Source organism: Streptomyces sp. NPDC047886 (assembly GCF_043204435.1).
In the GTDB taxonomy this organism is placed as follows: Bacteria; Actinomycetota; Actinomycetes; order Streptomycetales; family Streptomycetaceae; genus Streptomyces.
Window position 1 is genome coordinate 171,795 of the sequence record NZ_JBIDCF010000007.1, and the last position, 210,546, is coordinate 382,340.

Annotated in this window: 175 protein-coding genes, 1 tRNA gene, 2 pseudogenes and 1 riboswitch (1 of these 179 cut by a window edge); of the genes and pseudogenes, 71 read left to right on the plus strand and 107 right to left on the minus strand. The window is 72.6% G+C overall.

The genetic code is table 11. From position 1 onward, the window contains the following. Window positions 1-2,441: the 5' portion of a penicillin acylase family protein gene (locus ACGF5U_RS23620; protein WP_392715133.1), read on the minus strand. Its footprint begins 424 nt before the window's first position; 2,441 of the gene's 2,865 nt are visible here — the first part of the coding sequence; it begins with the start codon at window positions 2,439-2,441; its stop codon lies beyond the left edge, outside the window. A 479-nt stretch (window positions 2,442-2,920) separates the two neighbouring features. On the opposite strand from ACGF5U_RS23620, the gene ACGF5U_RS23625 reads away from it, so the two are divergent. From ACGF5U_RS23625 to mscL, 6 genes are all read left to right on the plus strand, one after another. Then, window positions 2,921-4,549: a potassium/proton antiporter gene (locus tag ACGF5U_RS23625; RefSeq protein ID WP_392715134.1), complete on the plus strand. Its 1,629-nt coding sequence runs from the start codon at window positions 2,921-2,923 to the stop codon at window positions 4,547-4,549. A gap of 442 nt (window positions 4,550-4,991) precedes the next feature. Continuing rightward, a complete protein-coding gene (locus ACGF5U_RS23630) occupies window positions 4,992-6,269 on the plus strand; it encodes an MFS transporter (RefSeq protein WP_392715135.1) in 1,278 nt (425 codons plus the stop codon). A gap of 68 nt (window positions 6,270-6,337) precedes the next feature. Further along, window positions 6,338-6,661: an FmdB family zinc ribbon protein gene (locus ACGF5U_RS23635; protein ID WP_392715136.1), complete on the plus strand. Its 324-nt coding sequence runs from the start codon at window positions 6,338-6,340 to the stop codon at window positions 6,659-6,661. A gap of 234 nt (window positions 6,662-6,895) precedes the next feature. Continuing rightward, window positions 6,896-7,729 carry an S-methyl-5'-thioadenosine phosphorylase gene (locus ACGF5U_RS23640; protein WP_392715137.1) on the plus strand — a complete coding sequence of 278 codons (834 nt, stop codon included), beginning with the start codon at window positions 6,896-6,898 and terminating at the stop codon, window positions 7,727-7,729. A 466-nt stretch (window positions 7,730-8,195) separates the two neighbouring features. Beyond that, window positions 8,196-8,834, plus strand: coding sequence for a hypothetical protein (locus ACGF5U_RS23645; RefSeq protein WP_392715138.1), 639 nt, complete (start codon window positions 8,196-8,198; stop codon window positions 8,832-8,834). Window positions 8,835-8,951: 117 nt separating this feature from the next. Continuing rightward, window positions 8,952-9,437 carry a large conductance mechanosensitive channel protein MscL gene (gene mscL / locus ACGF5U_RS23650; RefSeq protein WP_392715139.1) on the plus strand — a complete coding sequence of 162 codons (486 nt, stop codon included), beginning with the start codon at window positions 8,952-8,954 and terminating at the stop codon, window positions 9,435-9,437. Window positions 9,438-9,447: 10 nt separating this feature from the next. Here mscL and ACGF5U_RS23655 read toward each other — a convergent pair whose 3' ends face one another. From ACGF5U_RS23655 to ACGF5U_RS23670, 4 genes are all read right to left on the minus strand, one after another. Beyond that, window positions 9,448-9,651, minus strand: coding sequence for a hypothetical protein (locus ACGF5U_RS23655; RefSeq protein ID WP_392715140.1), 204 nt, complete (start codon window positions 9,649-9,651; stop codon window positions 9,448-9,450). Window positions 9,652-10,048: 397 nt separating this feature from the next. Beyond that, window positions 10,049-10,840 carry a pyruvate formate-lyase-activating protein gene (pflA, locus tag ACGF5U_RS23660; RefSeq protein WP_392715141.1) on the minus strand — a complete coding sequence of 264 codons (792 nt, stop codon included), beginning with the start codon at window positions 10,838-10,840 and terminating at the stop codon, window positions 10,049-10,051. 100 nt (window positions 10,841-10,940) lie between these two features. Next, the gene (pflB, locus tag ACGF5U_RS23665; protein ID WP_392715142.1) at window positions 10,941-13,208 is read right to left on the minus strand and encodes a formate C-acetyltransferase; all 2,268 of its coding nucleotides are present in this window, start codon (window positions 13,206-13,208) and stop codon (window positions 10,941-10,943) included. 307 nt (window positions 13,209-13,515) lie between these two features. Beyond that, the gene (locus tag ACGF5U_RS23670; protein ID WP_392715143.1) at window positions 13,516-14,952 is read right to left on the minus strand and encodes a NarK family nitrate/nitrite MFS transporter; all 1,437 of its coding nucleotides are present in this window, start codon (window positions 14,950-14,952) and stop codon (window positions 13,516-13,518) included. A 302-nt stretch (window positions 14,953-15,254) separates the two neighbouring features. Here ACGF5U_RS23670 and ACGF5U_RS23675 point away from each other — a divergent pair. Further along, window positions 15,255-15,485 (plus strand): annotated as a pseudogene (locus ACGF5U_RS23675) (low temperature requirement protein A); the annotation flags it as partial. Window positions 15,486-15,597: 112 nt separating this feature from the next. Here ACGF5U_RS23675 and ACGF5U_RS23680 read toward each other — a convergent pair. The 3 genes from ACGF5U_RS23680 to ACGF5U_RS23690 form a co-directional block, all read right to left on the minus strand. Beyond that, window positions 15,598-16,425: a protein kinase gene (locus tag ACGF5U_RS23680; RefSeq protein ID WP_392715144.1), complete on the minus strand. Its 828-nt coding sequence runs from the start codon at window positions 16,423-16,425 to the stop codon at window positions 15,598-15,600. 76 nt (window positions 16,426-16,501) lie between these two features. Further along, window positions 16,502-16,945, minus strand: coding sequence for a hypothetical protein (locus ACGF5U_RS23685; RefSeq protein WP_392715145.1), 444 nt, complete (start codon window positions 16,943-16,945; stop codon window positions 16,502-16,504). Then, complete coding sequence (locus tag ACGF5U_RS23690) at window positions 16,942-17,292, minus strand: hypothetical protein (protein ID WP_392715146.1); 351 nt, start codon at window positions 17,290-17,292, stop codon at window positions 16,942-16,944. The genes ACGF5U_RS23685 and ACGF5U_RS23690 overlap by 4 nt, the downstream gene beginning before the upstream one ends. 448 nt (window positions 17,293-17,740) lie before the next feature. On the opposite strand from ACGF5U_RS23690, the gene ACGF5U_RS23695 reads away from it, so the two are divergent. From ACGF5U_RS23695 to ACGF5U_RS23705, 3 genes are all read left to right on the plus strand, one after another. Further along, window positions 17,741-18,766, plus strand: coding sequence for a transcriptional regulator (locus ACGF5U_RS23695; RefSeq protein ID WP_392715147.1), 1,026 nt, complete (start codon window positions 17,741-17,743; stop codon window positions 18,764-18,766). A gap of 425 nt (window positions 18,767-19,191) precedes the next feature. Further along, a complete protein-coding gene (locus ACGF5U_RS23700; RefSeq protein WP_392715242.1) occupies window positions 19,192-20,301 on the plus strand; it encodes a P1 family peptidase in 1,110 nt (369 codons plus the stop codon). Window positions 20,302-20,445: 144 nt separating this feature from the next. Further along, window positions 20,446-21,231, plus strand: coding sequence for a DUF6227 family protein (locus ACGF5U_RS23705; protein WP_392715148.1), 786 nt, complete (start codon window positions 20,446-20,448; stop codon window positions 21,229-21,231). 65 nt (window positions 21,232-21,296) lie between these two features. Here the strand turns inward: ACGF5U_RS23705 and ACGF5U_RS23710 are convergent, their stop codons facing one another. The 4 genes from ACGF5U_RS23710 to ACGF5U_RS23725 all read right to left on the minus strand — a co-directional run bounded on the left by ACGF5U_RS23710 (window position 21,297) and on the right by ACGF5U_RS23725 (window position 26,776). After that, window positions 21,297-23,297 (minus strand): fructose-specific PTS transporter subunit EIIC, encoded by a 2,001-nt coding sequence (locus tag ACGF5U_RS23710; RefSeq protein ID WP_392715149.1) that lies wholly within the window; start codon window positions 23,295-23,297, stop codon window positions 21,297-21,299. 20 nt (window positions 23,298-23,317) lie between these two features. Then, window positions 23,318-24,256 (minus strand): 1-phosphofructokinase, encoded by a 939-nt coding sequence (gene pfkB, locus ACGF5U_RS23715; protein ID WP_392715150.1) that lies wholly within the window; start codon window positions 24,254-24,256, stop codon window positions 23,318-23,320. After that, window positions 24,253-25,014 carry a DeoR/GlpR family DNA-binding transcription regulator gene (locus ACGF5U_RS23720; protein ID WP_392715151.1) on the minus strand — a complete coding sequence of 254 codons (762 nt, stop codon included), beginning with the start codon at window positions 25,012-25,014 and terminating at the stop codon, window positions 24,253-24,255. Before ACGF5U_RS23720 ends, pfkB begins: the two co-directional genes overlap by 4 nt. Before the next feature lie 262 nt (window positions 25,015-25,276). Beyond that, a complete protein-coding gene (locus tag ACGF5U_RS23725) occupies window positions 25,277-26,776 on the minus strand; it encodes an MFS transporter (protein WP_392715152.1) in 1,500 nt (499 codons plus the stop codon). A 62-nt stretch (window positions 26,777-26,838) separates the two neighbouring features. On the opposite strand from ACGF5U_RS23725, the gene ACGF5U_RS23730 reads away from it, so the two are divergent. Then, on the plus strand, window positions 26,839-27,804 hold the full coding sequence (locus ACGF5U_RS23730) for a helix-turn-helix transcriptional regulator (protein ID WP_392715243.1): 966 nt from the start codon (window positions 26,839-26,841) through the stop codon (window positions 27,802-27,804). Between the two features lie 362 nt (window positions 27,805-28,166). On the opposite strand, the gene ACGF5U_RS23735 is transcribed toward ACGF5U_RS23730, so the two are convergent. Continuing rightward, window positions 28,167-29,165 carry an RNA polymerase sigma factor RpoD/SigA gene (locus ACGF5U_RS23735; protein WP_392715153.1) on the minus strand — a complete coding sequence of 333 codons (999 nt, stop codon included), beginning with the start codon at window positions 29,163-29,165 and terminating at the stop codon, window positions 28,167-28,169. A 159-nt stretch (window positions 29,166-29,324) separates the two neighbouring features. On the opposite strand from ACGF5U_RS23735, the gene ACGF5U_RS23740 reads away from it, so the two are divergent. Further along, window positions 29,325-29,855, plus strand: coding sequence for a GNAT family N-acetyltransferase (locus ACGF5U_RS23740; RefSeq protein WP_392715154.1), 531 nt, complete (start codon window positions 29,325-29,327; stop codon window positions 29,853-29,855). Between the two features lie 65 nt (window positions 29,856-29,920). Here the strand turns inward: ACGF5U_RS23740 and ACGF5U_RS23745 are convergent, their stop codons facing one another. After that, window positions 29,921-30,697 (minus strand): dioxygenase, encoded by a 777-nt coding sequence (locus ACGF5U_RS23745; protein WP_392715155.1) that lies wholly within the window; start codon window positions 30,695-30,697, stop codon window positions 29,921-29,923. Window positions 30,698-30,855: 158 nt separating this feature from the next. Between ACGF5U_RS23745 and ACGF5U_RS23750 the strand changes: the two genes are divergently transcribed. Then, entirely contained in the window at window positions 30,856-31,371 is a 516-nt protein-coding gene (locus ACGF5U_RS23750) for a MarR family winged helix-turn-helix transcriptional regulator (RefSeq protein ID WP_392715156.1), read from the plus strand. 194 nt (window positions 31,372-31,565) lie between these two features. On the opposite strand, the gene ACGF5U_RS23755 is transcribed toward ACGF5U_RS23750, so the two are convergent. Both ACGF5U_RS23755 and ACGF5U_RS23760 read right to left on the minus strand, forming a co-directional pair. After that, a complete protein-coding gene (locus tag ACGF5U_RS23755) occupies window positions 31,566-33,116 on the minus strand; it encodes an MFS transporter (RefSeq protein ID WP_392715157.1) in 1,551 nt (516 codons plus the stop codon). 256 nt (window positions 33,117-33,372) lie between these two features. Continuing rightward, window positions 33,373-34,023 carry a TetR/AcrR family transcriptional regulator gene (locus ACGF5U_RS23760; protein ID WP_392715158.1) on the minus strand — a complete coding sequence of 217 codons (651 nt, stop codon included), beginning with the start codon at window positions 34,021-34,023 and terminating at the stop codon, window positions 33,373-33,375. A 310-nt stretch (window positions 34,024-34,333) separates the two neighbouring features. Here ACGF5U_RS23760 and ACGF5U_RS23765 point away from each other — a divergent pair, with 310 nt between their 5' ends. Then, entirely contained in the window at window positions 34,334-35,608 is a 1,275-nt protein-coding gene (locus ACGF5U_RS23765) for a M6 family metalloprotease domain-containing protein (RefSeq protein WP_392715159.1), read from the plus strand. Here the strand turns inward: ACGF5U_RS23765 and ACGF5U_RS23770 are convergent. Next, entirely contained in the window at window positions 35,595-37,265 is a 1,671-nt protein-coding gene (locus ACGF5U_RS23770) for a class I adenylate-forming enzyme family protein (protein ID WP_392715244.1), read from the minus strand. The two genes, ACGF5U_RS23765 and ACGF5U_RS23770, sit on opposite strands and share 14 nt — an antisense overlap. Before the next feature lie 447 nt (window positions 37,266-37,712). Next, the gene (locus tag ACGF5U_RS23775; protein WP_392715160.1) at window positions 37,713-38,573 is read right to left on the minus strand and encodes a 4'-phosphopantetheinyl transferase family protein; all 861 of its coding nucleotides are present in this window, start codon (window positions 38,571-38,573) and stop codon (window positions 37,713-37,715) included. A 216-nt stretch (window positions 38,574-38,789) separates the two neighbouring features. Here ACGF5U_RS23775 and ACGF5U_RS23780 point away from each other — a divergent pair, with 216 nt between their 5' ends. After that, the gene (locus ACGF5U_RS23780) at window positions 38,790-40,064 is read left to right on the plus strand and encodes a hypothetical protein (RefSeq protein WP_392818896.1); all 1,275 of its coding nucleotides are present in this window, start codon (window positions 38,790-38,792) and stop codon (window positions 40,062-40,064) included. Window positions 40,065-40,067: 3 nt separating this feature from the next. Here ACGF5U_RS23780 and ACGF5U_RS23785 read toward each other — a convergent pair whose 3' ends face one another. Continuing rightward, window positions 40,068-40,328 carry an MbtH family protein gene (locus ACGF5U_RS23785; RefSeq protein WP_392715163.1) on the minus strand — a complete coding sequence of 87 codons (261 nt, stop codon included), beginning with the start codon at window positions 40,326-40,328 and terminating at the stop codon, window positions 40,068-40,070. A 477-nt stretch (window positions 40,329-40,805) separates the two neighbouring features. On the opposite strand from ACGF5U_RS23785, the gene ACGF5U_RS23790 reads away from it, so the two are divergent. The 5 genes from ACGF5U_RS23790 to ACGF5U_RS23810 all read left to right on the plus strand — a co-directional run bounded on the left by ACGF5U_RS23790 (window position 40,806) and on the right by ACGF5U_RS23810 (window position 47,653). Next, window positions 40,806-41,822: an ArsR/SmtB family transcription factor gene (locus ACGF5U_RS23790; RefSeq protein WP_392715164.1), complete on the plus strand. Its 1,017-nt coding sequence runs from the start codon at window positions 40,806-40,808 to the stop codon at window positions 41,820-41,822. Window positions 41,823-42,371: 549 nt separating this feature from the next. Further along, window positions 42,372-43,694 (plus strand): sensor histidine kinase, encoded by a 1,323-nt coding sequence (locus ACGF5U_RS23795; protein WP_392715165.1) that lies wholly within the window; start codon window positions 42,372-42,374, stop codon window positions 43,692-43,694. A gap of 153 nt (window positions 43,695-43,847) precedes the next feature. Continuing rightward, window positions 43,848-44,033, plus strand: coding sequence for a hypothetical protein (locus tag ACGF5U_RS23800; RefSeq protein WP_392715166.1), 186 nt, complete (start codon window positions 43,848-43,850; stop codon window positions 44,031-44,033). Next, window positions 44,030-46,618: a TOMM precursor leader peptide-binding protein gene (locus ACGF5U_RS23805; RefSeq protein ID WP_392715167.1), complete on the plus strand. Its 2,589-nt coding sequence runs from the start codon at window positions 44,030-44,032 to the stop codon at window positions 46,616-46,618. Before ACGF5U_RS23800 ends, ACGF5U_RS23805 begins: the two co-directional genes overlap by 4 nt. 423 nt (window positions 46,619-47,041) lie before the next feature. Beyond that, entirely contained in the window at window positions 47,042-47,653 is a 612-nt protein-coding gene (locus ACGF5U_RS23810) for a response regulator transcription factor (RefSeq protein ID WP_392715168.1), read from the plus strand. Between the two features lie 4 nt (window positions 47,654-47,657). Here ACGF5U_RS23810 and ACGF5U_RS23815 read toward each other — a convergent pair whose 3' ends face one another. Further along, on the minus strand, window positions 47,658-48,395 hold the full coding sequence (locus ACGF5U_RS23815; protein ID WP_392715169.1) for an NADH oxidase: 738 nt from the start codon (window positions 48,393-48,395) through the stop codon (window positions 47,658-47,660). A 163-nt stretch (window positions 48,396-48,558) separates the two neighbouring features. Between ACGF5U_RS23815 and ACGF5U_RS23820 the strand changes: the two genes are divergently transcribed. After that, the gene (locus ACGF5U_RS23820) at window positions 48,559-48,702 is read left to right on the plus strand and encodes a hypothetical protein (RefSeq protein ID WP_392715170.1); all 144 of its coding nucleotides are present in this window, start codon (window positions 48,559-48,561) and stop codon (window positions 48,700-48,702) included. A gap of 79 nt (window positions 48,703-48,781) precedes the next feature. Here ACGF5U_RS23820 and ACGF5U_RS23825 read toward each other — a convergent pair whose 3' ends face one another. Continuing rightward, on the minus strand, window positions 48,782-50,173 hold the full coding sequence (locus tag ACGF5U_RS23825; protein WP_392715171.1) for a pyridoxal phosphate-dependent decarboxylase family protein: 1,392 nt from the start codon (window positions 50,171-50,173) through the stop codon (window positions 48,782-48,784). Window positions 50,174-50,383: 210 nt separating this feature from the next. Here ACGF5U_RS23825 and ACGF5U_RS23830 point away from each other — a divergent pair. From ACGF5U_RS23830 to ACGF5U_RS23840, 3 genes and pseudogenes are all read left to right on the plus strand, one after another. Beyond that, a tRNA-Arg gene (locus tag ACGF5U_RS23830) sits at window positions 50,384-50,459 on the plus strand. 313 nt (window positions 50,460-50,772) lie between these two features. Beyond that, window positions 50,773-50,916, plus strand: a pseudogene (locus ACGF5U_RS23835) (IS5/IS1182 family transposase); the annotation flags it as partial. 333 nt (window positions 50,917-51,249) lie between these two features. Next, window positions 51,250-52,701, plus strand: a complete 1,452-nt coding sequence (locus ACGF5U_RS23840; protein ID WP_392715245.1) for an ATP-binding protein — start codon at window positions 51,250-51,252, stop codon at window positions 52,699-52,701. A gap of 306 nt (window positions 52,702-53,007) precedes the next feature. On the opposite strand, the gene ACGF5U_RS23845 is transcribed toward ACGF5U_RS23840, so the two are convergent. Beyond that, window positions 53,008-53,211 (minus strand): hypothetical protein, encoded by a 204-nt coding sequence (locus tag ACGF5U_RS23845; RefSeq protein ID WP_392715172.1) that lies wholly within the window; start codon window positions 53,209-53,211, stop codon window positions 53,008-53,010. Window positions 53,212-53,580: 369 nt separating this feature from the next. After that, complete coding sequence (locus tag ACGF5U_RS23850; RefSeq protein WP_392715246.1) at window positions 53,581-59,751, minus strand: DNRLRE domain-containing protein; 6,171 nt, start codon at window positions 59,749-59,751, stop codon at window positions 53,581-53,583. Window positions 59,752-60,969: 1,218 nt separating this feature from the next. Here ACGF5U_RS23850 and ACGF5U_RS23855 point away from each other — a divergent pair. Continuing rightward, window positions 60,970-61,236, plus strand: a complete 267-nt coding sequence (locus ACGF5U_RS23855; RefSeq protein ID WP_180685965.1) for a hypothetical protein — start codon at window positions 60,970-60,972, stop codon at window positions 61,234-61,236. Continuing rightward, window positions 61,233-61,679 (plus strand): hypothetical protein, encoded by a 447-nt coding sequence (locus ACGF5U_RS23860; protein ID WP_392715173.1) that lies wholly within the window; start codon window positions 61,233-61,235, stop codon window positions 61,677-61,679. The genes ACGF5U_RS23855 and ACGF5U_RS23860 overlap by 4 nt, the downstream gene beginning before the upstream one ends. A 213-nt stretch (window positions 61,680-61,892) precedes the next feature. Here ACGF5U_RS23860 and ACGF5U_RS23865 read toward each other — a convergent pair whose 3' ends face one another. From ACGF5U_RS23865 to ACGF5U_RS23915, 11 genes are all read right to left on the minus strand, one after another. Continuing rightward, the gene (locus tag ACGF5U_RS23865) at window positions 61,893-63,632 is read right to left on the minus strand and encodes an ADP-ribosylglycohydrolase family protein (RefSeq protein WP_392715174.1); all 1,740 of its coding nucleotides are present in this window, start codon (window positions 63,630-63,632) and stop codon (window positions 61,893-61,895) included. A 4-nt stretch (window positions 63,633-63,636) separates the two neighbouring features. Then, window positions 63,637-64,335: a DarT ssDNA thymidine ADP-ribosyltransferase family protein gene (locus tag ACGF5U_RS23870; RefSeq protein ID WP_392715175.1), complete on the minus strand. Its 699-nt coding sequence runs from the start codon at window positions 64,333-64,335 to the stop codon at window positions 63,637-63,639. Continuing rightward, complete coding sequence (locus ACGF5U_RS23875; protein WP_392818898.1) at window positions 64,332-65,735, minus strand: UvrD-helicase domain-containing protein; 1,404 nt, start codon at window positions 65,733-65,735, stop codon at window positions 64,332-64,334. Before ACGF5U_RS23875 ends, ACGF5U_RS23870 begins: the two co-directional genes overlap by 4 nt. Window positions 65,736-66,432: 697 nt before the next feature. Then, a complete protein-coding gene (locus tag ACGF5U_RS23880) occupies window positions 66,433-67,005 on the minus strand; it encodes a GNAT family N-acetyltransferase (protein WP_392715177.1) in 573 nt (190 codons plus the stop codon). Between the two features lie 845 nt (window positions 67,006-67,850). Next, window positions 67,851-68,255: a hypothetical protein gene (locus ACGF5U_RS23885; protein ID WP_392715178.1), complete on the minus strand. Its 405-nt coding sequence runs from the start codon at window positions 68,253-68,255 to the stop codon at window positions 67,851-67,853. 163 nt (window positions 68,256-68,418) lie between these two features. Further along, window positions 68,419-68,781: a DUF4180 domain-containing protein gene (locus ACGF5U_RS23890; protein ID WP_392715179.1), complete on the minus strand. Its 363-nt coding sequence runs from the start codon at window positions 68,779-68,781 to the stop codon at window positions 68,419-68,421. A gap of 161 nt (window positions 68,782-68,942) precedes the next feature. Then, complete coding sequence (locus ACGF5U_RS23895; RefSeq protein ID WP_392715180.1) at window positions 68,943-69,305, minus strand: hypothetical protein; 363 nt, start codon at window positions 69,303-69,305, stop codon at window positions 68,943-68,945. Then, window positions 69,302-69,862 carry a hypothetical protein gene (locus ACGF5U_RS23900; RefSeq protein WP_392715181.1) on the minus strand — a complete coding sequence of 187 codons (561 nt, stop codon included), beginning with the start codon at window positions 69,860-69,862 and terminating at the stop codon, window positions 69,302-69,304. The genes ACGF5U_RS23895 and ACGF5U_RS23900 overlap by 4 nt, the downstream gene beginning before the upstream one ends. Before the next feature lie 290 nt (window positions 69,863-70,152). After that, window positions 70,153-70,881 (minus strand): adhesin, encoded by a 729-nt coding sequence (locus ACGF5U_RS23905; protein WP_392715182.1) that lies wholly within the window; start codon window positions 70,879-70,881, stop codon window positions 70,153-70,155. A gap of 52 nt (window positions 70,882-70,933) precedes the next feature. Next, window positions 70,934-72,730: an MFS transporter gene (locus tag ACGF5U_RS23910; RefSeq protein ID WP_392715183.1), complete on the minus strand. Its 1,797-nt coding sequence runs from the start codon at window positions 72,728-72,730 to the stop codon at window positions 70,934-70,936. A 298-nt stretch (window positions 72,731-73,028) separates the two neighbouring features. Beyond that, window positions 73,029-75,383: a serine hydrolase gene (locus ACGF5U_RS23915; RefSeq protein ID WP_392715184.1), complete on the minus strand. Its 2,355-nt coding sequence runs from the start codon at window positions 75,381-75,383 to the stop codon at window positions 73,029-73,031. Window positions 75,384-75,558: 175 nt separating this feature from the next. Between ACGF5U_RS23915 and ACGF5U_RS23920 the strand changes: the two genes are divergently transcribed. The 3 genes from ACGF5U_RS23920 to ACGF5U_RS23930 all read left to right on the plus strand — a co-directional run bounded on the left by ACGF5U_RS23920 (window position 75,559) and on the right by ACGF5U_RS23930 (window position 77,905). Continuing rightward, window positions 75,559-76,320: a GPP34 family phosphoprotein gene (locus ACGF5U_RS23920; RefSeq protein ID WP_392715185.1), complete on the plus strand. Its 762-nt coding sequence runs from the start codon at window positions 75,559-75,561 to the stop codon at window positions 76,318-76,320. 335 nt (window positions 76,321-76,655) lie between these two features. Then, window positions 76,656-77,513 (plus strand): helix-turn-helix domain-containing protein, encoded by an 858-nt coding sequence (locus ACGF5U_RS23925; protein WP_392715186.1) that lies wholly within the window; start codon window positions 76,656-76,658, stop codon window positions 77,511-77,513. A gap of 191 nt (window positions 77,514-77,704) precedes the next feature. After that, complete coding sequence (locus ACGF5U_RS23930; RefSeq protein ID WP_392715187.1) at window positions 77,705-77,905, plus strand: DUF397 domain-containing protein; 201 nt, start codon at window positions 77,705-77,707, stop codon at window positions 77,903-77,905. Window positions 77,906-77,986: 81 nt separating this feature from the next. Here the strand turns inward: ACGF5U_RS23930 and ACGF5U_RS23935 are convergent, their stop codons facing one another. Then, entirely contained in the window at window positions 77,987-78,868 is an 882-nt protein-coding gene (locus ACGF5U_RS23935) for a hypothetical protein (protein ID WP_392715188.1), read from the minus strand. Window positions 78,869-78,953: 85 nt separating this feature from the next. Between ACGF5U_RS23935 and ACGF5U_RS23940 the strand changes: the two genes are divergently transcribed. Continuing rightward, the gene (locus ACGF5U_RS23940) at window positions 78,954-79,796 is read left to right on the plus strand and encodes an SDR family oxidoreductase (protein ID WP_392715189.1); all 843 of its coding nucleotides are present in this window, start codon (window positions 78,954-78,956) and stop codon (window positions 79,794-79,796) included. 98 nt (window positions 79,797-79,894) lie between these two features. Here ACGF5U_RS23940 and ACGF5U_RS23945 read toward each other — a convergent pair whose 3' ends face one another. From ACGF5U_RS23945 to ACGF5U_RS23960, 4 genes are all read right to left on the minus strand, one after another. After that, window positions 79,895-81,016, minus strand: coding sequence for an ADP-ribosylglycohydrolase family protein (locus ACGF5U_RS23945; RefSeq protein ID WP_392715190.1), 1,122 nt, complete (start codon window positions 81,014-81,016; stop codon window positions 79,895-79,897). Between the two features lie 120 nt (window positions 81,017-81,136). Continuing rightward, window positions 81,137-84,910, minus strand: a complete 3,774-nt coding sequence (locus ACGF5U_RS23950; protein WP_392715191.1) for a tetratricopeptide repeat protein — start codon at window positions 84,908-84,910, stop codon at window positions 81,137-81,139. A gap of 5 nt (window positions 84,911-84,915) precedes the next feature. Then, on the minus strand, window positions 84,916-87,504 hold the full coding sequence (locus ACGF5U_RS23955) for a bifunctional FO biosynthesis protein CofGH (RefSeq protein ID WP_392715192.1): 2,589 nt from the start codon (window positions 87,502-87,504) through the stop codon (window positions 84,916-84,918). Window positions 87,505-87,573: 69 nt separating this feature from the next. Continuing rightward, the gene (locus tag ACGF5U_RS23960) at window positions 87,574-88,404 is read right to left on the minus strand and encodes a TIGR03619 family F420-dependent LLM class oxidoreductase (RefSeq protein ID WP_392715193.1); all 831 of its coding nucleotides are present in this window, start codon (window positions 88,402-88,404) and stop codon (window positions 87,574-87,576) included. 341 nt (window positions 88,405-88,745) lie between these two features. Between ACGF5U_RS23960 and ACGF5U_RS23965 the strand changes: the two genes are divergently transcribed. From ACGF5U_RS23965 to ACGF5U_RS23975, 3 genes are read left to right on the plus strand one after another with little or no spacing between them, the layout of a single operon-like run. Continuing rightward, on the plus strand, window positions 88,746-89,600 hold the full coding sequence (locus tag ACGF5U_RS23965; protein WP_392715194.1) for an IclR family transcriptional regulator: 855 nt from the start codon (window positions 88,746-88,748) through the stop codon (window positions 89,598-89,600). Further along, window positions 89,597-89,953, plus strand: a complete 357-nt coding sequence (locus tag ACGF5U_RS23970; RefSeq protein WP_392715195.1) for a putative quinol monooxygenase — start codon at window positions 89,597-89,599, stop codon at window positions 89,951-89,953. Before ACGF5U_RS23965 ends, ACGF5U_RS23970 begins: the two co-directional genes overlap by 4 nt. A 41-nt stretch (window positions 89,954-89,994) precedes the next feature. After that, window positions 89,995-90,543 (plus strand): MOSC domain-containing protein, encoded by a 549-nt coding sequence (locus ACGF5U_RS23975; RefSeq protein ID WP_392715196.1) that lies wholly within the window; start codon window positions 89,995-89,997, stop codon window positions 90,541-90,543. 132 nt (window positions 90,544-90,675) lie between these two features. Here the strand turns inward: ACGF5U_RS23975 and ACGF5U_RS23980 are convergent, their stop codons facing one another. From ACGF5U_RS23980 to ACGF5U_RS24065, 18 genes are all read right to left on the minus strand, one after another. After that, complete coding sequence (locus ACGF5U_RS23980) at window positions 90,676-90,993, minus strand: cupin (RefSeq protein ID WP_392715247.1); 318 nt, start codon at window positions 90,991-90,993, stop codon at window positions 90,676-90,678. Between the two features lie 68 nt (window positions 90,994-91,061). Next, on the minus strand, window positions 91,062-91,565 hold the full coding sequence (locus ACGF5U_RS23985; RefSeq protein WP_392715197.1) for an FBP domain-containing protein: 504 nt from the start codon (window positions 91,563-91,565) through the stop codon (window positions 91,062-91,064). Window positions 91,566-91,629: 64 nt separating this feature from the next. After that, the gene (locus ACGF5U_RS23990; protein WP_392715198.1) at window positions 91,630-92,832 is read right to left on the minus strand and encodes a caspase family protein; all 1,203 of its coding nucleotides are present in this window, start codon (window positions 92,830-92,832) and stop codon (window positions 91,630-91,632) included. Beyond that, the gene (locus ACGF5U_RS23995) at window positions 92,829-93,260 is read right to left on the minus strand and encodes a hypothetical protein (protein ID WP_392715199.1); all 432 of its coding nucleotides are present in this window, start codon (window positions 93,258-93,260) and stop codon (window positions 92,829-92,831) included. The genes ACGF5U_RS23990 and ACGF5U_RS23995 overlap by 4 nt, the downstream gene beginning before the upstream one ends. Continuing rightward, window positions 93,257-94,498, minus strand: a complete 1,242-nt coding sequence (locus tag ACGF5U_RS24000) for a hypothetical protein (RefSeq protein WP_392715200.1) — start codon at window positions 94,496-94,498, stop codon at window positions 93,257-93,259. The genes ACGF5U_RS23995 and ACGF5U_RS24000 overlap by 4 nt, the downstream gene beginning before the upstream one ends. Beyond that, entirely contained in the window at window positions 94,495-95,436 is a 942-nt protein-coding gene (locus ACGF5U_RS24005) for a hypothetical protein (protein ID WP_392715201.1), read from the minus strand. The genes ACGF5U_RS24000 and ACGF5U_RS24005 overlap by 4 nt, the downstream gene beginning before the upstream one ends. A gap of 226 nt (window positions 95,437-95,662) precedes the next feature. Next, the gene (locus tag ACGF5U_RS24010) at window positions 95,663-97,228 is read right to left on the minus strand and encodes an APC family permease (RefSeq protein ID WP_392715202.1); all 1,566 of its coding nucleotides are present in this window, start codon (window positions 97,226-97,228) and stop codon (window positions 95,663-95,665) included. 285 nt (window positions 97,229-97,513) lie between these two features. Further along, the gene (locus ACGF5U_RS24015) at window positions 97,514-98,959 is read right to left on the minus strand and encodes an aldehyde dehydrogenase family protein (protein ID WP_392715203.1); all 1,446 of its coding nucleotides are present in this window, start codon (window positions 98,957-98,959) and stop codon (window positions 97,514-97,516) included. Between the two features lie 41 nt (window positions 98,960-99,000). Beyond that, window positions 99,001-100,731 (minus strand): amidohydrolase family protein, encoded by a 1,731-nt coding sequence (locus tag ACGF5U_RS24020; protein WP_392715204.1) that lies wholly within the window; start codon window positions 100,729-100,731, stop codon window positions 99,001-99,003. 402 nt (window positions 100,732-101,133) lie between these two features. Beyond that, window positions 101,134-102,261, minus strand: coding sequence for an LLM class flavin-dependent oxidoreductase (locus ACGF5U_RS24025; protein WP_392715205.1), 1,128 nt, complete (start codon window positions 102,259-102,261; stop codon window positions 101,134-101,136). Window positions 102,262-102,360: 99 nt separating this feature from the next. After that, window positions 102,361-103,122 (minus strand): SDR family NAD(P)-dependent oxidoreductase, encoded by a 762-nt coding sequence (locus ACGF5U_RS24030; protein WP_392715248.1) that lies wholly within the window; start codon window positions 103,120-103,122, stop codon window positions 102,361-102,363. Window positions 103,123-103,134: 12 nt separating this feature from the next. After that, a complete protein-coding gene (locus tag ACGF5U_RS24035; protein ID WP_392715249.1) occupies window positions 103,135-104,052 on the minus strand; it encodes a TIGR03619 family F420-dependent LLM class oxidoreductase in 918 nt (305 codons plus the stop codon). An 86-nt stretch (window positions 104,053-104,138) separates the two neighbouring features. Further along, window positions 104,139-104,552, minus strand: coding sequence for a PaaI family thioesterase (locus tag ACGF5U_RS24040; protein WP_392715206.1), 414 nt, complete (start codon window positions 104,550-104,552; stop codon window positions 104,139-104,141). Window positions 104,553-104,611: 59 nt separating this feature from the next. Then, complete coding sequence (locus tag ACGF5U_RS24045; RefSeq protein ID WP_392715207.1) at window positions 104,612-105,553, minus strand: serine/threonine dehydratase; 942 nt, start codon at window positions 105,551-105,553, stop codon at window positions 104,612-104,614. 24 nt (window positions 105,554-105,577) lie between these two features. After that, window positions 105,578-106,381: a proline hydroxylase gene (locus tag ACGF5U_RS24050; RefSeq protein WP_392715208.1), complete on the minus strand. Its 804-nt coding sequence runs from the start codon at window positions 106,379-106,381 to the stop codon at window positions 105,578-105,580. A 182-nt stretch (window positions 106,382-106,563) separates the two neighbouring features. Next, entirely contained in the window at window positions 106,564-107,325 is a 762-nt protein-coding gene (locus ACGF5U_RS24055; RefSeq protein ID WP_392715209.1) for a hypothetical protein, read from the minus strand. Further along, a complete protein-coding gene (locus tag ACGF5U_RS24060) occupies window positions 107,322-107,765 on the minus strand; it encodes a hypothetical protein (protein ID WP_392715210.1) in 444 nt (147 codons plus the stop codon). The genes ACGF5U_RS24055 and ACGF5U_RS24060 overlap by 4 nt, the downstream gene beginning before the upstream one ends. An 85-nt stretch (window positions 107,766-107,850) precedes the next feature. Then, window positions 107,851-109,083, minus strand: coding sequence for an amidohydrolase family protein (locus ACGF5U_RS24065; protein ID WP_392715211.1), 1,233 nt, complete (start codon window positions 109,081-109,083; stop codon window positions 107,851-107,853). A gap of 167 nt (window positions 109,084-109,250) precedes the next feature. On the opposite strand from ACGF5U_RS24065, the gene ACGF5U_RS24070 reads away from it, so the two are divergent. Both ACGF5U_RS24070 and ACGF5U_RS24075 read left to right on the plus strand, forming a co-directional pair. Beyond that, window positions 109,251-112,202, plus strand: coding sequence for a BTAD domain-containing putative transcriptional regulator (locus ACGF5U_RS24070; protein ID WP_392715212.1), 2,952 nt, complete (start codon window positions 109,251-109,253; stop codon window positions 112,200-112,202). A gap of 224 nt (window positions 112,203-112,426) precedes the next feature. Further along, window positions 112,427-112,678 (plus strand): hypothetical protein, encoded by a 252-nt coding sequence (locus ACGF5U_RS24075; protein WP_392715213.1) that lies wholly within the window; start codon window positions 112,427-112,429, stop codon window positions 112,676-112,678. A gap of 84 nt (window positions 112,679-112,762) precedes the next feature. On the opposite strand, the gene ACGF5U_RS24080 is transcribed toward ACGF5U_RS24075, so the two are convergent. Next, complete coding sequence (locus ACGF5U_RS24080) at window positions 112,763-114,310, minus strand: FadD3 family acyl-CoA ligase (RefSeq protein ID WP_392715214.1); 1,548 nt, start codon at window positions 114,308-114,310, stop codon at window positions 112,763-112,765. Window positions 114,311-114,399: 89 nt separating this feature from the next. Between ACGF5U_RS24080 and ACGF5U_RS24085 the strand changes: the two genes are divergently transcribed. The 3 genes from ACGF5U_RS24085 to ACGF5U_RS24095 are packed head-to-tail and all read left to right on the plus strand — an operon-like array spanning window position 114,400 to window position 116,736. Then, complete coding sequence (locus ACGF5U_RS24085) at window positions 114,400-115,548, plus strand: lipid-transfer protein (RefSeq protein ID WP_392715215.1); 1,149 nt, start codon at window positions 114,400-114,402, stop codon at window positions 115,546-115,548. Between the two features lies 1 nt (window position 115,549). Then, window positions 115,550-115,969 carry a Zn-ribbon domain-containing OB-fold protein gene (locus ACGF5U_RS24090; protein WP_392715216.1) on the plus strand — a complete coding sequence of 140 codons (420 nt, stop codon included), beginning with the start codon at window positions 115,550-115,552 and terminating at the stop codon, window positions 115,967-115,969. Continuing rightward, a complete protein-coding gene (locus tag ACGF5U_RS24095; RefSeq protein ID WP_392715217.1) occupies window positions 115,966-116,736 on the plus strand; it encodes an enoyl-CoA hydratase/isomerase family protein in 771 nt (256 codons plus the stop codon). Before ACGF5U_RS24090 ends, ACGF5U_RS24095 begins: the two co-directional genes overlap by 4 nt. On the opposite strand, the gene ACGF5U_RS24100 is transcribed toward ACGF5U_RS24095, so the two are convergent. Next, entirely contained in the window at window positions 116,733-117,197 is a 465-nt protein-coding gene (locus ACGF5U_RS24100) for a hypothetical protein (RefSeq protein ID WP_392818900.1), read from the minus strand. The genes ACGF5U_RS24095 and ACGF5U_RS24100 overlap by 4 nt on opposite strands. 156 nt (window positions 117,198-117,353) lie before the next feature. On the opposite strand from ACGF5U_RS24100, the gene ACGF5U_RS24105 reads away from it, so the two are divergent. Beyond that, window positions 117,354-117,953, plus strand: coding sequence for a hypothetical protein (locus ACGF5U_RS24105; protein WP_392715219.1), 600 nt, complete (start codon window positions 117,354-117,356; stop codon window positions 117,951-117,953). A 428-nt stretch (window positions 117,954-118,381) separates the two neighbouring features. On the opposite strand, the gene ACGF5U_RS24110 is transcribed toward ACGF5U_RS24105, so the two are convergent. After that, a complete protein-coding gene (locus tag ACGF5U_RS24110) occupies window positions 118,382-120,946 on the minus strand; it encodes a PQQ-binding-like beta-propeller repeat protein (protein ID WP_392715220.1) in 2,565 nt (854 codons plus the stop codon). Window positions 120,947-121,325: 379 nt separating this feature from the next. Further along, on the minus strand, window positions 121,326-122,111 hold the full coding sequence (locus tag ACGF5U_RS24115) for a VOC family protein (protein ID WP_392715221.1): 786 nt from the start codon (window positions 122,109-122,111) through the stop codon (window positions 121,326-121,328). 292 nt (window positions 122,112-122,403) lie between these two features. On the opposite strand from ACGF5U_RS24115, the gene ACGF5U_RS24120 reads away from it, so the two are divergent. Further along, window positions 122,404-123,051 carry a TetR family transcriptional regulator gene (locus ACGF5U_RS24120; protein ID WP_392715222.1) on the plus strand — a complete coding sequence of 216 codons (648 nt, stop codon included), beginning with the start codon at window positions 122,404-122,406 and terminating at the stop codon, window positions 123,049-123,051. Window positions 123,052-123,260: 209 nt separating this feature from the next. On the opposite strand, the gene ACGF5U_RS24125 is transcribed toward ACGF5U_RS24120, so the two are convergent. Beyond that, a complete protein-coding gene (locus ACGF5U_RS24125) occupies window positions 123,261-123,740 on the minus strand; it encodes a nitroreductase family deazaflavin-dependent oxidoreductase (protein ID WP_392715223.1) in 480 nt (159 codons plus the stop codon). Beyond that, complete coding sequence (locus ACGF5U_RS24130; RefSeq protein ID WP_392715224.1) at window positions 123,737-124,993, minus strand: acyl-CoA dehydrogenase family protein; 1,257 nt, start codon at window positions 124,991-124,993, stop codon at window positions 123,737-123,739. Before ACGF5U_RS24130 ends, ACGF5U_RS24125 begins: the two co-directional genes overlap by 4 nt. Before the next feature lie 87 nt (window positions 124,994-125,080). Between ACGF5U_RS24130 and ACGF5U_RS24135 the strand changes: the two genes are divergently transcribed. Together ACGF5U_RS24135 and ACGF5U_RS24140 are read left to right on the plus strand one after the other, a co-directional pair. Beyond that, window positions 125,081-126,265 (plus strand): acetyl-CoA acetyltransferase, encoded by a 1,185-nt coding sequence (locus tag ACGF5U_RS24135; RefSeq protein WP_392715225.1) that lies wholly within the window; start codon window positions 125,081-125,083, stop codon window positions 126,263-126,265. A 44-nt stretch (window positions 126,266-126,309) separates the two neighbouring features. After that, window positions 126,310-126,987 carry a pyridoxal 5'-phosphate synthase gene (locus ACGF5U_RS24140; RefSeq protein ID WP_392715226.1) on the plus strand — a complete coding sequence of 226 codons (678 nt, stop codon included), beginning with the start codon at window positions 126,310-126,312 and terminating at the stop codon, window positions 126,985-126,987. Window positions 126,988-127,010: 23 nt separating this feature from the next. On the opposite strand, the gene ACGF5U_RS24145 is transcribed toward ACGF5U_RS24140, so the two are convergent. Together ACGF5U_RS24145 and ACGF5U_RS24150 are read right to left on the minus strand one after the other, a co-directional pair. Further along, window positions 127,011-127,481: a Zn-ribbon domain-containing OB-fold protein gene (locus tag ACGF5U_RS24145; RefSeq protein WP_392715227.1), complete on the minus strand. Its 471-nt coding sequence runs from the start codon at window positions 127,479-127,481 to the stop codon at window positions 127,011-127,013. Beyond that, window positions 127,472-127,921 carry a DoxX family membrane protein gene (locus tag ACGF5U_RS24150; RefSeq protein WP_392715228.1) on the minus strand — a complete coding sequence of 150 codons (450 nt, stop codon included), beginning with the start codon at window positions 127,919-127,921 and terminating at the stop codon, window positions 127,472-127,474. Before ACGF5U_RS24150 ends, ACGF5U_RS24145 begins: the two co-directional genes overlap by 10 nt. 226 nt (window positions 127,922-128,147) lie before the next feature. Here ACGF5U_RS24150 and ACGF5U_RS24155 point away from each other — a divergent pair, with 226 nt between their 5' ends. Beyond that, entirely contained in the window at window positions 128,148-128,870 is a 723-nt protein-coding gene (locus tag ACGF5U_RS24155) for a DUF4142 domain-containing protein (RefSeq protein ID WP_392715229.1), read from the plus strand. 401 nt (window positions 128,871-129,271) lie between these two features. After that, window positions 129,272-130,468 carry a flavin-containing monooxygenase gene (locus tag ACGF5U_RS24160; protein ID WP_392715230.1) on the plus strand — a complete coding sequence of 399 codons (1,197 nt, stop codon included), beginning with the start codon at window positions 129,272-129,274 and terminating at the stop codon, window positions 130,466-130,468. Window positions 130,469-130,515: 47 nt separating this feature from the next. Here the strand turns inward: ACGF5U_RS24160 and ACGF5U_RS24165 are convergent, their stop codons facing one another. Then, the gene (locus tag ACGF5U_RS24165) at window positions 130,516-131,865 is read right to left on the minus strand and encodes a hypothetical protein (protein ID WP_392715231.1); all 1,350 of its coding nucleotides are present in this window, start codon (window positions 131,863-131,865) and stop codon (window positions 130,516-130,518) included. A 281-nt stretch (window positions 131,866-132,146) separates the two neighbouring features. On the opposite strand from ACGF5U_RS24165, the gene ACGF5U_RS24170 reads away from it, so the two are divergent. From ACGF5U_RS24170 to ACGF5U_RS24185, 4 genes are all read left to right on the plus strand, one after another. After that, window positions 132,147-134,369 (plus strand): acetate--CoA ligase family protein, encoded by a 2,223-nt coding sequence (locus ACGF5U_RS24170; protein ID WP_392715232.1) that lies wholly within the window; start codon window positions 132,147-132,149, stop codon window positions 134,367-134,369. Window positions 134,370-134,583: 214 nt separating this feature from the next. After that, a complete protein-coding gene (locus tag ACGF5U_RS24175; protein ID WP_392715233.1) occupies window positions 134,584-135,417 on the plus strand; it encodes an enoyl-CoA hydratase/isomerase family protein in 834 nt (277 codons plus the stop codon). Window positions 135,418-135,568: 151 nt separating this feature from the next. Continuing rightward, on the plus strand, window positions 135,569-136,111 hold the full coding sequence (locus tag ACGF5U_RS24180) for a hypothetical protein (protein WP_392715234.1): 543 nt from the start codon (window positions 135,569-135,571) through the stop codon (window positions 136,109-136,111). Window positions 136,112-136,395: 284 nt separating this feature from the next. Beyond that, complete coding sequence (locus ACGF5U_RS24185) at window positions 136,396-136,992, plus strand: flavin reductase family protein (protein ID WP_392715250.1); 597 nt, start codon at window positions 136,396-136,398, stop codon at window positions 136,990-136,992. A 31-nt stretch (window positions 136,993-137,023) separates the two neighbouring features. On the opposite strand, the gene ACGF5U_RS24190 is transcribed toward ACGF5U_RS24185, so the two are convergent. The 4 genes from ACGF5U_RS24190 to ACGF5U_RS24205 form a co-directional block, all read right to left on the minus strand. Beyond that, window positions 137,024-137,950: a hypothetical protein gene (locus ACGF5U_RS24190; RefSeq protein ID WP_392715235.1), complete on the minus strand. Its 927-nt coding sequence runs from the start codon at window positions 137,948-137,950 to the stop codon at window positions 137,024-137,026. 10 nt (window positions 137,951-137,960) lie between these two features. Beyond that, window positions 137,961-138,920: a hypothetical protein gene (locus ACGF5U_RS24195; RefSeq protein ID WP_392715236.1), complete on the minus strand. Its 960-nt coding sequence runs from the start codon at window positions 138,918-138,920 to the stop codon at window positions 137,961-137,963. A gap of 273 nt (window positions 138,921-139,193) precedes the next feature. Next, window positions 139,194-139,772, minus strand: coding sequence for a hypothetical protein (locus ACGF5U_RS24200; RefSeq protein ID WP_392818902.1), 579 nt, complete (start codon window positions 139,770-139,772; stop codon window positions 139,194-139,196). A gap of 43 nt (window positions 139,773-139,815) precedes the next feature. Further along, window positions 139,816-141,102, minus strand: a complete 1,287-nt coding sequence (locus tag ACGF5U_RS24205) for an MFS transporter (protein WP_392718252.1) — start codon at window positions 141,100-141,102, stop codon at window positions 139,816-139,818. 71 nt (window positions 141,103-141,173) lie between these two features. Here ACGF5U_RS24205 and ACGF5U_RS24210 point away from each other — a divergent pair, with 71 nt between their 5' ends. Further along, window positions 141,174-142,163 carry a GlxA family transcriptional regulator gene (locus tag ACGF5U_RS24210; RefSeq protein WP_392718250.1) on the plus strand — a complete coding sequence of 330 codons (990 nt, stop codon included), beginning with the start codon at window positions 141,174-141,176 and terminating at the stop codon, window positions 142,161-142,163. Between the two features lie 87 nt (window positions 142,164-142,250). Here ACGF5U_RS24210 and ACGF5U_RS24215 read toward each other — a convergent pair whose 3' ends face one another. From ACGF5U_RS24215 to ACGF5U_RS24225, 3 genes are read right to left on the minus strand one after another with little or no spacing between them, the layout of a single operon-like run. Beyond that, window positions 142,251-143,309: an alcohol dehydrogenase catalytic domain-containing protein gene (locus tag ACGF5U_RS24215; RefSeq protein WP_392718248.1), complete on the minus strand. Its 1,059-nt coding sequence runs from the start codon at window positions 143,307-143,309 to the stop codon at window positions 142,251-142,253. Next, window positions 143,306-144,508, minus strand: coding sequence for an acyl-CoA dehydrogenase family protein (locus ACGF5U_RS24220; RefSeq protein ID WP_392718246.1), 1,203 nt, complete (start codon window positions 144,506-144,508; stop codon window positions 143,306-143,308). Before ACGF5U_RS24220 ends, ACGF5U_RS24215 begins: the two co-directional genes overlap by 4 nt. A gap of 12 nt (window positions 144,509-144,520) precedes the next feature. Next, the gene (locus ACGF5U_RS24225; RefSeq protein ID WP_392718244.1) at window positions 144,521-145,453 is read right to left on the minus strand and encodes an SDR family oxidoreductase; all 933 of its coding nucleotides are present in this window, start codon (window positions 145,451-145,453) and stop codon (window positions 144,521-144,523) included. Window positions 145,454-145,556: 103 nt separating this feature from the next. Here ACGF5U_RS24225 and ACGF5U_RS24230 point away from each other — a divergent pair, with 103 nt between their 5' ends. Beyond that, window positions 145,557-146,483: a cyclase family protein gene (locus tag ACGF5U_RS24230; protein WP_392718271.1), complete on the plus strand. Its 927-nt coding sequence runs from the start codon at window positions 145,557-145,559 to the stop codon at window positions 146,481-146,483. Window positions 146,484-146,859: 376 nt separating this feature from the next. Here ACGF5U_RS24230 and ACGF5U_RS24235 read toward each other — a convergent pair whose 3' ends face one another. The 4 genes from ACGF5U_RS24235 to ACGF5U_RS24250 form a co-directional block, all read right to left on the minus strand. After that, window positions 146,860-147,333 carry an ATP-binding protein gene (locus ACGF5U_RS24235; RefSeq protein WP_392718242.1) on the minus strand — a complete coding sequence of 158 codons (474 nt, stop codon included), beginning with the start codon at window positions 147,331-147,333 and terminating at the stop codon, window positions 146,860-146,862. 416 nt (window positions 147,334-147,749) lie between these two features. After that, entirely contained in the window at window positions 147,750-148,649 is a 900-nt protein-coding gene (locus ACGF5U_RS24240; RefSeq protein WP_392718240.1) for an acyl-CoA dehydrogenase family protein, read from the minus strand. 8 nt (window positions 148,650-148,657) lie between these two features. Next, window positions 148,658-149,791, minus strand: a complete 1,134-nt coding sequence (locus tag ACGF5U_RS24245) for an acyl-CoA dehydrogenase family protein (protein ID WP_392718238.1) — start codon at window positions 149,789-149,791, stop codon at window positions 148,658-148,660. Continuing rightward, complete coding sequence (locus ACGF5U_RS24250) at window positions 149,791-150,981, minus strand: amidohydrolase family protein (protein WP_392718236.1); 1,191 nt, start codon at window positions 150,979-150,981, stop codon at window positions 149,791-149,793. The genes ACGF5U_RS24245 and ACGF5U_RS24250 overlap by 1 nt, the downstream gene beginning before the upstream one ends. 162 nt (window positions 150,982-151,143) lie before the next feature. Here ACGF5U_RS24250 and ACGF5U_RS24255 point away from each other — a divergent pair, with 162 nt between their 5' ends. Continuing rightward, window positions 151,144-152,745, plus strand: a complete 1,602-nt coding sequence (locus tag ACGF5U_RS24255; RefSeq protein ID WP_392718234.1) for a class I adenylate-forming enzyme family protein — start codon at window positions 151,144-151,146, stop codon at window positions 152,743-152,745. On the opposite strand, the gene ACGF5U_RS24260 is transcribed toward ACGF5U_RS24255, so the two are convergent. Further along, window positions 152,727-153,239 (minus strand): EF-hand domain-containing protein, encoded by a 513-nt coding sequence (locus ACGF5U_RS24260; RefSeq protein ID WP_392718232.1) that lies wholly within the window; start codon window positions 153,237-153,239, stop codon window positions 152,727-152,729. The two genes, ACGF5U_RS24255 and ACGF5U_RS24260, sit on opposite strands and share 19 nt — an antisense overlap. 80 nt (window positions 153,240-153,319) lie before the next feature. After that, window positions 153,320-153,730: an STAS domain-containing protein gene (locus ACGF5U_RS24265; RefSeq protein WP_392718230.1), complete on the minus strand. Its 411-nt coding sequence runs from the start codon at window positions 153,728-153,730 to the stop codon at window positions 153,320-153,322. A gap of 273 nt (window positions 153,731-154,003) precedes the next feature. On the opposite strand from ACGF5U_RS24265, the gene ACGF5U_RS24270 reads away from it, so the two are divergent. Together ACGF5U_RS24270 and ACGF5U_RS24275 are read left to right on the plus strand one after the other, a co-directional pair. Next, entirely contained in the window at window positions 154,004-154,588 is a 585-nt protein-coding gene (locus ACGF5U_RS24270) for an RNA polymerase sigma factor (RefSeq protein WP_392718228.1), read from the plus strand. Continuing rightward, window positions 154,585-155,919: a zf-HC2 domain-containing protein gene (locus ACGF5U_RS24275; protein ID WP_392718226.1), complete on the plus strand. Its 1,335-nt coding sequence runs from the start codon at window positions 154,585-154,587 to the stop codon at window positions 155,917-155,919. The genes ACGF5U_RS24270 and ACGF5U_RS24275 overlap by 4 nt, the downstream gene beginning before the upstream one ends. 389 nt (window positions 155,920-156,308) lie before the next feature. On the opposite strand, the gene ACGF5U_RS24280 is transcribed toward ACGF5U_RS24275, so the two are convergent. The 3 genes from ACGF5U_RS24280 to ACGF5U_RS24290 all read right to left on the minus strand — a co-directional run bounded on the left by ACGF5U_RS24280 (window position 156,309) and on the right by ACGF5U_RS24290 (window position 158,215). Next, window positions 156,309-156,611, minus strand: a complete 303-nt coding sequence (locus ACGF5U_RS24280; protein ID WP_392718224.1) for a hypothetical protein — start codon at window positions 156,609-156,611, stop codon at window positions 156,309-156,311. A gap of 259 nt (window positions 156,612-156,870) precedes the next feature. Beyond that, window positions 156,871-157,722, minus strand: a complete 852-nt coding sequence (gene purU, locus ACGF5U_RS24285; protein WP_392718222.1) for a formyltetrahydrofolate deformylase — start codon at window positions 157,720-157,722, stop codon at window positions 156,871-156,873. Between the two features lie 46 nt (window positions 157,723-157,768). Next, a complete protein-coding gene (locus ACGF5U_RS24290) occupies window positions 157,769-158,215 on the minus strand; it encodes a hypothetical protein (RefSeq protein WP_392718269.1) in 447 nt (148 codons plus the stop codon). 238 nt (window positions 158,216-158,453) lie between these two features. Here ACGF5U_RS24290 and ACGF5U_RS24295 point away from each other — a divergent pair, with 238 nt between their 5' ends. Beyond that, window positions 158,454-159,725: an ABC transporter substrate-binding protein gene (locus ACGF5U_RS24295; protein WP_392718267.1), complete on the plus strand. Its 1,272-nt coding sequence runs from the start codon at window positions 158,454-158,456 to the stop codon at window positions 159,723-159,725. 24 nt (window positions 159,726-159,749) lie between these two features. Here the strand turns inward: ACGF5U_RS24295 and ACGF5U_RS24300 are convergent, their stop codons facing one another. The 3 genes from ACGF5U_RS24300 to ACGF5U_RS24310 form a co-directional block, all read right to left on the minus strand. Continuing rightward, window positions 159,750-159,890 carry a hypothetical protein gene (locus ACGF5U_RS24300; protein WP_392718220.1) on the minus strand — a complete coding sequence of 47 codons (141 nt, stop codon included), beginning with the start codon at window positions 159,888-159,890 and terminating at the stop codon, window positions 159,750-159,752. Window positions 159,891-160,409: 519 nt separating this feature from the next. Beyond that, window positions 160,410-161,666, minus strand: coding sequence for a hypothetical protein (locus tag ACGF5U_RS24305; RefSeq protein WP_392718218.1), 1,257 nt, complete (start codon window positions 161,664-161,666; stop codon window positions 160,410-160,412). Between the two features lie 115 nt (window positions 161,667-161,781). After that, complete coding sequence (locus tag ACGF5U_RS24310) at window positions 161,782-163,164, minus strand: transcriptional regulator (protein WP_392718216.1); 1,383 nt, start codon at window positions 163,162-163,164, stop codon at window positions 161,782-161,784. Window positions 163,165-163,442: 278 nt separating this feature from the next. Between ACGF5U_RS24310 and ACGF5U_RS24315 the strand changes: the two genes are divergently transcribed. From ACGF5U_RS24315 to ACGF5U_RS24325, 3 genes are all read left to right on the plus strand, one after another. Then, the gene (locus tag ACGF5U_RS24315) at window positions 163,443-164,129 is read left to right on the plus strand and encodes a bifunctional DNA primase/polymerase (protein WP_392718214.1); all 687 of its coding nucleotides are present in this window, start codon (window positions 163,443-163,445) and stop codon (window positions 164,127-164,129) included. Window positions 164,130-164,221: 92 nt separating this feature from the next. Then, the gene (locus ACGF5U_RS24320; RefSeq protein ID WP_392718212.1) at window positions 164,222-165,034 is read left to right on the plus strand and encodes an ABC transporter ATP-binding protein; all 813 of its coding nucleotides are present in this window, start codon (window positions 164,222-164,224) and stop codon (window positions 165,032-165,034) included. A gap of 98 nt (window positions 165,035-165,132) precedes the next feature. Then, complete coding sequence (locus tag ACGF5U_RS24325) at window positions 165,133-166,815, plus strand: transporter (RefSeq protein ID WP_392718265.1); 1,683 nt, start codon at window positions 165,133-165,135, stop codon at window positions 166,813-166,815. Window positions 166,816-166,894: 79 nt separating this feature from the next. Here ACGF5U_RS24325 and ACGF5U_RS24330 read toward each other — a convergent pair whose 3' ends face one another. Both ACGF5U_RS24330 and ACGF5U_RS24335 read right to left on the minus strand, forming a co-directional pair. Continuing rightward, window positions 166,895-167,782, minus strand: coding sequence for an alpha/beta fold hydrolase (locus tag ACGF5U_RS24330; protein WP_392718210.1), 888 nt, complete (start codon window positions 167,780-167,782; stop codon window positions 166,895-166,897). An 818-nt stretch (window positions 167,783-168,600) separates the two neighbouring features. Beyond that, entirely contained in the window at window positions 168,601-169,293 is a 693-nt protein-coding gene (locus tag ACGF5U_RS24335) for a metal-dependent transcriptional regulator (RefSeq protein WP_392718208.1), read from the minus strand. Between the two features lie 159 nt (window positions 169,294-169,452). Between ACGF5U_RS24335 and ACGF5U_RS24340 the strand changes: the two genes are divergently transcribed. Then, complete coding sequence (locus tag ACGF5U_RS24340) at window positions 169,453-170,208, plus strand: SIS domain-containing protein (protein WP_392718206.1); 756 nt, start codon at window positions 169,453-169,455, stop codon at window positions 170,206-170,208. 192 nt (window positions 170,209-170,400) lie between these two features. Here ACGF5U_RS24340 and ACGF5U_RS24345 read toward each other — a convergent pair whose 3' ends face one another. Both ACGF5U_RS24345 and pdxH read right to left on the minus strand, forming a co-directional pair. Beyond that, window positions 170,401-171,804 carry a PAS domain-containing protein gene (locus tag ACGF5U_RS24345; protein ID WP_392718204.1) on the minus strand — a complete coding sequence of 468 codons (1,404 nt, stop codon included), beginning with the start codon at window positions 171,802-171,804 and terminating at the stop codon, window positions 170,401-170,403. 383 nt (window positions 171,805-172,187) lie between these two features. Next, complete coding sequence (gene pdxH / locus ACGF5U_RS24350; RefSeq protein ID WP_392718263.1) at window positions 172,188-172,910, minus strand: pyridoxamine 5'-phosphate oxidase; 723 nt, start codon at window positions 172,908-172,910, stop codon at window positions 172,188-172,190. Between the two features lie 165 nt (window positions 172,911-173,075). Here pdxH and ACGF5U_RS24355 point away from each other — a divergent pair, with 165 nt between their 5' ends. Continuing rightward, window positions 173,076-174,176, plus strand: a complete 1,101-nt coding sequence (locus tag ACGF5U_RS24355; protein ID WP_392718202.1) for a citrate synthase 2 — start codon at window positions 173,076-173,078, stop codon at window positions 174,174-174,176. A gap of 370 nt (window positions 174,177-174,546) precedes the next feature. On the opposite strand, the gene ACGF5U_RS24360 is transcribed toward ACGF5U_RS24355, so the two are convergent. The 10 genes from ACGF5U_RS24360 to ACGF5U_RS24405 form a co-directional block, all read right to left on the minus strand. Continuing rightward, on the minus strand, window positions 174,547-175,140 hold the full coding sequence (locus tag ACGF5U_RS24360; RefSeq protein WP_392718200.1) for a TetR/AcrR family transcriptional regulator: 594 nt from the start codon (window positions 175,138-175,140) through the stop codon (window positions 174,547-174,549). Beyond that, entirely contained in the window at window positions 175,128-175,865 is a 738-nt protein-coding gene (locus ACGF5U_RS24365; RefSeq protein ID WP_392718198.1) for an enoyl-CoA hydratase family protein, read from the minus strand. The genes ACGF5U_RS24360 and ACGF5U_RS24365 overlap by 13 nt, the downstream gene beginning before the upstream one ends. Next, window positions 175,862-177,424, minus strand: coding sequence for a 4-coumarate--CoA ligase family protein (locus ACGF5U_RS24370; protein WP_392718196.1), 1,563 nt, complete (start codon window positions 177,422-177,424; stop codon window positions 175,862-175,864). The genes ACGF5U_RS24365 and ACGF5U_RS24370 overlap by 4 nt, the downstream gene beginning before the upstream one ends. Window positions 177,425-177,483: 59 nt before the next feature. Further along, window positions 177,484-178,617 carry an acyl-CoA dehydrogenase family protein gene (locus tag ACGF5U_RS24375; protein WP_392718194.1) on the minus strand — a complete coding sequence of 378 codons (1,134 nt, stop codon included), beginning with the start codon at window positions 178,615-178,617 and terminating at the stop codon, window positions 177,484-177,486. Beyond that, window positions 178,614-180,518 carry an acetyl/propionyl/methylcrotonyl-CoA carboxylase subunit alpha gene (locus ACGF5U_RS24380; RefSeq protein WP_392718192.1) on the minus strand — a complete coding sequence of 635 codons (1,905 nt, stop codon included), beginning with the start codon at window positions 180,516-180,518 and terminating at the stop codon, window positions 178,614-178,616. The genes ACGF5U_RS24375 and ACGF5U_RS24380 overlap by 4 nt, the downstream gene beginning before the upstream one ends. Window positions 180,519-180,528: 10 nt before the next feature. Beyond that, complete coding sequence (locus ACGF5U_RS24385) at window positions 180,529-182,127, minus strand: acyl-CoA carboxylase subunit beta (RefSeq protein WP_392718190.1); 1,599 nt, start codon at window positions 182,125-182,127, stop codon at window positions 180,529-180,531. Continuing rightward, window positions 182,124-183,794: an acyclic terpene utilization AtuA family protein gene (locus tag ACGF5U_RS24390; RefSeq protein WP_392718188.1), complete on the minus strand. Its 1,671-nt coding sequence runs from the start codon at window positions 183,792-183,794 to the stop codon at window positions 182,124-182,126. The genes ACGF5U_RS24385 and ACGF5U_RS24390 overlap by 4 nt, the downstream gene beginning before the upstream one ends. Continuing rightward, window positions 183,791-184,591, minus strand: coding sequence for a TIGR03084 family metal-binding protein (locus ACGF5U_RS24395; protein ID WP_392718261.1), 801 nt, complete (start codon window positions 184,589-184,591; stop codon window positions 183,791-183,793). Before ACGF5U_RS24395 ends, ACGF5U_RS24390 begins: the two co-directional genes overlap by 4 nt. A 327-nt stretch (window positions 184,592-184,918) precedes the next feature. Next, window positions 184,919-185,947, minus strand: a complete 1,029-nt coding sequence (locus ACGF5U_RS24400; protein WP_392718259.1) for a DMT family transporter — start codon at window positions 185,945-185,947, stop codon at window positions 184,919-184,921. Between the two features lie 281 nt (window positions 185,948-186,228). Then, entirely contained in the window at window positions 186,229-189,075 is a 2,847-nt protein-coding gene (locus ACGF5U_RS24405; RefSeq protein ID WP_392718186.1) for an FAD-binding and (Fe-S)-binding domain-containing protein, read from the minus strand. Window positions 189,076-189,346: 271 nt separating this feature from the next. Between ACGF5U_RS24405 and ACGF5U_RS24410 the strand changes: the two genes are divergently transcribed. The 10 genes from ACGF5U_RS24410 (at window position 189,347) to ACGF5U_RS24455 (ending at window position 198,863) form a co-directional block, all read left to right on the plus strand. Then, the gene (locus ACGF5U_RS24410; protein WP_392718184.1) at window positions 189,347-190,990 is read left to right on the plus strand and encodes a sensor histidine kinase; all 1,644 of its coding nucleotides are present in this window, start codon (window positions 189,347-189,349) and stop codon (window positions 190,988-190,990) included. Beyond that, a complete protein-coding gene (locus ACGF5U_RS24415; RefSeq protein WP_392718182.1) occupies window positions 190,987-191,394 on the plus strand; it encodes a roadblock/LC7 domain-containing protein in 408 nt (135 codons plus the stop codon). The genes ACGF5U_RS24410 and ACGF5U_RS24415 overlap by 4 nt, the downstream gene beginning before the upstream one ends. Beyond that, window positions 191,391-191,747 (plus strand): DUF742 domain-containing protein, encoded by a 357-nt coding sequence (locus tag ACGF5U_RS24420; RefSeq protein WP_392718180.1) that lies wholly within the window; start codon window positions 191,391-191,393, stop codon window positions 191,745-191,747. Before ACGF5U_RS24415 ends, ACGF5U_RS24420 begins: the two co-directional genes overlap by 4 nt. After that, window positions 191,728-192,321, plus strand: a complete 594-nt coding sequence (locus ACGF5U_RS24425; protein WP_392718178.1) for an ATP/GTP-binding protein — start codon at window positions 191,728-191,730, stop codon at window positions 192,319-192,321. Before ACGF5U_RS24420 ends, ACGF5U_RS24425 begins: the two co-directional genes overlap by 20 nt. Further along, window positions 192,318-193,580, plus strand: coding sequence for a cytochrome P450 (locus tag ACGF5U_RS24430; RefSeq protein WP_392718176.1), 1,263 nt, complete (start codon window positions 192,318-192,320; stop codon window positions 193,578-193,580). Before ACGF5U_RS24425 ends, ACGF5U_RS24430 begins: the two co-directional genes overlap by 4 nt. Further along, on the plus strand, window positions 193,577-194,848 hold the full coding sequence (locus ACGF5U_RS24435; protein ID WP_392718174.1) for a cytochrome P450: 1,272 nt from the start codon (window positions 193,577-193,579) through the stop codon (window positions 194,846-194,848). The genes ACGF5U_RS24430 and ACGF5U_RS24435 overlap by 4 nt, the downstream gene beginning before the upstream one ends. A 253-nt stretch (window positions 194,849-195,101) precedes the next feature. Beyond that, window positions 195,102-196,220: a phosphoserine transaminase gene (gene serC / locus ACGF5U_RS24440; RefSeq protein WP_392718172.1), complete on the plus strand. Its 1,119-nt coding sequence runs from the start codon at window positions 195,102-195,104 to the stop codon at window positions 196,218-196,220. A gap of 266 nt (window positions 196,221-196,486) precedes the next feature. Then, window positions 196,487-197,152, plus strand: coding sequence for a DUF4360 domain-containing protein (locus ACGF5U_RS24445; protein ID WP_392718170.1), 666 nt, complete (start codon window positions 196,487-196,489; stop codon window positions 197,150-197,152). Window positions 197,153-197,434: 282 nt separating this feature from the next. Beyond that, the gene (locus tag ACGF5U_RS24450) at window positions 197,435-198,232 is read left to right on the plus strand and encodes a hypothetical protein (RefSeq protein ID WP_392718168.1); all 798 of its coding nucleotides are present in this window, start codon (window positions 197,435-197,437) and stop codon (window positions 198,230-198,232) included. Window positions 198,233-198,455: 223 nt separating this feature from the next. Continuing rightward, the gene (locus ACGF5U_RS24455; RefSeq protein ID WP_392718166.1) at window positions 198,456-198,863 is read left to right on the plus strand and encodes a hypothetical protein; all 408 of its coding nucleotides are present in this window, start codon (window positions 198,456-198,458) and stop codon (window positions 198,861-198,863) included. 134 nt (window positions 198,864-198,997) lie between these two features. Here ACGF5U_RS24455 and ACGF5U_RS24460 read toward each other — a convergent pair whose 3' ends face one another. From ACGF5U_RS24460 to ACGF5U_RS24470, 3 genes are all read right to left on the minus strand, one after another. Beyond that, the gene (locus ACGF5U_RS24460) at window positions 198,998-199,297 is read right to left on the minus strand and encodes a hypothetical protein (RefSeq protein ID WP_392718164.1); all 300 of its coding nucleotides are present in this window, start codon (window positions 199,295-199,297) and stop codon (window positions 198,998-199,000) included. 97 nt (window positions 199,298-199,394) lie between these two features. Continuing rightward, the gene (locus ACGF5U_RS24465) at window positions 199,395-200,474 is read right to left on the minus strand and encodes a helix-turn-helix domain-containing protein (protein ID WP_392718162.1); all 1,080 of its coding nucleotides are present in this window, start codon (window positions 200,472-200,474) and stop codon (window positions 199,395-199,397) included. A 218-nt stretch (window positions 200,475-200,692) separates the two neighbouring features. Then, on the minus strand, window positions 200,693-201,745 hold the full coding sequence (locus ACGF5U_RS24470) for a WD40 repeat domain-containing protein (RefSeq protein ID WP_392718160.1): 1,053 nt from the start codon (window positions 201,743-201,745) through the stop codon (window positions 200,693-200,695). Between the two features lie 60 nt (window positions 201,746-201,805). Between ACGF5U_RS24470 and ACGF5U_RS24475 the strand changes: the two genes are divergently transcribed. Then, window positions 201,806-202,492 (plus strand): GDSL-type esterase/lipase family protein, encoded by a 687-nt coding sequence (locus ACGF5U_RS24475; protein WP_392718158.1) that lies wholly within the window; start codon window positions 201,806-201,808, stop codon window positions 202,490-202,492. Window positions 202,493-202,660: 168 nt separating this feature from the next. On the opposite strand, the gene ACGF5U_RS24480 is transcribed toward ACGF5U_RS24475, so the two are convergent. From ACGF5U_RS24480 to ACGF5U_RS24500, 5 genes are all read right to left on the minus strand, one after another. After that, complete coding sequence (locus tag ACGF5U_RS24480) at window positions 202,661-204,349, minus strand: alpha/beta hydrolase (protein ID WP_392718156.1); 1,689 nt, start codon at window positions 204,347-204,349, stop codon at window positions 202,661-202,663. Window positions 204,350-204,450: 101 nt separating this feature from the next. Beyond that, window positions 204,451-205,674: a sensor histidine kinase gene (locus ACGF5U_RS24485; RefSeq protein ID WP_392718154.1), complete on the minus strand. Its 1,224-nt coding sequence runs from the start codon at window positions 205,672-205,674 to the stop codon at window positions 204,451-204,453. 80 nt (window positions 205,675-205,754) lie between these two features. Then, window positions 205,755-206,435: a response regulator transcription factor gene (locus ACGF5U_RS24490; RefSeq protein WP_392718257.1), complete on the minus strand. Its 681-nt coding sequence runs from the start codon at window positions 206,433-206,435 to the stop codon at window positions 205,755-205,757. Window positions 206,436-206,624: 189 nt separating this feature from the next. Further along, the gene (locus tag ACGF5U_RS24495; protein WP_392718152.1) at window positions 206,625-207,215 is read right to left on the minus strand and encodes an anaerobic ribonucleoside-triphosphate reductase activating protein; all 591 of its coding nucleotides are present in this window, start codon (window positions 207,213-207,215) and stop codon (window positions 206,625-206,627) included. Next, a complete protein-coding gene (locus ACGF5U_RS24500) occupies window positions 207,212-209,026 on the minus strand; it encodes a ribonucleoside triphosphate reductase (RefSeq protein ID WP_392718150.1) in 1,815 nt (604 codons plus the stop codon). The genes ACGF5U_RS24495 and ACGF5U_RS24500 overlap by 4 nt, the downstream gene beginning before the upstream one ends. 43 nt (window positions 209,027-209,069) lie before the next feature. Continuing rightward, a riboswitch (cobalamin riboswitch) is annotated at window positions 209,070-209,224 on the minus strand. A 134-nt stretch (window positions 209,225-209,358) separates the two neighbouring features. Here ACGF5U_RS24500 and ACGF5U_RS24505 point away from each other — a divergent pair. Then, window positions 209,359-209,781, plus strand: coding sequence for a hypothetical protein (locus ACGF5U_RS24505; protein WP_392718148.1), 423 nt, complete (start codon window positions 209,359-209,361; stop codon window positions 209,779-209,781). The last annotated feature ends 765 nt before the right edge of the window (window positions 209,782-210,546 follow it).

Below are 210,546 nucleotides of genomic sequence, written 5' to 3' on the forward strand. Positions count from 1 at the left end.
TCCATGGCGCGGGCGAGCAGCTGGTCACGGGTCTCGGTCGGCTCGTCCGTACGGTTGGCCGCGGACTGCCACCACGCGTTCTTCTCGTCCTTCAGGAGCGGGCGGACCACCTCGTACCAGCGGTCGCCGCCGTCGGGCTGCGCCTTGTCGGGCGCACGGTGGCCGCACTCCCGGACCAGCTTGTTCTGCTCGTCGACGGGGCTGGTGGAGTCGGCCCGGCGTACGTTGAGGCACTCGCCGCGTACGCGCAGCTCCTTGGGGAGCTTGTTGCCGAACGCCAGCTTGAGGACGTTGCGCCACACCGCGTTGAAGTACGCGGCGGCCGCCGAGTCGGACTCCTGCGTGTAGCGCCAGCCCTCCAGGAGCTTCTGCGCCTCGCGGACGTACGGGTCGGAGATGTCGAGCTTCAGCAGGTGCGGCGTCAGCAGCTTGGCGATCTCGCTGCTGTTGTCCATCTGCATGGTCCGCATGTCATCGGTCGAGATCTTGCCGCCGTCCTTGATCTTCAACTCGATGAGGTCGTTGATCCGCTGGCTGCGGGAGCCGTAGCCCCAGTCCTCGGTGAGGAGGTACGGGTACTTCTCCGCGTCGATCACCGACTGGTTGGCGGTCACGATGTAGCCGCGCGCCGGGTTCTCCTCGTACGGCAGCTCCTGGAACGGGACGAAGCCCTTCCAGCGGTACTTCGGGTCCCATCCGGGCGCGGGCATCGTGCCGTTGTGGCGCTTGTCGCGGACCGGGATCCGGCCGGGCGCCTGGTAGCCGATGTTTCCCTTGGTGTCGGCGTAGATCAGGTTCTGCGACGGCACCTCGAAGTCCCGGGACGCCTCGCGGAACTCCTTGAAGTTCGCGGCCCTGTTCAGCCGGAAGACGGCGTCCATGGACTTGCCCGGGTCCAGCGCGGTCCAGCGCAGGGACACGGCGTAACCCTCGCCCCGGTCGGGCGCCGCGTTGTCGACGGGCGCCTTCTGTCCGACCGTCTCCAGTTCGTCGCTGCGGTCGGAGACGAGGGGGCCGTTCACGGTGGCGCGGACGGTGATGGTCCTGTCGGCGCCGCCCGCGACCTTGATGACCTCGTCACGCGTGGTGAAGGGCCGTTCCCTGCCGCCGTACTGGTAGCCCTGGTCGGTGACCTTCTCCAGGTACAGGTCGGTGACGTCGGCGCCCAGGTTGGTGAAGCCCCAGGCGATGTCCTTGTTGTGGCCGATGACCACACCGGGCATGCCGGAGAAGGTGTATCCGGCCACGTCGTAACGGCACTTGTCCGACACCGCCCGGCAGTGCAGGCCCATCTGGTACCAGAGCGACGGCAGCTGGGGCGCCAGGTGCGGGTCGTTGGCCAGGAGCGGCCGGCCCGTCGTCGTGTACCGGCCGGAGACGACCCACGAGTTGGAGCCGATGCCGTGGCCGCTGGGGCCGAGGAGCGAGGGGACCTCGTCCAGGGCCTGGGAGAGGGCGGAGAGCTGCGTCCGGAAGCCCTCCGAGGTCTGGGAGCCCTGGGTGCCCTGCGAGCCGTTCACGGCGCCCTGGGAGCCTTCGGCGTTCTGGGCGCCCCCGACGGAGGAACCGGCGGAGCCGGACGGGCCGGAGGAGCCCGCGGAGCCCGACGAGCCCTTGGCGGACGCGTCGAACCTCCCGGTCGCCTTGTCCACGCCGCCGCCCTCCACGATCGGGCGGTGCAGGTCGTACGGGTAGGCCGGGTACAGGTCCTTGATCTGCTGCTCGCTGAGCCTGCTGGTCATCAGCGAACGGTCGATCTCGTCCTCCATGTTGCCGCGGAGGTCCCAGGCCATCGCCTTGAGCCAGGCCACCGAGTCGACCGGCGTCCAGGGCTCGACGCGGTAGTCGTTCTCGAAGGCGAGGGCGGCGTATTCGACGGAGATGTCGCGCCCCTCCTTGCCCTTGAGGTAGGCGTTCACACCGGCCGCGTACGCCTGGAGGTTCTTCTTCGTCTCGGCGGACAGCTTGGTGTCGTACTCCTCCTGGGCCACCTTGTGCCAGCCGAGGGTGCGCAGGAACGCGTCCCTGTCGACCTGGCTCTTGCCGAACATCTCGGAGAGCCGGCCGGCCGTGGTGTGGCGCCGGACGTCCATCTCGTAGAACCGGTCCTGCGCGTGGACGTAGCCCTGCGCGCGGAACAGGTCCTCGTCGGTGGAGGCGTAGATCTGCGGAACGCCGTAACTGTCGCGTTTGACGTCCACGGGCCCGGACAGGCCCTCCAACTGCAGCGTGCCGGTGGTCTGCGGGAAGGACGCCCGGACCGTGCTGACGCTCCAGTACGAGCCCCAGACGGCACCCGCGACGAGCGCCAGCGCCAGGACGAGCACGAGCAGACGGGCGCGTCGCCCCTTCTTCTTGGGGGAAGAAGCGGTGACATCGACACTGCCGCCGCTGGGCGGCGTCGTGGACGGGCGGTTGTCGGGCGACGGGCGGGAGGGCATCGCTGTCCTTCGAGGCGCAGGCTGGTCCTGGAGTGCTTGGGAGCAACCATAGGCGCAGCGCCGACCGGGCCCGGACGCGGTGCCGTGAAGGAGGTGCCTCCACGGGACGCCCACGACACCGAAAACCGCCACACAAGGGGCCGGTCCGGCGCCGGTCCAGCCCCCGGTCCATCCCCGCGGGCCGCCTTGGACCGCGGGGATGGACACCGCGGGCCTCCTGGCCCGCACCCCGCTCAGCCCCCCAGGCCGTCCTGGACCGCACCCCGGCCCAGCCGTGCGGGCCGCCCTGGACCGCACCCCGCGCAGCCCCGGAGGCCGTCCTGGACCGCACCCGCGCGGCGCCGCAGGCCGTCCTGCACGCACCCCGCGCGGCGCCGGATGTGCCTCCGGCCCGCCCCGTTCGGCCCGTCTCGCGCATCAGGGATCCGTTAAAGATTAGGTAAGGTAACGAAGTACTGGGGCGTCCAGAACGTCCCGGCATGTACGTGAGGGGAAGGATCGGCCCACTGACTGTCCACCAGCTCAACCAACTCCTGTTCGTCTGCTCGCTCGTGCTGCTCGTCGCCGTCGCGGCCGTGCGCATCTCGTCGCGCAGCGGCCTGCCGAGCCTCCTGCTGTACCTCGGGATCGGCGTCGCCATCGGCCAGGACGGCATCGGCAACGTCGCCTTCGACAACGCCGAGCTGACCCAGGTCATCGGCTACGGCGCGCTCGTCGTGATCCTCGCCGAGGGCGGACTGGGCACGAAGTGGAAGGAGATCCGGCCCGCGCTGCCGGCCGCCGCCGTGCTGTCGACGGCCGGTGTCGCGGTGAGCGTGGGCATCACGGCGGCCGCCGCGCACTATCTGGTCGGGCTGGAGTGGCGGCAGGCGCTGATCATCGGAGCGGTCGTCTCGTCGACGGACGCGGCCGCGGTCTTCTCCGTGCTCCGCAAGGTGCCGCTGCCGTCGAGGGTGACCGGCACCTTGGAGGCGGAGTCGGGCTTCAACGACGCCCCCGTCGTGATCCTGGTGGTCGCCTTCTCGACGGCCGGACCGGTCGAGAGCTGGTATGTCCTGGTCGGCAAGATCGCGCTGGAGCTCGCCATCGGCGCGGGCATCGGCCTCGCGGTGGGCTTCCTCGGCTCGTACGGGCTGCGGCGTGTGGCCCTGCCCGCGTCCGGCCTGTACCCGATCGCCGTCATGGCGATCGCGGTCGTCGCGTACGCGGCCGGCGCCATGGCCCACGGCAGCGGCTTCCTCGCCGTCTACCTGGCCTCCGTGGTCCTCGGCAACGCCCGGCTGCCGCACCAGCCCGCCAACCGGGGCTTCGCGGAGGGACTGGGCTGGATCGCCCAGATCGGGATGTTCGTGCTGCTCGGTCTGCTGGTGACCCCGCACGAACTGATCGACGACTTCTGGCCAGCGATCATGATCGGTCTGGTGCTGACCGTGGTGGCCCGTCCGGTGTCCGTCCTGCTGAGCCTGCTGCCGTTCCGCATCTCGTGGTCCGAGCAGGCCCTGATGTCCTGGGCGGGGCTGCGCGGCGCCGTGCCCATCATCCTGGCGACCATCCCCATGGTCTCCGGGATCGAGGGCAGCGAGAAGGTCTTCAACATCGTCTTCATCCTCGTCGTCGTCTACACGGCGGTGCAGGGCCCGACCCTGCCCTGGCTGGCCAGGGCGCTGCGCCTGGGCGACGCGGCGGAGGCCGCCGACCTCGGTGTCGAATCGGCCCCTCTGGAGCGGCTGCGCGGCCACCTGCTGTCCGTCTCCATCCCGGAGGGATCGAAGATGCACGGCGTCGAGGTCGCGGAGCTGCGGCTGCCCCCGGGCGCGGCGGTCACCCTCGTCGTACGGGACGGCACGAGCTTCGTGCCGTCACCGTCGACCGTGCTCCGTCGCCGGGACGAGCTGCTGGTCGTGGCGACGGACCCGGTACGGGACGCGGCGGAACACCGGCTGCGGGCCGTCGGACAGGGCGGCAAGCTGGCCGGCTGGCTCGGCACGGGCGGCGGACGCGCGACGGACACCCCGCGCGGGCGGCGGACACCGGGCCGCGCGGGCGGGGGCGGTACGGGCGAGGGCCGCGCGGGCGGGGGCCGGGCGGGCCGCAGTCGATCGGGCTGACGCGCGGGGCGTGGCCGGGCGGGCCGGGGCGGGGTCGGCAACCGGGGCGAGGCCGGGGCGGGGCCGGCAACCGGGGGCGAGGCCGGGGCGGGGTCGGCAACCGGGGCGGGGTCGGCAACGGGGGGCGAGGCCAGGGCCGGGCACGACACGGGGACGAGGCTAGGGCAGGCAGGACCCGGGCGGGGCTGGCATGGTGTGCGATCAGAGGTGTCGTACAAGATCCGTCGCGCATTTCACAGGCGTCGCACCCCGATCCCCTGTACCATGAAGGCACACTGATCGACCAACTCTGCCTGACGCAGAGCTGGCGCGACCGTATGGCGGCCGTGAAGCCCTCCGCAGTGGGGCCCGGTATCTACCGCAGTTCCGCGCAAGAGGACAGCTCTCGGCGACTCCCGACACCCAGGGGACGGCGCTACCAGGCGGCAGAAAGGCACGGGCCGTGGCATCCACGGTCACTTCTGACGCGGTCAAGCGTCCCGGCTACGGGCAGCTCCTGCGCACCCCTGGCGCATGGACGTTCCTCCTGCCCGGATTCGCCGCACGCCAGCCGTTCGCGATGCTCACGATCGGCATCGTCCTGCTCGTCCAGCACACCAGCGGTTCATACGGCACCGCCGGCGCCGTCGCCGCCGTCACCGGCGTCTCCATGGCGCTGTTCGCCCCGCAGAGCGGCAAGCTCGCGGACCGCTTCGGGCAGCGTGCCATCCTCGTCCCCGGCGTCCTGGTGCACGTCGCGTCCGTCTCGGCCCTGACGGGCCTGGCCCTCGCCGGCGCCCCCCTGTGGGCGCTGTTCGCCGCCGCCGTACCCACGGGAGCGTCGGTGCCGCAGGTCGGCCCCATGGTGCGGGCCCGCTGGGCGGCCCGCCTGGACGGCTCGCCGCTCATGTCGACGGCGGCCGCGTTCGAATCCGTCACGGACGAGTTCACGTTCGTCGTGGGACCCGTCCTCGCCACCGCGCTGTGCACCGGCGTCCACCCGGCGGCCGGCCTGATCGCCGAGGCGGTGCTGACACTGGCCGGCGGCCTGTTCTTCGCCGCGCAGAAGCGCACCCAGCCCGCCCACGGGCGGCTGTCCGCGTCGTCCGCGCAAGGCCGCGCGTCGGCACTGTCCGTGCCGGGCGTACGCGTCCTCGCGGTGGCGTTCCTCGGGATCGGCTCCGTCTTCGGCGGCATGCAGGTCTCGCTGACCGCGTTCACCGAGGAGATCGGCAACCCGGGCGTGAACGGCCTGCTGTACGGACTGTTCGCGGCCGGCAACATGCTGGCCGGCATCGCCGTCGGCGCCATCGCCTGGAAGATCGGGCCCCGGCGCCGGCTGATCGCCGGATACACCGCCCTGACCGTCGCCGCCTCGCTGCTCTGGGCGGCGCACTCCGTGGCGCTGCTCGGCGTGCTGGGCCTCGTCGTCGGCCTGTGCATCGCGCCCGCGCTGATCAGCGGATACACCCTGGTCGAGGCGCTGGTCCCGGCCTCGGCCCGTACCGAGGCGTTCACCTGGCTGACCGGCGCCGTCGCGCTGGGACAGGCGGCCGCCGTGACCGTCGCCGGGCGGCTGGCCGACGGGTACGGCGCGAGCGCCGGATTCCTGGTGCCGCTGGCCGGTACGGCACTGGCGCTGACCACCCTGCTGGCGCTCCGTTCGCGGCTCACGCCGCGCGTACCGGCACGCACCGTGGCACGTGGCATCGGTCACCGCGTGCCCGTGACGGTGGACTGAACCGACGGAATACGTCACTATGGACCGTCGTTAGCACTCATCGAGTGAGAGTGCCAGGAGGAAGACAAGTGCCGACCTACCAGTACCAGTGCACCGCGTGCGGCGAGGGCCTCGAGGCGGTGCAGAAGTTCACCGATGACGCCCTGACCGAGTGCCCGAGCTGCCAGGGACGCCTGAAGAAGGTGTTCTCCGCGGTCGGCATCGTCTTCAAGGGATCCGGTTTCTACCGCAACGACAGCCGCGGCGCGTCGTCCAGCAGCTCGCCCGCGTCCTCGTCGTCCTCCACGTCCTCGTCGTCGTCCGCTTCGACGTCGACGTCGTCGTCCTCGTCCTCCTCTTCGGACGCGAAGCCCGCGGCGAGCACGTCCGCCGGCTCCGGCTCCGCCGCCTGACCTTCCGCTACGCAGGACCCCGCCGTACGCACGGCGGGGTTCTCGGCGTATCCGGACACGGACGCGCCATGGATGTCCGGACGCCATGGATGTCCGGACGCCATGGATGTCCGGGCCCCATGGATACCTGGGCCCCATGGATACCTGGGCCCCATGGATACCTGGGCCCGATGGATGCCTGGAACGCGATGCACGTCATCGCCGACCGCCTTCGCCCCCGTCTAGGGTGAGCGCATGGCGAACGCAGAGATCGGCGTAATAGGCGGCTCGGGCTTCTACTCGTTCCTGGAGGACGTGACCGAGCTCCAGGTGACGACCCCGTACGGCAGCCCCAGCGACTCCCTCTTCCTCGGCGAGCTGTCCGGGCGCCGTGTCGCGTTCCTGCCCCGGCACGGGCGCGACCACCGCCTCCCGCCGCACCGCATCAACTACCGCGCCAACCTGTGGGCGCTGCGCTCGGTCGGGGTACGGCAGGTCCTCGGGCCGTGCGCGGTCGGCGGCCTGCGCCAGGAGTACGGGCCAGGCACCCTCCTCGTACCCGACCAGCTCGTCGACCGTACGAAGTCGCGCGTCCAGACGTACTTCGACGGGGAGCCGCTTCCGGACGGCACCGTGCCGAACGTCGTGCACACCACGTTCGCCGACCCCTACTGCCCCGACGGGCGAAAGGCCGCGCTGGCGGCCGCGCACGCCCGGGGCTGGTCCGCGGTCGACGGCGGCACCATGGTCGTCGTGGAGGGCCCCCGGTTCTCGACCCGCGCCGAGTCGCGGTGGCACGCGGCGATGGGCTGGTCCGTGGTCGGCATGACGGGGCACCCTGAGGCCGTGCTCGCCCGTGAGCTGGGCCTCTGCTACACGTCGATGGCCCTGGTGACGGACCTGGACGCAGGCGCGGAGACCGGCGAGGGCGTCTCGCACACGGAGGTGCTCCGGGTGTTCGGCGAGAACGTGGAGCGGCTGCGCGAGGTGCTCTTCGACGCGGTCGGCGCGCTGCCCGAGACCGACAGCCGCGCCTGCCTGTGCACGCGGGCACACGACGGCTGGGACCTGGGCATCGAGCTGCCGTAGGGGCCAGGCGCTCGGCGGGAGGGCTAGACGCTCAGCGGTCGTATCTCGGCGCTGGTCCCTCGGTGCAGGGGGCTCGGTGCTAGCGCCTCGGTGCTGGTGGCTCGGTGCTGGTGGCTCGGTGAGGTGGCTCGATGAGGTGGCTCGGTGCTGGCGCCTCGATGCTGATCCCTCGGTGCTCGACGCTGGTCGGGCGGGGCTGCCGTGGTCGGGGCGGGCGACGTGGTCGGGGCCGAGCCGCGGTGGTCGGACGCCGAGCGCGTGACGGTGCCGGTGGGTGGCGGTGGCGGTGGGTGGCGGTGCCGGTGGGGTTGACGGTGGCGGTGGCGGTGGCGTGGCCCGTTCGGGTGACGCGGTTTTCCACAGTCGCACGGCGGTCCACAGGCGGAAGCGGGATCCGCGCAGGAGCGGGATCGTGAGGTCCGTCGGCGAAACCGCCGGCGTCCCCTTCGCAGGTCAGGTGTTCGCCATGACGTCATCCCCGTCGTTCGTTCCCGGTGTCGTTCTCGCTTCCGCTTCTCCCGCTGCCGCTGTCACGCCCACGTCCGCTCCCGCGTCCCTCCCCGCCTCCTCCGTGCCCGAGACCTGCGCCGTGCCGCACTTCGAGCCGTTACGTGTACGCGGTGGTCGCTACCGGCCGAGGTGGGCGCCGCGGCGGCGGCGACGCCTCCTCGCGGCCGGGCTCGCGATGACGGCCGCGGCGGTCGCCGTCACCGGGTTCCGGGAACCGGTCGCCGCGGTGCCGCCATCGTCCGACCGGCCGGGTGAGGTCGCGGCGGCGCGGGAACCGGAAGGGAAACCCGTCGAGACGGTGTCCGCGCCGGTAAGGATCGCGGACAGCGCGGCGGTACGGCTGCTGCGGCCAGGCGACCGCGTGGACGTGATCGCCGCGCCCGGTGCGCCCCTCGGTTCCGGTCCGGGCGGTGGCGGAGGCGGGGACGGCCCGCGTGTGGTGGCGACCGGGGCCCGGGTGGCCCAGGTTCCCCGCCCCGACGAGGTGGCCGCCGACGGAGGCGGTGCGCTCGTGGTGCTGTCCCTGCCACGCGCGCAGGCAGCCGAGCTCGCCGGCGCGGGTGTCACAGCGCGGCTGGCGGTGACATTGTGCTGATCCGCACTCGCACGCACGCGCAGTCGAGTAACCGGTCCGTGTGTACCGATTGGACGCTTATGCGCCAGGCACGGCGTAATGGCTGCGCCAACTGCACATGCGACGAAAGGCACCGCGGTGAGCCAGGAGAACAGGGCGAGCTTGCTGGAGGGCTTCAAGGCCTTCCTGATGCGCGGGAACGTGGTCGATCTGGCGGTCGCGGTCGTGATCGGCGCCGCGTTCACCAACATCGTCAACTCCGTGGTGAAGGGAGTCATCAGTCCGATCATCGGCGCGTTCGGCACCAAGAACCTGGACAGCTACCAGTTCTGTCTCAAGGCGCCCTGCGTGGTGGAGAACGGGGAGGTCACGACCGGCGTCGCCATCCTGTGGGGCTCGGTGCTCAGTGCGACCCTGTCATTCCTGATCACCGCGGCCGTCGTCTACTTCCTGATGGTGCTGCCCATGGCGAAGTACCTGGCGAGGAAGGCCGCCCGGGAGAAGCTGGACGACGAGGTGAAGGAGACCCTGGAGGTCACGGAGCTGGAGGTGCTCAAGGAGATCCGCGACGCGCTCGTCCACCAGCGCGGCCCCGGGGCGAGCGCCGGCGCGAGGACGCCGTAACCCCGAGGGCTCACAGGTGGTGCGGCGGCTTCTCGTCCAGGAACCGCGCCAGGTCGGAGTTGTCTCCGTCCGGAGCCCGCTCGCCCCACCCACGGTCCGTATCGTCCGCGGACTGCTGGTCCAGCGGATCGTCGAAGTTCAGGGCCGGCGTCTTCTTCCGCGGCGTCGGGCCGGGCTTCGCGGCGCGCGGTCCGGGGGTGGGGGCGGTGCTCATACCCCCAGCGTACGCCGCGTGCCGACGGGCCCAGTAACACGGCGACGGCGACCAAGGCGGGCCCCCTGAAGCACACGAAGCACACCGGCAGCAGCCGGGGCGGCGTGTCACGGAGACCTCCCAGCGCATCGCCGACGAGCTGCTCCGGCAGGGCGGGCTCGACTGGCTGCGCACCGCTCTGGGCGAGGGAACCTCCTGAGCCGGGGCCGCCGCCCGTGTGTGACGACGGCCCTCACCCTTCCTGCTCCCTCCCCCGCGCGTGGGAGAGGGAAGGCGGCCGCCCTCCCCCGCGCGTGGGAGAGGGAAGGCGGCCGCCCTCCCCCGCGCGTGGGAGTAGGGAAGGCGGCTCGCCTCAGCCCGGCCCCGGATCCGGCGGCGTCGCCACCCGTGCTCGGGTTCAGACCGCGTGCAGGCCGTGGCTGGTGAAGATCTCGCGGGCGGCGGCGACCTGTTCCGGGGTGGGGGACGGGGTGTCGTGGAGGACGAACGGCTTGCCGAGGGCCTCCCACTTGGGTTCGCCCAGCTTGTGGAAGGGCAGCACGTCCACGCGGGAGACGTTGCCGAGGGTCGCGGCGAACGCGGCGACGCCGTCGATGTTCGCCGGGTCGTCGGTCAGGCCCGGCACCAGGACGAAGCGGACGTGGACGTCCTTGTCGAGGGCGGCGAGGCGACGGGCGAAGTCGAGGGTGGGCTCCAGCGGGCGGCCGGTGACCTTGCGGTAGGTGTCGCGGTCCCAGGACTTGATGTCGAGGAGGACGAGGTCGACGTCCCGCAGCAGCGCGTCGGTGGCGCGGGCGCCGAGGAAACCGGAGGTGTCGAGCGCGGTGTGCAGGCCCAGTTCGTGCTTGAAGCGGTGGAACAGTTCACCGGCGAACACCGGTTGAAGCAGCGGTTCGCCGCCGCTGATGGTGGCGCCGCCACCCGAGGCGCGGATGAACGCCGTGTACTTCGCGGCCTCGGCGACGATCTCGTCGGCGTGCACCCGGCGGCCGTTGCGGATCTGCATCGTGTCCGGGTTGTGGCAGTACAGGCAGGCCAGCGGGCAGCCGGCGAGGAAGGTGACGAACCGGGTGCCGGGGCCGTCCACGCCGGTGGACAGGTCCCAGGAGTGCACCGATCCGACCGCCGGGCGGTGGGTCGCGGCTGCCGCCGGTGTGACCGGGATGTCCGAGCCGATGAGCACGGCCATGGCAGGGCCTCCTCTTGCGGGAAAGCGGGGTGGAGGGTGGGTGGGATGGGGTGGGGCAGAGGGTGGGGGGGAGGGGAGGGGCCCCTCCCCCGTCCCCGGGTTACAGGGAGCCGTGGAACGTGCGGTTCAGTACGTCCAGTTGCTGTTCCCTGGTCAGCCGTACGAAGTTGACCGCGTATCCGGAGACCCGGATGGTGAGCTGCGGGTACTTCTCCGGGTGTTCCATGGCGTCGAGCAGCGTGTCCCGGTTGAGGACGTTGACGTTCATGTGGAAGCCGTCGACCGTCATGTAGCCGTCGAGGACGCCCGCGAGGTTGCGGATCCGCTCCTCCGGGGTGCGGCCCAGGCCGTCGGGGGTGACGGTGTTGGTGAGGGAGATGCCGTCCTCGGCGTCCTCGTAGGGCAGCTTGGCGACCGACAGGGCCGAGGCGACGTAGCCGTGGGTGTCCCGGCCGTTCATGGGGTTGGCGCCCGGGGAGAACGGTTCGCCGGCGCGGCGGCCGTCGGGGGTGTTGCCGGTCTTCTTGCCGTACACGACGTTGGACGTGATGGTCAGCACGGACTGGGTGTGCTCGGCGTTCCGGTAGGTCTCGTGCTTCCGGACCTTCCGCATGAACGAGCGGACGAGTTGGACGGCGAGGGCGTCGACGCGTTCGTCGTTGTTGCCGTAGGCCGGGTAGTCGCCCTCGATGGTGTAGTCGGTGGCGAGGCCCGTGTCGTCGCGGTGCGCGGTGACCTTCGCGTACTTGATGGCGGCGAGGGAGTCCGCGGCGACCGACAGGCCGGCGATGCCGCAGGCCATGGTGCGGCGGACGTCACGGTCGTGGAGGGCCATCTCCAGGCGTTCGTACGCGTACTTGTCGTGCATGTAGTGGATGACGTTCAGCGCGTGGACGTAGACCTCGGCGAGCCACTCCATCTGCTGGTCGAACTTGGCCATCACCTCCTCGTAGTCGAGTACGTCGGAGGTGATCGCGCCGGTCTCGGGTCCGACCTGCTCGCCGGACTTCTCGTCGCGGCCGCCGTTGACGGCGTACAGGAGGGTCTTGGCGAGGTTGACGCGGGCGCCGAAGAACTGCATCTGCTTGCCGACGGGCATCGCGGAGACGCAGCAGGCGATGGCGGTGTCGTCGCCGAAGCGGGGCCGCATCAGCTCGTCCGACTCGTACTGCACGGACGAGGTGTCGATGGAGACCTTCGCGCAGAACTCCTTGAAGCCCTGCGGGAGGCGCGGCGACCAGAAGACCGTCATGTTCGGCTCGGGGGCCGGGCCGAGGTTGTAGAGGGTCTGGAGGTAGCGGAAGGACGTCTTGGTGACGAGGGGGCGGCCGTCCTCGCCGATGCCGCCGATGGATTCGGTGACCCAGGTCGGGTCGCCGGAGAAGAGCTCGTCGTATTCGGGGGTCCGCAGGAAGCGGACGATGCGGAGCTTGATGATGAAGTCGTCGACGAGTTCCTGGGCCTGCTCTTCGGTGAGCCGTCCGGCTTCGATGTCGCGCTGCAGGTACACGTCGAGGAACGTGGAGGTCCGGCCGAGGGACATGGCGGCGCCGTTCTGCTCCTTCACGGCGGCCAGGTAGGCGAAGTACAGCCACTGGACGGCTTCGCGGCCGGTGGTGGCGGGGCCGGAGATGTCGTGCCCGTAGGAGGCGGCCATCCGCTTGAGTTCGCCGAGCGCGTTGATCTGTTCGGCGAGTTCCTCGCGCAGCCGGATGGTCTCCTCCAGGGAGCGGCCGCCGGCCGGGAGGGCGTTGAGCTCCTCCTTCTCGTCCCGCTTGGCCTGGATGAGCCGGTCGACGCCGTAGAGGGGGACGCGGCGGTAGTCGCCGATGATGCGGCCGCGGCCGTAGGCGTCGGGGAGTCCGGTGACGATGCCTGCCTTGCGGGCGGCGCGGATCTCGGGGGTGTAGGCGTCGAAGACGCCCGCGTTGTGGGTCTTGCGGTACTCGGTGAAGATCTTCTCGAGTTCCGGGGAGACCGGGTAGCCGTACGTCTGGAGTGCGCCGGCGACCATGCGCCACCCGCCGTAGGGCATGATCGCGCGCTTGAGCGGGGCGTCGGTCTGGAGACCGACGATGAGTTCCCTGTCGCGGTCGATCCAGCCGGGCGCGTGCGCGGTGATGGAGGCGGGGATGTCGTGGGCGATGTCGTACACGCCCTTGGCCCGTTCCTCCGGGAACTTGTCCGTCAGTGCCTTCCAGACGGCGGTGGTGCGCTCGGTGGGGCCGGTGAGGAAGGAGTGGTCGCCTTCGTACGGGGTGTAGTTCTGCTGGATGAAGTCGCGGACGTCGATGGCGTCGCGCCACAGCCCGCCCTTGAATCCTTCCCAGGGCCCGCCGTTCACGGTTGCTTCCGCAGGTGCAGTCATCGCCCGCGCCTTCCTCAGTCGCTTCGGTGGTTCATCGGCGTCGATCGTTCATGGCGTCGATCGCTTCTCTTCCATTGCACTGCGGTGAGGGCGCGCGGGGGCTGAGCGTTGGTCCTCGTTTACGGCCCGAAGGTCCTGCGGAGGTGGTGACACCTCCAGCAGGACCTTCCTGACCTGGGCTTTTGCGTTGCCTTCCGTCCTCGGTCGGCTTTGTGAACTACTTCACGATGTCGGTACGGGAGGCTGTCGACGGCTCTCGGGCGGGCGGTGGCCGGCCGGCGGCCAGGGGTCAGCCGGCGGCCAGGGGTCAGCTGGGCGCCTCCGCGCCCTTGCGGGCGTAGTACCACCACGTCACGACGACGCATCCGACGTAGAAGGCGACGAAGCCCCACATGGCGCTGGTCACCGCGATCGATCCGAAGAGGGCCGGGATGAAGAAGAAGCCGTACGCCGCGATCGCGGAGGTGAATCCGGTGACGGCTCCGGACTCCATCTCGGCCTGCTTGAGTGCCGCCGCGTACTCGGGCGTGCCCTCCTCCAGGCTCTTGAGGTGGGTGCCGCGGAAGATCACCGGTATCTGGCGGAACGTCGATCCGTTGCCGATGCCGGAGAAGAGGAACGCGGTGAGGAAGCAGAAGAAGAAGCCGTAGAAGCTGCCGTCGGCGCCCTCCGCGCCGCCGGGGAGGAAGTTGATCACTCCGACGATGGCGATCGCCATGCCCGTGAAGGACAGGATGGTGACGCGGGCGCCGCCCAGCTTGTCGGCGATCCAGCCGCCGGCCCACCGGGAGAGTGCGCCGACGGCCGGGCCCATCCAGGCGTACGTGGCGACCGAGTAGTCCGGGAACGTGGTCTTGATCAGCATCGGCAGGGCGGCGGCGAAGCCGATGAAGGAGCCGAAGGTTCCGATGTAGAGCCAGGTCATCAGCCAGGTGTGCTTACGCCGGAAGATGACCTTCTGCTTGGCGAACGGGGTGGCCGCGACCTTCAGGTCGTTCTGGCCGAACCAGGCCACCAGCGCCAGCGTGATGATCACCGGGATCCACAGGAACGCGGCGTTCTGGAGGTGGACCGGTGTGCCGTCCGCCTTGTGCTGCGCCGAGCCGACGGCGAGCACGGAGCTGGTGATCACGATCGGTGTGACCAGCTGGACGACGGAGACACCGAGGTTGCCGAGGCCGCCGTTGATGCCGGCGGCGTTGCCCTTCTCGCGCTTCGGGAAGAAGAAGCCGATGTTCGCGAGGGAGGAGGCGAAGTTGGCGCCGCCGATGCCGCAGAGTGCGGCGATGGCGACCATCACCCCGTACGGGGTGTCGGGGTTCTGGACGGCGATGCCGAGCCAGATCAGGGGGACGATCAGCACCACCGTGGACAGGGCGGTGAAGCGGCGCTGCCCGACCATGGGGCCGAGGAACGTGTAGAAGATCCGGGCGGTGCCGCCGGTGAGGCCAGGGACGGCGGTCAGCCAGAACAGCTGGGACGTGCTGTAGGAGAAGCCGACGTCCTTGAGGTTCGTGGCGGTGACGCTCCACACCTGCCAGACCACGAAGGCCACGAGCAGGGCGGGCACGGCGATCCACAGGTTGCGAGTGGCGACCCGCTTGCCGGTGGTCTTCCAGAAGTTGTCGTTCTCCGGCTCCCAGTGGGTGATCCGTCGGCCGGGGCGGTACTGGTCTGGGTCGGGGGTGGGTGGCTCTGGTCTGCCCGGGGGCGTCGGTACGGCGTCCTGGAGGACGGAACTCATGGCTCATCCTGGTGGTTCGAGGCTGCGGGTCCTTGCCCGTCCAGGCTGGTGGCCGGGGCGGGGGCGGGGCAGAGCCGATGGTCGTCACCCGGTACGGGCCCATGGTCCCGAGGGTCGGTGCCTGTCGGCTCCCACCGGGGTCCGGTCGGGGCCACGGGCGACCGACCGGTCGGGGTGACGGGTGACCGGCCGGGCGGGGCCACGGGACAGGCCGGGCGGGGCCACGGGCAGCGCCCGCCGGTCGGGCGGGGGGCTGGCGCGTCTCGGCGTACCCGGCGGGGCGTTCTGGTGTCCTGGGAGGCATGACTTCGACACCCGGCGCGGGGTCCGCGCCGCCGCCCGTACGGCCTCTGGTGTCGCGCGACCGCGACGAGGTCCACCGCGGCGCCACACCTCTGGAGCTCTTCTTCGACCTCTGCTTCGTCGTCGCGGTGGCGCAGGCGGGCGCGCAGTGGGTGCACGCCGTCGCCGAGGGGCACGCCGGGGAGGGGATCCTGGACTACGCGATGGTGTTCTTCGCCATCTGGTGGGCGTGAACCAACGCAACAGCACCTCAGCGCGGGGCCTTTGGCCAGCGCAGACGAACAGCGAAGGCCCCGCCCATGCGCCCCGGGGGAAGCGCACAGACGGGGCCGTCCAGGGGGCCTACAGGGCCGCGCTCAGCCTCTCGCAGACCTCGGCGCTGGTAGGCCGATCAGCGGGCGAACGACTGAGCATGTGAGGGATGAGACGCCCAAGCACGCCGGGCATGTCCACAGTGCGGTGAGGGCCCGCCACGATGGCCCCACGCTGCTCTTCTCGGGAAGCGTCATCGGGGTAGGCCACATGCCGCCATCCCGTCGCGCTGATGAACAGGGCAGCCCCCAGCGCGTACACGTCGGCTTCCTGCGTCGGCGTCGCCGTCCCCGAATCCACCACGCTGGCCGAGATCTCCGGCGCTTCGTAGTGCACGAGACAGCCCCGGTACGGAAAGTCGTAGGCACGGGGGATCCGGCCCCCACTGGACAGCGCAAGATCGATCAGGAACGCACCGCCCGACTCACCCAAGAGGAAGTGCGCGGGCTGAACGTCCCCGTGCACCCATCCCATGCCGTGCAATGCCGACAGGGCCACGGCGCACGAAAGCGCCTCTCCGACGTCCGGTTCAGCCTTCCCGATCCGGCAGGGTGCCCACCGGTCATAGAGGCTGTCCCCGCGTCGCCACGGTTGAGCACCCCACGTCCCATGCTCCCATTCCCCGCTGAAAATCCGTTCACGGGTGAGCTGGCGCAGTACGGCCGCTTCACGAGCAGGAGCCAGCGCGGTCCATGCGTGCGTCCGACTCGGGTAGCCGACTTTCACCGCGTACGGACCGGCCTCCGTCTTCACCTTCCACACGGACGAACCGCGCCGGTTGAGCACCAGTTCGGCCGGTCCCGGATTCAGCAATTGCAGCGCACCGGGCGGCGGATCGTACGGCCCTTCAAAGATCATTCTGTACCCTCTAACAGCGGGGCCAGCCCTCACAGTTGAGGACCGACCCCTTGCCCTGTTGTGGTCGGGCCGGTTGTCAGACCGCCCGGTAGTCCCGCCCGCAGTCGGAGTCACACTGCGCGGCATTCTCGCCGTTCACGGTCCACAGGTCATCCATGACCACGAACCCACCGGCCTTGATCGCGTGCGCGGTCGCCTGTACCTCCTCCGGGACCCTGCCCCCGCCATCCGGGCGCGGGTTGTGCTCCAGGAACCGGCCCGCGTACTTCTCGCAGAACTCGCGGTAGTCGGCGGTGTGCAGGATGAACGAGTGAAGCGCGCCGTCGACGTCGTCGCTCGGAACCATCTTCACCGTGGCCGTACCGACCGTGGCGAGGAAAGCGATGGCCTGATCGGTCGCGCGCTCCGCCTTCTCCTGGTCGTACCCGAAGTGCACCACGGTGAATTCCGCGATGCTGTCGAACAGGGCCCTGTCGACCAGCGCGCGGCCGGTCTGAAGGTCGTTCACGGTTGCCGTCATGGCTGTGCCTCCTTGTGTTGGATGAGCTGTTCCGCAACGTGCCGAACGAGGACAGGGGCTGCCCGCCTTATGGCGGCCTCCCACTCCCGGGCCTCCCGCTCCGCGAGGATGCGCACTAAACCGGTGTTGGCGGTGACCACAGCGGCGCTGAGGGCATCGGACTGGTATGCCTCCCTCAGGTTCTCCGGGTCCACCTCCCACTCCCGTCCACCGTTCAGCGGGCGGAGTTGGTAGCGCGGGCCCACATGGCCCATGACGCGCCCCACGCGCCCCTTGGAGACGTCCAGCGCCGTTTCCCCCGCCTCCCACTGTCGGGGGTGCTCACGTGCGCTCTCAGGGCTGCTCATGGCTGCACCTCTCGTGCTCGTCCGGCTGCTCACAGAAGGCAACCGCGTAACCACAGCAGAGCGGTACCGTTGCGACAGCGGCAGGACTTAAGAGCTTTAAGCGGCTTCACAGCGCGGAGAGTTGAGGGCCAGTGGCTACACCGGAACCGAACGAGGGGCTAGAGCGCCTGTACCGGGAAACCGGCTGGACGCTGCGTCAGTTCGCGCAGGAGATCAACAAGCTAGGAACGGAGAGCAGGACGCCCCTTCGATACCGAGAGCCATCGGTGCATCAGTGGCTCAAGGGACACAAGCCGAAAGAGGACGTACGCCCGCTGATCTTGGAAGCCCTCGCCCGCAGGTTGCGCCGCCCCGTCACTGCCAGCGAGGCGGGATTCCCCCCGGCTCCCGGAGATCAGCAAGCCGGCCCAGTACGGTGGAAGGGTTGTTGGATCTGGGGAGGCAAGGCATGGACCCATCCCGTCGGAGCGTTCTCGGGGTCGGCCTGTTCTCCGTCGCGCTGACAATTCCGAACTGGCCCGATGCCATCGGCCGCATGGAAGCCTTTCAGAAGGGCCACGTTCAGCGCATAGGAATGGCGGACGTTCAGACCGTTGCTGCCATGACCGAACGGATCTCTGCCCTTGACGACCAGTTCGGCGGTCGAACGGCCCGCCCTATGGCTGCGGCATTCCTAGTGAACACAGCCGCCCCGTACCTGCGGGCAGAGGCACCCGACAACGTGCGCAAAGCAATGATGGGCGCCGTTTCGGATCTCTGCTACCTCACGGGCTACATGGCGGTAGATGAGGGGCTGCACGGATTGGCCCAGCGCTACTACCTCAAGGCGCTTGAGCTTGCCGGGGCTTCCGAGGATCACCTCACGTTCTGCACCACACTGCGGGGCATGAGCGTTCAAGCCGTCGATTTGGGGCACGGCGTGGAAGCGATGAGGCTTGCGGATGCTGCCGCTGCCGCTTCGCCCAAAGCAGGTCCGCGAATGCGTGCTTTCCTCGCCGGACAGCAAGCCCATGCGGCAGCGCAGACTGGTGACCGAGTTGCCGCACAGGCGTATCTCAAGGAAGCCGAAGTGGCCATGGAAAAGGCCGAGTCCCAGCCCAAGGCCTTCGGGTCGTACGACCCTTCCTCGCTGCTCTACCACACGAGCCAAGTGCGTTTCGAATTGGGCGACATCGCTGGATCGATCGCAGCAATGCAGCAGTCAGACAAGATTCGCCACAGCGTGTATCGGCGGGCCCGCGTCCGGCATCGCTGCACTCTTGCCGAAAGGCAGCTTGACCTAGGCCACCTTGAGGCAGCGTGCCAGACGTGGACGCTCGCGTTGGACGACTACCCGAGTCTGCACTCCGGCCGGGCGGATGACCGCATCAAGACCATGCACAGCCGAATTCGCCCCTTCATGAAGAACCCCACAGCGCGGGATCTTTATGAACGGGCACGGCTGGTGACGCCCTCGAACCTGCTACCAGCCTAGGAATCGAAGGGGCTTGAACCCCTTGTGCCGCAAGGATTCCCGCTGAGCAAGCCCCAGATGCCGGCGGATTCCCCGCCTCTATTTCAAGGCGGTTGCCGGGAACACGCAAGGCCCCCGATGACCAGCCCAGTGAGGGGCAGGCATCGGGGGCCTAGTCTTTGGCGTGCACCTTCGCGGGACCGTGGGCGGTGCCGGCGGCTGGTGGGGTGGCTGTGCTGGCGGTGGCGGCGGGTGTCACGTTGACGGCGCGGATGTCCGCCGCGTGAGGGCCGTGGTACGCAGGGGGCATGGCTTCCCATGACGCTTGGTTCACGGACGGGTGCACGGATGGGTGCGCGGGCGGGTGTACGGGGGCGTGCGCGGGCGGGTGTACGGGCGGGTTCGTCAGCGGATCGGCGGGCGCGTTGACGGGCGGGTTGACGGATGTGGCCGGTCTGCGGGTCGGTCACGCCCGGGTGCCGGGTGACGGCGCGCTCAGCGGGACGACGGTCGTTCTGGCGCCTGAGGGCGGGGCGGTCGCGGCGGTGGACGTGCGGGGCGGTGGCCCGGGTACGCGCGAGACGGACGCGCTGGATCCGAGGAACCTGGTGCAGCGTGTCGAGGCGGTGGTGCTGACGGGTGGCAGCGCGTACGGGCTGGACGCGGCGGGCGGTGTGATGGCGTGGCTGGAGGAGCGGGGCAGGGGGGTGCGGGTGGGGCCGGATCCGTCGCAGGTGGTTCCGGTGGTGCCGGCGGCGTGCGTGTTCGACCTGGGGCGTGGTGGTGACTGGAGGGCCCGGCCCGACGCGTCGACGGGGCGGGCGGCGGTGGAGGCGGCGGCCGCGGCGGAGCCGGGCGGTCCGGTGGAGTGCGGGGATGTGGGTGCCGGTACGGGGGCGGTGATCGGCGGGCTGAAGGGGGGTGTCGGTACGGCGGGCGTGGTGTTGCCGTCGGGGGTGACGGTGGCGGCGCTGGTGGTGGCCAACGCGGTGGGTGAGGCGGTGGATCCGGTGACGGGTGTGTTGTTCGGGGCGTACGGGGACGCCGGTGGGGGCGGGGACGCCGGTGGGGGCGGGGGCGCGGCCGGTCGCGGGGGACGCGGAGGCGGCGAGGGTGGCGGGGGCGCTGATGGGGCCGGCCGGGTTCGGTATCCGGATCCGGAGGTGCACGCGGCGGCGGTGCGGCGGCTGGCGGAGGCGCGGGCGCGCAGCGGTGTGCCGCCGATGAACACGACGCTCGCGGTCGTCGGGACGGACGCGGAGCTGACCCGGGCGCAGGCGCAGAAGCTCGCGGGGACGGCGCACGACGGTATCGCGCGCGCCGTGCGGCCGGTGCACCTGCTCAACGACGGCGACACCGTGTTCGCGCTCGCCACCGGCGCGCGCCCCCTGGGCGACCCGGCGGACCCGTTGGCGCTCAACGGGGTGCTGGCGGCCGGTGCGACCGTGGTGACCAGGGCTATCGTCCGTGCCGTGCTGGCCGCGCGGTCGGTGGAGGGGCCTGGTGGCGACTTCCCCTCGTACCGCGACCTGTACGGGGCGCGCGCCGCCGAATGAGCACGCCCGCCGAGGTGTTGACGGGGGGCGCACGGGAACTCCTTCTGTGCGCCCTTCGTTTCGCAGAAGCCGGACGCGTTGTCAGACCCAGGCACTACCTTGAGCAAGCATCGAGTGACACGCGGCGACGGCCTGGAGACCCTCTTGAACGATGCGAACGATCCTGACGGCCTGTACGAGCCGACCGAGACGCACCTGGAGCGGCTCCTGGGCCGTGCGCTGAACTCCTTCGAGCTGCCCGACTCCGTGGTGGAGCGGCTGGGCACGGCTCTGGCGCACGCGAGTTCCCTGCACGCGTCGCACCACAGTGCCGCGCTGCACCGGGCGACGTACCGCCATACGTATCTGCTGGCGGACGGGACCGCGGTGACGCTGTGGGAGCTGGTGCACGGCTCCGGCCGGGCCGGTGGTGAGCAGCACGAGGTGTACGCGGACGAGGCGGATCTGCGGCTGGCGGCGGCACGGCTGGTGGCGGATTCCGGGGCCGACCCGTCGGTGGAGCTGGGGGCCGGGTTCCCCGATCCGCTGACGGATGATCTGGACGCGGATCTGGAGCTGCTCAGCGCCCTGCTGGCCCGTCCGGTGGAGCCGCCGCCGCGGCGGTATGTGCCGGACGATTCGGCGGATCACGCGCGGCGGGTGCTGCGCCGTGCGGAGAACGCGGACCGGCCGGGCGAGGCGGTCGCGGCGCGGTTGCGGGCGGCGTTCGCGCATCACATCCGGCAGGTGTTCGGGCGGCAGTGCCGGGTGGCGGGGAAGGACGCCGGGTTCACGCTGTACGAGCACGCGTTCCTGCTGCTGGACGGGGACGAGGTCAGTGTGTGGGAGGTGGAGCACACGGCGACGCCGGACGGCCGGCACATGTGCGAGGTGTACGACGACGAGCGCACCGCACGCGCGGCGATGGAGCTCCGCGCGCGGGTGCGCTGACGTCCTGCTGGTGGCGCCGGGCCCCCGAGGGGCCGCCGGCGGTGGCCCGGCGCCGGCCGGTGGGATCAGGCGACGACGGCGACCGGCCGGTCGGCGTCCTTGCCCGGTTCGGCGGTGCCGTTGTCGGCGCCGGGGACGGGGGCCTTGCGGGCGCCCTTGAGGAGGAGCACCAGGGTGGTGCTGACGACGGTTCCGGCGAGGATGGCGACCAGGTAGAGCAGCGGGTTGCCGATCAGCGGGACGACGAAGACGCCGCCGTGCGGGGCTCGCAGGGTGCATTCGAAGGCCATCGACAGGGCGCCGGTGACGGCGCCGCCCGCCATCACGGACGGGATGACGCGCAGCGGGTCGGCGGCGGCGAAGGGGATGGCGCCCTCGGAGATGAAGGAGGCGCCGAGCACCCAGGCGGCCTTGCCGTTCTCGCGTTCGGCCTTGGTGAACAGCTTGCCGCGTACGGCGGTGGCGAGGGCCATCGCGAGCGGTGGGACCATTCCGGCGGCCATCACGGCGGCCATGACCTTCAGTGAGCCCTCGTTGGGGTTGGCGAGGCCGCCGATCGCGAAGGTGTAGGCGACCTTGTTGAGCGGTCCGCCGAGGTCGAAGCACATCATCAGGCCGAGGATGACGCCGAGGACGATGGCGTTGGCGCCGGAGAGGCCGGACAGCCAGTCGGTGAGCGCCTTCTGGAGGGAGGCGATGGGCTTGCCGATGACGAGGAACATCAGGAAGCCGGTGACGGCCGAGGCGACGAGCGGGATGACGACCACGGGCATGATGCCCCGTAGTGCGGCGGGCACTCTGAGCCGCTGGATGGCCATGACGACGGCGCCGGCGATGAGACCGGCGGCGAGGCCGCCGAGGAATCCGGCGTTGATGGTGAGGGCGACGGCGCCGCCGACGAAGCCGGGGACGAGTCCTGGCCGGTCGGCCATGCCGTAGGCGATGTAGCCGGCGAGGACGGGGACGAGGAAGCCGAAGGCGAGGGCGCCGATCTGGAAGAGGAGCGCGGCCCAGCTGTCGACCTGTCCCCAGGCGAAGTGTTCGGCGACGGACGGGGCTTCGTTGATGTCGTAGCCGCCGATGGCGAAGCCGAGGGCGATGAGGAGGCCGCCTGCGGCGACGAACGGCACCATGTAGCTGACGCCGCTCATGAGCCACTTGCGCAGCTTGGTGCCGTAGCCCTCGCCGGGTTCGCCGGCCGCGTCGACCGGGGTGGCGCCGGCGGCGGGGGCGGCGGTCGTCTCGCCGCGGGCGGCTCTGGCGCGGACCTCGGCGATGAGGGCGGGGGCGCGGTTGATACCGGCCTTGACGCCGACGTCGACGGTCGGCTTCCCGGCGAAGCGTTCCTTCTCGCGTACGGGCACGTCATGGGCGAAGATCACGGCGTCGGCGGCGGCGATGAGGGCCGGGTCGAGCCGGGTGAACCCGGCGGAGCCCTGGGTCTCGACGGTGACCTCGATCCCGGCTTCCTGGCCGGCCCGCTCCAGCGACTCGGCCGCCATGTAGGTGTGGGCGATGCCGGTGGGGCAGGAGGTGACGGCGACGATCCGGAACGGGCCCGCGTCGGCCCCGGAGGCCCCGGACGCCCCGGCCTGAGCCAGGGGTTCCGGCTCCGGCTCCGGTGTGTCCTCGCCCCGGATCAGCGCCGCCGCCCGGGAGGCGGACGCCGTCGAGCGGAGCGCCGTCGTGAACGCGTCGTCCATGAGGCGGCGCGCCAGCGACGACAGGATCGTCAGGTGCGCGTCGTCGGCGCCCGCGGGGGCGGCGATCAGGAAGACCAGGTCGGCGGGGCCGTCGGGTGCGCCGAAGTCGATGCCCCGGGCCGACCGGCCGAAGGCCAGGGTGGGTTCGGTGACATGGGCGCTGCGGCAGTGCGGGATGCCGATGCCGCCGTCGAGGCCGGTCGGCATCTGGGCTTCGCGCGCGGCCACGTCGGCGAGGAAGCCGTCGAGGTCGGTGACGCGCCCCTGCGCGACCATGCGTTCGGCGAGCGAACGAGCCGCTTCGTCCTTGGTGTGTGCGGCCAGGTCGAGATCGACCAGGTCCGCGGTGATCATGTCGCTCATCGCGGGTTCCTCTGTGCTCGTCACTCGGTGAGTGCTCGGTCGAGGGGTACGTCGGCGGTCACGGTGACCGCCGCCGGGTCCAGGTCGGCGGGCGTCGGCATCTCGCTGCCGGGCAGTCGGACGGCGGCCGCGCCGTGCGCGACGGCCGCCGCGAGGGCGTCGGGGCCCTCGCCGCCCGCGGCGAGGAAGCCCGCGAGGGAGGCGTCTCCGGCGCCCACGTTGCTGCGTACGGCGGAGACGGTGGCGTTGCCGTAGAGGACGCCGGTGCCGGAGACGAGGAGCTGGCCGTCCGCGCCGAGGCTGGCGAGTACGGTGCCGGCGCCGGCCGCGCGCAGTTCCTCGGCCGCCTTGACGGCGTCGCCGATGGTGGCCAGGGGGCGGCCGACGGCTTCGGCGAGCTCCTCCACGTTGGGTTTGACCACGTCGGGCCGGGCGCGCAGCGCGAACAGCAGGGACGGTCCTGAGGTGTCCAGCGCGATCCGGGAGCCGTGGCCGTGGGCGCGGGTGACGAGGTCGGCGTACCAGGCGGGGGTCAGGCCGGGCGGGAGGCTGCCGCAGCAGGCGATCCAGTCGGCGGCGGGCGAGTAGGCGCCGACGGTCTGCAGGATGGCCTCGGCCTCGCGGGGGGTCAGCTTCGGACCCGGGGCGTTGATCTTGGTGAGGGTGCCGTCGGGTTCGGCGATCGCGATGTTGGACCGGGTGTGGCCGGTGACGGGTACGGGGGCGACCTCGATGTCCTGGGCGGCGAGGAGTTCCGCGACGAGGGCGCCGGGGGCGCCGCCGAGGGGGACGACGGCGATGGTGTGGCGCCCGGCGGCGGCGACGGCCCGGGAGACGTTGACGCCCTTGCCGCCCGGGTCCACGCGTTCGCCGGTGGCGCGCAGCACCTCGCCGCGCTCCAGGCCCGGCACCTCGTACGTGCGGTCCAGGGAGGGGTTGGGGGTGACGGTGAGGATCATGCGCGTACGACTTCCGTTCCTGCGGCCTCGATGGCCGCGGCGTGCTCGGGGCTGAGTCCGCTGTCGGTGATGAGCAGGTCGACGTCGGTCAGGTCGCCGAACCGGGCGAAGTGGTCCTCGCCGTGCTTGGCGGAATCGGCGAGCAGGACGACGCGCCGGGCTGCGGCGACGGTGGCGCGCTTGACGGCGGCCTCGGCGAGGTCGGGGGTGGTCAGGCCGTGGGCGAGGGAGAAGCCGTTGGTGCCGAGGAAGACGACGTCGGCGCGGATCTGTCCGTAGGACTGCAGGGCCCAGGCGTCCACGGCGGCGCGCGTACGGTGCCGGACGCGTCCGCCGACGAGGTGGAGGGCGATGCCGGGGTGGTCGGCGAGCCGGGCGGCGGCGGGCAGGGCGTGCGTGACGACGGTGAGCGGGCAGTCCAGCGGCAGGGCGGCGGCGAGCCGGGCGACGGTGGAGCCGGCGTCGAGGATGACGCTGCCGTCGTCGGGCAGTTCGGCGAGGGCGGCGCGTGCGATGCGGTCCTTCTCGTCGGCCGCCGTGGACTCGCGTTCGGCGAGGTCCGGTTCGAAGTCGAGGCGTCCCGCCGGGATGGCGCCGCCGTGCACACGGCGGACGAGGCCGGCCCGGTCGAGCGACTTGAGGTCGCGCCGGATCGTCTCGGCGGTGACCTGGAACTCCTCCGCGAGGGAGAGCACGTCGACCCGGCCGCCCTCGCGGGCGAGGCGGAGGATCTCCTGCTGGCGTTCCGGTGCGTACATGTCCGTTTACATCCGTTCCATGACCGAACCTGTGGTTCTGGTGGCAGACTACGCCTCGATTTCCGGGAAGTAAACAGATCCGGGCATGAAACAGGCACACTCGGGCGCCGGCGGTCCGTCGGCTTCGCGCCCGGTGTCCAGCACAGCGCCTCCAGCACAGCGCCTCCGGCACAGCGCCTCCGGCACAGCGCCTCCAGCACAGCGCCGACGCCCGGCCGGGGATGGTCCCCGGCCGGGCGTCGGTCTGCCGTATCCCCGCTGGTCAGCGGTGTGTGAGTGCGGGCTCGGCGGCCGGCGCCGGCTCCTCGTCGACGGCCGCCTCCACATGCTGCTTCGGCTTCGCGGGCAGCGCGAACATCAGCAGGAACACCACGCCCAGCACCGCGGCCACCCAGCCCAGCGCGCCCGTGAACGCCTCCGCGACGGCGAGCCCGAGCCCCGTCGGCACGAACACCACCGACACCAGGCCGAGCCCGAGCGCGTTGCCCAGCTGCATCACGGAGTTGATCAGCCCGGACGCCGAACCGGAGTGCTCGCGCGGCACCTCCGACAGCACCGCGTTCGTCAGCGGCGCGACGATCAGGCCCATGCCCGCGCCCATCACCACCAGCGGCAGCGCCATCTGCCAGGAGTGGATGCCCATGCCGTAGCGGTCGGCCTCCCACAGGTACAGCCCGATACCCGCGATCATGATCAGCGCGCCCGCCTGGAGCACCTTCCGCCCGAAGCGCGGCACCAGCTTCTGCACGGAGATCCCGGCGGCGACCGACACGGCGATCGAGAACGGCACCCCGGTCAGACCCGCGTGCAGCGCGCTCCAGCCCAGCCCGATCTGCATGTACAGCGTCCAGACCAGGAAGAAGATCCCGAGACCGATCCCGAAGGCCAGCTGGACCGCCGCGCCCGCCGCGAAGCTCTTCACCCGGAACAGGGACAGCTCCACGAGCGGCGAGCCGTCGCGGCGCGCCTTGCGCTTCTCGTACGCGACGAAACCCGCGAACACCGGCACGCTCGCCGCCATCATCACGAAGCACCAGACCGGCCAGTCCAGCTCAGCGCCGCGCGTCAGCGGGTACATCAGCAGCAGCATCGCCGCGATCGCGACGACCACGCCCGGCAGGTCCAGACGGAGCGCCTTGGGGGCCCGGGACTCGGTGATGAACGCCCGGCCGAGCAGCAGCGCCGCGACGCCGACCGGCAGGTTGATGAGGAAGATCGGCCGCCAGCCGAGCCCGAACAGGTTCCACTCGCTCAGCAGCGCGCCCAGCAGGGGCCCGGAGACCGCGCCCAGGCCGATGACCGCGCCGAACAGGCCGAAGACCTTGCCGCGCTCGTGGGCGGGGAAGGTGGCGTGCACGATCGACAGCACCTGCGGCACCATCAGCGCCGCCATCGCGCCCTGCAGGATGCGCGCCGCGACCAGCATGTCGGGCCCGGAGGCGAACCCGCAGAGGGCGGAGGCGACGGTGAACCCGGCTATGCCGATGAGGAACACCTTCTTGCGGCCGTGGATGTCACCGAGCCGGCCACCCGTGATCAGTCCGGCGGCGAACGCGAGCGCGTACCCGGCGGTGATCCACTGGATGGCGCCGAAGGTCGCGCCCAGGTCCCGCTGGATCGCGGGGATGGCGATGTTGACGATCGTGACGTCGACCAGGTCCATGAAGGCGGCGGTCATGACGATGGCGAGCGCGAACCAGCGGCGCCGGTCGGCCCCGGCGGCCACCGGAGGGATGTCGTGCGTGGAGATCTGCGAGGTCATGCCGGAAAACTAGGCCGCATGTAGGCCAGATCATGTCCTAGATGTCGCTCATCCTGGAGTGCATGACGGACACACCGGCACGACTCCTGAATCTGCTGTCCCTCCTCCAGACACCGCGCGAGTGGCCGGGCAGCGAACTCGCCGAACGTCTCGGCGTGAGCGCCCGGACGATCCGGCGCGATATCGACCGGCTGCGCGACCTCGGCTATCCGGTCGAGGCGAGCATGGGCGCGGTCGGCGGATACCGGCTGGTCGCGGGCGCGGCGATGCCGCCGCTGCTCCTGGACGACGAGGAGGCCGTCGCCATCGCGGTCGGCCTGCGCGCCGGGGCGGGCCACGCCATCGAGGGGGTCGAGGAGGCCGCCGTACGGGCGCTGGCGAAGCTGGAGCAGGTGCTGCCGTCCCGGCTGCGGCACCGGGTGTCCACCCTGCAGAACGCGACGATCCCGCTGACGCGCGGCGACGGTGCCACGGTCGCGCCGCAGACGCTGACCGCGCTCGCGGCCGCCGTCACCGGGCGGGAGCGGCTCCGCTTCGGCTACCGGGCGGGCGACGGCACCGAGTCGCGGCGCCAGGTCGAGCCGTACCGGCTGGTGTCGACGGGGTGGCGGTGGTACCTGGTCGCGTACGACCTGGAGCGCGATGACTGGCGCACGTTCCGCGTGGACCGGGTGAGCGATCCGTTCGCGACGGGCGCCCGCTTCACACCGCGCGAGGTGCCGGAGGGCGACCCGGCGAAGCTGCTGGGCCAGTCCCTGCAGCGCCTCCAGCCGGAGCAGGACGTCGACGTCACGTTCGCCGCGCCCGCGTCGTTCGTCGCGGCGCGGCTGCCCGGGCATCTCGCGCCGGTGGCCACGGGCGAGGACACCTGCCGGATACGGGCGCGGTCGGTGGACTCGGTGGAGTGGCTGGCGCTGCGGCTCGCCCTGGTGGACCGCGAGTTCACGGTGCACGGTCCGCCCGGCCTCGCCGCGTACGTCACGGAGCTGGGCGCCCGCCTGACCCGGGCGACCGCGCCACCGGCCTGACCCGGGCGGGCGGGCCAGCGTTTGACACGGGCGGGCGGGCCAGCGGCCTGACACGGGCGCGCCACCGGCGTGACGGGCGTGCCCCCGGGGGACCGCGCCACCGGCCTGACGCGGGCCAGCGGCCCGACACGGGCGCGCCACCGGCGTGACGGGCGTGCCCCCCGGGGGACCGCGCCACCGGCCTGACGCGGGCGGGCGGGACGCGGGCGCGCCCCCGGCGTGAGACGGGGGCGCGGCGGACATGCCGCCGCGCCCTCGCCGGGTGGGGCGGCGGGGCGCGGTAACGGGCCGGGAGGGGGGCCACCGCCCCGCCCCTTCGGGGGGATCCGGGCAGGGCGGTGGGTCCATGGGGTGGAGCGGGCTCAGGCCGCGGCGTCGAAGCCCGTGTCGCGGGCCATGCGCTTCAGCTCCAGCAGCGCGTGCTTCTCGATCTGGCGGATCCGCTCGCGGGTCAGGCCGTGCTGCTTGCCGACCTCCGTGAGCGTGCGCTCGCGGCCGTCCTCGATGCCGTACCGCATCCGGATGATGGACGCGGTCCGCTGGTCGAGCTTGCCGATCAGGTCGTCCAGCTCCTCGCTGCGCAGCAGCGTCAGCACCGACTGCTCGGGCGACACCGCCGACGTGTCCTCCAGCAGGTCGCCGAACTGCGTCTCGCCCGCGTCGTCCACCGACATGTTGAGCGAGACCGGGTCGCGCGCCCAGTCCAGGACGTCCATGACCCGCTCCTGGGTCGAGTCGAGCTCGGCGGCGACCTCCGCCGGCTCCGGGTCGCGGCCGTGCTCGCGGTTGAACTCGCGCTGGACGCGGCGGATCCGGCCGAGCTCCTCGACCAGGTGGACGGGGAGCCGGATCGTGCGCGACTGGTCGGCGATGGACCGCGTGATGGCCTGACGGATCCACCAGGTCGCGTACGTCGAGAACTTGAAGCCCTTGGTGTAGTCGAACTTCTCGACCGCGCGCACCAGCCCGGCGTTGCCCTCCTGGATCAGGTCGAGCAGGGGCAGGCCGCTGCGCGGGTAGCGGCGGGCGACCGCCACGACCAGGCGCAGGTTCGAGCGGATGAAGACGTCCTTGGCCCGCTCGCCCTCGGTGACCAGGCGCTCCAGCTCCTCGCGGGTCGCGCCGCCGGCCTCCGTCTGCACCTCGCCGTCCACGATCTGCCGGGCGTACACACCGGCCTCGATGGTCTGGGACAGCTCGACCTCCTTGGCGGCGTCGAGCAGGGGCGTACGCGCGATCTCGTCGAGGTACATGCCGACCAGGTCGCGGTCGGCGATCTCCCCGCCCACGGCGCGAACGCTGCTTGCCCGGTCGGTCCCGGTCGTGGCGGACTGGCGACGGGCGACGGCACGGGTTGCCATGCGAGCTCCCTTACTGAGTAGGTCGCGACACCCTTCCGGGTGCCCTGCATCCGACGGAAACAACGACTGGAATCCGGACAGAATTCCCATGCCGCCCATCGATTTCCGCGATCATGCAGTACCCTGTGCGACCCTGTGCGGCCGAACGGGGAGGGGCGTATGTCACGCGATCACACGGATACGCAGGTCAGGGCGGGCACGGAGGCGGATCTCCGGCCCCTCACGGAGATCTACAACCACTACGTACGCGAGACGTCGATCACCTTCGACGTGACCCCCTTCACACCCGAACAGCGGCGCCCCTGGCTGCTCTCCCACCCTGAAGACGGCCCGCACCGCCTCCTGGTTGCTCACGGGCCGGGCGGCCGGGTGCTGGGGTACGCGACCAGCGGGCCGTTCCGCCCCAAGGCGGCGTACGCGACGTCGGTGGAGGCCAGCGTGTACCTGGCTCCGGACGCGGTCGGCCGCGGGGTCGGCGCCCTCCTCTACACGCGCCTGTTCGAGGCCCTCGCCAAGGAGGACGTCCACCGCGTGTACGCGGGGATAGCCCTCCCGAACGAGGCGTCCGTCCGGCTGCACACCCGGTTCGGGTTCCGTCACACCGGCACGTTCGAGGAGGTCGGCCGGAAGTTCGGCCGGTACTGGGACGTCGCCTGGTACGAGAAGCGGCTCGGCGACGGGGACGCGTAGCCCCCGGCCGCGCCTCCGCCCCGCCTCCGGCACCGACCCCGCCCGCCCCCGGCCGTTTCGTGCTCTCAGCCGAACTGGACGGAGCGTTTCGCCAGCCCCATCCAGAACCCCTCGATGACGCTCCGGCCCGTACGGAGCTCGTCCTCGGCCGCGCCCAGCGTCACGAAGAGCGGGGCGAAGTGCTCGGTACGGGGGTGGGCGAGCCGCCCGGCCGGTGACTTCCGTTCGAAGTCCAGCAGGGCGTCCACGTCGGCGTCGGCCAGCGCGCGCCGCCCCCAGTCGTCGAACTCGGCCGACCAACCGGGCGTCCCCCGGTGCCGCAGCGCCGCCAGGTTGTGGGTGAAGAAGCCGCTGCCGACGATGAGGACTCCCTCGTCGCGCAGCGGGGCGAGCGTGCGCCCGATCTCCATCAGCCGGCCCGGGTCGAGCGTGGGCAGCGAGATCTGCAGGACGGGGACGTCCGCGTCGGGGTACATCTCGACGAGCGGCACGTACGCCCCGTGGTCCAGCCCCCGGTCCGGAATGTCCTGCACCGGCGTTCCGGGGGCGCGCAGGAGCTTGCGGACGGCCTCGGCGAGCGCGGGTGCGCCGGGCGCGTCGTAGCGCACGCGGTAGTAGTGCTCGGGGAAGCCCCAGAAGTCGTACACCAGCGGTACGGGCTCGGTCGCGCCGAGGGCGAGCGGGGCCTCCTCCCAGTGGGCGGAGACCATGAGGATCGCGGACGGCCGCGGCAGCCCGGCGGACCAGGCGGCGAGCTCGCCCGGCCATACGGGGTCGTCGGCGAGCGGCGGTGCGCCGTGGGACAGGTACAGGGCGGGCATCCGCCCGGCGTTGACGGTCATGACGCCTCCTGCTGCGTCGCGGGTCGGCCGGCCGGAGGGGCGCGGACCCGTGACCCGCTCCAGTCGAACCTACAAGAGAAGCCAACTTGAAGTTTCAAGCAAACACTCTCACGCTAACGCCCATTAGTTAAAGTTTCAAGGAGTCGTACAGTGGATGCATGAACACCGCATCCAACGGCGGAGGCGGCGACGAGCCGCGCTGGCTGACCGACGAGGAACAGGGCGTCTGGCGCGCCTACCGGCATGCCACCACGCTCCTCGAGGACCACCTCGACCGCCAGCTCCAGCGGGACGCCGGGATGCCGCACGTCTATTACGGACTGCTGGTCCAGCTCTCCCAGGCGCCCCGGCGCCGGCTGCGGATGACCGAGCTGGCCAAGGGCGCGAAGATCACCCGCTCCCGGCTGTCCCACGCCATCGCCCGGCTGGAGAAGAGCGGCTGGGTACGGCGCGAGGACTGCCCGTCCGACAAACGCGGCCAGAACGCCTTCCTGACCGACGAGGGGTACGAAGTCCTCCGGCGCAGCGCGCCCGGCCATGTCGCCGCCGTACGGCAGGCCCTCTTCGACCGGCTCACCCGGGAGCAGGTGGCGCAGCTCGGCGAGATCATGCGGGTGATGGCCGAAGGCCTCGAACCGGCCGACCCGAACGCGGATCTGCCCTGGCTCCGCTGAGCGGCGGAGCCAGGGCAGACCGATCGGACCGGCGCCGGCCGAGACCGTTGTCGATGCCGGTGGTCGATGCCGGTTATCGAGGCCGGTTGTCGATGCCGGTTATCGAGGCCGGTTGTCGAGGCCGGTTGTCGAGGCCGTTGGCGAGGCAGCCGTCGAAACCGCTGCCGAGGCGGCTGTCGAGGCGGCGGGACGGGTCAGTGCGCCATGACGGGGACCTGCACCTCGTCGCCGTCGGCCGCGCCGGACGAGCCGGAGCCCGAACCGGCCGCACCGGCCGAAGGACCGCCCGGACGGCCCGTGTTCACGAGCGTCACGGCGATGGCCGCGGCGGCCGCGAGGATGCCGACGGCCCACCAGATCGCGGACGTGTAGCCCTCGACCATGGCCTCCAGCTCCAGCAGGCGCAGCGCCTGCGGCGAGGTGGCGCCCGCCGCGTTGGCGGTGACGTACGCGGTGGTCGCGGACGCGGCGATCGTGTTGAGCAGCGCCGTACCGATGGCGCCGCCCACCTGCTGCGAGGTGTTCACCATCGCGGAGGCCACACCGGCGTCCCGGGCCTCGACGCCGTGCGTCGCCAGGGACATCGCCGGCATGAACGCCGTACCCATGCCGAGGCCCAGCAGCAGCTGCGCGGGCAGGATGAGACCGGCGTACGAGGATCCGATCTCCAGCTGCGTCAGCAGCAGCATGCCGACGGCGGCGGTCAGGAAGCCGGGGCCCATCAGCAGCCGGGGCGCGACCCGGGTCATCAGCCGGGTGCCGATCTGGGTGGAACCGGTGATCATGCCCACGATCATCGGCAGGAAGGCGAAACCGGTCTTGACCGGCGAGTACCCCTTCACGATCTGCAGGTAGTACGTCAGGAACAGGAACAGCCCGAACATCGCGATGATCGCGAGGCCCAGCGACAGATAGACACCGCCCCGGTTCCGCTCGGTCATCACGCGCAGCGGCAGCAGCGGGTGCTTCACGACCGCCTCGACACCGACGAACGCGGCCAGCAGCACCACGGAGGCGGCGAACATGGTGATGGTCAGGCCGTCCGACCAGCCGTCGGACTCGGCGCGCGTGAAGCCGTAGACGAGCGCCACCAGGCCGAGGGTGGACAGCAGCACACCGGGGATGTCCAGCGGCGAGCGGTTGCGGCCGCCCGCGGGCTCACGGATCACGAAGTACGCGCCGGCCGCGGCGACCACGGCGAACGGGATGTTGACGTAGAAGGTCCAGCGCCAGTCCAGGTACTCGGTGAGGAAACCGCCGAGGATCAGGCCGACGGCGCCGCCGCCGCCGGCGATCGCACCGTAGATGCCGAAGGCCTTGGCCCGCTCACGGCCGTCGGTGAACATCACGGCGAGCAGCGACAGCGCGGCCGGCGCCAGCAGCGCGCCGAACGCGCCCTGGAGGGCGCGCGAACCGAGCAGCATCGCCTCACCGGTGGCCGCACCGCCCAGCGCGGACGCGGCGGCGAAGCCGAGCAGACCGACGACGAAGGTCCGCTTGCGGCCCCACAGGTCGGCGATGCGGCCGCCGAACAGCAGCAGCCCGCCGAAGGCCAGGGCGTAGGCGGTGATGACCCACTGCCGGTTGCCGTCGGAGATCCCCAGGTCCTGCTGGGCGGACGGCAGGGCGATGTTCACGATCGTCGCGTCGAGCACGACCATCAGCTGCGCCAGGGCTATGAAGATCAGTGCTCTCCAGCGGCTGGGATCGGGGAGGCCGGAGTGGGTGTCGGGCGTTTTTGACATGGGGGTAGCCACCTAGTGGTGCGAAAGCGATAAGAACGGACGTAAGTGGGTGTGCGTCAGTCTGCGGGTCGTGGCGGATCGAACACGTCGGACGGCGGATCGAAGGAGTCGTGCGGCAAGTCGGAACAGGCGTACGGCGGATCGAAGGAGTCGTGCGGCAAGTCGGAACAGGAGTGCGGCGGATCGAAGGAGTCGTGCGGCAGGTCGGGGCGGATCGTGTCGGTGGTCGTCGGGTCGGCCGGGTGGCGGCGCGTCGTCAGCGGCGCCGCAGGTCCTCCAGGGTCGCGGCCTCCCCGGGCAGCTCCGAGCGCGCGGGCGCCTGGAGGCCGTCGAGGAACAGTTGCAGGTGCCGGTGGACGAACCGGTCGAAGTCCAGACAGCCGCTGCCGGGCAGCGGCCGGGTCAGCTGCGAGACGGCGACCAGCAGATCGCCGACGGCGATGTCGGCGCGGAGCCGGCCCGCCGCCTGCGCCCGCAGGACCAGGCCCTGGACGGCCTCCTCCAACAGGTCGCGGGCCGCGAGCAGTTCGGGGTGGTCCTTGTCGAAGGCGCCGGAGAGCATCGGACACAGCGCGCCGACCCGCTCGTCCGCCGCGGCGTGCGTGAACCGGCGTACGGCCTCGAAGGTGTCGCTCTCCTCGGCGGCCGCCGCGCGTGCCTGCTCCGTGGCGCGCGTCATGACGGAGACGACGACCTCGTGCACGAGGGCGGCCCGTTCGGGGAAGTGCCGGTAGAGCGTGGCGTTGCCGACCCCGGCCCGGCGGGCGATCTCGTCGAGGGGCACGTCGGCCCCCTGCTCGACGAACATCTCGCGGGCCGCGGTCACGATCCGCTCCCGGTTCCGCAGGGCGTCGGCGCGCGGCCGGGGGACACGGCGCGCCGCGGTGTCGGTAGCGGTGCTGCACACGGCGGCTCTTCCTCTCAGGCGACTGTCGAGCGATGTCGAGCGGCTGTCGAGCGGAGTGCGACTCACTCGAACGGGGCAACCGGGGAGCCTCTCCCCGGTTGGTGTGACACCTGTCCAAACGGGGAGACCGTCCCCGGTTATTTCCGCCGCCGGATGTGACCCGCACCACTTCCGCGCCGCCACCGCCACCGTCATCCGGGGAACCCACGTTCGGGCTACCCGGCGAGCGACGCCGCACGACCCGGCACAGGCTGAACGGACGGAGAGCAGCCCGGATCCGGCCGGCTGCCACTGGCCGAAGGCGACACGCATGCAGCAGACCCGCCGTCGGATACGCAGACCGGTCGCGCTCGGCGCCCTCACGACCCTGGCGGTCGCGAGCCTCGCCTCCGCGAGCACCGTCCTTCCCCGGCCGGCCCCGGCGACGGCCGGACCGGTGGCGGCCGCCGCCGCCGACGCGCAGGGCATACGCCCGTGCCGGATCAGCGGCGACCTCGGCGTCCAGATGTCGGAGGGCATACCCACGGCCCCCGGATACGCCCGCTCCACAGGCCGGATACGGGCCCTCAACCTGATGATCGACTTTCCCGACGCCCCGGGTGAGGGCTCGGCGATGAAGCGGTACGCGGAGTTCTTCCCGCAGACCACGGCGTGGTTCCGCACCAGCTCCTACGGACGGCTCACCTACGTCCCGTCGGCGCCGCTGCCGGACTGGCTGCGGATGCCGATGCCGTTCTCGGCGTACGGGATAGAGCGCGGCGCGCCGTACGAGCCGGGGTACCGGCAGCTCGTCGAGGACATCGTGGCCGCCGCCGACAAGCGCGTCGACTTCAGCGCGTACGACCTGGTGAACGTGCTGGTGACGCCGAACGCCGGCCCGTCGGCGCTGGACACCGTCCTGTCGGTGACGTTCTCCGGGAACGGCGAGGCCCCGCGCGCGGACGGCACGACCCTCGCGAACACGTCCTTCGTCTACAGCCGTCAGGACGACGGCTCCGGCTCGTTCCACGAGACGGGCTTCCGCGTCCTGCCGCACGAGAACGGGCATGTCTTCGGCCTGCCGGACCTGTACACCGTGGAGGGCGGCGGCGCCGTCGGGCACTGGGACATCATGTCCGAGGACTGGGGCGCCAACAACGACCTGCTCGGCTGGCACAAGTGGAAACTGGGCTGGCTGGACGACAGCCAGGTGCGGTGCGCCTCGTCGACCGGCCGCCGCGACTACACGCTCACCCCGCTGGCCAGGAAGGGCGGCACCAAACTGGCCGTCGTCCCCGTCGGCGACAAGGCCGGGTACGCGGTCGAGGTCCGCACCCGTGCCGGGAACGACGAGGCCGTGTGCGAGCCGGGCGTGCTGATCTACCGCGTCGAGACGGACGTGGACACCGGGCAGGGCCCCGTCACCGTCGTGGACAGCGAACCCGACAGCGGCGGCTGCACCCGGCGGCCCAACGTGCACGCCGAACTGTCCGACGCGCCCTACCGGCCCGGACAGACCTTCACCGACCGGCGCGGCGGCGTCCGCATCTCCGTGCTGTCCGGCGGCGAGGACGGCTCCTACCGGGTGCGTGTCACCCGTTCGTGAGGTCCGCGGCGACCGTGCCGCGCAGCTCGCGCTTCAGCACCTTGCCCGTGGCGTTGCGGGGCAGCGGGGCGTCCCGCACCACCAGGTGCGCGGGCACCTTGAACGCGGCGAGGCTCCGCCCGACGTGCGCCCGCAGGGCCTCCGGGGTGACCGCGGCGCCGGCCCGGGGCCGTACGACGGCGGCGACCTCCTCGCCGAGTACGGGGTGCGGCACCCCGAAGACGGCCGCGTCGGCCACGTCGGGGTGGGCGTGCAGCGCCGCCTCGACCTCCACGCAGTACACGTTCTCGCCGCCGCGTACGACCATGTCCTTCAGGCGGTCGACGATCGTGACCCGGCCGTCCCGCAGCGTCGCCAGGTCCCCGGTCCTGAACCAGCCGTCGGCCGTGAACGCCGCCTCGGTGGCCGCCGGGTCGTTCCAGTAGCCGCGCGCCAGGGTCTGGCCGCGCAGCAGCAGTTCACCGACCGTCCCGTCGGGCACGGGCACACCGTCGCCGGGACCGGCGACCCGCACCTCGGTGACCGGCGTCGGCCGCCCGACGCTGCCGGGGAAGCGGTGGCAGGACGCCCCGTACGAGGCGAGGACGCCGCCGCTGGTCTCCGTCAGCCCGTAGCCGTTGCGGGGCTCCACGCGGTCGCCGTACCCGGCGGCGACGCGGGCCGCGAGGGAGGGCGGTGCGGCGGCCCCTCCGGTGTTGAGGTGGCGGAGGGTGCCCAGCGTGTGGCCCCGGGCCTCGGCGGCGTCCAGCAGTCGCAGCGCGGTGGTCGGCACCCCGGCGAAGTGGGTGACCCCGTGCGCGTCGATGAGGTCCAGCGCCTCGTCCGCGTCCCACTTCCGCATCATCACGAGGGTGCCGCCCGCGGCCATCACCGCGTAGACGGAGGTGAACGCGGCCACGTGGAAGAAGGGGAACGTGGTCAGGGACACCGGCACCACGCCCTGGCCGGGCACGGCTCCCCGCTCCAGCGCGGCCGCAGCCGACTGGTACCTCGGGTTCATCGCGGCGCCCGCGTGCGCGAGATGCGTGGCGACGGCGCCCTTGGGCCGGCCCGTGGTGCCCGAGGTGTAGATGATCGTGGCGTCGTCCTCGGGCCGTACGTCCACGTCCGGCGGGCCGAGCAGCGTGCTCGCGTCGCCGGGCCCGCTGCCGTACGCCTCGAAACCGTCCTCGGGCTCGCCGTGGAACACCACGCCCACCGTCCCGTGCCGGGCCGCCCACGCCCGCACGCGCGGCAGCCGCTCGCCGTCGACCAGCAGCACGCGCGGGGCGCAGTCGTCCAGGGCGTACCCGAGCTCCTGCTCGGTCCACCAGGCGTTCAGGGGGACGGCGACGAGCCCGGCGAGCTGGGCGGCCCAGAACGCGATCTGCCACTCGGGGTGGTTGCGCATGGCGATCGCCGCCCGGTCGCCCGGCCGCAGCCCGTGGACGTCCACGAACCGGCGGGCCAGCGCGCACGCGGCGGCGAAGAACTCCCCGTACGAGTACGCGGCACTCTCGGCGACCAGGAAGGGGCGGTCGCCGTACGCCCAGGTGACCTCCACGAACTCGCGCAGGGTGCGCGGCCCGGTCCCGTACACGGGCCGCCCGTCGTCGCCCACGACGACCTCGAACGGCGCGCCGGGCGCGGTCAGCGCCGCCTCGACCCGCGCCGCCATGTCGCCGACCGCGCCGGGGGTGGCGGCCGCGGTGCCGGACGTGGCAGCCGCCTCGGGGGCGTCCGGTGGGGTGGTGGGGGTCGCGGGGGCGCCGGGGGCGCCGGGGGTGTCGGCCGCGTCGGGGGCGTCCAGTGGGGTGGTGGGGGTCGCGGGGGCGCCGGGGGTGGCGGCCGCGTCGGGGGCGTCCAGTGGGGTGGTGGGGGTCGCGGGGGCGCCGGGGGTGGCGGCCGCGTCGGGAGCGTCCAGTGGGGTGGTGGGAGCGGCGGGGGCGTCCGGTGGGACGGCGGTGTCCGGGCCGTAGCCGGGTGCCGTCGCCGCGTCCGGGTCGTCGGTCCGTGTCACGTCGTATCTCCCCGGTCCAGTGCCGCGTCCGCCGTCCGCCGTCCGCCGTCCGCCGCCTGCCTCGTGTGCCCGGTGTGCCTCGTCCGGCGGGTCACCGCCGCGACGCTACCAGCGGCCGTCGGCCCCGCTCACCGGGGGCGGCGTCCCGACGGCCAGGGCCGCCGCGAAGCCCTCCGGCACCCGTACGTCGCGGACGGTCCAGCCGGCCGGGCCGTCCTGGCCCGCCACCGGGGCGGGGCCGGTGCCCATGTAGTCCAGGGACGGGTCCCGGGAGAGACCGAAGCCGAGCCCCTTCAGATAGGCCTCCTTGCGGGACCAGGCCCGCGCGAACGCCGATGGCCGCTCGTCGGCGGGCAGCGCCCGCAGCTCGGCCACCTCCCGCACGTGCAGGGACCGCGTCGTCTCGGCCACCGTCCTCGACTCCGGCACCCGCTCCACGTCGACGCCCACCGGGGCGGCCGCGAGCGCGACGAGCGCCAGGTCCCCGCTGTGGGACAGCGAGAAGTGGAGGCCCGGTTCTCCGGTGGCGGGACGGCCGTGCGGCCCGCCGCAGGACGGACAAGCCTCGCGCACCAGCCGCACCGCGCCGGGTTCCCGGCCGAGCGCCGCGCCCAGCAGGAGCCGCAGCGCCACATGGGCGGCGACGTAGCAGCGCCGGTCGGCGTCCCGCAGGAACGCCGCCGCGCGCCGCCGCTCCTCGGCGTCCAGGACGCCGGGCGCGAGCCTGGTCGCCTCGGCACCGGCCCGTGCCGCGTCCACGAGCCACACGGAGGGCACGTCCGGCCGTTCCGGTGGCGCGCCCGGCTCCAGCGGGGCCGGCACCCATGGCGCCTCGGTCGCGTCCGTCGCGTCCGTCGCGTCCGTCTCGTTCGTCTCGTTCGTCCCGCCCGTCGCGTTCGTCATGTTCGTCATGCTCGTCGCGCTCGTCGCCGTGTCCGTCGTCATGTCGGTCGTCGCCTCGGTCATCGTTCCCCCCTCCCGGGCAGTATGCAGGGCACCCGTCGCCTCCATGGGTTCAGGCTGTCTCGAAAGTCACTGGTGGACTGGGGCGGAGGGGCCGTTCTGCGACCCTTTCCGGCCGGTCGGCCGGAACTCGACGTGCATGATTGCCCCATGCGCGAGGAGAAAAGGAATCACCTGGCCATTCATTTCACATTCGGCGACCTGACGAATTTCCGGCTGTTGAGGAATGCCGGTCAGGTCGCCGAGTCCCTTTTCGCGCTGGCGCTGTTGGGCGAGTGCCGGGGCAGCGAACGACCCTTGCTGTTCGAAGGGCCGAACAGTGACGTCTTCGCGGACTGGCGCGACCGCGTGGAACGCGAGCTCGACCTCGGACACGGCTGCTGGCGCGGGCACGGAGCCGGACTCGCGTACGAGCAGGGATACGGACACGAGTACGGCCACGAGTACGGCCACGAGCACGGGCACGGGCAGGGGCACGGCGAGGGCTTCACCCCCTCGCAGGCGGAGGAACTGCTGTACGCGGCCCGGCGGCTGGCCGGGGCGCCGGAGCGGATCGCGCTGCACCGCACCCCGTCGGGCCGTATCGAGGCACGGATCGACGGTGCCTCTCCCCTGTCCGCCGAGGCCCTGCGGGCGTTCCGGCGGGTGGCGGTCGAGCCGTACTGGGCCAGGATCCGGGCGTACCTGGACCGGGAGCGCGCGATGTTCGGCCGGCTCCTGGCGGGCGGCGGCATCCAGGGGCTGTTCGACGCGCTGGGCGGTTCGTTCGGCCGGCGCCCGCCGACCCTGCTGCTGCCGAGCGACCGGCCGGGCCGGATACGCCTGTCCGGCGGCGGACTGCTCCTCGCGCCGTCCCTGTTCCTGACCGGACCGGCGCGGCTGTTCCCCGCCGGCCCCGGTCCCGGTGCCGTCCCGGTCCTGGTGCACCCCCTGCACCCGACACCGTCCGCGGCGGCCTACCTCTGGGGCGAGGCCGGGCCACGGAACCGGGCGGACGAGGGGCGGCCGGAGGAGGGACCGACCGACACCGGACCAGACACCGGTCCATCCGACACCGGGCCGACCGACACCGGACCGACCGACACCGGGCCGACCGACACCGGGCCGACCGACACCGGACCCACCGACACCGGGCCGACCGACACCGGACCCACCGACACCGGGCCGACCGACACCGGACCCACCGACACCGTGCGCGGAGGCGCCGGGCATGGAGGCGCCGGACCCACCGACGCCGGGCCCGTGGGCGCCGGACCGACGCGGCCGCTCGACGCCCTGGTGGGCCGGACCCGCGCCGACCTGCTCCGCGCGGCGCTCGCCGGGAGCCGTACGACGCGCGAACTGGCCCACCTCGCGGGCGTGGCACCGGAGTCGGCGCTCCGGCACGCGCGCGTGCTGCGGGACGCGGGCCTGGTATCGACGACCGGGTCGGGCGTCACGGCCCGCCACACCCTGACCCCGCTCGGCGCCGCGCTCCTCACCAACCGCTGGTGACCGTCAGGCGGCGGCGCCCGCCGGGCTGACCGCGTCAGGCTCCACGCCTCCCTCCGTGCCCTCCATGGCACGGACGAGGCTGGCGGGCCGCATGTCGGTCCAGTTCTCCTCCACGTACGCGAGGCACGCCTGCCGGGTGTCCTCCCCGAAGACGACGGTCCATCCGTCGGGCACCTCCGCGAAGGCGGGCCACAGCGAGTGCTGGTTCTCCTCGTTCACGAGCACGTGGAAGGAGCCGTCTTCGTTCTCGAACGGGTTCTCCATGGTGTTGCCCTCCTCATGAGCCGTTCCGGTGTGCGCCCCGGCGGCGTTCACCGCGGGGCGCGCTTCGGCGTCGCGGCATGCTGTCCGGCCGCCCCGGCCCGGTTCAAGGCCTTTCGTCCACACCGAAATCCTGACGTCACGGAACCATGGCGCCGCGCGCCCCGCGCCCCGCGCCCCCGCACGGTCCCGCCCCGCCCCGCCCGGGTCACGCGTCCCGGGTCCCGCCTCCCGCCTCCCCACAGGCCCCTGAAAATTTCATGATCAACGGCCTGAGCGCGTCATGCCCGTTCGGGGAACGTCGCACTGTCCGGCATCGCACGGACGTGAAACCGTCGGTGGTGTCCCGGGGCGACCGCCCCACGCCCGGCCCGTGCGCCACAGCCCACCAAGGCGTGAGCCGCCCGGCACGCATCGAGCCCTGCCGAGCCCCATCGGGCCGGTGCCGCGGACCCATGACCGACACACACGGGGGCTTCCATGCAGAGCATCCACTTCACCGCCGCCGACCTCACCCGCACCCGGCTGCAGAACTCCCTGGGGCCGGTCGCCGAGGGCGTCTTCGCGCTGGGCGCGCTGACCCGCTCCAGAAACCCGGACCTGGCCCGCTGGCGCGCCGAGACACTGAGCCGGATGCGGAAGATCTCGTCACTCGACCAGCCGCTGATGCCGCTGCTGCAGTCCCTGCGGGCCCCCGACGACCTGCTGTTCCTCCTCGACGCGTCACCGGACGCCGACACCTCCGCGCTCGCCGCGCTGTCCCTGAGCCGTACGGACGCGGTCCGGCTGGCCGTGGACGCGTGGCGGGCCGGGGTGGCTCCGCTGTGGGACCGGCTCCTGGAGCGGCTCGACACCGAGTGCGACGCGCACGGGCGCATCGCGATGGCGGGCGGCGTCGAACGGCTCCTGACGACGCTGCACCCGCGCATCGTCTGGAAACCGCCGGTGCTGGAGATCCACGACCGGGTGGAGCGGGACATCCGGCTCGACGGCCGCGGGCTGCTGCTGTGCCCGACGGCGTTCCTGCCGGGCGCTGTCGGCCGGATCATCCGTACGGAACGGGACAGCGGACAGACAGCGCTGGTCTTCGGCATGCCGCCGGACGTCACGTCCCTGTTCCGGGTGGTCCCCGACTCCGGAGCCCCCGAGACCCTCGGCGACCAGGCGCTCAGTGCCCTGGTCGGCCAGACGCGGGCCGCCGCCCTGCGGTCCCTGACGGACACCTGTACGACGAGTCAACTGGCCGCGCGGCTGGGCGTCTCGCCCGGCAGCGCCAGCCAGCACGCCTCGGTACTGCGGGAGTCCGGGCTGATCACGACCCGTCGGATCGGCAACTGCGCCTTGCATACGGTGACTCCGCTGGGCCGGGCGCTGCTGGGCGGCCGGCTGCGGGACGGGGAGCGTCCCGCCGAGCCGCCGCTGGAGCACGAGCCGTCGCACGGGGCCGCCCCCCGGGGCTTGCGGCACGGCGTCCGGCCCGCGGAGCCCGTCGGCTGACACCGGCCGCCGCACGGTGGCCTTCGACGTGCCCGGATGCGACCGCCGGGGCGGGCGACGGCTCCGACGACACCGCCGCCGCGACGACCCCCGCACCTCGGCCCCGCGCCTCGACCGCCAGAGCGCCGCGCTCGCCCCCGCCGGAACTCGACCGCCGGGCCTCGACCGCCAGAGCGCCGCGCCTCGCCCCCGCCGGAGCGCGGCCCCGGGCCTCGACCGCCAGAGCGCCGCCCCGGAACTCGACCGCCGGGCTCGGCCGCCAGAGCGGGGCCGCCGCGCCCCTCCCCCGCCGGAGCCAGGCCGCCGGGGTGGTCGGCGGCCCGCCGGCCACCGCACGCGCGGCGCCGGTTCACCGCCCATTTCCCTTCTCCGCCCCATTCCTTTTCCGCCCGCCCCGTTCCGCGTTCATGCCTCGCGCGCCCGCACGACGCCTGTAAGAATTTCTGTCGATTACGGCGCGACTCCGGGGCCGGTATGCGCCATTGGGCGCCGAGCGCCGTCTTTCCGCTTTCCCGTCGCTCTTCACGAGGATCACCTATGATCGCCCCCATGTGCACTGGGGTTCGATGGTTTCGAGGGGAAAGACCACGCCGAACGCAGCTGGCGCAAGAGGGCACTGTCGGCGCCGCCGACCTTCCGGCACCGCGGCTGGCCCGGACGATTCTCACGGTCGCCCTGCTCGGCTATCTGAGCATCACGGTTCTCAACCTGCTGAGCGTCCAGCACCGACCAGGCGCGCTGGTCGTCTCGTCGCTCTGTCTCCTGGCCATCTTCCTGCTCCAACTGCGCCATTCCGGTACGGACGCCCGGCAGGCGCCCGCCCGGCAGAAGGCGCTGACGCTGGGCGCGCAGGCGATCGTCACGTACCTGCCCATCGTGGTGTTCCACTCGCAGTGGGGCGCCATGGCCGGGTTCTTCGCCGGTTCGCTGCTCTTGCTGCTGCCCGCGCGGGTGGCGTGGACCGCGTACGGCGTCGTCGGACTCACCATGCTGGCGCCGCCGATCATCGACGGCCTGCCGCTGCGCGAGTCGTTCTACCTCTGCCAGTCGACCCTGTTGACCGGTCTCGTCGTCTACGGGCTGTCGCGGCTCTCCGCGCTGGTCCGGGCCCTGCACGACACCCGGCTGGAACTGAGCAGGATGGCGGTGACGCGGGAACGGCTGCGGTTCGCCCGGGACCTGCACGACCTGCTCGGCTACAGCCTCTCCGCCATCACCTTGAAGAGCGAGCTGATCCACCGCCTCGTGCCCACGCATCCCCGGCGGGCCATGGAGGAGGTGAACGAGGTCCTGGCGATCTCCCGGCAGTCGCTCGCCGACGTGCGGGCGGTGGCGAGCGGCTTACGCACCATGTCGCTGGAGCAGGAGCTGGGTTCGGCGCAGTCGCTGCTCACGGCCGCCGACGTGGAGGTCGACGCCGACGTCAGGCTCGGCCGGATCGACCAGCAGATCGACACCGTGCTGGCGGCGGTGCTCCGCGAGGCCGTCACCAATCTGCTGCGGCACACGCGTGCCACGCGGTGCGCCATGGAGGCCGTACTGGACGGCGATCGGGTCCGGCTGTCCGTGACGAACGACGGGGTGGACCCCGCTTACCGGGACGTGTCCCCGCACAGCGGGAGCGGACTGGGCAATCTGACGGCGCGGCTCCGGGCGGTCTCCGGCACCCTGACCGTCGAACGCAGGGCTGACGGAACGTTTCAGCTCCTCGCTGAGGCCCCCACCCGCCTCCTGCGCACCGTACGGGACGAAAGCCGCGACACGGAGCGGAGCGGGGCCGCGAGCCGGGGCGACGGACCGGGCCGGGGCGAGGGCAGGGGCGAGGGCAGGGGCGAGGGCAGCGCCTGGTACGCCGACAACTCCGTGGCCTGAAAGGACCGTTCGCGCCCCGCGACCGCCCGGCCTCGTACGACGGCCATGTGAAAACTTCATCCCTCCCTGATGACACGAGCACTGTCCGGTTCACCTCCCCCGTTCGCAGAATCGTTCGCAGACGACGCGAGACCGACGAAGGAGCCGATCACGATGAACGAGACCGCCGCCCACCGCCGCACGCTCACCGAGACGTCCGCCGCGCAGCTGGTCATCGAGGACCTCGACGGGCCTGCGGACCAGTCCACGGCCCTGTTCTGCATCTGCATCCGCAGCGCCCCCGCGGACACCGCCGCCCACGCCCCGGCGCCCGTCGCCGCCGGCCGGCTCGGGGCATGACCGCCGGCGCCATCGGCGCCACCGGCGCCGCGGACCCGGACGACGACGGAGTGCGGATCGGCTTCAAACGCCATCTGCGGCCCACCGTCGTCCCCGGGGAGGCGGTCTACCTGGTGTCACAGCGCGGAGTGACCGCGCTGCGCGGACAGCACGCGGAGGTACTGGCTCCGCTGCTGGACGGCAGTCGTACGGAGGGCGAGATCCTGCGTGCCGCGGCCCCGCTGCTCGGGGCGGCCGATGCGCGGCAGTCGCTCCGGGCCCTGGAAGGGGCGGGCCTGGTACGACCCCGTCCGGCGGAGCCCCCGGCCGCCGGTTCAGGCCCCGGTTCCGGTTCCGGCCCTGGCTCCGATGCAGGCCCCGGTTCCGGTTCCGGCCCTGGCTCCGATGCAGGACCCGGTTCCGGTTCCGGCCCTGGTTCCGGCTCGAGCTCCGGCCCCGGCTCCACATCCGCTTCCGGCCCCGGTCCCGCCTCGGACTCCGGCCCCGGCGCCGGCTCGGGCTCCGGCCCCGCTTCCGGCCCCGGCCCCGGCCCCGCCTCGGGCTCCGGCCCAGCCTCCGGCTCCGCCGAGGCGTACTGGGACCTCGCCGGGCTTGACGGGCACATCGCGGCGGCAGCGGTGGCGCGGGCCCGTGTACGGATCGTCGACCTCACCGCCCCCGGAAGCCCTCCCGGCTCCGCCCCCACCCCCGCCCTGCGTGCCCGGTTCGCCTGCGAGGAGTCCGGGCTCACCGTCACCGACACGGCCGACGCGCCCGCCCACTTCGCGCTCGTCCTCTGCGACGACTACCTCGCGACCGGCCTGGCGGCCGTCGACCGCGCCCACCGCGCGGAGGGCCTGCCGTGGCTGCTCGCCCGCCCCGGCGGCCCCGAGCCGTGGGTGGGCCCGGTGTTCCGGCCCGGCGACCGGGGCGCACCGTGCTGGCACTGCCTGGCGGTACGGCTGCGCGGCCACCGGCGCTCGGAGCAGCCGCTGCGTACGGCGCTGGGCCTGGAGGGGCCGCTGCCCCGCCCGGACGCGGGACTCGCGGCGGGCTTCGGGATCGGGCTGCACCTGGCCGTGGTGGAGAGCGCCAAGTGGCTCGCGGGCGTGCGGGATCCGGCGCAGGACGCCGTGACCACGTTCGACACCCTGCGGTCGGGTGCCGCCCGCCACCCGGTGGCGTGGCGGCCGCAGTGTCCGGAGTGCGGGGACAGCGGTCTGGTGGCCCGGCGGGTGGCGGCGCCGTTCGTGCCGGTGGCGCGGCCCAAGACGCGCGACGACCTGGGCGGGCACCGGTCGGCGACGCCGGACGAGGTCCTCGCGGCGTACGGGCACCTGGTGGATCCGGTGACCGGCATCGTCAAGGAGATCCGGCGGGCGCCGAACAGCCCCGACTTCGTCCACCCGTACCTGTCCGGGCACAACCTGGCGATGGGCACACCGACGCTGGACGGGCTGCGGGCGGGGCTGCGGGCACTGAGCGGCGGCAAGGGCGTCACGGCGACGGAGGCGCGGGTCAGCGCCCTGTGCGAGGCGGTGGAGCGCTACAGCGGCACCCGGCACGGCGACGAACCCGTCGTGTTCGACAGCCTGCGCGCGCTGGGCGGTGCGGCCGTGCACCCCAACGCGTGCCAGCTGTACGACGAACGGCAGTTCCGCGACCGCGACCGCTGGAACGCCTCGGGCTCCCGGCTCCAGTACGTGCCGGAGCGGTTCGCCGACGACCGGCCCACGGAGTGGACGCCGGTGTGGTCGCTGACGTCGCGGACGCAGCGGCTGCTGCCCACGTCGATGCTGTACTACGGCGACGGGCACCACGGCGGCGCCGACGGGCTGGCCGCCGACTCGAACGGCAACGCGGCCGGCAGCAGCCCGGAGGACGCCCTGGTCCAGGGGTTCCTGGAACTGGTGGAGCGCGACGCGGTCGCCCTGTGGTGGTACAACCGCACGGTCCAGCCCGGTGTGGACCTGGACGCCGTGGACGAGCCGTACGTGGAGCGGCTGCGCGAAGGCTGCCGGCGGCTGCGCCGCGAGGTGTGGGCGCTGGACCTGACGTCGGACTTCGGGATCCCGGTGGTGGCGGCGCTGTCACGGCGTACCGACAAGCCCGCCGAGGACGTCGTCTTCGGCTTCGGCGCCCATTTCGACCCGCGCCTTGCGCTGCGCAGGGCGCTGACCGAGATGGGCCAGCTGCTGCCCGCGGTGTGCGACGCCGCCCCGGACGGCAGCGGGTACCGGGTCGACGACCCCGAGGCGCTCGACTGGTGGCGGCGGGCGACGGTGGCGCGGGACCGCCATCTGGCGCCGGACCCCGCGGTGGCCCCCCGTACGCCAGGCCACTGGGCCTACACGCCGCGCGGCGACCTCCTGGACGACGTCACCGCGATCACGGAGCTCGTACGGTCCCGGGGCATGGAGCTGCTGGTGCTGGACCAGACGCGGCCGGACCTGGGGCTGCCGGTCGTGAAGGTGATCGTGCCGGGTCTGCGGCCGTTCTGGGCGCGGTTCGCGCCGGGGAGGCTGTACGACGTACCGGTCGCGCTGGGCCGGCGCCGGGAGCCGATCGCGTACGAGGATCTGAACCCGGTTCCGCTGTTCGTCTGACGGCCCGTGCGACCGTCCGCCAGGCAACCCGTACAGCCGTTCCCCTGACCCGGGCACCGTCCGCCTGACGGCCCGCACGACCGCTCCCCTGCGGACCCGTACGACCGCTCCCTGACGGCCCGTGCGACGGTCCACCGTGCGGCCCGCACGACCGCTCCCCTGCGGACCCGTACGGGCACGGCCCGGCCGCCCGTACGGCTTCGACTCCCGTGCTGCACACGCCCGTTGGCCGGAACTCGCCACTCCGCAACAGTCACTCCCGGTGGCTTCACGGCTTCGCACGGATCACCTAAGATCCCCGACAGGTATACGAAAAAGCCCCTGCTGGCCGGAATCGTTCCCGCCGCCGGCTCCCGGGCCGGGAGGCAGCCCCGTCGGACCGGAGAGGGGGACGGGGACGGGGGATCGGGGGACGACAAGGTCATGGCGATTCGTGTACTGCTCGCCGAGGACATGAACATGGTGCGCGGGGCCCTGGTCGCCCTGCTGAACCTGGAGGACGACCTCGAGGTCGTCTGCGAACTGGAGCGGGGCGACGAGATCGTCGGCGCCGCCCGCGAACACCGCCCGGATGTCGCGATCATCGACATCGACCTGCCGGGCATGGACGGCCTCACCGCCGCCGGGCGCCTCCAGGAGGAGCAGCCGGACTGCCGGACGCTGATCCTGACCAGCCTCGGCCGCCCCGGCACCCTGCGCCGCGCGCTCACGGCCCAGGTCAGCGGCTACCTCCTGAAGGACGCCCCGCCCCGCGAACTCGCCAACGCGGTACGGCGCGTGGCGGCGGGCCAGCGGGTGATCGACCCGCAGCTGGCGCTGGCCGCGTGGGGCGGCACGGAGACACCGCTGACGGAACGCGAGACGGAGGTGCTGCGCCTGGCGGCGGAGGGCGCGGAGGCCAAGGAGATCGCCCAGCGCCTGCACCTGTCGGCGGGGACGGTACGCAACTATCTGACGACGATCGTGGCGAAGCTGAACGCCCGCAACCGGGTCGACGCCATCCGGATAGCCCGAGAGGCGGGCTGGCTGCTCTGACCCCTCACCCGGCCCCCGGCTCGTCGTCCACGGCGGGGGCCGCCATACGGGCGGCGGCGAGGTAGTCGAGGATGTCCCCGGTCACGGCCGGCGGCAGCGGCAGCGCGGCCGACACCGCGGCCGGCGTGACCGGCCAGGCCAGCATGGCCGCCACCCAGGCGGCCTCGGGGCGGTGCAGGATCACCCGGTGCGCGGAGCCGGGGGCCTCCAACGTGACCCCGGCCGGGCGCAGCGTGAACGACACGTCGGGCGGCAGCCGCACCGGACGCCCGGCGGGCAGTCGTACGGGGGCGAACGGAGCCCGCCGGGCCAGGGGGATCACCGACAGCAGGGGACCCCTCAGATCGTCCAGGCCCAGCGTCCGCACCAGCAGGTGGTCGAGCCGGCGCAGCAGCGGCACCAGCGGCAGCAGCACCGGCGAACCGTCCGGCCCGGCCGCGGACCCGGCCACCGGCCCTGCCGCGAGGTTGGCGAGGAGGACCGGCCCCAGCTCCATGCGCCGCAGCGCCTCCTGGACGACGGGCGCGGCGTCGTCGATCCGCTCCCGCCCCCAGCGGCCGGCGAGCACCAGCTCGCCCTCGCGGTCACCGGGTTCGACGGTCACGTCCTCGGCCAGCGACCACAGGTGCACGCTCGTGTGCCCGGGCACCGCGACGGGGCCGGTCGCGTCCGACATCCGTACCCCCTTGTGCGCGATCAGCCCGACGAGTATGCGGCCGGGATGCGTGGCCACGACAGCCATCGGTTCACGCCTGCCGCGTGAAATCCTCATGGACCACCGGACACGGATGGGGGCGATCGCTGGATTCTGCGATGCGTCACATGGCGGCTTCGCCGCGCCCGCGGGTAGCCGCGGGCACAGCGGCACAAGGGCACCGGAACCGTTCCGGAGCGGCCCGAAGCCGGTGCGGGATCTGCTGGCCGCGATCGAGGTGGAGCCGCTCGGCGCGGAGACGGTCCTCATCGGACAGGCCGAGCTGCTGGCCGGCCTCCGTGGCACGGGCCCGGAGACGGTACGGGGCGAAGCGGCGCCCGACGACCGCACCTGACCGCCCGGCCGCACTCCACGCGGTCGCCGACCCCCGGTCACGCGGCGCCCGCCTGCCGCGACCGGGGTGGGTGCCCTGTTCAGAAGCCGCCCTTGAGGGCCTTCCGCAAGGCGGCCACGATCCGCAGGAGATCGGCTTCGCCGGTACGCCAGTTGCTGAAGGCGGCACGGAGTGCGGGAGTCCCGGCGTAGACCGTGGGGGTCATGAAGACCTCATCGGCGCAGGCGTCGGCGAGTGCGGCGAGCCGCGCGGGGGTCGGATCGTCGGCGAGGGTGAAACAGACGACGTTGAGCCGGACCGGCGCCAGCAGCCGCAGCCCGTCCAGCGACTCGACGGCGTCACCGAGGGCGCGGGCGTGCGCGACGCAACGCTCGACGATCTCGCGGTACCCGTCGCGGCCGTAGGCGCGGAGCGTGAACCAGGTGGCGAGGGCCCGCAGCCTGCGGGAGTTGTCGGGCGTGAGATGGACGAGGTCGGGGCGGTCCCCCAGCCCGCCCAGGTACGCGGCCGCGTTCTGGAAGACCCGGGCCTGGAGGTCGGGGCGGCGGGTGAACTGCACAGCGGCGTCGTACGGGACGTTGAGCCACTTGTGGAGGTCGACGCAGACCGAGTCGGCGGCGTCGATCCCGGCCACGAGACCGGCGTGCTCCGGGGAGAGCGCGGCGAAGGCGCCGAACGCGGCGTCGACGTGCAGCCAGAACCCGTACCGCTCCTTCAACTCGGCGAGGGCACGCAGGTCGTCGTAGTCGACGGTGTTGACCGTACCGGCGTTGGCGACGACCACGCACGGCCCGGACGCGTCGCGCAACGCCCGCTCCAGGGCCGCCGGGTCAACCGCCTCCCGCCCGGGCAGGGTCGCGACCGGCACGAGCGACCTACGGCCAAGACCGAGCGTGGCCAGCCCCTTGAAGACGCTGGAGTGGGCGCTGCCGGACAGCACGCGCACCGGGCCGAGCGCCGCCACACCCTCCTCCGCCACCGAGATCCCGGCCTGCTCGCCCAGCCACTCGCGGGCGACGGCGAGGCCGACCGTGTTGGACAGCGTGGCCCCGCTGACGAAGGCCCCGTCATGGGCGTCGCCCAGACCGAACAGCTCCCGCAGCCACCCGACCGTCTGCCGCTCCAGCTCCTGCCCGGCCCCGCCGTCCAGCGACGTGATGGAGTTCTGGTCCCAGACGGAGGTCAGCCAGTCCCCGGCGACCGCGGCGGGTGTGGCCCCACCGGTGACGAACCCCAGATAGCGCGGCCCCGCACCGGCCGAGAACCCCGGCTCCCAGCACGCCGCGAACGCCTCCAGCGCCCCCTCGGCCCCGCTGCCCCGCTCCGGCAGGGCCACGGCCTCGGGCAGCTCGACCCCCGCCGGCACCACAGCCCGGTCGCCCAGCCCGTCGAGGACCCGCACGGCATGCCGCCGCACCGACTCCAGCAGACCGGCGAACTCTTCATGATCACGAGCAAGCTGAGGATGCACCGCGGGCTCCGTTCATCGAGGTCGCGAAGAACCTAGGCACCCCCGCCACCCCGGACCAGGTCCAATCCCCCACAACTGGCCCCGCCCCGGACCAGGTGACCATAACTGGCCCCGCCCCGCCCCCGGTCCCACCCCCTCGACAGTGCCCACCACCACCCCGTCCCCATCCGCTACGCTGTCCACGGCTGCTCCCACCAGCAGCCCAGCCCCGCCTCCGTAGCTCAGGGGATAGAGCACCGCTCTCCTAAAGCGGGTGTCGCAGGTTCGAATCCTGCCGGGGGCACCAGTAAGTACCAGATAATGGGATATATCGACCCTCCGTGAGCGCCACGGAGGGTCGTTTTTATCCCGGATGGGAACCTGATGGGAACGGCACAATGGGTGCCTTTGGGTAACTCTACGTCGACGGCGCGATTCAGTTTTGCGATCCTTTGCCCGCTTTAGTGACCAGCTACCGCGGCTGGCGAGCTGCTTCCTGGGCGATGCTGAGCACAATGTGGCGGCGGTCGGCGATTTCCGCATCGTCGGCCGCGCGTCACGCGGGTTACCGAGCACCAGGGTGCCGACGGATCAGGCCTATCCCGGGCCGACCGCTGGCAGCGGTCGATGTCTGTCACGCCAACGTTCGCGCCGCGACAGACCAGGCCATGGCCACCCTCAAGGCTTGGCGGCTCCTTCACAAGCTCCGTTGCAGCCCGAGCCGCATCGCCGAGCTCGTCCGGGCGGTCCTCGCTCTCCGCCTCAACGTCCTGATGGATACCCAGACTCCGGGCGATGCCGGCGAAGGAGCGGTCCTTCGAGGAGCGCACCAGATCCACCGCGTCCCCTTGAGCTCTCCGAGGTAATGCTTCCGCTTTACCACCATGGCCACTTCCCCTGGATCGAAAAATCCAGCGTCCAGGTGTCGGAAGTCCGGGGGTCGCTCCACTCGACGCCACCCCTGCACCTCGCCCCCTGGCCTCGCCCCGTCCGGGACCAACGCCGGGCATTCACGCAAAGAAGGGGTTCTTGAATAAGTCCAGATATAATAAGCCCACCTATCCTTACAGAGGTGTGCTGTGGACAAACCCGCCGAGATGTTCGACCGCGACTTCGAGTGGGCCGAGCTGACCCGCTTCGCCGCCCTGCCCGGCCCGCGTGCCACCCTCGGTGTGGTCTCCGGCCGCCGCCGCCAGGGGAAAACCTTCCTCCTGGACGCCGTCACGCGGGCAAGCGGCGGCTTCATGTTCACCGCCACCGAGACCACCGAAACCGACGCCCTGCGCCAGTTCGGCGAAGCCCTCGCCCGCCATCGCGACCAGCCCACCCCGTTCCGCTTCACTCATTGGGACGAGGCCGTCACGGAACTCATGCGCATCGCCGACAGGGGCGGCCCCACCATCGCGGTCATCGACGAGTTCCCCTTCCTCGCCAAGGCCTCCCCCGCCCTCCCCTCGATCATCCAGCGCGCCCTCGACCCCGCCGCCCAGCACACCAACACCCCCGTACGGCTCCTGCTGTGCGGCTCCGCCCTGTCCTTCATGGGCGGACTCCTCGCCGGCAACGCCCCGCTGCGCGGCCGCGCCGGCCTGGAACTCGTCGTCCCCACCCTGGACTTCCGCCTCGCCGCCGAGTTCTGGGAGATCACCGACCCGCGCACCGCGCTGCTCACCCACGCCATCGTCGGCGGCACCCCCGCCTACCGCCGCGAGTTCACCCAGGGCGACGCCCCCGCCGGGCCCCACGACTTCGACGCCTGGGTCACCCGCGCCGTCCTCAATCCCGCCCGTCCGCTCTTCCGCGAGGCCCGCTACCTGCTCGCAGAGGAACCCGAACTCCACGACACCGCGCTCTACCACTCCGTCCTGGCTGCCATTGCCGCCGGAAACGCCGCACGCGGCGGCATCGCCGACTACCTCGGCCGCAAGTCCACCGACCTCGCCCACCCGCTCAACGTCCTCCAGGACGTCGGCCTGATCACCCACGAGGCCGACGCCTTCCGCCGCAACCGCTCCGCCTACCGCATCGCCGAACCTCTCATCGCCTTCTACCACGCGGTCATGCGCCCCGCCTGGGGCGATCTGGAACGCCCCGGACGCGCCCCCGCCGTCTGGCGCCGCGCCCAGTCCACCTTCCGCAGCAAGGTTGTCGGCCCGCACTTCGAACAGGTCTGCCGCGAATGGGCCCGCTGGCACGCGTCTCCCGCAACCCACGGCGGGCAGGTCACAAGGGTCGCCAGCGGGACTGTCAACGACCCTGCCGCGAAGACCAGCCACGAAGTCGACGTCGCGGTCCATGGCGAGACCGACAGCGGCCGCGAAACACTGCTCGCCATCGGCGAAGCCAAATGGAACGACGTCATGGGAAAGGGCCACCTCGAACGTCTCCAGCACATCCGTGCTCTCCTCACCGCGCGCGGCACCGCCACCGACGTCACCCGGCTGCAGTGCTACAGCGGCGTCGGCTTCACCGACGAACTGCGCCACCTCGCCGAGAACGACCCCGCCATCCAGCTGATCGATCCAGCTCGCCTCTACCACGGCGACTGACCCGGTCGCAGTCACCGCCCCTGTACGGGGAACATGGCCTCCGGATGGAAGCGCGCCGGAAACCGCCGTCCGGCAGCCGTCTCCTCGCCACCCGCCGAGTTCGAACAGATCATCCAGGAAGCGCGCCGGGAGGCGACCCAGGCTGAGCGTTCCCGAACGGAGCAAGAACGAGCTAGCCTGCAGTCAGGCAGCTGACCTGCGAAAACGGCCACTGGCTCAACTCCCGGGCCGAGGGAGCGAGCCTGATTGAGCCTGCCCATACACCAGCACTGGGGCGTAAACGTGGCGTGCATCGGCAAGGCTGCCTCACCACCGCCACCTCCAGCACGGGTCCCCGAGCCCTGCACCCAAGATTTTTCCGGTCCAGGCGAGGCCGCCGACCTCGACCTTCCAGGAGCGGAAGCGCAGGGCGGCGTCGAGCTGCCAGGTCTGTCGCTTGCCGCCTACGGTCTGCTGGTGGGCGAGGTCGTTGGCGTAGTAGCCGATGGTGCTGCCCGGCAGGGGCACCACCAACCTTATGGGCGAGGAGGAGGGGAGGTGGCTTCGCCGACCGTCGCAGTTCCGACCAACTGCCTGGCCGCTCACAGCAAACTCGCTCCGAACAGACGAAGAGGGCCCGTCAGTGAACTGACGGGCCCTCATGCAGGGCCGGAGCTAGACCACTACTTCAGCCTGTACTGCCGTCGCGTCCGCGCTGGCCCTGACCACGCACTCTTCGTGCCAACCATCCGAAGGTGGCGCTTTGCAGAAGCAGCCCTAGAGCGCCCAGCGCCGAAACCCTCCCGACGGTGATGAAGTAAAGCAAAGCCGTCAGGGGGAAAGCCGAGGCGAGAACACACAACCAGAACAGCGCGCTTCGCAGTTTCGAGTTCACCGTCATCAGTACGTCACCGTCGGCCCAATCCAGAAGTAGTAGTTCACGTAGAGCCACGGCGTCGTCTGGTTATAGCTGAACCAGCCATAACCAAAGGTGACCTTACCCTGTATCTGGTACTGAGCCGCGTTCCGCTCCTGGTAACGCTTGTTATGGCAGCGCCACTGCCTCAGGGAGAGGATTCGATTCCGGAACTGAACGTCGGTGATGAATCCACGGAACAGTGCCGTGACCATTGCCTTCTGCCAGATCGGCGCCTTCCTGTACCAGGAACTGGGCCTGCTGTGGTTGTATTTCTTCAGCGGGAACCAGCCTGTGGAAGCCGGGTATGTTATTCCACACCGCTTGATCGAGGCACAGCCAGTCAAATCGTACCGATTTACTGGATCGCCCAGACCGTACTCGTAGGCGTTGGCGTTGCCGCCATACACGGGGTCGACCGAGAGGAAGCGTCCCGTGGCCGGACTGTAAAGGCGAACGCCCATCAGAGTGACACTGTTGAGTGCTTCAGCGGAACGCTGTTTTGCGCCAAGCCAGTTGTACCGGGTTGCAGCCTGGCCAGTGCGAGGTTTGCCGTATTCATCGCTGTCCAGGGCGACAGGTTCCTTACCCGCGCTGAGCGGGAGTTGGAGAGCGATGTCACCGTGGATATTGGTGAACTGCAGGACGATGTCACCTGTCTGGCTGGTCGTCGCGGCAAGGTCGCCGGTTGCAGAGGTGACCTTACGGGTCAAAGCCCCAGTCGCGGTATCTTCAACGATCCAGCGGGGGTTGTCGCTGTCGCCGCTGTAGTGGTTGAGCTTGGAGCCGGTCTGGGTCCAGCTGGTGCCACTGCCAGTTTCAACCTTCCAGGAACGGTATCGGAGGTTGGCATCGAGCTGCCAGGTCTGGCGCTTCCCGTCCCCGGTCTGCTGATGGACGAGGTCATTGACGAAGTAGCTGACAGTGCCGCCAGGCAAGGCGGTCGTGCGACCAAAGGCGTCGTAGACGTAGCCGGTGTCGACGAGACGGTCGGCGCTGTCGTAGGCGTGGGCGGTGGTGGTACCTCCGGTGGTGGGGCAGTCGGCGCCGGGGGTACCGGACGCGCTGGTGAGGGACTTGCGGTTGGTGCGGTTGTCGAAGGTGTAGGCCCGCTTGGTGCAGACGGTGTCCGCGGTGTCCCACACGGTCGTCAGCCGGCCGGTGCGGTCGTAGCGGTAGGTCTGGTCCGACCAGCCGGCATGCTCGGTGACCTGGTCGTGTACGGACCTACTCACGGAATCGGAATAGACGAGAGTTCCGTCGCTGTCACGGGTGTAGATGCGATTGGTTGGCGTGCCACCGGTGTCCTGGATTTGCTTGAGCGTGTAACCGCCGGGCAGCTTCTCCGAGCTGAGGGAGCCGTCCGGGTCGTAGGTGGCCTGGAAGACGCCGGCGACGGAGTCGGCGGTTCGTGTCGCCAGGCCGCGCGGCTCGGCGTTGTGGTCGTAGGTGTACGTCACTGTCGAGGGGACGGTGTCGGTGACCTTGACCGGGCGGTCGAGAAGGTCGTACTCGGTGGCGGTCTTGCCTCCGTCCGCGTCTGTGTATGTGACGAGGCGCCCGAGCTTGTCGAACTGCTTGGTGATCGTGCCGCCGGTCGGCGAGACCGTCTTCACGGCCTGGCCGGTGGCCGGGTCGTACTCGGCGGTCGATTCCGCGATCGGCTGCCCAGCACCTCCGGTAATTCCGATCTTGATGGGTCGGGACGCGGCGTCGTACGTGGTCGCGGTGGTGCGGGTGACGCCGTTCGCGGTCTCGGTGACCTTGGCGGGGGCTCCCCACCAGTTGTACTCGGTGGTGGTCGTCGGAAGCTGCGACGGCTGGGAGCCACCGCCGGTGACTGCGCCTGCCGGGCCGGTGGAGCACACCAGGTCTGCCCACTCCGGGCGACCGGCGCAGGTGCCGGACCCGGTGGCGGACCAGTACGTCGTCACGCGCGTCGCGGCGTCCGTGCCGGTGGCTCCGGGAAGGAGCTGCTTGGTGATCCGGCCTTGGGCGTCGTACTCGGTGCTCTCGGTGATCGCGAGACCGCCCGGGTCCTTGATCGTCTTCGTCGGCAGACCCTTGGCCCAGTCGTACACCGTCTGAACCGCACGGGCCTCCCCCATGACGCCGGGATGCTCGCGCACCTCAGCGCCCGTGGTGGCCTTGGTGACCTGGTCCTTGACCATGGCAGTGCCGTCGGTGGGGCGACCCGCGTCGTACTCGTTGACCGTCCAGGAGCGAGCGGTCACCGAAGTGCCCGTCCGGGCCAGAGTCGTCGTCCCCGACTTCAGGTCCTCGGTCAGGTCGACCCGGCGCAGCGGACCGAACTCCTCCAGCGCGCGGGTGCCGTCCTCGTTGTAAAGAGACTTGACGGCGAGCAGGTCGGCACGCTCGGCGGACGGGAGCTGGGCGATACCGAGGTCCGCCTGGACGGCCTTGTCGTCCCCGCTCAGGCCTAGGGCGACGGCCCGGTTGCCGGCCGACAGTTCACGGACCGTGTTGCCGAAGCGGTCGTACTCGGTGGTGGAGATGTATCCGCCGGGGGTGGCCGAGTTGACCTCGCGGCCGGACACCCCGAGGTAGTGCACGTCGGCTCGCCTATAGTCGCCGACGCCGAGCGAGGGACCGGAGTGGGAGGCTGGGACGGCGTCGGCCGGAAAGACGGCGGTGGCGTCCGCGGGTGCGTCGAGCTGGCCCCACGCCTTCACGTCTGCCGCGCCCATCTTGTAAGGGGCAGCAGTGCCGGTCAGCGGGACGTCGTAGACGACGCTGGTGGCGGCGGTGCCCTCAGCCGTGTCGGCCGTGCCCTGCTTGAGGCCGGAGCGCGACGCCTTGAGCAGCATGCCCTCGCCGGCAGTGGCGGCATCGCCCGCCTTGCCGTACGTGAACTTCCACGGCAGCTCACCGGGCGGGGTCAGCTGCGTGACGCGGCCCGCCGCATCGTAGGCGTACTCCGTCTTCAGCACCGGGCTGGTGCGCGGGTTCCAGGACTCACGCAGCCGGCCCTGGGCGTCGTACGCGTACGCGTTGACCGCCAGGACCTTCGACACCTCGGCGGCCGGCTCAGTGGCCCACAGCCGGATGGACTTCACCTGGCCGACCACGTCACCGAACGCGGTGTCGGTGGCGGTGGTGGACAGCGGGTAGAGGAACTCCAGAACCCGGCAGCCCTTGGTCGCGGGATCGGCCGCACACGCGGCCGCGGTGACCGCCGAGGTCGGAGCGATGACGTACTTCGGGCGGGCGACCACCTTGCCGTTGTACGTGGTCTTCTGCGACACCACAGTGGTGGTGGAGTTGGTGAGACCGTCGAGGAGGGTGCTGGAGACCTGCCACGTCGGCACCGTCGCATCCGGCTTGGTGAAGGTGGTGACCGTGCCCTGGGTGTCGATCAGGGTGAACGAGCCGGAGACGCTGCCCTTGAGGGTCAGGCCCTCCGCGCCGGGCTCCGCGATCCACGCGGTTCTCGCCACGTTCGCGGTGAAGTGGGTCTCCTTGCCCTCGGAGTCGATCACGGCGACGGCCGTGTCAGTGATCCGGCGGACGTGGGACCAGTCGGACTCGGTCAGCTCGGCGGCCGTGCCCGCGACCCACTCCTTGCCGAAGATCGGCGCCTGCCCCTCCTGCTCGGCACCCTTGCCCGGGGTCCGCGAGGAGGCGTTGCGGGTGACGGACAGATCGAACGCGGAGGCGTCCGTGGCGGACAGCGTGTAGTCACCGGTCAGCAGGTTTATGCTGCCGGGCCCGGCCTCGCTCGTCGCGGCGCCGGAGGCGTCGCGGTCGACCACGATGGTCAGCGGCACGGTGCTGCCGGAGGCGTTGTTCGGACCAGTGAAGTCGGCCTTGATCTGGACGGTACCGTCCGGGTCGACGGTGTCGGTCGCCTTCCACACCAGCGGCGCGTTGCGACCGTTCGTCATCGGGACGGGCCAGGCGGGCACCGGGCTGCCGCCCACGGTGACGTCAGCAGTCGGGATGCGCACCCAGGGGTCGGCCTCCGAGCGGCGCCAGGAGAAGGAGACCGCGTTGTACTTACCCGCCTCCGCATCGGCGACCAGCGGCAGTCGGCGCGCGGTGCGCTCACCCTCAGAGGGCTGGACGAAACCGCCGGGGCCCGCGTGGAAGGTGTACTCGGTCGCCTCCGACTTGTTGTCCGCCTTGTCCACTGCCCTCACAAGAAGGGTGTGGGTGCCGTCCTTGGGCGGGGAAACCGTGATCGCCTTGGGAGTGGCGGAGGCGCCGGTAGAGGCCTTGGTCCAGGTCGTGCCGTCGAGCGACCACTCCAGCCAGTTCAGGTCCGCCGACGCGGGCGTGACGGTGAAGGTGCCCGCCTGACCGGCGCCCTTGACCCACGCGTTTGAGGGGTAGTCCGTCGACGTGATCCCGGTCGGCGCGGACGGCGAAGTGGTGTCGACCGTGAAGGTCTTCCACTCCGACCAGCCGAGGTTGTAGTGGGTGCCGTCGTAGGGGCTACTGCGGAACTTGTACGTCTTGCCGTTGGTCAGCACGCCGGCAGGGACAGTCACCGGAGCGGGCTGGCCGGACGGCACAAACGCCGACCGCAGGACGGCGCCGACCTGCGTGTTGGTCGCGGCGTCGAAGATCTGGTACGCGCCCTGGATCTTGTCGCCGTTGGGGTCGACGAACGTGTCCCGCAGCGTCGGCGTCGTGGTGTTGACCACGTAGGCGCCGGAGTAGGAGAAGTACGGCGGGCCCGCCTCCTGCTTGGTGCCGGTGCGCGGCCGGTAGTTGTACGTGACGACCAGCTTGGGCGGGTTGGAGGCCGCATTGGCGGAGTTGACCCGCTTCCACTGCCCCGTGACGGTCTCGTCAGAGGCGCGCAGGCCCATGTGAGACTTGGCCGCCTTGGCCGACGCCCACTCCTGCACCATCGTCGTCACGTCGGCGTTGATCCAGCCATCCGGCTGCGTGGGGCAGGACGGATTACCCCTGGTCTCCGAGGACGTGGCCTTCTTCGCGATCCACGCCGGCTGGGCCGTCCACCGCGACGAGGTCGAGGCGGCCCCGGTGGACCACACCTCCCACGGCTGCGTGGGGCACGACGAACCGGTGTAGTTGGCGGAGTGGAAGTTCCACAGCGACAGCTTCGCGTCCATCACCAGCGCGTCGGAGATCGGGCTGGTGTTCCACGAGATGAACGAACGCGCGATGCGCGGGGTGCCGTCGGCGTTCTTCGTTCCCGGGTTGCCCAGGTCCAGCTCGACGTCCGTGGACCAGTCGCGAGTCTCGCCCTGCTGCACGTAGGTGTCGAAGACGTTCGACAGTGCCGACGTCGACGGATCAACCGTCACCGGATACTTCGTCTGAGGGTCTGCGAGGAACTTCGCATCCGGGGTGACCACCAGATCGATGGTCGAGCCCTTGTGCACGACCTCCATGGCCACTGACACCCGACGGGTGTGCTCACCGGAGACCGGGTCGACGGTGGCGTCCCACATCACCGGGGCCGGCATGACGGCCTGCGTCTTGTTCTTCTTGTCGGTGAACACCACGCTGCCGTCGGCCTGCTGCTTGGCCTTCAGGCCCTTGGTCTTCAGCGGCAGGGTGTAGGTGTAGCCGTCAGCGGCAGGCTTCTGCTTGATCTCGACGAACTGCTCGAAACCCATGCGGGTCGCTTCCACGACCACGTCCGCACCGGGCACGGCGTTCTCATACTCGGCCCGGGTGCCCTCCAGCTTCGGGGCCGGCAGGCCGCCCTTCCACTGCAGGGTGATCTGCTCGTCGCCCTCACCGAGGGTCACGAGGTCAGTGGCCTTGGCGGCCTGCGCCACCCTGAGGGACGCGGCCGGGGTTCCGGTCTTGCCCGCTAGCGTAAGGCCGCGGGGGTGAGCCTGGGGCGTGACCGACCCGTCGACGCCACTCACCAAGTCAAGGTCGACGTCCCGCCAGTCACCAGTGGCGTCGTCTCGGAAGCGGACCGGACCGGCAGTCAGCTCGGTGGTGAGCGAACCGTCCTTGTTGGCCCAAGTCGTGGAGGTTTCCGTACGCTCCGACAGCGCCTCCACCCGCTTGCCGGACATCCGGGCGGCCACACGGGCCGACGGAATGTCAGCAGCCTGCGTGACCGCTCCCTTCGCCGGTTCGACGGCGGGTGCCTGACGCGGCTGTGCCATCGCCGAACTTGTGCCCTCGAACACGGTGATGGCCATAGCCAGGGCGAGACCGCTCGCTATGAAGCGGAGGCTTCCCCCGGACCAAGGCCGTCCGCGCTCCTGTAGCGCGGCTATATGAAGAAACATGATTCCTCGGTCTCTTGCGCACAACCGCACCACACCTGTGGCGCACTTGTGAACGTATCGAGGAAGAAAAGACACACAACTGCGCCAAGTGCATTCAAATCGATGGCACGAGTTCCCCGTCAACGAGTGACTTACGTCACAACCGACGAACCTACAGCTATCGGGCCGCGGCGACCCAGCAGAACCGCTATCTGCGGCACCACGGCACCAACTGGCAGTGGTCCGGCGTTCTGCCCCGTCGGTGGGCGGGCGCCGCAAGGCCTGTACTTTCTCCCCGTATGCCACCCATGGCCCATACGTCGCATCGGTGGCCTCACGACAAGATCGAGACGCTAGGTCGGCTGCCGAGGGGCGCACACAAGGGGGCATACGCGCGCACAGTCCGAAAACAGATGCGGAGCTCCTGACGTGCTGCTCGGCGCGGCCATGACTCGGCCAGGAGCCGAACCGGATCGGAGCTCGAACCGAGGCAAGTGGGACGCCACTGGGAGTTGGCTGGATTCCTGTGAGGGAGGGCTTCAGAGCGCAAAGCAAGGACGAGCTAGCCTGCAGTCAGCGGCTGACCTGCGAAAACGGCCACTGCCTCAACCCCGGGCCATGGGAACGAGCATGTCGCCCCTCCCAAAGCATCTGCGGTGCTCAATGGAACCCGACTGGGCGACGAACCTGCGTAGAGACATCTGCCAACTCTCGAAGCCCGTCCCCCCATGCCCTCGGCTGGGAACCTGATGGGAACAGCAAGACAAAGAAGGCCCGCGAAGAACTGTGAAAGATCACTCCCCTGCCTTCCCTCATCAAGCCGTTGACCTGCGGAAACGGCGAAGCATCAAGCCAGATCAGGCAAGACCAGTGAGCTTATGATCATGCTCCTAAAGCGGGTGTCGCAGGTTCGAATCCTGCCGGGGGCACAACGCGTTACCGCGCTGACCTGGGGCTCCTCCCCCAAGGAGGGGTTCCACTCGGCCTCAGACTTCCCGTCCGGGGCCGTTTGCGTGAGCGGGCGGGGAGTCGACCTCTCGAATGTCGCCTACCGGATCAGCATCGGGCGAGCATCCTGCTCCTACGCTCCGGAGGCGACTTCGCCGAGAAGAGCAGGCCGTACCGCCCAGCGCATGGCATACTCGAAGTATGGCAACTCGGAAGATCACCATCACCGTGCCGGAAGAGCTGGTGGAATCGATCAAGGAGCGCGTCGACGCACGCGGGGTGTCTGGCTACATCGCCGCCGCCGCCGCTCACCAAGACGCCATGGACCGACTGCGCGAGTTGGCCGAACGCCTCGAAGAAGAGCACGGCGCCGTGACGGACGACGAACAGCAAGCAGCACTGGACCGCATCGCCGCTATTGACGGCTGGCATGACGAGCAGCGATCACACTCGGACGAGGCCGCGTGAGCCGCACCGCCCGAGCGAAGCTGCACCGGCCGCGACAGCGCGTCTTCGTGTTCGACTCCGAGGCTCTCTCCAAGGCGGTTCAGGGCGATCGGGAGATGACCGCGCTGATCAAGACCGCTCCGCGGCTCGACATCCCCATTGTCACCTCGGCGCTCACGACCTTGGAGGCATGGGACCCTCGCGAGAAGTCGAGGCAGGCACTGTGGAACTGGACACTGTCCCGGATCCGTGTCGTCCACACGGATGATCAGGTGATCGCCATGGCGCGCGGCATGTTGAAGGCAGCCGGCCTGCATGGGCACAAGTACGCCATCGACGCCATTCTGGCGGCCGTGGCCGGGCGAGAAGCCGCGCAGGGAGCTCAGGCGACCGTCTTCACCTCCGACACCGACGACATGAATCAACTCCTCGCGGGACACTCCGTGCGAGTCGAGAAGGTCTGACGAGACGCCGCCCGCACCTCACTCCGACGACTCGCGGCTCCCCCGACTGCCCCTCTGGCCGTACACCAACGAGCCCCCTCCGTTACGGATAGCCAAGCCGACCACCGGGACGGAAAACCCACGCACCCTCTACAAGCCGCGGCGGTACGAGGACATCGGCCCAGGGCAACCGGCACTGGCCTCGCCGAGGATCGTGGATGCTCGATCACGCCGTCACCCCGCAGGCGGCTCAGCATTGTTCACGGAGACGATCAGATACGGGTCGATCTGCAACCAGAAGGCGTCGCCGCCCCGTTGAACCGCCCCGTCGAATCCCATACCGCGCAGCCGCTCCCACGCCGCAAGGGTGTCGGTGACCGCGATGCGCAGTTGGGTTCCCGGAACGTCCGTGGCCCTTTCCTTGCGGTACCACTGCCTGATGACCAGGTTCTCGAAAGAGACCCAGTCCTTGCCGCGGCGCGACGTGACCACCCCCAGAGCTGTGAGGGCTTCGTTCACGCGGCCGATGTCGGCGACAGGCAAGTAGGCTCCCTGCAGCCGGGGTTGTACGGTCGATCGGTTCACGACGTCCGCCGGTGCTTCCGCGCGAGGAACATCGTGGACATCTCCCATTTCCACGCGCCGCACCCCCCGGATGAGGAAGAGGTTCTGACCGTCCGCAGTGGTCAGACGGGTGCGATACGCCGACCAGTTGCCGGCCATCAGCGTGCCTCGACTCACGACGCGTGCCTCGCGGCGATCCGGGAGCAGAAGGCTGGCTCCGATGTCGGCGGCGTCGAGTTCGTCGAGGAACCGCGACCGTGCCTGACCAGCTTCGTCCGGGGAGGGCGGAGTCAGTGGCTCGGGAACAGGCTGGAGCAGATTCTCAGCCAGCGCGTTCAGCAGAGGCGCGTCCTGAACGGACCGGCCGTAAGAACCGAGCCATTCCTGCCCCAGCCCCGCACCGAGCAGACCGGCGGTCATGGATGCCAACGTGTCTGTGTCCGCGCCCTCTTGGCGTGCCGGGACGCCGACGCCGCGCTCTGGGCTGGAAGCGGACCGCGCGGCAAGGTATATGGCCGCCACCGCGCACAGGGTCCCTGAACCACGAGTCTTCGTCCGCGTCAGGCCATGTGTTTCCAAAAAGGCGGAGGGAGCACTGAGCGCGCCGCTCTCCAGCGAGGCTCGTGCGCTGCTGAGGAGTTCTTCCACCTCTTGCACAGTCTCGTCCCAAGCGCGTTCGTAGCCATCCGAGAACGCCTGGGACGCGGCGTCCAGCCAACGCCGGTCCAAGCCCTGCCACACCGGTTCCCGCCAGTCCTTCAGCCCGTCCAGGACCGCTTCGACGAGCCAGCCGTAAGCGAGCGGAGCGGGCTGACGCAAGCTGACCCACAGCGCGTAGGCGTGCACCAGCGCACCCAGGAGTGCGCGGGGATGTCCGTGCGTCGTCGCTGCATCGTGGATCACGTCGTGGGCCAGGTCACCGAAGGTGCCGTCGTGATGGGCGATGACATGCGGCGCGATGCGCATGGCCGCACCATTGGCTCCAGCGGCGAAGTATTTGCCCTGATCGTCGGCCCGATTTCCCCAGGCCGCTCCCTGCTTCTCCCAAGCCCGGCAGGCACGCTTGACGCCAGCCCCGGCTCCGCGTTCGTAGTCGAGAAGGAAGGGCCACTCCACTCGTTGGAGCCAAGGAAGCCACTGATCCCCGGCAGTGAGACGAGCACGGGCCACGGCAATCAGCATCTGGGTGTCGTCGCTGTACTCGCCGGGCCCGATGTCCTCGACGATCGGGCGGAAGCGGCTGCCAGCCATGCGCTGCCAGGCGAAGAATCGTCCGGAGACTTGGCTCAGGGGCGGCAGCGAGCGTGTGCGGTCCCGCCGCTCGTAGGGCCAGCCCATGGCGTCCCCGACGGCCGCCCCGACGAGCATGCCGCGGGCCCTGTCGGTCCATGGGTGAAGCTCAGCGTTCACGTGTTCACTCTGCCAGAGTCGCTCGTGGGATGTACGGAGTCTCCGGTGGCCGTATGCCCGAGCGTACGGAGTTACTCAGGGCGTACTTGTCGAAGAGCACAGGCGCGACGACCAGGGGAGGTAGCAGGGCCGCCATCCCGAACCGCGTGAGCCTGAAGTACTCCAGGTCCGCCTGCTGCTCGTCCCGGACGATGACCGAGCGTACGGCGGACATTGGGATGGTGCCGGGTATCTGTATCTCGGCCTGGTCGTCCGTAGGCCACCACGTTGGATGCGCCCGTTCCCGCTTCCGTGTCGCATTACCGGTCACGGTCGGCGCGAACAGGGCGTCGAAGGCATCGACGCCGGTCAGAGCGCCGGCGCTCTCATCCCGTGCGGAGTTGTACGGGCAGAACCGCGTGCCCGGCGTAGCGAGCAGTTCGACGTCCAGGGTGAACACAACCCAGTCTCGGAAGTGCGGGTCCCTGCCCGCAGCCTGGGATTGATACCACGCATTCGGATACTCAACGCTCAGAAAGGTGCGGTCCGGTGCCCCGTCCAAGCGCTGGGTATCGGCCGGCCGATAGGCGTCTGCCGACTCTCGCAGGGTGGCCACCGGCCGTATCTCGTGGCTGTCGAGGATGTGGGACAGGTTGGCAGACTTGGTGCAGTGGCACAGTCTCGTGATGCCGCGGGCCCTGGCGCGGGCGATGATGTCGCTCACGACTCCACCCGGACGTACAGGTCCGACATTTCATTCGGCAACAGATCGGTGAGTTTGCCAGAGTGCAGAATGACGAGTTCCGTACGGGCCCGTGTGACCGCCACGTACAACTGCCGCCCTTCGCGTGCCTTCGCCTCGTCGGGGCCATGGGCCTCCACCTCACTCGGTTTCGGCAGTTCGTCGGCGTCGCAGAACGGGAGGATCACCGAGTCAAACTCAAAGCCCTTCGCCGCAGAGTAGGTTCCGTAGAACACGCCAGGCTGGTCCGTCCAGCGTGGGAGATCGCGGTGCAGTCGTTCGACGGGGACACGGCCGCCCGAGAGGAGAAGCTTTAGCTGGGCTTCATGCTCCCGTGTGCGCATCAAGATGGCGACCTGACGATCGGCCCCCAGCGCCAGGGCCGTACGCGCGGCTTCGGCAAGTTGCCGCTCCTTGCTCGGGCTCTCCAGGATGGTGGGCTTTGGGCCGTCGGCCGCCGGTCGGGTCGGCTGGACGAGGTCGACCTCGTCCTTGAAGTACGGCATCTCAGACATGACCTGGGCGAGTTGGGCAATCTGGCGGCTGTTGCGGTAGTTGTGGGCGAACTCCACGACGCCTCTGGGTACGTGAAGGCCGAGAGACCGCCAGGACATCCTGCTTCCGTAGATCTGCTGCGCATAGTCCCCGAAGAACGTCAGCGAACCGTCCCCAGGGATGGCTGCCGCCAGGCTGCGGATCATCTCGGGTGTGAAGTCCTGGCCCTCATCGACGATCACATGCCGGTAGTGCCGCTCGGTCGTATCGTCCTTGAGGAGCGCCAGGGCAGAAGACGCCATGTTGTCGAAGTCGTACTCATACCCGGCCTCTGCGCGCAGTTGCTCGTAGCGCTGGTAGATCGCGAAGACGACTTCGCGATCGGACTGCTGGAGCGGCTTGCCCCGGCCGACTCGTCGAGTGCGGCCTTCCACATACGTCTGCCGATCGACGCCGTGCCCGACGAGCCAGTGCAACTCGTCCAGGAAGAACTCGAGCGGGCGCTTGACCAGCGCCCGGCCGGGAAGCCGCTCGCGGACCTCCGCCAGTGTCCGCTCGACCAGTTTCTCCTTGAGCTTGTATATGCGCACGGACGCCCTGGTGCGGTGTGCGAGATAGCCGCGTGCGAAAGTGTGGTACGTCTCGATCTGCAGGTCAGGGGGCGCCGTGCCCATGCCCTTGAGGTAAGTAACGAGCGCCTTGTTGAAGGTGACCAGCAGGGTGCGGCCTCCGATAGCCGGTGCCGTGGCCAGATAGTGAGCCCGGTGAACCGCCATCGTCGTCTTGCCGCTGCCCGCCGTACCGAGAACGACGCAGTGACCGCGTTCGTTCAGGAAGACGACGTCCCTCTGGTGACCCTTCGGTTCAGGTAACGAAAGCCCCATCATGAAAGTATGACGCGTCCATGGTCATTTGGTCCATGGACATTTGGCATAGACGAGGCAGCATCCCCTCCCGCAAGCACTGCAGTCCACCGCCACAGCGCTTTCACTCCCAGCCGACGATCGGTAACTGCATATCGTGAGCCGTACGACAGCACTTCGCCAGCCGGGTACTGCAAGGAGCGCGTCTACCAGCGCCTGCGCCCTCGAGATGCGTGCGCAATGCGTGAGCGGACTGTCTGGCACAGGATGGCCTGAGCAGGACCGACTATGCTGCCGCATCGCGCTGACCAGGGAAAGCAGCACCAAACGGCAGCGTCGATCACCACCCGGCAAGAATCCGATCCCACTCCTAAAGCGGGTGTCGCAGGTTCGCATCCTGCCGGGGGCACAGAGAAACACCAGGTCAGAGGCCCTTCCGTCCAGAGGACGGGAGGGCCTTCGCGCTCGCGGCGCACATATGGCGCACATGCGGCTGCGGGCAGAGGTGGGGAGCTGTGCGAGATGCCCGCGAAGGACGAGCTGGCCCGACGCGATGCGAGAAGCTGGTCGCCCGGCTTGAGTCGATGACGCGGACCGCTCTCACGCCGCGGCACGAGGGGGAGTACGGGCAGCTGATCCCGAGCGGCGACGATCTCGCGGAGAGGGGCGCGTCAAGGACGCCCGGACGCGGCCTGTGCCAGAAGCGGACGCGACGGCCTCTTCAGCGGGCCGGGTTCGGCACGGTCGACGGCCGCCACTCCCGCTTGATCAACCCGAACACCCACGAGTCGGATACCTCGCCGTTCACGACGCAGTCTTCCCGCAACGTCCCTTCCCGTACGAATCCGATCTTCTCCAGGACCCGGGCAGATGCCACGTTGCGCGTATCGGTCTCGGCCTGCACTCGATTCAGGTCCAGTGTGTCGAATGCCCACTGCAGCAAGGCGTGCGCAGCCTCCGTCGCGTAGCCGCGGCCCCACATCGCATCGCCGAGGACGTAGCCCAACGACGCGCTGCGGTAGTCCGGATTCCATTCGGTCAGACCGCACCAGCCGACGAAGGCCCCGTCAGAAGCACGGTCGACAGCCACCCGCGCCCCGGTGCCTTCGTCCGCCATCTTCCGGCACATCGCGATGAAGCGCTCCGCACGGGCCCGGTCGTTCCACGGCGCGGAGTCCCAGTAGCGCAGCACGTGGGCGCTGCTGTGCAGCGCGAAGAGGGAGTCCGCGTCGGCGTCGGTGAAGGGGCGCAGTCGCAGGCGAGCGGTGTGCAGTAGGGGAGTGGCCAAAGTCATGCGCACCATGTTGCGTCTCATGGGGCGGGCAGAACACCGAATATCCGATCCCGGTCCAGTCGTCCAGGGTGCCGACAGGTTGTCGGGTGATCTGGGCTCGGACGGCAGGAGGCCACCGAGGACGTTCAGGGTGCCGCCGATGGCCGGAGCCGGCCCCGACGACACTCGCGCCGACGCGATGGAATTCAGCCAAAACCTGAGCGGGCGATATTTCCGTTACGGGATAGATGTTTCCTTGGTACGGCGGGTCACGCATATGCCGATCGCATGCCCATTCCTTACATGGGCATATGCCAGCAACATATTCCCAGGTGAGAGTACTTGCTTATGCGCACCTCGGAGGATTCCCGATTCCGAGAACCCGACATCGCCGCCCGGCCCTGCCGGTGACTGCTCCCTGCCGCCCGGCGGTTGGCAGGCGGCTGACCAGGGGCGTTCGCTGCTACGGTCCAAGGACTGTAAGCAGCCCCGCCCTGGCTTGTGGAGAGCATCGAGGGCGGGGCCACGTGACCCACGCCGGCGGCGCAAACGCGTCACCCATTCGCGTGCCAAGGAAAGGAGCTTCGTGGAGACGGCCAGGAAGCCTGAGAGCAGTCCTGAACAATCCCATTCCCACAGCCTTCCCCCCGTGCAGCGTACCGATAAACACGGCCGGGTCAATCTCGCTCTCGCCGTCGTGACAGCGATCGCCGGCCTGATCGCTGCCCTCGCCGCACTGCTCTCGGTGTTGCGCGGCTGGTGACGGGCGACGCTGACCGGCGAAGCCCCGGACCGGTCATGGTCCGGGGCCTTCGGCATCCGCCGGGTGAGGGCCGCCCGCCGCGGTGCGCCCGCGCCTCGCCGCGTCAGGTGACGCGGGCGAAGACGCGGGCGCCGTTGTGGAAGGTCACGGTCAGGCCGGGCTGCGAACCGGGTTCGGGGCGCTGGGACCAGCGCTCGATGGCGGCGATCTCCGGGCACGCGGCGCGCGCCAGCGCGGCGGCCAGCCACGGCTCGGGGTCGTCGCTCGGCTGGGCGTCCGCACCGCCCGCCGCCGGGGGGCCGGTGACCGGCGTGTCCTCGAACGTCTCGTGCTTCTCGCCCTCGGGGAGCTGCCCGACGAACTGCCAGACGGCCTCACCCGTCGTCGTGATGACGACGCCGAACGGGTGCCTGGTGTCACCCGCGTCGGCGAGGGTCTGCACACGGGTGGCGGTGGGGCTGTTCTTGACGACGCCGACGACGAAGTCGGCGAACCGCTGCGGGCGCATGCGTGTGCCCTCCCCTCTCACTGCGCGGCTACGGCACCCTGTGAACGACGCCGAGGCGCGGGTGACACGGGCCGGATCCCGTCGGCAGAGCGCGACGGTCATAGCAACTCACCGCCGCTGCGGGCGAGTTGGGGAGGAGCAGCGAGGGCGCTCGGCCCCGCCGTCAGCCCTTCAGGCGCTCCTGCAGCTCCTCATCGTCCGCGAGGAACCAGGTCTGCCGGCCCCGGTTGCATTCCCGTACGAAGTCCCGCAGCGCCGAACTCCGGTCCGCCTGCGGCGAGATGTCGCCGACGACGGCGAGCCCCATGCGGTAGTTGGCGAACTTCTGCACGATGTCGCCGGCGACACGGGTACGCAGGTGGAAGAACGCCTCGTCGAACCGCTCCGCGGGGATGACCACCCAGTGGGCGCCCTGGTAGGAGGCGTTGCCGATGAGGTCGAGGACGTCGTTCTCACCGGCGATGGGTTCGCCTTCGGCGGGGCACATCAGCACGGGCACGTCATGGATCGTCCGCAGGTCGGTCATGGGCGTCGAGGCTAGTTCCGGATACGGGCCGGGTCGACGGGATTACCGGCAAGGGCTCATCGCCCGTCCCGTCCCGGCGCGACGCCGAGTCGGGTCGGGTCGAGTCGAGTCGAGTCGAGTCGAGTCGGGTCGGGTCGGGTCGGTCGGGTCGAGTCGGGGCTTCAGGCGAAGAGCTGGAAGAACTCCGGGAACGTGCCGATCACACCCAGCGCGATGAGCACCGAGCCGATGACGAGCGCACGCACCGTCTCGTACGGCTTGTCCCTCAGCACCAGGTGCAGGACCACCCAGGTCGCCAGCCACACCACCACGGCGAGGCCGGTCTTGCCGGAGAGGGGGCCGACCGCGTCGCTCCACTGGAGCGCGTCCTTCACCCACCCGGACGCCTCCGCGAGCGTGGTGAGCAGGCCGAGCACGGCGCAGCCGATGCCCGCCGCGATGACGGCGGCGGAGATCGGGCCCTCCGGCTTCTCGCTGAGCGGGAACTCGTCCGTCTCTCCGGCTCCCTTCACGTGGCTGTTCACTGGACCGGCGCCACCTTCGTGATGAAGGCGCCCAGCGCCCCGGCGATCGCCGCGAAGGCGAACGCGAGGACGAACAGGGCGATGGTGGTGTGCCGGACGCGTTCGTGCCGGATCAGCCCCGGGCCGTAGTACCAGACGATGAACGCGACGGCGGTGGCCAGGAACGGGCTGAACCAGGCGATGTGCTCTTTCCACTCCATGCCGAACTCGTGCCAGTCCGCCGTGGCGGGATCGGCCAGCAGCTGCGACCTCGCGCTGTCCGGCGTCCGCTCCCGGTACCAGGGGTAGACGGTCCACGTGCCCGTGATCACGGTGGCCCAGGCCGCCACCGCCATGCCCGTGACGCCGATCCTGACCCGGCGCATCCGCCGCACCACGCCCGCCCTCGTCACCAGCGTGGGCTTGAGGCTGTAGAGCTCGGCGAGCCCGCCGGCGAACGCCAGCAGGAACAGGGCACCGAGGCCCATGCCGTGGACGACGGTCCACCATTCACGGCCGGTGAAACCGAGGGCCAGCGTCGGTGGGGCGCCGCTCTGGAGCAGCAGCGTCGCGGCCATGGGCCTGCCTCCGGGGGCTCGGGCGGATGGTGACCGTGAGGGAGCATCGGGAGGTATGGGGTGACATCTCCGCGATACGGGTGAAAGGTGCGGGTCGACCTTAGCGGCCGTGCGGCGTCATCGGCCGTACGCCGCGCGGGGCCATACGCCGCGCGGGGCCGTACGCCGCGCGGGGCCGTACGCCACCACCGGCGCGCACGCCTCGCGGGGCCGCACACCACACCACCGGCCGTACGCCACCACCAGTCGTACGCCACCACCGGCCCCGCGCCACCACCGGCCGTACGTCCTCATCTGCCGCACGTCACGCGTATCTGCGCCGCCCCGTGGTGGGCGCTCACCCGCGAGGTGTCGCCCCAGTCGCGGCCCCGGTCGGTGAGGCGGACGGTGAACGACGTGCCCTTCACGGGGTACGTGCCCGCCCGGACCAGCGTGCCCCGGTGCTCCCGCTGGCGGATGCCGAACGAGGCGTACGCGGAGTGCGGGTCGTCCGGGTCGGCCAGGAGCTGGTACACCGACGGGTCGCCCGCGACATCGATGTCGCGTGGGCCGTCCGGTACGTACACCGCGGGCGTGCAGGAGCTGTACGACGCCGGGAGGTCCCACGTCCAGGTCACGGCGCCGTCGCCGTCGTGGGTCTCGCTGCCCGACATGGGCAGGGCGGTGAACCGCCCGTCACAGCCGTCGTCCCGGTGCCCGCCCGCCCGGACCGTGTACCAGCCGGCGTCCCCGCCCGCGAAACGCCCCTCCTCCCGGTACCGGCCGCCGGTGTCGGCCGCGCACCCGGGCCCCGCCCACGCCGTGTACCGGGGTTCGGGTGAGGAGGCGATCCTGGACGGGAGCCCCCTCCCGGGCGCCCCACCGCCGTCACGGGCACCGCCCGCACCACCAGCACCGGGGTCCACACCACCGCGGCCCCCGTCACCGCCCGCCAGCGCCACCGAAGCGACCAGCAGGCCGACCGCTCCCGCCACTCCCGCCACCACCAGCACCGTGCGCGCCGTGCGTTCGCTCGCCATAGCCGCCCACTATGCAGGAACCCACCACCGCCGCGCGGGGGTTACCCGGGGTTCAGCGCAGTTCCTCCGGGCACGGCGTGCCGCGCGGGAAGATCTTGTACGGCGACGCCAGCCGGTACACGCCCGCCTTCGGGGCGATGAGTTCCGTCCATTCGTCGCCCTCGGCGTCCTCCTCGGCCTTCAGCAGGCAGCCGTGCAGGTTCGCGTAGACCGGCGGATCGGCCCCGGTCGCCTTGGACTCCTCGGTCTCCTGCGGCGGCTCCACCTTCCCGCCCTCGTCGTCCAGAAGCGCCAGCCACGGCGAGTACGGCACCCGGATCAGTACGCGGCCCGCCGACCGCACCCGGATCGTCACCTCGCCCGCGCCCGCGCGTTCCACCGCCGCGGGCGGATCGGCGAGCGGGGTCGGCTTCTCGACCGCGAACAGCCGCCAGTTCTCGTCCGACCACACCGGCTTCAGATACGGCAGTCCCGCCTGGACCAGCTCGGCCTCCTGCTGGGCACCGGTGTCGGGGGTGTCACGGGGCAGCACCACGTAGTGGACGGCCCAGCGGTGCAGCCAGTCACGGTAGCTGTCGGCGTTCAGGGTGTCGTCGTAGAAGAGCGGGTTGCGCTCCATGTCGGCCTGCCGGTTCCAGCCGCGCGCCAGATTGATGTACGGGGCGAGGGCGGACGCCTCACGATGGCTGCGCGCCGGGACGACCTCGACCCGCGCCTTCTCCGCGCCGCGCCGCTGCAACTGGTCGATCAGCGGCGCCGCCTCCCGCGCCCACGAAGCCTCCGGGGCGGTACGGACGATGTCGTCGACGCTCTTGAACCCGATCCACGAGTTGAGCAGCACGAACGCGACGACGAGCGCGTACCACCTGAGGGTGCGCCGCTTCGCGTACGGCAGCGCGGCCAGCAGCACCACCCCGGCGAACAGCATCGGCAGCCGTGTCACGTTCGACCCGATCTGCGAGTCGATCAGCCAGGTCAGCAGGGTGCCGGCCGCGTACACCGCCGCGCCCGTGCGGACGGTACGCCAGTCCGCCGGTACGAGGGCGAACACGGCGAGCCCGAAGAGGAAGGGCAGCAGCGTCGAGCCGAACGACATCGGCTGCGTACCGGAGAACGGGAACAGCCAGGACGACAGCGCGACGACGACGACCGGCGCGAGCCCCAGCGCGTAGGCGCCCGGCCGCCGCTTGTTGAGGAACAGCGCCGCCGCGGCCACGCCCAGGAACAGTCCGGCCACCGGGCTCGCCGCGGTCGCGAGGCCCGCGAGCGGCGCGGCCACCGCCGCCTTGGCCCAGCGCTTCCTGCGCCACCGGTACGGCCAGCAGAACACCGCCGCGACCGCGCCGAGGGCGAACATCATGCCGAGCCCGAACGTCACCCGCCCCGACAGCGCGTTGCACAGGAACGCGAAGACCCCGGCGAGCGAGCACGCCACCGGATTGCGGACGGCCCGCACCCGGGCGAGGATCAGCGCGGTCAGCGCGGCCGACACCGTCCCGGCGATCATCATGGTCGTACGGACGCCGAGCAGCGACATCAGATACGGCGAGACGACGCTGTACGAGACCGGGTGCATCCCCCCGTACCAGGCGAGGTTGTACGCCGAGTCCGGGTGCCGTCCGACGAACTCCGCCCACGCGTCCTGCGCGGCCAGGTCGCCGCCGCTGTTCGCGAAGAGGAAGAACCAGACGACATGGGTGACGGCGGCCAGCAGCGTCGCCACCGTGACGGGGCGGGCGGCGGAGCGCAGCGCGGGCAGCGCCACGCTCAGCCCGGCGCCGTCCCCGGCCCGGGTGGGGCGTGGGATGCGGGCGGTGGTCTGCGTGCGCGTCGGCTCAGTGGTGGTCACGTCACTGCGGCTCTCTGGCTCTCCAGCTCTCCGGCTCCGGCTACCCGGCTCCTCCGGCTCCTCCGGCTCCCCGGATTCTCCGGCTACCGGTTCTCCGGCTACCGGATTCTCCGGCTACCGGCTCCTCCGGCTCCCCGGATTCTCCGGCTCCCCTGCTCTCTGCTTCCGTCGGCTCCCGGCGGTCCCGTTCTCCGTGCCGAACGCCAAGACGCCGTCCGCGCGCCCCGCGTTGCCCGGGGGACGCTAACACGGGGGCGCCCCGGGGATCCCCGGGGCGCCCGACAGGTGTGGGAACGGCTCAGCCGACGCGGGCCAGCTTGGCGCCGAAGCCCGGTTCCACGAGCTCCCGTTCCAGGGCGACGGGCACGCTGACCTTGCCCTCGCCGGAACCGACCGACACCTGGCCGACCTCGGTGCCGGCCGCGGCGGCGTGCGGCAGACCGCCGTCGGTGAGCTGCAGGTCCACGGTCAGCCCGGCCCAGCCGACGGGCTTCAGGTCGGCGGTGGCGACGACCGGTGTGCTGCCGCCGAGCCCGTCCTCGATATGACCCACGACATCACCCTTCTTGATGACGGTGGCCGAGGTGACGCCCTGCTGCGCGGCCTTGATCAGGTCGTAGCTGTACGTCTCGATGGCGAGCTTCGTCTTCTCGTTGAGCATGGCCGGGCTCTTGACGCCCATCACGATGCCCAGGATCCGGTACAGCTTGCCGTCGACCTTCGTGTACGCGGCCCACAGCAGGTTTCCGCCCGCCGGGGTCGACGTGCCCGTCTTGATGCCGCCGACCCCGTCCCTCAGGAGGATGCTGTTGCCGCTGTACAGCGTCTTGCCGATCTGCGGCAGGTCGACGCTCGGCAGGTCCACGATCTCCCGGAACGCCTTGTCCTGCATGGCGGCTTCGGCCAGCTTCAGCTGGTCGACGGGCGTGGAGACCGTGGTCTTCTCGAAACCGCTGGGGTCGGTGTAGGTGGTGTTCTCCATACCGAGCTCCTTGGCGGCGTCGTTCATCTTCTTGAGGAACGCCTCCTCGGTGCCCGCGTCCCAGCGCGCCAGCAGATGGGCCACGTTGTTCGCCGACTGGACCATGAGCAGCTGCAGCAGCTCGCCCAGGGTGTACTTCTGCCCCTTCTTCACCGGGGCCCTCGACCAGTCCTCGATGTGCGACTGGTCCTCGGTCAGCTGGTCGATCTCGATCTGCGGACCGTCGTCCTTGTTCTTGATGGGGTGGTTCTTGAGGATGAGGTACGCGGTCATCGTCTTGGCGACGCTCGCCGTGGGCGCGGCCTCCTGCGGACCGTAGGTGCCGATCTGCCCGATGCCCTCGACCTTCACCGCGCCCTGGCCCTCGCCGGGCCACGGCATCGCGAGCTTGCCGCCGTCGAAGCTGTACGTGGCGTCCACGGAGAGGTTCAGGGTGGGGCTGGGCAGCGGCCGCAGCATCTGTACGGTCGCAAAGACGATCGCCAGCAGGACGACCAGGGGCGTCCAGATCTTGACACGCCGTACCAGCGTACGGACGGGGGTCGGCGGCGGGGGCGGCGTGTTCGTCAGCTCGGCCAGCATGTCGAGCGGCGGACGCGGCGGCAGCGGCTGCTGCTTGGTCCGCTCGGCCTCGGTGAGCGACGGCGGCGTGACGGCGGCACCGGCGCTCCCCGCCTCATCGGTGTCCCCGACCACGGCCGCGGCCGGGCGCGACGGGGTGAGGCGGGCGCCCCGCAGATCGTCGGAGCGCAGCGGTACGAAGGTGCCGGCCCGGTCGGACGACGACGCGGCGGCGGGCTCGGCCGGCTTCTCGGGCGCGTCGGCGGTGGCCCACGTGGGTGTGGGCCTGGCCGAGGCGGCCCCGGCAGGGGCGGGTGCGGAGGCGGGGGCGGAGGCTGAAGCCGGGTCGCGCGTGGCCTTCGGCTCCGGCGTCGCGGCGGACTGCGGCTCGGGCTTCGGCTCCGGCGACGGCTTCGGCTCTGGGTCGGCCGGCTTGGCCCGCTCGGGCGTGAGCGCCTTGAACGCGGTCGTCGGCTGGTCGACCGGGGTACGCCGCTGGAACGCCTGGAACACGGCGGTGGGCTGGTCCACGGGCGGGGCCGGCGCGGCGGACACCTCGTCGGCGTCCTCGGCGTCCTCGGCACCCCCGTCGGCCTCACCGGCCACAGTGGGCTCAGCGGCCTCAGCAGCGCCGCTCCGGGCGTTTCCGGCGTCCTTACGGCCCTTGTCGCCGGTCTCCGCCTCGTCGGCGTCACCGTCGCCGTCCGCGGCGTCCGCGGCGTCCGTGTCAGCCGTGTCGTCTGCCACGCTCACGGGCTCGGGCTCGGGCTCGGGCTCCGGCTCCGGGTCGGACCGGGGTTCGGACTCGGGTTCGTCGTCGGCGGCGACGGTCGGCGCGGCCAGCTCCTCCGCGTCCACGGGGGAACCGTCCGGTGTCACGTCGGCGTCCTCGTCCGCGACGGGCGTCTCCGCCTCCACAGCGGTCCGCGCCGCGGCCATGGCGGGGAGGGCCGTGAAGACGGCCGTCGGCTGGTCGACCCGTACCGACTCCTCCCCGTCGGGTGCCTCGGCGCGACCGAACACCGCAAGCCGGGGATCCCTCTCGCTGGAAGTCGTCTCCCCCGGCGACTTCCGCTTCTCCGACTTGTCGGGGGACTCGCCCGCCACCATGCCTCCTCGACCACTACGTTGTCCGAACCATGTACCAGTGTCCTGTGTGAGCCCTTGGCCCCCGTGCAAGACGAGAACGACATACCTACCGGTTCCCGTACGAAGCACCCAGGCGCTCTCGACAGATGAATGTGAGAGGGGTCACCCTGTCATTCATCCACGCGGGGAGGCATGGATGGGCAGGAGCCGCAGAACACTTCCGGAAGAGCTTCTGCTGCTCGCTCTGGACCCGGCCACGGGTACCACAGCGCAGCCGCAGTCGCTCGACCTCGGCCTCGCCGGAGCACAGCTAGTGGAGCTGGCTCTGGCAGGACGGATAGCCCCGGACGGGGATCGTATCGCCGTGGTGATGCCACGGCCGACAGGAGATCCGACCTTGGACTCCGCACTGGAACTGCTGCGCAGGCGCGGCAGTCCGGTTCGGGCCGTCCACTGGATCGGCGGGCCCCGGCTGGGGCTCCGCCAGACGTATCTCTCGCATCTGGAACGGTGCGGCATGGTGCATGCCGTCGAGGGCCAGATGTGCGGGGTGCTGCCGACGACTCGCTACCAGGCGACGGACACGGCGATCAGCCGGGAGATCAGGGCCCGGCTGGACAGTGCGATCCGCACCGGTGTACCGCCGGACCCGCGGACCGCGGCGCTCGCCGCGCTGGCCCACGCGGTCGGACTCGGCAAGCACCTCTACCCCGGCAACGAGGGGCGTTCATCGCGCTCCCGGCTCCGGGATCTGATCAGGCACGACCCCATGGGCGGACTCGTGGCGCACGCCGTGATGGACGTCCAGAACGGCGTCGGCGCACAGCCGCGCCGTGCCACCGCGACGGCCGGCACGGGCCGGCAGGCCGCGGGCGTCCCCATGCGCCCGCCGTCACGCGGCGGTGTGGGCGGGGTCGGCGGAGTCGGCGGGTCCATGGCCCGCGTCGCCGCGCACTGAGCGGTCACCACGCAGCACCACGCACCACAGCACCACCCAGCACCACGGCACCACGGCACCACGCAGGACCCCGTACGTGCGTACCACGTACGTCCGCACCACCCCGTACGCCCGGACATCCGTATGTCCGTACGTCCACCGCGCCGTTGTCCCCATGACCCGGTTCGGGAGCCGCATGAGCGCGCGGGACGGCCCTCCGCAGGGCCGCCCCGCGCGCCCGCCGTCGTCCTGCGTGTGCCGATTTTCCAGCGCCGTCGACGCTTTGGTGGCAGTCTGCTGAGCGGTAGATACGCAGAGCTACGCCGGCAACAGCAGGCAGCGGAGGTGCAGTTCCCGTGGCGTCCAACGTCAATCCCACCGTCAGGCGACGCAGACTGGGCCAGGAGTTGCGCCGGCTGCGTGAGCAGAAGGGCATGACGGCGGAGGAGGTGGCGGAGCGCCTGCTGGTGTCCCAGTCGAAGATCAGCCGCCTGGAGAACGGCCGCCGTTCCATCAGCCAGCGCGACGTCCGCGATCTGTGCGGGGTGTACGAGGTCGAGGACCCCCGTATCGTCGATTCGCTGATGCAGATGGCGAAGGACTCCCGGCAGCAGGGCTGGTGGCACGCCTTCGGCGACATCCCGTACAGCGTCTACATCGGACTGGAGACGGACGCGGCGTCGCTGCGCGTCTTCGAACCGCAGATCGTGCCCGGTCTGCTCCAGACCCGGCAGTACGCGGAGGCGCTCATCAGAGGCGCCCAGCCGGAGACACCGCCGACCGACATCGAGAAACGGGTGAACGTCCGGGCGCGCCGCCAGGAGCGCATCACCGACGCGGAGCAGTCGCTGCGGCTGTGGGCGGTGATCGACGAGTCGGCGCTCCGGCGTGTGGTGGGCAGCAGGGAGCTGATGGTCGGGCAGCTGGAGTCGCTGCTGGACCAGTCGGAGCTGCCGCACGTGACCGTGCAGGTGCTGCCGTTCGACATGGGCGCGCATCCGGGGATCAGCGGCCATTACGCGATCCTGGAGTTCCCGGACGCCTCGGACTCGTCCGTCGTCTATATCGAGGGGGTCACGAGTGACCTGTACCTGGAGAAGCCGAACGACGTACAGCGCTACAGCGTCATGTACGAGCACCTGCGGGCCCAGGCGCTGAACGTGGAGCAGACGCGCCAGTTCATCAAGCAGGTCATCAAGGACTACACGGACTGAGGGAGGACGGCCCCGGCGGCGCAGAAGGTCGGCACCGTACACCCCGGTCGGCCTTCTGCGGAACCCCTGACTGGTATATGCCATCCGGTCGAGTGAACGATTGTCCTACGCAGCGAAGTCGGCGAGTAGCGTCGATCACGCCAGCCCCAAGGTTGGCGCGACTCCTACCGCCAGAACCGGAGCGTAGAGAAATGGCCATTACCCAGGGCGCCACCGACATCTGGACCAAGTCCTCCTACTCGGGAGCGAACGGCGCGTGCGTCGAGGTCAAGTCCCCTGTCGTCCAGTCGATCGCCGTACGGGACTCCAAGGTTCCCGCCGGCCCGAACATCTCGTTCCGCCCCGACTCGTGGAACGCGTTCGTCCGGGAAGTGAGTACGGGGGCTCTCTGAGTCAGGACGGTCCATACCGTCAGGCGTCATCGAAGAGCCCTCTCGACTGGTCCGCCGTCCCGGCCGAGGGGGCTCGGCCCTTCACCCGCGCAGCCGGTCGACGTACCGGTCCGTGCCCGGCACCGTCGGAATGAACGGCGCCACCAGCTCCAGCCTCCCCGGCTCCCCCACCGAGCCCGCCTCCCCCGTGCCGGCCGCGGTCAGGTCCGTGAAGTGCTCCCAGCAGCCGGGGTCGCGCGGGTCGCGTTCCAGGAACCACAGCAGGGTCAGCCGCGTACCGACGCCCTCCACCTGCTTCACGTACGTCATCCGGTCACCGGGCAGCGGGGTCGGCCGGAACACCGTCACCATCGCGGCCGGTGACCCGGCGAGCCGCCGGGGCAGTTCCCGCCGCAGCAGCCACCGCTCCAGCTCCGCCCGCCGCTCCGGCGCCGCGGCGTCCACGACCTGGAGCACGAGACCCGCGTACGGGTGGTCCAGGGCGTGCCGGTCGCGCGGCCCGGCGGCGCCGTCCCGGTAGACGGTCGCCACATGGTCCTGGAACGCGGTGAACACATGCGTGCGGGCCTGGTGGACGCGGCCGTCGTGGTTCAGCCGCCGGTTGATGGCGACGGTCCACTTCACGTGGTCGTCGTAGCGGCCCTCGGTGATCCAGTACGTGGAGAGGTAGCAGCCGGCGGTCACGGGGCGGGCGACCGCCGAGGTCTCCGGGTAGCGCAGCAGCTGCAGTTCCCGGGTCGCCACCCAGCGCCGCCCCGCGAACATCCACGGCATGGCCATGGCTCCGGCGTAGTAGTGGTCGTCCTCGTACCAGCGGTTGTACGCGTACTCGTGGCCCGGGTGCGGTTCCACCATGGTGATCAGGGCATGGCCGGGGTGGGTCCCGTACGGGCCGACGGCCGCGAGCCGCGCGTACGCCTCGCCGCGCGTGTCCTCGTCATCGCCCGTTCCTGGCGCGCTCATTCCTGAAGCCCCCTTCCGTCCTCCTGTGACCCCGCCTACTCTGACGGTCCGTCAGTTACATGGCCAGAGCCGGGAGGCGACCGGAATGCCGCCGACACAGCCGCGCACGCAGCCGCCCCCGCCGCCGCATCAGCCGCCGCATCAGCCGCTGCGGGAGCGGACCGTGGTCGTGTCCGGTGTGGGCGCCGGGCTGGGGAGCCGGGTCGCCGCCGCCGTCGTACGGGACGGGGGCAACGCGGTACTCGGGGCGCGCACCGCGTCGCGGCTGGCGGTGTGCGCGGCGCAGATCGACCCGGAGGGGCGCCGCACCGCGTACCGGGCGACGGACATCACGGACGAGGCGCAGTGCGCGGCGCTCGCCGGGCTCGCCGTGGAACGGTTCGGCGCGATCGACGCGGTGGTGCACGTGGCGGCCGCCGACCGGCACTTCGGCGGCCTGGAGGACGCCGACTTCACGGTGTGGCGGGACGTCCTGGACGTGAACCTGCTGGGCTCCCTGCGGATGACCCGGGCCTGTCTGCCCGCGCTGCGGAAGCGGGGCGGTGGCGCGGTGGTGTTCATCGGCACGCAGTCGGCGGTGGCCGCGCCGTCACAGGTGCGGCAGGCGGCGTACGCCGCGTCGAAGGGTGCGCTGACGTCGGCGATGTACTCGCTGGCACGGGAGTTGGGCCCGTACCGCATCCGGGTCAACACGGTGCTGCCCGGCTGGATGTGGGGGCCACCGGTCCAGGCGTACGTCCGGGCCGCGGCGCGCGGCGAAGACGTCCCGGAGGACGAGGTGCTGGGCCGTCTGACGGAGCGGATGGCGCTGCCCGAGCCGGCCACGGACGCGGACGTGGCGGAGGCCGCCGTCTTCCTCGCCTCCGCCCGCGCCCGTGCCATCACCGGGCAGTCGCTGCTGGTGAACGCGGGCGAGCTGATGCGCTAGGAGTGCCCGGCGGATCATGGTGGCAGCGGAGCCGGTCGCGCTTTCCCGCTGGTGAGCAGGGTCTGTCCCCCGGACACGACCAAGGTCGGGGCGCGGCCTCAGCCGCGCGGATAGCGGGCCAGCCAGCCCGGCGCGGCACCCGACGGGCCGTGCAGCGCCGGCCCCTGCGTCATCTCCATCGCGAAGTCGTCGGCCAGCGCCAGGACCGTGGGCCGCCCCTCCAGCTCGGCCAGCCAGGCCGGCGGAAGGGCGGTCTCGCCGTGCAGCGCCCCCAGCAGCCCGCCGGTGAGCGCGCCCGTCGTCGCCGACGGGCCGTCGTGGTTCACGGCCAGGCGCAGCCCGTGCTGGACGTCCTCGCCGACGAGGGCGCAGTAGACGGCGATCGCGAGGGCGTCCTCGGCGGCCTCCCCGTCCGTGTCGCCGAGCGACGCGATCCGGTCCGGCCCCGGCACCCCCTGCCGTACGGCGGCGATCGCCTGGCCCAGCGCGTCCGTGACCGGCTGGTGCCCGGGGCGGGACGCCAGCTGGGCCAGCGCCCCCTGGACCGCGGCCTCCACGCTCTGCCCGCGGGCCAGCCCGTGCACGACGACGGCGAAGGCGGCGGCGGCCAGATACGCGGTGGGATGCCCGTGGGTCTGCGCGGCGCACTCGACGGCGAGCTGGCACACGAGGTGCGGCTCCCAGCCGACGAGCAGCCCGAACGGCGCCGACCTGACGGCCGCGCCCGCGTCACGGGCGGTGGGGTTCTTCGGCTTGTCGAGGGTGCCGAGGAGGTCGTCGCCCAGCCCGGTGAGGCACGCCCTGGCCGGGGCGCGGCGCACGTAGAGCCACTCCTCGGCGGCCAGCCAGCCGTTGTCCTTGCGGCGCTCGTCGGGGCCCCAGTCCCGCTGGGTCGCCGCCCACCGCAGATACGCGCGGTGCACGTCCGTGGGCGGATGCCAGGCGCCGGTGTCGCGGCGGACCTGGGCGCGTATCAGACCGTCGACGGTGAAGAGCGTCAGCTGGGTCGCCGACGTGACGGCGCCGCGCCGCCCGAACGCCGGTGCCAGGTCGGTGAGCCCGTCCGCCCCGTGGGCGGCGCGGATGGCCTCGACGGGCAGCTCGGACACGGCGGCGCCGAGCGCGTCGCCGACGGCCCCGCCGAGGAGGCAGCCGCGTACCCGGGCGCGGAAGTCCTGCTGCTCGGCCCGGCCCCAGACGGCAGCCGCTGTCGTACTCACCGCGCCCCTCCCCCACACGAACGTAGGTCCGGCGCAGCACTGTAATCGACCGGCCGGAGGCCCTCCCGGGGCGGAGCCCGGGTGAGCCGGCGCACGGTGGCCGGTTATCGGCGATCGCTCCTACGGCGGGGGGAACGCGTCCCTGGCGGCCTCGACCCGCCGGATGAGCGGTTCGATACGGGCGCGGTCGGCGCCGGGACAGCGGAGCAGCTCGCCGAGCAGCTGCGCCGCCTCGGTCAGTTCGTCCCACAGCGGCGCCGAGGCGAGGAGTTCGCCGGTGAGGGCGTCGGCGCGCGGCCCGTCGCCCAGCGCGCAGGCGGCGAACAGCGGATCGTCGCATTCCCGCCACCAGTCGGCGGCGGCCTCCAGGCCCTCGGTACGGCTCACGACCATCGCGAGCAGGAAGGCGCCGCCCGTCGGGTCGTCGGCGACCAGCCGCTCGGCCTCCCGGCGGGCCGCGTCGAAGCGCCCGGCCCGGCGATGGGCCTGGGCACGCAGGACCACCGCCCGGCCGCCGCCCCGCCCGGTCGGCCTGTCCGTCCCAGTCGGCCCCTCCGGCCCATCCAGCCCGTCCAGCGCGTCCAGCGCGGTCAGTGCCTCGTCGTGACGACCGGCGAGGAGGTGGAGCAGCGCGCGTTCGCACAGGGCCCATTCGACGTCGTGGCCCAGCTCAAGACAGCGGTCGAGATCGGCGAGCGCGGCGGCAGGCCGGCCCGTGGCCCGGTGGAACAGCGCGCGCGACGCGTACGCCTCGCCCGACGACGGCTCCATCCCCACGGCCCGGTCGAACTCCCGCAGGGCCTCCGCGTACCGGCGCGTGTCCTGGAGGACGGCGCCGCGCTCCGCGACGATCCAGGCCCTGCCGGGCGCCAGCGCCGCCGCCCGGTCCAGGTCCGTAAGGGCTTCGGCGTACCGGCCGAGGCCGCGCAGCGCCTGGCCGCGGCTGCCGAGGGGCCAGTAGTCGTCCGGCGACAGGAGGACGGCCCGGTCGAAATACCCGACCGCCTCCTCGTAACGGCCGGCTCGCCGGTGGTTCTCGCCGGTCAGGGTGAGGAGGTTCGCGTCGTCCGGGGCGAGTACGCAGGCGCTCCGCCAGTCCGACAACGCGCCCTCCGCGTCCCCGAGACCGTGCCGCACCCGGGCGCGTACGGTCAGCGCCCACCAGTCGGTGCGGTCGCTGTCCACCGCCCTGTCCAGATCGGCGAGAGCCTCGTCGAGGCGGCCGAGCACCTCGTACGTCCGGCCCCGCACGCCCAGGGCGAAGGCGTAGTCGGGATCGATCGCCAGCGCCCTGCCGAGGTCGGCCAGCGCCTCGTCGTGCCGCCCGGCATCGCCGTACGCCTGGGCGCGCATCGTCCGGGCCACCGGGGCGTCCGGCGCCTTCCTCACCGCCCGGTCCAGGGACGCGAGCCGCCCGGCCGTGTCGCCCCGGCGGCGGAGGATCTCCGCCCGCCTGAACAGCGCCCACAGGTACTCGGGCTTCAGCTCCAGCGCCCGGTCCAGGTCCGCGAGCGCCTGGTCCGTCCGGCCCCGCGCGTCCTCGGCCATCGCACGGCTGCCGAACGCCCAGGCGTACTCCGGGTCGAGGGCGATCGCCCGGTCGTACGCGGCGATCGCCTCCTCGTACCGCCCGGCGTACCGGTACGTCTCACCGACCTCGCCGACGATCCACGGATCGCCCGGGTACAGCGCCTCGGCGCGGGCCAGATCCGCGAGTGCGGCGTCCGTGGCGCCGGTGCCGCGCAGGATGCGGGCGCGGCGGACGAGGCCGTGCCGGTAGCCGGGGCGGATGTCGAGCGCCAGGTTCGCGTCGGCGATGGCCTCCTCGGTCCGGCCCAGGCTCTCCTTCGCGGCCGCCCGGCCCTCCAGGGCCATGACGTCCGCCGGATCCAGCGCGAGCGCCCGGTCGAACGCGGACACCGCCTCCTCGCGGCGTCCGGCGCGGCGCAGGGTCTCGCCGCGCTCGCGGGCCACGCGCGCCGCGTCCGGGTTCCGTTCCCCGGCCATCGCGAGGTCGGCGAGTGCGGCGTCGTACGCGCGGACGTGCCGGTGGGTGAGCGCCCGGTCGAACCAGCCCCGCCACCCGTCGGGGTCCAGTGCCAGCGCCCGCTCGCAGTCGGCGAACGCCTCGTCGTACCGGCTCGCCGCCCGGTGGTGGAACGCCCGCGCGCTCAACGCCCCGACCTGGCCGTCGACGTCGAGGCCGGCCCGCGCCAGCAGCATCCCCAGCACCCGGACCGGGCCGCGGTCCTCGTCGCCGAGCGCGTCCAGGCACTCCGCGCCCCACCGCCGTACCGGGTCGGCGTCGGCGTCCTCGCCCGCCGCGGCGATCGTGCGCGCCCAGCGGCGGGCGACCGCCGTGCCCTCGCGGCACGCCTCCACCCCGTCCCGCAGCGCGGCCGGCAGCCCGCCCCGCGGGTCGGCGCACAGCAGGTGGTACAGCTCCTCGTCGCGCAGGGCGCGCCACCGCTCGTCCTGCCACGGCTCGTCGAGGCCCGCACCGGCCCGCTCCCGCCACCGCGCGAACGCCTCGGCGAGCCGCTCGTGCGTCTCCCGCCAGCGGCGGGGCGAGCCGGTCCGCCGGAGCCGCAGCATCGGGTCCCGTACGACGTCGTGGTACCGGACGTGGTCGTCGCGTTCGGACACGAACGGCAGCGACCGCAGCCACCCGAACAGCTCCGCGTCCCCGTCGGCCCCGCCTTCCCCGGGTGCGGTCCCTCCCGGCACGGCCCCGCCCGCCGCGACCGCGAAGACGTCCTCGTTGAGGCGGCGCGGCAGGGCGCAGGCCAGGGCGGCCGCCCGGCGTTCCGGGTCGTGCTCCCACTTCAGGAACCGGTCGACGGCCGTCGCGCCCGCCGTGTTCGGCTCGCCCGGGTTCTCCGCGAGGGTCGACACGAGGACGGGCAGCCCGCCCGACAGGCGCAGCACGTCCTGGACGACGGGCTCGTCCACGATGCCCTTCGCCGACAGCAGCCTGCGGGTCTCGGGCTCGGTGAACGGCTCCAGCGGCAGGTCCTCGACCAGGTCCGCGCAGTCGGCCCAGCAGGCCGGGTCGAGGCGGCGCTGGCCGGAGAGCGTGAGGACGATGTTCGCGGGCAGCGCCCCGTACCGCTCGGTGGTGATCAGATCGCGCAGCCACGTGTCGAGGAACGGCCCGGTGCGCTCGTACGTGTCGAAGAACAGCGCGACCCACGGGACGCCGGATGCCACCCGGTTCAGCTCCGACACCAGCACGGGCGTCAGGACCTTCAGCGGGTCCAGGACGAGCTGTACGTCCTCCTGGTTGCCGAAGCGGGCGCCGAGCGCCGCCCTCAGCCGGTCGGCGCCCTGCGCCAGCGCGGCCGGGTCGACGGCGCCCGCGAACGCGCCGACCACGGGGATCATGCCGACGCCGATCAGCCCGGCCTGGGCGGCCGCCAGGCCACCGGCCGACGGGGCGCCCGGTGGCACGCCGGGCCCGGGACCGCCCGGTGACGGGAGGCCGGGTGACGGCGCCTCCTGCCGTGCGACCGCCGACTCCGCCTCGTGCCGCCGCTGCCGGTAGGTGGCGAGCTGCCGGTCGAGTGCCTTCAGCGGGTGCCCCTGCCGCTCGAAGCGCAGGGCGATCGCCGCCATCGCCTCCGGCACGCCGTTCACCGACTCGTCCACATACGCGGTGACCGCGCCGAGCCCCTCCGCCGTCGTCCGCAACTCCCGCACCAGCGTGGTCTTCCCGACGCCCGCCATGCCCCGCACATGGAACACGAACCGGTGCCGCTCGTCGTCGACCGGGATGTCGAAGTTGTCGCGGAACAGAGCCTTCTCGCGGCCCCGCCCCACGAAGCCCGCCCGCCGGCGCCGCCCGATCAGCTGCTGCATCGACGGACGTGCCGCCGCGCCCCTCCCCGTAGCCATGCGGTTCAGTCTGTCAGCAGCGGCAGCAGCTCCGGGAGGTGTCCGTCGGACCGCTCGGCCGTCCGCCGCCGCTCATCGGGCACCTCCCCGTACAGGGTGGTGCGGGGCCGGGACGGGCGGCCCGCCGCGTCCGCGATGGCGACGAGGTCCCGTACGGACTTGTACGAGCCGTAACGCGACCCGGCCATCCGCGAGATGGTCTCCTCCATCAGGGTGCCGCCGAGGTCGTTCGCGCCCGAGCGCAGCATCTCCGCCGCGCCCTCCGCGCCCAGCTTCACCCAACTGGTCTGGATGTGCGGGACGTACGGGTGGAGGAGCAGCCGCGCCATCGCCGTGACCGCGCGGTTGTCGCGGACCGTCGGCCCGGGGCGGGCGATGCCGGCCAGGTACACGGGCGCGTTGGTGTGGACGAACGGCAGCGTCACGAACTCGGTGAAACCGCCCGTCTCCCGCTGGATCCGGGCCAGCGTCCGCAGATGGCCGAGCCAGTGGCGGGGCTGGTCCACATGCCCGTACATCATCGTGGACGACGACCGGATGCCGAGTTCGTGCGCGGTCGTCACCACCTCGATCCAGGTGGCCGCGGGCAGCTTGCCCTTGGTGAGGACCCAGCGCACCTCGTCGTCCAGGATCTCGGCGGCCGTGCCCGGGATGGAGTCGAGGCCGGCCTCCTTGGCCGCCGTCAGCCATTCACGGATCGACATGCCGGTCCTGGAGGCCCCGTTGACGACCTCCATCGGCGAGAAGGCGTGCACGTGCATGCCCGGCACCCGCGCCTTCACCGCGCGTGCGATGTCGAAGTAGGCGGTGCCGGGCAGGTCCGGGTGGATGCCGCCCTGCATGCACACCTCGACCGCGCCCACGTCCCACGCCTGGGCGGCCCGGTCCGCGACCTGGTCGAGGGAGAGCGTGTAGGCGTCGGCGTCGGTCCTGCGCTGGGCGAAGGCGCAGAACCGGCAGCCGGTGTAGCAGACGTTGGTGAAGTTGATGTTGCGGGTGACGATGTAGGTGACGTCGTCGCCGACGGCCGCCTTCCGTACGTCGTCGGCGATCCGGCACAGCGCGTCCAGGGCGGGCCCGTCCGCGTGCAGCAGGGCGAGGGCCTGGTCGTCGGTGAGCCGCGTCGGATCGTCGGCGGCCACGGCCAGCGCCGCCCGTACGTCGGTGTCGAGCCGCTGCGGGACCATGCCGGGCGCCGCCGCCTCGCGCAGCGCCTCCCAGTCCCCGTACACGACGTCGAAGTCGGCGCGGCGGTCCCCGGTCCGGCCCTCCGTGTCGATGGTGCGGTGCAGGTCGGTGCGGCCGGACGGCACGGTGAACGTCTCGTCGGGCTCCTGCCACGGCAGCCCGGCCGGGACCGCGTCGGGACGCGCGAGACCCGTCTCCGGGTCGGCGAGCGCGGTCACGTGCGGCAGCAGCCGCGGATCGAGCCACGGCTCGCCGCGCAGCACGAACTCCGGGTACACGCACAGCCGTTCGCGCAGCTCGAACCCGGCGGCCGCGGACCGCTCGGCGAGCACGTCGATACCCGGCCAGGGCCGCTCCGGGTTGACGTGGTCGATGGTGACCGGTGACACCCCGCCCCAGTCGTCGATACCGGCCCCGATGAGCCGCCCGTACTCCTCGTCCACCAGGTTCGGCGGCGCCTGGAGGCACGCGGACGGGCCGAGCAGGTGCCGGGCGACGGCCACAGTGGCGACCAGGTCGTCCAGTTCGGCGTCGGGCATGCCGCGCATCGCCGTGTCCGGCTTGGCGCGGAAGTTCTGGATGATCAGCTCCTGGATGCCGTGGTGGGCGCGGGACACCCTGCGCAGCGCGAACAGGGACTCCGCCCGCTCCTCGTACGTCTCACCGATCCCGATGAGCAGCCCGCTGGTGAACGGCACCGACGACCGCCCGGCGTCCTCCAGCACCCTGAGCCGGACGGCGGGTTCCTTGTCCGGGGACCCGTAGTGGGGGCCGCCCGGCTCGGACCACAGCCGGGTCGCCGTCGTCTCCAGCATCATGCCCATGGACGGGGCGACCGGCTTGAGCCGCTGGAAGTCCGTCCACGACAGGACGCCCGGGTTGAGGTGCGGCAGGAGGCCCGTCTCCTCCAGGATCCTGATCGAGACGGCCCGCACGTACGCGAGGGTGTCGTCGTAGCCGTGCGCGTCGAGCCACTCGCGGGCCTCGGGCCAGCGGTCCTCCGGCTTGTCGCCCAGCGTGATCAGCGCTTCCTTGCAGCCGAGCGCGGCACCCGCGCGGGCGACGTCGATGACCTCGTCCGGCGACATGAACATCCCGTGCCCGGCGCGCCGCAGCTTGCCGGGCACGGTCACGAACGTGCAGTAGTGGCAGGTGTCCCGGCACAGCCGGGTCAGCGGGACGAACACGCTCTTCGAGTACGTGATGACACCGGCGCGCCCCGCCGCCTCCAGACCCGCGTCCCGCAGCCGGGCGGCCGAAGCGGCGAGCGCGTCCAGGTCCGCGCCGCGCGCCCGGAGCAGCACGGCCGCCTCGGCGACGTCCAGCGCCACCCCGTCGCGGGCGCGCTTGAGTGCGCGGCGCATGGCGTTCTCGGTCGGTCCGTTCCGGGTTCCCGTGGAGGTCATTCCCCGAGGATACGAGGGGCCGGAAGGGCGCGTGCCGGGCTCGGCGCGCGCCCTTCCGGCCGGCAACCGTCAGAGGTACGCGGCGTACTCGTCCAGGACGTTCAGCACCTCCGCCTCGTCGCCCGGCGGGAGCTGCAGCACGACCTCGCGGACACCGAGGCTCGCGTAGTGGTCGAGCTTGCCGGGGGTCGGCCGCACGGCGTACGGGACGACCTGGAGCAGCTCCGGGTCCCGGCCGGCCTTCTCCCACGCGGCCCGCAGCACCGGCAGGTGCTCGGTGAGACCGCGCCCTCCGACGGGCATCCAGCCGTCGGCGTACCCGACGACATCCGCGAACAGCCTCGGCCCGGCCGCGCCCCCGAGCAGGATCCGGGGCGCCCCGCCCGCCGGCTTCGGATGCGCCAGCGAGGCCCGCACGGACCCGAACTCGCCCTCGTACGGCGTCGGTTCCGGCTCCCACAGGGCCCGCATCAGCGCCATCCGGTCGCGGACCAGGGAACGGCGGGTCGCCCAGTGGACGCCGTGGTCCTCGGCCTCCTCACGGTTCCAGCCGAGTCCGACGCCGAGCGTGAGACGGCCGCCGCCCGTCAGATGGTCGAGAGTGGCGACCTGTTTCGCGAGGCCGATCGGATCGTGCTGGGCGACCAGCGTCACCCCGGTGCCCACCGCCAGCCGTTCGGTGACCGCCGCGGCCTGCGCGAGCGCGACGAACGGGTCCAGGGTGCGGCCGTACTCGCGCGGCAGCTCACCGCCCGGCGGATAGCCGGACGCCCGCTCGACGGGGATGTGCGTGTGCTCCGGCACGTACAGCCCGGCGAACCCGCGCCGCTCCAGCTCGCGGGCGAGCCGGACCGGGGTGACGGTCTCGTCGGTGAGGAAGATCGTGGTGGCGATACGCACGAGCGTGCCCTCCTACGGGTTGGTCTCGATCCGGACGGCGGACCGTGCCACCGCCCACGGGTCCCGACCCGGCCGGCCCTACACGGGTCCCGACCCGGCCGGCAGCCGACGGGTCCCGGCCTGGACGACCGCCGACGGGTCCCTGCCTGGACGACCGCCCGCAGGACGGTCCGACCGGTGGCGCCCTCAGGACGTCCGGCCGGGCGCCCGCGAGACGGCCCGGCCGGCCGCCCGCCGGACGTGGTCCGCACGACCGCCTGCGGGTACGGCTCCGGACGGCCGCCGACGGGTCTTACTCTGGATGGCCGCCGACCGTCCCGGCCCCTGGAAGGACCGTACCCATGTCTGCCTCCCCCGGCCCGCACTCGGTGGACCGCGCGCTGCGGATCCTGGACCTGGTGGCCGACGCGGACGCTCCGGTCACGGCGAAGGCCCTGGCCAGACGGCTGGACTGCGCCCTGTCGACCGTCTACCACCTGCTGGCCCCGCTGACGGCACGCGGCCACGTCGTCAAGGCGGCCGGCGGCGGCTACGCGCCCGGCCCCGGACTCGCCGCGCTCCACCGGTCGTTCCAGCGGCACGTGGGGATGCCGACGGGCGCGGGCGAGGCCCTGGCCCGGCTGGGGCGGGCGACCGGTACGGACGCGTACTTCACCGCGTACCGGGACGGCGTCATCACCGTGGTGGACAGCACGGCGCCCGTCACGGCCACCGGCCACCCCTTCACCCCGGGCCCCGAATCCCGCGCCCACGCCACCGCCCACGGCAAGGCCCTGCTGGCGGGCCTCGGCCGGGCGGAGCGCCGCCGCTACCTCACCGACCACGGCATGGCCCGCCTCACGCCCCGCACGATCACGACGCCCGACCGCTTCGAGGCGGAGGTGGCCCGGGTGCGCGCCCAGGGCGTGGCGGTCTCGGTGGGCGAGGCCGACCCGGCGTACACCTGCCTGGCGGTCACCCTGCCGGGCGGTGACGGCGCGGTGGGGCACGCCCTGTCGGTGTCGCTCCCGACGAGCGACATCCGCCGCCGGGAGGGCGCGCTGCGGGCGGCGCTGCGGGCGGCGGCGGCCGGTTTCCCGACGGCCTGTCGGACGACGGCGCCCACGCCGCGCTCCGACGGCTTTTCCGACCCTGCCGGAATGAGCGGCGGGCGCCCTGGAGGCACCGGGGCGGTCTCCCGCACCCTAGGGTCATGATCTTCATAGCCGTCCGCTTCACCGTCCGCCCCGAGCGGAGCGACCAGTGGCCGACCCTGGTCGACGACTTCACCCGCGCCACCCGTGCCGAGCCGGGCAACCTGTTCTTCGACTGGTCCCGCGACACGGAGAACCCGCACCGCTACGTCCTGCTGGAAGCCTTCGCCGACGCGGAGGCCGGCGCCGTCCACGTGGCGTCGGCCCACTTCAAGGCGGGCCTGGAGGCGATGGCGGGCGCGATCGCCACGACCCCGGAGATCATCCACGTCGACATCCCGGACGCCCGGGGCTGGAACCTCATGGCGGAACTGAGCCCCGACCCGCAGAACCGGCCCGCCGGGGCCGCCGGTTAGGCTCACGGCCGTCGAACAGCAGCGAACAGGGGGCGCGCGCCATGGGCGGGACGGTCACAGCGGTCAGCAGCAACGCGGAGTACGGGTTCACCAAGCCGAACCGGGACAGCGTGACCCTGCTCGCCGGGCTCGGCGTGGAGGGCGACGTCCACGCCGGTGCCACCGTCAAGCACCGCTTCCGCGTGGCCCAGGACCCCACGCAGCCCAACCTGCGTCAGGTCCACCTCATCCACGAGGAGCTCTTCGCGGAGGTCGGCGGTGCCGGGTTCGACGTGAAGCCGGGACAGCTCGGCGAGAACATCACCACCCGTGGCATCGACCTGCTCGGCCTGCCGACCGGAACACTGCTCCGCTTCGGCCAGGACGGCGGCGCGGTCGTGGAGGTCACCGGCCTGCGCAACCCCTGCCGCCAGATCGACGACTTCCAGGACGGGCTGATGAAGCGGCTCGTCGGCCGCGACGAGGACGGGAACCTGTTCCTCAAGGCCGGGATCATGGGCATCGTGCGGCACGGCGGCGTGGTCCGGCCGGATGACCCGATCGAGGTGCTGCTCCCGGCCGAGCCGCACCGCCCGCTGGAGCGCGTCTGACACCGCCGGGGGCCGGTCGGTCCGCCACACCGGTGACACCGGGGAGCGGCCGTTGACGGCGGTGAGACCGGATGTCAGTCGTGCACGGTGGTGACAGCCGACATCAGTCGTGCACGGCGATGACACGCGACATCAGTCGTTCACGGCGGTGAGCAGCACGGCCGCGTCCGTCACGGCGGTCAGGCCGTGACGCTCGGGCGGGATCAGATAGAGCGCGCCCATCGTCAGCTCCTCCTCGCCGGTGGCCGTCGTCACCTTCACCGCCCCCCGCAGGACCTGCAGCGACGCGGCGGGCGGCGCGTTGTGCTCGTCCAGCGACGTGCCCGCCGTGAGCGCGATGATGCTCTGCCGCAGCGGCTGGTCCCGCAGCAGCAGGTTCGCGCTCCGCCCGTGCGGGCTCTTGTGTGCTTCGGCCAGGTGTTCCTCGGCGATCGCGTTGAGGTCGTACATACGCTCCACCATGCCCCGCCCCGCCGCCGCCCGCATGCCCGGGACGCGCTCGGTGTGGCGCGGTGGGTTCAGGCGGTGACCTTGGCCGTGAAGGCGTCGAGGTTGGCGGCGGCGCGGGCGATCTTCTCCGCCACCGTCAGGGTCTCCTCGTGGCGCCCGCTCCGCAGCTTCGGCTGCCGCTTGCCCCTGATGTACAGGGAGCAGGCGAGGTCGGCGCAGACGTAGACCCCGACCGTGTTCCCCTCCCGGCCCTTGGCGCCCGCGAGCGGGGCGACGAGGAGGGAGACGCCCGATGCGGCGTGGCCGGTCAGGCAGATCTGGCAGACGCTCGACCTGACGGCGCTGGTGCGGCTCGCACCCGGTACGCGGAGGGTGAGGCCGATCGGGGAACCGTCCGCTCCCGGCCGCACGATGTGGGCCCGCAGCGGGGCGCCCGGGTCGATCCAGCCGAGGAAGTCGAGGTCGTCCCAGGGGAGTTCGGCGAAGTCCACCGGCAGCTTCAGACGGGCCGCTTCGCCCTTGGTGCAGTTCACGAAGGACGAACGGATCTGTTTCTCGGTCAGTGGATCCATGGACGGGACGGTACGGGCGGATACGGACCCGGGTCATCCGATTTTCCCCGGCCACGGGGAGCGGTCAGTGGCCGGTGCGTACGGCCCGGTCGTCCCCGACCCCGTGGGGGTCGGCCGGGGCGACGGCCGCGTACGTGGCGCGGGCCTGGACGGTGCGGGGGTCGTCGGGGCCGGCGACCCGCTCCAGGGTGGCGATCAGATCGCCGAGCACCCGGGCGGCCTCCTGCGGGCGGTCGGCCTCGTGCAGGAGGGAACCGCGGAGCTGGCGGTAGTAGAGCAGGTGCGGGTCGTCGTCGGGGAGGCTCAGGGCGGCGTCCCTGGCGGTGGCCTCCGCGAGGTGCGCGGCCGTGTCGATACGGTGCCGCCACGCCAGGTCGTTGGCCGCCGCGCGGGCGCGGTGCGCGGCGTTGCGGGCCTCGACGGCGAACCGGGCCCGCCGCCAGAGGCCCTCGCGCGTGCGGGCCGTGCCGTGGGCCGGGTTGGCGAACAGGGCGAGGTCGCCGCCGGGGGCGACCGTGCGCAGCAGCGGTTCCTCCTTCCCGGCCGCCGCCAGCGACACGGACACGCGGCGGTGGAGGGTCGTGAGGTCGAGGTGCTCGGGCCCGTCGGGGACGCCGGTGCGCAGGAGGTCCAGCAGGGCGCCGGTGAACACGGTGGGTTCGCCGGGCCGGTCGGTGTTGTAGTCGGCCTGGCGGCGGGCCTCGGTGGCCGTCAGCAGGTGGACGCGTTCGGCGTGGGCGGCCTGCAGCGCGGTGCCCGAGAAGCAGCAGTCCAGGACGGCGACGCGGTGCCGCGCCGGTACCTTCCGCATCGCCGCGAAGACCTCGGCGACCGGCAGGGACGTGGCTCCGGAGCGCGGGGAGCGGTCGATGGTGCCGGGCAGGGCCAGGCCCACGTGGTCCTCGCCCCGGGGCACGACGCCGTGTCCGGCGAAGTAGAAGAGGAGTACGTCGAGTTCCTCGCCGTTCGCGCCCGGTGTGCCGTCCGGGCGGTGCAGCAGCAGGTCGAGCACATCGGTACGGGTGTGCGGGTCGACGCGGGTCAGGACGCCCGCCGGGGTGAAGCAGCCGCCCGGCCCGGTCAGCGCGTCCGCGAGCCCCGCGATGTTGCGCGCGACCTGCGGGATGGATGTCAGGTTGCTGGGGTGGACCTGGGCGGCCGTCCCGGTGAGGACGGCCAGCGCCCGGCTCCTGCGCGGGCGCACGGCCGCCCAGCCGGCGCCCCAGCCGGCCTCGGGGGGTGGAGCGGCCGGGGTCGGGGCCGTCAACGTCCCGTCGTCTCCTGGTCGTCGGCCGTCGTCGCCGCCGTCGCCGCCGTCGACGTCGTCGTCGTGCCGTCGGCGAACTCCTCGAAGCGGCGTACGGCGTCGTCGAGGTTGCCCTCCGTGGCGGTGATCTTCCGGCTGCTGCCGTCCGGCCGGGTCACCTCGAAGGTGACCGGGCGGGCGGACGCCCGCTGCCCCAGCCAGTAGCCGAACGCCCCGACCGCCGCCGTGATCACCGGTTCGACCGCGCCGAACAGTTCCACGGCAGTCGCGAGGCCGCCCATCTTGCCCGGCGCTGCCTCGGCCATGACCAGGCGGACGGTTCCGCGCAGTTCGTCGTCGTCCTCGTACCAGTCGGCCACCTCGCGGACGAGCAGGTTCACCTCCTCGGGCGGCGCGTCGAAGGTGATGGTGAGCCGGTTGTCGGTCATGCGGTACCCCCGTGTCGGTGATGGTCTGCGGTGAAGTCCGGCGGTTCCGGGAAGGGCACCCCGCCGGGGCCCGGAGGCGGTGGCGGGGCGGACGGCGCGGGGGACGGCACGTCGCCGCCCGTCGTACGGAACAGCGCGCCGTGGCCCGGTACCTCGTACGGCAGCCGGAACGCGGCGGACACCTCTGCCGCCACCACCCGGTCGGCGAGCATCCGCTCGAAGGGGCCGAGTGGGAGCGGTACGTCCTGCTGGTGGACGCCCGGCAGCCAGGTGTCGTGCAGGGTGGTGAACGCGTGCCAGCCCTGCCGTACTTCGGCCGGGTCCCGTACGGGGCGGACGACGGCGCCCGGCCGCGGGCGCTCGCCCGGGGGTGTGGGTCCTGAGACGGTGGCGGCGACGAGTTCCGGCAGGCCGGGCGGGAGCGGCCGGTCGGCGGCGAGCGTGATCCGTACGCGGTGGGCGGCTTCGGCCGCCGCGCTGCCGAGCAGCCACTCGTAGAACGCGGCGGCGTGCGCGGCGAACGGCACGGCGGGCTCCTGGCGGCCGAGCGCCGGGTTGAAGCGGCCGGGCCTGGCGAGCGCGTGGTACTCGTGCAGCAACCGCCGTACGGCCTCGGTGTGGTGGCCGTACCAGGGGGCGGGCTCCAGGCGGACGGCGAGGACGGTGGTGCCGGGCGTGCGGGCGAGTTCGGCCCACAGCGGCTCCCAGCTCATCGGCTCGGTGGAGAACGGCTCCACCGTCACGCCGACGGGGAACGCGGCGTCCGACCGCTGCATGGGCGCCCAGGTGAGGCGCTTGCGTACCTCCACCAGGTGGGCGGCCCCGTCCGGTAACGGGCGCAGTACGCGCGCGATCTCCGGGCCGGTCAGCGGTGCCGTACGCACATGGCGGGGCAGCGCCGCCAGGCCGGCGCGCAGCCGTTCGGCCGAGGCCCGTGCCCGCTGCGGATCCGGTCCGTGGGCCCGGCCGAGCAGCACGCACGTGAGCCGCCCGTCGTCGCCCCCGTCCCGGTCGCCGGCCGTGCAGCGCAGTTCCCAGCAGCGGCCGTCGTCCGCCCAGTGCCCGGTCAGCCAGGCCCGTTCCCGGCCCACGACCTGTGCGCGGCGCTGCTCGTCGGGCAGGCCGACGGCGGCCGCGTTGTTGGCGATGGACGGATCGGGTTCCAGCCGGACCCCGGTGTAGCACCAGGCGGCACCGGGGCCGGTCAGCAGGAGGAACGGGTCGGGCGCACCGCTCAACGGTTCGGGCCCCGGTGGTCGTCCACCCCGCCGTCGCCGGGCACGGGCGGCCGCGGCGGAGGCGGCGCCGCCGGCATGGGCGGCACCGGTTCGGCGCCGGCCGCCGGGTAGGGCGCGGCCGCCGGGTAGGGGGCGGTGGCGGGCGCCGCCGCGGGGAAGGCGGGCGCCGCCGGATACGACGGCTGGTTCGGGATCTCCGCCGACGCGGCCGGGTCTGCCTTCCGTACCGACACGCGTTCCTGCTGCGCGTCGTCCAGGGCGACCATCAGCCCCTCGCGGCTGGCCATGTGCACGGCTTCCCGCATGGCGCGGGCCCGTTCGCTCCGCAGGATCTGCTGCTCGATCTCGTTCTTGCCCGACAGTCCCGCGAGGACGTCGCGGAGGAACTGCCCGATGAGTTCATGGCCCCGGCGCGAACGCCACATCATCCAGCCCAGGTAGAGGCTGCTGCCGTAGGCGAAGACGGAGATGTAGGCGGTGTAGCCGCGTTCCCTGAGGACGAGGCGTCCCTCCTCCTCGCCGATCCGCACCGGGAAGCCGCGCGCGGCGAGCACCTTGCGGATGCCCTGGTACGCCAGGTCCTTGCGTCCCTCCCGCTCGGCGAGCAGCACCCGCCACTCCGCGATCGGCTCGGCCTCCTTGGCCAGGAAGACCAGCAGCCAGAACGCCACGGTCGCGGCGATGGAGACGATCGTCATCCAGCCGACGAACGCCTCGAAGCCGCCGGCCAGGACGAGCAGGCCGACGATCATCCCGGCGCCGAAGACGAGCACGGAGAACGCCAGGGCCTGGCCGAACAGCCGGAAGAGCCGGGAAAAGGTGACGCTCTCGTTGAGATGCGTCTCGATGTCGGAGAAGCGGATCGTCTTGTCGAGATAGGCGGCGTTCCCGTCGCCTCCTCGCCATCCCGGAATGGGATTCTCCCGACCTGTGAACATGATCAGCCCCCTTCTGTCACGTCGCGTCATGTCGTGTCACGTCGTGTCACGTCGTGGCGCGCAGGCTGACCAGCGTCCCACAGGCACGGCGCGGACCGAAGGGGAAAAGGGCAATCGCCTCCGGTCGTGCGACGGCGTGCGTTCCGCCGCCGCCGGAGGCCGGACGCGCCGCCGCGCGGCCGGGGGATCCCCGGCCGCGCGGACGAGCAGGTGAGGCGACGGGGCGTCAGTCGGCGACGACCAGCGCCGGGGTCTCCTTGGTCAGGACCTCGCCCCGGAAGAACGCCGGGCTGCGGCGGTGCATCCAGGCCATGAGGGCCACACCGACCAGCAGCAGGCCGACGCCGATCACGAAGACCGAGCCGATGCCGAAGACCGACGAGCCGCTGCCGTACGCCGGGTCCCACATGTCCTTGAGGGTCTGGGCGAAGACGGCCGTCAGCATCAGGCCGCCGAGGCCCGGCAGGATCCCCTTGACGAACAGGTCGCGGACCGAGCGGCGCAGTTCGCGGCGGAAGAACCAGACGCAGGCGAACGCGGTGATCGCGTAGTAGAAGCAGATCATCAGGCCGAGCGCGTAGATGGTGTCGACGAGGACGTTCTCGCTCACCAGGGTCATCACCGAGTAGAAGACACCGGTGGCGACACCCGCGACGATGGTGGCGCGGCCCGGGGTCTTGTGGACCGGGTGGACCGTGGCGAAGGCGGGCGGGAACGCCTCGTACGTGGACATCGCGAGGGCCGTGCGGGCGACCGGGATGAACGTGGTCTGGAGGCTGGCGGCGGCCGACGCGAGCACGGCGACGAACAGCAGGATGCCGAGCCCGGAGCCCATGATCGGGCCGGCGAGGGTGGCGAAGACGTTGTCGGAGGTCTCGGGGTTGCCGAGGCCGAGGCCGGTGTCGCCGATGCCGGCGTACATCTGCACGGCGATGGCGACCATCAGGTACGAGGCGACGATGACGACGATCGCCAGCAGGGCGGCGCGGCCGGGCGTCCGGGCGCTGCCGACGCTCTCCTCGTTCACGGAGAGGCAGGTGTCCCAGCCCCAGTAGATGAAGATCGAGAGGGAGAGTCCCGCGGTGAAGGCCGCGAAGGACTCGACGCCGAAGGGGTTCATCCAGGACCAGGAGAAGTCGAGGGAGCCCGCGATCTCGCCGGACTTGGACACGGCCATGACGGCGAAGAGGACGATGACGGCCAGCTGGAGGCCGACGAGCGCGTACTGGAGCCACTTGGTGGCGGTGATGCCCCGGTAGCTGACGATCGTGGCGGCGGCCACGAAGGCCAGGGTGGTGAGGATGTGGACGGCCTTGTTGCCGTCCAGGGCCGCGATGGCCGGGCTGCCGGTGATCTCACCGGCGGTGAGCCAGAAGAAGGAGGTGGCGACACCGGCCAGGTTGGACAGGACGACCACGGTGGCGACCAGCAGGCCCCAGCCGCACATCCAGCCGACCTTGGGGCCGAACGCCTTCACCGACCAGGTGAAGGAGGTGCCGCAGTCCGGGATGGCCCGGTTGAGCTCGCGGTAGGCGAAGGCCACCAGGAGCATGGGGAGGAATCCGGCGAGGAAGATCGCCGGCATCTGGAGCCCGACCTCGCCGACCGTGGGGCCGAGGGTCGAGGTCAGACAGTAGACAGGGGCGACAGTCGAGATGCCGATGACGGCACCACCCATCAGCCCGACGGAGTTCCCGCCGAGTCCCTTGGTGCGAACACCACCGCTCTCGCCTGTCGCGGTGACGTCCCTTACCGTGTCTCCGGCCTGGGGCCGCGCTTCCACCTGAGTCATGGGTCAGGACGTTAGGTGCTGCGGTTTCCACATCCGGAGGATCGAACTCCGCGATCTTTCCCTTCATTTGGCCGGGACGAACCGGACGCTCGGCAAGGAAAGAAAGATCGGTTGAGCGGTGAACCAGGTGTTTCACGGGCGCATGGACCGGTGTTCGATATGCGGGAATCGCAGCCCTGCCCGAATTGCCCGTTTGAAAAATTTCCCGTGCTTGTTTTTCCAGTGTTCGCCCTCCGTTTTCCGGCCGCTCCCCAGGCCGGGCCGGGGAGGGGGCCGGGCCCGCCCTCACCCGGGCCACACCACCGCCTGCAACTCGCCGTACGCGGCAAGGGCGTACGAGCCGACGTCCCGCCCCACCCCGCTCCGCCGGAACCCGCCGAACGGCGCCTCCATGTTCCGCCCGACCGTGTTCACACCGACACCGCCCGTCCGCAGCCGGCCCGCCACCCGGAACGCGCGGGCCACATCGCCGGACCACACGTAGTCGATCAGGCCGTAGTCGCTGTCGTTCGCCAGCGCGACGCCCTCGTCCTCGTCGTCGAAGGGCACCACCACGACCACCGGGCCGAAGATCTCCTCCCGCACCACCCGCATGTCGCCCGTACACCCGGCGAGCAGGGTCGGCGCCACATAGAAGCCCCGCTCCACGGCCGGCCGCCGCCCGCCCACGACCACCCGCGCCCCCTCCTTCCGGCCCAGCTCCACATACGCCTCCACCCGGTCCCGGTGCGCGGCCGAGATCACCGGCCCGACGACCGTCCCGGGCGCCGCCGGGTCGCCGACCGGCAGCCGCGCCGCGTACCCGGCCAGCCGCTCGACCAGCCGGTCGTGGACGCCCCGCTGTGCGATCACCCGCGTCGGAGCCGTACAGATCTGCCCGCTGTAGAAGGAGAACGTCGTCCCGATGCCCCGGACCGCCGCGTCCAGGTCGGCGTCGTCGAAGACCAGCGCCGCGCCCTTCCCGCCGAGCTCCAGCAGCTGCCGCTTGACGTCCCGCCCGCACACCTCGCCGATGCGGCGGCCCACGGCGGTCGACCCGGTGAAACTGACCATGTCGACGTCCGCCGACCCGACGACCGCCTCCCCGGCCTCCGGCCCCGAACCCGTCACGACGTTCACCACACCCGGCGGCGCACCGGCCTCCTGCAGGACGCCGGCCAGCGCGTACACCGACAGCGGGTCCTGCGGGGCCGGTTTCACGACGACCGTGTTGCCCATCGCCAGCGCCGGGGCGATCTTCCCTGCCGGATTGGCCCACGGGTTGTTGTACGAGGTGACACAGGCGACCACGCCGACCGGGCGGCGCACGGCGACCGCGCCCATCACGCTCGCCGGCCCCATCGGGCCCGCCGCGGTGACCTGCGGCGGCAGGGCCTCCTCCACGGGCTCCAGGGCGCCCTTCGCGTACCGCCGGAACCGGGCGGCCGCCACCGCCACCTGCATGCCCCTCGCCGTCGCGGTCGTCGCGCCGCTCTCCACGCGGGCCAGCCGGGCATGGGCGGCGGCGTCCCGGGCGATCAGATCGGCCGCCCGGTCCAGGACGGCCGCCCGCTCCTCGGGCGCGGTCCGCGACCAGGCCGCGAACGCCTCCCGCGCCGCCCGCGCGGCCTCCGCCGCCTGTGCCCGGCTCGCCTCGGGGGCGAGCCCCACGACCTCCTCGCTCGCCGGGTCGATCACCTCGTAGTGACCGCCGTCGGGCTCGACCCACTCACCGCCCACGAACAGCCGCACCGGCTCTCCCTGCCCCGCCGGTCCCGCCGGTCCCGCCGGGCTCACCGGGTCGACACCGTCGTCGTGTCCCGCCCGGACCGCAGCACCCGCCCCGGCACCGCGCCGGTGACCGCGTCGTCCCTTACGGTCTCCACACCGTTGACCCGTACGGACACGATCCCGACCGCCCGCGAGTCCAGCCGGGGGCTGTCCCCCGGCAGATCACGCACCAGCGTCGCGGGCCCCGCGTCGATCCGCTCCGGGTCGAACAGCACCAGGTCGGCGTGGTAGCCCTCGGCGACCCTCCCCCGCTCGCGCAGCCCGAACAGCCGCGCCGGGTCGTCGGTGAGCATCCGCACCGCGTCCTCGAGACCCGCGAGCCTCCGCCCGCGCAGACAGTCGCCCAGGAACCGCGTCGTGTACGGGGCGCCGCACATCCGGTCCAGGTGCGCCCCCGCGTCCGAGCCGCCCAGCAGGACGTCCTCGTGCCGCCACGTCTCGGCACGCAGCGCCCACGAAGCGGCGTCGTTGTCGGCGGGCATCGGCCACAGGACCGTACGGAGGTCGTCGCCGGCGCAGATCTCGACGAGGCACTGGAACGGGTCCTGGCCCCGCTCGGCCGCGATGTCCCCGACCACCCGGCCGGTCAGCCCCTCGTTCGCCGCGCTGTAGGTGTCGCCGACGACGTACCGGTCGAAGCGGGCGAGGCGCCGGAAGATCCCGGCCTCGTCGGAGTCAGCGCGCCGCAGCATCTCGCGCCGTACGGCCGGGTCGCGCAGCCGGGCGATCCGCTCGGCGACCGGCAGCCCCAGCACGTCCCCCCACCCGGGAATCAGGTTCAGCGCGCAGAACGTCCCCAGGGACATGTTCATGGGCGTGAGGATCGGCATGGTGAGGGCGACGATCCGGCCGCCCGCCTTCCGCGCCCGCTCGCTGGGGACCAGCTGCCGGGGCACCCGCTCCGGCACCGCGGCGTCGATCGTCAGGACGTTCCAGTTCAGGGGCCTGCCCGCCACGGCGCTCAGCTCGACCAGCAGGTCGATCTCCTCGTCGGCGAACCGGTCGAGGCACCCCGAGACGATCGCCTCGATCTGGGTGCCCTCGTGGTCGCCGACGGCCCGGCACAGGGCCAGCAGCTCCTCGGGGTCCGCGTGCCGGGACGCGACGGGCTGCCCGTCGCCGTCCGAGTGCGTGGTGGACCGGGTGGTGGACAGTCCCCAGGCCCCGGCGTCCATGGCGTCCCGCAGCAGCCGCACCATGGCCTCGACCTGGTCGCCCGTCGCCGGGCCCGCGACGGCGCCCGCGCCCATCACGTACCGCCGCAGGGCGCAGTGCCCGACCATGAAGCCCGCGTTGACGGCGATCCGGCCCTCCAGGGCGTCCAGGTAGTCGCCGAACGTGTGCCACGTCCACGGCGCGCCCTCCTCCAGGGCGACCAGGGACATGCCCTCGACCTTCGCCATCATGCGGCGCGTGTAGTCGGCGTCCTCGGGGCGGCCGGGGTGCAGCGGCGCGAGGGTGAAGCCGCAGTTGCCGCCCGCCACGGTGGTGACCCCGTGGTTCATGGAGGGCGTGGCGTACGGGTCCCAGAAGAGCTGCGCGTCGTAGTGCGTGTGCGGGTCGACGAACCCGGGCGCGAGGACGAGGCCGGTGGCGTCCTCGCCCGGCCCGTCCAGCGTGCCGGGACCGGCCACGGCGGCGACGCGCCCGCCCCGCAAGCCCACGTCGGCGGTACGGGCGGGAGCGCCGGTCCCGTCCACGAGGGTGGCGCCCCGGATCACGTGATCGAACATGACGTCCCTTTCCTCGAAGAGATGGCCCCGGTCGGGGGCGCCACGGCCGGCCGCAGCCGCGCCGCCCCCGACCGGGCCGGTACGGAACGACGGCCCGGGAAGCCGCCGCCCCGCGTCGTGGGCCGCCCCGTGTTCCTCGGCCGGTCCGGCCGGTCGGGCGGGCGGTCGGTCGGTCGGTCAGTCAGTCAGTCAGAGGCTCGGTCCATCGGATGTGGGTCCGTCGGAGGTGGGTAGGTCGGAGGTGCGTCCGTGTGCGTCCGCCGGAGGTGGGTGGGTCGGGGCCGCTCCGGGCTCACCTCCTCGGGGTCGGCGGCCTTGGCTGCACGGTCTTGGGAACCGTTCCGGCGCCGCCGATCCCCTGCGGGGGCGACCCTGCGCGGCCCCTTTCCGCCGTCGGACGGATCAGGCGCTCGCGGCCTGGCGGAGCCGGGTGGTGCGGTGCACGGGATCGGTGTCGATCTTCGGGATGACGTGTTCGCCGATCAGCCTGATCGTCGTCATCGTGTCCTCGTACGAGATCCCGATCGGCAGCCCGAACGACAGCTGGTCCGCGCCCGCCCGCTCCCACCGCTCGCACTGGCGCAGCACCTCGTCGGGGTCGCCGCAGATCATCAGCTCCTCCGCGATGAGGAGTTCGATGATCTCCTCGGTGTACTCGGGGAGCAGTTCGGGCCATTCCGGGATCCCGTCCGGCCTGGGGAACGTGTCGTGGTAGCGGAACAGCAGCGACTGCAGGTAGTTGAGCCCGCCGCCCACGGCGATCCGGACGGCCTCGGCGTGCGTCTCGGCGCAGATCGCGGTCGAGGTGACCATGACGTTGTCGTTGACGAAGGCCCCGACCGGCTCGGCGTCCTTCACGGCGGTCTTGTACGACTCGACGACCCATTCCATGTCGGAGACCTTCTGCACGCTGAAGCCGAGCACCCCGAGCCCCTTGCGCCCGGCCATCGCGTACGAGGACGGAGACCCGGCCGCGTACCACATGGCGGGGTGGGCGTTCCCGTACGGCTTGGGCAGGATCTTGCGCGGCGGCAGCGACCAGTGCGTGCCCTGGAACCCGGGGTACTCGTCCTGGAGCCACATCTTGGGGAACTCGGCGATGGTCTCCTCCCAGATCTCCTTGGTGTGGTTCATGTCGGTGATGCCCGGCAGGAACCCGAGGATCTCGTGGGAGCCCGCGCCGCGCCCCGTCCCGAACTCGAACCGGCCGCCGGAGAGGTGGTCGAGCATGGCGACCTTCTCGGCGACCTTGACCGGGTGGTTGACGGGTGCGAGCGGGTTGAAGATGCCGGACCCGAGGTGGATCCGCTCGGTGGCGTGTGCCAGGTACCCGAGGTACACGTCGTTCGCCGACAGGTGCGAGTACTCCTCCAGGAAGTGGTGCTCGGAGGCCCAGGCGTACTTGAACCCGGACCTGTCGGCCTGGACGACGTACTCGGTCTCCTCCATCAGCGCCTTGTGCTCCGCCTCCGGGTCGGCCCGCATGCGGTCGGCCGGTACGTATCCCTGTACGAAGAGCCCGAATTCCACGGAGGTCACCATCCCGAAACGAATCTGATGCACCGTCAGACGACGCACCGACTGTCGCACCGCACCCCACCGAGGTCAAGGCGTAGAGCTGACGGCTCGTCAGATAATGCTGACCCCCGCCAGCCACCCCCCGTCGATCACGAACGGCTGCCCCGTGATGTACGACGAGTCGTCGCAGGTCAGGAAGAGCGCCAGCGCCGCGACCTCCTCCGGCCTGCCGATCCGCCCCAGCGGCACCAGCGACCGGTACAGCTCGGCGACAGCGGCGGGATCGACCCCGTCGGGGTTGCTCATCGGGGTGTCGACGGCGCCGGGACAGACCGCGTTGACGCGGATGCCCCTGCTCGCGAGCTCGACCGCGGCGACCCGGGTCAGCCCGAGTACCGCGTGCTTGGTCGCGGCGTACGCGCCGACCCCGGCCATGCCGGTGAGGGCCGTGTACGAGGCGGTGTTCACGATCGTGCCGCCGCCCGCCGCCTCGATCTCGGGCGCCACTGCTCTGATCCCGAGGAAGCAGCCGACCTGGTTGACCTGCACGACCTCGTGGAACTCGGCCAGGGGCGTGGCGACCAGCTCGTTGAACCGCAGGATGCCCGCGTTGTTGACCAGGCCGTCGATCCGCCCGAAGGCGTCCCGGGCGACGGCGACGGCCGCCGCCCAGTCGTCCTCCCGGGTCACGTCGAGCCGGACGTACCGCGCGGTCCCGCTCCCCAGGTCCCTCGCGAGGGCCTCCCCCCGCTCGTCCAGCACATCGCCGATGACCACCCTGGCGCCCTCGGCGGCGAAGAGCCGCGCCTCCTGCTCGCCCTGACCGCGCGCCGCTCCGGTGATCACCACCACGCGTCCGTCGAGTCTTCCCACCACGGCCACCCCCTACAGATGCGGAGCCACGTCGGCGGCGAACGCCGCCATCTGGTCGATGAGTTCCGTACGGCTCCGGGACCGGAACCGCACCTGGATCTGGTCCACGCCCATCGCGGCGTACGCGCGCAGCGAATCGGCGAGCGCGTCGGGCGCGCCGCGCAGGGTGGGCCGCCCGACGTCCCACCCGGCGGCACCCACGTACAGGGGCTCGGTGATCGCCCCCACGACCAGGGGCGTGTCGATGCCGGCCGCCTCGCGCAGCCGCCGTACCGTCGCGATCCGGCCGGGCATGCGGTGGCGGGGATCGCCCTGCGGCAGCCATCCGTCACCCCGGAGCGCGGCGCGCCGGAGGGCGGCGGGCGACGAGCCGCCGACCCAGAGGGGCACACGGGGCTGGGCGGGCCGGGGCCGTTGCCCGAGGTCCTTGAACGCGAACCGCCCGCCGGTGAACTCCGGGAACTCCTCGGGCCCGAGGGCTGCCCGCAGGGCGTCGATCGTCTCGTCGAGCAGCGCGCCGCGCCGCGCGAAGTCGGCGCCGAGCGCGTCGAACTCCTCCTGGACGTGTCCGGCGCCGACGCCGAGGATCACCCGGCCGCCGCTGAGGTGGTCGAGCGTGGCGTACTGCTTGGCGGTGAGCAGCGGGTGGCGCAGCCCGACGACGGCGACATGGCTCAGGAGCCGTACGCGGGCGGTGACGCCCGCGAGGAACGCGAGCGTGGCGACCGGGTCGTACCAGACGGTGGACATGGCCCCGGCGAGCCGCCGGGGGATGGCGACATGGTCGCAGACGGCGACGTAGGCGAAGCCGTGCCGGTCGGCGGCGACGGCGACCGCGGCCAGGTCCTCGGGGCCTGCGCCGGCCTCCCAGGTCTCGGCGTAGACGGTGCTCTGCGACTGGACGGGCAGCTGCATCCCGTGAAGCACGATGGGGACCCCCTTCTCGGAGGCCCCCATCGTGATACCTGACACCCCGTCAGACAAGCCCGCGCACGCGGTCTCCGTACGGGGAAGGCTCAGCCGAGCAGCGCGTAGACGGTGGAGGCGCGGGCCGCCGCCTCCGTCTCCCCCTCGGCCGTCATCACGACGTCCACGAACGCCATGCGCTTGCCGAGCTTGGTGATCCGCGCCTCGACCAGCACGTCGGCGCCGGCCACGGCCCGCTGGAAGCTGGTCGACTGCTGCACGGTCGTCATCGGCACGAAACCGCCCCGGGCCGATGACACCGCGATCACCGTCGCGGTGTCCGCCGCCGCCATCAGCGCCTGCCCCGAAAGCCCCCCGCCCTCCCGGGCCAGCCGCGCGTCCCACGGCAGCCGCAGCAGCGCGTGCCGGTCGCCCGCCTCCTCCACGGACAGGCCGAGTTCACGCACCCAGGGCGCGAAGTTGTCGGCGAGGATCTTGTCGGCTTCGGCGAGCGTGAGCGTCATACCGCGATGGTGCCGCGTACGGTGGCCCCGCACCAGAACGCGGGCCGGTCCACGCCCCCTCAGGCCGACAGATCACCCGGGTCGGTGTTGGCCCCGCACAGCACGACGGCGACCTTCTCGCCGTCGGCGGGGCGGTACGCGGTCAGTCCGGCCAGCGCCGTGGCGGCGGCGTGCTCCACCGCGAGGCGGTGGTCGTCCCACAGCGCCCGCCGGGCACGCACGATCGCGCTGTCGGGGACGAGCACGGACCGCACGTCGTACCGCTGGGCCGCGTACAGCGCCATCGGCGTCACCCGGCGGGCGCCGAGGGAGTCGGCGGCGACGGACTCCACCCGGACGTCGACCACCTCGCCCGCCTCCAGGGCGGCGTTCAGCGCGCGGCAGTGCTCCGGCTCCACGGCGACGACCCGTACCCCGTGGTGGTGCGCGGACGTGGCCACCCCCGCGAAGAGCCCGCCGCCGCCGACCGACACGACGACGGTGTCCAGGTCGGGCAGCAGCCGGTGGACCTCCTCCATCAGCGTGCCGGCCCCGGCGGCGATCAGTGGATGGTCGTACGCGTGCGAGGCGAGCGCACCGGTGTCGGCGGCGAACTCCGCGCACGCGGCGAGCGCCTCCGCGTACTCGGCGCCGACGAGCCGCACATCGGCGTCGTACGACCGCAGCCGGGCCACCTTCACGGCGGGGGCGTTCGCGGGCAGGAACACCGTCGCCCGGACGCCCTGCCGTTGCGCGGCCCACGCGCAGGCCAGCCCGGCGTTGCCACCGGAGGCGATCGTCACGCCCGCGTCCGGCAGCGCGCCGGCGTCGCGGTGGGCCCGGATGAAGTTGGCCGCGCCACGGGCCTTGAACGTGCCGGTGTGCTGGAGGAACTCCAGCGCGAACCAGAGCCGGGCGCCGTCGCCACCGGCCGGGGCGACGACCATCGGGCGGACGTCGCCCTCGATCCGGTCGGCGGCGGCCTTGACGTCTCCATGGGTGAGGTGCGGCTCGTGGGACACGGGGTACGGGCTCCTTCTGCGGGGTCAGGACCAGACGATCAGCTGGCCGGTGGTGGTGAGGCCGAGGAAGAACGCGAACGCGATACGCCGTCCCGCGCCGCGGTTCGCCTCGACGGCGTGGAAGTTGGCCGGGTTGAACAGCAGACCGTCCCCGACGTGCGGCGGGAGGTCGACGCGCTGGCAGCCGTCGACGGCCGCGCCCCGGTAGCCGTACGCCTCGCGGTGCTCCTCGTCGGAGGGCTCCCAGCGGTGCCGCCACACCGTGGTGGCACCGCCCGCGTCCGGCACGGCCACATAGACGTTGAACGCCAGCTGGGCGACGGTGTCCTGGTCGAACAGGCCCTGCGGGAACTCGCGGTTGATGTCGTCGAAGTGCATGAGCAGCCCCGCGTTGATCTCGCGCAGGGTGCCGCCGAAGACGGCACGCCCGCCGATCGTCGCCGGGACGACGGCGGCGCCCCAGGCCGCCCCGAGCAGGCCGAGGGAGATCGCGACGGGGTCGGGGCGCATCCCGGCCCGGTTCCAGTCCGCCCGCGCGGCCTCGGCGTCGGGCCAGTAGCGGTCGGCGTCGAGTTTGCCGTCGGGCAGCCGGTAGTCGTTGAGCGCGGGCCCGAACCGCATGACGGGCGTCGGCACGCGGGCCGGGTCGTAGGGGGCGGTGGCCACCCGGTCCAGCGCCCGCACGGCGGCCTGGCAGGTGGCGGCGTCGAGGAACCCCGGGACGCGCACGGCGGCGAGGGTGCCGGCCGCGAGATTGGCGAGATGCCGGTCGGTGAAGACCGGCGCGTCCACGGCGGTGAACAGCGGGTCGAGCGCTGTACGGGCCATGTCGGCTCCTCCGTTCTCTCCGGAGAGTCGCGCGCTCACGACGATACGCCGACCGCCCTTGACCTGCATGTCCGGCCACGGCCCTACGGCCGGGCGATGGCCGCGACCGGGGCTCCACGGGACCGCGCCCGGCCGGGCGGCCCTCTCGTACTCGAGCGACCCCACGCGGAGTGCGTGCGACGTCAGGGAATGCCGCGGGTGTCCGTCTCGGACCACACGCGGGCCTCCGCGAGGATCCCCTCGTCGCGACTGCTGCTCACCGACACGATGGTGAGCACCGCCGTCCGGCCGTAGATCGTGCGGATGCAGACCACGGAACCCCGGTCCACCTCCACCTGGCCGACGCCCTGGGTCGAGACCAGTTCGGCGCACTCGGCCCGGGTGGGGGCCTCGGAGCCCTGCCACAGCGCCAGGTTGGCCTTGATCCAGTCGCCGCCGTACAGGACCGCAGGGTCGGTCTCGCCCAGCCAGACGTCCCGCAGGTAGTCGCTCTTGACCGGCGGGTCCTCGTCGAGCCGGGGGCCGTCGTCGCCGAAGCGCAGCCTGCCCTCCCACCGCACCCGGTCCGCCGTGGTCGGCACGGCCGGGAGGTCGGGGGACGCCGAGGGCGAGGCCGTCGGGAGCGGCGCCGTCTCGGGGGCGAGGGCAGGTCCTGTCGGGTCGGGCGCGTCCGTCGCCGGGGCGGAGGCGGAGGGCGTCGCGGGCCCCGGCCGGGCGGCGCCGGACGGGCTCTCCCGGCCGCCGGTCACCTGGAGCACCACCAGGATCGCCCCGGCCGCCGCCGCGAGCACCACGGACAGGACGCCGGCGACCACCGACCACACGCCCCGCCAGGGCCAGACGTGCTGCACGAACTGGTTGTTCCCGTCGCCGACCTGCGCGTGCGAGCCGTGGAAGCGGAGGTCCTGGCGCCCTCGGGAGTCCTGCCCCGGGGCCTGGTTCACCGTCGGTGCCCGATCTGGTTCCACTGGGCGTTGCCGTCCCCGATCTGGACGGCGGAGTGGTGGATCTCGGTGATGTGGACTCCGCCCGGGTTTCCGCCGCCGCCCTGCGCGGCCCGCTCGTCGAGCAGGGCCCGCACCTCGGCGGCGACGGCCGGGCGTTCGCCTTCCGGCAGGCCGGCCAGCAGGCCGGAGAGCCGGTCCCGCCACCATGCCTCCTGGCGGCCCCGCTCCGCGTCGGCCATGGCCGGGCCCGCTGCTCTGAGGGCCGCGTCCGTGCGCAGCAGGTCGAGTTCCACGGCGTCCGGGCCGACCCCGGCGGGGCCGAGGGCCCCTGCCACTCCGGTGCGCAGACCGTCCCAGGCCGGCGTGCCCGCCGCCTGGCCGACCGCCGTCACCAGGTCCGCCGCCAGCGCCGCCAACGACTCACCAAGCATCGTCATCCCCCTCGGTCACGTGCCGGTGCGGGCATCGTATGGCGCGCCCGGGGCCCGCACCCCGACTTCGGGAGATCCCGTGAAGGGCTCTTCACACGCCGGGCCACAGCCCGTCGGGGGTGAGCCCGAGCAGGTCGATGGCGTTGCCCCGGACGATGCGTTCGACGACGTCCGGCGGCAGGTGGCCCATCTGCGCCTCGCCGACCTCCCGGGACTTGGGCCAGGTGGAGTCGGAGTGCGGGTAGTCGGTCTCGTAGAGGACGTTGCCGACACCGATCGCGTCGAGGTTCCGCAGGCCGAAGGCGTCGTCGAAGAAGCACCCGTACACGTGCTCGGCGAAGAGTTCGGAGGGTGGGCGGTGGACCTTGTCGGCGACGCCGCCCCAGCCCCGGTTCTCCTCCCAGACGACGTCGGCGCGTTCGAGGATGTACGGGATCCAGCCGATCTGGCTCTCCGCGTACATGATCCGCAGGCCGGGGAAGCGTTCGAACTTGCCGCTCATGAGCCAGTCCGTCATGGAGAAGCAGCAGTTGGCGAAGGTGATGGTGGAGCCGACCGCGGGCGGGGCGTCGGCCGATGTGGACGGCATCCGGCTGGAGGAGCCGATGTGCATGGCGACCACCGTGCCGGTCTCGGCGCAGGCCGCGAGGAACGGGTCCCAGGCGTCGGTGTGGATGGACGGCAGGCCCAGGTACGGGGGTATCTCGGAGAACGCGACGGCCCGTACCCCGCGTGCGGCGTTGCGGCGGACCTCGGCGGCCGCCAGGTCCGCGTCCCAGAGCGGGATCAGGCACAGCGGGACGAGCCGGCCGCCGGCGTCGGGGCCGCACCACTCCTCCACCATCCAGTCGTTGTACGCGCGGACGCACAGCAGGCCGAGTTCGCGGTCGCCGGCCTCGGTGAACGTCTGGCCGCAGAAGCGGGGGAAGGTGGGGAAGCACAGCGCGGACTGGACGTGGTTGACGTCCATGTCGGCGAGGCGGTCGGCGACGTCGTACGAGCCGGACCGCATCTGCTCGTAGGTGATGACCTCGAGCCTGATCTCGTCCCTGTCGTAGCCGACGGCCGTGTCGAGGCGGGTCAGCGGCCGGTGCAGGTCCTCGTACACCCACCAGTCGCCGATCGGCCCGTCGTCGCCCCGCCGGCCCATGACGGGCGCGAACCTCCCGCCGAGGAAGGTCATCTCCTTCAGGGGTGCCCGGACGACGCGCGGGCCGGAGTCGCGGTACTTCGCGGGGAGCCGGTCCTGCCAGACGTGGGGTGGCTCCACCGTGTGGTCGTCCACCGAGATGATCCTGGGGAAGGTCGGGGTGGTGGTTTCCATACGGTTCACCGTACCGCCGAGCTGACGGTCCGTCAGCTACTGTGGCGGTGCAGATCCTGCCCGGGGGTTGGCCGGGGGTTGTGCAGAGCGTCACCCAGTGCTGACGTGCGCGCCGCCGACAAGGCAGACTGTGGGAGGCGAAACCAGCGGTACGGGCAGGGGGAGCTATGGACCGTGACAACGGGCCGCGAGTACCGGAGCAGCGCGTTCCGCGACGGGCGCACCCGCCGGTCGACGGGACCGGCCTGCGCTTCGGTGTGCTCGGCCCGGTCCGTGCCTGGCGCGACGGCGAGCCCCTGCCCTCCGGGACGCCGCAGCAGCGGGCCCTGCTCGCCGCGCTGCTCCTGCGCGACGGACGGACGGCGACGGCCGCCGAGCTCATCGACGCCATCTGGGGCGACGAACCGCCGTCGCAGGCCCTCGCCGCGGTACGGACGTACGCCTCACGGCTGCGCAAGACCCTGCCGCCCGGCGTCCTGGTCAGCGAGTCCGGCGGGTACGCGATCCGCAGCCGCTTCGACGCCCTGGACCTCAACGTCGCCCACGAGCTCGGCGCCGAGGCCGAGAAGGCGCGGGCCGGCGGCGACCGCGCCCAGGCCAGGACCCTGATCGACAAGGCGCTCGGCCTGTGGGACGGCGAACCCCTCGCCTCCGTACCGGGCCCCTACGCCGAGACACAGCGCGCCCGCCTGGACGAATGGCGGCTGCAGCTCCTGGAGACCCGGCTCGACCTGGACCTGGAGTGCGGCCACCACGCGGAGGCCGTCTCCGAGCTGACCGCCCTGACCGCCGCGCACCCGCTGCGCGAGCGGCTGCGCGAACTGCTGATGCTGGCCCTGTACCGCAGCGGCCGCCAGGCCGAGGCGCTCGCCGTGTACGCCGACACGCGCCGCCTCCTCGCCGACGAGCTGGGCGTCGACCCGCGCCCCGAACTGGCCAGGCTCCAGCAGCGGATCCTCCAGGCCGACGCGGAACTCGCCCAGCCGGTCGAGGAGTCCGCGCGCACCCGTGCCGTGGCCCGGCCCGCTCAGCTGCCGGCGACGGTGCCGGACTTCACGGGCCGCGCCTCGTTCGTACGGGAGCTCGGCGACCGGCTCGCCACCGCCGAGGGCTCCGTCATGGCCGTGTCGGCGCTCGCGGGCATCGGCGGCGTCGGCAAGACCACGCTCGCCGTGCACGTCGCGCACCAGGCCCGCCCGCACTTCCCGGACGGCCAGCTGTACGTGGACCTCATGGGCGCCGGGGCCCGGGCCGCCGAACCCGAGACGGTGCTCGGCGCGTTCCTGCGGGCCCTCGGCACGCCCGACTCGGCGATCCCCGAGACCCTCGACGAACGGGCCGCGCTGTACCGCTCCGAGCTCGCGGGGCGGCGCGTCCTCGTCCTGCTCGACAACGCCAGGGACGCGGCCCAGATCCGGCCGCTGCTGCCCGGCACCGAGGGCTGCGCGGCCCTGGTCACCAGCCGCATCCGGATGGTCGACCTGGCGGGCGCGCACCTGGTCGACCTGGACGTGATGTCGCCGGACGAGGCGCTCCAGCTGTTCACCCGGATCGTGGGCGCCGAGCGGGTGTCCGCGGAGCGGGAGGCCGCGCTCGACGTGGTCGCGGCGTGCGGGTTCCTGCCGCTGGCCATCCGGATCGCCGCGTCCCGGCTCGCCGCCCGGCGCACCTGGACGGTCGCCGTCCTCGCGGCGAAGCTCGCCGACGAGCGGCGCAGGCTGGACGAACTCCAGGCCGGCGACCTGGCCGTGAAGGCCACCTTCGAACTGGGCTACGGCCAGCTGGAGCCGGCGCAGGCGCGGGCGTTCCGCCTCCTCGGCCTCGCGGACGGCCCGGACATCTCGCTCGCCGCGGCGGCCGCCGTCCTGAACCTGCCGCCGCAGGACACCGAGGACCTGCTGGAGACGCTGGTCGACACCTCGCTCGTGGAGTCGGCCGCACCGGGCCGCTACCGCTACCACGATCTCGTACGGCTCTACGCGCGTGCGTGCGCCGAACGCGACGAGCAGACCGAACGCGAGCAGGCCCTCTCCCGGCTGCTGGACTTCTACCTGGCGACGGCGGCCCGCGTGTACGCCATCGAACGCCCCGGCGACCGCCTGGTCGACCACCTGGAGCCGACCACGTACGAGGGCCTGGCCTTCACCGACCGGCAGGCCGCGCAGGACTGGCTGTACCGGGAGGCGAACTGCCTGCTGGCCTGCGCGCGCCAGTCGACCGGCGGCGGCAGGCTGCGGCGCGCGGTCGACCTGCTGTGGGCCGCGAAGGACCTCGCGGACTCCGGGGCCAACTCCAAGCAGTACGAGTCGGCCGCCCTCGCCGTCCGGGACGCCGCCCGCACGGCGGGCGACGCCCGCGCGGAGGGCCGCGCCCGTACGACCCTCAGCAACGTGCACCTGGTCGCCGGCCGCTACGACGCCGCCGACGAGGAGGCCCGCACGGCCCGCGAGCTGGCCGCGGGAGCGGGCGACGCCGCGCCGGTGTACTGGGCCGACAACGACCGGGGCATCATCGCCGCGATGAGCGGCCGCCACCAGGACGCCGAAGAGCACCTGGCCCGCGCGGCCGACGGCTCCCGCGCGGACGGCAACCTGCCCAGCGTGGCGAGCGCCCTGTGCAACCTGTCGCGGCTGCACCTGTTCACCGGCCGCACCGGCAGCGCCATAGAGCTCGCCCAGCAGGGCATCGAGATCTACGACCGGCTCGGCCTGACCCTGCGCCTGGCCAACGGCCGGTACGCCCTCGGGGTGGCCCTCACGCAGGCCGAGCGGCACACGGAGGCGCTGGGCGAGTTCATGGAGGCCCTGCGCATCTTCGCGATGAACCGGCAGCGGCTGTGGGAGGGCGCGACGCACTTCCGGATCGCCGAGGCCCAGCTGCGGGCGCGGCGGCCCGCGCACGCGGCGCAACACGCCGAGCAGGCCCTGGCCATGGGCTGCATCGGCGGCGATCATATGCGCGGCAACACGCTGAAGGTCCTCGGCAAGGCCCTCGACGCGCTCGGACAGAGCGATCGTGCCCGCGCCTGCTGGCGGGAGGCGCTCTCGCTGTACGAGGAGCTGGCCGCGCCGGAGGCCGACGAGGTACGGGCGCTGCTGGCCCCGTCCGCGGCGGCCTGACAGCGCCCTTACATGCCCCCGATACGCACCGGACCGGGGCGTTCAGCATTCGTTTATGCGAGCCGGGCACTCTCGTACTCATCGATCCGTCGCGTCGGGGGGCAGACGGACCGAGAGGCGCTCACCGCTAAGGTGAGCGGTCCTGCAACGCCCGTTCGGCGACCCACGGGGGAGTCGCCGAACGGGCGTTACCCAGCCACACCGTCGACGGGGAGATGACGTCCATGAGCGACAAGAAGCACGAAGAGATCACCACGCTGGACAATCACATGCCGGCACCGCCCAAGGACGGCATCGTCACCATGGACAACCACATGCCCGCCCCGCCCAGGGACGGCATCACCACGCTCGACAACCACATGCCGGCCCCGCCGGCGGACGAGACCGTGACGACCATGGACAACCACATGCCGGCTCCGCCGAAGGACGGCATCGTCACCATGGACAACCACATGCCGGCCCCGCCGGCACCGTAAGTCCCAGCAGACCTTCACCCACGGGGTGCGGCCGCGGCGGCGCGGAGGGGGAGCCGTCGCGGCCGCGGCATGCCAGGACACCCCCTACAGCGCGGCCCGCAGCGTGCCCTTGACGACCTTGCCGCTCGCGTTGCGCGGCAGCGACGCCACGAACTCGACCTGCCGGGGCACCTTGTAGTTGGCCATCTCGCGGCGGGACCAGGCGATCAGGTCGTCGGCGGTGAGCGTCGCACCCGGGCGGCGGACCGCGTAGGCCTTGGCGACCTCGCCGAGGCGGGGGTCGGGGACGCCGATCACGGCGACGTCCGCGACATCGGGGTGGCAGGACAGCAGGTGTTCGATCTCGGCGGGGTAGGCGTTGAAGCCGCCCACGACGAACATGTCCTTGATCCGGTCGGTGATGCGGAGATTGCCGTCGCCGTCGAGGACGCCCACGTCACCGGTGTGCAGCCAGCCGTCATCGTCCAGGACCTCCGCCGTGGCGGCCGGGTCCTCGAAGTAGCCGCGCATGACGTTGTGGCCGCGCACCAGGACCTCGCCGGGTTCGCCGGGGGCGTCCGACAGGACCCTGACCTCCGTGCCGGGGATGGCGCGGCCCGATGTGGTGGCGATCGTGGCGGGCGGATCGCCCCTGCGGCACATCGTGACCAGTCCGCTCGCCTCCGAGAGCCCGTACGCCGTCAGGACGGTGGCGACACCCAGCTCGTCGCGGAGCCGCTCCACCAGCCGGAGCGGGACGACGGCCGCGCCGGTGACGACCAGGCGCAGGGAGGACAGGTCGTGGGCGGCGCGCGCGGGGTGGTCCAGCAGGGACTGGTGGAGGGTCGGCGGGCCGGGCAGCACCGTGACCCCTTCGGCGGCGATGTTGGCCAGCGCGGTGTCCACGTTGAAGACGGGCTGCGGGATCATCGTGGCGCCGCGCATCAGACAGGCGATGATCCCCGCCTTGTAGCCGAAGGTGTGGAAGAACGGGTTCACGATCAGATAGCGGTCGCCTTCGCGCAGCCCGGCGAGTTCGCTCCAGATCGCGTAGCAGCGCAGGGTCTGCTCATGGCTGATCACCACGCCTTTGGGTCGGCCGGTGGTGCCGGAGGTGAAGACGATGTCCGACGGGGCGGACGGTGGGATGGCGGCGGCACGGTCCCGTACCGCCGCGACGGGCACCCCGTCGCCGCCCGCCAGGAAGTCCTTCCACGTCCGGTAGTCGTCCGGTGCGCTGTCGGCCAGGACGACCACCTGCCGCAGGTCGGGCAGTTCCACGCCGCAGCGGCGCAGGGACGCGACGTACGAGGTGCCGAGGAACGTGCCGGTGACGAACAGCAGCCGGGCCCGGCCGCGCCGGAGGACGTCCGCCGCCTCCGTTCCCTTGAAGCGGGTGTTGACCGGTACGAGGACCGCGCCCGCCGTGACCGCGCCGAGGGCCGAGACGATCCAGTCGAGGGTGTTGGGCGCCCAGACCGCCACCCGGTCGCCGGGTTCGGTGCCGGCGGCGACGCACGCGGCGGCGGCTCGCTCGACCCGGTCGCCCAGCTCCTCGTAGGTGACGCGGGACCGTCCTTCGATCACGGCCTCGGTGGCGCCGTACCGCTCGGCCGCCCACCGCACCAGCGCCGGAACGGAGCTCCATTCCATGCCAGATCCTCCCTGCCACTCCAGCTGACTACCCGTCAGATTACCGATACCCTGACGCACTGTCAGCGACAGGTTCCCGGGGAGGGTCCATGCCAGGTCTCAAGGACGCGACCGCCATCGTCGGCATAGGCCAGACCGACTTCGCCAGACGCCTCCCCGAACCGGAGAAGACCCTCGCCTGCCGGGCGGTCCTGGCCGCACTCGACGACGCGGGCATCGCCCCGGCCGAGGTCGACGCGCTCGCCTCGTACACGATGGAGGAGACCGACGAGGTCGAGCTGGCCAAGGCCATCGGCGCCGGGGACATCACCCACTTCTCCCGCGTAGGCTTCGGCGGCGGCGGCTCCTGCGCGACCGTCGCGCACCTGGCCGCCGCCATCGCCACCGGGCAGGCGAGCGTCGGCGTCGCCTGGCGGTCCCGCAAGCGCGGCAGCGGCCCCCGCCCCTGGACGAACACCACCGCCCAGCTCCCCACCCCCGCCCAGTGGACCCGCCCGTTCGGCCTCCTCAGACCCGCCGACGAGATCGGCATGCTCGCCCGCCGCTACATGCACGAGTACGGCGCCACCCGCGACCACCTCTTCAACGTCGCCCTCGCCTGCCGCAACCGCGCCAACCAGAACCCGGCCGCGGTCATGTACGAGCGGCCCCTGACCCGCGAGATGTACATGACGTCCCGCTGGATCAGCGAACCCCTGTGCCTCTACGACAACTGCCTGGAGACGGACGGCGCCCTCGCCTGCGTCGTCGTCTCCGCCGAGCGCGCCCGCGACTGCCGCCGCCGGCCCGTGTACGTCCACTCCGCCGCCCAGGGCCTGCCGGCGCAGGCACACGGCATGGTCAACTACTGGAACGACGACCCGCTCACCGGCCCCGCCTGGACCGCGGCCCGGCTCCTCTGGAAACGCGCCGACCTCACCCCGCAGGACGTCGACGTGGCCCAGATCTACGACGCGTTCACCCCGCTCGTCCCCCTCTCCCTGGAGGGCTACGGCTTCTGCGGCCGGGGCGAGGGCGCGGCCTTCACGGAGGGCGGCGCCCTGGAGATCGGCGGCCGGCTGCCCCTGAACACCGGCGGCGGCGGCCTGTCCGAGGCGTACGTCCACGGCTTCAACCTCATCACCGAGGGCGTGCGGCAACTACGCGGCACCAGTACGGCACAGGTACCCGGCGCGACGACCTGCCTGGTGACGGCAGGCGAAGGCGTACCCACCTCCGCACTCCTCCTGAGGAGCTGACATGCTCGAACCCCTCATGGACGCCGACGGCGCCCCCTTCTGGACGTACACGGCCCTGGGCGAACTCCGCGTCCAGACCTGCGAGAGCTGCGGGGAACCCCGCTTCCCGCCCCGCCCCTGCTGCCCGCACTGCGGGTCGTTCGCCGCCGAGTGGCGCCGGATGAGCGGCCGGGGCCGGATCTGGTCGTACGTCGTGCCCCATCCGCCGCTGCTGCCCGCGTACGCGGCGCACGCCCCGTACAACGTGGCCCTCGTGGAGCTCGTGGACGCCCCGCGCGTCCGGCTGGTCGGCAACGTGGTGGCGGCGCCCGACGCCCCGATCGACTCCGTCGCCCCGGCACGGCTGCGCGTCGGCGCGCCCGTGCGCGTCACCTTCACCGAGGTGGGGGGCGTGACGGTACCGCGCTGGCTGCTGACATGAGCGTCCACGTGGCACGCGACGAGACGACCGGCACCGCGGTCGTCACCCTGGACAACCCCGCACGCCTCAACGCCCTGGACGCGGACACGGTGACCGGACTCACCACCACCTGGCGGGCGTTGCGCCACGACGAGGCCGTCCGGGCGGTGGTCCTCACCGGGGCGGGCGGCAGGGCGTTCAGCACGGGCGTCGACCGCGCCCTGCGGGTCCCCCAGCCACCGTCCCCCTACTCCCTCGACGATCCGCTGCTCACGGTCGGCCCGAAGGCGAACGACCTGTGGAAGCCGGTGGTCGCGGCCGTGGAGGGAATGGCCTGCGGTGGCGCGTTCTACCTGCTGGGCGAGGCGGAGTTCATCGTCGCCGCCGACGACGCCGCGTTCTTCGACCCGCACACCACGTACGGCATGGTCAGCGCGTACGAGGCGATCGCGATGGCCCAGCGCATGCCGTACGGCGAGGTGGCCCGGATGTGCCTGATGGGCACCGCCGAACGGCTGTCCGCGCGCAGGGCGTACGCCATCGGGCTCGTCTCCGAGCTGACGCCCCCCGGCGAAGCCCTGGCTGCGGCCCGCTCGGCGGCGGCGACCATCGCCTCGTACCCCACGGAGGCCGTCCAGGGCACGGTACGGGCGGTGTGGGCGGCCCGGGAGGCGGCGAGGACCCTCGCGTACGCCCACGCCCCGCACCTCATCACGCTGGGCAACCTGTCACCGGAGCGGCAGGCCGAGCTGTTCGAGGCGCGGGGCGGAGAGTACCGGACGCGTTAGGCGACGATCCGGCCGGCGTTGAGCACGACGCACTTCTTGTACTCGGAGCCGTCACCGCCGCCGGTGTACGCGGTGGTCGCCTCCGTGGACGCCGACGCGGACGCCTTGACGTGGAGGTCGTTCACCATGGCCGTCGCGGTGGTCACACCGGCGTCGCCCTTGAACTGCACGGTCACGTCGTAGTCGTAGTCCAGCGAGCTGTCGTTGGTGACGGTCAGCCGGGCGACCAGGTTCTTGCCGGTGTCGTCCAGCTTGCACTCGTCGATCCGGACGTCGCGGACGGCCCTGTCGGCGCTGGAGGAACCACCGGGAGCGGACCCGCCGGACGAGCCGCTGCCGCTGCCGTCGTGCGAGCTGCTGCTGCTGGATCCGCCGCCGCAGCTACCGCCACCGGAGCCGCGTGCGCCGGTCAGGGCGATGAGGACCACGCCGAAGACGGCCACGGCACGAACATGACGCATATTCAATGTTTCAACCCCCGTTGAATGGGCAAGAGACGCGCGCTTGACGAGCGCACGTCACCTTAGCAGCGTGCGGTACCCCGGCATGAAATGGCCGGGAACGGCCACTCGGCGTAGCGTCAGGACTGAGAGCCGCCACCTTCAAGGAGGCCCACGATGGTCCGTAACGTCACCGGTGCCGTCCTGGCCCTCGTCGGCGCGACAGCCGCCGTCTGGAGCCCCTTCCGTGCCTGGTACGACGGCCGCGACGGCCGCGACTACCGCTTCAGCGACCTGTTCGGCGGCATCACCGCCACCAAGGCGGACCTGTGGACCTCGCTCCTGCTGCCGATGGTGGTCGCCGCGGTCATCGCCGTGCTCGGCCTCGTACTGCGCTCCCGCCTCACCGTCGCCCTGGCCGGGGTGATCGTGCTCGGCTTCACCATCCTGTGGATGGTCCGCCAGGGCCAGGCCGAGGGCGGCCTCGCCGTGAACTCGGACGGCTCCGGCCTGGGCCTCGGCGTCGCCAACGCGGCGGGCGGCGGGCTGCTCCTGCTCCTCGCCGCCGCGGTGATGGCCGGGCGCCCGGCCCGCCACCGGGACGAGGAGTACGAACCGGAGAGCCACCCCGGCCCGCAACCGCCCCCGTGGCAACCGGGCGCGCCCCCGGACCAGGGCCTCGGCCCCGACTACCCGAACTACCCGGACTACCCGGACCAGGGCCGGCACCCCCCGGGCCGCGACCACCCGGACGACCCCTACGGCCGCCGCCCCTGACCCCGGGCGCGAGGGGGCGCGGAGGGTCGCCCCCGCAGGGGTTGGCGGCGACGGGCGGGCTCCCGCGAACGGAACCCGAGGCCGCCGACCCCGAGGAGGTGAGCCCGGAGCACCCCCGCACCACAGCAAGTGGGAAGGCAACCCACCCACAGGTGACCCCCAGAGCGGCGGGCGACCCACCGCCGGAGGGCACCCACCACAAGCGAGCCACCCACAGACAAGGCACCCCGCCGCCGAGTGAGCCCACCCCAGAGCGGCGGGCGACCCACCGCCGGAGGGCACCCACCACAAGCGAGCCACCCACGGACATGGCGACCCACCGCCAGAAAGCCCACCGCGAGTGAGCCACCCCCGCAGAGCGGCCGCCGACCCACCGCCGGACCCGGCGACCGCCGTCGGCCGGGGGCCGGCGGACGGCGTAGGACAGGTCAGGACGGGCGGGCGCCGCTCCGGCCGGTGGCGGTGCCCTTCACGGCGTCCAGCGCGTACACGCACCGGTCCTTGCTGCACGCGAAGACCACGCCCGCCCGCGCCACCGGCGACCCGGTGATCTCGCCGCCGGTGGTGAGCTTCCAGCGGAGCTGCCCGCCGCTCGCGTCCAGCGTGTACAGCACGTGGTCCGCCGAGCCGAAGTGCAGCCGCCCGTCCGCGACGACGGGCGCGCCGATGATCTCGCCGCCGGCCGGGAACCGCCACTTCGGCGTGCCCGTGACGGCGTCGAGGGTGTACAGCGCGCTGCCGCTGCCGACATGGATGTTGCCGTCGGCGACGAGCACCGGCTCGATCGACTGGCGCGACTCGGTGGCGATGCGCCACCGGTCCTTGCCGGTCGTCGCGTCGAGCGCGTACACGGTCCCCAGGTAGTCGGCCAGGTACACGCCGCCGCCCGTGACGGCGGGCCCGGGCGCGAAGGCGGGCGGCGACAGGAACACCGCGGGTGCCTCGAAGTGCCAGCGGACGTGCCCGGACATGATGTCCACGGACAGCACGCGGGTGCCGGCGGCGACGTACACGTAACCGTCCTCGGCGGGGGTGACCCGCAGCGGCACGCCTCCGCAGGACGCGGCGTCCCCGACGGGGTACGACCATCGCTCGCCACCGGTCCGCGCGTCCAGCGCCCGCAGCCGGGCGTCCTGCCACACGTACACGGTGTCGCCGTGGACGACGGGCCCGGCCTCGGGCGTCTCGAAGTCGGTCTGCGCGCCGGTCAGCTCCCACAGTTTGGCGCCGTTGGACGCCTCCCAGCCCTGGACACCGCCGCCACGGGTGCCGGTGACGACGGTGCCCCGGTCGACCTTGAGCGAGTACACCCAGGCGTCGGTGTGCAGCCGCCACCGCTCGCCGCCGTCGAGGGCGTCGAGGGCGTACAGCGAGGGCCCGTCGGAGGCGTGGATGCGCCCGGCGGAGACGGCCATGGACCAGGCGACATCGCGGGTCTTGAACTGCCGCCGGCCGCTGGCCACGTCCAGGGCGTGGACTTCGAAGGAGGTGACGTACAGCAGGTCGCCGGCGACCACGGGGGTGCCCCACACGTCGTTCGACATGCGGAACCGCCAGGGCCGCCAGTGGCCGGGCTCCGCGCCGACGGTGACCCCGCCGTCCGGCTGGGCGCCGGGCTGGGCGCCCGGCGGGTGGCCGGGCTGCGGGGCGGTGCCGGGGAGCGGACGGCCGGTGGGGGGCGGCGGGGCCACCCCGGCGGGCGGGCGGATCCATCCGGTCGCGGGCCCGGCGTCGACGGCGACACCGCCGCCACGGGCGTCGGCGCGGGGGCCGGGGCCGATGGGCACCTTGGCGCCCGGCAGCCGTACGGGCTCTCCCTGCGGACCGCCGTGGCCGCCACGGGGTCCGGGGCCGGGGCCGGGCACCGGCCCGGTGCGCGGGTCGGCGCCGCCTCGCCGGGTGGTGTCCCAGTCGCGGCCGCCGCCAGGCGCGACGGCCGGTCCGTGGGCGCCGGGCGCGGCGTGACCGGGCGGCCCCCCGTGACCGGCGGGTCCGGCGGGTCCGGCGGGCGCCGCGTGGGCACCGTGCCGGCCGGGCCCGGGCGCCGGGGGCGCGGGCGGGGCGGGGGGCGCGGCGGGCGGCGGCGGCGGGGTGGCGCCGGAGCGGCCGCCACGGCGGTGCTCGATCATGGCGGTGGCGCTGGACGGCAGCCACGCGGACGCGGTGCCGCTGTCGTCGCTGCCGGAGAACAGGTGCGGGGCGAGCTGCGCCTGGAGGTCCGCAGGGGTGGGCCGCATCCCGGCGTCCATCTGCATGCAGGATTCGATGAGGGGCCGCAGCTCGTCGGGGAGTCCCTCCAGGTCGGGGCCTTCGCGCAGCAGCATGAAGACGGTCTCGACCGGGTTCGCGCCGTGGAACGGGGCGTGCCCGGTCGCGGCGAACACCAGGGTGGAGCCGAGCGAGAAGACGTCGCTGGCGCCGGTGACGCTGCGCGAGTCGCGGGCTTGTTCGGGGGACATGTAGGCGGGCGTCCCGACGGCGACGTTGGTCATGGTCAGCCGGGTGTTGGAGACGCCGGAGGCGATGCCGAAGTCGATGACGCGCGGGCCGTCCTCGACGACGAGCACGTTGGACGGCTTGAGGTCGCGGTGGACGAGTCCGGCGCCGTGGATGGACTGGAGGGCCTCGGCGATGCCCGCCGCGAGCCAGCGGACGGCGGGCGCGGGCAGCGGCCCGCATTCGTTCACTATCTCTTCGAGGGACGGCGCCGGTACGTACGCGGTGGCCAGCCACGGCACCGCGGCGCGCGGGTCGGCGTCGACCACGGCCGCCGTGTAGAACCCGGACACCGCGCGCGCGGCCTCGACCTCGCGCGTGAAGCGGACTCGGAACAGCTGGTCCTCGGCGAGCTCGGTCCGTACGGTCTTGATCGCCACGCGCCGGCCGGACGCCGAGCGTGCGAGATAGACCAGGCCCATTCCGCCGGCACCGAGCCGGCCCAGCACCTCGAACGGGCCGATCCGTCTCGGGTCGTGCTGCGTCAGCTGCTCCACTTGCCTGCCACCTCCCCGTCAGGGCCATGAGGGTACGACCCTGTGCACCCTGATTCTTCCTGTCCGGGGCGGTGGTTGCGAACCCGGGGGCGGATCGGGGTGTCTCACCCGGATCCGGACAAGCGCCGGAGGCGCCCCCGGTCGGGACGAATGGTGACGGGAGGGACCGGAGGCGCGCTGTGGGACACGCCTCCGAGACGGACGGACCGCAACGTACGACAACAGACCAAGGCAGACCCATACAGACCGCTGAAGACCGCTAAAACCAACCCGGACCTATAAGGACCGCGACGGGTCGATACGACGGCGAGAGGCCGAGATGGGCCGAGATGCGCCGGGGTGGGCCAGGCCGGGGCCCGAGGCCCACCCGGGCGGGACGTCAGGCGGCTTTCGGCTCGGCCAGTACGGCGAAGACGGCGCCCTGGTTGTCGGCGAGGAGGGCGATCCTGCCGTACGGCGTGTCGAAGGGCGGTTCGGTGACGCGCCCACCCAGCCGGGTGGCGGTCGCGGCGGTGCCGTCGCAGTCCTCGACGGCGAAGTAGACGAGGAAGTGGGCGGGCATCTCGGCGGGGAAGGCGTCGGTGATGACGCTGCGGCCGCCGATGGCGGTGTCGTCGCCGGGTGTCGTGCCGGCGGGCGACCAGACGCGGAAGTCGATGGAGGGGTCGTCCAGGTCTTTGCCCTGGAACCCGAAGACCGCTTCGTAGAAGGCGTCGACGGCTTCCTTCTCCCGGGTGTAGACCTCGGTCCAGCAGAAGGACCCGGGGCTGCCCTGCTTCTCGAAGCCGGGGCGCTGGTCGCCCTGCCAGAGCCCGAAGACGGCGCCGCCGGGGTCGACGGCGAGGGCCATGATCCCGAAGGGGCCGACCCGTACGGGTTCGGTGATCAGCTGGCCGCCCGCGTCCCTGATCCTGGCGCTGACGGCGACGGCGTCGGATGTGGCGAAGTGGACGCCCCAGGCGGTGGGCATCCGCCCGTCCCGCTTGGGTGCGAGTCCGGCGACGCGCTGTCCGTCGCTGAGGGCGGTGGTGTAGTGGCCGTAGGCGTCGCCGCCCTCGTCGGTGAACGTCCAGCCGAACAGCTCCCCGTAGAAGCGTTTGCCGGCTTCGAGGTCGGGGAGCAGCACGTCCGCCCAGCACGGCGTGCCCTCTGTGATCGCGGCCATGGGCCTGGTTCCTTCCCTGTGCACCGGTGCACACGTGCACGGGCCGTGTGGTGCCCGTCACGTTCACGCTAAGCCCGGTACTCGTACCGCGCAGGGGAAAGAATCGAACATATACACACTTGTCGGGTCGGCCTACCGGGTCGACTTATCCACCGAAGTTTTCCACAGGCTGTTAATAAGCTTTTGCGGCCGGAGGGCCCCGGTGATCGCCGGTGATCGCCGGACGGGAGGAGCGCACCCCATTTGCAGTCGGCCGAATCGCGCCCCGATCACCCCTCGGTAAGCTGACGGCATGACAGGACAAGTACGCACCGTCGACGGCCGCGTGGCCGGCCGACGCGGACAGGCGACGCGGCAGAAGCTGCTCGACTGCCTCAGCGAGATGCTCAGCTCCTCGCCGTACCGGGACGTCAAAGTCATCGACGTGGCCCGGAAGGCGGGCACTTCACCCGCGACCTTCTACCAGTATTTTCCCGACGTGGAAGGCGCTGTCCTCGAAATCGCCGAGGAAATGGCCAAGGAAGGCGCCGGATTGACCGAATTGGTCTCCGGGCGCAGCTGGGTCGGCAAAGCGGGCTGGCAGACGTCGGAGGAGCTCGTCGAAGGCTTCCTCGACTTCTGGCGCAAGCACGATGCCATCCTCCGCGTGGTGGATCTGGGAGCCGCGGAGGGCGACAAACGGTTCTACAAGATCCGGATGAAGATCCTGAACTCCGTCACCAACTCCCTCACGGACGCGGTGAAGGAGCTCCAGAGCAAGGGCAAGGTCGACAAGGACCTGAGCGCCGCCGCCATGGCGGGGTCCCTGGTGGCGATGCTGGCGGCGGTCGCCTCGCACCAGAAGGGATTCCAGTCCTGGGGCGTCAAGCAGGCCGAACTGCGCCCGAACCTGGCGACGTTGGTCCACCTCGGCATCACGGGCAGGAAGCCGACGAAGTAGCGCGGCACCCCGGGCCGCTGCAGGCCCTCACCTGCGGGCCCTCACCTGCACATCCCTCGCCCCCCACCCCCCACCCCCACCCCTCACCCCATCGGACCCTCGGGCCCACCCCCTCCCACACCTCTTCACGTCCCGTCCCTTCACGTCCTGTCACGCCGACGGCGGTCCATGCCACTGACCGCCGTCGGCGTTCCCGTACCCGGGGCCGCTCATCCCCGGCGGGTGAGCCGGAACAGCCGTATCTCACGGTCGACCCGGGACTGGTACGTCGCGTACGGCGGCCAGAACCGCACCACCGCCCGCCAGGCGACGGCCCGGTCCTGTCCCTTCAGCAGGCGGGCGTGGACCGGGACGGTCCGGCCGTGCCAGCTCACCTCCGCGTCCGGGTGCCGCAGGAGGTTCGCGGTCCAGGCCGGGTGGCCCGCGCGGCCGAAGTTGGAGCCGACGAGGATCCAGCTCGTCGCGGCGGGGTCCTCCGGCATACAGGCGAGCGGGGTGCGGCGCGGCAGACCTGTGGTGGCGCCGCGCGACAGCAGGACGACGCCGGGCAGCATGCGGGCGCTCGGCAGCACCCGGCCGCGGGTCAGCCGGTGGACGGTCCGGTCGAGGGCGGGGATGACGTGGGGGGCCACCCGGGCGAAGGCGCGGGTGGAGGACACCTTCTGGACGAACCGCAGGCCGACGGTCATCGGGCCACCTCCGTGAGCGTGCCGCCGAACAGCGCCGACGCGTGGGCCGCGCGGGCCCGCAGCCGGTGGACGGGGCCGAAGAGGAGCTGGTCGGCCGTCGCCCGCTTGAAGTACAGGTGGGCCTCGTGCTCCCAGGTGAAACCGATGCCGCCGTGCAGCTGGATCGTGTCGGCGGCGACGGCGTGCAGGGCCTCCAGGCACTGGGCGAGTGCGAGGCCCCCGGCCGTCCTGTCCCACGCGGCGTAGTACGCGGCGGATCGGGCGGACTGGACCTGTACGTACAGGTCGGCGAGCCGGTGCTTGACCGCCTGGAAGGAGCCGATGGGGCGGCCGAACTGTTCGCGGGTGCGCACGTGGGCCAGGGTGCGCTCCAGGCAGTGGGCGGCGGCGCCGGTGGCCTCGGCGGCGAGGGCGGCGGCGAGCAGCTGCCCGACGGCCTGGAGCGCGCCCCCCACGTCCCCACTCACGTCCCCGTCACCGCCCACGCCCCCTTTGCCCCCCACGCCCCCATCCCCGCCCACGCCTTTGCCCCCGCCGCCGCCGAGCAACCGGGCAGGGCTGTCGCGCAGTTGCACGCGGGCCAGTGGACGCGTCTGGTCGAGGGAGGTGCGGCGTACCCGGGTCAGGCCGGGCGCGGCCTCCGGGCGTATGAGGAAGATCCGCGTACGGGACCGGGCGAAGCCGCCGGTGTGCGCGGCGACGAGCAGCAGGCCGGCGCTGTGGCCGTCGAGGACCCGGTCCGCCTCGCCGTACAGGGTCCAGCCGTCGCCGCCGGGGGCGGGGCGGGCCTGGATGCCGCCCGCGCGTCCGCCGCCCGACCAGGAGGGCCGCGCCTCGACCAGGTCCAGGGCTGTGGGCAGGTCGGCGCCGGCCGGCACCGCGAGGGTGGCGGTGAGGGACCCGTCGGCGATCCGGGGCAGGAGCTCGGCCCGCTGCGCCTCGGTGCCGAGGAGGGCGATGAGCGGGGCGGCCAGCACGGAGGTGGCGAGCAGCGGGCTCGGCGCCAGGACGCGGCCGGTCTCCTCGCAGGCGAGGACCAGCTCGGCGGGGCCGCAGCCGACGCCGCCGTACTCCTCGGGGACGGCGATGCCCGGCAGGCCGAGCCGCCCGGCGAGCAGGGCCCAGAGTGCGGGGTCGTAGCCGGTGGGGCGGGTGGCGGCGGCCCTGACGGCGTCGGGGCCGCAGTGGGCGGCGAGCAGGTCGCGCAGGGTGCGGCGGATCGCGTCCTGCTCGGGGGTGAACGCGGCGTCCATGGGCGGCCTCCGGGTCCGACGGCCGCGCCTGACGGTCCGTCACGTGTGCGTTCCGGCAGAGCATAGATCTGATGTACCGTCAGTTCTATGTCACGGACACGACGTTCCGTCGCCATCGTGGGTGCGGCCCTGGCCCCGCTCCCGGAGCCCGGCCGGGCCGGCCCCGCCACCACCCCGTACACCCTGCACGCCGACGCCGCCCGGCTGGCGCTCGCCGACTCGGGCCTCGACCGCTCGGTGATCGACGGCCTGGCGTCCGCCGGCCTCGGCACCCTGGCGCCCGTGGAGGTGGCCGAGTACCTGGGCCTGCGGCCGACCTGGGTCGATTCGACGTCCGTGGGCGGAGCCACCTGGGAGGTGATGACCGCCCACGCGGCCGACGCGATCGCGGCCGGACACGCCGAAGCGGTCCTCCTGGTGTACGGCTCCACGGCCCGCACCGACATCAAGGCGGGGCGCCGCACCGCGAACCTCTCGTTCGGGACCCGGGGCCCGCTCCAGTTCGAGGCCCCGTACGGCCACACGCTCATCGCCAAGTACGCGATGGCCGCCCGCCGCCATATGCACACCTACGGCACGACCCCGGAGCAGCTCGCCGAGGTCGCCGTCCAGGCCCGCGCGAACGCGGCGCACAACCCGGACGCGATGTACCGCCGTCCGCTGACGGTCGACGACGTGCTCGGCTCGCCGCCGGTCGCCGACCCCTTCACCACGCTCCACTGCTGCCTCCGCAGCGACGGCGGCGCGGCGGTCCTGCTGGCGGCGGATGAGTACGTACAGGACTGCCGGACGACGCCCGTCCGGGTCCTCGGCACCGGCGAGCACGTCTCGCACACCACCATGTCGGAGTGGGACGACTTCACCGTCTCCCCCGCCGCGGTCAGCGGCCGCCTCGCCTTCCAGCGGGCCGGGGTCGCCCCGGCGGACATCGACCTCGCGGAGATCTACGACGCCTTCACGTACATGACGCTGGTGACCCTGGAGGACCTGGGCTTCTGCGCCAAGGGCGAGGGCGGGGCGTTCGTGGAGAAGGGCCGCCTCACGCTGACCGGAGCCCTGCCGGTGAACACCGACGGCGGCGGCCTGTCCGCCTGCCACCCGGGCATGCGCGGCCTGTTCCTGCTGGTGGAGGCCGTACGGCAGCTGCGCGGCGAGGCGCACGGCCGCCAGGTCCGCCGCCCGGACGGCAGCCTCCCCCGGTTGGCGGTCGCCTCGGGCACGGGCGGCTGGTTCTGCTCGTCCGGCACGGTGGTGCTGGGCCGCGGCACGTGACCCGCGTGCGGCGGGTACCGGGACCGGTCGCCGATGATGGCTCCATGACCGAAGCGACCGACACGACCGACGCGCACTTCCACGAGACCCTTCGCGCCCTGCTGGTCTGGGACACGGAGCTGCCGGCGTTCGACCCGGACACCGCGCCCGACCAGCCGCTGCCGCTGTTCCGGGCGTGGTTCGTGGACGCGGCGAACGCCGGGCAGCGCGAGCCGCACACCATGACGCTGGCCACCGTGGACGAGGCCGGCCGCCCCGACGTGCGGACCCTGATGCTGCACGGCGCCGACGAGCGCGGCTGGCACTTCGCGTCGCACACCACGAGCGCCAAGGGCCGGCAGCTGGCCGCCCGCCCGGACGCGGCGCTCGGCTTCTACTGGCCGGTGCGCGGGCGGCAGGTGCGGGTGCGGGGCCGCGTCTCCGTCGGCACGCCCGCCGAGGCGTACGCCGACCTGCACGCCCGCTCGACGGGCGCCCTCGCCGCCGCGCTGGTCGGGCACCAGTCCGAGCCGCTCGGCTCCCTGGACGAGCTGGCCGGGGCCAGTCGCTCCGCCTGGGAGCACGCCCGCGCGGACCCCGGCGCCCACGCCGACACCTGGGCGCTGTACGTCCTCGACCCCCGCGAGGTCGAGTTCTTCCAGGGCGACGAGCTGCGCCGCCACGTCCGTCTCCGCTACCGGCGCACCGAGAACGGCTGGACCCGCGAACTGCTGTGGCCTTAGGGGTGTCAGGCGGGCTAGGGGTGTCAGGCGGGCCGGAAGTAGGGCACCGTCACGCCCGTCACGCCCGCCGCGCCGGTCCCGCCCGCCGCGCCGGTCCCGGCCGGCGCGTCCGCGTGGGCTGTGCGGAAGACGGCCTCCAGGTCCATGCCGACGCGCAGGACGCCGGGCGGGCAGTCGACGATGCCGGTCATCATGCGCGGGCCCTCGGCGAGTTCCACGACGGCCGCCGTGTAGGGCGTACGCCCCCGGAACGGCGGGAGGTCGTTGCGGTGGACCACGGACCACGTGTAGAGCGTCGCCCGGCCGCTCGCCCGTTCCCAGTCGGTGTCGTCGCTCCAGCAGCGGGGGCAGAACTCCCGGGGGTAGTGGTACGCCGTACCGCAGTCCGGCGCGTGGCAGCGGCGGATCAGGAGGCGGCCTTCGGCGGCCGCGTCCCAGTAGGGGCGGGTGAACGCGTCGATGTCCGGAGTGGCGGCGTCCACGGTCAGAACCATCCGATCGCGCTGTCCACGGACCAGGTCTGCCAGGCGACGGCGAACAGGGCCACCAGCGAGATCAGGGCCATCATCGCGTTCTGTCCCTGCTCCGCCCAGTCGTGGATCATCAGCACGAGGTAGAGCAGATTGAGGACCAGCCCTCCGACGAGGGCGACCGGGGTGAGGAAGCCGACGATCAGGCCGACCCCGAGGGCGAGTTCGGCGTACACGACGACGTACGCCATCAGCCGGGGGCGGGGCGCGACGACCTTCCGGAAGCCGTTCCTTACGGCCGGCCAGCGGTGCGCGGCCGCCACGTCCGCCGCCCAGGCGATACCCGTGCCACGGGCGAACCACGCCTTCCTGTCCTTGTGGCGCCAGCTCTCCAGCCACCACAGTCCGAGGCCGATCCGGAGGACGGCGAGCCACTCGGCGCCCCCGAGCCAGACGGTCCGCATGCGCGCCACCGACCTTTCCGCTCACGTTATCTGACGGAGCGTCAGTTCAGCCGATGGGGCGCGCACCCGCAAGGGCGCCGCCGGAACCCGTAGGCGATTCCCCGCGGACCGCGGCCCGGCTGAACGCCCCAGGAGCCCCGTCCGTACCCCTGTACGCGCGAACGACGCGTGACCGACGAGTCCCCATGCCGACCCGGGAGGGATCATGTATCCGAACCGACGTGCCGTGCGACCCCCCATCCCCACCTCGATCCGGGCCCTCACGGTCGCCGCGCTCGTGTGCGCCGCCGTCGCCGCCCTGTTCTTCGGGATCCGGGGCGGTGGCGACGAGGCCACGGCGAGCCCCGCCTCCGCCGCGCTCCCGCAGAACGCCGGCGGTTACGGTTCCGGATACGGCTCGGCGCACGGAACCGGCGGCGCGGCGCACACCACCACCGTCGGCGCGGCGGGCCGGGCGGCGGCGGGACCGCAGCGGGTCACGGACGTCGACCGCACGTTCCTGGTGAAGGTGCGGCAGGCCGGGCTGTGGGAGATTCCGGCCGGCCGACTGGCCCAGACCCACGCCTCCAGCGAGGCCGTGAAGCGGGCGGGCCTCCATCTCCTCGACGGCCACTCCAAGCTCGACCAGCTCGTCCGCGAGGACGCCCGCATCCTCGGCGTGGAGCTCCCGAACGAGGCCACCGAGGAACAGCAGGGGTTCGTGAAGCAGTTGGAGAACGCGCGGGGCGCCGAGTTCGACCGGCTCTTCGCCAACCTGCTGCGCTCCTCGCACGGCAAGATCTTCGCGACGATCGGCGAGGTACGGGCCGCCACCGGCAACGACCTCGTGCGCCGGCACGCCCGCCAGGCCAACCAGACCGTCCTGGACCACATGGAGGTCCTGGAGGACACCGGCCTGGTCGACAGCGCCACCTTCGAGGAGGTCGAGGCGGCCGTCACGCCCAAGTGACCCACGGCGGCCGAGACTGCACGGGCAACCCCCGGCCCCCTGCCCCCGGAGGCCGGTCGGTACGCCCGCCGGTCCGCGCGACCGCCGAGCCGCGTGACCTCGGAGCCCGCGGCCGAACGCCCGCCGGGCCGCGTGAACCCGAGGATCGGCCGAACACCGACCGGGACGCGTGGCCTCCGGGGTGCGGGGCGCGTCCGCCGGGCCGCGTCACCTCCGGCGCCTGGCGAACGCCCGCCGGGGTGCGGGGCGCCCCGGGGCGCGCGTTTCGGCCGGGTGCGCGCCGGGATGCGCGCCTCCGGTGTCCGGATACGGGCGGCAAGCCGGGCGCGTGATCCTTTCGCAACCGATTTCCCCACTTGACCGAGACCCAACAAGTGAGGAGGCCATTACGCTCAGCGTTCATGGCCCACGCTACCGACCGCTCGACCTCCGCCTCCGCCGGCGCCCACGCTCCCGCCCTCCCCCTCGGCGAGCCCGTCTACGTCGTCGGCGGCGGACCGGGCGGCCTCGCCGCAGCGGCGGCCCTGCGCGCACGCGGCATACGGGCCGTGGTCCTGGAGAAGTCGGGCGCCGTCGGCGAGTCGTGGCGCCGCCACTACACGCGCCTGCGGCTGCACACCACCCGGCGTCTGTCCGCGCTGCCGGGGCTGCCCATGCCGCGCTCCTTCGGACGCTGGGTCGCGCGCGCCGACGTCGTCCGCTACCTGGAGAAGTACGCCGACGTCCACGATCTGGAGATCGTGACGGGCGTCGAGGTGTCCCGGATCGAACGTGACGAGGACGCGCCGGGCGGCGGCTGGGTCCTGCACGCCACCGGCGGACGGCGGCTGACCAGCAGGGCCGTCGTCGTCGCCACCGGCTACAACCACACGCCCCGGCTGCCCGACTGGCCGGGCGCCGACTCCTGGACCGGCGAGCTGCTGCACGCGAGCGGCTACCGCGACCCGGCCCCGTACGCGGGCAGGGACGTCCTGGTGGTCGGCGTCGGCAACACGGGCGCCGAGATAGCCGTCGACCTGGTCGAGGGCGGCGCCGCACGGGTGCGGCTGGCCGTCCGTACCGTGCCGCACATCGTGCGCCGCTCCACGGCCGGCTGGCCCGCGCAGGCCGGCGGCATCCTGGCGCGCCGCATGCCGGTACGGCTGGTGGACGCGGCGGCCCGCGTGCTGGGCCGGGTCTCCGTACCCGACCTGTCGGCGCACGGGCTGCCCCGCCCGGACACCGGGCTGTACTCGCGGGCGCGCCAGGGCGCCGTCCCGGTGCAGGACGTCGGGCTCGTCGACGCCGTGCGTACGGGGAAGGTGGAAGTGGTCGCGGCGGTCGAGGCGTTCGACGGCGGCGAGGTGGTGCTGGCCGACGGCGACCGGATCGCCCCGGACGCGGTGATCGCGGCGACCGGCTACCGGCGTGCCCTGGAGGGGCTCGTCGGTCATCTGGGTGTCCTGGACGACCAGGGCCATCCGGTGGTGCGCGGCGCCCGGACGCCCCGCCATGCGCCGGGCCTGTACTTCACGGGTTTCACCAACCCGATCAGCGGGATGCTCCGCGAACTGGCCATCGACGCCCGCAGGATCGCCCGGGCGCTCGCGAAGAGCTGACCCGGGCGTCCCTGGAGGCCCGCCCGGGAGCGGGCGGGATCAGTGGGTCACTCGGCCGGAACGGGCGCGTTCAGCACGACCTTGCCCGTGTCGTTCTTCGGGTTCGGGTCGAACGCGAGCGGCTTGTCGCCCCACGGCGCCCGCAGCGTGACGTCCCCCGTGGCCCCGGCCACGACGGTGTCCACCCGCAGCTGGAACGCGTAGGTCAGCTTCTGGTCCTCGGCGACCACCATGGGCACGTCGCACAGGTAGCGCGGCGCGCCGACCCGGTCGGCCGTCCAGCCGCCGTCCAGGGTGCGGGGGTCGCAGTTCTCCGGCGCGGACATGACCGTCGCGCCCTCCGGCACGATCAGGTCGACGGCGGCGACGGGCTCGCCGGAGCCGAGGTTGGCGACCCACGCCGGGCCCTTGTTGCGGAAGGTCAGGTTCATGGGAACGGTCTCGCCGGCCGCCCCGGTCACCTTCGCGCCGCGCACCGCGAAGTCGGCGGTGTTGACGGCGCGGACGGTTGCCTGCCCGCCGTTGTCCTCGGGCGAGAGGTCCTCGACGCCGCCGCCCGGCTGGACGCCGACGTCGAGGCGCTCGTTCAGGGCGAACGGCGCCACGGTGGCCGTGAGCGGCTTGGGCAGCGTGAAGGAGGCGCCCGGGGCGACGACCTCGTCGAAGGCGCAGTCCACCCTGGTCAGCGCCTTGACGGGCTCGTCACCGAGGGGCTCGCTGGTGCACTGGGGGGCGATCTCGTCCAGGAGGAGGCCGCGTGACACGTGCAGGGTGACCTGGACGCCGTCGGCGGCTTCGTTGCCGTTGTTGACGACCGAGAAGGGCACGGTCACGGTGTCGCCCGGCCGTACGCCCTCGAAGGTGCCGGGCCGCTCCATGGCCAGGTCGGGCCCCGAGGCGAGCCGGACGGTGGTCTCGTACCCCTGGGGCGCGACGATCGTGCCGCCCCAGGCCGTGGTCGTGGCCTTCGCCTGGTACGTGATGCGACCGGCGGCACCGGCCTCCGCACCGGCCGCGGCCCGTATCCCGAGCCGTATCTGCGGGGTGGCGGTCACGGGGACCACGGGGACGGAGCAGACGGCGGTGGTGCCGCTGGGGGCGCAGTTCTCCGGCCAGGTGACGTCGGCGACGCCGGTCAGCTCGGAGACGTCGACGGTGAGGCGGCCGTCGGTCACCCGGTAGCCCGCGTTGTCGTGCGACAGGCCCAGTTCGAGCGTGCGGGTCTCGGCCTCGCCGTTCTCGGGCGCCACGGTCAGCACGGCCTCGTACGGCACGTCGATCCACAGCTGGTCACTGGCGGCGAACGCCGGAGCGGCGGCGGCTCCGACCATCAGGGTTCCGGCCAATGCGGCCCCCGCACCGGCCCGTAGCGCCCGGCCGGCCGTTATCGTTCTCATGCGTCTCCTCCGAAGAGCTGGTCCGTGAACCAGCGCTGTGTCATCGATCACCGGTTTGACCGCCGGTGCCTGTCGAAAGTTGTACCGGTCGGCCCTTGCGTCCCGATCACCGCCGTGGCCTCCCCCACGGACCGCGCAGGCCGCCCGCGACCCACGGACACCCCTCCGTTCCGTGCAGACCTGTTCCTGACATGCCGTCACTTCGCTAATCTGACAGAGCGTCAGGTTCGCGTCATGTCCATCGGTCCCTTGGGACGACGACACGCAGGAGCGGCGGAACGATGCTCGGATCGACTCACGGCACCTTCACCACCGACCTCCGCGCCCGTGTGGTGGCCTGCGGGCGCACCCCCGGCGGCACCGTCCACGGGATCGCCGCGGCCGAGGGCGACCTCGACGTCAGCGGCCGGCCGCTGTACTCCTCCGTCCCCGATCTGGACCGGTTCTTCCGCCCCCGCGCCGTCGCCGTCGTCGGGGCGTCCGACACCGACGGGCGGCCCGGCGCGGGCATCACCCGGCAGCTGATCCGCTGGTCCGAGCGGGTCGGCGCCCGGCTGCACCCCGTCCACCCGACCCGTCCGTCGGTGTTCGGGCTCCGCTGCGTACCGTCCGTGGCCGAGCTGCCCGAGCCCGTCGACGTCGCCGTCCTGCTGGTCGCCGACCCCGTTCCGGTGATCGCGGAACTCGACGCAGCCAAGGCGCGCTTCGCCGTCGCCTTCGCGTCCGGGTTCGCCGAGACCGGCGACGCCGGCACCGCCGCGCAGGCCCGCCTCACCTCGGCCGTGGCCCGCTCCGGGCTGCGGCTCCTGGGCCCGAACACCAACCTCAACGCGTTCGAGGAGTTCCGCCAGGACCTCGAAGGGCCCGCGATCGCGCTGATCACCCAGTCCGGGCACCAGGGCCGGCCCCTGCACGCCCTCCAGGAGCTGGGCGTACGGCTCTCCCACTGGGCACCGACCGGCAACGAGGCCGACCTGGAGACCGCCGACTTCCTCGCGTACTTCGCCGAACGCCCCGAGGTCGGGGCGATCGCCTGCTACCTGGAAGGACTGCGGGACGGGCGCTCCTTCCTGCTCGCCGCCGACCGCGCCGCCCGGCGCGGTGTGCCGGTCGTCGCGGTCAAGGTCGGCCGCACCGAGACCGGCGCACGGACCGCCGCCTCGCACACCGGCAAGCTGACCGGCGCCGACCAGGTGGTGGACGCGGCCATGCGCCAGTTCGGGGTGATCCGCGTGGACGCCCTGGACGAGCTCCAGGACACCGCGACCCTGCTCGCGCGGGCCCGCCCGCCCGTCGCCGACGGCGTGGCCGTCTACTCCATCTCCGGCGGCACGGGCGCGCACGTCGCGGACCTGGCGACGGCCGCCGGGCTGCGCCTCCCGGTGCTGCCACGGGACCGGCAGGACACCCTGCGCCAGTGGATACCCGACGACCTGAACGTGGCCAACCCGATCGACTGCGGCGGCCACCCGGTCGGTGACGCGCGCGGCCGGAAGATCATCGACACGATCCTCGCCGACCCCGCCGTCGGGGTGCTGATCTGTCCGATCACCGGCCCGTTCCCTCCCATGAGCGACCGGCTCGCCCAGGACCTGGTGGACGCGGCGGAGGCCACGGACAAGACGGTGTGCGTCGTCTGGGGCTCGCCCGTCGGCACCGAGGCCGCCTACCGCGAGACGCTGCTCGGCTCCTCGCGGCTCGTCACCTTCCGCACGGTCGGCAACTGTGTCGCGGCCGTCAAGGCGTACCTCGACCACCACCGGTTCACCGCCGCGTACCGCTCGCCGTTCGACGAGGCGCCGCGCACGCCGTCGCCCTCGTTCCGCAAGGCGCGGGCCCTGCTGAGCCCGGGACGCCGCCTGAGCGAGCACGCGGCGAAGCAGCTCCTGCGGGCGTACGGCATCCGCGTGCCGCGCGAGCAGCTGGTCACCAGCGCGGCGGCGGCCGTCCGCGCGGCCGGCCAGGTCGGCTACCCGGTCGTGCTGAAGGCGTCGGCGCCGCAGCTCGCCCACAAGACCGAGCTGGGCCTGGTCAGGATCGGGCTCACCTCCGCGAGCCAGGTCCGGGACACCTACCGGGAGCTCACCGACATCGCCCGCTACGAGGACATCGCCCTGGACGGCGTCCTGGTCTGCCAGATGATCGAGCGGGGCGTCGAGATGGTCGTGGGCGTCACGCACGACGAGCTGTTCGGCCCGACCGTGACCGTGGGCCTCGGCGGCGTCCTGGTGGAGGTCCTGCGGGACACGGCGGTACGGGTGCCGCCGTTCGGCGAGGACCAGGCGCGGGCGATGCTCCGCGAACTGCGCGGGCGGGCCCTGCTGGACGGGGTGCGGGGCGGCCCGCCGATGGACGTCGACGCGCTGGTGGAGGTCGTGCTGCGGGTCCAGCGGATGGCGCTGGAGCTGGGCGGCGACCTCACGGAGCTGGACATCAATCCGCTGGTCGTGCTGGAACGCGGCCAGGGCGCGGTCGCGCTGGACGCGCTGGCCGTGTGCCGCTGAGCCCCCCACGGCCCCCGGCACGGCACGCTCCACGGCCTGCTCCACCGCCGTCGCCACCGGCACCGCCACCGCCGTCGCCACCGGCTCCGGCCGGGGGCGGCCGATCGCGCCCGTGCCGCTTGCCTCGCCTCCCCCGTATCCCCCGTATCCCCTGTTTCCCCCGTATCCCCCGTTTCCCGTCGTGCCGTCTTCCGTCGATCGGAGCCGCCGGACCATGACTTCCTCCCCCGAAGAGTCCACCGGACGCGAAAAGTCCCTGGACTCATTGGTACGGCACGCCACTGACAACGGCGTCTCGTGGATCACCCTCGACCGCCCCCACGCCATGAACGCCGTGACGTGGGACCAGCGGGAACGGATCATCGCCCTGCTGGCCGAGGCATCGGCCGACCCCGACGTACGGGCCGTCGTGCTGACCGCCACCGGCAGGGGCTTCTGCGCGGGCGCCGACCTCCGGGGGGCGTCCGCCCGGTCCCGGGAGCGCGCTCCGGGCGATGTCGCCCGGATGATCCGCCTCGGCGCGCAGCGGCTGATCGGCGCCGTACTGGACTGCGAGAAGCCGGTGATCGCAGCCGTGAACGGCACGGCGGCCGGTATCGGCGCCCACCTCGCGTACGCCTGCGACCTTGTCGTCGCCGCCGAGTCGGCCACGTTCATCGAGGTGTTCGCCCGCCGGGGCCTGGTCCCGGACGGCGGCGGGGCCTATCTGCTGGCGCGCCTGGTGGGGCCGCGGCGGGCGAAGGAGCTGATGTTCTTCGGCGACGCCCTGACGGCGGCCGACGCTGAACGGCTGGGTCTGGTCAACCTGGTCGTCGCGGACACCGAGCTGGAGAGCACGGCCCGCGCCTGGGCCGAGCGTCTCGCGCAGGGCCCGACCAGGGCCTACGCCCTCACCAAGCAGCTGGTCGACGCGTCGCTCGACAGCGACAGGGCCGCCGCGTTCGCCGCCGAGGCGGCCGCCCAGGAGCTCAACATGGCGACCTACGACGCCGACGAGGGCGTGGCGAGCTTCGTGGAACGACGCCGCCCCCGGTACCGGGGCCGCTAGTACCGGGGCCGCCAGCCGGCACCGCCGGACATCGATCACTCGGGCGCGAAGCCGGTACGGGGACGTGAAGTCGGTGCCGGAGGCGAACGCACGGGCCGGGAGCACCATCATGCTCAGGTGGAAGAAGGACCCCGAGGTCAAGGAAGTGCTCATGCCCCTGAGAACCGCCAGGACGCCGTCCCTGGCCCCGGCCGTGGCCTTGGCCGTGGCCCTGGCGCTCGCCGCCGGGGCGACGCTCACCGCCTGCTCGTCCGGCGGCTCACTCGACTACCGGAGCGACTACTCGGCCCACGAGCCGCTGCGTGTCGTCGGCTACCCGTCCACGGGCAGCCTCGACGTGGTCCAGAAGGCGGTCTGGCGGCTCGCCGACCGTGACGCCGACGCGCTGGCCGCGCTGGCCGTGGAGGACGACGACGCGGACGCCGATGCCGACGCGACGGCCCGCACCTGGGTCAGGGCGTTCGGCGCGGCCGCGCAGGGCGAGGTGACGGCCGACTTCTACGACGAGGGATCCACGCGTCAGGTCGTGGTCCTGTACTTCGCGAAGAGCGGCCAGGTGAAGGAGATCGAGGCGCGGATCGGCGCCGACGACACGTGGGGCATCACGCTCGCCGAACCGAACCCGGCCGTGGCCACGGCCAGGCCCACGTGGGCCCCGGCGAAGCCGGGCGGCTCGGGCTCGAAGTCGGAGTGACACCGGGCCGCACGCCGCACCGCGCGAGCGCGGTACCTCGGCGTACGGCCCCCCTCGGCGAAACCCCCTCGGTGTACGGCCCTCGGCGTACGGAGCCGGAGACACGGCCCCCATTCCCGAGGCCCTCCGCCCGACGCCCTCCTCCCACCGCCCGCCGCCCTCCCTCCTCCTCCGTCTTCCGTCCTCCGTCCTCCGTCCTCCCCGCCTCCCCGCCTCCCCGCCTCCCAGGGCTTCCGAACTGACGCTGCATCAGTTTCAATGGTGGGGTGATGGGACACGCCGGAATGGCGGCCGCCGCCGTCCGCCACCTCAGGTCCGTCGGGGCAGCCCCGACCATGCGGCCGCACCCCCGCCCCGCCCTGCGCGCGGTGCGGGACGACGAACGACCGCCCCTCGACCCGGCCGAGTTCCGGCGGGTCCTGGGCCACTTCGCCAGCGGAGTGACCATCGTGACGGCGTACGACCCGGAGGGCGGCGCACCCGCCGGGTTCGCCTGCCAGTCGTTCGCGTCCCTGTCGCTGGACCCGCCGCTGGTCGCCTTCATGGTGGCCCGTACGTCCACGACGTGGCCGCGCATCGCACGGGCGGGCGCCTTCTGCGTGAACGTCCTGGGCGCCGACCAGGCCGCGCTGTGCCGTGCGTTCGCGGTGAGCGGCGCCGACAAGTTCGCCGGGGTCGCCCACACCCCGGCCCCCGTGACCGGCGCGCCGCTCCTCGACTCCGTACCGGCCTGGATCGACTGCACGGTCCACGCGGTGCACCCGGGCGGCGACCACCTGATCGTGGTGGGCCGCGTACAGGCACTCGACGCCACCGACGACGGCGCGCCCCTGCTGTTCCACCGGGGCGGCTTCGGCGGCTTCGGGCGCTTCCCGGAATGACCCCCGGGGCCGGCCGGCCGGCCGTGCCGCGTCAGCCCTCGTCGCGGCGGGTGAAGGTGTACCAGGACGGCGCGTCCACGTCGCCGTACCGCACGTTGAGCCGTGGACTGTGCGGCGTTCCGCTGATGGTCAGGGCGGCCCAGTCGCTCCCGGCGCAGCCCGGGACCTCGATCGTCACGGACTGGAGCCAGGGGTTGTCGTCGCCGGTGTACGTCCAGGTGCCGGTGGAGTCGCAGCGGCGGGCCGTGCGGTCCGCGTCGCCGACGGTGTAGTCGCGGTCGGTCACCCCGACCGCCGTCGCCGTACCGTCCGGGGCGAGCCGCAGTGAGCCGCCCCGGCCGTCGACCCACGTCCCCGCCAACCGGTCGGCGGACACGCGCGGCGGCCGGTACTCGTCGACGAGCCCGGTACCGAAGAGGAGCCCGCCGATGACGTACACGGCGACCACGGAACCCGCGCCGGCAGCGTACGTGCGCGCGGTGAGCCCGACGGGCCTGCCCTCCCGTACGCGGCGGGTGGCCAGCCGTGCGAGGGAGGCGGCGACGGTGATCGCCGCCGTACCGCCCAGCCACCGCAGCCCGCCGCCGGTTCCCGTGGCGCCGAGCGCCCCCGCACCCGCCACCACCGCACCCGCCACCACCGCGGCGACCACGGGCACCCACCACCACGCCTCCCGGCCGGTGAAGCGCCGCCCCAGCCGGGCGGCCACGGCGGCCGTCGGCAGCACCAGGAACAGCGACACCAGCAGCCCCAGCGGCACCCCGAAGCAGACGATGAACGGCAACTCGACCAGGAACCGGTCAGGCCCCCCGTCCCTCTCCGGCCGGTCCCGCACCAGCGTGGCGAACCGCGCCACCAGAACGACGAGCGCCGTCTGCACGACGACCGCCGCCCCGGCCACCGTCAGCGCCTGGACCTCCCACCCGCGCGCACCGGAAACCCTCCGCTCCCCGCTCACGGTGTTCCCCTCAGCGGGCGGGCCGCAGCTCGTACAGGTCCCAGGAGTCGGGGTCGCCGACCGTGACGTAGAGCATGACGTCTCCGGGGGTGCCGCCCACTTCCCAGTCCTGGTTCAGGCAGGTGCTGTCGCCGGACACCTCGACCTTCTGGGTCCGTGGGCCGTCGCCCCGCTCGTACGCCCACCTGCCCGTGCCCGCGCACTCCTCGACCACGTCCTCGCCCGTCGCCCAGTCGGTTCTGCGGTGGTCCAGGCCGGTCGCCGTGACCGTGCCGTCGGGCGCGAAGCGGATCGTGCCGCCGTGGCCGTCGGACCACGCGCCGACGATCGTGTCGCGGGTCAACCGCGGAGGGCTGTACTCCTGGAGGAGACCCGTGGACAGGGCGGCGACCGCGAGGACGGCGGCCGCCGGTACGGCCGCCATACAGGCCAGGACGGCCTTGCCCTGAAGCCACAGCAGGTCGACGGACCGGTCCCGGGCGACGACGGCCGGCCGGGCGGCCAGCCCGGCGACGGTGAGGACCGCCGTGGCCACGGCCCAGGCCACGCCGAGCGGCACCGGCCCGGCGCCGACCAGCGGCCCGACGGAGCCGACGAGCACCGCGACCACGACGCCCGTCACCAGCGGGACCCCCCACCAGGGCCCGCGCTCCCTCCGCGTGACGCGCCGCCCCGCCCACTCGGCCAGCCCCACCAGCGGCAGGACCACACCGGCGGACACCACGAACCCGACCACCGCTCCGGGTACAGCGAGGAACGCCAGCGCCACGAACCCGAGCACGTGGTATCCGGCACTCGGTGTGAACTGCGTCTGCGCGTAGGCGACCTGCGCGATCAGCGCGATCACCGCCTCCGCGAACAGCACGGTCATCGAGATCGCGAGCGCCGCGCCGTACCGCGCCCCGAAGCCGCGCTCCGGCGGGCGCGGCGGAATCCATGCCTGATACGGCAGGTACGGGTGTCCCCCCATGGTCATCCCCTCCTGTCGGGGATCCTCCTCCAGGGGGTCGGCGGCCCCGCGTCCGGGGTCCCTCCAGCGTCCCGCCCGGCCATCGGCGGCTCCGCGACCGCGCCCGGCCGGGGTGTCCGGCTCGGGGACTAGGCCAGCCGTACCGCCACGACGCCCGCCACCGCGACTGCCGTCTCCAGGGGGTCGGCGGCCCCGCGTCCGGGGTCCTCCAGCGTCCCGCCCGGCCATCGGCGGCTCCGCGACCGCGCCCGGCCGGGGTGTCCGGCTCGGGGACTAGGCCAGCCGTACCGCCACGACGCCCGCCACCGCGACCGCCGTCGCCGTGAGGGCCCCGTACAGGGCCACGCGGCCGCACAGGCGTCCCAGGCGCGGGTCTCCCCGGCGGGCGAGGGCCGGGCGGGCCGCCAGGCCGGGCGCGGCGAGCGCCACCGTGACGGCGAGCCACACGACCGCCGCCGGAACCGGGGCCGCCCCGGCCCAGGCCGCCCAGACCGCCGCGGCCGCGGCGGCGACCGCCGCCGTGAGGACCGCGAGCCATGCCGTCGGGCCGTCCGCGCCACGCCGGCCCAGCCGTTCGGCGGCGGCGACCAGCGGCAGGACCACCAGGGCGGAGACCGCCGCACCGGCCACCGCGCCCACGAGGAGCAGCACCGGCAGGCCGAGGACGGGCAGGATGACGGCGTACCCGTGCGGGTCCGCCATCGGGTCGTCCTGGCCCACCGCGTGCAGGACGAACGCCTCCACGGCGAGCACCGTCTCCACGAGCTGCACCGCCACCGCGACCAGCAGCGCGCCCCCGTACCTGGCCGTGAAGTCGCGGTCCTGCGCCGCCGGATGGTCCGGCCATGGCATGACCTGTCTGTTCAATTCCCCCACCCCTCCCCGGCACAGCGTCTCAGACGAGGGCCGCCGGCCGGCGGCGGATCACCAGGGCCATCAGCGCCGCCGCCGCGCACAGCGCGCCCGACGCGTACCAGACGATGTCGTAGGAGCCGAACACGTCCCGGGCCGCGCCGCCCAGGAAGGCGACGAGCGCCGCGCCGACCTGGTGGGAGGCGAGGACCCAGCCGAAGACGATCGCCGAGTCGTCGCCGAAGTGCTCGCGGCACAGGGCGATCGTCGGCGGCACCGTCGCCACCCAGTCCAGGCCGTAGAACACGATGAAGAAGATCATCGGCGGGTGCACGCTCGGCGCGAGCAGCATGGGGAGGAAGAGGAGCGAGACGCCGCGCAGGGCGTAGTAGACGGCGAGCAGGCGGCGGGCCTCGAACCGGTCGGTGAACCAGCCCGACGCGATCGTGCCGACGACGTCGAAGACGCCGATGACGGCGAGCAGCGACGCGGCGGCCGTGATGGGCATGCCGTGGTCGTGGGCGGCCGGGACGAAGTGGGTCTTCACCAGGCCGTTGGTCGAGGCGCCGCAGATCGCGAAGGTGCCCGCGAGCAGCCAGAACGGGCCGGTGCGCGCCGCCCGGAACAGGACCGTGACCGCCCGCCGGGCGGCGCCGGGCACGGGGGCGGGCTTCGGGACGAACGTGTCCGCCCCGTACGGGGCGAGCCCCACGTCCGCCGGGTGGTCGCGCAGCAGCAGCCAGACGAACGGGACGACGGCGATCGCCGACAGCGAGACCGTGACCGACGCGGGGCGCCAGCCGTGGTTCTCGACCAGCCAGGACAGCAGCGGCAGGAACACCAGCTGGCCGGAGGCGCCGGCCGCCGTCAGCACGCCCGTGACGAGGCCGCGCCGGGCGGCGAACCAGCGGTTGGTGACGGTCGCGGCGAAGGCCAGCGCCATGGAGCCGCTGCCGAGCCCGACCAGGAAGCCCCAGAACAGCACGAGTTGCCAGGCGGCCGTCATCCAGACGGTCAGCACGGAGCCGACCGCGATCACCGTGAGCGCGACGGCCACGACCCGGCGGATGCCGAACCGGTCCATGAGCGCGGCCGCGAACGGCGCCGTCAGCCCGTACAGCGCCAGGTTCACCGACACCGCGAAGCCGATGGTGCCGCGCGACCAGTCGAACTCGCTGTGGAGCGGTTCGATCAGGAGTCCCGGCAGGGAGGCGAAGGCGGCGGCGCCGATGATCGTGACGAAGGTGACGGCGGCCACGAACCAGGCGCGGTGGACACGGGGGCGGCGCAGGGGCACCTGCACGGAAGACCGAGGGGTTGTCTGGGTCACGTCACACAGGATCACGGGTCGGTGAAACGCGGACCACTGGCCCGAATGACAGCTTTCGATACGATCGGGCCATGACCGTCTCCGGCACCCGGCACCGCGTCGTCGTCCTGGCCCTCACCGGCCTGCTCCCCTTCGAGCTCGGCATACCGCACCGGATCTTCGGCCGCGCCAAGGACGCCGACGGGCGTCCGCTGTACGAGATCGTCACCTGCGGCCTCGCGCCCGGCCCGGTCCGCACCGACGCGGACTTCACGGTCGATGTGCCGTACGGCCCCGAGGCCCTCGCCACCGCCGAAACGGTCGTCGTCCCCGCCTCGTACGAGCTCGGGCCCGTGTACGAGGAAGGCCGCCTCACCGGCGAACTGGCCGCCGCGCTCGCCCACATCCGGCCAGGCACCCGGCTCGTCGCCATCTGCACCGGCGGGTACGTCCTGGCGGCGGCCGGGTACCTCGACGGGCGGCCCGCGACGACGCACTGGTCGTCCGCCGACCACTTCCAGCGGCTGTTCCCCTCGGTCGAGGTCGACCCGGACGTCCTGTTCATCGACGACGGCGACGTCCTCACCTCGGCCGGCGTCGCCGCCGGGATCGACCTGTGCCTGCACATCGTGCGCCGCGACCACGGCGCGGCCGTCGCCAACGAGGTCGCCCGCCGCACGGTCGTACCGCCCCACCGGGACGGCGGCCAGGCCCAGTACATCCGCCGCCCGGTCCCCGAGCCGCGCGTCGCCACCACGTCCCGCGCCCGCGCCTGGGCGCTCGACCGCCTCCACGAGCCGCTCCAGCTCCGGGATCTCGCCGAGCGTGAGGCGATGAGCGTACGGACGTTCACGCGCCGGTTCCGCGAGGAGGTGGGGACCAGCCCCGGCCAGTGGCTGACCCAGCAGCGCGTCGAGCGCGCCCGGCAGCTGCTGGAGTCCACGGGGCTGTCCGTGGACCGGGTCGCCGAACGCGCGGGGTTCGGTACGGCGCAGTCGATGCGGCAGCACTTCCAGTCCGCGCTGGGCGTCCCGCCGACCGCGTACCGCCGTACCTTCCGCGCGACGCGCCAGGACGGCTGACGGGGGGGCGGCGCGCGGCAGTCGGGGCGCGGCAATCGACGCGGGTCTGACGGCGCGCGGCAGTCGACGCGGGTCTCACGGGACGTTTCAGCCACCGAACGTGAGCACCGCACGGGCCGTCACCCGGCCCTCGCGTACGTCCTCCGCCGCCTTCGCCACGTCCTCGACCGGGTACGTCGCCGACACCAGCGCGTCCAGTTCCAGCAGGCCCTGCCGGTACAGGTCGGCGTACAGCCGGATGTCGTGCTGCGGCCGGGAACTGCCGTACCGGCAGCCCAGGACCGACTTGTCGAGGAACATCGCGGCGGGCGCGAACGTCGCCTCCGCCGTGGGCGCCGTCATGCCCAGGAGGACCGCCTGACCGCCCCGGTCCAGCAGGTCGACGGCCTGCCGGATCAGCCCGGTGCGGCCGACGCACTCGAAGACGTGGTCCGCGCCGGTCGGCAGCACCTCGCGTACGGCCTCGACGGACGACCGGAAGTGCGTCGCGCCGAACCGTCGCGCCACCGCCTCCTTCGCCGGGTTCGCGTCCACGGCGACGATGACCGACGCGCCCGCGAGCCGCGCCCCCTGGACGGCGTTGAGGCCGACGCCGCCCGCGCCGATGACGACGACGGTGTCGCCGCGCCGGGTCCGCGCCCGGTTCAGCACGGCTCCGACGCCGGTCAGCACCGCGCAGCCGATGAGCGCGGCCGACGTCGGCGGCACCTCCTCCGGGATCCGTACGGCCTGGACCGCCTTGACCACCGTCCGTTCCGCGAACGCCGAGTTCGAGGCGAACTGGAACACCGGCTTCCCGGCCCGCTGGAACGGCCGTCCCGGCCGGCCGATCGCCCGGCGGCACATCGTGGGCCGTCCCCGGTCGCAGTCGGCGCACGTGCCGCAGTTCGCGAGCGTCGACAGCGCCACATGGTCACCCGGCGCCACATGGGTCACACCCGCGCCGACGGCCTCCACCACGCCCGCGCCCTCGTGTCCGAGGACGACCGGCGCGGGGAACGGGATGGTCCCGTCGACCACCGACAGGTCGCTGTGGCACAGCCCGGCGGCGGCGATCGCCACCAGCACCTCGCCGGGTCCCGGATCCCGTACGTCGAGGTCGGTGACGAACCGCAGTCGCTCACCGTCGAACAGGACGCCTCTCACCGTGGCTCCTTCGGCAGGCCGAGCACGCGCTCGGCGATGATGTCGCGCTGGATCTCGTCGGAGCCGCCGTAGATGGTGTCGGCCCGGCTGAACAGGAACGCCTGCTGGAGCGCGTCCAGTTCGTACGCGTCGGGGGCGCCGGGCGACCAGTCCCCCGGCCCCTCGGCACCGGCAGCGCCCCGGATCCGGATGGCCAGCTCGCCGAGCCGCTGGTGCCAGCGCCCCCACAGCAGCTTGGCCACACTGGACGCGCCCGCCTCCCCGGACGCACCGGGACCGCCGAGCGTGCGCAGGGCGTTCCAGCGCATCACCCGCAGCTCGGCCCACTGCCATACGAGCAGGTCCCGGACGACGGGGTCGCGCGCCGCGCCGTTGTCCTCGGCCAGCCGCACCACGTCCCGCAGTTCCGCCTCGAAGCCGATCTGCTGGACGAGCGTCGACACACCCCGCTCCACCGCCAGCAGGCCCATGGCGACGCGCCAGCCGTCGCCCTCGCGGCCCACGACGTCCGCCGCCTCCGCGCCGTCGAAGAACACCTCGTTGAACTCGCTGGTCCCGGACATCTGCCGGATGGGCCGCACCTCGATCCTGCCGGGCTGGTCCATCGGAACGAGGAGGAACGACAGCCCGTGGTGGCGCCGTGAGCCGGGCTCGGAGCGGGCCAGGACGAAGCACCAGTCGGCGTCGCGGGCGAGCGACGTCCAGATCTTCTGGCCGGTGATCCGGTACGCGCCCCGGCCCCGGCCCCGGCCGCCGCCAGCGCCTCCGCCCCGGCTCCCGTCGCGTTCCGCCACCGTGCGCAGCCCGGCGAGGTCCGAGCCGGCGCCCGGCTCGCTGTAGCCCTGGCACCAGAGTTCCTCGCCGCGCGCGATGCCGGGCAGGTAGCGGTCCTGCTGGGCGCGGGTGCCGTGGGCGATGAGCGTCGGGGCGAGCAGCTTCTCGCCGATGTGGCCCGTCCTGCCGGGCGCGCCCGCCCGCGCGTACTCCTCGGCCCACACCACCTGCCGGGTGGGCGTGGCGCGCCGGTTGCCGTACCGGCCGTCGGGGGTGTCCCAGCCGATGCCGATCCAGCCGTCGGCGCCCAGCTCACGTTCCCATGCCCGCCCGGACTCCTTCGCCGGACCGTCCAGGTGCGCGGTCAGCCATTCCCGGGCGACCGTGCGGAACTCCTCGTCGTCCGCGCCGAACGCGAAATCCACGGCGTCCGCCCCCTACGCGTTCGGCCGTGCGTCGGCGGCGGCCGCCCTGGCCATCTCCTCCAGCCGTTCCAGCATCGGCATCGGGTCGGTGCCGACGGTGCCGGGGAGGAAGTCCGCGATCCGTTCGGGCGTCCAGCCGCCTTCCGCGTAGGCGGCGCGCAGTTCGCGGGGCTGCGCCCAGACCGCGATCTTGGGTCCTGCGACCGTGTAGACCTGGCCGGTGATCTTCTCGGCGCGGGCCCGGTCGGACAGCAGGTAGACGACGAGGGCGGCGACGTCCTCGGGTTCGCCGATCTCGGTCAGCTCCATGGGCACGCCCGCGGACATCCGGGTGCGGGCGACGGGCGCGACCGCGTTGGCGGTGACGCCGTACTTGTGCAGGCCGAGCGCGGCGCTGCGGACGAGCGAGATGACGCCGCCCTTGGCCGCGGCGTAGTTGGCCTGTGCGACCGATCCCTGGTGGTTGCCGCTGGTGAACCCGATGAGGGTGCCGCGGCCCTGGCGGCGCATGACGGCGGACGCGGCGCGGAACACGGTGAAGGTGCCCTTGAGGTGGGTGGCGACGACGGGGTCCCACTCGTCCTCGGTCATGTTGAACAGCATGCGTTCGCGCAGGATCCCGGCGACGCAGACGACGCCGTCGATTCCGCCGTAGGTGGCGATGGCGGTGTCCACGACGCGCTGTCCGCCCGCCATGGTGGAGATGTCGTCGGCGACGGCGACCGCTTCGCCGTCCGCCGCGGCGATCTCCTTGACGACCGACTCGGCGATCTCCGACGTGGGTTCGGCGCCCTCGACGGAGACGCCGTAGTCGTTGACGACGACCCTGGCGCCCTCGGCGGCGCAGGCGAGGGCGACGGCCCTGCCGATCCCCCGTCCCGCGCCGGTCACGGCGACGGTCATGCCCGCCAGGAACCCCGTGCCCCCGCTGTCACCGCTGCTCATGCCCCGGCTCCCCTCATGCCCCGGCTCCCCTTCCACCGTTTCTGACGGTCCGTTAGATTCTATGGACCGTCAGCTGGAGAAGCGCAAGCCCCGGGGAGGCCCGATGTCACTGCCGGCCGTGTTCCACGACATCGCCAAGCGCGTCAACAACTGGGGCCGCTGGGGGGAGAGCGACGAGAGCGGCACCCTCAACCTGATCACCGACGAGGTCGTACGGGAGGCGGTCACGACCGTCCGCACGGGCGCGCGGATACCGCTCGCACTGGACCTGCGGCAGGACGGGGTGCAGACGGGCGTGATCCCGGGGCGGATCAACCCGCTGCACGCGATGGTGCAGATCAACCAGGAGCTCTTCGGCCCGGGTACGGTCGCGACCAGCGACGACATGGTGACGTTCGGCCTCCAGGCGGCCACGCACTGGGACGCGCTGACCCATGTCTCCCACTCGGGCACCCTCTACAACGGCCGTCCGGCGTCCTCCATCACGGCGCACGAGGGCAGCCCGTTCGGCGGCGTCGACAAGATGCGGCACATCGTCTCGCGCGGGGTGCTGCTGGACGTGGCGCGCGCCAAGGGCGTGGAGCGGCTGCCCGGCGGGCACGCCGTCACACCGGAGGACCTGGACGAGGCGGCGGAGTTCGGCGGGGTCACGGTACGGCCGGGTGACATCGTGCTCGTACGGACGGGGCAGATACGGCTGTACCTGGCGGGCGACCGCCACGGGTACGCGTTCCCGTCGCCGGGCCTCTCCCTGCGGACGCCGGAGTGGTTCCGCTCCCGCGATGTGGCGGCGGTCGCCAACGACACGCTGACGTTCGAGATCTTCCCGCCGGAGATCGACGACCTGTGGCTGCCCGTCCATGCCCTGCACCTGGTCGAGATGGGCATGCCGCAGGGGCAGAACTGGAATCTGGAGGCGTTGTCCACAGCCTGTGCACGGGAGCGGCGTTACGCGTTCCTGCTGTCCGCCATGCCGGAACCCTTCGTGGGTGCCACGGGTACGCCGGTCGCCCCGGTGGCGGTGCTCTGAGCCGTGGACCGCGCGGACGGCGTGGGCCGCACGGGCCGCACGTGCCGCGCTCATGGACGGCGTTCGCGGACGGCGCTCGCGCGCGGCGTTCGCGTTGCGGCCCTCGCGCGCGGCGTTCGCGGGCGGCCCTTGCGTGCGGCCCTTGCGTGCGGCTTCTGCGGGTGGCGGCGGCACACATGCGCGCCCCGAGCACGGCACGGCGGCCGCCACCCGGCTCGGCGCGCCTGCCCCGCTACGCCCTGAAGGGGCCGCCGCCGAGTCACGACCCGCACTCGCCGAGGGCGTCAAGCCCTCGGCGTCCCCTCGCCACGAATCGCTGGTCACAAGAGTGATCAGCCAGACACGGCGCGTCAACAGCTATTCCGGGATTTCCCCATTAAGCGGTATGTGTGACGGCGCGCGGCGAGGGCTCGTACGACAGGGGTTCGCGCCCCGTTCCGGTCCCGGCGGGGGCGGCGCGGTCCACCTCGCACCAGATGCTCTTGCCCGCCCCCTCACGCTGCCAGCCCCAGCGGTCGGCGAGTCCGTCGACCAGTTCCAGGCCGCGCCCGTGGGTGTCGTCACCGTCCGCGTGGCGGGGCTGCGGCGCCCGCGCGCTGCGGTCGGCGACCTCCACCCGTACGGCGCCGGGACCGGAACCCGCGCGGAAGAGCATCCGCAGCACCGCGGGGCAGCCGGTGTGCACCACGGCGTTGGTGACGAGTTCGGAGATGAGCAGCACCAGCGTCTCGGCGAGCGGCTCGTCCGCCGCTATCCCCGAGACGGCGAGTCGTGACCGCGCCCATCTGCGGGCCCGTCCCACCTCCGCGGGGTCGGGGCCGACCTCCAACTGAACCTGAAGCACCTGCACCGCTCACACCATCCGAACCGGCGGACACATCGCCTCGCGCCTCACAGTGACCACAGTCGTAACAGCCGTCACTGAACGTGGTTTCCTTATGGCACAGCATGGTTGACGTACAGTCACCGCAACAAGCGCTTCGGGCATATTCCAGCGCGAAGGAGTACGGGTAGTGCATACTGTGCGACGCCCACCGCCGGCAGTCGAACAGGAACGTGCGAAACGCCACCGCAGAGGGCGATTCGCGGAGTTCGCCGGGGCAACCGCACCGGCACCGCCCCGACGCCTCTGCCTCATCGCCACTCGCATCCACGAAACATACCGGAGCGGGACTCCGACTCCGGGGTGTGACGAGGGCCGCGCAGGACACAACCCGGTATCGACGGTGCGTCACCACGGACGGCCGCGGGCCCGGCGCCACCGGCTCAGAGGGCGTCCGCCAGGGCCTCCTCGGCCTCGCCCGCCGTCGGCCCGCGTCCGGCGCGCAGCCAGGCGCGCTTGAGGTGGAGGTGGACGTCGGCCTCCCAGGTGAAACCCATCCCCCCGTACACCTGGAGACAGTCGCGGGCGCCGCGCACGGCCGCCTCGTCGGCGAGCAGCTTGGCGGCCGCGCCGTCCACGGGGTCGCCCGTCACCGCCGCCGCGTAGACGGCGGCACGTGCCGTCTCGACGCGTACCAGCATGTCCGCGCACAGGTGCTGGACCGCCTGGAAGGCGCCGATCGGGCGGCCGAACTGGACACGTTCCCGCGCGTACCGCACCGCGAGCTCCGTCGTGCGCGCCGCGCCGCCGAGCTGCTCGGCGGCCGTCAGCAGCGCGGCCACCGGGTCGGCGGGCGGGCGGGGCGACGGCGGTGCCGGTACGCGGTGCAGCGGGGTGAGCGGGTCGGCGGACCGCACCGGCCGGGCGCCGGTCGCGTCGCCGCGTACGACGTCGGCGGCGTCCAGCCACTCGACGAGTTCCCCGTCCACGGCGGTGACGACGGCCGTGCCCTCCGCCGCGCCCGGCACCTCGCCCGCCGCCAGGTGGGTCGCCACCAGCGGGCCGGGCAGCAGCGCCCGCCCGGCCTCCTCGAAGACGAGGACGGCCTCGGGCAGCCCGAGCCCCACCCCGCCGTCCGCCTCCGGCAGCCGCAGCGCGAAGAACCCGGCGTCGCCCAGCTCCCGCCACAGCTCCCGGTCCAGTACGGGACGTCCCGGTGCGGGACGTCCCGGTGCGGGGTCGTCGGGGGCGGGGTTCCGTGCCGGCCGTCCGGCGCGGCGCGCCAGCAGCTCGCGCATCCCCGCTCGCAACGCCTTCTGGTCGTCGGTCAGCCGGAACCGCACCGCTCCCCTCACCGGCCCTTCGGCAGGCCGAGTACGCGCTCGGCGACGATGTTCCGCTGGATCTGCGACGTACCGGCGGCGATGGTGTACGCCAGGGACGACAGCCGGTCACGTACCCACTCCCGGTCCAGGTCGAGGGCGTCGGGCCCCAGCACGTCGGCCGCCGTGTCGTACAGCTCCTGGCGGGCGTGCGAGTAGCGGAGCTTGAAGACGGACCCGCCGGTCCCGGGCGGCCCGCCGGTGGCCTCGGCCTCGCTGACGTTCCACTGGACCAGCCGCCACAGTGCCCGGAACTCGGCGTTCAGCCGGCCGAGCCTGCGGCGCAGCACGGCGTCGTCCCAGCGCCCGTCGGAGCGGGCGGCCCGCGCGAGCGCGGCGAGGGTGCGGCGGCAGGCGACGACCTCGCCGGCGAAGGCGGTGCCCCGCTCGTAGGAGAGGGTGACCATGGTGACCCGCCAGCCGTCGTTCTCGGCACCGACCCGGTGCCCGACCGGCACCCGCACCTCGTCGAGGAACACCTCGGCGAACTCGGCGGAACCCGCGAGCGTGCGCAGCGGCCGTACCGTCACACCCGGCGCGTCCATGGGCAGCGCCAGCCAGCTGATGCCCCGGTGCCGGGGCGCTTCGGGGTCGGTGCGGACGAGGAGTTCGCACCAGTCGGCGACCTCGGCGTGGGAGGTCCAGATCTTGTGTCCGGTGACGACGTACGTGTCGCCGTCGCGGACGGCCCTGGTCCGCAGGGACGCCAGGTCGGAGCCCGCCTCGGGTTCGCTGAAGCCCTGGCACCACACCTCGTCGCCGCGCAGGATCGGCGCCAGCCACCGGTCCCGCTGGGCGGGGGTGCCCTCGGCCGCGATGGTGGGGCCCGCGTGGAGGAGGCCCACGAAGTTGGCGCCGACATAGGGCGCCCCGGCGCGTTCGGTCTCCTCCAGGAAGATCAGCCGCTGTGTCGGCGGAGCGTCCCAGTGCACGTTCCCGTACCCCGCGTCGTACAGCGTGCGCTGCCAGGCGGTGTCGTAGGCGCGGCGGGCCGGCCAGTCGACGGGGTCGGGCTTCGGCGGGAGGGCGGGCAGGACCGCCGCGAGCCACTCGCGCAGCCCGGCGCGGAACTCCTCCTCGTCGGCCGTGTACGCCAGGTCCATCAGTCGAGGTCCAGGCCGAGCATGCGGATGGCGTTGCCGCGCATGAGTTTGTAGGTGGTCTCGGTGTCGAGGCCCTGGACGTGGTCGAGGGCGACCTGCCTGGTGTGGGGGAAGGTGGAGTCGACGTGGGGGTAGTCGGTCTCGAAGGTGGCGTTGTCGCGGCCGACGACGTCGATGGCGTCGATGCCGTGCTTGTCGCGGAAGAAGCAGCAGAACATCTGCCGGTAGTAGTACGTCGACGGCGGCTCGGGGATCAGGTCCTTCACCCCGCCCCACGCCCGGTGCTCCTCCCACACGTCGTCCGCCCGCTCCAGCGCGTACGGGATCCAGCCCATCTGCCCCTCGCTGTAGGCCAGCTTCAGCCGGGGGAAGCGCACCAGCACACCGGAGAAGAGGAAGTCCATCATCGACGCCATGGCGTTGTTGAACGACAGCGACGCCTGCACCGCCGGAGGGGCGTCCGGGGACGCGGCCGGCATCTGCGACGACGACCCGATGTGCATGTTCACCACCGTCCCCGTCTCCTCGCACACCGCGAAGAACGGGTCCCAGTACCCGCAGTGGATCGACGGCAGACCCAGGTACGTGGGGATCTCGGAGAACGTCACCGCCCGCACCCCCCGCGCCGCGTTGCGCCGGACCTCCGCCACGGCCAGACCGATGTCCCACAGCGGAATCAGGCACAGCGGGATCAGCCGGCCACCGCTGTCACCGCACCACTCCTCCACCATCCAGTCGTTGTACGCCCGCACACACGCCAGACCCACCTCCTTGTCCCGCGCCTCCGCGAACGTCTGCCCGCAGAACCGCGGAAACGTCGGAAAACACAGGCTCGCCTCCACATGGTTCAGATCCATGTCCGCCAGCCGCGCCTTCGGATCCCAGCACCCCCGCCGCATCTCCTCACGCGTGATCCCCTCCAGGGTCATCTCGTCCCGGGAGAAACCCACCGCAGCGATGACGCGCTTGTACGGGAAGCGGAGGTCCTCGTAGATCCACCAGTCCGTCGGCGGCCCGTCGGGGTCCATCGTGATCCGGTACTTCCCGCCGACGTACTCCAACTCGCCGATCCCGGCGGTGAGCGGCTTCGGCCCCCGGTCCCGGTACTTCGCCGGGAGCCAGGTCTCGAAGAGATGGGCGGGCTCGATCACATGGTCGTCCACGCTGATGATCCGCGGCAGGTCTGTCATGGTGCGCCGCCCCTCCCGAGGTCGCCGGCCACTTTTCTGATGGCTCGTCAGATTTCTCAGGCTAGCCGCGCGCCCCTGGACCGACAAGGCGGTCCGCCCTACGCTCCGCACACCGACTGACGCATCGTCAGATGAGGGTCGTACGAGTGGGAGGAACGACCGATGCCGGACACCGCACCGGACCCGGGAGCCACGGACACCCCAGAAGCCACCGACAGCGCCGACAGCACGGACACCACGGACAGCCTGCGCGCCGCGTACGCCCTGGGCGCCTCCCCCACCCTGTGGGAGCTCGTCGAGCGCCGTGCCGCGCTCACCCCGGGGCGCCGCGCCCTCATCCAGGGCGACCGCGTCCTCACCTTCGGCGCACTCCGCGACCGTGCCGAGCGCACGGCGGCCGGGCTGTGGCGGATGGGCGTACGGCCGGGCAGTGTGGTCGCCTGGCAGCTCCCCACCCGCGTCGAGACGGTGGTCCTCACCGTGGCGCTCGCCCGCGTCGGCGCCGTGCAGAGCCCCGTCATCCCCTTCTACCGGGACCGCGAGGTCGGCTTCGCCCTCCGCGAGTCGAAGGCGGCGTTCTTCGCCGTACCCGGCGAGTGGCGGGGCTTCGACCACACCGCCATGGCCCGCCGCCTCGGCGCGCACGGCGTCTTCACGGCGTACGACCGGCTGCCCGACGACGACCCGGCCGTCCTGCCCGCGCCGCCCGCCGCCGGGACGGACGTCCGCTGGATCTACTGGACGTCCGGCACCACGTCCGACCCCAAGGGCGTCCTGCACACCGACCGCTCACTGATCGCGGGCGGCTCCTGCCTCGCCCACGCGCTGCGGCTCACCCCCGACGACGTCGGCTCCATCGCGTTCCCCTTCGCGCACATCGGCGGGCTCGACTACCTCGTCATGCTGCTGCTGTACGGCTTTCCGGCCGTCCTGTTCGAGACGTTCGCGCTGCCCGGCGCGCTCGACACGTACCGGGCGCACGGGGTCACCACGGCGGGCGGGTCCACGGCCTTCTACTCGATGTTCCTCGCCGCGCAGCGCGAACTGCCCCCCGGCGAGCGGATCGTGCCCACGCTCCGGCTGCTCGCCGGGGGCGGCGCCCCCAAACCCCCCGAGCTGTACCACGCGGTCGTACGGGAACTCGGCTGCGCGCTCACCCACGGCTACGGCATGACCGAGGTCCCGATGATCACCATGGGCTCCCCTGACGACACGGCGGAGCAGCTCGCCGAGACCGAGGGCCGGCCGCCCGAGGGGATGGAGATACGCGTCGTGGACGGCGAGATCCGGCTGCGCGGCGAAGCCGTCTGCCAGGGCTACCTCGATCCGGCGCAGACCGCCGAGGCGTTCGACGCCGACGGGTTCCTGCGCACGGGCGACCTCGGACACCTCACCGCGTCCGGGCACCTGGTGATCACCGGTCGGCGCAAGGACGTCATCATCCGCAAGGGGGAGAACATTTCAGCCAAAGAGATCGAGGACCTGCTGCACCGGCACCCGGCCGTACGGGACGCCGCCGTCATCGGACTGCCCGACAGCGAACGCGGCGAACGCGTCTGCGCGGTCGTCGAGGTGCGGGCCGGGGCGGGCGGGACGTACCAGGAGCTCACCCTGGAGACCGTCACCGCCCACCTGCGGGCCGAGGGCCTCGCCGTGCACAAGCTGCCGGAACAGCTGGAGACCGTCGAGGCCCTGCCCAGGAACGAGACGCTGCGCAAAGTCCTCAAGTACAAGCTGCGCGAGCGCTACGGCACCATGAAATAGCGGGCGAAGGCGGCGACCGCCTCCTCCTCCGCGACCCGCCCCGTACCGTCCGTGTCCAGCGACTCGGCCACCAGGGCTGCGGCATGCGGCTCGACCCCGAGCACGGCCAGCGCCCGCTCCACCCCGGTCGTCTCCGCCCGCCCGTCACCGTCCACGTCCGCGACACGGAGCACCGCGCGCACGAACGGCCGGGCGATCTCGGCGAACCGCTCCGGGTTGTCCCGCAGCCGTTTCAGCGCGCCGTTCACGAACTCGGTCCGCGACACCCGCTGGTCGCCGTCCACGTCGGCGATCCCGGCCAGGCCCTGCCAGAACGCCTCCGCCCCGCCCGACAGCGCCTGCCCCTTGTCGGAGCGGTACGGCGTACCGAACTCGGCGAGCAGCCGGCGAGCCGCCGTACTGAAGTCCTCACGCGAGATGTAGCCGCTGCCCTCCTGGTCGAGGACGGTGAACCGGGAAGCGATCCGGCGCTGGTACAACTCCTCTGCGTCCATGCCCGGAGGGTACGACGCGGACGGCACCGCGCGGGAGGTGTCACGCGGACAGCGGTCGCGCCGGCGCGTCAGCCAGTGAGTCAGGCGGACAGCGGTCGCGCTTCGTCGGCGGTGGCCGACGCCACGTCCGCGTACACCTCGAACAGCCGCCGTACGCCGAGCGCGGCCAGCACCCGGTTGACGTGCGCCCCCGCGGCCAGTTCACGGCTCCACTCCGACTGCGGGACGCCCTCGGCCCCCTGCACGGGCAGGATCAGCCGCAGCCTGCCCCCGCAGGAGCGCAGCAGCCTGCGCGACGCGATCAGCACCCCCACCCCGCTGGAGTCGCAGAACAGGACCCGCGACAGGTCCAGCACGATGTCGTGGCGGCCGACCGCGACGGCGTCGTGCACCCGCTGGCGCACGGCCGGGGACGACACCAGATCCAGTTCGCCGCTGACGCGCAGCACGGTCCAGGCGCCCTGCTCGGCTGTGTCCACACTCAGCGTCACGCGCCGTACCTTTCATCGAACTGGTGCACAAGGCGTGCCTCCCCGACGCGGCTGCCCCACCGGGCAGCGCTGAAACACATCCGGCGCAGTGTGACGTTTTCCTTACCATCAGCGGCCGGAACAGAGGCGCCCTTGCCGTAAAGGAGGCGCGTCGGCGGGAGTGCGCACTACATTCGAAAAGAACGGGTCGAGAGTGTTCGGGTCGCGAGAGTGTCGGGAGGGCCGGGACGGCCGGCAGGGCTGGCGTGGCCGGGAGGGCCGGGAGGGCTTCGGATGGCGAAGGACACACCACCGCGCTGGGACCGCAGGATGCAGCAGCGGCTGGCGCGCGGGGAGGCCGCCGCACTCGGAGAGCTCTACGACAGGTTCGCCTCGCTCGTCCACAACACCGCGCACCGGGTGCTCGACGACGAGGACGCGGCCGACCAGGTCACCCGCGAGGTGTTCGGGTACGTGTGGGAGAACCCCGACGCGTACGACCCCAAGCAGGAAGGTTCCCTTCGGGCCTGGATCGCCCGGCTGACCCGCCGCCAGGCCGTGCACCGGCTGCGCCAGACGGAGACGCTGGCCATCGCCGAGCGCGGCGGCGGCTCGGCGGAGGAACTGGAGCAGAAGGTGCGCCGCGCGGCCGTCGCCGCCCGCGCCGACTACATCGTCACCTCCATGCCCGCGCCCCTGCGCAAGGCGTTGGAGCTGGCGTACTTCGAGCGCCGTGACTACCGCCAGACCGCCGCCTGCCTCGGCGTCACCGAGGACGAGGCCCGGCGCAGGCTGCGGCTCGGGCTGCAGCTGCTCTCCACCGCGAACACCCGCCCCGTCGAAGGAGCGTCGCCGCCCGGATACGGACCCGCGCGATGACCGGCCCTTTCGGCGGCGGCCGCGACGGACGTGGCGGACGTGACGGACGTGACGGACGTGACGGACGCGATGAGGTGCGGGGCGTGCCGCGCATACCGGGACCGAGGTACGCGGCCGACGACCACGGCACCCCGCCGGCCACACTCCCACCGGCCCCCGCCGCCTCCAACGCCGAGGCACCGGCGCAGGAGGAGCAGCGCGTGCCCGAGCTGCCGCACCGCGTGCTCACATCGCTGCTCGGCGCGTGGGCGCTGACCGCGTGCTCCGCCGAGGAGACCGCCGCCGTCGAAGCCCACCTCACCGAGTGCGCGCCCTGCGCGGACGAGGCGCTCCGGCTGCGCGACGCCGTCGGCCTGCTGCACAGCGAACGCGACCTGGACCTCGACCCGCTGCTCCGCTCCAAGGTGCTGGAGAACTGCCTGGGCCGCCGCCCCGCCCGTATCCCGGTGCCGACGTGGGCCGGCCCGTACGACGCCGAGACCGCCCGGCTCGACGCCCTGCTCCGTGACATCGACGAAGCGGAATGGCACGCGCCGGTGCGCCTCAAGTGGTTCGCGTGCGAGGAGCGCGTCACCCGGCGGACGACCGTGGCGGGCGTCATCGGCCATCTGCTCGCGGTGGACGGCCTCGTCGCCTCCGCCCTCGGCCTGGACGACCCGCTCACACCGGAGGCCGCCGGCCGGTCCGCCGCCGCTCCGCTGGAACCGGCCGGCCGCACCGAGGCGTACTGGCGGCACGCGCACGCCGACCAGCCGCTCACGCGCGCCGTCCGCGAGCCCTGGCGCGCGCAGAGCCACACGCTGGTACGCACCGTGTCCTTCGCCGGGCCGGGTGTCGCCGAGCTGTCCGTGCCGTACGGGGACTTCGCGCTGCCGCTGCGGGACGCGCTGCTCGACCGGGCCTTCGAGTGCTGGGTGCACGCGGACGACATCGCGACGGCCGTGGACTACCCGTACGAGCCGCCCTGCGGTGCGCATCTGCACGGCATGATCGATCTTGCAGCGCGGCTGCTGCCCGCCGCGCTCGCCGACCGCCGCCGTGCCGGGCTGGCCGCCCCGGCCCGGCACCTCGTCACGGCCGGAGCGCCGGGACGCTCCCTGCACCTGGAGGTCGAGGGCTCGGGCGGCGGCCACTGGTACATCGCGCTGGACTCACCCGCCGCTGTGGGTTCCCGGGAGCAGGCGGTGGCCCAGGTCGCCATGGACGGCGTCGAGTTCTGCCAGCTCGTGGCGGGCCGCGTCTCCCCGGAGGAAGCGGCGGTGGGCCAGGACGGCGACCGCGAGGCCATCCGCGACGTCCTCTTCGCCGCCGCGTCCCTGAGCCGCCTGTAACCCCCGCCGGGTTCCCCCTCCCCCCAGTCGCTGCGGACCGGTCGCTCGCTTGCGGCGGTGGGCGGGTGGAGGCGGTGGCGGGAGTGAGGGCGGTGGGTGGGGGCGGTGGCGGTGGGTGGTGAGGGCGGCGGGTGGGGGCGGTGGCGGTGGGTGGTGGGTGGTGAGGGCGGTCGGTGGGTGAGGTGTGCGTCTGTGCGCTTCGGCCGGTGGGTGGTCGGGGGTGTTACGGGCTCACCTCCTCGGGGCCGGCGGCCTCGGCTTCCGGTCGGGGAGCCGATTCCGGGCCGCCGATCCCCTGCGGGGGCGACCCTCCACACCCCCTCCGCGTCGCCCATGGCGCAGGCGCCACCCCTGCCCGGTGGGGTGGCGCCTCGAAGGCGGTGCGGCGGTCAGACCGTGTACGCGGTCCAGCCGATGACCTCTTCCGCGTGCTTGCCGTCGCTCGTGCCGGTGGTCGTGCTGTAGACCTCGTTCATCCGGATCAGGAACCCGGTCGTGTCCACGTCGTGCAGGCGGACACCTGGCGTCTGGGGGCCGTTGAAGGTCTGCACCGTCGTCTGGACGATGACGTCGGAGCCGGGCGGGAACGGGGTCGGGAAGTCGATGCGGGTGAACGTGCTCGTCTGCCCGCCCCTGGTCTCCGTGGCGTGGTCGGAGCGGAGGTTCACCTTGCCGGACTGGACCATGCTCATGGACGTGTCTCCCTTTCGCCGTGTACGGGAGAGCGCCGCGAAGTTCGCGTGACGGCACCCGGGAACAGCCTGGCCTCCCGGCGACCGGTTGTGCCGGGGGATGGCGTACGTGGCGTGAACCGCGCTGCGGGACCGTCGGTTTCCGGCACCGTGCGACCTGCCGCGAGCGGCCGGGGCTGGCGGGTTTCCGGCCTCCGCCCGCATCGCACGGTGACGGGTTCCGGGCCACCCACATGGGGGGTGACGTGGCCGGAAAGTCCTACGCGAAGACGACCGTGCGGCGGCCGTTCAGGAGGATCCGGCGTTCCGCGTGCCATTTGACGGCGCGGGCCAGCGCCTGGCACTCGACGTCCCGGCCGATGGCGACGAGCTGTTCCGGGGTCACCCCGTGGCCGACGCGCTCGACCTCCTGCTCGATGATCGGGCCCTCGTCGAGGTCGGCCGTCACGTAGTGGGCCGTCGCGCCGATCAGCTTCACGCCCCGGTCGTGGGCCTGGTGGTAGGGCTTGGCGCCCTTGAAGCTCGGCAGGAACGAGTGGTGGATGTTGATGATCCGGCCGCTGAGCTGCTTGCACAGGTCGTCCGAGAGGACCTGCATGTAGCGGGCCAGTACGACCAGTTCCACGTTCTCGGAGCGGACCAGGTCGAGGAGCTGCGCCTCGGCCTGCGCCTTGGTGTCCTTGGTGACCGGGATGTGGTGGAACGGGATGTCGTACGAGGCGACCAGTTCCGCGAAGTCCGTGTGGTTCGACACGACCGCCACGATGTCGACGGGCAGCGCGCCGATCCTGGTGCGGAACAGCAGGTCGTTCAGGCAGTGGCCGAACTTGGAGACCATCAGCACCACGCGCATGCGCTCCTCGGCGAGGTGGATCTGCCAGTCCATCTCGAAGGAGTCGCCGACGGCGGCGAAGCTGGCCCGGAGCTTCTCCACGGTCACCGGGGCGTCGGCGGAGAAGTGGACCCGCATGAAGAAGAGACCGGTGTCGCGGTCTCCGAACTGCTGGCTGTCCTCGATGTTGCAACCGGTGATGAAGAGGTAACTCGACACCGCGTGCACAATGCCCTTTTTATCCGGGCAGGAGAGCGTGAGGACATACTGGTCGGTCATCCTCGCAGGATGCCATATCGGCGGCGGTCACCGGTGCGCACGTCCGTCAGGCGGACCCCGTCATGATCCGGATGACGTCCAGGGGGCGCGGCGGCTCGTCGGGGTCGTCGCCGTCGTTGGCGGAGAGGCGGACGTGCGCCTCGCGGGCGGCCCGTACGGCCTCGGGCCACCCGTGGTGGCCCAGGTAGGCGGAGACGGGCGCGTCGGGGCCGACCTGGTGCATGATCCGCAGCACCCGCAGGACGGCGACGTCGACGAGCGCGGCCTCGCCGGAGTCGCGGAATATCGTCCCGACGTACTTCTCGGCGGACCAGTTGTCCAGCCAGGTGTCCTCGACGAGCCGGTACACGGCGTCGGTGACGTCCCCGTACCCCTCGGCGCCCGCGAGCCAGCACTCCTGGTGGAAGTGCGGGTCGGAGAGCATGTGCAGCGCCGAGCGCACGTTGGTGCGCCAGCGCCACCACGGCATGTCGTTCAGCGGCATGCCGCCCATGGTGGAGGAGCGACGGCCGCGACGGGAAGAGTTCATCTGTGTTCACCTTGTGGGGTCGGTCCTTGCGGAGTCGGCCCCGACGAGCTATTGCCGCACGTGCCGCGCGGGAGGCTGACACGCTTCGATCGTACGGCCCCCACCGTACGTGCCGATCGGCGCCCGCAATTCACCTGTGCGTCACCGAGCGTTGAACCGACCTCACTGCCGTGTTACCCATGAGGCGGAATTGTGCATGCCCATGACCGGTAACGGCAGGCGACGAATCACTTCTTCCCTTCCCCTGACCAGGGCCGTGACGGCACTCGCCGCGGCAGCCGTCCTCGTCGGCTGCGGGGCACTCCCTGGAGCCACGGGGGGCTCCAGGGAGCCCATCACTGTGATGACCTGGGCCCCAGAAGACACCAAAGCGACCAATATGCCGGGAATGCCCGCCATGGCGGAGGCATACGCCCGCTGGGCGAACTCCCGGGGCGGCCTCAACGGCCATGAACTGCGCGTCCTCACCTGCAACGAAGGCAACACCGCCACCGGCGCGGCCGCCTGCGCCCGACGGGCGGTCAAGGAGGACGTCGTCGCGGTCGTCGGCTCGTACAGCCAGCACGGCCGTGAGTTCATGGCACCGCTGGAGGCGGCGAACATCCCGTACATCGGCGGCTACGGCATCACCGACGACGAGTTCACCAGCTACCTCTCCTACCCCGTCAACGGCGGCCAGGTCGCCCTGCTCGCCGGCCACGGCATGCAGCTCGCGGACTCCTGCGAGCGGGTCTCGCTGGTCCGGCCCGACACCCTCAGCGGCGACTACCTCCCGCAGCTCCTCAACACCGGCCTCACCCGGCGCAGTCAGCGCACCGCGACCGACATCCCGGCCGCCGAGGACGCCGGCGAGTACGCGGCGGCGGCCCGCCAGTCCCGCAACCGGGCCGGGGAGGAGGGCGGCTGCGTCGCCGCCGCCCTCGGCGAGCGGACCGCGCACTTCTTCGACTCGTTCCGGCGCCTGCCCTCCGACGGGAAGGACATCAAGGTGTCCTCGGTCCTCGGCAGCGTCGACCAGATGCTGGTCGACCGCACCGGCGGCGCGTCGGGGCCCTTCGAGGGCGCCTACATCACCGGCTGGTACCCGGACGCGGGCGACCCCCGCTGGGCCGCCATGAAGCAGGTCATCCAGGAACACGCCTTCGGCGACAACCGCATCGACCCCGCCGACGCCGGCGTCCAGACCACCTGGATCGCCTACACCGTGCTCCGGCAGGTGGTGGAGGCGCTCGGCGACGACGACATCACCGCGCTGAAGATCAGCTACGCCCTCAACCGGGGCGTGCGGGTCGACACCGGCGGCCTCACGCCCCCGCTGCGCTGGACCTACGAAGACATGCTCGGCACCCCCGGCTACCCCCGGATCGTCAACCGCGACGTGACCTTCCAGGTCGTACGCAAGGGACGCCTCGTCGCCCAGAAGGACGGCTTCGTGGACGTCGGCCCCACGCTGCGGGACGTCCCGCGCGCGTAGGGCCTGTCCGGCGGATCCGCCGCGTCACTCCTCGTCGCGCAGCCGGGCCGCCAGGGAGGTCAGCGGCTCGGTCTCCTCGGTGTGGCCCAGTGCGGTCAGACGGGCGATCGCCGCGTCGAGGCGGGTGAGGGCGGGAGCGGGGCGTTCGAGGTAGATGCCCTCCACGGCACCCGCGAGGCGGACGCACTCGGCCGCATGCCGAGCACGGTCGCCCGCAGCCGCAGCAGGCGGGCCTCCTGGTCCGGAGGGAGGTCGGGTGTCGTCTCGTGCAGCCGGACCATGGACGCGTGGCGGCCGTCAGCGCGGCGGTCTTCGCTTCGGCTCCGTCCCCGCCCTTCTCGGGGCTCTCGGCGGCGGCGAGCAGGGCGCAGGCACGGGCGATCGCCGCGTGACCCGGCTCTCCGGCGTCGACGTACAGGGCCGCGGGCGGTGACGAGTGCGCGCAGCCGCGCCCGGCACGCGGAGGGCGCGTGCGCGGGCCGGCCGGGGGACGGGGGTGGCCGGGCGGCGACCGGTCAGCGGGCGCCGCTGGGGGACGAGGGCCGGCGGTGGCTCGTCAAAGCGGGGACTGGACCGATGCTGGGCTGGGGCTGGGGCTGGGAATAGGGCTGGGGAACAGAGACAGGGCTGGGGATGGAGACAGGGACAGGGCTGGGGACATGGCCGGAGCTGAGGTGCCGAGGGTCACAGCTGTGACGGTTGGCGCTGCGTCAGCCCGTACGTCGTCGCGATGCGGTTCCACATGCCCGCCGCCTGCTGCTTCGCGGTGGTCGCCTCACCACTGGCCCGGTTCGCCTGGGCGGTGCGGCTCGTGTAGCGCGCCTTGCCGTCCTTGCAGCCCTTCTTGCCCTTGACCTGTTCCGCCCACGCCGCGTAGTGGTCGTCGGCGGACGCCGACGCCTGCCACGCCTTGGTCAGCGCGGCGGTCAGCGCCGCGTTGTCGGGCAGCTTGTCGACCTGCAGGCCCTTGAGGCTGGTGACCAGGCCGCGGCGCTGGCGCGCCGCCTCGCGCAGGTCCTCGGTGGCCCGGTCCAGCTGGCGGCACTTCTTGATGTCGTCGACGGCGCGGATCACGGCGGCACGGCTGCTGCCGCTGTCGGCGAGCAGCTTGTCGAGCGCCTCGGCCTGGCCCTTCGCCGGGTCCTCGGCGGGCGTGCTGGGAGCGACGGCCGTGGGCGTCGAGGCGGCGGCGATGCCCGTCTTGTCGTCCGCCTTCTCCTTGTCGCCGCTCATCAGCGCGCCGGCGCCCAGTCCGACGACCGCGCAGCCGACGACGACGGCCGCGATCAGCGCGCCCTTGCCCCTGCGGCGCGCCGGCTCGTCGTAGGGCTCGTACGGGTCGTACGGCGGCTGCTGGTCGTACTGCTCCCGCTGCGGGGCCTGCCGGTGGTAGGCCGGGGGCTGCTGCTGGTACGAGGGGTACTGCGGCGGCGGGGCCTGGTGGGGCGTGGCCGCGTACCGGGGCAGGTGCTGGGTCGCCCCGGCCGGGTCGTCGCGGAACAGGTTGTCGAACTCCGCGGGGGGACCCGTGCGCTCCGGCTGCTGCGGCTGCTGATGCTGCGGCTGTGGCGGCTGCTGCGCTCCGTACGACTGTGCCGCCACCGGCGGCAGGTACTGGGTCGCCTCCGCGTCCCCTCCGGCGGCGGGCGCCGGGTACTGCGGCTGGGCGCCGAAGCCGGTGCCGAGGAACTGGGTCGACTCCGCCGGGTTCTCGGACGGCGGCACGGGTCCGACGCCCCCGGCGACCGGCGGCAGGTACTGCGTGGCGTCCGCGTCACCGGGCGCCGCGCCCGGGAACGTGCCGGGCGGGGCCTCCGGCGGCAGCGGCTGGGCGGCTCCGTACTGCCCGGACTGCGGGTACTGCTCGGGCGGCGGCCCCCAGGGGTGACCCGAGGACCCGCCCCATGGCTGGCCCTCGTGGCCCTGTCCGCTCTGCGTCACCGGGACTCCTACGTGTGAACCTACGGAAGCGTCGGCTCACGCTACCGGGTGTATCCCCGCACGCGCACACGAGTGTGTCCCCCGTTACAAGATCCCCGACGGACGCGGGGTGTTGTCAGGCCGCCTGCAGCTCCAGGCGGGCGGTGAACTCGCGGACCGACGGCTCGTCACCGAAGGGCTCCAGGCGCTGCTGGAGGTCCTCCAGGTACTCGGTGCCCCGCGACGACCGCAGCGTGGCGAGCAGTTCGGCGGCGCGCGTGCCGGTGTGGCACGCCTGCTCCACCTCGCGCTGCTGGACCTGCGCCGTGGCCAGCAGGACGAGGCCGATCGCCCGGCGTCGCGCCCGGGTCTCGGGGTGGCCGTTCACCGCGTCCGCCGCCGCCCGTGCCGCGGCCTGCGCGTGCCCCAGGTCCCGGTGGCAGTGGGCCAGTTCGTCGGCGAGGTACGCGTGGTCGAAGTGGGCGATCCACACCGGATCGTCGCCGGAGCCCGTGTCCACCCGCTCCATCGCGGCCAGCGCCCGCCCCGCCACCTCCTGGCAGGTGCGGGCGTCCCCGAGCAGGGCGTGTCCCCGCGCCTCGGCCGCCAGGAACATCGCCTCCGCGCGCGGGGTGACATGCCCCCGTGCGCCCTCCTGCGCCGCCCGCGCCAACTGGGCGATCTCGCGCGGGTTTCCGAGCTGCGCCGCCAGATGGCTCATGGACGCCGCGAGCACGTACCCGCCGTACGCCCGGTCCCCGGCGGCCTGCGCGAGCCGCAGCGCCTGGATGTAGTACCGCTGTGCGAGGCCGGGTTGGCCGGTGTCCACGGCCATGTACCCCGCGAGTTCCGTCAAACGGGCGACTGCCGCGAACAGTTGGCGGCCCACTGCGTCGCGGTACGAGCCGGACAGCAGCCCCGACACCACGCTGTTCAGGTAGTGCACGACGACCGGCCGCACATGGCCGCTGCCGAACCGGTGGTCCAGGTCGACGAGCGCGTCCGTCATGGCCCGTACCGCCTGGACGTCCGACAGTCCGACCCTGGCTCCCGCCGACCGCGCCACCTGCGGGTCCGGGCCGGTGATCAGCCAGTCCCTGCTGGGCTCGACCAGGGCCGATGCGGCCACCGCAGAGCCGGACAGGAAGTCCCGCCGGCCGACGTCGCTGCGCCACAGCTCGCAGACCTGCTCGATGGCGCCCAGCACGGTCGGAGAGAACTGGAGCCCCACGCCCGACGCCAGGTTCTTGCCGTTCGCCATCCCGATCTCGTCGATCGTGACCGTGCGCCCCAGCTTCCGGCCGAGGGCCTCGGCGATGATGCCCGGGGCCCGGCCGCGCGGCTGCTGCCCGCGCAGCCAGCGGGCCACCGAGGTCTTGTCGTACCGCAGGTCGAGCCCGCGTTCCGAACCGACCATGTTGACGCGGCGGGCGAGTCCGGCGTTGGAACACCCCGCTTCCTGGATGAGAGCCTGCAACCGTTCGTTCGGCTGACGGGCGACGAGCGGCCTCGCTGCCATGACTACCCCCTGTGTGCCGCGGTGATCAGTCGTCCTGATCACTGCCCGGCTGATATACGGAGAATGCAGAACTTCACGCTGCAATACCGAGACATCGTGCAATATCGCGCAATGCGGCGAGACTGCCGCATTGACGACCTCCCCGACAGTGGCTACCCGTCCATGGCTCCCGGGCCCCTCGCGCGCCCCCGCCCGTGCATCGATGCGCCCCGCATGCCGAATCGATGCTCCGATGCCTCCGCTCCCGCGCCCCGTAACCCCTGGTGGGTACAGGAGTTGTGTTCACCGTGGAAGAGACCATCGGAGTCACGGAAGCCGCACAGATCCCCAAGCAGCGAGGTGGGCAGCTGCTGGACAGCGCCGTGCGGTACGCGGAAGAGCGGCACTGGGACGTGTTCCCCGGCACCTGGCTGGAGGCCGTCGACGGGACGGAGCGGTGCTCCTGCGGGGACACCGCGTGTCCGGCGCCCGGCGCCCACCCGGCCAGGCCGGACTGGGCGACCCAGGCGACGGGCAGCGCCGTCGCGGCCCGCCGCCTGTGGTCGAAACAGCCGAAGGCGTCGATCCTGCTGCCGACCGGTCGTACCTTCGACGCGCTGGACGTGCCCGAGTCGGCGGGCTTCCTGGCGCTGGCGCGGATGGAGCGGATGGACCTGACGCTGGGCCCGGTGACCTGTACCCCCAACCGGCGCATGATGTTCTTCGTCCTGCCGGGCGCCGCCGTGAAGGTGGCGGATCTGATCCGCAAGCTGGGCTGGGCGCCGACCGGGATCGACCTGGTGGCGCGCGGCGAGGGGCAGTACGTCGCGGCGCCGCCCACCCGGGTCGGCGGGCACGGCGCGGTGCAGTGGGCACGGCGGCCGACCCCGGCGAACCGCTGGCTCCCGGACGCCGAGGAGCTGATCAGTCCGCTGGCGTACGCCTGCGGCCGGGAGGCGGCTGCGGCGCGCGCCCGGCAACGCTGACCGGCGCAGACTGCCGGAACCACCACCTGCGACCCTACCGGCGGGTTCGTAGGCTGTTCCCGTTCGTACGGGGACTTCGAAAGGCAGTGACCATGCCGGACCAGACAGTTGACGTGGCGGGTGGAGTGCCGGTGGCGGCGCCGCCCGCCGTTCGTGTCGAGGGGCTGTGGAAGCGCTTCGGCGAACAGATCGCGGTCGCGGGCATCGATCTGGTGCTGCCTTCGGGCAAGTTCATCGGTCTGGTCGGCCCGAACGGCGCCGGCAAGACGACGACCCTGTCGATGGTGACGGGGCTGCTCCGCCCGGACCAGGGGCGGATCGAGGTCGCCGGTCATGACGTGTGGCGGGACCCGGCCGCGGTGAAGGCCAGGATCGGGGTGCTGCCGGAGGGGCTGCGGCTGTTCGAGCGGCTGTCGGGGCGTGAGCTGCTCGCGTACACGGGCCGGCTGCGGGGGCTGCCGGGCGCCGAGGTCGACAAGCGGGCGACGCAGCTGCTGGACGTGCTGGACCTGGCGGGTTCGCAGCACAAGCTGGTGATCGACTACTCGACCGGTATGCGGAAGAAGATCGGGCTGGCGGCCGCGCTGCTGCACAACCCCGAGGTGCTGTTCCTGGACGAGCCGTTCGAGGGCGTCGACCCGGTGTCGGCGCAGACGATCCGCGGCGTGCTGGAGCGGTACACGGCGTCCGGCGCGACGGTGGTCTTCTCCAGCCATGTGATGGAGCTGGTGGAGTCGCTGTGCGACTGGGTCGCGGTGATGGCCGCGGGCCGGATCAGGGCGCAGGGCACGCTGGCCGAGGTACGGGGCGACGCGCCGACGCTGCAGAGCGCGTTCCTCCAGTTGGTCGGCGCGCAGGGCCGGGACACGGGCGAGTCCCTGGACTGGCTGGGCGGTGCCCGATGAGCGGCGGGACGGGGATGCCCGGCGGGGCGGTCACCGGCGGCGGAGTGGTCTCCGGGGGTGGAGCTGTCTCCGGCGGTGGAGCTGTCTCCGGGGGCGGGATGGTCTCCGGCGGTGGGACGGGCGCCGACGGTGGGGGTGCTCCTCGCGGTGGGGGTGCTCCTCGCGGTGGGGCCGCGATCGGGGACGTGTCGCTGACTCCGGTGTTCGTACGGCTCAAGCTGTCGCTGCTGCGCAACGGGCTGCGGCAGTCGTCGGGCCGGGCCGCCGTGTTCATCACCTCCATGGTGTTCACGCTGCTGTTCGCGGCGGGGCAGCTGCTGGGCCTGGTGCTCCTGCGGGGCAGTGGGCACGCGGCGACGGTCGTGGTGCTCCTGGTGGGTGTGGTGGCCCTGGGGTGGGCGGTGTTGCCGCTGTTCTTCCCGAGCGGTGACGAGACGCTCGACCCGACACGGCTGGTGATGCTGCCGTTGCGGCCGGCGCCGCTGGTACGGGCGTTGCTCGTGGCGTCGCTGGTGGGCATAGGGCCGCTGTACACGCTGTGCCTGGCGGTGGGTGCCGGTATCTCCGTGGCGCACGGGGCGTTCGCGACGGTCGTCGCCGTGGTCGCCGTACCGCTGACGTTGTTGGTGTGCGTGGCGCTGGCGCGGGCGGTGGCGGCGGCGAACATCCGGCTGCTGACCTCGCGCAAGGGACGGGACCTGGCGCTGCTGAGCGGCCTGGTGGTCGCGGTGGGCATCCAGTTCGTCAACTTCGGCGCGCAGCGCCTGGGTCAGGCGGGCGGGCTGTCGCGGCTCGAGCCGGTGGCGGAGGTCGTGCGGTGGATCCCGCCGGCGTCGGCGATCGGCGCGGTGGACTCGGCGGGCGACGGCGCGTACGGGGTGGCGGTCGTCCAGCTGCTGCTGTCGGTGGCCGCGCTGGTGGCGCTGCTGTGGGTGTGGCAGCGCGCCCTGACGAAGTTGATGACGACGCCGGACGGTTCGACGGTCGCGGCGGCCGGCACGGGTCGCCGTGACGCGGCGCGCGGGAAGGCGTCGGGCCTGGGACGGCTCCTGCCGGAGGGCCGTACGGGCGCGGTCATGCAGCGCACCTTGCGCTACGGCTGGCGGGACCCGAAGACCAAGGCGGGCTGGGTGACGGGGCTCGCGCTCGGTGCGATCATCCCGCTGTTCAACGCCGTGCAGGGCACGGGCTCGCTCTACTGGGCGTGCTTCGCGGCCGGCATGCTCGGCACGCTGATGTACAACCAGTTCGGCCAGGACACCTCGGCGTTCTGGATGGTCGCGATGACGGTGTCGTCGAAGCGGGACGCGTACGAGGAGCTGCGGGCGCGGGCGTTGGCCCTGCTGCTGGTCACGCTGCCGTATGTGACGGCGGTGACGGTGGTGACGGCGGCGGTGCTGGGTGACTGGCGGGCGCTGCCGGACGCGCTGGGCCTGTCGTTCGGCGCGCTCGGCGCGATGCTGGGCATGGGGGCGCTGGCCTCGGCGTACTTCCCGTACTCGATCCCCCAGGACAGCGCGTACAAGAGCGCGGCTCCGGGGCAGGGTGCGCTGGCGTGGATGTCGATGATGGGCGGCCTGCTCGGTGCGGCGCTGCTGTGCGCGCCGCTGATCGCGCTGACGGTCTGGACGTATGTGTCGGACAGCCCGTCGGGTCAGTGGCTGCTGCTGCCGCTGGGCGCCTCGTGGGGTGCCCTGATGACGTGGGCCGGGCTGCGGTGGGCCGCCGCGCGGACGGTGGGACGGCTGCCGGAGATCCTGGCGGCGGTCAGCAAGGCCTGAGGGCGACGGGCCAGGGGCCTGACGCGGCGGGTCGGTGAGGCGTGGCCGCGGGGTGTCGGTGGGGCGTGGCCGCGGGGTGTCAGTGGGGCGCGGCCGCGGGGTGGCCGGCCGTCTCCTCCAGGAAGGGTTCGATGGCGGTGCGCCAGCCGTCCGGCTGGTCGTAGTGGACGAAGTGGCCGGCGTCCGCCACTTCCGCGTACTGCCCGTACGGCAGGACCCGGACCATCTCCTGGGCCTCGGCCCGCCCCAGCTCGCCGTCGAGCCCCCGTACGACGAGGGTGGGGCAGCGGACCTGGGCGAGCGAGTCCCAGTGGGCGTCATGGACCCAGGTCTCGCGGGAGACGAGCATCTGGCGGCGGGAGAAGACCGGCCGCCAGCCGTCACCCCGCTCGGTCATCACCTCCGCGAAGAACTCGCCGCGTGCCGGGTTCGGACGCTCCACCCACGGGTCGTCCTCGCCGAACCACTTGCGTACGTCGGCGAGCGTGGCGAACGGCACGGGCCAGGCCCGGAACCAGTCCTCCCACTCCCGCTGGGACGCGGCGCCCAGTGCGGAGGCGCGCATGTCGCAGATGACCAGGGCGCGGACCAGGTCCGGCCGTTCGGCGGCGAGCTGCCAGGCGGTGAGGGCGCCCATGGAGTGGCCGACGAGGGTGACGGGGCCCAGACCGAGCTGTTCGACGGCGGCGGCCGCGTCCGCGACGTACGCCTCGCGGGTGTAGGGGCCGTCGGCGGGCTTGTCGCTGCGGCCGTGGCCGCGCTGGTCGAGGGCGACCGCTCGATGGCGCTCGGCGAGCCAGCGGGCGGTCGTCGCCCAGTGGCCGGCGCGGCCCATCAGTCCATGGAGCAGTAAGACCCCGGGCGCGGGGTCGGTGTCGCCGCGCCCGGCCCGTTTGGGCGGGTCGGCGAACTCCCAGGCCGCGAGGCGTACGCCGTCGGCTCCGGTCAGGTCGATGCGTCGCACCATGTGTCCTGGCACCCCCTTCTGTCCCGTCGGGCAAGCACCGCCAGAGTATCGAACTCGCATTCGAAAACGGGGTTCCTGCCGACAACACCGCTCGTTCGAGTGACCCTGCTCAAGGATTGGCGTCCGCCGCCGAGGGGAGATCTTCAGCGGGAGGCGGACCGCTCGGGGACAACGGTCCGAGGGGAACGACCCTGAGAGCTCGGGGCTCCGGGTCGACATAGGGGAGGTGAGGCCCCGGCGTCGTACGACGCCGGGGCTCTCCACGGGAACAGGGCGCTCCAGGGGTGCGGGGCGCCCTTCCTGTTCGCATGGCGGACGGCGGAGGCATCGCGCTGCTCCCTCCCCGGACCCCGGCCCCCCGGGCCCCGGCTCACGCACTCACGACATATGCCTGAGCCCAAGACTGGCACGCGCGGCGCCCGCGCGCTGCCATTCCACCCGAAAGCGCGTTACGGAACGCGTGTTGACGCCCCCTCACGCCGGGTCGGCGAACCGGGGTCGGCGGGTCGTCGCTTCAGCGCCTGCGGCAGCCGCCCCGGGGGACCCGTGGTCACGGGCCCCCGGTGGTGCGCTGGTGCGGTCGCGCGGTCCGTGCGGTTGGGCGGTGGTGCGCTGGTGCGGTCGCGCGGTCCGTACGGTCCGTGCGGTGGTGCGGTTGCGCGGTGGTGCGGTTGGGCGGTCCGTGCGGTTGGGCGGTCGTGCGGTCCGTGCGGTGGTGCGGTCCGTACGGTTGCGCGGTTGCGCGGTGGTGCGGTCGTGCGGAACCGCTTCCGCCGGTCTTCCCGGTTGTTCCCGCTTGTTCCCGGTCGTGTCGTGGGTCAGCGCTTGGCGACGAAGACGTGCGAGGCGACCTCCGCACCCAGCTCCGCGGCCTCGCCGCTGCTGCCGACCAGCACACCGCCGGGCGACTCCGTGACGCTCACCACGGAACCCGGCTGCACCCCCGCGCGGCGCAGCGTGTACATGAGCTGCGCGTCCGTCTGGATGGGCTCGCCGATCCGGCGGACCACGACGGTCTTGCCCTCGGCGCCCGCGTCCAGCTCGGCCAGCGAGACCATGCCCTCGTCCAGGAACGGATCGGCCTCCGCCTTCTCGCCCAGCTCCTCCAGACCCGGGATCGGGTTGCCGTACGGCGACTCGGTGGGGTGGCGCAGCAGCTCCAGCACGCGGCGCTCCACCGCCTCGCTCATCACGTGCTCCCAGCGGCACGCCTCGGCGTGCACCTGCTCCCACTCCAGACCGATCACGTCCACGAGCAGGCACTCGGCGAGCCGGTGCTTGCGCATGACGCGGGTGGCCAGGCGACGGCCCTCCTCGGTCAGCTCCAGGTGTCGGTCGCCCGCGACGGTCACCAGACCGTCGCGTTCCATGCGCGCGACCGTCTGGCTCACGGTCGGCCCGCTCTGGTCGAGCCGCTCGGCGATGCGGGCGCGCATGGGCACTACACCCTCCTCTTCCAGCTCGAGGATGGTGCGGAGATACATCTCCGTGGTGTCGATCAGTCCGGACATACGTGCCCCTCGATGCGTGACATTCAATGTGCGCTGGCCCTGTCTCAATTCTTGCGCATCCCGGTGACAACCGTGTCTCGTACGGCGATGCCCGGTATTGACAGAGCAATGGTCCAGACCGCAACGTGATCCGCGACACGACGACAAGGAGCTTCCGCCATGGGCGACAGCACGCTGGCCGGTCGGTTCTTCGAAGCCGCGATCGGTCTGCTCCAGCGGGTCAGGGACGAGGAGGCCGACCACATCGCCGCCGCCGGTGCGGCCGTCGCCGACACCGTCGCCGCCGGGGGCCGCCTGTTCGCCTTCGGCGCCGGGCACTCGTCGCTCGCCGCGCAGGACGTCGTCTACCGGGCGGGCGGGTTCGCGGTGATGAACCTGCTGGCCGTACCGGGTGTGGTCGGCGTCGACGTGATGCCCGCGACGCTGGGGTCCGCGCTGGAGCGGGTCGACGGGCTCGCGGGCGCCGTCCTCGACTCCTCGCCCGCGCGGTCCGGCGACGTACTGATCATCGTCTCGCTGTCCGGGCGCAACGCGCTGCCCGTCGAGATGGCCATGAACGCCCGCGCGCTCGGCCTGACCGTCATCGGGGTCACCTCGACCGCGTACGCCGACGAGACCAGGTCCCGGCACGTGTCGGGCACCTTCCTGAAGGACCACTGCGACATCGTGCTGGACTCCAAGATCGCGGTCGGGGACGCGGAGCTCACTCACGAGGGGATCGAGGCGCCGTTCGCGCCCGCGTCGACCGTCGTGACCAGCGCCCTCATGCAGGCGACGATGGCCGCAGCCGCCGAGGAACTGGTCCGCCGCGGCGTCGAGCCCCCACTGCTGCGCTCCGGCAACGTCGACGGCGGCCACGAGTGGAACGGCCGCGTCATGGCGGAGAACGCGGACCGGATCTTCTACCGGCGCTAGCGCCCTCGCCGCCCGACTCCGGTCCGGGCCGGGTCCGGTTCGCCGCCCGACGCCGGTCCGGACGGGTCCGGTTCCGGGGTCCGGGGCCGGGGGCCGGGGTCCGGGGCAGGGGTCCGGGGCCGGGGCCAGGGGCCGGGGTCCGGGGCCAGGGCGGGGCCCCGGGGAGCGCCGCCGCGAGATCCGTACGTGTGCTCAGGGGGTCCAGGGGCGGGGCGCCAGGTCCAGGGACGCCGCCACCCGCACCGCGACGCTCTCCGCGTACACCGCGTCCGGGCGCTCGAAGGCCGGGCGCGAGGCCGACCGGAGGAACGTGACCACCCCGAGCGTCCGGGCGCGGCTGCGGAGCACCACGCACAGCGCGTGCGCCGCGTCCCGGGGCCACCGGCGCTCGGCCGCCCACGCCTCCGCCGGGCCCGACGCCCACGCGCTGGCCCGCACCGGTCCGTTCCGGTCGACCGCCCGCAGCGCCGGGTGGTCGACCGGGTACGGCACAGGAAGCCCGGCCGCCGCAGCACGGGCGACCGGGCCCGGCGCGTCCGACGGGGTCGCGGCGAGCCGCGCCAGCCGGTCGTCCTCCCGTACGAGGTCGACCAGCGCGTGGTCGGCGAACCCGGCGAGCGCGAAGTCCAGGTACGTCAGCGCCGCGTCCACCGGGTCCTCGCACTCGGCGGCCGCACCGCCCGCCCGGTGCAGCTGGCTCGTGCGGAACCGCAGCCGGTCCGCCTCCTGCTCCGCGAGCCGGGCGTCCGTCACGTCCTGGAACAGCCAGCCGACTCCCAGCGGCACCGGCTGCTGCGCGAGCGGCGACGCGAGCCGCAGGAACCCGGAACGCCAGCAGCGGCGCCGCTCCCCGTCCCCGCCGCGCACCGTCACCCAGTGCTCGGCCGGTGTGCGCGGGGCGCCGTCCGCCAGCACGTGCTGGAGCGCCGCCTCCAGCTCCTCCGCCCCCTGCGCGACGAGTTCTCCGATGGGGCGGCCCAGCAGCGCCGTACGGCCGGAGCCCAGCGCCTTCGCCGCGTGCGCGTTCACGACGGCCGGCCGCAGGTCCACGTCCACCAGGACGACGCCCCACGGCGCGTCGTCGAACAGCGCCTCGCTCAGCGCGATGGACCGCTCCAGGTCGATCTGCGCGTGCACCTCGCCGAACGCGCAGTACACCCCGGCGGGCGCGCCGTCCGCGCCCCGCACCCCGGCCGCCTGGATCCGTACGAGGACCCTGCCGCCGTCCTTGCGCAGCAGGGCGCACTCGTGCACCTCGCGGCCCGGCGCCCGCATCACCGCCATCAGCCGGTCCTGTACGTCGGACGCGTCCGCCTCCAGGACCGCCCACCCGGCCAGACCGCGCCGCCCCACCGCCTCGTCGGCCGACCAGCCGAGAACCCGCTCGGCCTCCCGGTTCCAGTGCGTGACCACCCCGTCGGCGTCGAACGCGCACAGGGCGGTGTCCATGCCGTCGAGCAGCGCCGCCAGCAGATCCGCCCCCGCGCCGCCCTGCCCCCGCGCCTGCTCCTGCTCCTGCTCCTGCTCCTGGCCTCCCTGTTCCTGGCCGCGTCCGGGGTCCGCCGCTCTGGCCGTTCCGCTTCTGGACGCACTCATCCCGGCACCCCCTGCGAGACGTGTACGCACGCGCATCCGCACGTGCCCGGCCATTCAACTGGAACGTGACGCAGGACACACGGGGTTCCCGAAATTCGGTTGAACCGGTCCGCACCCGGTTCCTAGGGTGGCGAGCACACGAGAAAGGAGGTGATCCGGAAGTGATTTCTTTTCGGATGCGTGAGGTGACCGCGGGCTGAGGCCTGTCGTCACATGACGGCAGGCCTCCTGCCGTACACCCAGCAGTCACCGGCCCGCGGGCTCGTCGGCACATCCGGCCGACCTCTCCGGCTAGCAGGAGAGAGCAGAGCCCGCGGGCTTCTGCGTGCCCGGGGTCTTTCGTGGTCCTGCGGGCTTTCGCCCGTCGGTTCTCGCGCGGGCCTCTACGGCGCCAGGCGTTCCACCCGCCACGTCTCGCCCTCGCGGACGTACCTCAGCCGGTCGTGCAGCCGGTTCTCGTGCCCCTGCCAGAACTCCACCGCGTCCGGCACGACCAGGAACCCGCCCCAGTGCGGCGGCACCGGCACCGGCTCCCCCTCCGGGTGGCGTGCCGCCAGCTCCTCGTACCGCGCCAGCAGTTCCCCGCGCGAGGCGATGACGGAGGACTGCTCGCTCGCCCACGCGCCCAGCTGCGAGCCGTGCGGCCGGCTGTGGAAGTACGCCTCGGTCTCCTCCCGGACCACGCGGCACGCAGTGCCGGTGACGACCACCTGCCGGGCGATCGGATGCCACGGGAAGAGCAGCCCGACGTGCGGATTGGCCGCCAGCTCGACGCCCTTGCGGGAGTCGTAGTTCGTGTAGAAGACGAAGCCCCGCTCGTCGTAGTGCTTCAGCAGCACCGTGCGGGACGAGGGACGGCCGTCGGGCGTGGCCGTCGACACCACCATGGCGTTCGGCTCGTGGATCGCGTCGCTGTTCGCCGCGTCCTTGAACCAGCGGACGAACTGCTCCATCGGATGCCCCGCGAGGTCCGCCTCGGAAAGCTCGGCGGTGTGATACTGCTCGCGCATCGGGGCCGGATCGAGCGTCGGATCCAGCGAGGGATCGAGGTGCGGATCGAGGTGAGGACTCCGGGCTGAGTCGAGGGCGTCGGTCACACGAACCATCCTGCCGTAGCGGTTGAGTCTGCCCGGCACCGCGTGCCGTTAATCCTCCCTGACCGATTCGGCGGACTGTGCCTGATGTCACGCTTCCGCGCATCGGAGGAACCCGACAGACTCTTGCGCTGGGTCACTGTTCCCTCCACACACTTCATCACGAGGAGCCGCCAGATGTCCGACTTCGTACCCGGGCTCGAGGGAGTCGTCGCGTTCGAGACGGAGATCGCCGAACCGGACAAGGAGGGCGGCGCTCTCCGGTACCGCGGCGTCGACATCGAGGACCTCGTGGGCCAGGTCTCCTTCGGGAACGTGTGGGGCCTGCTCGTCGACGGGGCGTTCAACCCCGGCCTCCCGCCCGCCGAGCCCTTCCCGATCCCGGTGCACTCCGGTGACATCCGCGTCGACGTCCAGTCCGCGCTGGCCATGCTGGCGCCCGTGTGGGGCCTGCGGCCGCTGCTCGACATCGACGTCGAGCAGGCCCGTGACGACCTGGCGCGGGCCGCCGTGATGGCCCTGTCGTACGTGGCGCAGAGCGCCCGCGGGCAGGGGCTGCCGATGGTGCCGCAGAGCGAGATCGACAAGGCGCAGTCGGTGGTCGAGCGGTTCATGATCCGCTGGCGCGGCGAGCCGGACCCGAAGCACGTCAAGGCCGTCGACGCGTACTGGACGTCCGCCGCCGAGCACGGCATGAACGCGTCGACGTTCACCGCGCGCGTCATCGCGTCGACCGGCGCGGACGTCGCGGCGGCGCTGTCCGGTGCCGTGGGCGCCATGTCCGGGCCGCTGCACGGCGGCGCCCCGTCCCGGGTGCTCGGCATGATCGAGGAGATCGAGCGGACCGGGGACGCGGCGGCGTACGTGCGGCAGGCGCTCGACAAGGGTGAGCGGCTGATGGGCTTCGGCCACCGCGTGTACCGGGCCGAGGACCCTCGGGCGCGGGTGCTGCGCCGCACCGCGAAGGAGCTGGCCGCGCCTCGGTTCGAGGTGGCGGAGGCGCTGGAGAAGGCCGCGCTGGAGGAGCTGCACAACCGGCGGCCGGACCGGGTGCTGGCGACGAACGTGGAATTCTGGGCCGCGATCGTGCTGGACTTCGCGGAGGTCCCGGCGCACATGTTCACGTCCATGTTCACCTGCGCGCGGACCGCCGGCTGGTCGGCGCACATCCTGGAGCAGAAGCGGACGGGGCGGCTGGTGCGGCCTTCGGCGCGGTACGTCGGTCCGGGCTCGCGCAGCCCCCGCGAGATCGCCGGGTACGAGGACATCGTCGGCTGACGGTCCGCCGCCGGGTGGGTTCGACCCTGGGTGGGTTCGACCCTGGGTGGGTTCGACCCTGGGTGGGTTCGACCCCGGGTGGGTTCGACCCCGGGTGGGTTCGACCCCGGGTGGGTGCGTTCTCCGTCGTGGGGGGGTCGGGGCCGCTCCGGGCTCACCTCCTCGGGGTCGGCGGCCTCGGGCCCTGGTCTTGGGCGCCGTTCCGAAGCCGCCAACCCCTGCGGGGGCGACCCTGCACGGCCCCTTCCGGGCGGGGAGAACCCTCCACCTGGGTGGGTGGGTGGGTGGGTTGGGCGGGCCTGTGCGGGGTTCCTTCCGGGGGGAACACTCCGCCTGGGTGGGTGCGGGCTCTTGCGGGGCGCCGTTTCCGTCAGGGGAGCGTTTTGTCGAGGATCTTGGACCACTGGGCGACCACCCTGTCGCGGCGGGCCGAGTCGTCCGTGAGGAGGGTCGCCAGGCCCAGGCCGCGGGCCATGTCGAGAAGGCCCTGGACGGTTTCGCGGACGCCCGGGACGGACTCGTCGGCGCCGAGCAGTTCGACCGCGATGTGGTGTGTCTCGCGGCCGACGCGGGCTTCTAGTTCGGTGACCCGGGGGCGGAGCTGCTCCTCGTTGGACGCGGCGACCCACAGGTGGAGCGCGGCCCGGAACAGCGGGCCGGTGTAGAGGTCGACCAGGGCCGCCACGACTTCGGGGCGGCTCTTGCCGGGCAGGGCGCGCAGGGCGTGGGAGCGTTCCTCGGCGACGTACTCGACGGCCGCGGTGAACAGGTCCTCGCGGGTCGGGAAGTGGTGCTGGGCCGCGCCGCGCGAGACGCCGGCGTGCTCGGCGACCACGGAGACCGTGGAGCCCGCCCAGCCTCGTCGGGCCAGGCAGGCCACGGCGGCTTCGAGGAGCCGCTGCCTTGTCGCCCTGCTGCGGTCCTGCTTCGGGCCCCGGGCGGATGCCGGGGTCAGATCGCCCATACGGGGTCCCGTCGTTCTAGGTAGGCCGTCATTCCCTCGCGTGCCTCCGCCGAGGCGAAGAGCGACGCCGAGCGCTGTACGAGATCTTCCGCGTCGCGCTCGAAGGTTTCCAGCACCCTAGCCGTCACCAGGCGCTTGGACTCGGCGAGTCCCCGGGGTGAGGCCCTGCGCAGGCCGTGCAGGACGGGGGCGAGCGCCGTGTCCACGTCGTCCGCCACGACCGTGACCAGGCCGATGCGGGTGGCCTCGGCCGCGTCGAAGCGTTCACCGGTGAGGTAGTAGCGAGTGGCGGCGCGCGGGTCGAGGCGGGGGAGCAGGACGAGCGAGATGACCGCGGGGGCCACTCCGATGCGTACCTCGGTGAGGGCGAAGTCGGCGGTCGGGGCGGCCGCGACGATGTCGCACGCCCCGACGAGGCCGAGTCCGCCGGCGCGGACGTGTCCGGTCACGCGGGCCACCACCGGCTTGGGTAGTTCCACGATCTGCCGGAGCAGCGCCACGAACGCGTACGGGCTGGGCGGTGCCTTCAGGTCGGCGCCCGCGCTGAAGGTGGTGCCGGTGTGGGCGAGGACCACGGCCCGTACCGCGGGGTCCTTGCCGCAGGCGGTCAGGGCGTCGGCGAGGTCGGTGACGAGTCGCGCGGACAGGGCGTTGCGGGTGTCGGGGGCGTCGAGGGTGAGGGTGGTGACGCCCCGCTCGTGCGCGGTGGTGACGAGTGCGGTCATGTCTCGCTCCCTGGTGCGGTCTCGCGTGCCCTGAGTTCGCGGCGCAGGATCTTCCCGGTCGTGGCGCGGGGCACGGCGTCGATGAACTCGACGCGCCGGATCTTCTTGTACGGAGCGACTTGCCCCGCGACGAAGTCGATGATGTCGCCCTCGGTGAGTTCGTCGGCGACGACGTACGCCTTGGGGATCTCGTTGCCGTCGTCGTCGGGTACGCCGATCACCGCCGCGTCGCGGACGGCGGGGTGGGTGAGGAGCAGCGCCTCCAGTTCGGCGGGGGCGACCTGGAAGCCCTTGTACTTGATGAGTTCCTTCACCCGGTCGACGACGAACAGCCAGCCGTCGGCGTCGACGCGGCCGATGTCGCCGGTGCGGAGCCAGCCGTCGGCGTCGATCATCGCGGCGGTGGCGTCGGGGCGGCCGAGGTAGCCCTTCATGACCTGGGGGCCGCGGATGGCGATCTCGCCCTTCTCGCCGGGGGCGGCGTCCTTGTCGGGGTCTTCGAGGGACAGGATCCGCATCTCGGTGCTGGGCAGCAGCCGGCCGACGGTGCCGGGGGGCGGGTGGGGGGCGTCGAGGGGGACGACATGGGTGCCGGGTGACAGTTCGGTCATGCCGTACGCCTGGCGTACGGGTGGCAGGTTCAGCCGGGCCGAGCACGCGTCGGCGAGCTGTGCGTCGAGCGGGGCGGCGGCGCTGACCAGGTACTCCAGCGAGGACAGGTCGTACTGGGCGACGATCGGGTGCTTGGCGAGGGCGAGGACGATCGGCGGTGCGACGTACAGGCCGTTGATGCGGTGCTTCTCGATCGCGGCGAGGAACTGGCCGAGTTCGAAGCGGGGCAGTACGACGACGGTGGCGCCCTGCCGCAGTGGGGCGTTCATCAGGGCGGTCAGGCCGTAGATGTGGAAGAACGGCAGGACGGCGAGGATCCGGTCGCCGTGGCCGAGGGGGATCGTCGGCTCCAGCTGGGCGAGGTTCGTGGCGATGGAGCGGTGGGTCAGCATCACTCCCTTGGGTACGCCGGTGGTGCCGGAGGAGTACGGGAGGGCCGCTATGTCCTCGGCCGGGTCGATGACGGGCTCGGGGGGTGCGGGTGTGGTGGGGGCGAAGGCGGTCGGGGTGTCGTAGGTGATGATCTGGCGGATTCCGCCGGCGAGTTCCGCCGCGCGGCGGGCCGTGCCGAGGAGCGCGGAGACGGTGACGATCCAGCGGGCTCCGGCGTCGCGGAGCTGCTTGGCGAACTCCTCGGCGGTGGCCAGCGGGTGGACGGTGGTGACGGCGGCGCCCGCGCGGGTGGCGCCGTAGAAGACGGCCGGGTAGCCGATGGAGTTGGGGCTGTGCAGGGCCAGTACGTCGCCCTTGCGGAGTCCGGAGCCGATGAGGGAGGCGGCGACGCGCCGGTGCTGGGCGCCCAGTCGGGCGTAGGTGAGGGTGGTGCCGCCGACGCCGTCGACGAGGGCGGGCGTGTCCGCGTACGCGGTGGCCGACCGGCCGAGTACGGCCTCGTGGATGGGCAGGGACACGGGCGGGACATCCGCGTAGTCGCTGTGGAACACCATGGCGATCCCTTCGGCGCGGGCCAGAGGACGGGTGGTGCGGTGCGGCCAGGATGGCGCCGTCAGTACGACTTGGGGAGACCCAGGGACTGGTGCGACACGTAGTTGAGGATCATCTCCCTGCTCACGGGGGCGATGCGGGCGACGCGTGACGCGGTGATGAGGGCGGCGAGGCCGAACTCGCGGGTGAGTCCGTTGCCGCCGAGGGTGTGCACGGCCTGGTCGACGGCCTTGACGCAGGCTTCGGCGGCCGCGTACTTGGCCATGTTGGCGGCCTCGCCGGCCCCGGCGTCGTCGCCCGTGTCGTACAGGTGGGCGGCCTTGCGCATCATGAGGCGGGCCAGTTCCAGGTCGATGTGGGCCTGTGCGAGGGGGTGGGCGATGGCCTGGTGGGCGCCGATGGGGGCCTTCCAGACCTGGCGTTCCCTGGCGTAGGCGACGGCTTTGGCGAGGGCGTAGCGGCCCATGCCGACGGCGAACGCGGCCGTCATGATCCGTTCGGGGTTGAGTCCGGCGAAGAGCTGGAGGAGCCCGGCGTCCTCGTCGCCGACGAGTGCGTCGGCGGGGAGCCTGACGTCGTCGAGGGTGAGCTCGAACTGCTTTTCGCGGGCGTGGAGTTCCATGTCGATGGCGGTGCGGTGGAAGCCGGGCGTGTCGCGCTCCACGATGAACAGGCACGGTTTGAGGGTGCCGGTGCGCGCGTCCTCGGTGCGGCCGACGATGAGGGTCGCGTCGGCGATGTCGACGCCGGAGATGAAGACCTTGCGTCCGGTGAGGCTCCAGCCGTCGGCGGTCCTGCGGGCGGTGGTGGTGATGCGGTGCGCGTTGGAGCCGGCCTCGGGTTCGGTGATGCCGAAGGCCATGGTGCGGGTGCCGTCGGCGAGGCCGGGCAGCCAGTGCCGTTTCTGTTCGTCGGTGCCGAAGCGGGCGATGACCGTGCCGCAGATGGCGGGCGACACCACCATCATGAGGAGCGGGCAGCCGGCCGCGCCCAGCTCTTCGAGGACGGTGGCGAGTTCGGTGATTCCGGCGCCTCCGCCGCCGTACTCGGCGGGGAGGTTCACGCCGAGGTAACCGAGCTTCCCCGCCTCGGCCCACAGGGCGTCGTGGTCGTGGTCGCGGCCGTGCCGGCGGCCGAGGGCGGCCACGGCGGAGCGCAGGGCGGTCTGTTCGTCGGTCTCGATGGTGCCGGTCATGCCTGGTCCTCCTGTACGGGCGGTTCGGGCTGTACGACGGCGAGCAGGGCGCCGACCTCGACCTGGCGGCCGGGGACGGCGTGGAGCGCGGTGAGGGTGCCGGCGGCGGGAGCGGCGACGCGGTGCTCCATCTTCATGGCCTCCAGCCACAGCAGGGCCTGTCCTGCTTCGACCCGGTCGCCGGGCCGTATCCCGTCCGCGACGCGGACGACGGTGCCGGGCATGGGGGCGAGCAGCGAGCCGGGTTCGGTGTGGGCGGTGGGGTCGGTGAAGCGGGGGCGGGCGGTGAGGCGGTGGGACGCGGTGGGGGTGTCGACGTGGACGGTGGCGTCGCCGTAGGCGGTGACGGTGTACGGGCGGACGACTCCGTCGATGTCCAGGCGGACCCGGGTGGGCGTGGCGGCCACGACGCGGACGTCGGGGTGGTCGTCCAGGGTGTGGCCGGTGCGGGTGCGGCGGTAGCGGACCTCGTGCGTGGCGTGGCCTTCGTAGGTCTTCGTCTGGGGCCGCGACGGGAGGTTGCGCCAGGCTCCGGGCCCGGGTCCTTCGCCCTGGCGGGCCGCCGCGTCGGCGAGAGCCGCCGCGATCGCCGCGTACTCCTCGCCGGGGGGCGGGGTGGTCAGGGCGGGGGTGTGGCGGTCGTAGAAGGCGGTGTCGGCGCGGCCCTCGGTGAACTCGGGGTGGCGCAGGGAGCGGACCAGGAGGTCGCGGTTGGTGACGGGGCCGTGGACGCGTGCCCGTTCCAGGGCGTGGGCCAGTGCGCGGACGGCCTCGGCGCGGGTGGGGGCGTGGGCGACGGCCTTGGCGAGCATGGCGTCGTAGTGGACGCCGATCGGGTCGCCGGGCCCGTATCCGCTGTCGAGGCGCACGCCCGGTACGTCGAGGGCGTGGACGGTGCCGGTCTGCGGGGTCCAGCCGTCGGCCGGGTTCTCCGCGTAGAGGCGGGCCTCCACGGCGTGGCCGCGCGGGGCGGGTGGTTCGGGCGGGAGCGGGGCGCCTTCGGCGACGCGGAGCTGGAGGGCGACCAGGTCGATCCCGTAGACCGCCTCGGTGACGGGGTGTTCGACCTGGAGCCGGGTGTTCATCTCCAGGAAGTGGGCGGTGGTGCCGTCGGGGCCGAGCAGGAACTCGACGGTGCCGGCGCCGACGTAGCCGGTCGCGCGGGCCGCCCGTACGGCCGTGTCGTACAGGGAGTCGGCGATGTGCGGGGGCAGGCCGGGGGCGGGGGCCTCCTCGACGACCTTCTGGTGGCGGCGCTGGAGGGAGCAGTCGCGGGTGCCGATGGCCCATACGGTGCCGTGGCGGTCGGCGAGGATCTGCACCTCGATGTGGCGGCCGCCTTCCACGTACGGTTCGACGAAGACCTCCCCGTCGCCGAACGCGGACAGGGCCTCGGCCCGCGCCGCCTCCAGCGCCTCGTCCAGGGCGGGGAGTTCGCGGACGACGCGCATGCCGCGCCCGCCGCCGCCCGCCGCGGCCTTGACGAGGACGGGGAGGTCGCCGGCGGTGACGTGTTCCAGGGAGCGGATGCCGAGGAGTTTCTTGGCGTGCGTCTTGGACGCCATGGCCTCGATGGCCTCGGGTGGCGGGCCGATCCAGGTCAGCCCGGCGTCGGTGACGGCACGGGCGAAGCCGGCGTTCTCGGAGAGGAAGCCGTAGCCGGGGTGGACGGCGTCGGCGCCCGCCGCGAGCGCCGCCTTCACGATCAGGTCGCCGCGCAGGTACGTGTCGGCGGGCGCGGCGCCCGGCAGTCGTACCGTCGCGTCGGCCAGGCGTGTGTGGAGGGCTTCGGCGTCCGGGTCCGAGTGGACGGCGACGGTGGCGATGCCGAGTTCGCGGCAGGTGCGGAAGACGCGGCAGGCGATCTCGCCGCGGTTGGCGACGAGGACAGAGGTGATCATTTTTGGCGCCTCACATCCTGAACACGCCGAAGCCGCCGCGTGCGCCTTCGACCGGGGCGGTGTGGATGGCCGACAGGCACAGTCCGATGACGGTGCGGGTGTCGCGCGGGTCGATGACCCCGTCGTCGTACAGCCGCCCGGACAGGAACATCGGCAGGGACTCGGACTCGATCTGCTGCTCGACCATGGCGCGCAGGGCGGCGTCGGCCTCGTCGTCGTACGGCTGTCCCTTGGCGGCCGCGGACTGCCGGGCGACGATCGACAGGACGCCGGCGAGCTGCTGCGGGCCCATGACGGCGGACTTGGCGCTGGGCCAGGCGAAGAGGAAGCGCGGGTCGTAGGCCCGGCCGCACATGCCGTAGTGCCCGGCGCCGTACGACGCGCCCATGAGGACGGAGAGATGGGGGACGCGGCTGTTCGACACGGCGTTGATCATCATGGCGCCGTGCTTGATGATGCCGCCCTGCTCGTACTCCCTGCCGACCATGTAACCGGTGGTGTTGTGGAGGAAGAGGAGGGGGATGTCGCGCTGGTTGGCGAGCTGGATGAACTGCGCCGCCTTCTGGGACTCGGCGCTGAACAGCACGCCCTGGGCGTTGGCGAGGATGCCGACGGGGTAGCCGTGGAGGGCCGCCCAGCCGGTGGTGAGGCTGGTGCCGTAGCGGGGCTTGAACTCGTCGAAGTCGGAGCCGTCGACGATCCGGGCGATGACCTCGCGCGGGTCGAACGGGCTCTTCAGGTCGCCGGGGACGATGCCGAGGAGCTCGTCCTCGTCGTGGACGGGCGGCCGGGCGGGGCCGGGGGCGGGGTGCGCCTTGCGGTGGTTGAGGCGGGCGACGATCCGGCGGGCCTGGCGCAGCGCGTCCGGCTCGTCCAGGGCGTAGTGGTCGGCGAGTCCCGAGGTGCGGGCGTGCATGTCGGCGCCGCCGAGCGACTCGTCGTCGCTCTCCTCTCCGGTGGCCATCTTGACCAGGGGCGGTCCGCCGAGGAACACCTTCGACCGGTCCTTGATCATGACGGTGTGGTCGGACATGCCGGGGATGTACGCGCCTCCGGCGGTCGAGTTGCCGAACACGACGGCGATGGTGGGGATCCCGGCGGCGGAGAGGCGTGTCAGGTCGCGGAAGAGGGCCCCGCCGGGGATGAAGATCTCCTTCTGGGACGGCAGGTCGGCGCCGCCGGACTCCACGAGGGAGATGACGGGGAGCCGGTTGGCGTGGGCGATCTCGTTGGCGCGCAGCGCCTTCTTGAGGGTCCACGGGTTGGAGGCGCCGCCGCGTACGGTCGGGTCGTTGGCGGTGATCAGGCACTCGACGCCCTCGACGGTGCCGATGCCGGTGACGAGGGAGGCGCCGGTGGTGTAGTCGCTGCCCCAGCCGGCGAGCGGGGACAGTTCCAGGAACGGGGTGTCGGGGTCGAGGAGCAGCTCGACGCGTTCACGGGCGAGGAGTTTGCCGCGCGCGTGGTGGCGGGCGACGTACTTCTCGCCGCCGCCCGCGAGGGTTTTCGCGTGCTGTGCGGTCAGCTCGTCGAGTTTGGCGAGCATGTCGGCACGGTGGGCGGCGTACGCGGTGCCGGCCGTGTCCAGGGCGGAGGCGAGGACGGTCACAGGAGGACCTCCGGGATGTCGAGGTGCCGGGCGCGCAGCCATTCGCCGAGCGCCTTGGCCTGCGGGTCGAACCGGGCCTGCGCGGCGACGCCCTCGCCGAGGAGGCCGGTGACGGTGAAGTTGAGCGCCCGGAGCCCGGGGAGGCAGTGGCGTACGACCGGCAGGGCGCGGGTCTCCGGGAGCAGGGCGCGGAAGCGGTCGACGGTGAGGGTGTGGGCCAGCCACCGCCAGGCGTCGTCGGTCTCCGCCCACACCCCGACGTTGGCGTCGCCGCCCTTGTCGCCGCTGCGGGCACCGGCGACGCGGCCGAGGGGCGCGCGGCGGGCTGGTCCGGGCGGCGGGGGCGGCGGCAGGGGCGGTTCGGGTACGGGCCGCATGGCGCGGGTGCGGGCGGGGTGGGCGACGGCGAGGCGGCGCCCGTCGGGGAGCACCGCCGTGTGCGGGACGTCGCCGGGGTCGACGTACACCGCCTCGAACACCCCGTACGGCGCGCCTTTTCCGGGTGGCGCGGTGACGTGGAAGCCGGGGTAGCTGCCCAGGGCGAGTTCGATCGCGGCGCCGGAGACGGCGCGGCCCACCGCTTCCGGGTCGGGGTCCCGTACGACGAGGCGGAGCAGGGCGCTCGCGGTCTCCTCGGTCTCGGCGTCCCGGCGGTCGGTACGGGAGAGTTCCCAGCGGACGTCGGCGGCCCCGGCGACGGCGTCGGCCATCTGCTCGCGTACGAGCCGGGCCTTGGCCTCGATGTCGAGTCCGGTCAGCACGAACACGACCTCGTTGCGCCAGCCGCCGAGCCGGGTCAGCCCCGCCTTGAGGGTGGGTGGCGGCGCTTCGCCCCGTACCCCGCCGATCCGCACCCGGTCGGGCCCGTCCTGGGTGAGCCGCACGGTGTCGAGGCGGGCGGTCACGTCGGGTCCGGGGTAGCGGGCGCCCGCCGTCTCGTACAGGAGCTGTGCGGTGACGGTGGAGACGGTCACGGCTCCGCCGGTGCCGGGGTGCTTGGTGATGACGGACGTGCCGTCGGCGTGGATCTCGGCGAGCGGGAACCCGGGCCGGGTGACGTCGTACCGCTGGAAGAACGGGTGGTTGCCGCCGGTGGCCTGGGTGCCGCACTCCAGGACGTGTCCGGCGACGACGGCGCCGGCGAGCCGGTCGTACTCCTCGGGGCCCCAGCCGAAGTGGGCGGCGGCGGGCCCGCTGACGAGGGCGGCGTCGGTGACCCGGCCGGTGACGACGACGTCGGCGCCCGCGTCGAGGCAGGCGGCGATGCCGGCGCCGCCGAGATACGCGTGGGCGGCGAGCACGCCGGGCGGGAGGGGCAGCCGGTCGCCCTCGACGTGGGCGATCCGCACGGGCAGGCCGAGCTTTCCGGCCAGGGCCCGCAGGGCTTCGGCGAGTCCGGCCGGGTTGACCCCTCCGGCGTTGGCGACGATCCGTACACCTCGCTCGTGGGCCAGGCCGAGGCCCTCCTCCATCTGCCGCAGGAACGTGCGGGCGTATCCGAGGGAGGGGTCCTTGAGCCGGTCGCGGCCGAGGATGAGCATGGTCAGTTCGGCGAGGTAGTCGCCGGTGAGGACGTCGAGTTCACCGCCGGTGAGCATCTCGCGGACGGCGTCGAAACGGTCGCCGTAGAAGCCGGAGGCGTTGCCGATGCGCAGCGGCCGCGTCATGCGCGGGCCTCCTCGCGGGGTGCCCGGCCGGGCCCCGGCGGCCCGGCGAACGCCTGGGCGATGTCGAGCCACCGGTCGGCGTCGGGGCCGGTGGCGTGCAGGGCGACGTCGGCGCGGTGGGCGCGCCGGGTGACCAGGAGGCAGAAGTCCAGGGCGGGTCCGGTGACGTACTGGGCGGCGTCGTCGGGCCCGTACGTCCAGGTGGTGCCCCCGTCGGGGGCGGTGAGCTCGACGCGTACCGGGGCGGGCGGCGGCCGCAGGCCCCGTACGGCGTAGGCGTAGCCGCGGGCGCGGACGCCGATCCAGGCGACGTGGCGGAGCCGGGCGGTCGGGGCGCGGACGACGCCGAGCGCGTCGGCGACGTCCTGGCCGTGCGCCCAGGTCTCCATCAGCCGGGCGGTGGCGAGGGCGGTGGCGCTCATCGGCGGGCCGTACCAGGGGATCCGGGTGCCGGGCGGGGCGCTGCGGAGGGTCTGCCCGAGGCGTTCGCGGGCGGTGCGCCAGCGGGCGATGAGCGCGCCGGGCGGCAGGCTCGCGCCCTCGTCGGCGCCCTGGTCCACGAACGTGTCGGGTGCGGCGATGGCCTCGGCGGTGTGGGCCGCGAACGCGTCGGGGTCCGTGGCCGCGAGCAGGGCGACCTCGTCGGTCCAGGCCAGATGGGCGATCTGATGGGCGACGGTCCACCCGGGGGCGGGTGTGGGCCTCGCCCACAGGTCGGGACTCAGCCCCGCGACGAGGCGGTCGAGGTCGTCGCCCTCGTCCCGCAGATCGTCCAGCACGGAACCTGCGGCGTGCACGGAACCAGCGGAGTGGCGGGTCCCGGCGGCGGGGCCGGGGGTGGGTGCGGGGTCGGGGGTGGGTGCGGGTGCGGCGTCGGGGGTGGGACCGGGGGTGGGTGCGGCGTCGGGGCCGGGGGTGGGCGCGGGCGTGCGGGTCGGCGCGGGTACGCCTGGGGCGGGAGCGGGCGCGGGCGCGTTGGCGGGCTCGGCGGCCGGTCCGCGCGGGCGGGCGGGCGCGGGGTCGTCGGGGGCGGGGTCGGACACGGTGCGCTCCCTCGGTCTCGGGACACGGCGGTGTGTCCGGGAGCATGACAGCGACCGGAGAAACAATCAAGCATGCTTGCTTTACTTTTTCGCGTCTCCGGCGCGCCTCTCGCGGCGGGCCGCCCGAGACCCGGTCGACCGGGAGCGGGCCACCTGGGCGCGGGCTTTCTGGGAACCGGCCGTCCGGGGGCGGGCCGTCTGGGCGCGGATCGCGCCCATGCTCGCCGCGATCACCAGGGCGATGGCGAGGGCGTCGGTCGTGGACAGGGCCTGCTGGAGGACGAGGAAGCCGGCGAGGGCCGCGATGGCCGGTTCCAGGCTCATCAGCACCGCGAACGTGGACGCGGGCAGCCGGCGCAGGGCGAGCAGTTCCAGGGTGTACGGGAGGACGGACGACAGCATGGCCACCGCGAGGCCCAGGCCGATGGTCGAGGGCACGAGGAGCTTCCCGCCGGCCTCGGCGATGCCCAGCGGCAGGGTCAGCACCGCGCCGACCGCCATCGCCAGCGCGAGCCCGTCGGCCTGCGGGAAGCGCCGCCCGGTGCGGGCGCTGAACACGATGTACGCGGCCCACATCGCGCCCGCCGCCAGCGCGAACCCGGCGCCGACGGGGTCGAGCCGGTCGAATCCGCCGCCACTGAGCAGCACCACCCCGGCCAGCGCGAGCGCGGCCCACACCAGGCTGACCAGCCGACGCGAGACGACGACGGACAGGACGAGCGGCCCGAGCACCTCCAGGGTCACCGCCGCGCCCAGCGGGACGCGGTCGATGGCCTGGTAGATGCAGACGTTCATGGCGGCCATGGCCGCGCCGAAGGCGACCACCGTTCCCCAGTCGGCGCGGCTGTGGCCGCGCACCGTGGGGCGGCACACGACCAGCAGGACGAGCGCGGCCAGCACGAGCCGCAGCGTGACGACGCCGAGCGCCCCCGCGCGGGGGATGAGCAGCACCGCGAGTGCCGCGCCGAACTGCACCGACAGCGCCCCGCCGACCACCAGCGCGACCGGCCCCGCCGAGTTCCGGCCCCGGGGTCCCGTCCCCTGCGGGTGGGCGGCGGCCGCCTCGGGGAGGGCCACCGCCGAGGCGTCTGCGGTACGGGCGTCGTTCACCGGAATCCCCACGGCTTCCTTCTCGGCATATTCATGCGGCACATTCATCAGTTCGGGGCGAGCGTTCACGATACGGGAACCGGATCAGCGGCCTCCGGACGCGGACCCCGGACCTGCGGACCCCGGACCAGCGGACCCCGGACCAGCGGCCTCCGAACCAGCGGCCTCCGGACCTGCGGCCTCCGGACCGGACTCGGCGGCGACCACCACCACGATAAGAGGAGCGCGACAGGGCGTACGCGTCATCGCCTCACCGCCTGGGGCCCTCCCCCCTCCACGGCTCAGCCGTCCAGCGCCTCCGCCAGCACCTCCGCCAGGTGGCGCGCCCGCCGGTCCGCGAGCTGCTCCAGTTGCGTACGGCACGAGAAGCCGTCCGCCAGCAGCTCGGCTTCCGGGGGCGCGGCCTCGACGGCGGGCAGGAGCCGGTCCCGGGCGCAGGCGGCCGACACCTCGTAGTGGCCGCGCTCGAAGCCGAAGTTGCCGGCCAGGCCGCAGCACCCGCCGCTCAGCTCGCCGGTCAGCCCGGCGCGCTCGCGCAGGCGGCGTTCGGCGGCGTCGCCGAGCACGGCGTGCTGGTGGCAGTGGGTCTGCCCGGCGACCGGCCGGTCCAGGCGGGGCGGCCGCCAGTCGGGGGCCAGCTCCTCCAGGGCCTGGGCGAAGGTGCGCACGGACGACGCCAGGGCGCGGGCGCGGGGGTCGTCGGGGAGCAGCTCCGGGAGGTCGGTCGTCAGGGCCGCCGCGCAGCTCGGTTCCAGGACGACGACCGGGACCGTCGCCGCCGTGCCGTCGATGAGGGGTTCCAGCGTGTCCAGCGTGCGCCGCATGACCGTGCGGGCGGCGGTCAGCCGGCCGGTCGACACATACGTCAGGCCGCAGCACACCCGCCCCGGCGGGAGGGCGACGCGGAGGCCCGCCGCCTCCAGGACGGTGACGGCCGCGCGGCCCGCCGACGGCGTGAAGTGGTCGGTGAACGTGTCGGGCCAGACGTACGCGTCCGGGGCGCCCGCTCCCGCGCCAGGGTGCGGTGGCCGCCTCCCGAACCAGCTCCGGAACGTCTCCGCGGCCAGCTCCGGCAGCTCGCGCCGGGCGTCGACGCCGCCCGCTCGCTTGGCGGCGGCCGCCAGGGGGCGGACGCGCGCGGCCGCGTTGAACACCGTCGCGAAGGGCGCCGCCAGGCGGAGCAGGGCCGGCAGGGAGCCCATCGTCCAGTGCGCGGCGGGCCGGAGCCGGCCCGCGTAGTGGTGGTGCAGGAACTCGGCCTTGTACGTGGCCATGTCGACGCCCACCGGGCAGTCGTGGCGGCAGCCCTTGCAGGACAGGCACAGGTCGAGGGCGTCGCGCACCTCCGCCGAACGCCAGCCGCCGGTGATGACCTTCCCGGCGAGCATCTCGTGCAGGAGCCGGGCCCGGCCGCGCGTGGAGTGCCGCTCGGCGCCGGTCGCCCGGAACGACGGGCACATCACCTCGGCACCCGAACCCGGCCCTTCCGCCCGGCACTTCGCCACTCCCACGCAGCGGCGGACCGCCGTGCCGAAGTCGCCGCCGTCGTGCGGGTAGGCGAACGCCACGTCGACGCGTTCGCGCGGCAGCACCTCGAAGCGGAGGTTCTCGTCCAGGCGGGACGGCCGGGCGAGCATGCCCGGGTTCAGGCCGCCGGCCGGGTCCCACAGGTCCTTGAACCGGCCGAACAGGTCGACCAGTTCCGGCCCGTACATCTTCGGGAGGAGCTCGGCGCGGGCCTGTCCGTCGCCGTGTTCGCCGGAGAGCGAGCCGCCGTGCGCGACGACAAGGTCGGCGAGCTCCTCGGAGAACCGGCGGAAGCGGCGTACGCCGGGCGGGCTGATCAGGTCGAAGTCGATCCGGACATGGACGCAGCCCTCCCCGAAGTGCCCGAACGGCGTGCCGCGCAACCCGTGCGCGGCGAGCAGCGCACGGAAGTCCCGCAGGTACGCGCCGAGGCGGGCGGGCGGTACGGCGCAGTCCTCCCAGCCGGGCCACGCCTCGGCCCCTCCGGTGGTGCGGGTCGCGGTCCCCGCGGCGTCCTCGCGGACCCGCCACAGGGCGCGCCGCCCGGCGGGGTCGGCGACGACCGTGCCGTCCACGGCGTCCGCGCCGCGCAGCAGCCGGGCGGCCAGGGCGGCGGCCTCGGCGGCGGTGGCCCCGCCGGTCTCGGCGAACAGCCAGGCGGCGCCCTTCGGCAGCCGGGCGCGGGCCGCCGGGTCGCGCACCAGGTCCTCGGCCATGCCCTCGACGGTGAGCGGCCCGTACGGGAGGAGGCCCCGCGCCGCGTCGGCCGCCGCGCTCTCGTCCGGGTAGCCGAGCACGGCCAGCGCCCTCGCGGGCGGCGACTCGACCAGCCGTACCGTCGCCTCGGTGAGGACGGCGAGGGTGCCTTCGCTGCCGCAGAACGCGCGGGCGACATCGGTGCCCCGTTCGGGGAGGAGCGCGTCGAGGGCGTACCCGGAGATCCGGCGGGGCAGGCCGGGCGGGAAGCCGGTGCGGATGAGGGCGAGGTGCCGCCGGACCAGGTCGGTGATCCCGTCGGGCGCGCCCCTCCCCTGCCGCCCCAGCCGCAGCGCGGCGCCGCCGTACGTCCGTACGGACAGCTCGTGGACGTTGTCGGCGGTCGTGCCCCACGCCACCGAGTGCGCCCCGCACGCGTTGTTGGCGATCATGCCGCCGAGGGTGCAGCGGCTGTGCGTCGACGGGTCGGGGCCGAACGTCAGCCCGTACGGGCGGGCTTCGGCGCACAGCCGGTCCAGTACCGCCCCGGGCTGGACGACGGCGGTCCGTGCCTCCGGGTCCACCGAGACGACCGCGCGCATATGGCGGGTGAAGTCCAGGACGACACCGGTCCCGGTGGCCTGCCCCGCGATGGACGTGCCGGCGCCGCGCGCCACCACGGGCACCCCGTGCGCCCGGCACACCTCGAGGACGGCGGCCACGTCGTCCGCGTCGCGCGGGGCGACGACGCCGAGCGGGACGCGCCGGTAGTTGGAGGCGTCCATGGTGACCAGGGCCCGCGCGCCCGCCCCGAAGTCGACGTCCCCGCGTACGGCTCGGCGCAGGGCCCGTGCCAGGTCCTCCCGCGAGGTGTTCTCCGTCCGGCGGCCGCGTCGATCACCCATGCGGCAAGCATGCCCTGCCCCGGCTCCGTATGCCGTCCGGCGCGAGCGGGCGGTGCACGGCGTCCACGGCTTCGGGGAGAGGCACGTCGGGCAGGCCCGGGGGGTGGCCGCAGGGAGGAGGCGAGGAGGATGCCGCTCGCGCGGCGGATGCCCGGCCTTATGGAAAGCCGCCCGAGAACGCCTCGAACTGACCGTCAACTCTCCTATAGTGGCCAGGAATTGCCCGGGAACTTATGGCTCCAGTTACCCTTCCTGCCCGAGGACTGACGATTTGCGCCCCTCTCACTGGTCCGTCCGGCCGACCGCCACGGCCCTGCTGTTAACGGCGGCCGTAACCGCCCTCCTCTCCATGGGAGCCGTGGCCGCCGCTCCCCCGCCCGTACGGACGCCCTTGGCGTGGGGCTCCGGCGCGGCCGCCCTGCTGCTCACCGCGGCCGTCACCACGGCGGCGTACGCGCTGGGCGTCGTACGCCGGCTCCGCGCCGAGCAGGCGGGCACGGCGGCGGAGACCGCGCGCGCCGTCGAAGCGGCCCGTGCCCTGGCCCGCGCGGAGGCCCACATCGAGGCGAACGCGCTGCGCGCCGAGGTGGGCACCGCCCGCGCCGACGCGGACCGGGCGCACACCGCGTCCGCAGCCGCACGCGCGGAGGCCGAACACGCCCGCGCGGAGGCCGGACGGGCACGCGACGAGGCGGCTCGCGCCCGCGCGGACGCCGCCCGCAGCGAGAGCGGCCGTGCCGCCGCCGTCGCCGCCTGCGCCAACGCCGCCGGCCGCATGCAGGCCCTGGCCACGAGCATGCTCGCCGACCTGCGGGCGATGGAGCACCGGCACACCGACGAGGACGTACTGACCGACCTGCTCCACCTCGACCACCGCACCGCGCAGGCGGGCCGGCTGGCCGACTCCGTGGCCGTGCTCACCGGTGCCCGCTCCGGCCGCCGCTGGGGCAAGCCGATCGTGATGGAGTCCATCCTGCGCGGCGCGATGGGCCGTATCGCCGGGTACCAGCGGGTTCGGCTGCACTCCAGCAGCACCGTCGCCGTCGCCGGTCACGCCGCCGAGGGCGTGATGCACGCGCTCGCCGAACTCCTCGACAACGCGGCGAACTTCTCCCCGCCCACCGCCGAGGTCCATGTGTACATCGAGGAGGTCCCGGCCGGTGTCGTGATCAGCGTGGAGGACAGCGGCCTCGTCATGAGCGAGGGCCGGCTGCGCCGCGCCGAACGCGCCGTCAGCGCGGAGGTGCCCGACCTGGCCGGGCTGTCCGGCACCCGGCTCGGCCTCGCGGTCGTCGGCCGCATCGCCCGCAAGCACGGACTGACCGTGTCCTTCCGGCCGTCCGCCCGCGGCGGCACCGGCGTCCTCATGCTGCTCCCCCAGGAGCTGATCGTCCGGTCGCGCCCCGACGACCGCTCGCCGGAGAAGCACGAACTCCGCTCGCCGGAACCGCGGCACGGCTCCCACGCCGGGACCGGGACCGGCGCCGACGCCCACCCCGCGCCCTCCCAGGCCCCGGTCCCGGCACAGGCCCAGGCCCCGGCGCAGACCGGAGCCGGGGCGCAGACCGGAGCCGGGGCCCAGGCCACCGCCCCCGCATCCGCCCCCGCAGCCGGGACCCAGGCCACCGCCACCGCATCCGCATCCACCCCCGCACCCGCTGAAGCCGGAACCCCGGCCGGGGCCCCGGCCCGCGCCACGAGCGATGCCGTGCCGACCCGGGCGCCCCTGCCCGACGTCGGGGAGAGCGGGTTGCCCAGGCGTCGCCGGGGCATGACCCTGGCCGCCGCCCACCCCGGCGGGGCGCCGGCCGCGCCGCCCCCGCCCTCGCCGGCTCCCGCCCGCCCGGGCGCGGCGGACCGTTTCAGCAGCTTTCGCCAAGCGATACGCACCAGCACGGAGGGCACTCCCCGATGACCGCCACCGGCACCACCGACGAGACGCTCGACTGGCTCCTCGCAGGGCTCCTCAAGCGCACTCCCGGCGCCCGCCACGCCCTTGTCCTGTCCCGGGACGGCCTCAAGCTGTGCCGTACGCCGGAGCTCTCCGTCGACCAGGCGGACCAGCTCGCGGCGATCGCGGCCGGTATCCAGAGCCTGTCCCACGGCGCCTCCATGGAGTTCGGCGACGGCAGCGGCGGCGTCAGGTCGGCGATGGCCGAGTTCTACGGGGGTGTGCTGCTGATCGTGGAGGCCGGTGACGGAGCCCATCTCGCGGTCGTCGCGGCGGAGGACTCCGACGTCGGTCTGATCGGGCACAACATGAGTGAACTGGTCGAGCAGCTCGGCGAACACCTCGGCGCCGAGCCCCGTACCGCGTGAGCGCCCGGGACGAGTCCCCCGACCGGCTCTACACCCTCACCGGCGGACGTACCCGTTCCGGCCCGGACTCACCGTTCGACCTGGTGACGCTCGTGGTCGCCGAGTCCGATCCGGTGCCGGGCATGCAGTCGGAGCACGCCGCGATCCTGCGGCTGTGCGAACGCCCCACGGCCGTGGTCGAGATCGCCGCGGAGCTGGCCCTGCCGGTCGGCATCGTGCGCATCCTGCTGTCCGACCTGCTCGGTACGGGCCGGATCAGCGCCCGGCACCCCCGGATCCGGTCCTCGGCCGCGTACGTCCTCCCCGATCCCGACATCCTGGAGCAGGTGCTCGTTGGCCTCCGCAATCTCTGAACGCACCCCTTTGCGCCGCACCGCCGACAACGGTCTGAAGATCGTCGTGGTGGGCGGGTTCGGGGTCGGCAAGACCACCCTCGTCCGCTCCGTCAGCGAGATCCGCCCCCTCAACACCGAGGAGACGATGACGCGGGCGGGAGAGGGCGTGGACGACACCGCGCAGGTGGGCGCCAAGACCGCCACGACCGTGGCCTTCGACTTCGGCCGGATCACCCTCGACGCCCACAACGTCCTCTATCTCTTCGGCGCCCCCGGCCAGGAGCGGTTCTGGTTCCTCTGGGACCGGCTGTTCTCGGGAACCCTCGGGGCCGTCGTCCTGGTCGACACCCGTCGGCTGGCCGACTCGTGGTACGCGATCGACCGCCTGGAGCACCACGGCACCCCGTTCATCGTCGCCTGCAACGACTTCGGCGGCCCCGCCCACACCGAGCGGCAGATCCGCGAGGCGCTCGATCTCGCCGACCGCGTCCCGCTGGTCGAGTGCGACGCCCGCGACCGCTCGTCCAGCAAGTACGTGCTGGTCACGCTCGTCGAGCACCTTCAGAGCCTCTTCCAGGAGTCCACAACATGACCGCCGCCGCGCCCCCGCCCGGGGCCCCGCACCCGTACCCGCACCCACCCGGGGCCGTACCCCTGTCCGGACCCCGGTGGGCCGACCCGGCCGAGCTCTACCGCGAACTGCGCCGCGAGCACGGGGCCGTGGCCCCCGTCGTACTCGACGGGGACGTCCCGGCCTGGCTCGTGCTCGACTACCGGGAACTGCACCAGGTCACCGGCGACCCGGAGCTCTTCAGCCGGGACTCCGACCTGTGGAACCAGTGGGACCGCATCCCCGACGACTGGCCGTTGCTGCCGATGATCGGGCGCAAGCAGCCGTCCATCCTCTACACCGTCGGAGAGCGGCACCGCCGGCGGGCCGCCATGATCGGCGACGCGCTGGAGTCCGTGGACCCGTTCACGCTGCGCCGGTACGCCGAGGAGTACGCGGACGGGCTCATCGACGCGTTCTGCGGCAAGGGCGAGACGGAGATCGTCTCCCAGTACGCCACCCTGCTGCCGGTGCGCGTCCTGGTGAAGATCTACGGCGTCCCCGACGAGCAGGGCCCGTCGCTCGTCACCGCCCTCAACGACATGATCGACGGCCGGGAGCGGGCGCTCGCGGGTCAGCGGCTGCTCGCCGAGTCGATGTACGGGCTGCTCGCCGCGAAGCAGGCCGAGCCGGGGGACGACGTGGTGTCGCGGATGCTGGCGGACCCGTCCGGGTTCACGGTGGACGAGATCGCGCAGGACCTGATGGTGATGATGGCGGCCGGCCACCAGCCGACCGCCGACTGGATCGGCAACTCGCTGCGCCTGATGCTCACCGACGAGCGGTTCGCGGCCTCCCTGTTCGGCGGGCGGCACAGCGTCGGCGAGGCCATGAACGAGGTGCTGTGGGCCGACACGCCCACCCAGAACGTGGCCGGCCGCTGGGCGTCGCGCGACACCCGCATCGGCGGGCGGCACATCAGAGCCGGGGACCTGCTGCTCCTCGGGCTGGCCGCCGCGAACGCCGACCCGCAGGTCCGGGTCGACCACTCCGTGCTCACCGGGGGCAACAGCGCCTTCTTCTCCTTCGGGCACGGCGAGCACCGCTGCCCGTTCCCCGCCCAGGAGATCGCGGAGGTCATCGCGCGCACCGCCATCGAGGTGCTGCTGGACCGGTTGCCGGACATCGACCTCGCCGTACCGGCCGGCTCGCTGACCCGCCGGCCGTCGCCGTGGCTGCGCGGCCTGACGGAACTGCCCGTGACCTTCACTCCCACTTCCGCCGTCGGAGGCACCGCATGACCGAGCACGATGAGACCGAGCCCGATGCGACCGAGGCCGATGCGACCGAGCCCGACGCGGCCGAGCCCCTCGTCCTCGACCCGTTCGTCACCGACCTCGACGGCGAGTCGGCGCGCCTGCGCGCGGCGGGTCCGCTCGCCCGCGTCGTGCTGCCCGGCGGGGTCCCGGTGTGGGCGGTGACGCACCACGCGGAGGCCCGTGACCTGCTGACGGACAAGCGCCTGGTCAAGGACATCAATGTCTGGGGTGCCTGGCGGCGCGGCGAGATACCGGCGGACTGGCCGCTGATCGGGCTCGCCAACCCGGGCCGTTCGATGCTCACCGTGGACGGTGCGGACCACCGCCGCATGCGGAGTCTGGTCGCCCAGGCGCTGACACCGCGCCGGGTGGAGCGGATGCGGGAGCGGATCACCGAGCTGACGGACGGCCTGCTGGACGGCCTGGCGGCGCACGGGCCGGACGCGACGGTGGACCTCAAGGCCGCGTTCGCCTACCCGCTGCCGATGTATGTGATCAGTGACCTCATGGGGATCGACGCGGCCGACCATCCCCGGCTGAAGGTGCTGTTCGACCGGTTCTTCTCCACGCAGACCCCTCCCGAGGAGGTCGTGGCGACCCTGGGCGAGCTGGCGGCCATGATGGCGAAGGTGGTCGCGGACCGGCGGTCCGCCCCGGGCGACGACCTGACCAGCGCGCTGATCGCCGCGTCCGATGACGGCGACCGGCTGACCGACCAGGAGATCGTCTCCACCCTCCAGCTGATGGTGGCGGCCGGTCACGAGACCACCATCTCCCTGATCGTCAACGCCGTCGTCAACCTCTCCACCCACCCCGACCAGCTGGAGCTGGTCCGCTCGGGCCGGGTCGGCTGGGACGCGGTGGTGGAGGAGACGCTGCGCTGGTCGACGCCGACGTCCCACGTGCTGATCCGCTTCGCGACCGAGGACGTGAAGGTCGGTGAGCGGGTGCTCCCGAAGGGGGACGCGCTGATCGTGTCGTACGCCGCCATAGGCCGCGACGAGCGGCAGCACGGCCCGTCGGCGGGCGTGTTCGACATCACCCGTTCGCCGAACCGGCACATCTCCTTCGGGCACGGTCCGCACGTCTGCCCGGGTGCGGCGCTGTCGCGGCTGGAGGCGGGGGTGGCGCTGCCCGCGCTGTACGGGCGCTTTCCGGCGCTGCGGCTCGCGGTACCCGCGTCGGAGCTGCGCAACAAGCCGGTGGTGACGCAGAACGACCTGTTCGAGCTGCCGGTACGGCTGGGCTGACGTCCGGCACGTCCCGCACGTCCCGCACGTCCGGCGCGTCCGGCGCGGGACGGCGGGCGGGCCCGGCGCGGCGGGCCGGGCCCGGGCCCGGTGGGGGGCGGGCCCGGGCGGGGCGGGGGCGCGCCCCCTGGGGGATGTCCGGCGGGTGTTGCCGGACAGACACCCCGTGGCGCGCTCCTGTGCGTCTCATTCCCACGTCTCACCGGACGGACACGGTCCGCTGCCGTGTCCGCGAGGCATTAGGCTCCGAGCCGTGGCTGAGATCCAGATTCCCGCTGACATCAAGCCCGCCGACGGCCGTTTCGGCGCGGGCCCCTCCAAGGTGCGTACGGAGGCGCTGGAGGCCCTGGCCGCCACCGGCACGTCCCTCCTCGGAACCTCCCACCGACAGGCTCCGGTCAAGAACCTGGTCGGCGAGGTCCGTGCGGGCGTACGTGACCTGTTCTCGCTCCCCGACGACTACGAGGTGATCCTCGGCAACGGCGGCTCCACCGCCTTCTGGGACATCGCGACGCACGGGCTGATCGAGTCGAAGTCGCAGCACCTGTCGTTCGGCGAGTTCTCGTCCAAGTTCGCGAAGGCCGCGAAGCTGGCGCCGTGGCTGGCCGAGCCGACCGTGATCTCCTCCGAGCCCGGCACGCACCCGGAGCCGCGCGCCGAAGCGGGCGTCGACGTGTACGCCTTCACCCACAACGAGACCTCCACCGGTGTCGCCGCGCCCGTCAAGCGGGTCGAGGGCGCCGACGAGGGCGCGCTCGTGCTGGTGGACGCGACGTCCGGTGCGGGCGGCCTCCCGGTCGACATCACCGAGACGGACGTCTACTACTTCGCCCCGCAGAAGTCGTTCGCGGCGGACGGCGGCCTGTGGATCGGCGTGTTCTCGGCGGCCGCCGTGGAGCGCGCCCGCGCCGTCCACGCCTCGGGCCGGCACGTCCCGGAGTTCTTCTCGCTGCCGACGGCGATCGACAACTCGCTGAAGAACCAGACGTACAACACCCCGGCGCTGTCCACGCTGTTCCTGCTGAACGAGCAGCTGAAGTGGATCAACGGGCAGGGCGGCCTCGACTGGGCGGTGCGCCGCACCGCCACCTCGTCGCGGACGCTGTACGGCTGGGCCGAGGAGTCCAAGTACGCGACGCCGTTCGTGTCGGACCCGGCCAAGCGGTCGCAGGTCATCGGCACGATCGACTTCTCGGACGAGATCGACGCGGCGGCGGTCGCTAAGGTGCTGCGCGCCAACGGCATCGTGGACACCGAGCCGTACCGGAAGCTGGGCCGCAACCAGCTGCGGATCGCGATGTTCCCGGCGGTCGACCCGGCGGACGTCGAGGCGCTGACGGCCTGCGTCGACTACGTCATCGAGAAGCTGTAACCCGTACGCACACGCACACCAAGGGGTCCGGCCCGTCGGGGTCGGGCCCCTTCGCGTCGCCCGCGTCCACGGCCGATTAGCGACCTATCCAGCTCACCCGGCGGTCTCTACCATCCGTAGCGTCGAACGGCCGGACAGATCGGTCCGGCCGGACCGTCCGAACGGTCCGATCGGCCCGAACCGTTTGAATGTTTGACATGTTCACGCCCATTCTGGGCCCATCTCGGTTGGACCCCCCACTTCGACCGGCAACCGAACGGAGCTCCATGTCCAGACGCGGACACATCGCCATCGGCGGCGCCACCGCCGCCGCCCTCGCCTCCACCCTGCTCGCACCCGGCTCCGCCGGCGCCGCCCCGAGCGGCATCGTCGCCCCGCCTGACAAGATCGTCATCGAGGTCGCGACGGTCAACGGCTCGGGTTGCCCCGCGGGTACGGCCGCCGTCGCCGTCGCCCCCGACAACACGGCCTTCACCGTCACGTACAGCGACTACCTCGCGCAGGTGGGCATCGGCGCGAAGCCGACCGACTTCCGCAAGAACTGCCAGCTCAACCTGATCGTGCACGTCCCGCACGGCTTCACCTACGCCGTCGCGAGCGCCGACTACCGGGGCTTCGCGCACCTGGAGCGCGGCGCGACCGCCGTGCAGAAGGCGTCGTACTACTTCCAGGGCTCGCCCGACACGGCGGCCAAGTCGCACCCGTTCAGCGGGCCGTACGACAACAACTGGCAGGCGACCGACCAGACCGACTGGGGCCAGCTCGTCTGGGCGCCCTGTGGCGTGAAGCGCAACTTCAACATCAACACCGAGCTGCGGGTCTCGGCGGGGACGTCGGACCCGACGAAGACCAACAGCTTCATCGCCATGGACTCGACGGACGGCGACATCAAGACCATCTACCGGCTCGCCTGGAAGGAGTGCAAGCAGTAACCGCCACGGCGACCGGACCGTGACCGGGCGGGGCCCGCATCCCCCGCTCCGTGACCGGGCGGGGCCCGCATCCCCCGCTCCGTGACCGGGTGGGCCCGCATCCCCCCTCCGCGGGCCCACCCACCCACGCACCCCCTCGGGTGAAGAACCCTCCTGACGGGCCAGTGGCCGCCCCGCCCGACGCGCGCGCGACGTCCGCCTCGCGCAGCATCGGCTTCGGAGCCCAAGCCCGGACACAGGAGGCACGCGGTGCGTCGCGGAATTCTCGGAACGATCACGACGGTGGCTGTCGCCGCCCTGCTGTGGACGGCGACGGCGGGCACCGCCCCGGCAGCGGACGCCCCGCCCGCCACCGCCACCAGCACCCACTGCGTGCCGGCCGCCGCCATCGAGGGCGGCACCGACGTCGGGCTGTGCGTCACCGCCGCCGGGCCGTCCATGACCGTGACGGCACCGGCCGTCTGCCACTGCGCGACCTCCGGCACCTGGACCGCGCGGCAGAAGGACCGGGACAGGACCGTCGCCGCCGAGGGCGAACTCGGCGGCCGGGCGGAGTACCCCGGCCCTGGCACGTACGAGATCACGGCCACCGTGCGGGTGGAGCCCGGTGCCGACACCCCGGCGTCGCGGACGCTCACCGGACAGGTGCGCGGCACCTTCACGCTCACCGTGGAGAAGCCCGAACCCACGCACCGTGTCGCCGTCGACTCCGGCGCGCTGCGCCCCGGCACCACCGCCGCGCTCACGTACACGGTGTCCCGCGTGAGCGCCGACGGCGACGGCAGCGCACGGCTCGGGCTCATCGGCGACGAGGGGTCGGGCATCCGGCTGGTCTCGACCGACGTACGCTGCGTCAACCCGCTGACCGGCGCCTATCCGTCGACCGCGCGCGGCGCGCACGCCCTGGACTGCGCGCTCACCGACCTCCAGCCCGGCCGCCCGGCCACCGTCACCGTCCATGTGACCCTGCCCGCCGGGGCGTGCTCGACGATCGTGTCCAAGCTGGGCTACTGGACGCCGCGCGGCCAGCAGGTGTCGGGCGCGATGCTCAACGGCCCCACCGTCACCTGCGCCCCCTGACACGCCGACGGGGGCAGGGGTCGGGAGCGAGGCGGGGCCGAGTACCGGGCGGGGCCGAGTACCGGGCGCGGGCGGGGCGGGCACGGATCGTCAACCCCACGGCACCCATGATCAACGCGCTCCGACGCGATCCCCGGCAGGCTGGAGGGAGCCAGGGGAGAGCGGTCCGGCGCCGACCTGCCGGACGCCGCGCCCGGTCGAGAACCGCACAGAAAGAGAGCAGATGAGGACGAAACGGGGAATCGCGATCACGGCGGCCATGATGATGCTGGGGCTCGGCAGCGTCGCCGTCACGGGCGGAACAGCACACGCGGCAGGCAAGGCCAAGTCAGCGATCGCACGGGTGGACTGCCAGAAGCACACCGTCGAAAGCCGGTTCACCCGGGTCACCTACCAGGCCTGCGGCAAGATGATCAACGGTAAGAAGCACGTGCAGGTGCGGCTGTGGGTCAGGGATGTCAGCCGCGACCTCTGGGGTTCGACCGGGCTGGCCACGATCGGCTCGCGCGACGGATCACACATCCGCGTGCAGAGCGCGCGCGCCAAGGGCGGCAAGGGCAGCGAGTCGGTGACCGCCTTCAGCCCCTGGAAGCTCATGGACAAGCCCCTGTACGTCTACGCGCTGGTCTGAGCCACCGGCGGAGCCGGTGCCGGGGCGGGGCCGAGTACCGGACCGGGCGGAGGGCCGGGCGGGGCCAGGGCCGGACGGGGCGCGCACCGCCCCCGCCCGGCCCTGGCCCTCACATGACGGCCGCCGCGTCCGCCTCAGGAGTACCGCTGGAGGTGGTGGGTGAAGACCCCGGCGGCCTGGCACCGCAGGACCCACGGGGTGCTCAGCTCCAACTGCAGCTTGGCGGCCTGGCAGGTGACCGCCGTCCGGTAGGTGCTGATCGTGCGCCACGCCGCCGCCGTACCGGCATCGCCGGCCGCCGCACGGACGGTGGGCGCGCCGCCTGCGCTGCCGCCTGCCGCGTACGCCGTACCCGGCAGGGCGAGTCCGGCGACGGCCACTGCCGTGAGGACGCCGCCGGCCAGTCGGGTACGCGGTGTGCTCCGCTTGCGCATCAGGGAACCTCTCGCTCGTGGTGGGTCGGGCACGGAGGTGTCGAGCGGCAGGCACCCGGGCCGCCGGCCACTGCCGGTCCGGCGTGGCGGAGGCGCGTCATGCCGCCGTCGGTTCCTCCGCGACCGAGCCTTCCGCAGCGGGGCCGGCCTGTCGTTGATGACCGGTGACAGGGTGTTGACGACGCGCGCCGTCGCCGCCGTGCCGTGCCAGCCGCCGGAACTCGCTCGGCGATGTGCCGTAGGCCGCGCGGAAGGCCCGGCTGAAGTGGGCGGGCGCGGTGAAACCGGACCGGGCGGCGACCGCGTGCACCGGCGTGTCGCGCAGGTCGGGATCGGCCAGGTCGCGTCGGGCCCGTTCCAGCCGCAGGTCCCGGATGAGGCCCGCCACCGTGACGTTCTCGTCCTCGAACAGGCGGTGCAGCTGGCGTACGGAGAGGTGATGCGCCGCGGCGATCGTCCGGGGTGTCAACTCCGGGTCGTGCAGGTGCCGGTGGATGTGGGAGCGGACGCGCACCACCAGGTTCCGTTCCCGTGTCTCGGCGGGCAGTGCCCGCTCCGCGTCGAGTTCGTGGGCGACGAGCCCGGACAGCAGGTCGACAAGCACGGTGTTCAGCCGTGGCGCGTCGGAGGGCCGGTAGGGGCTGCTCTCCGTGCTGAGCCGGGTGAGGAACTGCGCCAGGAGCGCGCCGAACCCCCTGTCCCCCGGCATCCGCCGCCCGAGCAACCCGTCCAGCCCCCGGCTTCCCGCCAGCGGGAGCAGGACCTTCGGGATCTCCACTCCGATCGCCCTCACCGGGGACCGCTCGTCGCCGGAGTCGACGTCACAGGGCCGGGACAGATCCAGCAGGTACAGGTCGTAGGGGCGGTGCACGATCTCCCGCCGCACGTAGGTCACGTCCAGCGGGCCGCTTCCGGGCATGACCAGGGTCAGGTGGTACAGCTCCGGGTCGGACCTCCGTATCAGCTTGGGCGTCCGCCGGTACCGGCCCGCGTGCGCCGTCACGGGCCACACCGACAGCGTGTCGAGCCGCAGCAGCCGCTGGTGCGCCATGAAGTCGGCCGCGTGCGCGCTGGTGATCTCCATCGGTGCCATCGTCCGGCTCGCGCACTCCCGCCACGCGTCGAACCGGTCCTCTCTCGGCAGGTCGTCGGACCGGAACACCGTTTCCGTCAACATGCTTGCCCCCGTTCTCCGTGATCCTGCGGCGGGGTCGGCGCGTCCCCGGTCGTGGGACACGCGTGGCGCGGTGAACGTCCACCGGCCCGCCCGCCGTCCGGCGACCTCCTACGGTGCATGACCACCGGCCCGCCCGTCCACGCCGCACGACGGCGCGCCGCCCGTCACCCTCAGGGCCGACCCGGTGGGGCCACGTCCCCCGCTCTAGGAGCCGCCGCCTAGGAGCCGCCGCCGCCCCTGTTCCTCCGCCGGAAGCCGAGCCCGAAGACGGCCGCGAGCAGGATCAGCCCGACCACGATCGGCCCGCTGCCGCCCTCGCCGTCGTCACCGCCGCCGCTGGCGCCGCCCGCGCCGCCCGTGTCGGCGCCGCCCGGTGACGCGCCCGCGTCCGGGCCCGCTCCGGGGCCCGCTCCGGGCGCCTCCACCCGTACGACCTCGCTCTGTTCGCCCTCGGTGCCGAACATCAGCGCCGACCCGTCCGCCGTGTACGTGACGGACTCCGACTGCCCCTGGATCGGCGCCCTGACGCGCTCGTCGGCGCCGAGCCGCCCGTTCTCCCACGCGTACGCCCGCGCGCTGAAGTAGCTGCGCAGCACCAGCCGCTTCCCGTCGGGCGAGAACGCCCCGTCCGTCACCCAGGGCACATCGCCGACGCGCCGGAACACGTTCGTGCCGCCCGTGGTCAGCTTCTCCGGCCCCTCGTACAGGCCGCCGCCGTCCTCGTTCTTGGAGGCGATGTAGACGCGCCCGGTCTTCGGGTGCACGAGCAGCGCCTCGGCGTCGCGCGGACCGTCGGCGTACTTCACGACGTACTGCGTGGCGTCCACGGTCTGGTCGCGGAGCTGCTTCGGCTCGGGGAAGCGGTAGATCCACACATGGTCCCAGGAGCCGTTGAGGTTGTCCCCGATGTCGCCGACGTACACGTGGCCGTCGCCGCCGACCTGGATGGCCTCCATGTCGCGGGGCTTGCCGACCCCGCGCAGGGTGACCGTCGCGACGGTCTCGCCGGTCCGGGAGTCGACGGCGAAGACACGCGGCTCGTCCTGGTCGTTGTGGGTCCAGTAGACGCCCGGGTGCGCACGGCTGGCGGCGAGGCCGCTGGACTCGGTGACGCGCGGGTCCTTGATGGTGAACCCGTCGTCCGCGCCGGGCGCGGCCGTGGCGGGCGCGGCGGCGGCGCAGAGCATGGCGCCCGCGACCAGGGCAGCCCCGAGGGAGGTACGTGCCGTACGAGCCGTGGGCGTCGGGAACGCCGTGCGCAGGGAGAGCATGCCTCCCAGTGTCCATGGTCACATCGCGTTTCCGGGCCCCGGTCGGCGATGATGGCGCCCATGCGTCCCAGGTTCATGTTCGTCGGCGATTCCATGACCATCGGAAGCGCGGGCGAGTACACCTGGCGCTACCGGATGTGGCAGCACCTGAACGCCACGTTCGGCGGCCCGTACGCGATCGTCGGCCCGCGCACCGAGCTGTACGACAAGCACGCCGAGGCGCCGGTCTCGCACGCGTACGCCGACCCGGACTTCCCGGCCCGCGCCCGCGCCCACCTGGCCGGCTGGGGCGAGGGCTGGCTGCACATGGCGCCGCTGATCCGGGAGGCGGTCCGGTCGGCGAAGGCGGACGTCCTGCTCGTGTCGCTGGGCCTGATAGACCTGGGCTTCTACACGAACAGCGAGCAGACCACCGAGAACGTGCGCGCGTTCGTCGCCGGGGCGCGCGCCGCGAACCCCCGCGTCCGGGCGGTGCTGCTGCCGGTCATCCCCAATGTCCGCGCCCGTGAGGACGCCCCGTTCGCCGCCGAGTGCGCCCGCTTCAACGAGCTCCTCGCCAAGACGGTCGCGGACCTGGACGAGGCGTCGTCCCCGCTGCTCCTGGCCTCGCCGCCGGAGGCGTACGACATCGACGCCGACACCTACGACGGCACCCACCCGGGCCCGACGGGTGAGCACAAACTGGCGGCGACGTTCGCCGACGCCATGTACCAGTCCTGGGACTGGGGCGCCCCGTACGACCGGTGAGCCCCGCCGGGTCGCCCCGGAACCGCGCCCGCACGATGGTGGAGTCGACCGAGATGCCCCCGTCGGTCTCACCCGCCGCATCCGCCGCGGCCCGGACCTGCTGGAGCAGGCGTCCCCACGTCCCCGTCGTCCGGGTGTGAGCAGTTGCGGCACCGGAAGGAGGCCGCCTCAGCAGGTGGTGCCGGAAGCCACCTTCTTCAGTCCGAGGAGATAACCGTCGACGGCGTTCGTGACGCAGGCGTTGCTGCGGCCGTAGGCCGTGTGCCCAAGGCCCTCGTACGTCAGCAGCATGCCGCCGGGGAACTGGCCGGCCAGACTCACGGCCTCCTCATACGGGGTGGCCGGGTCACCGGTGGTTCCCACCACCAGCACCGGGGGAACGCCGTCGGCCTTGACCTTGTGCGGCTTCATCGTGCCCTCGGGCCATCCCTTGCAGGTCAGGGCGCTGGTCATACCCGAAGTGCCGTAGACGCCGGCAGCCTTGTCGGCGGTTTCGAGCGCGTCCCAGTACGGCTGGTCGTCGCGCGGGTGGGGCGTGTCCAGGCAGTTGACGGCCTGGAGCACGGCCTCGCTGTTGTCGGCGGGCACCCCGCCGTCGTCGCCCGCCTGGTCGGACCCGTCGGCGGGGCCGGTCCCGGGGTCGCCCGAGGGCTCGGCGGGTCCGGACGGCTGGGAGTCCTCCGTCTCCGTGACCGGTTCCTCCGGCAGGGCGGCCATCTTCGTCCCGTCTCCGTCGGCCGCGTCCCGCAGCGCCTCGGAGAGGTCCTGCCACTGGTCCTCGGGTGTGTACATCGAGTCCGTGATGGCGTTGAGCAGCATGGTGGCGTCGAGTCCGTACTCGTCACCGTCGACCGGGAGCGGCTGGCGCTCCGTCCGCTTGTACAGGCCGTCGATCAGAGCGGATATCTCCTTGGGCGTGCTGCCGGGGCAGCTGTCTCCCGCGATGTCCGCGCAGTGGGTGGCGTAGTCGTCGACGGCCCGCCGGAAACCGACGGCCTGGCTCGTCGTGCGCTCGGACCAGTCCAGGGAGGGGTCTATCGCTCCGTCCAGAACCAGGGCACGTACCCTGCGCGGGAACTGCTCGGCGTAGGACGTGCCCAGGCTCGTGCCGTACGACCAGCCGATGTACGTGAGTTTCTGGTCGCCGAGGGCGGCGCGCAGCACGTCCATGTCCCGGGCGGCGTCCGGCGTGCCGACGTGCCGCAGGAGCGGGCCGCTGCCCTTCCTGCACGCGTCGGCCGCGGCCTGTGCTCCAGCCAGCACGCTCCTGCGGTCGGCCTCGGTCTTCGGATAGAGCGGCTGCTCCGCCGACGTGGTGTCCTCGGTGTCCTCGGTGTCCTCGGTGTCCTCGGTGTCTTCGGTGTTTTCGGTGTCTTCGTCGCCGCACGTCAGAGCGGGCGAACTCGCCCCGACGCCACGCGGGTCGAAGGAGACGATGTCGAAGCGGTCGCGCACCTTCTTGCTGATCGACTCGGCCATACCGTCCTTGAGGGACTGCACGCCGGGCTGGCCGGGCCCGCCCGGGTTGTAGACGAGTGACCCTATGCGCCGGTCCGGGTCCGCGGTGACGGCCTTCGCCACCGGCAGGACGAACGTCTTGCCGGTGCCGGGGTGCGCGTAGTCCATGGGGACGGTGAGCTCGGCGCACTGGAAGTCCCCGCAGGCGGACCACTTGAGTTTCTGGCTGTAGAAGGGACTGAGCTCAGGGCGGGTGGCGAGATCGGCGGGAGCGGCCGATGTCCTCGGCCGGTCCGGGGCCGCCCCCGTCCCCGACGCCGTGCAGGCGGCGAGTGACGCCGAGCCGAGGACGGCCATGGTGACGACGAGGGCGTGACGGCGGATTGCTGCGTGATTCAACGGGGTGCTCCCATGTTCGGTTCGCGGGAAGCATCCCGGCGCCATGCTGAGGTTTTGATGAAGCCCGGTCTGCTCGTGGGCCTGACCTGCGCCCCGAGGGGTCAGCCCCGCGTCGGCAGGCTCAGCACGAAGCGGGCACCGCCGCGTTCGCTCCGTGCGGCGGTAAGGGTTCCGCCGTGGGCGTGGGCGACCCATGAGGCGATGGACAGGCCGAGACCGGTGGACCCCGATCCGCTACGGAAACGTTCGAACAGGGCGCCCGCCACCTCGGGGGGCAGCCCCGGCCCTGCGTCGTCGACCGTCACGGTGCCGTCCCGTGCGACGGTGATGTGGACGTCCGCCGGCTCCCCTGGCGCGTGGCCGTGGGCGAGGGCGTTGCCCAGCAGGTTGGACACGGCCCGGCGGACCAGGTCGGGGTCGGCGACCACGACCGTCTCCTCCGCGTCGACCGTGACGCGGTGGCCCCGCCTCGGGGCGTCTTCGACCACCGCCTCCGCGATCTGGTCCAGGCGCAGCGGCTGGGGCGCCAGGCTCGCCGTACCGGACATCAGCCGGGCCCGGGTCAGTAGCCCGTCGACGAGCCGGCCCATGTGCTGCGCCAGCCGCAAGGTGCGCCGGTGCACGTCATCACTGTCCGTCTCACCGCGCAGCGCGGTCTCCGCGAGCGTCCGCAGCGACGCGGCCGGGGTCCGCAGGTCGTGCGCGGCGTCGGCGAGGAACGCCTCCTGCTGACCCAGTGCGGCCAGCGCGGGCCGGATCGCCCGTCCGGACAGCAGGTGCCCGACCGCGGCCGACAGCAGCACCAGTACGGCGCAGCCGACCGTCACCGCCCAGGTCAGCCTGCGGTGGTCGGCTCGCTGTCCGGTCGTCTCCGCCACGGTCACCAGGGCGCCCTCAGCCCTCTCGGCTTCGGACGCGTCCGGCGGATAGTACGGCAGGGCGAACACCCGCACCGGCTCGCCATCGGTTGCCCGCCGGTCGAAGGCTGTCGACTCGCCTGCGCGTACGGCCGCGTACGCCGCCTCCCGCACGACCGCAGGACTCACAGCCGAACAGGGTTCGCGCGGGGCGTGTTCGACCACCGGATCCGCGTCCGCGTCGGACGGCACCCAGAGCACGAAAAGCGGCGGGCACGCGGTTCCCATCGTCTCAACGAGCACGGTGGTGTCCAGCCGGCCGTCCTCGTCGCTCTCCAGCAGGCCCAAGGCCCAACTCGTGTCCCCATCCATCGACCGGTCGACCTGCTCACGCCACCGCACACCGTCGCTGTGCACTGCGAAGACGGCCATCGCGACGAGGCCCACGGCGCTGGTGCACGCGAACAACGCGGTGATCCTGCGACGCAGCCGATTGACCCGTGCCGTGGGCGTGAGCGGCCGGGACCGACGCCGGAAGAAGGCTGTTCTCATCCTGCTTCGCCGACCGCGTGCTCCTCGGCCACCAGCCGGTATCCGATCCCCCGTACGGTCCTGATCAGCTGCGGTTCTCCCAGCTTGCGGCGCAGCTGGGAGATGAGGACCTCCAGGACGTTCGACTGCGGCTCCGCCATCTCATCCCAGCAGCTCTCGATCAGCTCCGCGCGAGACACCGCCTGGTCGGCGCGGGCCGCCAGCACTTCGAGGACGGCGAACTCGCGGTTGGTGAGAGCGAGCAGCACCCCGCCCCGGTGGACATGCCTGCGGGCGGTGTCGACCTCCACGTCGCCCACATGGTGCACGGGCGGGCGGACGACCGCGGCGCGGCGGCACAGACTGCCCACCCGCGCGATCAGTTCCGGCACGGCGAAGGGCTTCACGAGGTAGTCGTCCCCGCCACTGGCGAAACCTTCCAGCCGGTCGGCGACGGTGTCACGGGCGGTGAGGAACAACACGGGCACAGACCGGCCGCTGCGGCGCAGCCCGTCCACGTACGCGGCGGCGTCACCGGAGGGAAGCATCCGGTCGAAGATCGCGCAGTCGTAGGCGGTGACGAACAGGGCTTCGTCGGCCTGGGGCAGGTCGGCCGTCTCATCGACGGCGAAACCCGCGGCCCGCAACGCGGCGGCCACCCCGAAACTGAGGTTCTCATCGTCCTCGACCAGCAGCACCCGCACGCGGCTCACCCTATCCTGGACGCCGCCGCGCACCGGAGCGCCTGGCGACGATGAAGCGGGCCGACGCGGCGGCGGCCCTTCTGGGTGCCGCATGAGCCGGGACGGCGTGGGCCGGCGGCGCCTGGCCGCCCCGAAGCCGCGCCTGTGGAGGCGCGGGTGGGGCGGGTGGGGCGGGTGGCGGGGTCACCCGGTGCGGGCCTCCTGCCACACGTGGTCGCGCAGCCCCTGGCGGTCCAGCCATGTGGTGAGGGCGGTGACGTCGCCGTCGTCCATGAGCGCCGGGTCGACGGTCGTACGCAGCTGGTGGGCCACGCCTGAGTCGCGCAGCATCCGCAGGCTGCGGCCGGCGGGTGTCGCGCTGTTGCGTACGCCGGTGATCCTGTCGTAGGCGTCGGGGTGGGCCTTGATGTCGAAACCCACCCAGTCGAGGAGCCCCGCGGACAGCAACGCCTGGAACCGGTGCGGATAGGCGCCGCCGGTGTGCAGGCCCACGGCGTGGCCGAGGTCGCGGGCGGCCCGTGCCGCGTCGGCCAGGCCCTCCTGGAGGAGTGGCTCGCCTCCGGAGAACACGATGCCGTCCAGCAGGCCCCGTCGGCGGGCGAGGTGCGCGGCGACGTCCGCCCAGGGCGTGGCCGTCGCCGCTCGCGGGTCGAGGAGTCCGGGGTTGTGGCAGTAGCCGCAGCGCCAGGGGCAGCCCTGGCAGAAGACCGTGGTGACGAGGCGGCCCGGCCAGTCGCAGGTGGACAGCCGGGACCAGCCGCCGATGCGGATCACGCGGGAACCGTCGCCCGTTCCGTGAGGTGCGTGCGCGTCGCCCGTTCCGTGAAGTGCGTGCGCTCGGCGTGTTCGCCCTTCTTGCCGATGTTGAACGAGGAGACGGGCCGGTGGTAGCCCATGACGCGGGTCCACACCTCGCAGTCGCCCGCGCAGGTCGGACAGGTGGCGTGTTCGCCGGCCAGGTAGCCGTGCCGGGGGCAGATGGAGAAGGTGGGCGTGACCGTCAGGTACGGCAGCGAGAACCGTTCGAGGGAGCGGCGCACCAGCTTCCGGCAGGCTTCGGCGGTGGAGACGCGCTCGGACATGTACAGGTGGAGGACCGTGCCGCCGGTGTACTTCGTCTGCAGCTCGTCCTGCCGCTCCAGCGCCTCGAAGGGGTCGTCGGTCCATCCCACGGGCAGCTGGGACGAGTTGGTGTAGTACGGGTTCGTCTCCGTGCCCGCCTGCAGGATGTGCGGGAAGCGGCGGCGGTCCTCCTTCGCGAAGCGGTAGGTGGTGCCCTCGGCGGGGGTGGCCTCCAGGTTGTAGAGGTGGCCGGTCTGTTCCTGGAAGTCCACCATCCGCGCGCGGACGTGGTCGAGGAGCCGCAGGGCCAGGGCGTGGCCCTCAGGGGCGGTGATGTCGTGCGCGTCGTGCGTGAAGTTGCGGATCATCTCGTTGATCCCGTTCACGCCGATGGTGGAGAAGTGGTTGCGCAGGGTCCCCAGGTAGCGCTTCGTGTACGGGAAGAGGCCGCTGTCGATCAGGTCCTGGACGGTGACCCGCTTGATCTCCAGGCTCTCCCTGGCCAGCTCCAGCAGCCGGTCGAGCGCTCTGAACAGGGCCGCTTCGTCGCCCGCGTGCAGGTACCCCAGGCGGGCGCAGTTGACGGTGACGACGCCGAGGGAGCCGGTCTGCTCGGCGCTGCCGAACAGGCCGTTGCCGCGCTTGAGGAGCTGGGTGAGGTCGAGCTGGAGGCGGCAGCACATCGAGCGGATCATGCCCGGTTCCAGCTCGGAGTTGATGAAGTTCTGGAAGTACGGCAGACCGTACTTCGCGGTCATCGCGAAGAGCCGGGTCGCGTTCTCGCTCTCCCAGGGGAAGTCCTCGGTGATGTTGTAGGTGGGGATCGGGAAGGTGAAGACCCGTCCTGTGGCGTCCCCCGCCGACATCACCTCGATGTACGCCCGGTTGATCAGGTCCATTTCGGCCTGGAGGTCGCCGTAGGCGAAGCCCATCTCCACGCCGCCGATCACGGGCACCTGATCGCGCAGGTCGGGCGGGCAGGACCAGTCGAAGGTGAGGTTCGTGAACGGGGTCTGGGTGCCCCAGCGCGAGGGCACGTTGAGGTTGTGCACCATCTCCTGCATGCACTGGTACACCTCGGTGTAGGTCATCGCGTCCTTGCGGACGTACGGCGCCATGTAGGTGTCGAAGGAGCTGAACGCCTGCGCGCCGGCCCATTCGTTCTGCAGCGTGCCGAGGAAGTTGACGATCTGTCCGGCCGCCGAGGAGAAGTGCCGGGGCGGCGCCGAGTCGATCTGTCCGGGCACCCCGTTGAAGCCCTCGGTCAGCAGCGTGCGCAGGGACCAGCCCGCGCAGTAGCCGGAGAGCATGTCCAGGTCGTGGATGTGGAGGTCGCCTTCGCGGTGTGCGTGCCCGACGGCTCCGGGATAGACCTGGTCGAGCCAGTAGTTGGCGACGACCTTGCCCGCGGTGTTGAGGATGAGCCCGCCGAGTGAGTAACCCTGGTTCGCGTTGGCGTTGACCCGCCAGTCGCTGCGGTCCAGGTACTCGGTCACCGAGTCCACGGCATTGATGTGTGTCACGTCAGCCCTCCCACGAGGCATCCGGAGTGCACCCGGCCGCACGGGGTGCGCGACCGGCGCCGGCAGGTATCGGGCTCAGGTCCTCGACAGGACCCATACCGTTGCGGGGCAGCCCCGGATTCTCACCGGATTCCCTCTTGCCTCGGCCGTGTGCGAGGAGGAGCACACTGACGCCGAACCGACTCGCGCACACTACATCTGGGGAAGATCCGACACGCCGACACCACATGCTGGGGTCGCCGAGAGCCCGGAGGTCGGGACCTTGGTCCCTCCGGCCGCCCGGAAGGCGTACGGCAGACAGGGCGAGGCACGGGGTCTGGTTGGATGCGGCCATGAACAGCGGCGGTGGCCACGAGGAGTCGGGTCTCACGAAGAGCGTCTGGAGTGACGCCGACTTCGAGGCGATGGGCTGGCACGACGCCACCGTCCACGGCCTGTACGTACAGGAGACCGACGCCGATCTGCCGCGACTCCTCCTGGATCTCAACTACATCGTCCGCTGGGTCCATCCGGTCCGGCCGGCGAAGCACTTCTCGTTCTGGATCTCCCCGGCGACGCTCGTCCAGGTCGCCGCCACGAGACCTATGGCCGGTCTACTCCGGCCACGGCCCATGCGTGCCCCCGTTCCGGCCGGGACCGGCTCCCGCCAGGGCTCCGCCGCCGTACCGGCACGTCGGAGGTCATGCGGCGCCGGGGTGAACACGTATGCGCCATGGGCTTCCGGAGGCGAACTGGCGTGTGGGGGTGCCGGGTGATCCGGACCGGCCGCCTCCGTGACATCGATCACAACTGCCACTTCGAGTGAAACATCGGACAGAGGTTGTTCACAGATGTCGTAGATGGGTCGCGGCGCCACGAAAGCCTTGTTCGGGACGGGAGAGCCGGCCGCGACCAGGGACCCCCCGCCGGAGCGAGGGGCCCTGCAAGGTGCACTCAGGCCATTGAGATGCCTCTTGATGTGCGGGCCGGTTGGAGTCGGACCCGCGGCCCCCATGGTGGCGTGCCAGGGGGTGTCTGTGGAGTGATTCACCGTCCTGCGGACATGTCGTCACGCAAGAATGAAGAACCCGCGACAATTGAACAATACCCCTGAGCTGGCTTTTTACCCGGCCGCGCTACGTTGCGCTGGTCAATTCGGCTCGATGTTTCCCCACCCGAACACGCTTGCAAAGCATACCAAATCAGACTTTACGGGCGAACATTTGGGCGAAGGTGCGGCCTTGGTCCTTTACCAGATCGCGGTTCTTCACGCCGCGTCGAACCGGCCGTTCCGCTCTCCCCGGCGATTGTTCACCCGGACCCGCCCGCGAACCGGTCGTCCGGGGCCTCCACGGGCGCTGTCGTCGCTGTCGCGTGGACACCCCCGTGGGGCACACTGGTTGTCCGCGCGCGACCGCCTCCGAGAGATTCCGGTCTCCGCCGGCGACTGAGCTTCTTCGATGTGGCCACCGATCGGGTGACGGTCCGTGAAGCGCAACGAGCGAAGCCCCCGGGCTGTTGATCGAGGTGTCTGACGCCTC

Bases quoted from the DNA above. Each gene is read 5' to 3' on its own strand.
- ACGF5U_RS23625 (WP_392715134.1), top strand. From the start codon at position 2,921: ATGTACGTGAGGGGAAGGATCGGCCCACTGACTGTCCACCAGCTCAAC.
- ACGF5U_RS23640 (WP_392715137.1), top strand. From the start codon at position 6,896: ATGGCGAACGCAGAGATCGGCGTAATAGGCGGCTCGGGCTTCTACTCG.
- ACGF5U_RS23645 (WP_392715138.1), top strand. From the start codon at position 8,196: ATGACGTCATCCCCGTCGTTCGTTCCCGGTGTCGTTCTCGCTTCCGCT.
- ACGF5U_RS23655 (WP_392715140.1), bottom strand. From the start codon at position 9,651: ATGAGCACCGCCCCCACCCCCGGACCGCGCGCCGCGAAGCCCGGCCCG.
- pflA (WP_392715141.1), bottom strand. From the start codon at position 10,840: ATGGCCGTGCTCATCGGCTCGGACATCCCGGTCACACCGGCGGCAGCC.
- pflB (WP_392715142.1), bottom strand. From the start codon at position 13,208: ATGACTGCACCTGCGGAAGCAACCGTGAACGGCGGGCCCTGGGAAGGA.
- ACGF5U_RS23670 (WP_392715143.1), bottom strand. From the start codon at position 14,952: ATGAGTTCCGTCCTCCAGGACGCCGTACCGACGCCCCCGGGCAGACCA.
- ACGF5U_RS23680 (WP_392715144.1), bottom strand. From the start codon at position 16,425: ATGATCTTTGAAGGGCCGTACGATCCGCCGCCCGGTGCGCTGCAATTG.
- ACGF5U_RS23685 (WP_392715145.1), bottom strand. From the start codon at position 16,945: ATGACGGCAACCGTGAACGACCTTCAGACCGGCCGCGCGCTGGTCGAC.
- ACGF5U_RS23690 (WP_392715146.1), bottom strand. From the start codon at position 17,292: ATGAGCAGCCCTGAGAGCGCACGTGAGCACCCCCGACAGTGGGAGGCG.
- ACGF5U_RS23695 (WP_392715147.1), top strand. From the start codon at position 17,741: ATGGACCCATCCCGTCGGAGCGTTCTCGGGGTCGGCCTGTTCTCCGTC.
- ACGF5U_RS23710 (WP_392715149.1), bottom strand. From the start codon at position 23,297: ATGAGCGACATGATCACCGCGGACCTGGTCGATCTCGACCTGGCCGCA.
- pfkB (WP_392715150.1), bottom strand. From the start codon at position 24,256: ATGATCCTCACCGTCACCCCCAACCCCTCCCTGGACCGCACGTACGAG.
- ACGF5U_RS23720 (WP_392715151.1), bottom strand. From the start codon at position 25,014: ATGTACGCACCGGAACGCCAGCAGGAGATCCTCCGCCTCGCCCGCGAG.
- ACGF5U_RS23725 (WP_392715152.1), bottom strand. From the start codon at position 26,776: ATGACCTCGCAGATCTCCACGCACGACATCCCTCCGGTGGCCGCCGGG.
- ACGF5U_RS23730 (WP_392715243.1), top strand. From the start codon at position 26,839: ATGACGGACACACCGGCACGACTCCTGAATCTGCTGTCCCTCCTCCAG.
- ACGF5U_RS23735 (WP_392715153.1), bottom strand. From the start codon at position 29,165: ATGGCAACCCGTGCCGTCGCCCGTCGCCAGTCCGCCACGACCGGGACC.
- ACGF5U_RS23740 (WP_392715154.1), top strand. From the start codon at position 29,325: ATGTCACGCGATCACACGGATACGCAGGTCAGGGCGGGCACGGAGGCG.
- ACGF5U_RS23745 (WP_392715155.1), bottom strand. From the start codon at position 30,697: ATGACCGTCAACGCCGGGCGGATGCCCGCCCTGTACCTGTCCCACGGC.
- ACGF5U_RS23750 (WP_392715156.1), top strand. From the start codon at position 30,856: ATGAACACCGCATCCAACGGCGGAGGCGGCGACGAGCCGCGCTGGCTG.
- ACGF5U_RS23755 (WP_392715157.1), bottom strand. From the start codon at position 33,116: ATGTCAAAAACGCCCGACACCCACTCCGGCCTCCCCGATCCCAGCCGC.
- ACGF5U_RS23765 (WP_392715159.1), top strand. From the start codon at position 34,334: ATGCAGCAGACCCGCCGTCGGATACGCAGACCGGTCGCGCTCGGCGCC.
- ACGF5U_RS23770 (WP_392715244.1), bottom strand. From the start codon at position 37,265: ATGGCGGCGCGGGTCGAGGCGGCGCTGACCGCGCCCGGCGCGCCGTTC.
- ACGF5U_RS23775 (WP_392715160.1), bottom strand. From the start codon at position 38,573: ATGACCGAGGCGACGACCGACATGACGACGGACACGGCGACGAGCGCG.
- ACGF5U_RS23785 (WP_392715163.1), bottom strand. From the start codon at position 40,328: ATGGAGAACCCGTTCGAGAACGAAGACGGCTCCTTCCACGTGCTCGTG.
- ACGF5U_RS23790 (WP_392715164.1), top strand. From the start codon at position 40,806: ATGCAGAGCATCCACTTCACCGCCGCCGACCTCACCCGCACCCGGCTG.
- ACGF5U_RS23795 (WP_392715165.1), top strand. From the start codon at position 42,372: ATGTGCACTGGGGTTCGATGGTTTCGAGGGGAAAGACCACGCCGAACG.
- ACGF5U_RS23800 (WP_392715166.1), top strand. From the start codon at position 43,848: ATGAACGAGACCGCCGCCCACCGCCGCACGCTCACCGAGACGTCCGCC.
- ACGF5U_RS23805 (WP_392715167.1), top strand. From the start codon at position 44,030: ATGACCGCCGGCGCCATCGGCGCCACCGGCGCCGCGGACCCGGACGAC.
- ACGF5U_RS23810 (WP_392715168.1), top strand. From the start codon at position 47,042: ATGGCGATTCGTGTACTGCTCGCCGAGGACATGAACATGGTGCGCGGG.
- ACGF5U_RS23815 (WP_392715169.1), bottom strand. From the start codon at position 48,395: ATGGCTGTCGTGGCCACGCATCCCGGCCGCATACTCGTCGGGCTGATC.
- ACGF5U_RS23840 (WP_392715245.1), top strand. From the start codon at position 51,250: ATGTTCGACCGCGACTTCGAGTGGGCCGAGCTGACCCGCTTCGCCGCC.
- ACGF5U_RS23850 (WP_392715246.1), bottom strand. From the start codon at position 59,751: ATGGCCATCACCGTGTTCGAGGGCACAAGTTCGGCGATGGCACAGCCG.
- ACGF5U_RS23855 (WP_180685965.1), top strand. From the start codon at position 60,970: ATGGCAACTCGGAAGATCACCATCACCGTGCCGGAAGAGCTGGTGGAA.
- ACGF5U_RS23875 (WP_392818898.1), bottom strand. From the start codon at position 65,735: ATGATGGGGCTTTCGTTACCTGAACCGAAGGGTCACCAGAGGGACGTC.
- ACGF5U_RS23880 (WP_392715177.1), bottom strand. From the start codon at position 67,005: ATGACTTTGGCCACTCCCCTACTGCACACCGCTCGCCTGCGACTGCGC.
- ACGF5U_RS23885 (WP_392715178.1), bottom strand. From the start codon at position 68,255: ATGCGCCCGCAGCGGTTCGCCGACTTCGTCGTCGGCGTCGTCAAGAAC.
- ACGF5U_RS23890 (WP_392715179.1), bottom strand. From the start codon at position 68,781: ATGACCGACCTGCGGACGATCCATGACGTGCCCGTGCTGATGTGCCCC.
- ACGF5U_RS23900 (WP_392715181.1), bottom strand. From the start codon at position 69,862: ATGGCCGCGACGCTGCTGCTCCAGAGCGGCGCCCCACCGACGCTGGCC.
- ACGF5U_RS23905 (WP_392715182.1), bottom strand. From the start codon at position 70,881: ATGGCGAGCGAACGCACGGCGCGCACGGTGCTGGTGGTGGCGGGAGTG.
- ACGF5U_RS23915 (WP_392715184.1), bottom strand. From the start codon at position 75,383: ATGGTGGCGGGCGAGTCCCCCGACAAGTCGGAGAAGCGGAAGTCGCCG.
- ACGF5U_RS23920 (WP_392715185.1), top strand. From the start codon at position 75,559: ATGGGCAGGAGCCGCAGAACACTTCCGGAAGAGCTTCTGCTGCTCGCT.
- ACGF5U_RS23930 (WP_392715187.1), top strand. From the start codon at position 77,705: ATGGCCATTACCCAGGGCGCCACCGACATCTGGACCAAGTCCTCCTAC.
- ACGF5U_RS23935 (WP_392715188.1), bottom strand. From the start codon at position 78,868: ATGAGCGCGCCAGGAACGGGCGATGACGAGGACACGCGCGGCGAGGCG.
- ACGF5U_RS23940 (WP_392715189.1), top strand. From the start codon at position 78,954: ATGCCGCCGACACAGCCGCGCACGCAGCCGCCCCCGCCGCCGCATCAG.
- ACGF5U_RS23950 (WP_392715191.1), bottom strand. From the start codon at position 84,910: ATGGCTACGGGGAGGGGCGCGGCGGCACGTCCGTCGATGCAGCAGCTG.
- ACGF5U_RS23955 (WP_392715192.1), bottom strand. From the start codon at position 87,504: ATGACCTCCACGGGAACCCGGAACGGACCGACCGAGAACGCCATGCGC.
- ACGF5U_RS23965 (WP_392715194.1), top strand. From the start codon at position 88,746: ATGTCTGCCTCCCCCGGCCCGCACTCGGTGGACCGCGCGCTGCGGATC.
- ACGF5U_RS23970 (WP_392715195.1), top strand. From the start codon at position 89,597: ATGATCTTCATAGCCGTCCGCTTCACCGTCCGCCCCGAGCGGAGCGAC.
- ACGF5U_RS23975 (WP_392715196.1), top strand. From the start codon at position 89,995: ATGGGCGGGACGGTCACAGCGGTCAGCAGCAACGCGGAGTACGGGTTC.
- ACGF5U_RS23980 (WP_392715247.1), bottom strand. From the start codon at position 90,993: ATGTACGACCTCAACGCGATCGCCGAGGAACACCTGGCCGAAGCACAC.
- ACGF5U_RS23985 (WP_392715197.1), bottom strand. From the start codon at position 91,565: ATGGATCCACTGACCGAGAAACAGATCCGTTCGTCCTTCGTGAACTGC.
- ACGF5U_RS23995 (WP_392715199.1), bottom strand. From the start codon at position 93,260: ATGACCGACAACCGGCTCACCATCACCTTCGACGCGCCGCCCGAGGAG.
- ACGF5U_RS24005 (WP_392715201.1), bottom strand. From the start codon at position 95,436: ATGTTCACAGGTCGGGAGAATCCCATTCCGGGATGGCGAGGAGGCGAC.
- ACGF5U_RS24010 (WP_392715202.1), bottom strand. From the start codon at position 97,228: ATGACTCAGGTGGAAGCGCGGCCCCAGGCCGGAGACACGGTAAGGGAC.
- ACGF5U_RS24020 (WP_392715204.1), bottom strand. From the start codon at position 100,731: ATGTTCGATCACGTGATCCGGGGCGCCACCCTCGTGGACGGGACCGGC.
- ACGF5U_RS24040 (WP_392715206.1), bottom strand. From the start codon at position 104,552: ATGACGCTCACGCTCGCCGAAGCCGACAAGATCCTCGCCGACAACTTC.
- ACGF5U_RS24050 (WP_392715208.1), bottom strand. From the start codon at position 106,381: ATGGCCCGTACAGCGCTCGACCCGCTGTTCACCGCCGTGGACGCGCCG.
- ACGF5U_RS24060 (WP_392715210.1), bottom strand. From the start codon at position 107,765: ATGACGATGCTTGGTGAGTCGTTGGCGGCGCTGGCGGCGGACCTGGTG.
- ACGF5U_RS24065 (WP_392715211.1), bottom strand. From the start codon at position 109,083: ATGGAAACCACCACCCCGACCTTCCCCAGGATCATCTCGGTGGACGAC.
- ACGF5U_RS24070 (WP_392715212.1), top strand. From the start codon at position 109,251: ATGGACCGTGACAACGGGCCGCGAGTACCGGAGCAGCGCGTTCCGCGA.
- ACGF5U_RS24075 (WP_392715213.1), top strand. From the start codon at position 112,427: ATGAGCGACAAGAAGCACGAAGAGATCACCACGCTGGACAATCACATG.
- ACGF5U_RS24080 (WP_392715214.1), bottom strand. From the start codon at position 114,310: ATGGAATGGAGCTCCGTTCCGGCGCTGGTGCGGTGGGCGGCCGAGCGG.
- ACGF5U_RS24085 (WP_392715215.1), top strand. From the start codon at position 114,400: ATGCCAGGTCTCAAGGACGCGACCGCCATCGTCGGCATAGGCCAGACC.
- ACGF5U_RS24090 (WP_392715216.1), top strand. From the start codon at position 115,550: ATGCTCGAACCCCTCATGGACGCCGACGGCGCCCCCTTCTGGACGTAC.
- ACGF5U_RS24095 (WP_392715217.1), top strand. From the start codon at position 115,966: ATGAGCGTCCACGTGGCACGCGACGAGACGACCGGCACCGCGGTCGTC.
- ACGF5U_RS24100 (WP_392818900.1), bottom strand. From the start codon at position 117,197: ATGCGTCATGTTCGTGCCGTGGCCGTCTTCGGCGTGGTCCTCATCGCC.
- ACGF5U_RS24105 (WP_392715219.1), top strand. From the start codon at position 117,354: ATGGTCCGTAACGTCACCGGTGCCGTCCTGGCCCTCGTCGGCGCGACA.
- ACGF5U_RS24115 (WP_392715221.1), bottom strand. From the start codon at position 122,111: ATGGCCGCGATCACAGAGGGCACGCCGTGCTGGGCGGACGTGCTGCTC.
- ACGF5U_RS24120 (WP_392715222.1), top strand. From the start codon at position 122,404: ATGACAGGACAAGTACGCACCGTCGACGGCCGCGTGGCCGGCCGACGC.
- ACGF5U_RS24125 (WP_392715223.1), bottom strand. From the start codon at position 123,740: ATGACCGTCGGCCTGCGGTTCGTCCAGAAGGTGTCCTCCACCCGCGCC.
- ACGF5U_RS24130 (WP_392715224.1), bottom strand. From the start codon at position 124,993: ATGGACGCCGCGTTCACCCCCGAGCAGGACGCGATCCGCCGCACCCTG.
- ACGF5U_RS24135 (WP_392715225.1), top strand. From the start codon at position 125,081: ATGTCACGGACACGACGTTCCGTCGCCATCGTGGGTGCGGCCCTGGCC.
- ACGF5U_RS24140 (WP_392715226.1), top strand. From the start codon at position 126,310: ATGACCGAAGCGACCGACACGACCGACGCGCACTTCCACGAGACCCTT.
- ACGF5U_RS24145 (WP_392715227.1), bottom strand. From the start codon at position 127,481: ATGGTTCTGACCGTGGACGCCGCCACTCCGGACATCGACGCGTTCACC.
- ACGF5U_RS24150 (WP_392715228.1), bottom strand. From the start codon at position 127,921: ATGCGGACCGTCTGGCTCGGGGGCGCCGAGTGGCTCGCCGTCCTCCGG.
- ACGF5U_RS24160 (WP_392715230.1), top strand. From the start codon at position 129,272: ATGGCCCACGCTACCGACCGCTCGACCTCCGCCTCCGCCGGCGCCCAC.
- ACGF5U_RS24165 (WP_392715231.1), bottom strand. From the start codon at position 131,865: ATGAGAACGATAACGGCCGGCCGGGCGCTACGGGCCGGTGCGGGGGCC.
- ACGF5U_RS24170 (WP_392715232.1), top strand. From the start codon at position 132,147: ATGCTCGGATCGACTCACGGCACCTTCACCACCGACCTCCGCGCCCGT.
- ACGF5U_RS24175 (WP_392715233.1), top strand. From the start codon at position 134,584: ATGACTTCCTCCCCCGAAGAGTCCACCGGACGCGAAAAGTCCCTGGAC.
- ACGF5U_RS24180 (WP_392715234.1), top strand. From the start codon at position 135,569: ATGCCCCTGAGAACCGCCAGGACGCCGTCCCTGGCCCCGGCCGTGGCC.
- ACGF5U_RS24185 (WP_392715250.1), top strand. From the start codon at position 136,396: ATGGCGGCCGCCGCCGTCCGCCACCTCAGGTCCGTCGGGGCAGCCCCG.
- ACGF5U_RS24195 (WP_392715236.1), bottom strand. From the start codon at position 138,920: ATGGGGGGACACCCGTACCTGCCGTATCAGGCATGGATTCCGCCGCGC.
- ACGF5U_RS24200 (WP_392818902.1), bottom strand. From the start codon at position 139,772: ATGCCATGGCCGGACCATCCGGCGGCGCAGGACCGCGACTTCACGGCC.
- ACGF5U_RS24210 (WP_392718250.1), top strand. From the start codon at position 141,174: ATGACCGTCTCCGGCACCCGGCACCGCGTCGTCGTCCTGGCCCTCACC.
- ACGF5U_RS24225 (WP_392718244.1), bottom strand. From the start codon at position 145,453: ATGAGCAGCGGTGACAGCGGGGGCACGGGGTTCCTGGCGGGCATGACC.
- ACGF5U_RS24230 (WP_392718271.1), top strand. From the start codon at position 145,557: ATGTCACTGCCGGCCGTGTTCCACGACATCGCCAAGCGCGTCAACAAC.
- ACGF5U_RS24245 (WP_392718238.1), bottom strand. From the start codon at position 149,791: ATGGACCTGGCGTACACGGCCGACGAGGAGGAGTTCCGCGCCGGGCTG.
- ACGF5U_RS24250 (WP_392718236.1), bottom strand. From the start codon at position 150,981: ATGACAGACCTGCCGCGGATCATCAGCGTGGACGACCATGTGATCGAG.
- ACGF5U_RS24255 (WP_392718234.1), top strand. From the start codon at position 151,144: ATGCCGGACACCGCACCGGACCCGGGAGCCACGGACACCCCAGAAGCC.
- ACGF5U_RS24260 (WP_392718232.1), bottom strand. From the start codon at position 153,239: ATGGACGCAGAGGAGTTGTACCAGCGCCGGATCGCTTCCCGGTTCACC.
- ACGF5U_RS24270 (WP_392718228.1), top strand. From the start codon at position 154,004: ATGGCGAAGGACACACCACCGCGCTGGGACCGCAGGATGCAGCAGCGG.
- ACGF5U_RS24275 (WP_392718226.1), top strand. From the start codon at position 154,585: ATGACCGGCCCTTTCGGCGGCGGCCGCGACGGACGTGGCGGACGTGAC.
- ACGF5U_RS24280 (WP_392718224.1), bottom strand. From the start codon at position 156,611: ATGAGCATGGTCCAGTCCGGCAAGGTGAACCTCCGCTCCGACCACGCC.
- purU (WP_392718222.1), bottom strand. From the start codon at position 157,722: ATGACCGACCAGTATGTCCTCACGCTCTCCTGCCCGGATAAAAAGGGC.
- ACGF5U_RS24290 (WP_392718269.1), bottom strand. From the start codon at position 158,215: ATGGGCGGCATGCCGCTGAACGACATGCCGTGGTGGCGCTGGCGCACC.
- ACGF5U_RS24295 (WP_392718267.1), top strand. From the start codon at position 158,454: ATGACCGGTAACGGCAGGCGACGAATCACTTCTTCCCTTCCCCTGACC.
- ACGF5U_RS24310 (WP_392718216.1), bottom strand. From the start codon at position 163,164: ATGGCAGCGAGGCCGCTCGTCGCCCGTCAGCCGAACGAACGGTTGCAG.
- ACGF5U_RS24320 (WP_392718212.1), top strand. From the start codon at position 164,222: ATGCCGGACCAGACAGTTGACGTGGCGGGTGGAGTGCCGGTGGCGGCG.
- ACGF5U_RS24325 (WP_392718265.1), top strand. From the start codon at position 165,133: ATGGTCTCCGGCGGTGGGACGGGCGCCGACGGTGGGGGTGCTCCTCGC.
- ACGF5U_RS24330 (WP_392718210.1), bottom strand. From the start codon at position 167,782: ATGGTGCGACGCATCGACCTGACCGGAGCCGACGGCGTACGCCTCGCG.
- ACGF5U_RS24335 (WP_392718208.1), bottom strand. From the start codon at position 169,293: ATGTCCGGACTGATCGACACCACGGAGATGTATCTCCGCACCATCCTC.
- ACGF5U_RS24340 (WP_392718206.1), top strand. From the start codon at position 169,453: ATGGGCGACAGCACGCTGGCCGGTCGGTTCTTCGAAGCCGCGATCGGT.
- ACGF5U_RS24345 (WP_392718204.1), bottom strand. From the start codon at position 171,804: ATGAGTGCGTCCAGAAGCGGAACGGCCAGAGCGGCGGACCCCGGACGC.
- pdxH (WP_392718263.1), bottom strand. From the start codon at position 172,910: ATGGTTCGTGTGACCGACGCCCTCGACTCAGCCCGGAGTCCTCACCTC.
- ACGF5U_RS24355 (WP_392718202.1), top strand. From the start codon at position 173,076: ATGTCCGACTTCGTACCCGGGCTCGAGGGAGTCGTCGCGTTCGAGACG.
- ACGF5U_RS24360 (WP_392718200.1), bottom strand. From the start codon at position 175,140: ATGGGCGATCTGACCCCGGCATCCGCCCGGGGCCCGAAGCAGGACCGC.
- ACGF5U_RS24365 (WP_392718198.1), bottom strand. From the start codon at position 175,865: ATGACCGCACTCGTCACCACCGCGCACGAGCGGGGCGTCACCACCCTC.
- ACGF5U_RS24370 (WP_392718196.1), bottom strand. From the start codon at position 177,424: ATGGTGTTCCACAGCGACTACGCGGATGTCCCGCCCGTGTCCCTGCCC.
- ACGF5U_RS24375 (WP_392718194.1), bottom strand. From the start codon at position 178,617: ATGACCGGCACCATCGAGACCGACGAACAGACCGCCCTGCGCTCCGCC.
- ACGF5U_RS24380 (WP_392718192.1), bottom strand. From the start codon at position 180,518: ATGATCACCTCTGTCCTCGTCGCCAACCGCGGCGAGATCGCCTGCCGC.
- ACGF5U_RS24390 (WP_392718188.1), bottom strand. From the start codon at position 183,794: ATGACGCGGCCGCTGCGCATCGGCAACGCCTCCGGCTTCTACGGCGAC.
- ACGF5U_RS24405 (WP_392718186.1), bottom strand. From the start codon at position 189,075: ATGGGTGATCGACGCGGCCGCCGGACGGAGAACACCTCGCGGGAGGAC.
- ACGF5U_RS24415 (WP_392718182.1), top strand. From the start codon at position 190,987: ATGACCGCCACCGGCACCACCGACGAGACGCTCGACTGGCTCCTCGCA.
- ACGF5U_RS24430 (WP_392718176.1), top strand. From the start codon at position 192,318: ATGACCGCCGCCGCGCCCCCGCCCGGGGCCCCGCACCCGTACCCGCAC.
- ACGF5U_RS24435 (WP_392718174.1), top strand. From the start codon at position 193,577: ATGACCGAGCACGATGAGACCGAGCCCGATGCGACCGAGGCCGATGCG.
- ACGF5U_RS24445 (WP_392718170.1), top strand. From the start codon at position 196,487: ATGTCCAGACGCGGACACATCGCCATCGGCGGCGCCACCGCCGCCGCC.
- ACGF5U_RS24455 (WP_392718166.1), top strand. From the start codon at position 198,456: ATGAGGACGAAACGGGGAATCGCGATCACGGCGGCCATGATGATGCTG.
- ACGF5U_RS24460 (WP_392718164.1), bottom strand. From the start codon at position 199,297: ATGCGCAAGCGGAGCACACCGCGTACCCGACTGGCCGGCGGCGTCCTC.
- ACGF5U_RS24465 (WP_392718162.1), bottom strand. From the start codon at position 200,474: ATGTTGACGGAAACGGTGTTCCGGTCCGACGACCTGCCGAGAGAGGAC.
- ACGF5U_RS24470 (WP_392718160.1), bottom strand. From the start codon at position 201,745: ATGCTCTCCCTGCGCACGGCGTTCCCGACGCCCACGGCTCGTACGGCA.
- ACGF5U_RS24475 (WP_392718158.1), top strand. From the start codon at position 201,806: ATGCGTCCCAGGTTCATGTTCGTCGGCGATTCCATGACCATCGGAAGC.
- ACGF5U_RS24505 (WP_392718148.1), top strand. From the start codon at position 209,359: ATGAACAGCGGCGGTGGCCACGAGGAGTCGGGTCTCACGAAGAGCGTC.